The sequence below is a fragment of the Ruegeria sp. BC7 genome (assembly GCF_056539165.1).
The window spans coordinates 1-187360 of the sequence record NZ_JBQFUL010000007.1 but is presented as its reverse complement, the minus strand read 5'-3'; the positions used below and the strand labels follow the sequence as shown (position 1 = coordinate 187360).

General features: G+C 55.9%; 168 protein-coding genes, 1 tRNA gene and 1 pseudogene. 64 read left to right on the top strand and 106 right to left on the bottom strand.

The window, feature by feature from the left end:
* On the bottom strand, window positions 1–223 hold a 223-nt coding region (locus ACR0KS_RS16700), incomplete at its 3' end, for a (2Fe-2S)-binding protein (protein ID WP_480693272.1).
* A gap of 24 nt (window positions 224–247) precedes the next feature.
* Window positions 248–826: an SRPBCC family protein gene (locus ACR0KS_RS16695; protein WP_170418821.1), complete on the bottom strand. Its 579-nt coding sequence runs from the start codon at window positions 824–826 to the stop codon at window positions 248–250.
* Window positions 827–1039: 213 nt separating this feature from the next.
* On the opposite strand from ACR0KS_RS16695, the gene ACR0KS_RS16690 reads away from it, so the two are divergent.
* The 8 genes from ACR0KS_RS16690 (at window position 1040) to ACR0KS_RS16655 (ending at window position 10988) form a co-directional block, all read left to right on the top strand.
* Complete coding sequence (locus ACR0KS_RS16690) at window positions 1040–1723, top strand: response regulator transcription factor (RefSeq protein WP_170418824.1); 684 nt, start codon at window positions 1040–1042, stop codon at window positions 1721–1723.
* Window positions 1724–1765: 42 nt separating this feature from the next.
* Window positions 1766–2944 (top strand): FIST N-terminal domain-containing protein, encoded by a 1179-nt coding sequence (locus ACR0KS_RS16685; protein ID WP_170418827.1) that lies wholly within the window; start codon window positions 1766–1768, stop codon window positions 2942–2944.
* Window positions 2937–5156: a PAS-domain containing protein gene (locus ACR0KS_RS16680; RefSeq protein WP_170486185.1), complete on the top strand. Its 2220-nt coding sequence runs from the start codon at window positions 2937–2939 to the stop codon at window positions 5154–5156. The genes ACR0KS_RS16685 and ACR0KS_RS16680 overlap by 8 nt, the downstream gene beginning before the upstream one ends.
* A 249-nt stretch (window positions 5157–5405) precedes the next feature.
* Window positions 5406–6611, top strand: a complete 1206-nt coding sequence (locus tag ACR0KS_RS16675; RefSeq protein WP_170418834.1) for a YcaO-like family protein — start codon at window positions 5406–5408, stop codon at window positions 6609–6611.
* Window positions 6608–7921, top strand: a complete 1314-nt coding sequence (locus ACR0KS_RS16670; RefSeq protein ID WP_170567641.1) for a TfuA-like protein — start codon at window positions 6608–6610, stop codon at window positions 7919–7921. The genes ACR0KS_RS16675 and ACR0KS_RS16670 overlap by 4 nt, the downstream gene beginning before the upstream one ends.
* A gap of 32 nt (window positions 7922–7953) precedes the next feature.
* Window positions 7954–9249: a gluzincin family metallopeptidase gene (locus ACR0KS_RS16665; RefSeq protein WP_480693270.1), complete on the top strand. Its 1296-nt coding sequence runs from the start codon at window positions 7954–7956 to the stop codon at window positions 9247–9249.
* A gap of 151 nt (window positions 9250–9400) precedes the next feature.
* Window positions 9401–10261 carry a pentapeptide repeat-containing protein gene (locus ACR0KS_RS16660; protein ID WP_170418843.1) on the top strand — a complete coding sequence of 287 codons (861 nt, stop codon included), beginning with the start codon at window positions 9401–9403 and terminating at the stop codon, window positions 10259–10261.
* Window positions 10262–10424: 163 nt separating this feature from the next.
* Complete coding sequence (locus ACR0KS_RS16655; RefSeq protein ID WP_170567642.1) at window positions 10425–10988, top strand: Rossmann-fold NAD(P)-binding domain-containing protein; 564 nt, start codon at window positions 10425–10427, stop codon at window positions 10986–10988.
* Between the two features lie 152 nt (window positions 10989–11140).
* Here the strand turns inward: ACR0KS_RS16655 and ACR0KS_RS16650 are convergent, their stop codons facing one another.
* The 8 genes from ACR0KS_RS16650 to ACR0KS_RS16615 all read right to left on the bottom strand — a co-directional run bounded on the left by ACR0KS_RS16650 (window position 11141) and on the right by ACR0KS_RS16615 (window position 21163).
* The gene (locus ACR0KS_RS16650) at window positions 11141–12433 is read right to left on the bottom strand and encodes a type II toxin-antitoxin system HipA family toxin (RefSeq protein ID WP_170560300.1); all 1293 of its coding nucleotides are present in this window, start codon (window positions 12431–12433) and stop codon (window positions 11141–11143) included.
* Window positions 12433–12678: a helix-turn-helix domain-containing protein gene (locus ACR0KS_RS16645; RefSeq protein WP_170486189.1), complete on the bottom strand. Its 246-nt coding sequence runs from the start codon at window positions 12676–12678 to the stop codon at window positions 12433–12435. Before ACR0KS_RS16645 ends, ACR0KS_RS16650 begins: the two co-directional genes overlap by 1 nt.
* 657 nt (window positions 12679–13335) lie before the next feature.
* Window positions 13336–15078, bottom strand: coding sequence for an adenylate/guanylate cyclase domain-containing protein (locus ACR0KS_RS16640; protein ID WP_170417053.1), 1743 nt, complete (start codon window positions 15076–15078; stop codon window positions 13336–13338).
* Between the two features lie 120 nt (window positions 15079–15198).
* Window positions 15199–15801: a GNAT family N-acetyltransferase gene (locus ACR0KS_RS16635; RefSeq protein ID WP_170417055.1), complete on the bottom strand. Its 603-nt coding sequence runs from the start codon at window positions 15799–15801 to the stop codon at window positions 15199–15201.
* Window positions 15802–16044: 243 nt separating this feature from the next.
* Complete coding sequence (locus tag ACR0KS_RS16630) at window positions 16045–16989, bottom strand: ABC transporter substrate-binding protein (RefSeq protein ID WP_170389410.1); 945 nt, start codon at window positions 16987–16989, stop codon at window positions 16045–16047.
* A gap of 47 nt (window positions 16990–17036) precedes the next feature.
* The gene (locus ACR0KS_RS16625) at window positions 17037–18044 is read right to left on the bottom strand and encodes an ABC transporter permease (RefSeq protein WP_170389408.1); all 1008 of its coding nucleotides are present in this window, start codon (window positions 18042–18044) and stop codon (window positions 17037–17039) included.
* Complete coding sequence (locus tag ACR0KS_RS16620; RefSeq protein WP_170417057.1) at window positions 18041–19567, bottom strand: sugar ABC transporter ATP-binding protein; 1527 nt, start codon at window positions 19565–19567, stop codon at window positions 18041–18043. Before ACR0KS_RS16620 ends, ACR0KS_RS16625 begins: the two co-directional genes overlap by 4 nt.
* 42 nt (window positions 19568–19609) lie before the next feature.
* Window positions 19610–21163: an altronate dehydratase family protein gene (locus ACR0KS_RS16615; protein WP_170417059.1), complete on the bottom strand. Its 1554-nt coding sequence runs from the start codon at window positions 21161–21163 to the stop codon at window positions 19610–19612.
* An 83-nt stretch (window positions 21164–21246) separates the two neighbouring features.
* Between ACR0KS_RS16615 and ACR0KS_RS16610 the strand changes: the two genes are divergently transcribed.
* The 8 genes from ACR0KS_RS16610 to ACR0KS_RS16575 are packed head-to-tail and all read left to right on the top strand — an operon-like array spanning window position 21247 to window position 28533.
* Window positions 21247–21984: a GntR family transcriptional regulator gene (locus ACR0KS_RS16610; protein WP_480681596.1), complete on the top strand. Its 738-nt coding sequence runs from the start codon at window positions 21247–21249 to the stop codon at window positions 21982–21984.
* Window positions 21981–23033, top strand: coding sequence for an aldo/keto reductase (locus ACR0KS_RS16605; protein WP_170417061.1), 1053 nt, complete (start codon window positions 21981–21983; stop codon window positions 23031–23033). The genes ACR0KS_RS16610 and ACR0KS_RS16605 overlap by 4 nt, the downstream gene beginning before the upstream one ends.
* Entirely contained in the window at window positions 23023–23451 is a 429-nt protein-coding gene (locus ACR0KS_RS16600) for an RbsD/FucU domain-containing protein (RefSeq protein ID WP_170417063.1), read from the top strand. The genes ACR0KS_RS16605 and ACR0KS_RS16600 overlap by 11 nt, the downstream gene beginning before the upstream one ends.
* Window positions 23448–24278: an amidohydrolase family protein gene (locus ACR0KS_RS16595; protein WP_170417064.1), complete on the top strand. Its 831-nt coding sequence runs from the start codon at window positions 23448–23450 to the stop codon at window positions 24276–24278. The genes ACR0KS_RS16600 and ACR0KS_RS16595 overlap by 4 nt, the downstream gene beginning before the upstream one ends.
* A 1-nt stretch (window position 24279) precedes the next feature.
* Window positions 24280–25392: a fumarylacetoacetate hydrolase family protein gene (locus ACR0KS_RS16590; protein WP_170567644.1), complete on the top strand. Its 1113-nt coding sequence runs from the start codon at window positions 24280–24282 to the stop codon at window positions 25390–25392.
* A 13-nt stretch (window positions 25393–25405) separates the two neighbouring features.
* Complete coding sequence (locus ACR0KS_RS16585; RefSeq protein ID WP_170417068.1) at window positions 25406–26908, top strand: aldehyde dehydrogenase (NADP(+)); 1503 nt, start codon at window positions 25406–25408, stop codon at window positions 26906–26908.
* A gap of 8 nt (window positions 26909–26916) precedes the next feature.
* Window positions 26917–27672 carry an SDR family oxidoreductase gene (locus tag ACR0KS_RS16580; protein ID WP_170567646.1) on the top strand — a complete coding sequence of 252 codons (756 nt, stop codon included), beginning with the start codon at window positions 26917–26919 and terminating at the stop codon, window positions 27670–27672.
* A gap of 18 nt (window positions 27673–27690) precedes the next feature.
* Window positions 27691–28533 carry a fumarylacetoacetate hydrolase family protein gene (locus ACR0KS_RS16575; RefSeq protein ID WP_170417071.1) on the top strand — a complete coding sequence of 281 codons (843 nt, stop codon included), beginning with the start codon at window positions 27691–27693 and terminating at the stop codon, window positions 28531–28533.
* Window positions 28534–28647: 114 nt separating this feature from the next.
* Here the strand turns inward: ACR0KS_RS16575 and ACR0KS_RS16570 are convergent, their stop codons facing one another.
* Complete coding sequence (locus ACR0KS_RS16570) at window positions 28648–28938, bottom strand: helix-turn-helix domain-containing protein (RefSeq protein ID WP_480693269.1); 291 nt, start codon at window positions 28936–28938, stop codon at window positions 28648–28650.
* Between the two features lie 3 nt (window positions 28939–28941).
* Window positions 28942–29655 carry an AraC family transcriptional regulator gene (locus tag ACR0KS_RS16565; protein ID WP_480693268.1) on the bottom strand — a complete coding sequence of 238 codons (714 nt, stop codon included), beginning with the start codon at window positions 29653–29655 and terminating at the stop codon, window positions 28942–28944.
* A gap of 151 nt (window positions 29656–29806) precedes the next feature.
* On the opposite strand from ACR0KS_RS16565, the gene ACR0KS_RS16560 reads away from it, so the two are divergent.
* Entirely contained in the window at window positions 29807–30484 is a 678-nt protein-coding gene (locus ACR0KS_RS16560) for a GntR family transcriptional regulator (protein WP_170417075.1), read from the top strand.
* A 9-nt stretch (window positions 30485–30493) separates the two neighbouring features.
* On the opposite strand, the gene ACR0KS_RS16555 is transcribed toward ACR0KS_RS16560, so the two are convergent.
* The 6 genes from ACR0KS_RS16555 to ACR0KS_RS16530 all read right to left on the bottom strand — a co-directional run bounded on the left by ACR0KS_RS16555 (window position 30494) and on the right by ACR0KS_RS16530 (window position 37085).
* Window positions 30494–31450 carry a dipeptide ABC transporter ATP-binding protein gene (locus tag ACR0KS_RS16555; protein WP_170486196.1) on the bottom strand — a complete coding sequence of 319 codons (957 nt, stop codon included), beginning with the start codon at window positions 31448–31450 and terminating at the stop codon, window positions 30494–30496.
* The gene (locus tag ACR0KS_RS16550; RefSeq protein ID WP_170417079.1) at window positions 31447–32424 is read right to left on the bottom strand and encodes an ABC transporter ATP-binding protein; all 978 of its coding nucleotides are present in this window, start codon (window positions 32422–32424) and stop codon (window positions 31447–31449) included. The genes ACR0KS_RS16555 and ACR0KS_RS16550 overlap by 4 nt, the downstream gene beginning before the upstream one ends.
* A 4-nt stretch (window positions 32425–32428) precedes the next feature.
* Window positions 32429–33331 carry an ABC transporter permease subunit gene (locus tag ACR0KS_RS16545; protein ID WP_170417081.1) on the bottom strand — a complete coding sequence of 301 codons (903 nt, stop codon included), beginning with the start codon at window positions 33329–33331 and terminating at the stop codon, window positions 32429–32431.
* Window positions 33331–34338 (bottom strand): ABC transporter permease subunit, encoded by a 1008-nt coding sequence (locus tag ACR0KS_RS16540; RefSeq protein ID WP_170389381.1) that lies wholly within the window; start codon window positions 34336–34338, stop codon window positions 33331–33333. The genes ACR0KS_RS16545 and ACR0KS_RS16540 overlap by 1 nt, the downstream gene beginning before the upstream one ends.
* On the bottom strand, window positions 34338–35432 hold the full coding sequence (locus ACR0KS_RS16535; protein ID WP_170567647.1) for a M24 family metallopeptidase: 1095 nt from the start codon (window positions 35430–35432) through the stop codon (window positions 34338–34340). Before ACR0KS_RS16535 ends, ACR0KS_RS16540 begins: the two co-directional genes overlap by 1 nt.
* A gap of 69 nt (window positions 35433–35501) precedes the next feature.
* A complete protein-coding gene (locus tag ACR0KS_RS16530) occupies window positions 35502–37085 on the bottom strand; it encodes an ABC transporter substrate-binding protein (RefSeq protein ID WP_170417085.1) in 1584 nt (527 codons plus the stop codon).
* A gap of 490 nt (window positions 37086–37575) precedes the next feature.
* Between ACR0KS_RS16530 and ACR0KS_RS16525 the strand changes: the two genes are divergently transcribed.
* Entirely contained in the window at window positions 37576–38337 is a 762-nt protein-coding gene (locus tag ACR0KS_RS16525; protein ID WP_170417087.1) for an HAD-IIB family hydrolase, read from the top strand.
* Between the two features lie 18 nt (window positions 38338–38355).
* Window positions 38356–39585, top strand: coding sequence for a glycosyltransferase family protein (locus ACR0KS_RS16520; protein ID WP_170417089.1), 1230 nt, complete (start codon window positions 38356–38358; stop codon window positions 39583–39585).
* On the opposite strand, the gene ACR0KS_RS16515 is transcribed toward ACR0KS_RS16520, so the two are convergent.
* Window positions 39569–41314, bottom strand: a complete 1746-nt coding sequence (locus ACR0KS_RS16515) for a sugar phosphorylase (protein WP_170567649.1) — start codon at window positions 41312–41314, stop codon at window positions 39569–39571. The genes ACR0KS_RS16520 and ACR0KS_RS16515 overlap by 17 nt on opposite strands.
* 132 nt (window positions 41315–41446) lie before the next feature.
* Entirely contained in the window at window positions 41447–42064 is a 618-nt protein-coding gene (locus ACR0KS_RS16510) for a TetR/AcrR family transcriptional regulator (RefSeq protein ID WP_170567651.1), read from the bottom strand.
* A 201-nt stretch (window positions 42065–42265) separates the two neighbouring features.
* Here ACR0KS_RS16510 and ACR0KS_RS16505 point away from each other — a divergent pair, with 201 nt between their 5' ends.
* The 5 genes from ACR0KS_RS16505 (at window position 42266) to ACR0KS_RS16485 (ending at window position 46801) form a co-directional block, all read left to right on the top strand.
* On the top strand, window positions 42266–43195 hold the full coding sequence (locus tag ACR0KS_RS16505) for an AEC family transporter (protein ID WP_170560287.1): 930 nt from the start codon (window positions 42266–42268) through the stop codon (window positions 43193–43195).
* Between the two features lie 105 nt (window positions 43196–43300).
* Window positions 43301–44134, top strand: coding sequence for an S-formylglutathione hydrolase (fghA, locus tag ACR0KS_RS16500; protein WP_170417097.1), 834 nt, complete (start codon window positions 43301–43303; stop codon window positions 44132–44134).
* A 3-nt stretch (window positions 44135–44137) separates the two neighbouring features.
* Complete coding sequence (sthA, locus tag ACR0KS_RS16495) at window positions 44138–45586, top strand: Si-specific NAD(P)(+) transhydrogenase (protein ID WP_170417099.1); 1449 nt, start codon at window positions 44138–44140, stop codon at window positions 45584–45586.
* Window positions 45583–46038 (top strand): YaiI/YqxD family protein, encoded by a 456-nt coding sequence (locus ACR0KS_RS16490; RefSeq protein WP_170417101.1) that lies wholly within the window; start codon window positions 45583–45585, stop codon window positions 46036–46038. Before sthA ends, ACR0KS_RS16490 begins: the two co-directional genes overlap by 4 nt.
* A gap of 142 nt (window positions 46039–46180) precedes the next feature.
* Window positions 46181–46801, top strand: a complete 621-nt coding sequence (locus tag ACR0KS_RS16485) for an HAD family hydrolase (RefSeq protein ID WP_170567653.1) — start codon at window positions 46181–46183, stop codon at window positions 46799–46801.
* 1 nt (window position 46802) lies between these two features.
* Here ACR0KS_RS16485 and ACR0KS_RS16480 read toward each other — a convergent pair whose 3' ends face one another.
* Entirely contained in the window at window positions 46803–48038 is a 1236-nt protein-coding gene (locus ACR0KS_RS16480; protein WP_170417105.1) for an MFS transporter, read from the bottom strand.
* A gap of 146 nt (window positions 48039–48184) precedes the next feature.
* Between ACR0KS_RS16480 and zapE the strand changes: the two genes are divergently transcribed.
* Entirely contained in the window at window positions 48185–49243 is a 1059-nt protein-coding gene (gene zapE / locus ACR0KS_RS16475; protein WP_170417107.1) for a cell division protein ZapE, read from the top strand.
* 63 nt (window positions 49244–49306) lie between these two features.
* Here zapE and ACR0KS_RS16470 read toward each other — a convergent pair whose 3' ends face one another.
* Genes ACR0KS_RS16470 through ACR0KS_RS16455 form a run of 4 tightly spaced genes read right to left on the bottom strand, consistent with a single transcriptional unit; the run spans window position 49307 to window position 55557 of the window.
* Complete coding sequence (locus ACR0KS_RS16470) at window positions 49307–50581, bottom strand: bifunctional folylpolyglutamate synthase/dihydrofolate synthase (RefSeq protein WP_170417109.1); 1275 nt, start codon at window positions 50579–50581, stop codon at window positions 49307–49309.
* Window positions 50578–51510, bottom strand: a complete 933-nt coding sequence (gene accD, locus ACR0KS_RS16465; protein WP_170417111.1) for an acetyl-CoA carboxylase, carboxyltransferase subunit beta — start codon at window positions 51508–51510, stop codon at window positions 50578–50580. The genes ACR0KS_RS16470 and accD overlap by 4 nt, the downstream gene beginning before the upstream one ends.
* Before the next feature lie 59 nt (window positions 51511–51569).
* A complete protein-coding gene (locus ACR0KS_RS16460; protein ID WP_480681581.1) occupies window positions 51570–52478 on the bottom strand; it encodes a CPBP family intramembrane glutamic endopeptidase in 909 nt (302 codons plus the stop codon).
* Window positions 52459–55557, bottom strand: coding sequence for an ABC transporter transmembrane domain-containing protein (locus ACR0KS_RS16455; RefSeq protein ID WP_170567714.1), 3099 nt, complete (start codon window positions 55555–55557; stop codon window positions 52459–52461). Before ACR0KS_RS16455 ends, ACR0KS_RS16460 begins: the two co-directional genes overlap by 20 nt.
* Window positions 55558–55803: 246 nt before the next feature.
* Between ACR0KS_RS16455 and ACR0KS_RS16450 the strand changes: the two genes are divergently transcribed.
* From ACR0KS_RS16450 to ACR0KS_RS16440, 3 genes are all read left to right on the top strand, one after another.
* Window positions 55804–56565, top strand: a complete 762-nt coding sequence (locus ACR0KS_RS16450; RefSeq protein ID WP_170552698.1) for a DUF6478 family protein — start codon at window positions 55804–55806, stop codon at window positions 56563–56565.
* Between the two features lie 11 nt (window positions 56566–56576).
* Window positions 56577–56936: a hypothetical protein gene (locus ACR0KS_RS16445; protein WP_170417115.1), complete on the top strand. Its 360-nt coding sequence runs from the start codon at window positions 56577–56579 to the stop codon at window positions 56934–56936.
* An 88-nt stretch (window positions 56937–57024) separates the two neighbouring features.
* Window positions 57025–58551: an MFS transporter gene (locus tag ACR0KS_RS16440; RefSeq protein ID WP_170417116.1), complete on the top strand. Its 1527-nt coding sequence runs from the start codon at window positions 57025–57027 to the stop codon at window positions 58549–58551.
* A 38-nt stretch (window positions 58552–58589) separates the two neighbouring features.
* On the opposite strand, the gene ACR0KS_RS16435 is transcribed toward ACR0KS_RS16440, so the two are convergent.
* The 7 genes from ACR0KS_RS16435 to ACR0KS_RS16405 form a co-directional block, all read right to left on the bottom strand.
* Window positions 58590–59930 carry a S41 family peptidase gene (locus tag ACR0KS_RS16435; protein ID WP_170417118.1) on the bottom strand — a complete coding sequence of 447 codons (1341 nt, stop codon included), beginning with the start codon at window positions 59928–59930 and terminating at the stop codon, window positions 58590–58592.
* A 6-nt stretch (window positions 59931–59936) separates the two neighbouring features.
* Complete coding sequence (locus ACR0KS_RS16430; RefSeq protein ID WP_170417120.1) at window positions 59937–61067, bottom strand: peptidoglycan DD-metalloendopeptidase family protein; 1131 nt, start codon at window positions 61065–61067, stop codon at window positions 59937–59939.
* A complete protein-coding gene (gene gpmI / locus ACR0KS_RS16425; RefSeq protein ID WP_170567655.1) occupies window positions 61064–62581 on the bottom strand; it encodes a 2,3-bisphosphoglycerate-independent phosphoglycerate mutase in 1518 nt (505 codons plus the stop codon). The genes ACR0KS_RS16430 and gpmI overlap by 4 nt, the downstream gene beginning before the upstream one ends.
* A 102-nt stretch (window positions 62582–62683) precedes the next feature.
* Window positions 62684–64357 (bottom strand): sulfatase-like hydrolase/transferase, encoded by a 1674-nt coding sequence (locus ACR0KS_RS16420; RefSeq protein ID WP_170417124.1) that lies wholly within the window; start codon window positions 64355–64357, stop codon window positions 62684–62686.
* Between the two features lie 65 nt (window positions 64358–64422).
* The gene (gene nqrM, locus ACR0KS_RS16415; RefSeq protein WP_170389348.1) at window positions 64423–64665 is read right to left on the bottom strand and encodes a (Na+)-NQR maturation NqrM; all 243 of its coding nucleotides are present in this window, start codon (window positions 64663–64665) and stop codon (window positions 64423–64425) included.
* A 15-nt stretch (window positions 64666–64680) separates the two neighbouring features.
* Window positions 64681–65706, bottom strand: a complete 1026-nt coding sequence (locus ACR0KS_RS16410) for an FAD:protein FMN transferase (protein WP_170417126.1) — start codon at window positions 65704–65706, stop codon at window positions 64681–64683.
* Between the two features lie 67 nt (window positions 65707–65773).
* Entirely contained in the window at window positions 65774–65959 is a 186-nt protein-coding gene (locus ACR0KS_RS16405; protein WP_170389425.1) for a hypothetical protein, read from the bottom strand.
* Window positions 65960–66069: 110 nt separating this feature from the next.
* Between ACR0KS_RS16405 and ACR0KS_RS16400 the strand changes: the two genes are divergently transcribed.
* The 3 genes from ACR0KS_RS16400 (at window position 66070) to tviB (ending at window position 68968) form a co-directional block, all read left to right on the top strand.
* Window positions 66070–66594 (top strand): CBS domain-containing protein, encoded by a 525-nt coding sequence (locus ACR0KS_RS16400; protein WP_170417127.1) that lies wholly within the window; start codon window positions 66070–66072, stop codon window positions 66592–66594.
* Between the two features lie 71 nt (window positions 66595–66665).
* Window positions 66666–67679, top strand: coding sequence for an NAD-dependent epimerase/dehydratase family protein (locus ACR0KS_RS16395; RefSeq protein WP_170417129.1), 1014 nt, complete (start codon window positions 66666–66668; stop codon window positions 67677–67679).
* A gap of 5 nt (window positions 67680–67684) precedes the next feature.
* Window positions 67685–68968, top strand: a complete 1284-nt coding sequence (tviB, locus tag ACR0KS_RS16390) for a Vi polysaccharide biosynthesis UDP-N-acetylglucosamine C-6 dehydrogenase TviB (RefSeq protein ID WP_170417275.1) — start codon at window positions 67685–67687, stop codon at window positions 68966–68968.
* A gap of 36 nt (window positions 68969–69004) precedes the next feature.
* Here the strand turns inward: tviB and nqrF are convergent, their stop codons facing one another.
* Genes nqrF through ACR0KS_RS16360 form a run of 6 tightly spaced genes read right to left on the bottom strand, consistent with a single transcriptional unit; the run spans window position 69005 to window position 74865 of the window.
* A complete protein-coding gene (gene nqrF / locus ACR0KS_RS16385) occupies window positions 69005–70228 on the bottom strand; it encodes an NADH:ubiquinone reductase (Na(+)-transporting) subunit F (RefSeq protein ID WP_170417131.1) in 1224 nt (407 codons plus the stop codon).
* Between the two features lie 10 nt (window positions 70229–70238).
* Entirely contained in the window at window positions 70239–70847 is a 609-nt protein-coding gene (nqrE, locus tag ACR0KS_RS16380) for an NADH:ubiquinone reductase (Na(+)-transporting) subunit E (protein ID WP_170389343.1), read from the bottom strand.
* On the bottom strand, window positions 70847–71500 hold the full coding sequence (locus ACR0KS_RS16375) for an NADH:ubiquinone reductase (Na(+)-transporting) subunit D (RefSeq protein WP_170417133.1): 654 nt from the start codon (window positions 71498–71500) through the stop codon (window positions 70847–70849). Before ACR0KS_RS16375 ends, nqrE begins: the two co-directional genes overlap by 1 nt.
* On the bottom strand, window positions 71500–72315 hold the full coding sequence (locus ACR0KS_RS16370; protein ID WP_170417135.1) for a Na(+)-translocating NADH-quinone reductase subunit C: 816 nt from the start codon (window positions 72313–72315) through the stop codon (window positions 71500–71502). Before ACR0KS_RS16370 ends, ACR0KS_RS16375 begins: the two co-directional genes overlap by 1 nt.
* Entirely contained in the window at window positions 72308–73516 is a 1209-nt protein-coding gene (locus tag ACR0KS_RS16365; protein WP_170389340.1) for an NADH:ubiquinone reductase (Na(+)-transporting) subunit B, read from the bottom strand. Before ACR0KS_RS16365 ends, ACR0KS_RS16370 begins: the two co-directional genes overlap by 8 nt.
* A 5-nt stretch (window positions 73517–73521) precedes the next feature.
* Window positions 73522–74865: a Na(+)-translocating NADH-quinone reductase subunit A gene (locus tag ACR0KS_RS16360; RefSeq protein WP_170567716.1), complete on the bottom strand. Its 1344-nt coding sequence runs from the start codon at window positions 74863–74865 to the stop codon at window positions 73522–73524.
* Between the two features lie 290 nt (window positions 74866–75155).
* Here ACR0KS_RS16360 and ACR0KS_RS16355 point away from each other — a divergent pair, with 290 nt between their 5' ends.
* The 11 genes from ACR0KS_RS16355 (at window position 75156) to ACR0KS_RS16305 (ending at window position 84201) form a co-directional block, all read left to right on the top strand.
* Window positions 75156–76271: a THUMP domain-containing protein gene (locus ACR0KS_RS16355; protein ID WP_170567657.1), complete on the top strand. Its 1116-nt coding sequence runs from the start codon at window positions 75156–75158 to the stop codon at window positions 76269–76271.
* Between the two features lie 112 nt (window positions 76272–76383).
* A tRNA-Pro gene (locus ACR0KS_RS16350) sits at window positions 76384–76460 on the top strand.
* Between the two features lie 264 nt (window positions 76461–76724).
* Window positions 76725–77342: a hypothetical protein gene (locus ACR0KS_RS16345; protein WP_170417173.1), complete on the top strand. Its 618-nt coding sequence runs from the start codon at window positions 76725–76727 to the stop codon at window positions 77340–77342.
* A 352-nt stretch (window positions 77343–77694) separates the two neighbouring features.
* On the top strand, window positions 77695–78210 hold the full coding sequence (gene napF, locus ACR0KS_RS16340) for a ferredoxin-type protein NapF (RefSeq protein ID WP_170417175.1): 516 nt from the start codon (window positions 77695–77697) through the stop codon (window positions 78208–78210).
* Complete coding sequence (locus ACR0KS_RS16335) at window positions 78207–78500, top strand: chaperone NapD (RefSeq protein WP_170417178.1); 294 nt, start codon at window positions 78207–78209, stop codon at window positions 78498–78500. The genes napF and ACR0KS_RS16335 overlap by 4 nt, the downstream gene beginning before the upstream one ends.
* Complete coding sequence (napA, locus tag ACR0KS_RS16330) at window positions 78497–80989, top strand: nitrate reductase catalytic subunit NapA (RefSeq protein ID WP_480693267.1); 2493 nt, start codon at window positions 78497–78499, stop codon at window positions 80987–80989. The genes ACR0KS_RS16335 and napA overlap by 4 nt, the downstream gene beginning before the upstream one ends.
* 27 nt (window positions 80990–81016) lie before the next feature.
* On the top strand, window positions 81017–81835 hold the full coding sequence (gene napG / locus ACR0KS_RS16325; RefSeq protein WP_170417180.1) for a ferredoxin-type protein NapG: 819 nt from the start codon (window positions 81017–81019) through the stop codon (window positions 81833–81835).
* Complete coding sequence (gene napH, locus ACR0KS_RS16320; protein WP_170417182.1) at window positions 81832–82749, top strand: quinol dehydrogenase ferredoxin subunit NapH; 918 nt, start codon at window positions 81832–81834, stop codon at window positions 82747–82749. The genes napG and napH overlap by 4 nt, the downstream gene beginning before the upstream one ends.
* Window positions 82750–82761: 12 nt before the next feature.
* Window positions 82762–83199, top strand: a complete 438-nt coding sequence (locus ACR0KS_RS16315) for a nitrate reductase cytochrome c-type subunit (protein ID WP_170389332.1) — start codon at window positions 82762–82764, stop codon at window positions 83197–83199.
* A gap of 29 nt (window positions 83200–83228) precedes the next feature.
* The gene (locus ACR0KS_RS16310; RefSeq protein WP_170417184.1) at window positions 83229–83930 is read left to right on the top strand and encodes a NapC/NirT family cytochrome c; all 702 of its coding nucleotides are present in this window, start codon (window positions 83229–83231) and stop codon (window positions 83928–83930) included.
* A 13-nt stretch (window positions 83931–83943) separates the two neighbouring features.
* Window positions 83944–84201: a hypothetical protein gene (locus ACR0KS_RS16305; RefSeq protein WP_170417186.1), complete on the top strand. Its 258-nt coding sequence runs from the start codon at window positions 83944–83946 to the stop codon at window positions 84199–84201.
* A gap of 67 nt (window positions 84202–84268) precedes the next feature.
* On the opposite strand, the gene ACR0KS_RS16300 is transcribed toward ACR0KS_RS16305, so the two are convergent.
* Window positions 84269–85684, bottom strand: coding sequence for an RtcB family protein (locus tag ACR0KS_RS16300; protein WP_170417188.1), 1416 nt, complete (start codon window positions 85682–85684; stop codon window positions 84269–84271).
* Between the two features lie 171 nt (window positions 85685–85855).
* On the opposite strand from ACR0KS_RS16300, the gene rtcR reads away from it, so the two are divergent.
* Window positions 85856–87436: an RNA repair transcriptional activator RtcR gene (gene rtcR / locus ACR0KS_RS16295; protein ID WP_170567659.1), complete on the top strand. Its 1581-nt coding sequence runs from the start codon at window positions 85856–85858 to the stop codon at window positions 87434–87436.
* 69 nt (window positions 87437–87505) lie between these two features.
* Here rtcR and ACR0KS_RS16290 read toward each other — a convergent pair whose 3' ends face one another.
* From ACR0KS_RS16290 to ACR0KS_RS16255, 8 genes are all read right to left on the bottom strand, one after another.
* Window positions 87506–88075 carry a peptidoglycan recognition protein family protein gene (locus ACR0KS_RS16290; protein ID WP_170417192.1) on the bottom strand — a complete coding sequence of 190 codons (570 nt, stop codon included), beginning with the start codon at window positions 88073–88075 and terminating at the stop codon, window positions 87506–87508.
* A gap of 1 nt (window position 88076) precedes the next feature.
* Entirely contained in the window at window positions 88077–88964 is an 888-nt protein-coding gene (locus ACR0KS_RS16285; protein ID WP_170486224.1) for a M48 family metalloprotease, read from the bottom strand.
* Between the two features lie 273 nt (window positions 88965–89237).
* Complete coding sequence (locus ACR0KS_RS16280; protein ID WP_170417196.1) at window positions 89238–90017, bottom strand: enoyl-CoA hydratase; 780 nt, start codon at window positions 90015–90017, stop codon at window positions 89238–89240.
* Between the two features lie 246 nt (window positions 90018–90263).
* Window positions 90264–92444 carry a 3-hydroxyacyl-CoA dehydrogenase NAD-binding domain-containing protein gene (locus tag ACR0KS_RS16275; protein WP_170567661.1) on the bottom strand — a complete coding sequence of 727 codons (2181 nt, stop codon included), beginning with the start codon at window positions 92442–92444 and terminating at the stop codon, window positions 90264–90266.
* A 21-nt stretch (window positions 92445–92465) separates the two neighbouring features.
* Window positions 92466–93677 (bottom strand): acetyl-CoA C-acetyltransferase, encoded by a 1212-nt coding sequence (locus ACR0KS_RS16270; protein ID WP_170552649.1) that lies wholly within the window; start codon window positions 93675–93677, stop codon window positions 92466–92468.
* 149 nt (window positions 93678–93826) lie between these two features.
* Window positions 93827–94804, bottom strand: a complete 978-nt coding sequence (locus ACR0KS_RS16265) for an NAD(P)H-dependent flavin oxidoreductase (RefSeq protein ID WP_170417202.1) — start codon at window positions 94802–94804, stop codon at window positions 93827–93829.
* A 34-nt stretch (window positions 94805–94838) separates the two neighbouring features.
* The gene (locus tag ACR0KS_RS16260) at window positions 94839–95456 is read right to left on the bottom strand and encodes a 2-hydroxychromene-2-carboxylate isomerase (protein WP_170417204.1); all 618 of its coding nucleotides are present in this window, start codon (window positions 95454–95456) and stop codon (window positions 94839–94841) included.
* Between the two features lie 10 nt (window positions 95457–95466).
* The gene (locus ACR0KS_RS16255) at window positions 95467–96204 is read right to left on the bottom strand and encodes an SDR family oxidoreductase (RefSeq protein WP_170567663.1); all 738 of its coding nucleotides are present in this window, start codon (window positions 96202–96204) and stop codon (window positions 95467–95469) included.
* Between the two features lie 220 nt (window positions 96205–96424).
* Here ACR0KS_RS16255 and ACR0KS_RS16250 point away from each other — a divergent pair, with 220 nt between their 5' ends.
* A complete protein-coding gene (locus tag ACR0KS_RS16250; protein ID WP_170417208.1) occupies window positions 96425–96916 on the top strand; it encodes a winged helix-turn-helix transcriptional regulator in 492 nt (163 codons plus the stop codon).
* Window positions 96917–97261: 345 nt separating this feature from the next.
* Here the strand turns inward: ACR0KS_RS16250 and ACR0KS_RS16245 are convergent, their stop codons facing one another.
* The 5 genes from ACR0KS_RS16245 to ACR0KS_RS16225 form a co-directional block, all read right to left on the bottom strand.
* Window positions 97262–97894, bottom strand: a complete 633-nt coding sequence (locus ACR0KS_RS16245) for an AMP-binding protein (RefSeq protein ID WP_170567665.1) — start codon at window positions 97892–97894, stop codon at window positions 97262–97264.
* Between the two features lie 31 nt (window positions 97895–97925).
* Window positions 97926–99539, bottom strand: coding sequence for a GMC family oxidoreductase N-terminal domain-containing protein (locus ACR0KS_RS16240; protein ID WP_170567667.1), 1614 nt, complete (start codon window positions 99537–99539; stop codon window positions 97926–97928).
* A 101-nt stretch (window positions 99540–99640) separates the two neighbouring features.
* Entirely contained in the window at window positions 99641–101101 is a 1461-nt protein-coding gene (locus ACR0KS_RS16235; RefSeq protein ID WP_170567669.1) for a coniferyl aldehyde dehydrogenase, read from the bottom strand.
* Between the two features lie 33 nt (window positions 101102–101134).
* Entirely contained in the window at window positions 101135–101554 is a 420-nt protein-coding gene (locus tag ACR0KS_RS16230; protein ID WP_170417216.1) for a tautomerase family protein, read from the bottom strand.
* A 15-nt stretch (window positions 101555–101569) separates the two neighbouring features.
* Entirely contained in the window at window positions 101570–102019 is a 450-nt protein-coding gene (locus ACR0KS_RS16225) for a hypothetical protein (RefSeq protein ID WP_170417217.1), read from the bottom strand.
* Window positions 102020–102123: 104 nt separating this feature from the next.
* Between ACR0KS_RS16225 and ACR0KS_RS16220 the strand changes: the two genes are divergently transcribed.
* Window positions 102124–103155, top strand: coding sequence for an AraC family transcriptional regulator (locus ACR0KS_RS16220; RefSeq protein ID WP_170668829.1), 1032 nt, complete (start codon window positions 102124–102126; stop codon window positions 103153–103155).
* Between the two features lie 35 nt (window positions 103156–103190).
* On the opposite strand, the gene ACR0KS_RS16215 is transcribed toward ACR0KS_RS16220, so the two are convergent.
* From ACR0KS_RS16215 to ACR0KS_RS16150, 14 genes are all read right to left on the bottom strand, one after another.
* The gene (locus ACR0KS_RS16215; protein WP_480681562.1) at window positions 103191–104981 is read right to left on the bottom strand and encodes an oxepin-CoA hydrolase, alternative type; all 1791 of its coding nucleotides are present in this window, start codon (window positions 104979–104981) and stop codon (window positions 103191–103193) included.
* Window positions 104982–104984: 3 nt separating this feature from the next.
* Complete coding sequence (locus tag ACR0KS_RS16210; protein WP_170486232.1) at window positions 104985–106043, bottom strand: acyl-CoA dehydrogenase family protein; 1059 nt, start codon at window positions 106041–106043, stop codon at window positions 104985–104987.
* Between the two features lie 3 nt (window positions 106044–106046).
* A complete protein-coding gene (locus ACR0KS_RS16205) occupies window positions 106047–107234 on the bottom strand; it encodes an acyl-CoA dehydrogenase family protein (protein WP_170567671.1) in 1188 nt (395 codons plus the stop codon).
* Between the two features lie 2 nt (window positions 107235–107236).
* Window positions 107237–109297 (bottom strand): 3-hydroxyacyl-CoA dehydrogenase NAD-binding domain-containing protein, encoded by a 2061-nt coding sequence (locus ACR0KS_RS16200; RefSeq protein ID WP_480693266.1) that lies wholly within the window; start codon window positions 109295–109297, stop codon window positions 107237–107239.
* Between the two features lie 20 nt (window positions 109298–109317).
* A complete protein-coding gene (locus ACR0KS_RS16195) occupies window positions 109318–110043 on the bottom strand; it encodes an IclR family transcriptional regulator (RefSeq protein WP_170390037.1) in 726 nt (241 codons plus the stop codon).
* A gap of 20 nt (window positions 110044–110063) precedes the next feature.
* Window positions 110064–111254, bottom strand: coding sequence for an acetyl-CoA C-acyltransferase (locus ACR0KS_RS16190; RefSeq protein ID WP_170486234.1), 1191 nt, complete (start codon window positions 111252–111254; stop codon window positions 110064–110066).
* Window positions 111247–112752, bottom strand: coding sequence for an AMP-binding protein (locus tag ACR0KS_RS16185; RefSeq protein WP_170567675.1), 1506 nt, complete (start codon window positions 112750–112752; stop codon window positions 111247–111249). Before ACR0KS_RS16185 ends, ACR0KS_RS16190 begins: the two co-directional genes overlap by 8 nt.
* A 139-nt stretch (window positions 112753–112891) precedes the next feature.
* A complete protein-coding gene (locus ACR0KS_RS16180; protein WP_170417231.1) occupies window positions 112892–114070 on the bottom strand; it encodes an acetyl-CoA C-acyltransferase in 1179 nt (392 codons plus the stop codon).
* Between the two features lie 27 nt (window positions 114071–114097).
* Window positions 114098–114868 (bottom strand): enoyl-CoA hydratase-related protein, encoded by a 771-nt coding sequence (locus tag ACR0KS_RS16175; protein ID WP_170417234.1) that lies wholly within the window; start codon window positions 114866–114868, stop codon window positions 114098–114100.
* Between the two features lie 233 nt (window positions 114869–115101).
* Window positions 115102–115719 carry a 2-hydroxychromene-2-carboxylate isomerase gene (locus ACR0KS_RS16170; protein ID WP_170486235.1) on the bottom strand — a complete coding sequence of 206 codons (618 nt, stop codon included), beginning with the start codon at window positions 115717–115719 and terminating at the stop codon, window positions 115102–115104.
* A gap of 12 nt (window positions 115720–115731) precedes the next feature.
* Window positions 115732–116469 carry an SDR family NAD(P)-dependent oxidoreductase gene (locus tag ACR0KS_RS16165; RefSeq protein WP_170567677.1) on the bottom strand — a complete coding sequence of 246 codons (738 nt, stop codon included), beginning with the start codon at window positions 116467–116469 and terminating at the stop codon, window positions 115732–115734.
* Window positions 116470–116506: 37 nt separating this feature from the next.
* A complete protein-coding gene (locus ACR0KS_RS16160) occupies window positions 116507–118666 on the bottom strand; it encodes a molybdopterin-dependent oxidoreductase (protein ID WP_170567679.1) in 2160 nt (719 codons plus the stop codon).
* An 81-nt stretch (window positions 118667–118747) separates the two neighbouring features.
* A complete protein-coding gene (locus ACR0KS_RS16155) occupies window positions 118748–119224 on the bottom strand; it encodes a winged helix-turn-helix transcriptional regulator (RefSeq protein ID WP_170417242.1) in 477 nt (158 codons plus the stop codon).
* Window positions 119225–119419: 195 nt separating this feature from the next.
* The gene (locus ACR0KS_RS16150; RefSeq protein WP_170486238.1) at window positions 119420–120067 is read right to left on the bottom strand and encodes an FCD domain-containing protein; all 648 of its coding nucleotides are present in this window, start codon (window positions 120065–120067) and stop codon (window positions 119420–119422) included.
* A gap of 261 nt (window positions 120068–120328) precedes the next feature.
* Between ACR0KS_RS16150 and ACR0KS_RS16145 the strand changes: the two genes are divergently transcribed.
* Window positions 120329–121870, top strand: coding sequence for a phospholipase D family protein (locus ACR0KS_RS16145; protein ID WP_170417247.1), 1542 nt, complete (start codon window positions 120329–120331; stop codon window positions 121868–121870).
* Window positions 121871–121980: 110 nt separating this feature from the next.
* Here the strand turns inward: ACR0KS_RS16145 and glnT are convergent, their stop codons facing one another.
* From glnT to ACR0KS_RS16100, 9 genes are all read right to left on the bottom strand, one after another.
* Window positions 121981–123309, bottom strand: coding sequence for a type III glutamate--ammonia ligase (gene glnT, locus ACR0KS_RS16140; RefSeq protein ID WP_170417250.1), 1329 nt, complete (start codon window positions 123307–123309; stop codon window positions 121981–121983).
* Between the two features lie 70 nt (window positions 123310–123379).
* Entirely contained in the window at window positions 123380–124711 is a 1332-nt protein-coding gene (locus tag ACR0KS_RS16135; protein ID WP_480681555.1) for an FMN-binding glutamate synthase family protein, read from the bottom strand.
* Between the two features lie 14 nt (window positions 124712–124725).
* Window positions 124726–125409 (bottom strand): GltB/FmdC/FwdC-like GXGXG domain-containing protein, encoded by a 684-nt coding sequence (locus ACR0KS_RS16130; protein ID WP_170417256.1) that lies wholly within the window; start codon window positions 125407–125409, stop codon window positions 124726–124728.
* 1 nt (window position 125410) lies between these two features.
* Window positions 125411–126307 carry a class II glutamine amidotransferase gene (locus tag ACR0KS_RS16125; protein WP_170417258.1) on the bottom strand — a complete coding sequence of 299 codons (897 nt, stop codon included), beginning with the start codon at window positions 126305–126307 and terminating at the stop codon, window positions 125411–125413.
* A gap of 118 nt (window positions 126308–126425) precedes the next feature.
* Window positions 126426–127085, bottom strand: a complete 660-nt coding sequence (locus ACR0KS_RS16120) for an XRE family transcriptional regulator (protein ID WP_170417261.1) — start codon at window positions 127083–127085, stop codon at window positions 126426–126428.
* Window positions 127086–127416: 331 nt separating this feature from the next.
* On the bottom strand, window positions 127417–128139 hold the full coding sequence (locus ACR0KS_RS16115; protein ID WP_170567681.1) for a sterol desaturase family protein: 723 nt from the start codon (window positions 128137–128139) through the stop codon (window positions 127417–127419).
* A 44-nt stretch (window positions 128140–128183) separates the two neighbouring features.
* Window positions 128184–128504: a hypothetical protein gene (locus tag ACR0KS_RS16110; protein ID WP_170486240.1), complete on the bottom strand. Its 321-nt coding sequence runs from the start codon at window positions 128502–128504 to the stop codon at window positions 128184–128186.
* The gene (locus ACR0KS_RS16105) at window positions 128501–129691 is read right to left on the bottom strand and encodes a flavin-containing monooxygenase (RefSeq protein WP_170567683.1); all 1191 of its coding nucleotides are present in this window, start codon (window positions 129689–129691) and stop codon (window positions 128501–128503) included. Before ACR0KS_RS16105 ends, ACR0KS_RS16110 begins: the two co-directional genes overlap by 4 nt.
* A 34-nt stretch (window positions 129692–129725) precedes the next feature.
* A complete protein-coding gene (locus ACR0KS_RS16100; RefSeq protein WP_170567685.1) occupies window positions 129726–130343 on the bottom strand; it encodes a carboxymuconolactone decarboxylase family protein in 618 nt (205 codons plus the stop codon).
* A gap of 23 nt (window positions 130344–130366) precedes the next feature.
* Here ACR0KS_RS16100 and ACR0KS_RS16095 point away from each other — a divergent pair, with 23 nt between their 5' ends.
* Window positions 130367–130588 carry a helix-turn-helix domain-containing protein gene (locus ACR0KS_RS16095; protein WP_170567687.1) on the top strand — a complete coding sequence of 74 codons (222 nt, stop codon included), beginning with the start codon at window positions 130367–130369 and terminating at the stop codon, window positions 130586–130588.
* Between the two features lie 113 nt (window positions 130589–130701).
* Here ACR0KS_RS16095 and pbfA read toward each other — a convergent pair whose 3' ends face one another.
* From pbfA to ACR0KS_RS16075, 4 genes are read right to left on the bottom strand one after another with little or no spacing between them, the layout of a single operon-like run.
* Complete coding sequence (pbfA, locus tag ACR0KS_RS16090; RefSeq protein WP_480693265.1) at window positions 130702–132129, bottom strand: (R)-1-hydroxy-2-aminoethylphosphonate ammonia-lyase; 1428 nt, start codon at window positions 132127–132129, stop codon at window positions 130702–130704.
* 28 nt (window positions 132130–132157) lie between these two features.
* Window positions 132158–133606 (bottom strand): phosphonoacetaldehyde dehydrogenase, encoded by a 1449-nt coding sequence (gene phnY, locus ACR0KS_RS16085; protein ID WP_170418539.1) that lies wholly within the window; start codon window positions 133604–133606, stop codon window positions 132158–132160.
* A 17-nt stretch (window positions 133607–133623) separates the two neighbouring features.
* Window positions 133624–134868 carry a phosphonoacetate hydrolase gene (gene phnA, locus ACR0KS_RS16080; protein ID WP_170389101.1) on the bottom strand — a complete coding sequence of 415 codons (1245 nt, stop codon included), beginning with the start codon at window positions 134866–134868 and terminating at the stop codon, window positions 133624–133626.
* A gap of 20 nt (window positions 134869–134888) precedes the next feature.
* Window positions 134889–136076: a 2-aminoethylphosphonate--pyruvate transaminase gene (locus ACR0KS_RS16075; RefSeq protein ID WP_170418542.1), complete on the bottom strand. Its 1188-nt coding sequence runs from the start codon at window positions 136074–136076 to the stop codon at window positions 134889–134891.
* 118 nt (window positions 136077–136194) lie between these two features.
* On the opposite strand from ACR0KS_RS16075, the gene ACR0KS_RS16070 reads away from it, so the two are divergent.
* Complete coding sequence (locus ACR0KS_RS16070) at window positions 136195–137079, top strand: LysR substrate-binding domain-containing protein (protein WP_170567689.1); 885 nt, start codon at window positions 136195–136197, stop codon at window positions 137077–137079.
* Window positions 137080–137095: 16 nt separating this feature from the next.
* Here the strand turns inward: ACR0KS_RS16070 and ACR0KS_RS16065 are convergent, their stop codons facing one another.
* The 7 genes from ACR0KS_RS16065 to ACR0KS_RS16035 form a co-directional block, all read right to left on the bottom strand.
* Complete coding sequence (locus ACR0KS_RS16065; protein WP_170418547.1) at window positions 137096–139105, bottom strand: putative 2-aminoethylphosphonate ABC transporter permease subunit; 2010 nt, start codon at window positions 139103–139105, stop codon at window positions 137096–137098.
* Complete coding sequence (locus ACR0KS_RS16060) at window positions 139105–140235, bottom strand: putative 2-aminoethylphosphonate ABC transporter ATP-binding protein (RefSeq protein ID WP_170418550.1); 1131 nt, start codon at window positions 140233–140235, stop codon at window positions 139105–139107. The genes ACR0KS_RS16065 and ACR0KS_RS16060 overlap by 1 nt, the downstream gene beginning before the upstream one ends.
* Before the next feature lie 118 nt (window positions 140236–140353).
* Window positions 140354–141376: a putative 2-aminoethylphosphonate ABC transporter substrate-binding protein gene (locus tag ACR0KS_RS16055; protein WP_170389096.1), complete on the bottom strand. Its 1023-nt coding sequence runs from the start codon at window positions 141374–141376 to the stop codon at window positions 140354–140356.
* 345 nt (window positions 141377–141721) lie between these two features.
* Entirely contained in the window at window positions 141722–143410 is a 1689-nt protein-coding gene (locus tag ACR0KS_RS16050) for a Na/Pi cotransporter family protein (protein WP_170567690.1), read from the bottom strand.
* 83 nt (window positions 143411–143493) lie between these two features.
* Window positions 143494–144273: a DeoR/GlpR family DNA-binding transcription regulator gene (locus ACR0KS_RS16045; RefSeq protein ID WP_170418556.1), complete on the bottom strand. Its 780-nt coding sequence runs from the start codon at window positions 144271–144273 to the stop codon at window positions 143494–143496.
* Window positions 144274–144686: 413 nt separating this feature from the next.
* On the bottom strand, window positions 144687–146465 hold the full coding sequence (locus tag ACR0KS_RS16040; RefSeq protein WP_170567692.1) for an acyl-CoA dehydrogenase family protein: 1779 nt from the start codon (window positions 146463–146465) through the stop codon (window positions 144687–144689).
* Window positions 146466–146646: 181 nt separating this feature from the next.
* Complete coding sequence (locus tag ACR0KS_RS16035) at window positions 146647–147885, bottom strand: NADH:flavin oxidoreductase/NADH oxidase family protein (protein ID WP_170486541.1); 1239 nt, start codon at window positions 147883–147885, stop codon at window positions 146647–146649.
* A 278-nt stretch (window positions 147886–148163) separates the two neighbouring features.
* On the opposite strand from ACR0KS_RS16035, the gene ACR0KS_RS16030 reads away from it, so the two are divergent.
* On the top strand, window positions 148164–148631 hold the full coding sequence (locus tag ACR0KS_RS16030; RefSeq protein ID WP_480681543.1) for a hypothetical protein: 468 nt from the start codon (window positions 148164–148166) through the stop codon (window positions 148629–148631).
* A gap of 12 nt (window positions 148632–148643) precedes the next feature.
* Here the strand turns inward: ACR0KS_RS16030 and ACR0KS_RS16025 are convergent, their stop codons facing one another.
* On the bottom strand, window positions 148644–151394 hold the full coding sequence (locus tag ACR0KS_RS16025) for an AsmA family protein (protein WP_170418569.1): 2751 nt from the start codon (window positions 151392–151394) through the stop codon (window positions 148644–148646).
* A gap of 122 nt (window positions 151395–151516) precedes the next feature.
* The gene (locus ACR0KS_RS16020) at window positions 151517–152389 is read right to left on the bottom strand and encodes a LysR family transcriptional regulator (RefSeq protein WP_170567694.1); all 873 of its coding nucleotides are present in this window, start codon (window positions 152387–152389) and stop codon (window positions 151517–151519) included.
* A 162-nt stretch (window positions 152390–152551) separates the two neighbouring features.
* On the opposite strand from ACR0KS_RS16020, the gene ACR0KS_RS16015 reads away from it, so the two are divergent.
* Window positions 152552–152818: a DUF4242 domain-containing protein gene (locus tag ACR0KS_RS16015; RefSeq protein ID WP_170418575.1), complete on the top strand. Its 267-nt coding sequence runs from the start codon at window positions 152552–152554 to the stop codon at window positions 152816–152818.
* 625 nt (window positions 152819–153443) lie between these two features.
* On the opposite strand, the gene ACR0KS_RS16010 is transcribed toward ACR0KS_RS16015, so the two are convergent.
* From ACR0KS_RS16010 to ACR0KS_RS15980, 7 genes are all read right to left on the bottom strand, one after another.
* Complete coding sequence (locus ACR0KS_RS16010; protein ID WP_170486543.1) at window positions 153444–154478, bottom strand: NADP-dependent oxidoreductase; 1035 nt, start codon at window positions 154476–154478, stop codon at window positions 153444–153446.
* A gap of 212 nt (window positions 154479–154690) precedes the next feature.
* On the bottom strand, window positions 154691–155248 hold the full coding sequence (locus ACR0KS_RS16005; protein WP_170418580.1) for a hypothetical protein: 558 nt from the start codon (window positions 155246–155248) through the stop codon (window positions 154691–154693).
* 41 nt (window positions 155249–155289) lie between these two features.
* A complete protein-coding gene (locus ACR0KS_RS16000; protein ID WP_170418583.1) occupies window positions 155290–157014 on the bottom strand; it encodes an amidohydrolase in 1725 nt (574 codons plus the stop codon).
* A 235-nt stretch (window positions 157015–157249) separates the two neighbouring features.
* Complete coding sequence (locus ACR0KS_RS15995; protein ID WP_170567696.1) at window positions 157250–158056, bottom strand: DUF3299 domain-containing protein; 807 nt, start codon at window positions 158054–158056, stop codon at window positions 157250–157252.
* Between the two features lie 126 nt (window positions 158057–158182).
* Complete coding sequence (locus ACR0KS_RS15990) at window positions 158183–159010, bottom strand: hypothetical protein (RefSeq protein ID WP_170418588.1); 828 nt, start codon at window positions 159008–159010, stop codon at window positions 158183–158185.
* A gap of 47 nt (window positions 159011–159057) precedes the next feature.
* Window positions 159058–159483 carry an antibiotic biosynthesis monooxygenase gene (locus ACR0KS_RS15985; RefSeq protein ID WP_170418591.1) on the bottom strand — a complete coding sequence of 142 codons (426 nt, stop codon included), beginning with the start codon at window positions 159481–159483 and terminating at the stop codon, window positions 159058–159060.
* Window positions 159484–159631: 148 nt separating this feature from the next.
* Window positions 159632–161374 carry an amidohydrolase family protein gene (locus ACR0KS_RS15980; RefSeq protein WP_170567698.1) on the bottom strand — a complete coding sequence of 581 codons (1743 nt, stop codon included), beginning with the start codon at window positions 161372–161374 and terminating at the stop codon, window positions 159632–159634.
* A gap of 146 nt (window positions 161375–161520) precedes the next feature.
* Here ACR0KS_RS15980 and ACR0KS_RS15975 point away from each other — a divergent pair, with 146 nt between their 5' ends.
* The 3 genes from ACR0KS_RS15975 to ACR0KS_RS15965 all read left to right on the top strand — a co-directional run bounded on the left by ACR0KS_RS15975 (window position 161521) and on the right by ACR0KS_RS15965 (window position 164265).
* Window positions 161521–162441, top strand: a complete 921-nt coding sequence (locus ACR0KS_RS15975) for a helix-turn-helix domain-containing protein (protein WP_170567699.1) — start codon at window positions 161521–161523, stop codon at window positions 162439–162441.
* A gap of 125 nt (window positions 162442–162566) precedes the next feature.
* Window positions 162567–163049 (top strand): hypothetical protein, encoded by a 483-nt coding sequence (locus ACR0KS_RS15970; protein ID WP_170416131.1) that lies wholly within the window; start codon window positions 162567–162569, stop codon window positions 163047–163049.
* Window positions 163050–163248: 199 nt separating this feature from the next.
* Entirely contained in the window at window positions 163249–164265 is a 1017-nt protein-coding gene (locus tag ACR0KS_RS15965; protein WP_170485929.1) for an AraC family transcriptional regulator, read from the top strand.
* A 43-nt stretch (window positions 164266–164308) separates the two neighbouring features.
* Here the strand turns inward: ACR0KS_RS15965 and ACR0KS_RS15960 are convergent, their stop codons facing one another.
* Complete coding sequence (locus tag ACR0KS_RS15960; protein WP_170416127.1) at window positions 164309–164821, bottom strand: hypothetical protein; 513 nt, start codon at window positions 164819–164821, stop codon at window positions 164309–164311.
* Between the two features lie 468 nt (window positions 164822–165289).
* Here ACR0KS_RS15960 and ACR0KS_RS15955 point away from each other — a divergent pair, with 468 nt between their 5' ends.
* On the top strand, window positions 165290–165730 hold the full coding sequence (locus tag ACR0KS_RS15955; RefSeq protein WP_170567701.1) for a hypothetical protein: 441 nt from the start codon (window positions 165290–165292) through the stop codon (window positions 165728–165730).
* A 132-nt stretch (window positions 165731–165862) separates the two neighbouring features.
* On the opposite strand, the gene ACR0KS_RS15950 is transcribed toward ACR0KS_RS15955, so the two are convergent.
* Window positions 165863–166291, bottom strand: a complete 429-nt coding sequence (locus tag ACR0KS_RS15950) for a hypothetical protein (RefSeq protein WP_170416123.1) — start codon at window positions 166289–166291, stop codon at window positions 165863–165865.
* 268 nt (window positions 166292–166559) lie between these two features.
* Here ACR0KS_RS15950 and ACR0KS_RS15945 point away from each other — a divergent pair, with 268 nt between their 5' ends.
* Window positions 166560–167258: a hypothetical protein gene (locus tag ACR0KS_RS15945; RefSeq protein WP_170416121.1), complete on the top strand. Its 699-nt coding sequence runs from the start codon at window positions 166560–166562 to the stop codon at window positions 167256–167258.
* Window positions 167259–167297: 39 nt separating this feature from the next.
* On the opposite strand, the gene ACR0KS_RS15940 is transcribed toward ACR0KS_RS15945, so the two are convergent.
* From ACR0KS_RS15940 to ACR0KS_RS15930, 3 genes are all read right to left on the bottom strand, one after another.
* On the bottom strand, window positions 167298–168638 hold the full coding sequence (locus ACR0KS_RS15940; protein ID WP_170567703.1) for a mechanosensitive ion channel family protein: 1341 nt from the start codon (window positions 168636–168638) through the stop codon (window positions 167298–167300).
* A gap of 192 nt (window positions 168639–168830) precedes the next feature.
* Complete coding sequence (locus tag ACR0KS_RS15935; RefSeq protein ID WP_170416118.1) at window positions 168831–169595, bottom strand: hypothetical protein; 765 nt, start codon at window positions 169593–169595, stop codon at window positions 168831–168833.
* Window positions 169592–170470, bottom strand: a complete 879-nt coding sequence (locus ACR0KS_RS15930; RefSeq protein ID WP_170416114.1) for a hypothetical protein — start codon at window positions 170468–170470, stop codon at window positions 169592–169594. The genes ACR0KS_RS15935 and ACR0KS_RS15930 overlap by 4 nt, the downstream gene beginning before the upstream one ends.
* 496 nt (window positions 170471–170966) lie before the next feature.
* Between ACR0KS_RS15930 and ACR0KS_RS15925 the strand changes: the two genes are divergently transcribed.
* Window positions 170967–172445 (top strand): phospholipase D family protein, encoded by a 1479-nt coding sequence (locus ACR0KS_RS15925; protein ID WP_170567704.1) that lies wholly within the window; start codon window positions 170967–170969, stop codon window positions 172443–172445.
* 88 nt (window positions 172446–172533) lie between these two features.
* Here ACR0KS_RS15925 and ACR0KS_RS15920 read toward each other — a convergent pair whose 3' ends face one another.
* The 3 genes from ACR0KS_RS15920 to ACR0KS_RS15910 form a co-directional block, all read right to left on the bottom strand.
* Complete coding sequence (locus ACR0KS_RS15920; RefSeq protein ID WP_170416110.1) at window positions 172534–174066, bottom strand: hypothetical protein; 1533 nt, start codon at window positions 174064–174066, stop codon at window positions 172534–172536.
* A gap of 377 nt (window positions 174067–174443) precedes the next feature.
* A complete protein-coding gene (locus tag ACR0KS_RS15915) occupies window positions 174444–175421 on the bottom strand; it encodes an autotransporter outer membrane beta-barrel domain-containing protein (protein ID WP_170416108.1) in 978 nt (325 codons plus the stop codon).
* A 320-nt stretch (window positions 175422–175741) separates the two neighbouring features.
* The gene (locus ACR0KS_RS15910; RefSeq protein WP_480693271.1) at window positions 175742–176932 is read right to left on the bottom strand and encodes a glycosyltransferase; all 1191 of its coding nucleotides are present in this window, start codon (window positions 176930–176932) and stop codon (window positions 175742–175744) included.
* 237 nt (window positions 176933–177169) lie between these two features.
* Between ACR0KS_RS15910 and ACR0KS_RS15905 the strand changes: the two genes are divergently transcribed.
* The 8 genes and pseudogenes from ACR0KS_RS15905 to ACR0KS_RS15870 all read left to right on the top strand — a co-directional run bounded on the left by ACR0KS_RS15905 (window position 177170) and on the right by ACR0KS_RS15870 (window position 183553).
* Entirely contained in the window at window positions 177170–177967 is a 798-nt protein-coding gene (locus tag ACR0KS_RS15905) for a sulfotransferase family 2 domain-containing protein (RefSeq protein ID WP_170567708.1), read from the top strand.
* 70 nt (window positions 177968–178037) lie between these two features.
* Window positions 178038–178253, top strand: a pseudogene (locus ACR0KS_RS15900) (AMP-binding protein); the annotation flags it as partial.
* 68 nt (window positions 178254–178321) lie between these two features.
* Window positions 178322–178549 (top strand): hypothetical protein, encoded by a 228-nt coding sequence (locus ACR0KS_RS15895; RefSeq protein WP_480681517.1) that lies wholly within the window; start codon window positions 178322–178324, stop codon window positions 178547–178549.
* Between the two features lie 3 nt (window positions 178550–178552).
* Window positions 178553–179848, top strand: a complete 1296-nt coding sequence (locus tag ACR0KS_RS15890) for a 3-hydroxyacyl-CoA dehydrogenase (protein WP_170416100.1) — start codon at window positions 178553–178555, stop codon at window positions 179846–179848.
* A gap of 10 nt (window positions 179849–179858) precedes the next feature.
* Window positions 179859–180635, top strand: a complete 777-nt coding sequence (locus tag ACR0KS_RS15885; protein ID WP_170389061.1) for an enoyl-CoA hydratase-related protein — start codon at window positions 179859–179861, stop codon at window positions 180633–180635.
* A 48-nt stretch (window positions 180636–180683) separates the two neighbouring features.
* Complete coding sequence (locus ACR0KS_RS15880) at window positions 180684–181970, top strand: acyl-CoA dehydrogenase family protein (RefSeq protein ID WP_170389111.1); 1287 nt, start codon at window positions 180684–180686, stop codon at window positions 181968–181970.
* 21 nt (window positions 181971–181991) lie between these two features.
* Entirely contained in the window at window positions 181992–182765 is a 774-nt protein-coding gene (locus ACR0KS_RS15875) for a glucose 1-dehydrogenase (protein WP_170567710.1), read from the top strand.
* A gap of 11 nt (window positions 182766–182776) precedes the next feature.
* On the top strand, window positions 182777–183553 hold the full coding sequence (locus ACR0KS_RS15870; protein ID WP_170416096.1) for an SDR family oxidoreductase: 777 nt from the start codon (window positions 182777–182779) through the stop codon (window positions 183551–183553).
* A 106-nt stretch (window positions 183554–183659) separates the two neighbouring features.
* On the opposite strand, the gene ACR0KS_RS15865 is transcribed toward ACR0KS_RS15870, so the two are convergent.
* The 3 genes from ACR0KS_RS15865 to ACR0KS_RS15855 are packed head-to-tail and all read right to left on the bottom strand — an operon-like array spanning window position 183660 to window position 187266.
* The gene (locus ACR0KS_RS15865; RefSeq protein WP_480681514.1) at window positions 183660–184673 is read right to left on the bottom strand and encodes an amidohydrolase family protein; all 1014 of its coding nucleotides are present in this window, start codon (window positions 184671–184673) and stop codon (window positions 183660–183662) included.
* A 24-nt stretch (window positions 184674–184697) separates the two neighbouring features.
* Complete coding sequence (locus tag ACR0KS_RS15860; protein WP_170416094.1) at window positions 184698–185564, bottom strand: acyl-CoA thioesterase; 867 nt, start codon at window positions 185562–185564, stop codon at window positions 184698–184700.
* Window positions 185557–187266 (bottom strand): acetoacetate--CoA ligase, encoded by a 1710-nt coding sequence (locus ACR0KS_RS15855; RefSeq protein WP_480693264.1) that lies wholly within the window; start codon window positions 187264–187266, stop codon window positions 185557–185559. Before ACR0KS_RS15855 ends, ACR0KS_RS15860 begins: the two co-directional genes overlap by 8 nt.
* Window positions 187267–187360: the final 94 nt, after the last annotated feature.

Below are 187360 nucleotides of genomic sequence, written 5' to 3'. Positions count from 1 at the left end.
TCGTACCGACATCAGCCCCATCCGCCTCGAGCGCAAGCATGTTGCACGACTTCACAGCCTGACCATCCACATGCACAACACACGCCCCACATTGCGCCGTGTCACACCCAACATGCGTCCCCGTCATCCCCAAATGATCACGCAAAAAACCAGACAATAACGTCCGACCCTCAACTTCACCGCTCACAGCAACGCCGTTCACAGTCATCGAAATCTTCATCAGATTTTCCTCCCTGAAATATTCTGCTCAACCGCCGAACAGGCGCTTGAACCATCCTTTTTTCTCTTCTGGTTGCGTATCGGCCTGAGCGGGCTCTGGCGTTGGCTCAGGCGCAACTGGCGCGGCCGACGGTTCTGGCGCGGCATCGGCAGATTTGGTCTGAGGCTCTTCCTCAACCGCATTCTGGAAATTCTCAAAGAACTGGTCCGCCATTTTCTTGGCCACACCATCAATGACCCGACCGCCAAGCTGTGCCAATTTCCCACCCACACGCGCATCGACATTGTAGGTCAACAACGTGCCTTCCGGGACGTCGGACAGGGTCACATCCGCAGCGCCTTTGGCGAACCCTGCGGCCCCCCCTTTGCCTTCTCCGGACAGCTTTACACTTTCCTGATCGACCATGTCAGACAGGGTTACTTCGCCCTTGAAGGTTGCTTTCACCGGCCCGACTTTCTGGACTACAGTGGCGGCAAAGCCGTCCTCTGCGGTGCCCGACATCTCTTTGCAGCCGGGGACGCATTCTTTCAGAACCTCGGCTGATAACAAGGCATCCCAGACCTTGGAACGTGGGGCCGCGATGACGCGGCTGTCATGAAGTTCCATGTCACTCCCTCCCGTATTTTTCGTTAAGCTACGCGGTGTTCCATCCGGTGCCTATAAGACCTTGGGTGTAGTCAGCGAAGTTTCGGTTGCAATTGGGTCGGCATCGCCTTTCTCAGGATGCACGCATTTTACGACCTTCCGCCAGTAGGCGCGGTTCCATTCACTTGCTAGGTTTTGTTAGATTGGGGCAACTTGTTGCAAAGGCCATTTCCAATGTTTGCAAACGCCGTAGGGCAAAATGACTTTGAAAACGTGCTGATCATCGACGATCATCCATTGTTTTGCGATGCACTCTCGATGACATTGCAGAGCGTTGCACATATCGGTGAAGTGCATACGGCTGACAGGCTTGAGCGTGCGCTGGAGCTTGTCAAAAGTGGCTTGAAGCCGGACGCGGTATTGCTTGATCTCAACTTGCCGGATGTTGACGGATTGGATGGGCTGGTGCGTCTCAGGGCGGTTGTCAATGCGCCTGTTATCGTCGTGTCGTCCATGACAGATAACAGGGTTGTCAGTCAGGTCATCCACGCCGGTGCGTCTGGTTATGTCCCGAAACATAGCCAAAGGGACGTGTTCCGCACCGCGTTCGAGACCGTACATTCCGGCAAAACCTTCCTGCCTGAAGGTGCCGTGTTGATTGACCCAGACGACGAGGATGAACAAAGCGATGCCGTTGGCCGTCTGGCAACATTGACCAACCAGCAATCGCGTATCCTGCAACTGATATGCGAGGGAAAATTGAACAAGCAGATCGCTTTTGACCTGTCCATCGCAGAAACAACGGTCAAGGCGCATGTCACTGCTATCATGCGGAAATTGGGCGTTCAAAGCAGAACCCAGGCAGTTCTGATTGCGAAAAAAGCGTCCTTTGCCAGCGTCTTGCAAGAGCAGGGCTAACCGTAATACCCTCAAGCCTCATCGCGTTGGGGAGGAGGCCCGATGGAGCAAGCAGTCGGGCGGCCTGAGACCCAGGCCCGTGCGTCCAGCATCGTTAAAACGGCATTTGTGCAATACGACGCGGACAACGCGATCGGGCAGCTTTCTTCGTTGCTGGGCGATGACGAACTGGCGCTTGTCATTCTCTTTGTCACTGCCAGTGCTGAGGCAACGTCTGTTATCGAAGAAGCAGCAGCGGTATTTGCCCCGACCCCAGTGGTAGGCTGCACCACGGCTGGAGAGTTGGCGGGGCAGGGCTATACCGAAGATCAGATCGTTGCCATTGGGTTGCCCGCCTCTCATTTTGCGGCGCGAACGGTTTTAGTGCCGGACCTCGACGCTTTTTCGGCGCCAGACATCATTCATGAAATGATCCGCAATCGAAATGAGATGACGGAAGCTGAACTTGATTGGCATCACGAGTTCACCTTTTTGCTGATAGATGGGCTGTCTACCAAAGAAGATGCCCTGACATCCGAGCTTGCGATCGGGCTTGGGCCGGTGCCTCTGTTTGGAGGGTCGGCCGGGGATGGAACACGGTTTGGAAATACCTTTGTCCTGTTTGAAGGGCAGGCGCATGAAAACGCGGCTGTTTTGACCCAGATACGCACACGTTGCCCGATCAAGGTGTTCAAAACGGATCACCTTGTTCCAACGACGCAGCGTATGGTCGTTACCGAAGCAGATCCCGCAAAACGCATCGTGCGTGAGATCAACGCAGAACCCGCAGCGCGTGAATATGCAAGAATACTGGGCAAAGACCCCGAGCAACTGAATACCTTTACCTTTGCCGCCCATCCGGTCGTTGTTCAGATTGGAGGCCAGCATCATGTCCGGGCAATCCAGAGGGTGGCCGGAAATGGCGATCTGGTGTTTTTTTCGGCGATAGACGAAGGGCTTGTTCTAACAATGGCCGAGCCAATGGACATGGCTGCGCATCTGGAACAGGAAATCGACGTTTTGAAACAGCAGGAACAGCCCGACGCCATACTTGGGTGCGACTGTATCCTGCGCAGGCTGGAAGCGCAGGAAAAGCAAATGACGGGTGCGCTGTCCAAAATTCTTTCGGACAACAGGGTTGTCGGATTTTCCACCTACGGAGAACAGTTCAATTCGATCCATGTGAACCAGACTTTGACCGGCGTCGCCATTTATCCGCCTGATGAGCCGTCACATGATTGAGACTCTGATCAACCCAGACGACCCGCTGGATCGTCAAAACGAAAAGCTGCTCAAGATAGCTGCGGCGCTGATGCGGCGAGTGGAGGAGTCCACTGACGCCAGCGGTGCCGCCTATGCGCAGTTTCAGCGCGCCGCGACTTTGGAACAAGAGGTTCGGGCCCGCACCTTGGACCTGGAACGCGCCCTTGAGCTGTTGAACGACTCTAACGCGAGGCTGGCTCAGGCCAATAAGGAAACGGAAGCCGCGCGCGCTGACCTCGCCAACGCGATTGAAACTGTCCAGGAAGGGTTTGCGCTGTTCAACCTTGATGAGGAACTGGTGCTGTGCAACAGCCGATTTGGTATGCACATGCCCGATATTCAGGGCCAGTTGTCGCCGGGCTTGCGGTTTACCCAATATGTCGAACTGGTAAGCCAGTCGAAATACCTGTCTCTGCCCGAAGCTGTATCTCCGCAAGATTGGGCGCATCGCCGAATGTCGCGTCATGCAGATGATCACGTCGTATTTAATGTGCGCCTTAACGGAAACCGCTGGACCCAGGTATCCGAACACCGGACGCCGGATGGTGGCACCGTCATTCTTCAGACCGACGTTACCGACATCATGCGGATCGAACGGAAAGAGCGGGATCGCATTCTGGATGACAAGGCCCGCCTGATCCGCGCAACGCTTGAGCATATTGATCAGGGTGTCTGCATTTTTGACTGCAAGCTCCGCCTGATCGGGTGGAACAATCGCGCGAGCGAGTTGCTGGCTATTCCCAACGCTCAATTCCAGATGGGTGCGCAGTTTGAAACTCTGTTCAACCGGCTAAGCGCAACGATCAGTTTTGAAGAAGGTGTAAGCGCAGCCGACTTGATCGCTTGGGTGAACCGATCCACAGAGCGACCTCCGCTTAGATTTCAGATGCATTCCGGCCGTTTCAAGATCCTCTCCGTCTTTGCGCAGGAAATGCCGGACAGGGGGTTCGTGATATCGTTCACCGACGTGACGGCGGAACACAGATCAGCTCAAGCTCTTTACGAAGCAAAGGCGTTGCTGGAACAAAGGGTAGCCTCGCGTACCGAGGAACTGGCGGATGCGCTGAACGAGGCAGAGCGGGCGAATGCCTCGAAGTCGCGCTTTGTTGCGGCGGCAAGCCACGACTTGCTGCAACCCTTGTCTGCGGCCAAGCTGTATGTGGCCACGCTGGGTAGTGGCTTAAACGAGGTCGACGCGCAAAACGTGGCTGCCAAGGCGGAAAGTGCGCTGAGCAGCGTCGAGCACATTCTCGAGGCGTTGCTGGATATCTCAAAGCTGGATTCCGGGCGTGCCACAGTACACCTGTCCACGCTTTCTATCGGTGAAATCTTCTCGCAACTCGAAGATTCCTTTCGGCCGGTGGCACAGGCAAAAGGGCTGGAGTTGCGCTTTGTTCACACGGATGCTCTGGTCAGGAGTGATGCAAGCTATTTGCGGAGGGTTCTCCAGAATCTTCTGTCGAACGCAATACGCTATACGGACGAAGGCAAGGTTCTGATCGGTGTAAGGCGTCGCAAGACGTCTGTTGTGATCGAAGTCTGGGACACAGGTATAGGCATCGCGGCGGATCAGCGTGACATCGTCTTTCAGGAGTTTCAGCGACTACATTCCGACGCAAGCGCAGCCGAGGGGATGGGTCTGGGTCTTGCCATCGTGGAACGTGCTTGCGGGTTGCTGAAGCATCCAATCCGGTTGAATTCTGAACTGGGCAAGGGCACCGTATTTTCGGTGGAAGTGCCGCTCGCCAAATCATTGACCGTCGCATCCGGCGAAGTGTTTGAACCAACAGAGACGGACCCCAAGACACTTGCCAGTACAATCGCACTTCTGATCGAAAATGACGAGAACCTGCGAGGCGCATTGACCATGACCATGGAGTCATGGGGCGTTCAGGTTTTGGAATGTGCAAGCGAGCAGCAGGCAACAAGCCTTTTGCGTGAGATTGGCATTTTGCCCGACATTGTCGTCGCTGACTATCAGTTGGATAATGACAAAAAGGGCACTGATGCCGTCCAAGCGTTGGTTGGCGAATTCGGGCATCTGCCGGCGTGCATCATCTCTGCCAACAGAAGTGCCTATCTGTCCCAAATCTGCGGGGAAGGGGGATATTCTCTGCTGCACAAGCCAATTGACGCCCACAAGCTGAAAGCTATTCTTGAAGCGTCTCTGACAGAGATTTCCTCTGGGTGACACTTTAGCTTTGCTGCCGCATCTAAAACCCACACTATCAGTCTATTGCTAAATGGACTGAGGTGTATCCCCTTGCTTCGCAGCAAGTAGAGGCAATGGCGTTAACCGAGGTTCTATCATCGTGTTGCGCCGATAAACCATCTCGATGCAGGGTTTGGTTGACCCGCGTAATTTGATCTATCATCCTGATCTGAAATTGATTTCCACATTGCGGCCAATCGCAAAGTTGTTTTGGTTAGGGTTTCTGGCATGCAACAAGCCTCGCAAAAACGATACTTGCTTGATACGCATCGGTCACGTGATCCCGATCAGACTTTACGGATCGTCAGACCGTACCTAAAAGAGATGGGTATTACCCGGATCGCCAACCTGACGGGATTGGATAGGATCGGCTTGCCCACGGTGATGGTTGCGCGCCCAAATTCTCGTTCGGTTGCGGTGTCGCTTGGAAAAGGATTGTCGTTGCAGGCTGCGCAAGCCTCGGGCGTCATGGAGGCAATCGAGTCTTGGCACGCCGAACGTGTTCAGTTGCCTCAGCGCGTTGCCCGTCATGCGGATCTGATCGTCGATAGTCACGTCGTGGACATCAACGCCCTTCCACGAGTGACCGGGGGCCGGTTCGACCCGAACCGAAGCATGCCATGGGTTCAAGGGCGTGACCTGAAAGGTGATCACGATTGTTGGGTGCCGTTGGAAATGGTCGACACGGATTACACTTCTGGGCCAAGCGCAGGTCAGGGTGCGTTTCCGCGCACGACAAATGGGTTGGCTTCTGGAAACAATGTTGTCGAAGCTACCTGTCACGCGATTTGTGAATTGGTTGAGCGCGACGCGACAACGCTGTGGCATCACAAGCCCGCAGGCTTTCGTCTGGATCATGAGACGGTTGACGATGCACGATGCCAAAAAGCGGTTCAGATGATCACCGAGGCAGGGTTGGAATTGGGGGTCTGGGATACGACATCTGACATAGGAATAGCCAGTTTTCGGTGTGTGGTCTGTGAACCTGACGGCCAGAATGGTCACATCGGAATTGGGGATGGCTGTCATCCTGACCGATCGATCGCACTGCTTCGTGCGCTGACCGAAGCGGCGCAAACCAGGTTGACCTATGTCTCGGGCGCGCGCGACGATTTGGATCCGTCAGAGTTCACCGATCAGGCGCAGACGGAGCGTTGTCGATATGTACGTGATTTGATTGATGGGGCTGCCCCAAAACAGAACTTTTTTGATTGCCCGACGTCTGAGACGGGGTCCTTTGATGAAGACCTCGAACTGATATTACGTAAACTGGAGTCTGTAGGACTGTCTCAGGTTGTAAGAGTTGATCTTTCCCGGCCCGAGTTTGACATCGCGGTTGTCCGGGCGATTGTTCCGGGGCTGGAGGCGCCGCATGACGATCCGGATTATGTGCTCGGACCTCGGGCCCGGTCGGTCTTGGAAGGTCAGGCATGAGCATAGCGGTTTTCGTTGGCCCTACTCTGCCCCGCAATGAAGTAGTGGACTACTTGGATGCAACCGTCTTGCCACCGGTCCGGCAAGGCGACGTGTACCGGATCACCAGGGATCGTCCTCGGGCCATCGGGATCATCGATGGATATTTCGAGGGGGTGCCCTCGGTCTGGCACAAGGAAATACTTTGGGCTTTAGAGCATGGCATCCCTGTATTCGGCAGCGCCAGCATGGGTGCGCTCAGGGCGGCGGAGCTTGCCGATTTCGGAATGATCGGGGTTGGGCAGATTTTCCAGGACTACCTTTCGGGCGTTCTGCAGGACGATGATGAGGTTGCCGTTGTTCATAGTCCGGCAGAGCTTGGGTTTCAGCCATTGAGTGTTCCAATGGTGTCTGTTCGGACCACGGTTTCCAGCGCTGTCGCTGCTGAAATTGTCACCAGCGAAACAGCCTCGGCTATTCTGAGCACGGCCAAGTCCATGCACTATCGGCACCGAAATTGGTCGGATATCGGGAAAGCCCTCGGGACATGTTCTGGCATGGAGGAATTCAACGCGTGGCTGCCGGACGGTCAGGTAGATGCAAAAGCAAACGACGCACGCGCCATGCTGCAGCAGATGTCTGACTATCTGAGCGATCCCCCTGCACGCCAGCCGTCTGCGGCTCGAACCGAGCGGACCTTGGTCTGGAAGACGTTGCGCCAGCGTGTGGATTCCGAAGCTCGGGAAGGTCAGGCGGTAATCGACGAATTACGGTTGAACCCCGAGCTTTACACGACCCTGCGCACCAAAGCGGTGCTGAGCCTGCTTGCGCAAGAAGAAGCTGATCGTATTGAGCGTAAGCCGGACCGTGAAACGCTTGTGAAACTCATGTCGGATCATCGAAACAGTGCCGGGCTCACCCGCAAAGCCGACATGTTGAAGTGGCTGGAGGCCAATGACCTGAGCGTCGAACGCTATGAGGCGATTTTGACGAGTGCCGCGCATATGGATGCCGCCACCGAAGCCAGGATCGAAAAGCTGGATGCCCCCCTGCTTGCAGAGCTGCGTCGCATGGGGCGCTATGCCGAACTACGCGATCGTGCTGCAAAGAAAGCCAGCCTTCCTAAACGCGCTCAGCGCGAGGCCGGAGCGGATCGCTTGCAGATGCTCCTTTGGTTTTTTGAAACAAGGCTTGACCGGGATATGCCGGATGATCTTGAATCCTTTGCATCTTCGCTGGGTCTGGCTGGGCGAGATGCACTTTATGATTTGATCGAAGCAGAGTTTGTTTATTGCCATAGTGATGTCGGCTCGACAGCACCGGACGGATGAAAATCCACCGACCTGACGCAGGAGGGCGCTTGATGGATTTACCTGAGACCAGTGAAGCCGAGGAGCCTGGAACTCGGTTTCTGTTGTTTCCCCAGTCGCCTTTCCTGGAATCGGACCCGCAATTGGAATTGGTTGAAATTTCCGCCCCACAGGGCAGCATCGGTCCGGGTCCCTCGGGGCCGCGGATGTATACGGTCAACCCGGTTGGCAAAACGACCCCATACGGTGCAATCGTACCTGGACCAGACGGACCAGGCATGTACCTGCCGCCGTGGAACGGGTACGTTCAGCCGCCCGCCATGCCGGATGAGGTTGGAAACTTCATCCATATCGATCCCACTGACCCGGCGTTTGAGGCGGCTCATCTATTCGGATCGGCCTATTTCACTATGGACGTCTGGCAGGGGTATTTCGACCGTCAGATCCCGTGGCACTTTGCGCGGGATTTTGATCGGTTGGAGCTGTCTTTGTTGCCCAGCCTCGACAACGCGCATATCGGCTGGGGGTTCTTGGAAACCGGGGGCACGCATGATCACGGCGATGAATACCGGCCATACAGCTTGAACTTTGACGTGGTCGCCCACGAAATCGGTCATGCCATCATATACAGCGTAATCGGCATGCCCACCGACGGGGACGCGACCGGAGAGTATTACGGTTTTCACGAATCCGCAGCCGATTTGGTCGCGCTGCTTGCGTCGCTGCATTTCGGGTCCGTCGTTGAAGCCTTGCTAGAGAATACGCGGGGTAATCTCTATACGTTCAATCGGCTGAACCGTTTCGCGGAACTGTCGGAGAACGCGCAGATTCGAACGGCGGCCAATGACCGCACCTTGTCCGAGTTCGCCGCCGGCTGGTCCAGTGAACACGCCCTGTCCGAGCCGTTGACAGGCGCCATGTTCGACATCTTCGTGGACATCTACCACGAACGCTTGTTGGTGCATGGTCTGATTTCGCCGGAAGAAGAAGACTTGTCGGACCAACTGGAGGACTCTCCTGACTATAGCGCCGTGATGCAGGGGATTTTTGACACGCGCTATGCCGAAAACCCCGAAGGCTTCCGCATCGCGCTGCTTGAGGCGCGCGATTATCTGGGCACCTATCTTGCAGACTCGTGGGAACGTTTGGATGCCGATATGCTAAGCTATTTCGGAGTTGAAAAGGCTTTGCTGGCCGTGGATCAGGAAATAACTGGCGGGGCGTTTCAAAGGATCATCCAAGGCAACTTCCGCATGCGCGATATCGGCGTGACAAGCGCCGGGCCTCGGCTGCCTGATCAGGACGAAGACAGCCACGCCAATTCTGTCCGAACACAGGTTCCAGGTTGATGGGCAAAAATCCTTTATTTTGAAGCGGTTTTATGGCATGCAGTCGTGGGATGATTTTTGTGGAATATTTTGGCTCGGTCGTGATCGGGTCGCTTAAATTTGGGAGACGAGGTCTGGGACTCCGTTTATCCCGAAATTGGGAGAGAATGATATGACCGAGTCATTGCTGAGTTTTTCTGAAGTGCTTTTATTTGGTAGAGTAATGGGCGACCTCAGTGTCGATACAGGTTTCGTCAACGTTCGGCTTGCGACGACAGCCAACATAGACATTTCAGACCCACAGCAAACTGTCGATGGAGTTGAGGTCGAAGAAGGTGACCTAATTCTGGTTAAGGAGAATCCAAAGAACCAAAACGGAATCTATGTTGCGGACGCCGCTAAGAACTTGAGCTATGCCGTTTACGTGCCTGAAAATGGTCAGGTGGCAGTGGATTTCGGAAACACGTTCACCGACACAGAATGGCGGCAGACTGACGCCGACCGAACGGATCAGACGTTCGACGAAATTGATGACAAGGCCCAGAAAAAGAAGAAAAAGGGCGGCCGCGCCAAAGGGCGCAACCAACTTTTGCGGTCCCAGTACTCACCTGACGCAAAGCTGGCTCGAATTTACGGCTTTGCCTATGAAGGAACCTACTACGAGTTGCCAGAACCGGTGATCTTCCTGGTGCACGGTCCTGGTGAAACGGCTGCAGCCGACAGCGGAGCCATGGCGCGTTCGCCAAAAAGCCCATCAGAATCAGGGGTGGCCTCTGCCGACTATCAAGTGGCGGATGACATTATGTATTGGCCCTACGACAAGGCCGACTACACCGTTCGTATGGATGTGATGTCCGGTCAGTTTGAACAGGTTCTGCTGGATATCTACTTTGGCTTCGATAGCCCGGCGATCAGCGGAGCTAAGGTTTCCGGCGCGAAAGTCAGCGGTGCCAAGGTCAGCGGTGCCAAAGTTAGTGGCGCCAAGGTAAGCGGTGCCAAAGTCAGCGGCGCGAAAGTGCGCGGTGGAGATTGAAGAACTCAAAGCCACGACACGCAAAAGGGGGCTGATTCAGGCTGAGCGCAGACTAGGGCGTTTAGCAATTCCTTGAGTTTCTAGGACACAGCCTCTTTATCGCGCGACGCCTGAACAGGAAAAAGCGCAACAGATCAGTCATCTACCCCAACAGGGTCACCGGATGCGGCTGGCGCGGCGGGCCGCCAGCGACTGGTTGGGCCAAAGCCTAGGGATGCGGTCTGATGCTGATCCGGCGGCAAAGGAAGGCGCGATCAACGCCAATAACTGTGAAGAAATGAACTACAGTTTGATCGTCGAGGCCGCCAACGGACCTATTACCGCCGATGCCGAAGCGTGTTTGGACAGGCGTGGCGTCGTGGTGTTGCCCGACCTGTATGTGAACGCAGGCGGCGTTGTTGTCAGCTATTTTGAATGGGTTAAGAACATTACCCACTTGCCCTTTGGCCTGATGGACCGGCGCCAGAACATCAGCTCGGGCGCTGCATTGGTCGCAACGCTGGAAGATATTGCGGGCCGTCCCCTGCAAGACACCCAACGCGTTCAGATCACGCGCGATGTCCGTGAGATTGACGTGGTTCGATCCGGCCTGGAAGAAATCATGTCCGGCGCCTTTGACGACATCATGGCCCGCAAACGTTCGCTGAAGGACGCGAACCTACGGACTTCTGCCTACGTGGTAACAATCGCCCGCATCGCCGAGTACTACAAAGCGATCGGGTTGTAAGACCCTCCAAGTGAAACCGGACCGGGCCGCCTAACGACCTGCAGGTTAGGCGGCCCGGTCTGGTTTCGTGTGTGTGAGTGTGAGTGTGAGTGTGGACTCACGTTGAAGCGCATAATGAGAATTATGTTAAAAGAGAAAACATGATCTGCTGATCATACCGCATGAAAGGCAGCCGCCCGACGTCGCACGCCAGCAGCAATGGCTTCCGCCAATGGCATTGGGAACCTATCCGGCAAGTCTGCTAGCGTCCTCTCCAAGGCGGGCTCAATCTCAGAGGCGATGCCCGCCAAGACCTCATCCGCCAACACCACACCAAAACCTGCCGCTTTCGCAGCCTGCAGGAAATGACGCGGCACCACTTCGTTGATCCGGTAGTGTCCGTCGATCGCCATCGCAAGACGCATCCGATTTTGGCGAATTTGACCGTCATCTACGGCTTTCTGGGCGCTCAGCACATCATAGAGCGGGGTCATGCGGAATCCGCCTGGACGCAATGCAATGCTGAAATTCTTGGCGTGCCCGTCTGTCGCTCCCAAGAGCCAAAACAGCACCTGTGTGCGGAAGAACGCGCTCTGATCTGCCTCGGGGTCATCACTAGCCGCTAGCAACCCAACGCCTTCTGAGATCCCTGGCCCACCGTCCATTTGGTATTTCTGGCTCGGCGGGACAGTGAGCGCTTGGCAAAAGTCTTCCTGCGGGAGGCGGATCAATCGACCATCCTTGGCCCAACGCCGATCAAACCGTGTCACAACAAGGCTCCGCACATCCTCGAAGTCGGCAATCTCGATCTCCGCCACCTCCATTCCCATAGCGCGACAAAAGCTCATGCAGAAATACTCGTTCTCGACGCTGTCGGATAGATCGATCCCTGCGGGCAGAACACCAAGCTGGGTTTTGAGGATATGGGTTGTAGGAGTGAGCCCGGACGGGCGGATCCACGCGCCATCGTAGCGCAGCAGCGCCGTTTTCTCCTGCGCCCCTGCTATGGAAATGCGGAAGTCGTCGTCTGCGTCCAAGCCAAGGGGGGCGCTCGCAAGGTTGCGCAGCATGTCAGCAATTTGCGCCGCAGATACGGGCTCTCCCTCGAGCGCACCAACCTCGGGCATCTTGCCCGAAACGAATTGTAACGCCCCCACGCAGTCACGCCCGATCTTCTCCAACATGTGCCACGCGTCGGTGCCGCCTGCATGTACCCGAGCGGCAACGCGCTCACGTATTGCCTGATTGTCCGGAAGCAGATTTTCCAGATAGGCAATGACAGGGCCGCCTCGATGCGCTTCTTCACGCAAAGGCAGTGACAACGAGATGGGCATGGCGTGCGCCCACGACAGCCAGTCCTGATCGTAGGCAAAGCTGATCGCTCCCGATCCAGCAAGACGCAAAATCCCCACCAACCGTCCGTTCAGGAATACCTGCATCAGGCCGCTACGCCCTTGTTTGGCCATCAGAAGATATCCTCGATCTCAAGCGAGCCACCGCGCTCCACCAAACGAAACTCAAGCCCAAGCGCAGCCATGACGGCGAGCACCGTGGCGAGCTTGGTTCCCGCATCGCCATTCTCGAGCGACGAAATCGTCGCGACACGCAAATTCGTGCGTGCGCTGATATCGCTTTGGGTCCAGCCGCGCGTCTTGCGCGTCCGGCGAAGTGCCTGGCCGATCTGCTCAGCCGTTCGTGCCGTGAGATCCATGACGTGGCTCCTTTTACGGCGCAGCGTAAACCATAGTAATTTACGTTTCAACGTAAAAATTTCTCTTTTACGCTACAGCGCAATACACTGGATGCGCTCAAGCTTGACCTGACAAGGCTTCGCAACTGCGCCAGGTGCAACTATCCCATGCGTTTTTGCGGATCGCACTTACTTTTCCCGAGGCTTACAACTTGCATTCGATCACACCGCGCATTGGCTGACCTCTAGCCGGTCGACCGCACTTGGATCTTTCGCCCATTATGAATTGCATTGCTTTCGATGAACGGCGGCTTGTCCCGCCGCGCTGTAGCGACGTCCTTCGAGCCGTCGCAACGATGATATCTCTGCGAGCGCAAGCAGCAAAAAACTGAATTCACAAGTTGGGCTCTGACGTTGAATCCGCCGCGCGAAGGACGAACGTCGGCTTAGTCAAAAATCCTTAGAGTGTCATTTCGCCCCGTACCGCAACGGACCCCTCTATTTCTGGTCCGCCCCACAAGGCGCCCCCAAAGGCGCAATCGCAGCGCCAATCGCGGCAGGTGATAACCGGGCTATCCTTTGGTTTCAGGCTGCGATTCAGCCTTGACGCCCTGTGACGTGCACAGACCCTGAGTCGACCCCAATAGGCTCGCGCAGGATCGTTCCCTTTTTTGTGATTTAGAACCCGGCTTTTTTCAAACCTTCGACAAAATGTTGGGTGTCGTCTTCCAACCTGTCCGGCAGAACTTTGGCCCAACGCGACAATGAGAAATTTGGATGCGCTTCACGGTGTTTGTCCGCGATGAGGCGGGCCATCTCCATATTCCCCAACTGCGCGTGGCTTGCAGCCAGCATGCGCTGGCCCTCGGTCGGGTTGTTCATCTTGTTGACGGTCTCGATCACGTCTTCATAGCGCCGAAGATTGTAGTAGGCGCCGCCCAAGTGCCACAAGTATTGGTCCGGGAAATAGGGGTTCAAGCGCATCGCCTGCCGTAGATGAGTGATCGCTGTCTCGTTGTCCCCCGAGTGGGCCAGCGCATCCGCGAAGTCAGAATGCATATCAGCGTCATTGGGATTCAGCGCCAAAGCCCGCTGATAAGACTGTATGGCTGCGTCATGCTCCTTTCGGTACAGGTGCACATAGCCAAGCTCGCCGAACCCGCGGGCGTCCGTCGGATCAAGCTCAATCGCGCGCTGCGCGTAGGACAACGCCTGTTCAAACGCTTTCGAGGGGTCTTTGGTCCACGAATACCGCCAGTCAATGTTCAGGGTCCGCGACAGCGCAGCCGCGGCACGCGCGTATCCGCCGTCTCGTTCAAGGGCGGATTGATAGAAGTCATGGGCCTTGCGATTGTCGTTGCGTGTGTACTTGAAAATGTGGTGCTGACCCTGAAGAACCGAGCCATAGGCCGCAAGATCAGAAGGCACGGCCTGCACCATGCGCTGCTTTTCGTGTGACTCGATCATGACAGCGGTGGCGGCAACGATACATTCGGTGACTTCGTCGAGAATATCAAAGATGTCGTCGATCTTGCGATCAAAGCGCTCGCCCCAAATGGTGCGTTCTGTGCTGGCATCCACAAGCTCGGCTGTAATCCGAATACGGCTGGCCGATCTTCGCACACTGCCGCGGGCGATGTAGCGGACATTCAAACGCTGCGCTGCTTCCTTTGGAGGCATGGACTGCGTTTTAAAGAAAAAAGACGAGTTCCGGGCAATGATAAACAGATTTCGGAACTTCGAGAGGTTCATGATGATGTCGTCAGTCAGCCCTTCGGCGATCCAACTGTCGGATTCATCGCCGCTGTTGCTGCTGAAGGGTAAGACGGCGACCGATGGGGTATCTGGTCGTTCAAGCAAATCCCCCGGAACGTCCGGGCGCATCGTGCCTGCCATGGTCGCGCCCGAAACTTCGCTGCGAACACAATACGCAGAAACAGGGTTCAAGATGTTTTTCAGGTGCTTCGGGCCGAGAAACTCGTACCCGTATCGCAGTCGATTACAGACCTGATCATAGACCGCCGAGCTGACATAGACACGTTCAGGTTCAGCGATTTCCTGAAGCCGCGCCGCGATGTTCACATTATCGCCATGTATCCCACGTTCGTCGATTAGGATTTCACCAAGATGAATGCCTGCGCGAAATTTGATTCGCTGATTCTCGGAACGCGTGTGATTGTGCTGGCTTGCGATCTGGTGCAATTCCACCCCGAATTCCACGGCGCTGGTGGCTGTTTCAAACAGCGCCAGTATGCCGTCGCCCCGCACTTCGACCACTCGCCCACTGTATTTGGCGCACGAGGCTTCAAGCTGAGAAATCAATGATTTCAAAGCGTTATAAGTATCCAGCTCGTTCTCGCTCATCAACCGGGAATACCCGACAACATCGGCGAACAAGACGGCGCCGAGCTTTTGAGTCATTTGAACGTTCAAGTTGTTGGTGTTCACTGGAATTTCTCTTTTCGAGACCTCTGATCACGCACGGTGTTCAACATATACTAAATTATTACTATTTCGACTGCCCTGGATCTTGGATGAGGGTTACATGTTCGTATCCTGCGGTGGCCATGACCAAGCCCCGGGTGAATTTGATCCAAACGTGACGATCGTATCGTCGCTCAATTCTCGCGCCAATCCTTCGCGATGTGACATCCAATCCTGCTTTAGAATGCCCACAACAACCATGTCGTGGAATTGCCCATCCGCGAACCACGCCTGCCGCATGGAACCTTCGACCTGGCAACCGATCTTGGCCACCAGATCCTTACTGCTCTGGTTGTCCGCGCGGTAATACGAGGTGAGGCGGTTCAAACCCAACTGCCGAAACGCGAAATCCACCACGAGTGCGGTCGCCCGGATTCCGACGCCAAGGCGGCGGGCTTCCTTGTGCATGAACATCGCGACAATCGCATCGCGATTAATCGTTGAAATCGCTTCGAGCCCTGTCATCCCCAGCGCTTTTCCGGCGCTGGATTCAACGACAAACCAGCACTTGCATCCAACACCATTCGGGGCAAAGGCGTCTTTCCAGCTTTCTTCTGTCTGAAATTGACTCAGCGGGATGCGTGAGGTTCGGTCAAAAAGGGCAAGATCTTCAACGTCCTGAAACCACGGTGCTATAGTAGCCAAATCCGCTTTTTCCATCGGGCGCAATCTGAATGAGTTATGCGTTTTTTCGGGCACCAGTAAAATTACCTTTGAACAAATTCTTAAAAACCTTGTGCTGACATTAGCATAAAAGTTCCAAAATTATGAAGTTAGAAACAAAATGACCGCCAAATTCACGCAAGAGGTCGATATCTCACAGTGAAACTTAAAATTTCATCAGCGTGAAAGCAAACCGGCCCACCAATCTGGTGAGCCGGAAAGACGTAAGCGGTAGAATTATCAGTCGTACAAGACGGCTGAAATTTTTGGATCATCCATGTTGGACGCATCGTAGTAGTAGAACCCAGTGTCAATCAGTGCTGGAACTTCCTCGCCGTTCATGGCGGCGACTGCGGCTTTGACCGTCTCATACCCAATGCCGACCGGGTTCTGCGTGATGGCGCCGGCCATCAGGCCGCTTTTGACGGCGTCTTTCTGCGCCTTGCCGCTGTCATAGCCGATGATGACCAGACCTTCGGTTCCCAGTTCCTGCACACCGTTCACCACACCGATGGCCGACCCTTCATTGGTTCCGAAAATACCATTCAGGTCCGGGTTGGCTGTCAGGATTGCCTTGGTGACTTCGGTCGACTTCAGATGATCGCCCTGCCCGTACTGGACTGTTACAACCTCGATATCAGGGTATTTCTCGGCGATGCGATTCACGAATCCGTCGCGGCGATCAATACCAGTACGGCTGGTTTGGTCATGCGCGACCACGGCAACCTTGCCTTTGCCACCGAGTATCTCGGCCATCTTGTCCGCGGCCAGACCTGCGGCCGCCAAATTGTCCGTGGTCGCAGTCGACACGGGAATGTCACTATCGACACCACTGTCGAAGGCGATGATTGGGATGCCCTTTTCGTCAGCCTGCTTGAGCAACGGAATGGCGGCCTGACTGTCCAGTGCAGCGAAACCGATCGCCTTGGGATTATTGGCCAATGCTGCTGCCAGCATGTCGATCTGACGGTCGACCATGGTTTCGTTGTCAGGACCCTCAAAGGTAATTGTGACGTTGAATTCCTCTGCCGCTTGCTCGGCCCCGGACTTCACGGCCTGCCAGAACTGGTGCTGGAACCCTTTGGATACCAGCGGGATGTAGATATCTTCAGCCGAGACCATTGAGGCCGGGGCTGCAAAGGTGGCTGCGCTCAGCGCACCCAGAATGAAACGACGTGAAAACATGTTTTCTCCTCCAGTTGGTGTTTTTGTCGTTGGTTTGGTTCGGTAATTCAGCCGCTGTTCTTGCGCCGAGCCATGTCAGCGTAGACAGCCAGAATGATGATTGCGCCGGTCACGACAGTCTGCCATTCCTGCGCAACGGAAAGTACGCGCAACCCGTTGGTCAGAACTGCCATGATCAGTGCGCCGATCAGGGTGCCCAGAATCGTACCGCGTCCACCGGACAAGGACGTGCCACCGATGACCACCGCCGCGATAGCTTCCAACTCGTACCCGAGACCCAAGGCGGGCTGAGCCGAGTTCAGGCGCGAGGCAATCAGGATGCCGCCAATCCCGCAGATGCCTCCGGCCAGCGCATAGATGCGCATTTTCCAAGCGTCAGTGTTCACGCCTGACAGACGTACCGCTTCTTCGTTTGATCCCAGCGCGAACGTATATCGTCCTAAAACCGTGCGGCTCAGGATGTAAGATGCTGCAAGGGCTACCAGAAACAGGATCAGAACACCGTTCGGGATGGGCAGCGCGGGAATGACCTCTCCTATCAGAGACCCGCGCGAGATTTGGTCGAATCCGGGCGTGTCGTTGAAATAGATCGGTCTCGTGCCCGAAATGACTAGCGACAAGCCCTTCAAAATCAACATCATGCCCAGCGTCGCGATAAAGGGTGGGATCTTCATCTTGGCGACGAAAGTGCCGGAACACAGACCGCAAAATGCACCTGCTGCAATTGCGGCTGCGACGCCAATCAGCAATGGCATGCCAAGATAGGTAAGAACCACGCCCGCGATCACGGCGCAGAACGTCATGAGCGTGCCAACAGACAGGTCGATCCCACCGGTGATGATGACCAGAGTTGCTGCAACGGCCAGTACGCCGTTGACCGAAGTCGCTTGCAGAATGGCGATCATGTTCGACGTTTGCATGAAGTTCGGTGAGGCTATCGAGAACCCGATCAGCAGGGCGATCAGGCTGGCAAACGCTAGCATCTTTTGGTACGCGCCGCTTTCGGACAAACCCGCCAAGGGCTTTTTCTTGTCGATATCGGTTGCTGTGGTCATTGTATTGTCCCTGTAACCTGCATGGCCGCTTCTCGTTGGGTGGCCAGATGCATGATGTCTTCCTGAGTGGTGTCTTTTCCGCCGGGCAGTATCCCGGTCAGGCGGCCTTCACACATGACCGCGATCCGGTGGCTGAGGCGCATGATCTCGGGCAGTTCTGACGAGATCACGATGATCGTCTTGCCTTGTTCCGCCAGGTCTTCGAGCAGTTTGTAAATCTCGGATTTCGCGCCCACGTCGATGCCGCGGGTCGGCTCGTCAAAGATCAGGATGTCGCAATCGCGCAGTAGCCATTTGGCGATGACGACCTTTTGCTGATTGCCACCTGACAACAGCCGCACCTCTTGCACGTCAGACGGAGTGCGAATGCCCAACTGGGCTATGTAGCCCTTGGCCGTTGTGCTAATTTCACTGTCGTTCAGCACGCCTCCGGTGCCTGTGAACAGGTCCATCGAGGCCAGCGCGATATTGTCTCGGACGTTCATGCCGGTGGCGAGGCCAAAGTGTTTTCGGTCTTCGGACAGATATCCGATGCCTGCGCGCACAGCATCTTTGGGCGATCTGATGAAAACCTCTTTGCCGTGTACGCGAATTTCGCCGCTGTCTTTCGGGTCCGCGCCGAAGATGGCCCTTGCGACTTCGGTCCGCCCTGCCCCCATCAATCCGGCAAAGCCTAGTATCTCGCCCTTTTGAACCGAAAAACTGACATCCCGGATGTCTTTGCCTCGGTTCAAGCCCCTGATTTGCAACGAAACCTCGGCGTCACCCAGATCGGGTACGTCCAGGGGCTTTTCGTTTACCTCCCGTCCAACCATCATCGCGATAATCTGACTGATAGGTGTTTCTGAGGCACCCACGGTGCCGACATATTCACCATCGCGCATCACGGTCACGCGGTCGGCGATCTGCTTTAATTCATCCATCTTGTGGCTGATGTAGACGATGCCCACACCCTCGTCCTTCAGTCTGCGAATGATCACGAACAGCTCGGCAATCTCGGCGTCATTCAGGGCGGCCGTGGGTTCGTCCATGATCAGCACCTTGGAGCGAAAAGACAGAGCTTTTGCGATCTCGACCATTTGTTGCTTTGCAATGGTCAAGCTGCCAACCAAGGCCTTGGGGTCGAGGTTCAAGTTCATTGAGGCGAATATTTCGGCCGTCTTCTCGTTCAGCGCGGCTTCGTCCAGTCGGCCAAAGCTTTTGCGTGGCTCGCGGCCGATAAAGATGTTCTGCGCGACGGTCAGATCGTTCATGAGGCTCAGTTCCTGATGAATGATGCCTATGCCCAGATCCTGCGCTTCGCGGGGTGTGGTTGGGCTGACCGATTTGCCCTCGATCGTCAGATCACCGCCATCACGCTGGTAAATCCCTGACAGGATTTTCATCAGCGTGCTTTTCCCGGCCCCGTTCTCGCCCATCAGTGCGTGAACTTCGCCACTGTTCAAATCGAACTGCACGGACTTGAGCGCGTGCACTCCGGGAAAGTGCTTGTCGATCCCTGTCATGTGGACCAGTTTTTTCATTTCTCCTCCTATATGCCCGTCTCCTCTTGGGCAAAGCGCGGGCTACATCACCGCGCCGATTTGCCAGGGAACGAATTCGACCCCTCCAAATCCAAGTTCCTCACTTTTTGTTTTCTCACCCGAGGCAACACGGATCAGGATTTCAAACAATTCCTCACCCTTGGCCTCGATGCTGACACCGTCCGTGACGATGTCCCCGCAATTCAGGTCCATGTCGTCGGCCATGCGCGCATACATCTCGGAATTGGTTGCCAGTTTGATGCATGGCGTTGGCTGGTAGCCCGAAACCGAACCGCGCCCGGTCGTGAACACGATCAGGTTCGCCCCAGATGCCACCTGCCCCGTGACAGAACACGGGTCGAAACCGGGGCTGTCCATGAAGACAAAGCCTTTTTTGTCGACGATCTCACCGAACTTGTAGACGTCTCGCATTGGCGCGGTGCCGCCCTTGGCGACTGCTCCCAACGACTTTTCCAGGATCGTGGTCAACCCGCCGCGTTTGTTGCCGGGGCTGGGATTGTTGTCCATCTCACCGCCATTCCGCTCGGTGTATGCTTCCCACCAGCGAATGCGGTCGATCAGCTTTTCTCCTACCTCGGGGCTCTCGGCCCGTCTGGTCAGCAGGTGTTCGGCGCCATAGACCTCAGATGTTTCGGACAGAATTGTCGTGCCGCCGTGCCGAACCAAAAGGTCCGAAGCATACCCAAGCGCAGGATTCGCGGTAATTCCGGAATACCCATCGGACCCGCCGCACTGCATCCCGACGGTGATTTCACTGATCGGAGCAGGCTTGCGCGTCACCTGATTGGCCAAGGCCGCGATGCCCCGCAACTCTTCAAGTCCGCGTTCGATCGTGCGACGCGTGCCGCCTTCATTCTGGATCGTCATATATCGCAGCGCACCATCCTTGCGGATCGGGCGTCCGCCGACCAAATCGGCAACCTGCATGACCTCGCAGCCAAGCCCGATCAGCAGGATGCCCGCAAAATTAGGATGCTGCGCGTATCCGGCCAATGTGCGGAACAAGGTTGCGTAACCGTCATCCTTGCCGGACATGCCGCATCCTGTTCCATGCACGATCGGCACGATTCCGTCCACATTCGGATAATCCCTGAGCAATTCTGACTGGGCGGCGGCCTCTGCAATAAACCGCGCCACGGATCCCGAGCAGTTTACCGTTGTCAGGATGCCGATATAGTTCCGTGTCCCAACTTTGCCGTCGGCTCGGTGAAATCCCTGAAAGGTTCGGCTTTCGGCGATTGCTGGCAATGGGGCATTTGCGCTTGCGTAAGCATAGTCCTGTTGATGTGCCCCCATACCCAGATTGTGAACGTGCACATGCTCGCCCGGAGATATGTTCGACTTGGCCTGACCAATGATCTGCCCATAGCGAATAACATTGTCGCCCACCTTTATCGGCTCAACCGCGATTTTGTGTCCGCGCTGAACCTGGTTCGCCAACGGCGCTGACAGGCCGGATGGGTGCTCGCCGGCCTGCAATTCCCGCAACGCAATGACGACATTATCATCGGGATTTAACCTCACCGTGTCGCGAGTCGTGGCCTGAGGAGCCTTTATTTCATGGTCTATTTGCATCGTTTTCCCGTTTGCCTGAATCGAGTGCTAAACGTGAATCCAGTACTTGTCAACTAACATGTTAGTATGCTAGATGATTGAATATGAGTAGACCGCAAGACATAGACGCGCAGCTTCTGCGCGAGATTTCTTCGGCCGAAGGCTCGCTTGCGCAGCGGGTCTATGCGGCCATCAAGCAGGCAATTCTGTCTCTGGATTTTCCGCCCGGGGCCAACTTGCGAAAGGCACCCATATGCGAGCGTCTTGGGGTTTCGCGCGCCCCCGTTACCGAGGCAATCGCCCGGCTCGCTTCAGAGGGTCTGGTCGACGTGGTTCCGCAATCCGGCACGCGCGTGTCGTATTTTTCGATGTCTGAAATCCGCGAGGGAATGTTCCTCCGCGAGGCGCTTGAATTGGCAACGGTCGCCAAGGTCGCGCGCGATCTGACGGAAGAACAGCGCAAGAAGCTGAGCCGCAACATGCGCCTACAAGAGCTGTTGATCGAAGACGAGGACATCCCCGGTTTCTATCAGGCGGATGAAGAGTTCCACGCTTTGCTAATGGAATTTACGGGCTTCAACCGGCTGGCCGATGTTGCTCAGACCGTGTCGCTGCAGGTCAGCCGTGCGCGGATGCTGCTATTGCCGACGCCGGGGCGGATCGCAGAGACGCTGGAAGAACATCGCGCGATCTATACCGCTATTAAAAATCGGGATGAAGCCGCTGCACAGAACGCAATGCGTGGCCATCTTGGGCAGCTTATGCCTCGGATCGAAGTATTGCTGCAGGAACAGCCCGGTCTTTTCAACCTCACTCCCCAACCCGCACGAGAGGCAGGATGACAGCTTCAGGCACTGAACTTCTAAACAGCCGCACGGCGCGGCCCGTACCCTTGACCCGCATGGGTTTCGGCGGTGCGCCATTGGGCAACCTATACCGCAAGGTGTCGGACGAAGATGCGCAAGCCGCTCTGCAGGCAGCGTATGACGCGGGCATACGGTTCTTTGATACCGCGCCGCAATACGGTCTGGGCCGGTCCGAGCTTCGTTTTGGCGAGGCTATCGCTCGGTTCGGGCGTGAGAACATTCAGTTGTCGACCAAGATCGGACGACTTTTGCTGGACTGTGAGCCGCACGAAGTCACGCCCGAAGCCTTTGTAGACGTTCCGCAAAAGCGCATTGTGTTTGATTACACCTATGACGGCGTGATGCGGTCCTACGAGGCCAGCCGAGAACGCCTTGGTGTAGCCAACGCCGACATTCTACTGGTTCATGACGTGTGTGTCTTTAGCCAGGGAAGCCAGGAAATGTCGGACGCGAAGGTCCGTGAATTGTTCGATGGCGGAGGCTACAAGGCGTTGGTCGAATTGCGCGACGCCGGTGAAATAGCGGCGATTGGGGCTGGGGTGAATGAATGGCAGGTTTGCGAAAGACTTCTCGGGCTCGGCGATTTTGACGGTTTCCTTCTTGCGGGTCGCTACACGCTTCTTGAACAAGAGGCTTTGGACAGTTTTCTGCCATTGTGCGAAAAGCGCGATGTCGGGATCATACTGGGCGGACCGTATAACTCGGGGATTCTCGCGACCGGGTCCGTGCCTGGCGCCAAGTATAACTATGCTGATGCCCCTGACGAAATTCTGGATCATGTGCGCAAGATAGAAGCGGTTTGTGCGGCGCATGACACTCCGCTGATAGCAGCCGCCTTGCAATTTGTCCTTGGGCATCCATGTGTCAAAACGGTTGTTCCCGGTGCCGTCAACGCGGCGGAGGTTCAAGCAAATGTCGCATTGCTCGACCGGGAAATTCCTGCGGGTCTATGGTCGGACCTGCGCAGCGAAGGTCTGATCCGGCCTGATGCCCCACTGCCCGTGGAGGCCGCCGATGCTGCGTAACATCGACCCGGTTTTGTCACCCGAATTGCTGTATGCCCTGCGTGCGATGGGTCACGGAGATGAGATCGTGATCGCAGACGCCAATTTTCCGGGTTCCAGTTCTGGGCCACAGTGCATTCGGGCTGACGGTTCCAGTGCGAGCGAAATCCTGCGGGCTGTTTTGTCCGTAATGCCCTTGGACAGCTTCGTCCCCGACCCCGCACTGATCATGCAGGTTGTAGGCGACCCAGATGCCATCCCCGAGGCCGTTGCAGACTTTCAGCAGATTATCTTGGATACCGCAGACCATCCGGTTCAGGTTCAAGGGCTGGAAAGGTTTGCGTTCTACGACCGCGCCTCGACAGCCTTCGCGATCGTCCAGACCGGCGAGCGTCGGCTTTATGGCAACATCATCCTCAAGAAAGGTGTGATTGGATGAGGATCGACGCGCACCAGCACTTCTGGGCGTTGAGCCGGGGGGATTATGGCTGGCTCACACCTGATCTGGCGACGATTTACAGGGATTTCGGGCCAACCGATCTGGCCCCGCTGCTGGATGCGGCCGGGATCGAGGGCACGGTTTTGGTCCAGGCCGCTCCGACACTGGCGGAAACCGAATACATGCTGTCACTTGCTGATCAGACGCCGTTTATCAAGGGCGTCGTCGGGTGGGTCGACTTTGAGGCCGACGATGCGCCTTCGCGAATGGGGGCACTGGCCGCAAACCCTGTTCTGGTTGGGCTACGGCCGATGATTCAGGATATTGCCGACCCCGAGTGGATGATCAAAGACAGCCTGACACCGGCGTTTGAAGCGCTGCAACAGAATGATCTGACTTTCGATGCGCTGACCCTGCCCCAGCATCTTGCACCCCTGAGCCAGCTATTGGATCGCCACCCAGATTTGCGCACGGTCATCGACCACGGCTCTAAACCCTTGATACGGGACGGCGTTATCGACGGATGGGCTCAAGATATGAGCGCGCTCGCCAGAAACACCAAGGCCTATTGCAAACTGTCCGGCCTGGTCACCGAAGCGGCTGAGAGCTGGAGCATCGAAGACCTGCGCCCCTATGTGCAGCTTTTGCTGGACACGTTCGGTCCATCGCGGCTGATTTGGGGCAGCGATTGGCCGGTCTGCACGTTGGCCAGCAGTTATGAGCGCTGGCTGGAAACAACGGATGCTCTGCTAGGCGCATTGAGTGAAACCGAACGCAATGCGGTTCTGGGGGACAACGCCGCCCGAGCCTATAAACTCAGGGACTGAAATGATTTTTCCTAATTTGGACAGTGAAGGTCTATGGCTGGGGCGTGTGGAACGCCCGGGGATTGGTCCGGCTGTGGTGACAATTCGAGACGGTCAAGTATTTGACATTACGTCGAAAACCGCGCCGACCGTAAGGGACGTTCTGGAGCGGGGCGATGCGGCGAACTATGTCCGCTCGGTGCCCGGCGTTGCAATCGGAACTTTGGACTCAGGGCATCAATGGTTGGCGCCTTGCGATTTGCAAGCGGTCAAAGCCTGCGGAGTCACGTTCGCAGGTTCCATGGTCGAGCGTGTAATCGAAGAGCAAGCCGCAGGTGACCCCGCCAAGGCCGATGCCATTCGTGATCGCATAGGCACTCGCATCGGAGAAAGCCTGTCCTGTATCGTGCCGGGTTCCGAAGATGCCGCGAAGGTCAAAGAGGCGCTGATCGCGGAAGGGCTGTGGAGTCAGTACCTTGAAGTCGGCATCGGCCCCGACGCCGAGGTGTTTTCAAAAGCACAGGTGTTGTCGTCCGTGGGCCATTGTGCGGATGTCGGCCTGCATCCGATTTCGACGTGGAACAACCCCGAACCCGAGGTCGTTCTGGCCGTGACTTCGCAGGGCGAGATCAAGGGTGCGACGCTAGGCAACGACGTCAATTTGCGCGATGTCGAGGGACGGTCGGCGCTCCTTCTCAGCAAGGCCAAGGACAACAATGCGTCATGCGCGATCGGCCCGATGATCCGGCTGTTCGACGACCGGTTCTCGCTGGACGATGTCCGGGACACAGATTTGACCCTGACCGTGACCGGCGAGGACGGGTTTGTGCTGAACGGCCAATCTTCGATGTCGCAGATCAGCCGTGACCCTGCTGATCTGGTTCGCCAGACTATTGGGCGTCATCACCAGTATCCTGACGGGCTTATGCTGTTTCTCGGAACGCTTTTTGCCCCCACACAGGATCGCGATACACCCGGCGGAGGCTTTACTCACAAGCTGGGCGATATCGTCACAATTTCAAACGACAAACTCGGCGCGTTGACCAACACGGTTCGCCTGTCGACAGAATGTCCTGAATGGCGTTTCGGGGCATCTCATCTGATGCGAAATCTGGCCGAACGTGGCCTGCTGTAGGAAAGACCGATAAATGCTGAGTGGAAAACACTTGATTGCCGGGGAATGGACCGGCGGGGGCAAGACGTTTCAATCAACCCCGGCGCACGGACCGGGTCACAGTTTTGCCAGCGGAACCCCCGCGGATGTGGATGCCGCAGTGAAGGCCGCCGAAGATGCCTTTGTGACTTACGGATGGTCCACACGGACTGAACGCGCGGCGTTTTTGCGCCAAATTGCCGATGAGATCGATCTGCGCGGTGATGCCATAACCGCGATCGGCTGCCGGGAAACCGGCCTGCCCGAGGCGCGTTTGCAGGGCGAGCGCGGTCGAACTGTCGGCCAGCTAAGGCTGTTTGCCGACCACATTGAGCAGGGCGAATATCTCGACCAGCGCCATGATCCCGCTTTGCCGGATCGCGCGCCCTTACCTCGGCCGGACCTCCGCATGATCCAACGACCGCTCGGCCCGGTTGCCGTGTTCGGTGCGTCCAACTTCCCGCTCGCCTTTTCGGTGGCCGGTGGTGATACGGCTTCGGCTTTGGCCGCAGGCTGCCCTGTGGTCGTTAAGGGCCATCCGGCGCATCCCGGCACCGGGGAAATCGTTGCGCAAGCCATTGATGCCGCGATCCGCGCAACGGGGGTTCCGGCGGGCACATTCTCGTTGATTCAAAGCGACGGTATCGAAGTCGGTTCTGCACTTGCTCAACACCCCTTGATCCGAGCGGTCGGCTTCACCGGGTCGCTGCAAGCAGGCCGCGCCTTGTTTGACCTTTGCGCCGCGCGCCCCGAGCCCATTCCCTTTTTCGGAGAGCTTGGATCTGTCAATCCGATGTTCCTGCTTCCGCAAGCAATGGCGGCAAGGGGTGCGGACGTTGGTACAGGGTGGGCTGGCTCGTTGACAATGGGCGCGGGGCAATTCTGCACCAATCCCGGTATTGCCGTTGTCATCGACGGACCAGATGCGGATGCGTTTCAGACGGCAGCGCAGGACGCGCTGAACCAAATCTCCGGGCAGGTGATGCTGACAGAGGGCATCTCGCAGGCGTATCGCGCCGGTGTCTCGCAAATTGCGGATCAGGCGGGTGTTACGCAGGTCGTGACCAACGACAGCGAACCACGCAGTGCCGCGCCAAACCTTTTTGTGGTTTCGGGTGACGACTGGATGGACAACCCGGTCCTTCACCAAGAGGTTTTTGGGCCAATGGGGATTGTCCTGCGAGTCCGTGACGATGATCAAATGCTTCAGATCGCCAACGCGGTCGAAGGGCAGTTGACCTGCACCCTGCATATGGACGATGGCGATAAAACTCTGGCCCGTAAACTTGTTGCAGTGCTCGAGCGAAAGGCAGGGCGGCTGCTTGCCAACGGCTTCCCGACCGGCGTCGAAGTCTGTGACAGTATGGTGCATGGCGGCCCCTACCCTGCATCAACCAATTTCGGCGCAACCTCGGTCGGCACATTGTCGATCCGGCGCTTCCTGCGTCCGGTTTGCTATCAGGACATCCCGGCAGAACTTCTGACCGAGCAAGCGTGAGGTACGTCATGACAGATTCACATTCCAACGGTCGCCTTGCCGGAAAAACGGCTCTTATTACCGCTGCGGGTCAGGGTATAGGTCGTGCCACGGCCAAGCTGTTTGCGGCAGAAGGCGCCAACGTTATCGCCAGTGACATCAATGACACCGCTCTGGCCGAACTGAATGATCTGAAAGGTGTGACTGCGTTGAAGCTGGACGTAACGGATGCAAACGCCGTTCAATCAGTAGCGGCGGGCCTGCCGTCTCTGGATATTCTGTTTAACTGTGCCGGATTTGTGGCCAGCGGTTCGATCCTTGAATGTGAAGAAAAGGACTGGGATTTCAGCTTTGATCTGAACGTCAAAGCCATGTACCGGCTGATCCGTCTGGTCCTGCCGGGTATGCTGCAAAACGGTGGCGGATCGATCATCAACATGTCTTCGGTCGCGTCGTCCATAAAGGGTGTTCCGAACCGGTTCGCCTATTGCGCGTCCAAGGCTGCCGTGATCGGCCTGACAAAATCTGTTGCCGCCGATTTTGTGACACAAGGAATTCGCTGCAACGCTATCTGCCCGGGAACGGTCGACAGCCCCAGCCTGCATGACCGCCTGAGGGCGACCGGCGACTATGAAAAGGCAATGACCGACTTCATCGCGCGTCAACCCATGGGGCGCATTGGAACGGCGGACGAAATTGCGGAACTTGCGCTGTATTTGGCCAGTGACGCCAGCAAATACACCTCGGGACAACCGTTTTCCATTGATGGCGGTTGGACCATCTGAACCGAAAAGGAACTAGAAATGAAGCTGCTAAGGCATGGTCCCGCAGGCGCGGAGAAACCCGGAATTCTCGACGATGATGGAACGATCCGTGATCTGTCGGGCGTTGTTGATGATATCTCGGGCGCGGTCCTGAGCGACGAGGGTCTTTCCTCACTGCGCGCATTGGACTTGGCGACGTTACCGGCCGTTGGTGCGGATACCCGTATCGGCGCCTGTGTGGGTCAGGTCGGCAAGTTCATTTGCATCGGTCTGAACTACGCTGACCACGCTGCTGAAAGTGGAATGGAATTGCCGGCCGAACCGGTGATCTTTTTCAAGGCAACCTCAGCGATCATCGGCCCGAATGACACCGTGGAAATTCCGCGAGGTTCGCGCAAGACCGATTGGGAAGTTGAGCTGGGTGTCGTCATCGGGACAGAGGCGAAATACGTGTCCGAGGCCGAAGCAATGAACCACGTGGCGGGCTATTGTGTGGTCAACGACCTGTCCGAGAGGGACTTTCAGCTCCATCGCTCGGGGCAATGGGTCAAAGGCAAGTCGGCAGACACGTTTGGGCCGATCGGTCCCTGGCTGGTGACGCGGGACGAAGTGAGTGATCCGCAAAAACTGCCAATGTATCTTGAGGTTAACGGCCACCGGTATCAGGACGGCTCGACCGAAACGATGCATTTCGGCGTCGCTACAGTCGTGTCACACCTGTCGCAGTTCATGTCGTTGCAGCCGGGGGATGTTATCTCGACAGGGACACCTCCGGGTGTTGGTATGGGGCAAACACCGCAAACCTATCTGAAACCCGGTGATACGATGGAACTTGGGATCGAAGGATTGGGCGTACAGCGACAGGCTGTCATTCAAGGATAGGCCCGCCCCTGCCCTATAGCCGTTGCATGGTCCCGGTTCAAAAGGCGCTCCGGGACCATGTTTTTCACCTACCGCGGCCTTGATCGCTCGCACAGAGGTCGCCGTCTTTGAGAGCTAGTGAGACCACGACCGCCGAAAATTATGCGGAGAAATTTTGTAGCGCGCTCGGAAATGGACCGAAAGCCTGTCAGCGCTGGTGAACCCAGACGCAAAGGCTATTTCCGCGACGCTGAGATCGGTTTCATTCAAAAGCGCGAAAGCGCGATCCAGTCTTAAATCGTTGTAAAACCGACCCGGCGACATATTGGCATGCTGCCTGAAAAGGCGTTCCATATGTCGGCGCGACAGTGATGCTTGGTCGGCAACCGCCTCAAGGCTGAGCGGAGTTTCAATGTTGTCGCGCATGATCTAAACGGCTTCGATCAGTTTCGCGTTCCGGGTGCCAAGCAATGGCGAGACAGGCGAAACCTGCTTGCTGCCGCTTTCACCTACACGACGGTGCAGACACATCTCGGACACACTTACCGCCAGAGCGTTTCCGAACAGTTCCTCGATGACTTCCAACATCATGTCCGTACTGGCATGTCCTCCGCCGCAGGTGCGTAATTTGCCATCAATCTCGTACAGGTTTTGCGTTGGTTCCATTGACGCAAAGTTCTCGCAGAACCCGGGTCGATTTTCCCAATGGACGGTAAACCGTTTGTCTCCGATCAAGCCAGCCTTGGCCAATGCAAAAGCGCCAGTGCAGATGCCGCCGAAATCACAGCCATGCGCCTTTTGCTTGCGTATCCAGTTCAGGACCGAGGTTTCAAACGATGACATCGGCTCAGTTCCGGAACATACGAATGTATAGGCGCCTTGTTCCAGATCGCGCATCGGCTGATCCGCTTGAATACGTATCCCGTTTGAACAGGTTACTGGTGCCCCGGTGGGTGTCAGAACATACCATTCAAACAACTGCTTTCTTGCCAATTGGTTTGAAATACGCAGCGGTTCGATTGCTGCGCTGAAAGCCAGCATTGTGGTATTGGGTAGCAGTAAAAAGTAGAACCTTTTTGGCGGCCCGTCATAGGGCACGTCTACAGAAATCGCTCCTCTGGGTAAGAAACGCTGACTGTCCATTGCCTCCTCCGTTCGTCGGGTCAAAAAGCGGTTCAATCGCCAACGCTGCGTCTTGAATACAGACTATTCTAGACAGCATATTCAAGACCCTTGGAAATAGTCACTTCATTTTGTATTTTGGATACAAATCTGTAATTCCTGAGACTGTCAAATGCCCAGAACGCGCGCGATCCCACGTCAAAGCCTGCCCGAAGTCATAACAAACGATCTGCGAGAGCGAATACTGAGCGGTGAGATGATCGAAGGGGAAACCATCCGCCAAGAGGCATTGGCCGAAGATTATGATGTATCGCGCATGCCGATCCGCGAAGCGTTGAAACGGCTTGATGCCGAGGGACTTGTCCAGTTGACCAACAATCGCGGTGCGTCCGTGACGACTCATTCCCTGTCAGAAATCGGAGAGATATTTGATCTGCGCATCCTGCTAGAGGTGGACCTGTTCAGACGATCCATTCCGCAAATGACAGATTCTGATTTCGCCACTTGTGAACAGTTGTTGGACGATATGGAGAAATCATACGAAGCCTATGACGTCGGCCGGTGGGGTAGTTTGAATTACGAGTATCACAAAGCCCTGTATGCGGCGGCGGATCGCGGGATCACCAACGAGATCCTTCAACGCGTCAACCTACAGTCTGACCGTTACGTTCGGATGCATCTCAGCGTGATGGAGCAACGTGAGCCTGCGAAGAAAGACCATCGCCTACTGCTCTCGTTGGCGCAGAAAGGCCAAGTCGATGCCGCTTGCGAATTGCTGACCAATCACATTCAGCGAACGAAGGAGCAGTTGCTGGCAATGGTTGTCGCAACCCGCCAAACCGAGGACTAGCCAGTACCATCAATCCAGTGGATGCAGACAGGCCACCTGATGCTCTTGTCCGCTCAGTTCCGGCGGAGTCGCTCGGCACGCGTCCGTCGCCAGCCAACATCTTTGTGCAAAAGCACATCCTTGCGGGATATTCATCGGTGAAGGCAACTCGCCTTCCAGCTTGATACGCTCTTTGCGGGCCTCTGGGTCCGCGCGCGGCGTTGTCGACAACAGTGCTTTTGAATACGGATGCCGGGGTGCTGCAAAAAGTTGCTCTTTCGGAGCTTTCTCAACCGCTCGACCCAAATACATGACGATCACATCGTCGGCAAAATGCTTCACCACGGACAGATCATGCGAAATGAACAGATAGGCGAGGTTCAGGCGTTCTTGCAGTTCAACCAGAAGGTTCAGGATTTGTGACTGTATTGAGACGTCCAAGGCCGAGACAGGTTCGTCCAGCACCAACACCTTAGGGTTCAGCATCAGCGCCCGCGCGATAGCGATCCGCTGCCGTTGCCCACCCGAGAACATATGCGGATAGCGGTCGTAATGCTCAGGGCGCAGGCCGACAAGCTCAATCATCTCGCGTGCGCGCGCCTCACGGTCGGCGGCGGACATATCTGGGCGGTTGATAATCAGCGGCTCTTGCAGGATCTGCCCGATGCGCTGGCGCGGATTGAGCGAGCCGTACGGATCCTGAAACACGATCTGCACAGTCTCGCGCATTTGCGCCCATTGAGACGGAGTGATTTCGACACCTTCGATGGACAGGACGCCTGCAGTGGGTTCCTCGATCATCGTGACCACCCGCGCCAGCGTGGACTTGCCGCAACCGGACTCGCCAACAATGGCAAGGGTCTTGCCTGGTTCAAGTTCAAAATCCACACCGGACAGAGCCTTGACCGTGACGGGCTTTGAAAACAGCCCGCCCTTTACTTCATAATGCCGAGCCAGCGCGCGCGCCTCTACGATGGGTGAAGTCATACCAGCTCTCCGGCGGCGATCTTTTCTACATGGTGACAGCGCGCTTTGCCAAACTCTGCGCTATGCGGCAAAGGTGGCGAGTTGCGGCAGACATCATCCGCAAATTGACAGCGCGGGCTGAACAGGCATCCCTTGGGCCGGTCGAACTGCCCCGGCACCACACCGGGAATAGTCGGCAGCATTTTTGATGTCGCCCGTTCGGGCAACGCACTCAGCAGCGCCGAGGTGTAGGGATGACGCGGAGTGCGGAACAGATCACGCACAGGCTGTTCCTCGACCTTTTGGCCCGCATATTGCACCTGAACACTTTCAGCGGTTTCGGCAACAACGCCCATATCATGGGTGATCAGGACCAGACCCATCCCCTGTTCGTCCCGCAGCCGCACCAGCAAGTCCAGAATCTGCGCCTGAATGGTTACGTCCAGCGCTGTTGTCGGTTCATCCGCGATCAACAGCTTTGGGTTGCAGGCAATAGCCATCGCTATCATCACACGCTGGTTCATCCCGCCCGACATCTGGTGCGGGAAAGTGTTCAGGCGGCTTTCGGGTGCTGGGATGCCAACCAGATCGAACAACTCAATCGCACGCTGATGGCGATCCTTGCGGTTTAGTCCCAGATGGATACGCAACGCTTCCTTGATCTGGAACCCAACGGTGAAACAGGGGTTCAGCGAGGACATCGGCTCCTGAAAGATCATGGCGATGTCCTTGCCGATGATCTTGCGGCGGTCACGGGCCGAAATTGTTGTCAGGTCGATGCCCTCAAAACTTAACTGATCGGCTGTGATCGTCGCTGTCCAAGGCAGCAGTCCCATCAAAGCCAGCATCGACACCGACTTGCCCGAGCCGCTTTCGCCGACGATCGCCATCAGCTCGCCCTTGTCGACGGATAGGTCCACCCCGTCCACGGCGCGGAACTTGCCCGAGGCGGTGGCGAATTCGACGGTGAGGTTTCGGATATCCAACAGGCTCATGTCGTCAACTCCGCTTCAGTTTCGGGTCCAGCGCGTCGCGCAGACCGTCGCCCATCAGGTTAATGGCAAGCACCGTGACAAGAATGGCAAGACCGGGGAAGGTGACCACCCACCAGGCGCGCAGAATGAACTCGCGCGCTTCGGCCAGCATGGTGCCCCATTCCGGAGTGGGCGGCTGCGCGCCCATGCCCAGAAAGCCAAGCGCAGCGGCGTCCAGAATAGCGGTTGAAAACGACAGCGCCGCCTGCACGATGATCGGAGCCAGACAGTTGGGCAGCACGGTTTTGAACATCAGCCGCGCCTTGCCTGCGCCCGCCACACGGGCCGATGTGACATAGTCCTTTTGCCGTTCGGCCAGAACCGAGGCGCGGGTCAGGCGCACGTAATGCGGCTGGAACACAATGGCGATGGCGATCATCGCGTTGGTCAGTGACGGCCCAAGGATCGCCACCAGAACCAGCGCCAGCAGCAGAGACGGAAAGGACAGGATGATATCCATCACCCGCATGATCAGCGTATCCACCCATTTCGGCGCAAAACCAGACAACAGCCCGATGATCACGCCACCCGTCACGGCCACACAGACCACGACGATGCCGACAAAGAAGGAATAGCGAGAGCCCATGATCAGCCGCGACAGCATATCCCGGCCCAGAGGGTCGGTACCCAGCGGAAAGGCCCAGCTTCCGCCCTCCTGCCAAGAGGGAGGTTGCAGAATGTGGTCGCGGAACTGCTCGGTCGGGTCATAGGGCGCCAGCAACGGTGCAAAAGCCGCGCAGAGGACGAAGGCCGCGAACACATAGAGACCGATGACAGCCCCCCGGTTTTCGCTGAAATAGAACCAGAACTCGCGCAGGGCGCTGGGGCGGTTCTCGGTTCTGGGTGCGTTTGCAGACACTTCAGTCATCACCGCCTCCGGATTTTGGGGTTGATGATGCCGTAAAGAACATCGACCAGCAGGTTTACCAGCATGACGATCACGGCGATCATGAGCAGCCCGCCCTGCACCACGGGGTAGTCGCGGCGAAAGATGCTGTCGACCATCCATTTGCCAATGCCCGGCCAGCTAAAGATCGTCTCGGTCAGGATCGCGCCTGCCAACAGAGTGCCCACAGAAAGCCCGATCACCGTGATCACCGGGATCAGAGCGTTGCGCAGCGCGTGCAGCCCGTTGATCCGTGTGGGCGAGAGTCCCTTGGCGCGGGCGGTACGAATGTAATCCTCGCCCAGCACCTCTAGCATGGCTGACCGAGTCTGACGTGCGATGACGGCAAGCGGGATAGTGCCCAAAACAATTGTCGGTAGGATCAGGTGGCGGACGGCAGAGCCAAACGCGCCTTCCTGCCCGGACAACAGGCTGTCGATCAGCATGAATCCGGTCACGCTTGGAAAGTAATACAGCAGGTCAATCCGCCCCGAGACCGGCGTCCAGCCCAGATTGCCCGAAAACACGATGATCAGCAGCAGCGCCCACCAGAAAATCGGCATCGAATAGCCAACCAATGCCGAAGACATCAGTGCCCGATCGAAAAACTTGCCTCGGTTCACCGCCGCGATCACACCTGCGGGCAGGCCCAAAGCCACCGCAAAGATCATCGCGCAGATCGACAGTTCCAGCGTGGCGGGGAACAGGGCGAAGAACTCATCCCAAACCGGTTTCTTGGTGACAAAGCTTTCGCCCAGATCACCATGCATCACGCCGACAAGGTAGTCCCAGTATTGCTGCAGAACTGGTTTATCGAAGCCCAACTTGACCACCATCTCCTGATAGCGTTCCTCGGTCATGCCGCGTTCACCAGCCATGACGATGATGGGGTCGCCCGGCAGCACCCGGATGAACATGAAAGAAATCAGTGTCACGCCCAGAAATGTCGGAACGAACATGCCAAGGCGTGTAAGTACGTAGCCAAACATCAGCGACCTATAATTGTGAGATCTTTGGGAAAACTGGTCAAAGACCGACAGCCATCCTCGGTAACAAGTACATCATCTTCGATACGAACACCAAAATTGCCCAGATCGTACAGGCCGGGCTCGTTGGTCCAGACCATGCCCGGCAAGATTTTCTGGTCGTTGCCGCGCATGATATATGGCGCTTCGTGCACGTCGCGGCCCAGACCGTGGCCGGTCTTGGTGCGTATCCGATCGGCATAGGGCGAAGCCTCTAGCACGCTGATCACCGCGTCGTCGATGTCATGGGCCGTCACGCCGGGACGGCAGGCTTTGAACCCTTCGAGATTGGCGCGCAGAACGGTATCATAGACTTCCCTTCCCTCGTCCGAGACCTCACCTACGAAGAAAGTGCGCGTGATGTCTGCGGCAAAGCCATGCTTGCGCGCTCCGAAATCAAACAGCAACGCGTCGCCGGGTTTGATTTGATAGTCCGCGCGTGCTTTGCCATGCGGTTGCGCCGAGTTATCCCCGGCGGCGACTATCGGCGCAAAAGCCAGCGAAGCTGCGCCTTCGGCAAACAGCGCCTGGACTAGCGCCTGTTCAATCTGTTTTTCGGTTTGACCGATACGGACCTCGGAAATCACCCGTTCAAGGGCGCGTTCCGAGATATTGATGGCGGCCTGCAAAGCGGCAATATCATCGTCAGTCTTGATGACCCGCAAGCCTGAAATCTCGCGTTCGGCGTCCACGATCTGCAAGTTGGGCATCGCATTGGTCAGGGCTTTGGACACAAAAACCCGCATCACTTGCCCTTCAACGGCGACCGAACTCAAAGGCATATGCTCTGCCAATGCAGCAAAGGCATTGTCATATCCCGTTTGATCCATCCAGTCGAAAACAGCTCCGTCAAAACCAACTAAGCCCCATGTTCCAAGTTCCAGATTGGGAACAATCGCGGCCGGCGTTCCTTTGGCCGGGATCACGACCACGAACGGCCGTTCGTGGCTCATGAACGGTTTTCCAAATGCGCGGGTAAAATTCGGGCCCGGCACGAGTGCAACGGCATCTACTGACATGTCCTTTGCCAGTTGACGGTATTCGGACAAATCCGGCATGAGCGCCGACCTCCCAAAATAGTAGACCAGAGCCACCGCATCGGGCAGCTCCGGCCTGTGAGTGGTGTTTTATTCGACGCTTACGCCATAGAAGATGTGACCGCCCAGCGGATGCACCTTGTAGCCTTGCACCTCATTCCGCATCGGCATGTAAACGACCGAATGCGCGATGGTGGCCCAGGGTGCCTGATCCTTGAAGATGACCTGCGCATCTTCGTACAGCTTTGTGCGCTCGGCCTGATCGGTGGTTTGCTTGGCCTGCAGGATCAGGTCTTCAAACGGCTGGTGGCACCATTGTGCGCGGTTCGAGGCTTCGCGGCCGTCGCAACCCAGCAGAACAGCGAGGAAGTTGTCCGGGTCACCATTGTCACCCGTCCAGCCCAGCAGAACGGCTCCGTCGCGGTTCAACTCTTTCGAGCGCGACAGGTATTCGCCCCATTCATATGACACGATCTCGACATCCACGCCGATCTTGGCGAAATCCGCCTGGATCAATTCGGCCATACGGCGGGCGTTCGGGTTATACGGACGCTGCACAGGCATTGCCCAGACCTTCATGGACAGGCCCGAAACACCCTCGGCCTCCAGCATCGCCTTGGCCGCTTCGGGATCATATGGATCGTCGGTGATCGCGTCGTTGTACCCCCACATGGTCGGCGGGATCGGGTTCTTGGCGGCCTGGCCCGAACCTTGGAACACGACGTCGATGATCGCTTGCTTGTCGATCGCCATGTTCAGCGCCTTGCGCACCTTTGGGTTGTCAAACGGCGCGACGGTGGTGTTGTAGGCCAGATACCCGACGTTCAGACCCTCTTGCTCCATCATGTTGATGTCGGCGTCATCCTTCATCGCCTGAATGTCGGCGGGGTTTGGATAAGGCATCACGTGGCATTCGCCCGCCTTCAGTTTTTGATAGCGAACTGATGCATCCGGTGTGATCGCAAAAATCAGGTTTTCCACATCTGCCGGTGCCTTCCAGTAGTCGGCGTTCTGGGCATAGCGGATCACAGCGTCTTTTTGATACGCCACGAATGAGAACGGACCAGTGCCAATCGGTGCTGTGTTCAACTTTTCCGGTGTCCCGGCCTCCATCATCGCATCCGCATATTCGGCAGACAGGATCGAAGCGAAATCCATCGCCATGTTTGCGACGAAAGGTGCTTCGGGCTTGGAAAGGGTGAATTTCACGGTGTAGTCATCAATTTTTTCGATCGACTCTACGAGGTCAGGCATACCCATGCCTTGGAAATATTCCCAGGTTCCGCCCGAAACCTGATTGTAGGGATGGCCCTCGTCCTTTTGGCGCATGAACGAGAAAATCACGTCATCGGCATTGAAATCGCGCGTCGGGGTGAATTCGTCGTTCGAGTGGAACTTTACGCCCTCACGCAGTTTGAATGTGTATTCCAGACCGTCATCGCTGGCCTCAACGCTTTCCGCCAACCCGGGGATGACATTGGTTGTGCCGGTCTCAAATTCCAGCAGTCTGTTGTAGATCGGATGCGAGGAGGCATCAAAAGTGGTGCCAGCCGTAAAAAGTGCGGGGTCAAAACCTTCGGGCGACCCTTCCGAGCAATACACCAATGTGTTTGCCTGAGCCGCAGCACTGGACAACGCAATCGCTGCGGTCGCTGCCAATAATCTAAGTTTCATGAGTTCCTCCCAGAAAAATTTTTTGTCGGATTTTCGCATTGCTCTCTTTGGTCAGAACATTCTTTGGCGACTCTCATCGCTGCGAAATCTGCGCCCAATGTATCCAAAATACAAAATCCATTGTCAACTCAGATCAAGACTTCAATACCGGCGGCAGCTTTCAGACAGGGCGGTCGAAATAGGGCAGGCTTTTCCAGATCTTAGTTGAAGGTTGAGACTACGGACCGCGCCTTGATGCGGCTTACGCACAAAAAATTTTGTTGTAAGACCAAGAATGCAAATCTCGAAACTGCGCCAGACATCGCTGAGTCTTTGCGTCGTCCCGTTTTAGTGCGAACTAAACTGAACGACCTTTGCTAGCACAAAGTTGCGCTTAAAAATTAGGCATACGCTTAGTATCTGACCGGAGTTTCACCACTGCGGATTTACATCCGGCCCGCCCAGACCTTTACTTTGGACCAATGAACGAACGAATTGACTACCCACTCTCATGACCACTGCCTGTCCACTGCTCGTATTCTCCGATTTGGACGGCACTTTGCTGGATCATCATGACTATAGCTGGACAGCGGCAAAACCGGGGCTGATGCGCTTGTCCGAGATCGGCGCAGGGCTTGTTCTGGCCAGCAGCAAGACAGCCGCTGAAATCACTCCTCTGCAGGACGAGCTCGGCTATGCCCATGTGCCCGCAATCATCGAAAACGGCGCGGGTGTCCTGTGGCCTGATGCGCCCGATATCGAGAGTGAGAGTTATCGTGACCTTCGCACTGCGCTTGAGCGATTGCCGGCGGGGTTTGTGGGGTTTGGTGACATGTCAGACCAGGACGTGGCAGACATAACTGGTCTTGACCTCACGCAGGCGGCCCGTGCGCGCATGCGAAAATTCAGCGAACCTGGGCTGTGGGCAACGAGCAGTGCCGAACTGGACCACTTCAAGGCAGAAGCTCTGAAGTTGGGTGTCCACGCCCGCCAGGGCGGGCGATTTCTGACGCTGTCATTCGGCAAGACCAAAGCCGACGCATTGCGCGACGTCGTTCGCAAGTTGAAACCTGCGCGCTCTATCGCGTTGGGTGACGCGCCAAATGACACAGAAATGCTGAAGGCGGCAGATCAAGGTGTTGTGGTGGCAAATCCGGACGGTCCGGGCATTCCACCTTTCCCGCCACAGATCGAAACGCGCATACTGAGAACAGAACACAGTGGTCCCCGCGGCTGGTCGGATGCAATCCTGACACTGACCGCGGACCTCTGAGAAAACGAGGCTATAGACATGGCAGACTTCCACCAGAACGGAAACATCACGACCCTGCACAATTTGCGCAGCAGGCCCACCGGTCATCTGTCGCACGAGATTTCTGTCTTTGCGGAGACCCGAAAAATCACTCTGATCCTGCCATGCCTGTATTCCGAACTGGAAGGACCCGCGCTTGCCGGAATCCTGAAGGAACTGTCGCAGGTTTCGTATCTTCATCGTGTCATTATCGGGTTGGATCAAGCGGATGAAGAACAATACCGCAAAGCGCGTGAGTTCTTTTCTGACCTACCGCAGAACCACGCCGTTATCTGGAACGACAGCCCCCGACTGACGCATCTGCAAACACATCTTAGCGAATTGGGGCTGGCACCGCAGGAACCCGGCAAGGGCAAGAATGTCTGGTCTTGCATCGGCTACCTTCTGGCCTGCGCCGACAGCTCCGTTATGGCGATCCACGACTGTGATATCGTGACCTACAACCGAGAAATGCTGGACCGGTTGGTATATCCGGTGGTGAACCCGACCTTTCCTTTCCAGATGGCAAAAGGGTTCTACCCCCGTATTGGGGATGGCAAGCTGAACGGTCGTGTGACGCGCTTGCTGGTGAGCCCCCTGCTGATTGCTTTGAAAAAGGTGATTGGCGACCGAGATTACCTAGATTACTTGCGCAGCTTCCGTTACCCACTGTCCGGTGAGTTTGCGATCCGCACTCCCACCTTGCCTGATTTGCGTATCCCTTCGGACTGGGGGCTTGAGATAGGCGTTCTGTCTGAGGCGTGGCGCAACCTTGCGCCCAAATCGGTCTGCCAAGTCGAGATTGCCGACAATTACGACCACAAACATCAGGACCTTTCGCCCGAGGACGCCAATCGCGGCCTTAGCCGTATGTCCACCGATATCTGCAAGGCGATTTTCAGAAAGCTGGCCGCCGACGGCACGGTGTTTACGCCGAACACTTTCCGCACACTCAAGGCGACGTATTACCGATCCGCGCTGGACCTGCTCGAGGGTTACTACACCGATGCCAAAATGAACGGGCTTGAGCTGGACCGCCACAAAGAAGAAAAGTCCATCGAGCTGTTCGCCGAAAACATCATCCGCGCCGGACAGGTATTCCTGGACAACCCGCACGAGACTCCGTTCATTCCAACATGGAACCGCGTTCATTCAGCCGACCCAGAGTTTCTTTTGCGGTTGAAGGCTGCCGTATCCAGCGATCTCGACGAGTTTACTCCGCGTTCGTGATCCAGCGGCACTGATAAGGGGCCAGAACGATATCTGGCCCATTTGTGGGCAGGATCTCTCCGGTTAGGGCATCGGTCCATACTTCTTCGGCAATCATGTTGATCTCGGCAGGACTGACGTGGACCTGTTCGGCCGAGACGTTGTGCAGCGCAAAGATTGACTGGCTGCGGTCCAGGCTTTGTCTCCATATGCCAAACACGCGTTCATCCAGCCGCAGGGTGAACTGCGTGGCATTCGGGTGGAACGCAGGCTGTTGAGCGCGCAAACGTAAACGACGGGACAATTCCGAAAGCACAAGCGCCTGATTAGAGCCTGGATCTGCAAGCCGCGCCAAAAGGTCAGGATAGTGCCAGCGGTGACGGTTGATCGCCCTGTTCATACCGCGACGTTCCACGGCCGCGTGATCGTTCGGAGTCGCCAGAAGCGAATGAATGTAAAATGCCGGAATACCCTCAAGCGACATCACGATGGTTTGTGAGCATATGAACCGCGCCAGATGATAGCGATCTTCGCCATGGAACGTCTCGCGCATGGCTTCAAAATAGCCGCAGTTCAACTCGTAGGGTTCCTCGCGCCCATCCGGAAGGGTACGCATCGAAACCAGACCACCAATCCGGCGCACCGTGTCGATCATGCGCTCTTTCTCGTCGGGCGGCAGCAATCCTTCTGCCGGGCGCATTCCTATTCCGTCGTGACTGGCGGTGAAATTCAAATACGCGCACCCCAACTGGGCCGGTGGCATCGCAGCCTGCCATTCACACAAATATTGCGCCGTGCCCGACTGCATTGCGTGCAGGATCAAGGGGGGGAGTGGGAAATTATAGACGGCATGCGCCTCGTTCCGGTTGCCGAAGTAACTCAGGTTCTCGGTGCGCGGGACGTTTGTTTCGGTCAGCAGTACAAGTGTTTCAGTGGCGTAGTCGCACAGCAGTCTAAGTAATTGGACGATCGCGTGGGTTTGCGGCAAATGAATGCAGTTGGTGCCGATTTCCTTCCAGATAAAGGCCACAGCATCCAGTCGTAATATCCGAACACCCTTGTCGATATGCAGGCGGATGATCTGTAGCATTTCAACCAGAACCTCTGGGTTCGAGAAATCCAGATCAACCTGATCGTGGCTGAAGGTGCACCATACGTACTTCTCACCATCACTTGTTTCGACCTGTCGCAGCAAAGGCGTGGTACGAGGCCGCACAACTTCGGAAAGATCGTCCTCGGGTGATGCTTCAAAGAAAAACCGGTCGTGTGGTGACTTGCCCTGAAGGTAGTTGGTGAACCACGCGCCCTGACTTGAGACGTGATTTAACACAAGATCGGACATCAGATGAAAATCATCCGCGATACGGGTGATGTCTGGCCAGTCACCCAGCTGAGCACTGACGCTGTAGTAGTCGGAAACCGCGAATCCGTCGTCAGATGTAAACGGGAAAAATGGCAGGATGTGAACGCCGTTTACCACCCCGCTCAAGTGTCGCACGAGGAAATCGTGCAGCAGGTCCAAGGGCTTGTGTGCCTGATCCTCGATCGAATTGCCGTAGGTTATTAGAACGCTGTCCTTTTCCGACCACAGCTTGTTGCCGGGCTTACGCCCCTGCTTGCGCCTGTGAGTTTCAGGAGGCCAGAAGGCTTCAACGATCTGGTGCGCCAACTCTGATTGATCGTGTTCAGGGTATATCTGAACAAGCAAGTCGTTCAGGCGTCGGGAAAAGCTGGAATTCTCGGTCGTCAAAAGTTACATGCCCTTCGCTTCGTCCGCCCGATGTTTTTCCAGAACTGTCAGCCTGTCAAATCGAACAGTCGTTCCAGCGCCACACCCGCAGGTGCATGCACATTTTTTAGACATCGTTTGGGATCACTGGGTTCAAACCGCGTAGCGCGCCATGAACATGTCCACCGCTTGCAACGCGACTTCGTTTATCTCAGCCTGGGAAAAGCTGGTCTGAATACCGAAAGCGGCACGCGACCAAACCCGCACTTTACAAAGCTCGGAGAACTGCTCGGCTGCAATCTGCAGGTCTTCAATCGCCAATTCGCCCTTGTCCACCGCCTTTTGCAGATATTCCACCAAGTGACGCGCGCCGTTCTTGGGACCCGCTTCGTAAAACGCCTGTCCCAGTTCAGGAAACCTGTCACGCTCGGCTACGCAAATGCGGAATACTTGCTGCGCGAATTCGGAAACAAGGAAAGTGGTCAACTGGGTTGCTGCAAGGGTCAGAACCTCGCGCACAGGCTTGGAATCGTCGACCATCGACACGACGTTTTCCGCCATTCGACTGCATTCTGTCTGGGCGACTTCCATGAACAACAGGCGTTTGTCGGGGAAATAGCTGTAAAGCGTGGCCTTGGAAACTCGGGCCGCGCGCGCGATGTCATCGACGCTTGCCCCTTCAAAGCCATCCGCCATGAACACCTCTCGGGCTCCGCGCACCACTTGATCGAACTTTCGACCTGTACGCAGAATGGCGGCTGTTTCGGACATGATCTCTCCTCGGATGCGGATTTCGAGTTTATAAACCGTTCAGTTCAGATTCAACGATTCGCACAGGCTGCTCCCTTTTGGAACGGTTGAGCACGGCAATTTTACCATGCCGGAGAATGGACTGGCCGTTGGGGGCTGTCAGCCAGATCAACGGGTGCGTCGTGCCTTGTCGCTGAGACAAACCATGCTAACACTCTGGGCATGGTCGATATCTTTCTGCGCACGCTTCCCTTTTTTGCGATCATCGGCCTGGGATTCTGGGCTGGGCGCAGCCGGTTCTTTTCAGAAGAAGCAACGGCATACCTGACCAAGTTCGTTTTCTTCTTTGCGTTATCGGCGATGCTGTTTCGATTCGCGGCCACACTTCCCTTCGCGGAAATTTTCAACGCGCGGCTGGTGGTTGGCTATCTTGTTGGCACAGCGGCGGTTTACGCTCTGGCTTCGTGCGTTGCATGGATCAGGGGGCTGGATATCCCCACCGCTGCGGTCGAAGCGCAATGCGCGGCAATCGGCAATGTCGGCTTTTTGGGCCTGCCGATGTTGGCCCTCCTGTTCACCGAAGCCGCTATTGGACCGGTCATGCTGGTTCTTACCGTTGATCTGGTGGTGTTTTCCTCGCTGATTGTGATCCTGATCAATGGCGGACGTGACGGGCGTTTGACACCTTCCACTTTCCGGTTGATTGGTCTGGGGCTGCTCAAGAATCCCATGATCGTTTCGATTTCGGCAGGGCTGCTTTGGTCTGCCTTTCAAGTTCCGGTACCCGCGCCCTTGAACGATTTTCTGACCATTCTCGGCGGAGCGGCGACACCCGGAGCCCTGTTTGCTATCGGGGCATCATTGGCCAGCAAATCCGCCGAGCGTGTGCAGATCGCAGGCTGGCTGAGCTTTTGCAAGCTGGTGATCCACCCCGCTTGCGTCGCCGTCGTTCTGATCTGGATAATTCCTGTCGCCACTTTCCCGGCATCCATTGCCATCGCCGCAGCCGCCCTGCCGGTGGCTGGCAATGTCTATATGCTGGCCGCACATTATGGCGTGGCCCCTCATAGGGCATCGGCAGCAATTCTGTTGTCCACGGTCGCAAGTATCCTGACCGTACCTGCGGTCATAGCCTGGGTCGGAGCGCCTTAGTCTTGTTATTCGCCAAGAATTCTTGCCCTCGGCCACGCTCGGGCTTTACGCAAGAGCTTGGTAAGGATAGCCATGCCGCGAACCTAACGTAAGGACACAAGCCAGATGGAAACCCTTTCGGAAAACGCCTGCTTCGGAGGCGTTCAAGGCGTCTACCGCCATGCCTCTACCGCCTGCCAGTGCGATATGACATTTGGCCTGTTTCTGCCTGCCGAGGCCAAGGACGGCCCCGTCCCGGTTTTGTGGTACCTGTCCGGCCTGACCTGCACCCACGAAAATGCGATGACCAAGGCAGGTGCACAGGCGTGGGCCGCAGAACAGGGTATCGCTGTGGTGTTCCCCGACACTTCTCCGCGCGGCGAAGGCATCGCCGACCATGACGACTATGATTTGGGGCAAGGGGCCGGGTTCTACGTGAACGCAACACAGGAACCTTGGGCACCGCATTTCAACATGTGGGACTACGTGGCCGAGGAATTGCCGGCATTGCTGATCAATCGTTTCGCCATTGACGGCGACCGACAAGCAATCACGGGCCATTCAATGGGGGGTCACGGCGCGCTGACCCTCGCGATGAACCTGCCCGGAAGATACCGGTCAGTTTCCGCCTTTGCACCAATTTCCAACCCAACCGGAGCAGATTGGGGCCGCAAGCAATTGAGCGCCTATTTGGGCGAGGACGAGGCGAAGTGGGTCAAACATGATGCAGCGCTATTGATGAAAGAAAAGGGCTTTGACGGCCCCATTCTGATCGATACGGGGGCCAACGATCAGTTTATCGACCTGCTGCGACCGGAAAAACTGGCGCAGGCCATTGCAGAGCGTCGCCAACAGGCAACCTTTCGACTACAGCCCGGCTATGACCACTCGTATTTCTTTGTGTCGACCTTCATGGAAGACCACATCTCATTCCACGCCGAGGCGCTATACGGAGACTGAGGCATGAGCGAATATGATTTTGACCTGATCATCATCGGATCAGGCCCGTCAGGACGTGCGGCTGCGATTCAGGCAGGCAAGCTGAAACGGCGTGTATTGGTTGTCGACCGAAAGGACCGCTTCGGAGGCGTCTCGGTTCATACCGGCACGATTCCGTCGAAAACCCTGCGCGAGACAGTGCTGAACCTCTCGGGCTGGCGCGAACGCAGCTTTTATGGCCGGTCCTACAGGGTAAAGGATCAAATCCGCGCCGAAGACCTGAAGGCCCGGTTGCACATGACGTTGGACCATGAGGTTGATGTGCTAGAGCATCAGTTCAACCGAAACCATGTTGAAACCCTGAATGGTCTGGCAAGGTTTGTAGGGCCGCATGAGGTCGAGGTAGCCACGGATGCAGGCGAAACCACGCGTCTGACGGCCTCGAAATTCCTGATTGCCACAGGCACAAAAACGTACCGCCCCGACTATGTGCCATTTAACGGCAAGACCGTCGTTGACGGCGACGACTTTCTGGAAATGGCCGAGATTCCGCGTTCTCTGGTCGTGATCGGGGCCGGAGTGATTGGTGTCGAATACGCAACCATGTTCTCGGCGCTGGACGTGCGGGTGACATTGATCGAACCGCGCGATACCTTCCTGGATTTCATCGACAGCCGATTAATCCACGACTTTACCCACCAGATTCGCGAAAACGGTGTCGACCTGCGGCTGGGTTCGGCGGTTGAGAAAATCGAAGATGCCGGGGGGCATGTTGAAGTGACGATGGCAAACGGGCGTCATGTTCGCGCCGAGATGCTGTTGTTCGCTGCCGGTAGAATGGGCGCAACATCCGCCCTGAACCTAAAGGCCGTTGGATTGGAGACGGACCACCGCAACCGAATCACAGTGGACCGCAAAACCTATCAGACCGCCGTGCCCCATATCTACGCAACCGGTGACGTGATCGGACACCCTTCGCTGGCCTCTACCTCGTTGCAGCAAGGGCGCGTCGCAGCGTGCCATGCGCTTGAAACCCCTACCCTGCCGGAAAGCCCCTGGTACCCCTATGGCATCTACTCGGTGCCCGAAATTTCCACCTGCGGCATGTCCGAGGAAGAGTTGCAGGAACGCGGAATCCCCTATGAGGTCGGTGTCGCGCGGTTCCGCGAGACCTCGCGCGGGCACATAATGGGGTTAGAGCACGGAATGTTGAAGATGCTGTTTTCATTGAAAACACGTCGGGTTCTGGGCGTGCAGATCGTGGGTGAAGGTGCCACAGAACTGATCCATATCGCCCAGGCTGTATTGAACCTGAAAGGCACGGTGGATTATTTCGTGCAGAACACTTTCAACTATCCCACGCTGGCCGAAGCCTACAAGATCGCGGGGCTGGATGCCTTCAACCGCATGCCAATTCCCGAGGAGTTCAAGGTGCGCAAAAAGCCGGTCCAGACACAGGCGAAAAAAGCGTGACGACTCTCTACATCGATGCAGACGCCTGCCCGGTGAAGGCCGAAGCCGAACGTGTGGCCACCCGGCACAAAGTGCCCCTGAAGCTGGTGTCGAACGGAGGGCTGCGCCCGTCCTCGAACCCTCTGGTGCAGACTGTGATCGTGCCGGAGGGCGCGGATGTGGCTGACAAATGGATTGCCGAGCGTTGTGGGCCACGCGACGTTGTCGTCACATCCGACATCCCGCTTGCCGCAAAATGTGTGGAGGCTGGCGCGCGGGTCCTGCGACCCAACGGCGAAACCTTCACTGCGGCAAATATCGGGCAGCAACTGGCGATGCGCGACCTGATGGCCGACCTGCGCGCGGCCAATCCGTTGGGTACGGGCGGCGGTGGTAAGCCGTTCGGCAAGGCGGACCGGTCTCGGTTTCTGGATGCTTTGGAACGAGAACTCAGGAGCGCGTTGAGGGGTTAGCACTCCCGCCCGTCAGACGCACATCAAAGATGCGCTCGTCCGGTTGGGCCGTGCAGCGCTGCGCGCTGCGGTTGGGCCTTGTAAATCCTTGTTTATATTGGTTCAGTCGGTGGCGATAGAATTTCGCAGTACAGGTGCGCTCATGCCGGTTGAAGCCGTAATTTTCGACATTGGAAATGTTCTAATCGAGTGGCAGCCCGAGCGTTACTACGACAAGGTGATCGGAGAAGATCGTCGCCGGGCAATGTTTGCCGAAGTGGATTTGCACGGAATGAATGACCTTGTTGATCAGGGCCATCACTTTACCGAAACGATTTATGACTGGGCTGAGAATTACCCCGACTGGCGCGAAGAAATCCGAATGTGGCATGACAAGTGGATCGAGCTTGCCGCACCTGAAATCCCTCATTCTGTTCGCCTCCAGCGCGCGCTGCGTGCAAACGGTATCCCGGTTTATGCTCTTACAAATTTCGGGGTCCAGAATTTTGACTTTGCTACAACTGTTTACCCGTTCTTAAACGAATTCGACCGGCACTATGTCTCGGGAAGGATGCGGGCCGTGAAACCGCATATCCCAATTTACCAGATGGTCGAGGAAGATTGTGGGCTGCCACCTGAGACGTTGCTGTTCACCGACGATCGGATGGAAAATATCGAAACGGCACAATCACGGGACTGGCAGACACACCATTTCGACGGACCGCAGGGTTGGGCAAAGCGACTGGTAGCCGAAGGATTATTGAAGCCGAGCGAAGCCGTTTAGATCAGGCAGCGACTGCAACTCTGTTTTCGCGTATTGGCAAGTGGACGATTGCACTGAACGCGCCAATGGCGACTCCGATCCACCAGACAAAGGTGTAGTCTCCGTATTGGTCATATAAACGGCCACCCAGCCAAACACCCAGGAAGCTGCCAAGCTGATGGCTGAAAAAGATGATCCCGTAGAGAGTGCCCATGTAGCGCAGGCCGTAGAGGTGTGCGACCAGCCCTGATGTAAGCGGTATCGTCGCCAGCCAGAGAGACCCCATTACCAGCGAAAAGACCACAACGGAAACCGGCGTAATCGGAAAGATTATGAAGGCCGCCGCCGCCAGCGTACGAGCGGTATAGATCCCGGCCAGGAGGTACTTTTTAGGGAAATGATTTCCAGCCCAGCCTGCCAAAAGTGTGCCGGCTATATTTGCCATTCCTATCAGAGAAATTGATACGGCCCCCAAAGCCGAAGTGGACGTAATGCCGATTGAATGAAGAACACCTCCCGGTTGGATCGGGCCACACATTTCGGTCACGAAAGCAGGAAAGTGGGCGGTTATGAAGCCAAGCTGATAGCCGCAACTAAAAAAGCCCAAAAAGATCAGCGTATAGGATGGGTCCCTGAAGGCTTTGGTCAAAATCCGGCCCATGCTTTCTTTCAGCTCGTCCCTGCTGATGGCTTGCGGTGCGCGCATGAAAGGCAAGGTCACCACCAAAGCCAGAATAACGACGGCGAATACGATGAAGACTTGCTGCCAGGGCAGGAACGTCAACATCCACTCTGCCGCCGGAGCGCCTAAAACCTGCCCGAAGCTGCCCGCGGCCGTCACGATCGCAAGCGACATCGACCGGTTTTCATCCGAGGAGGCGCGGCCAACCACAGCCAGAATGACGCCGAAACCAGTACCAGCAATGCCAAAGCCCACCAGCCATGCATACATCTGGTGCTCAAAGGGGGTAACGGACCAGGCCGACAGCACCATACCCGCCGCATAGGTCAACGCGCCCAAGAAGATTGCACGCCTGTCTCCTACCTTTTCGGCAATGGCTCCAAAAATCGGCTGACCTATCCCCCATGCAAGGTTCTGGATCGCGATCGCCATCGAAAAGTCCGTGCGCAGCCAACCGAACTCGTCAGCGATTGGAATCTGAAAAACACCAAAAGACGCACGAACGGCGAAACTGACCGTGACTATGATACATCCCACGACCAGGATTGGATTTATCAGGCGGGCAGATTGCGGCATTGGATCCTCGAACTCTGGAAAGCGGGACGGTAGCCGAAATCATCCGCGGGTCAATTCAGGAGTTTTGAGACATCAGATAAGCAAATTTGATATGACGTTCTAATGGCTGCTTTTCAACGGACAGAGCGGAGGGTATGCCTCGGGATATGACGGATTTGATTAGGCTTTACGAGGCGCGCGTCGCTGACGGCTCGTTGACACGGGATGACGCACAAGAAGCAGTTCTTCCCCAATTTGAACGAATCCGATCAGCGCTGTCCACACCGGTCAAACGAGGCTTCTTCCGCAAGGCTCCTCCGCCGCCCAAAGGGTTATACCTGTGGGGTGGTGTTGGGCGCGGCAAATCGATGTTGATGGATATGTTTGTCGAGGCGCTTGAAAACATCCCAGCGCGGCGGGTGCACTTTCACGCATTCATGCAGGAAATCCACGCAGGGATGCACAAAGCCCGCAATGAAGGTGTAGAGGATGCCTTGGCCCCTGTCGCTGACGCCGTGGTCAAATCCGTTAGACTGCTGGCGTTTGACGAAATGCAGATTACTGACATCACGGACGCGATGATAGTCGGTCGCCTGTTCGATCTGTTACACGCAGGTGGCGTCGTGGTTATTACAACCTCAAACCGCCATCCGGATGACTTGTACAAGGATGGTCTGAACCGGCAGCTTTTCTTGCCATTCATTGCGCATATCAAAGAACAGTTGCAGGTGTGGGAATTGGTCTCGCCGACTGACTACCGCCAAAACCGTCTGGAAGGTGCTCCGGTCTATTTCACTCCGATTGGACCGGAAGCGCGGCAGAGCATCAAGTCTGTCTGGAACGATCTGTCCGGAGGAGCCGCCGAGCCGTTGATTTTGCAGGTCAATGGACGATCCGTTGAGTTGCCTGCCTTTCGGAACGGCGTCGCGCGGGCCAGCTTTTATGATCTTTGCGGACGAATGCTGGGGCCGGCGGACTATCTTGCCATCGCTGAAGTCGTAAAGGTTCTGGTACTCGAAGATGTTCCGCGCCTGTCGCGCAACAACTTCAATGAAGCCAAGCGCTTTGTGACATTGATCGACGCGTTATACGAGGCCCGGGTGCGACTGATTTGTTCGGCAGCGGCCGAGCCTGAGATGCTGTATGTCGAGGGAGAGGGAACCTTTGAGTTTGAGCGTACCGCGTCGCGCCTGCGAGAGATGCAGGATCAGGATTGGGGGAAATAGGGGGCTCTGCCCCCGCCGCGCTTTGCGCGCCTCCCCCGGGATATTTTTAGGCCAGGTGAAGTGCTAGGCGTTTTCGCGGAGAATGTTCCCGGCCAGATAAAGGGAGCCGCAGATCAGGACGCGGGCCTGTGGATCACTATCGACAATGGACTTGAGAGCCTCTGTGACGCTGCCTGCCGTGGTTGATGTCAATCCCACTTGTGAGGCTGCGGCTGCTGTCTCATCCGCGCTTAGGGTTGCTGCCTCGCCGGGAATTGATACCGCGGTCAGGCTTTGACATTGATCAGCCAACGGCCTCAGGTACCCGGTCACATCCTTTGTGTTCAGCATACCGCAGATCATATGCGTCGGACGCGATGGCAGTTTCGCAAGCACATCCGCGAGCGCGGCACCTGCGGCGGCATTGTGGCCTCCGTCCAGCCATAGTTCAGCATCTTGGGCTTGCTCGACCAAAGGGCCGGATTTCAAGCGTTGCATCCGGGCGGGCCACTCGGCCTTTGTGACCGCAGCTTCGTACGCGTCGTCGCCCAGTTCCAGATGCCGCAGAACGGCAAGGGCAGCGCCTGCGTTCTGAATCTGGTGTGCGCCCAGAAGATTCGGCAGCGGCAGGTCACGCAGGCCTGTTTCGTCCTGATACACCAGACGCCCGTTTTCTTCGACGACATGCCAGTGTTGGCCGTGAACCAACAGGGGCGCGCCAAAGCGTGCGGCGGTGTATTCAATCACCTCCAGCGCTTCATCCTGTTGCGGCCCAACGATACACGGGACTCCGGGTTTGATGATGCCCGCTTTCTCGGCCGCGATCTTTCCAAGGGTATTCCCCAGAAATTGTTCATGGTCGATGGATATTGGCGTGATCACTGTCACCGCGGGTTCGTGCACAACATTTGTCGCATCCAGACGTCCGCCCAGCCCGACTTCGAGCAGGGTGTAGTCCGCAGCCGAGCGCGAAAAGGCCAGAAGCGCGGCACATGTTGTGATCTCAAAATACGTGATGTTTTCACCGTTATTCGCGGCGTAACACTCGTCCAGCACTTCGGTCAGTGCGGGTTCGGAAATCAGCTCTCCGGCGAGACGAATCCGTTCGTGAAACCGCGCCAAGTGGGGTGAAGTATAGGCATGAGCCTTCAGCCCGGCCCCTTCCAACCCGGCTCGGATCATGGCTTGCGTCGACCCTTTGCCGTTTGTTCCAGCAATATGGATGACGGGCGGCAGTTTTTCCTGCGGATTGTCCAAAGCACCAAGCAAACGCCAGACGCGATCCAAGGTCAGGTCAATGATCTTGGGATGAAGCGCCATCATCCGTTCGAGGATGAGGTCCGAGGACTGAGGAGTCATTTATCTTCCGCAGTGTCAGCCGAATTATCAGGCTGGGCTTCTTCAGGTTTGGGAGCTGGAAGATCACCTTTGACAGCAGGAGGCTGGTTCATCAACATCCGCGTGATGGTGATCAGTTCCTCACGCATTTCTGTACGCTTGGTCACCCGATCCAACATCCCGTGATCCAACAGGTATTCCGCGCGTTGGAACCCTTCGGGCAGTTTCTCGCGGATGGTTTGTTCAATCACGCGCGGCCCGGCAAAGCAGATCAGAGCGTTGGGTTCCGAGATATGCACGTCGCCAAGCATCGCGTATGACGCCGTGACCCCGCCTGTGGTCGGGTGGGTCAGGACGACGATGTAAGGCAGGTTGGCTTCCTTTAGCATTTCAACCGCCACCGTGGTACGCGGCATTTGCATCAGGCTTAGAATACCTTCCTGCATCCGTGCGCCACCTGCAGCCGAGAACAGGATCAACGGCCGCTTGAGCTTTACCGCTTCTTGAGCGGCGGCAATGATGGCGTTGCCGACATACATGCCCATCGACCCGCCCATGAAAGAAAAGTCCTGTGCCGCAGCAACGATCGGCGTGCGCCCGATTTCACCCTTGGCGACAAGCATCGCTTCTTTTTCGCCGGTCTTTTTCTGAGCCGCCTTCATGCGGTCCGGGTATTTTTTCTGATCCCGGAATTGCAGCGGGTCGTCCTTTGGGGCGGGAACGTCTACTTCGGTGAAGATTCCGCCATCAAACAAATGCTGGAATCGGTCCCGCGGTGTGATGGCCATGTGATGGTCACACTGGGTACAGACATTCTGGTTCTCCGCCAGCTCGCGGTGAAACAGCATCGTCCCGCACTCATTGCATTTGTGCCAAAGGTTTTCGGGCACTTCCCGACGCGAGAAGATCGAGTTGATCCGGGGGCGGACGTAATTTGTGATCCAGTTCATATCGGAACCTTGCTAGTGCGGCTTGGAGGTCAAATAAGACGCTACGGAAAGAAATGCAATCAGCGCCTGAGCGCAAGGCGCGCAGTCAGCCAGCTAACAAGCATAACCGCGAAGTCCACATACAACCACGCCCGCAGCGCACTGGTATTCGACATATCATAGGGCAAAATAAACAGTGCCAAACCGCTTAGGTTGTCTGGCAGGGAAATAATCAGCAAAGCCACCATATTATTGAAGAAATGCATGGCGATAGCCGGACCCAACGTGCCGGACCGAGCTGTCAGGTCAGCCGCAAAAAGCCCGAACACACAGGACCAAAGCGCGATTAAACCTGCGTTTTCACCGGCTGCGGCGGGCGCGTAGTGACCAAGAGCAAACAAAAGCGACGGAAGGCCCATCCAAATGATCGGAGATCGGAAACGTGCGGCGAGGCTTTGCTGTATATAGCCCCGAAACAGCACTTCTTCGGCACTGGTCTGAATCAGCACGGCGATCAGCGATAGAGGAAGAAGAAGGATCCAAGTCGTTAATTCCACGTTTGGTGTCAGCGCCGCGCCCATGTCATAGGGCGGCAAAACAACAACCGCGACGCCAAGAATCAAAAGTGCCCTGAAAACGAGCCAGAACTGCGCAACAGTTTCGCGAAATGGTCCCAGAACCGAACTCAGGGTTCTTCGCTGAAGTCGTCGGACCGCCAGCCAGACACCCAAGGTAACAAAACAAAAGCTGGATAGTAGAATCAGCATCGCGAAGGGTGAAGAACCCGTTAGAAACGCTTCGGTCCACTCATGGGACGCAAAACCGACCACAACGCTGAAAAGAACAAGGTTCAGGACAGTCACGACTGCCGCGACAATACCGAGACCAACAAGCAGCCGCCAAAGCTCGGGCCTTGCCCGGACGCCAGAGACAAGACCTTCGTGAGCAGCGTATGAGGCGGGGCGGGATTCAGGCACGTTCGCTTTCACTTTCTGTCTGCTCCGACTCGTCGAAGAATACGGTCGAATCTTTGGATGCGTTTATTCGATCCGCAAGCGTAGTCAGATAACCTGCAACCGTTTCCAGCAGTTGAACCGCGACACTCGCATCGCTTTCCACCACCGCGCGCAATTCCTCAGCGCCGATCCGAAGGAACGAACAATCGCTGATCGCAACCAGGTTCAACTGTCTTGGATCACCTGTGATGATCGACAAGTCCCCGATCAGGCGACCGGGCTCGACCGTCGAGATCGATCTGGAACCTCCGCCGTCCTCGGGCCATTCCAGACTGGCTTCACCCGAGATGCAAAGATAGGCGGCATCCGGTGCCTGACCCCGCGAGAAAATCACCTGACCCGCAGCGACTTCGTACCACTGCGCCGAAAACGCCAGAAGACGTTGGTTTTTACCATCAATACCCGAGAACAATTCGGTCGAAGATATGATCTTCAGCTTGCGGCTCAGATCGGCGATCGCGCCCGCTTCGTCCTCGATGAGCGTTTTCGAGACACCGTCGATGCGCCCATCCTTGATTTCGACAAACAGGTCATATGCCTCTGGATGCGCGAAGTGATCCTCCATGAAAATCATAATGGAGTCTGGTAGCAATTCGCGCAGTTTCAGCCGGGTGCGCAGGCGGCTTTCCGAATCGTGGCTGGCCAGCGCCTTGTCGAGGATCAGCACATCAGGCCGCTTGATACCCGCGCGCGAGAACGCAGCCCTTTCCTGGAAAACCGTCGGCAGGTTGTTTCCACCCAGCCCCGAGGGGAGGTCATAGATTATGGCAGCCGCGCGACGGCGCAGTCCCGCCTCATTCATTGCCTCGGCGACAACATCCTCAATTTCGTCCGCATGCGCACCGGCCGTCAGCGAGATACGCCCGAACAACGCGTTTTCCATTGCCGTCATCCGCTCGATATAGGCGTCGGGATCAACCGGGATAAACATTCCGTTCATCGAGGCACGCAGCCTTTCCGCCTGACCGCTTCGGATCGAGAGGATTTTATCCTTGTATTCATCAGGGAAATCCGGGCCGATCTGTTCGGCCGTCAATAGGAAGGGGACAGTCAAAAGCAGAGCCCGTTCGCGTTCGCTGATCGCGTCGTCACCCTTGGCCGTGCGTCGTTCCTCGATGTCCAGCAGCCGGTAATACATGTCCTTGGTCATACCCAGCCGCAGGAACAGCGGGTGGTCCGTGCCATCACGCCCAAACGTCTGGTTCAGGGTTTTCAATACAGCGCTTGAAATGCCCATCGCGTCATCATCCAGATCATGGGCGCGCAACATCGACATGAACCGCCCGTCACCGGCCAGAATATCCGGCGAAATATCCCGCGACGGCGCGGCGTAAAGCAAGTTCCCGCCTAGCGGAACAGTCGGATTGAACAGTTCCGGATCAAAACGGTAGACATAACGGTCTAGCCCCTTTTCCCTGAGCCGCTCGGCAATCAGTCCACGAAGCCCCACAATGTCCCGCGCCAGCGCGGGGTGTTGTACTGGGTCGAACTGACTTCGCAACGTGCGGCGGAACATGAACTCGTCAATGCCCATCGCCTCGACCAGTTGGAACCACCAGTCACGGATGTCGTCGATGTCCTCCAAACCGGCCAAGCCCGGGTCTATCCATTCCTCAGACAGTGAATCCAAGGGGTTTCCGGCACGCTCGGCCTCAATCTGCCAGCGGGTGGGTGCCTGTTGCGTTTCCTCCTGGCTTTGCGGATGTGTCCGAAGCGGCATCAACAGGTTGTCGCCCAGTGTCCCATCAAACAGGTAAGGACGAGAATAGGCGTACCCGATCCGGGCCGCGATGACGGCCTGATGCAATTCCTGCAGATCGTGCCCAGCAACGATGACCTCTCCTTGCACAGGTAAAATCTCTCGCGTCAGCAACTGCGCCAGGGCGCTGCGTTCGGCAGCGTTTGACGATTGAATCGCCACGCGCGCGCCTTTTGGAATAGTCAGGTCGATATCCTCAAGTATCGTTTTGCCGTCATCGTCACGAACCGTGATGTTGTGCAACTGGATATCACCGGTCAGGTGCGGGATTGTTTCGGGTTCACCCACGAACAGGTCTTCTGGGATCATGTTGTCTGGGGCGAACCGCTCGGTCACGATTTCCCACCTCAGGGACATGTCCTGAACCTGATTGTAGTAGGTCAGCAAATCCTTCCACGGGCCGCTTAGGTCCTTGTAGGCACCAAGCGCAGCGACAAGCGCCCCAACCGTGACCTCACCCTTGATCGCAAGATAGCCGCCGACCGAATAGAACAGGAACGGCGTGATCTGTGTGATCAGGTTATTGAGGAACTTCATGAAGAACTTCTTGTTGTAGATCTTGAAGCGGATCTCGAACAAGGTTCCCAAACGGTGGCTGAACTGCGCCAGACGATATCGCCAGCCGCCATTTGCGCGCAGGTCACTGATCCCCGCCGCGCTTTCGCCGATTTCCGAACTGAGACTCCGCACCTCTTGAATGCGATCTTTGTTCAGCAGGTTGATCTGGCGCTGCAGCTTGGGGATCAACCATGCCTGCAGCGGGATCAAGGCGATGCTGGCCAGCCCGAACCAGACGCTTTGCATGAACAGGAAGGTGACGATTGTCATCATCTGACCAAACTGAAACACCGGCTGGGCAATCGCGTCGCCCATCAGCCCGCCCATCGGCTCGGCCTCAGAGGTGATCATGGACACCAACTCACCCTGACTGGTGGTGGCAAAATAAGACTTGGGAAACCGCATGGTACGATGGATCAGCGTAAAGCGCAGGCGGCGCAGCATCCGCTCGGCCAGCACGCCCTTCATCGTGTTGATCCGCATCTTCATCAACCCGCTGGCAATCACGGTTGCCAGAAAAGCAAAACACAGGATCAGCAAATACTGGACCTGGGTAAACGTGATCCCCATCACTGTAACGCTATCACCCGGTGCGCCGATGGCATCGTTGATGATCTGCTTGGGCAATTCGAGCGAGGCGTACAGGAACGGAAATGAAAGAACGGTCAGGACCAGCAGCACAAGCTGTTGTTTCTTTGAATACTTCCAGATGAATGAAAATAGAGTGGGTTCCATGCCCCGGCCTTGTATCGAGAATTTGGGTATGCGGTTTTGCGGATGATCCACAGCAATCAGGTGCCGGACGGTAAGCACAGACTCGGGTGATTGCAAGAACGGCACCTGCCCTACCAGAGCCGGGCAGAGCTGCCCAGCCATAACCGTATCCTTGAAGACGGAAAATTAATCCCGCAAGACGCGAATTCCGCTTTATCCCGATCACCGTATTTGACTAAAGAAGGACAGAGTTCAGACGATAGGATCATGGGCAGACTTCTGGATCGCTATATTCACCGCAAGGTCATTGCGCGATGGCGTCAGGCAGCGCAGGACGCGCCGGATGCGACTCCGTCGAATTTGCGCAAGCAACGCGACGAAGCGCGCAGACTGCGCGCCCATCTGGACAAGTTGATACATGAAGCCGATGGCCGCTTGATGCGGCCGTTGATCGGATCAACCCAATTTCCCAAGCCACTCGGCACAGATTGGTGCTGGCGGCCCGACCTCTGGCGCACCCCCCTGCCAAGGTCAGGTGTTGCGTCGGCGCCTCGCAAGGCCGTCATGGATTCGCATGTGACCTTGTTCCATGACTGTACCCTGTCCGAAATCGGCTTGCGTCAAACGCGAAACGCCCGTGACAAAGACTTGGCGGCGTTCGGGCTGGGGATCGAAGTGTTCGGGTTCAATGGATCTTTCCTGTCCCTGACCGTCGATCTGCCGGTCGAGGTTACGCAAGGGTTGACCAAGCAGCACCTGATCCGAACAGATATTCATACCGAAACTGAGCGTCCGCTGAACATATTGGCGCGACTGAACATCCAGCACGGCCCCAACACCGATCAGGTTCTGCGGGCGCTTGATCCGACCAATACCACTAACGTGGTCGATTTCGACCTGGCGCATTTGCCACTGAACGAACGGCGCATCGATAAGGTCTGGATGGACCTGATCCTGGAAAGCCCAAGGATGAACCGCGTCACGCTGCGCGACCTGACCTTTTGCCGCCACTACCGCGCTGATTTGTGAGCTTTGAAAACATGACGCACCCGACTCTGACACCTCTTCGTTTGGAAAACGGCATCTGGCACGGGCATCTGTCAGCACAGAACGAGCCCCGGATCGAGGTGCGTTATCTGGATCAGACATTGGATGGTGTAGTCCTCTCGCCAAGTAATGGCGGGTGGGATCTGAGCGTTCCCGTCCCCGTCGCGGCTTTGTCGGACGGGGTTCACAGCTTCTTGATTGTGGATGCGGAAACGTCCCGAAAACTCGCCGACTTCACGGTTATAGCCGGTGTCCCAGCCGCGGATGACCTGCGGGCAGAAGTCGACCTGCTGCGTGCCGAACTGGATATGTTGAAGCAAGCCTTTCGGCGCGCGCAGGTAGCTGACGAGTAACCAGCCCAAGTCAAAGCCCCACGCGCCCCTATCTTTCGATTGAAATCCATGCATCATTGTTGCCGTTCCAGGCAATCAGGATGAGCGTATGGATCGCGCCAGCATAATCAAGGTCATCGCGTTGATGGTGACTGGTTTTGGTATCGGCATCGACTTTACCGGTGCTCTGATATTGGTGCCGGCCATCGAGAACAGTTTTGACGCCGACATTACCAGCACGCAATGGGTGCTGAATATCTATGCCCTGTTTTTTGCCATGACCATGGTCGCGGGCGGTCGCATGGGCGACATGTTTGGCCATCGCAAGATGATGCTGATCGGCCTTTCGATTTTCCTGTTTTCCTCGGTGATGTGTTTCGTTTCCCCCAGCCTGGACTTCCTGATCGCAGCGCGCGCCTTGCAAGGGGTTGGCGCTGGATGTGTGTGGCCCTGCACCCTGGCCTTCGGTGCCACGAAGGTTTCAAAACCGGAACATAGGGCCATGATCATGGGGCTGATCCTTGCCGGAGTCACCAGCGGCAATGTTTTTGGCCCTCTTATCAGCGGGTGGGCCGTAAGCTCTGGGGATTGGAGACTGTTCTTTCTGGCAAATGTTGTATTTTCAACGATTTCTATGCTGACCGCGCTCATCCTGATGGAGCGCGAAACCCAACACAAAAAGGGCGAGCACCTGGACTTTGCAGGCATGGGCATCCTGTCCTTTGCGGTCTTGCTGCTGCTTTACGGGTTGGACGTTGGAGCAGATTGGGGCTGGGGCTCGGCCCCCTTGCTGATGCTGTTCTTCGTCAGCGCGGTCCTGTTCTTCGCATTTCCCAAAGTCGAAAAGCGCGTGAAGGAACCCTTGCTGCTGCCCCAGATGATGCAGAACCGGGAATTTCGGATCACGCTGGGGCTGAACATGTTCAATGTGTCGGCGGCCTTTGTAGGATTGCTGTATTTCCCTCAGTACATGCAAAAAGTTCTGGGATGGTCGGTCTTCCACTCGGCGCTTGGCCTTGCCCCGCTGACGGTTCTTCTGGCCGTCGGGTCAATAGTGTCTGGCACGCTGTACAATGACTTCGGTCCGAAACGTCTGCTGTTCTGGGGCTACCTGATCGCCACGATCGGCGCGATCAGCATTGTCGTGATGCCGAGTGGCTTTGGATATTTTCAGATCCTACCCGGCATGGCCATGATCGGGCTCGGCGCTACACTGACGGTTGGACCGTCAGGAACAGCTGCCGTCTGTGCCGTAAAACCCGAACGCGCGGGACTGGTCGGAGGGCTAAGTTTCATGACCCACTTGGTCTATGGTGCAATCTCGGTCGCCTGCGCAACCGCTCTTATGTATGTCACCAGCCTGTCCAGCCTTGGCAAGCAACTTGCGGCTGAAGGAATTACCATGTCCGAGGCCGATCAGAGAACAATCAATGGCGGGACCCTCACGACAGAGTCCGCGAAATCAGTTATGGCAAAGCTCAACTCGGGCGAAACGGAAAAGGTAAAGGCCGCCATCGCCACCGCCTTTGACGCAGGTATGAATACCGCATTTGTTTTTGCGGCTATATCCGTATCAGTGGGCGTCGTTCTGGCGTTGCTTCTGGACGAAGAAAAGCTGCGCAAAGTCGAAAGCTGAACCAAAGAAAAAGGGCCGCCTCTGGCGACCCTCATCCGTTACTGGGATGGACCGTTCGGATTGAACGCGGACAGCCCCTTGAGGATGTCGATGGCGTAAGCCAACTGATAATCCTCTTCCCGCAATTCAGCCGTTGCTTCGGCCTTGGCGCGGTCCTCCTCGATCTGGCGAACTTCATCCTCGCTCAGACTGTCGTTGTTGAGGCTGCCGCGCAGATCAGCTTCGGACCGTGTGCGCGCATCGTCTTCCTCCTCGTCTGTCGGAGGTGTCGAGCGCGGCTGCTCTACGATAATGTCAGGGCTAACCCCAAGTGACTGAATCGAGCGGCCCGACGGTGTGTAATAGCGCGATGTGGTCAACCGCATGGCACCATCGCCCCGCAAAGGCATGACGGTCTGAACCGACCCTTTACCAAAGCTCTTTGTCCCCACGACAATCGCACGGCGGTGATCCTGAAGGGCACCTGCCACAATCTCGGACGCCGACGCCGATCCACCATTGATCAGCACGACGATGGGTTTTCCTTCGGCAAGGTCGCCGGGTGTGGCATTGAACCGCTCACCATCGCTGGGATCGCGGCCGCGGGTCGAAACAATCTCGCCCTCATTCAGGAAGGCATCGGACACTTTGATCGCCTGAGTCAGCAATCCGCCGGGGTTGTTTCTGAGATCCAGAACAACTCCGTTCACCTTGTCCAATCCACCAATTTCTTCGATCTGTTCATTCAGACCTTCCTCAAGGTTGGGGAATGTCTGGTCGTTGAACGTGGTCACGCGCAATACAACGCTTGTGCCTTCCGTCCGGGCACGGACGGCCGTCAGCTTGATGGTGTCGCGGATGATTGTGACATCAAACGGATCAGATTCGCCTTCGCGCACGACGGTAATGATAATCTCGGATCCAACCGGCCCGCGCATCAAGTCAACCGCCTTGTCCAGCGTCAGTCCAAGAATGCTTTCGCCGTCAACATGGGTGATGAAATCCCCAGCCTCGATCCCCGCCTCATCCGCCGGAGTGCCGTCGATCGGTGACACAACTTTGACAAAGCCTTCCTCTTGCGTGACTTCGATGCCCAAGCCGCCAAATTCACCGCGGGTCTGTACCCGCATCTGCTCGGCATCGTCCGGCGACAGATAGCTTGAGTGCGGGTCCAGAGAGGTCAGCATGCCATCAATAGCGGCCTCGATCAGATCCTCGGGCTCGACTTCCTCTACGTATTGCGCGCGAATGCGTTCAAAAATATCCCCGAACAGGTCAAGCTGCTCGTAAACGCTGGCCTTGCGGTCAGCCTCTTGCGCCAGCAAGGGGCCGGCGACCTGAGTGGTTGCGATTATACCTGCCAAAGTTCCGGCAAGACCGGCCATCACAAATTTCTTCATACTCGTTTATCCATCCTTGTCGGTCCGAAACCACGATTCCGGGTCCACGGGGCTGTTATCCTGTCTTACCTCTATATAGAGCGTTTCTGACCGGTCAGTTCCAGTGCCATCACCGCTTGTTGACAAAATAGCGCCTATTTCCGGCGTTTCACCGGGCATCAAACCGATCGGAGACCCTTCGGGGATCACCTGACCCGTTTCGCCATAGACCTCTTGCAAGCCAGCAAAAACGAACAATAGCCCCGGCTGAGGTTCCAAAATCACCAGATTCCCAAGTTCCAGCAGCGGCCCTCGGTAGCGAATAGTGGCCGCCGTGGGTGATGTAACGATCGCACGTGGTCGGGTGGCGACCACTATGCCCGGTCGGGTAACTCCGGCCGCATCCGTCTCACCGGCGCGATGCAGTATGACTCCCCAGGTCGGCAACGCAATCTGACCTTTACGGGCCGATACATCCGCGTCGGTTTCCGCGATCTCTCCTTCTGAAATCTCTGACAATCCGCTGGCGAACCCTTCCAGAGTCTCGGTTGACGAGATCAGGATGGCCGTGCGTATCGGATCTTCGTCAAAGCGGCGGGGCAAGTCTGTGCGGTCAGCAATCGCTTCGCTCAGCTTGGTGCGCGCAGTCTGCACACCCATTAATCCTTCTGTCAGGGTTTCCGAGGCGTTCTGCTGTAGTTGGCGCAGCGTCCGAACCTCTTGCAGGTTCTCGGCCAGCGCCTGCGCGCGTGCATTGAGGCCCGGGGTGACCTCCGACAGCATCATCCCCGCACGCGCGGACCCAAGCGGGCCTGACGGATGCAACATAAGAACCGGTGGCGTAGTTGTTTCTATCGTCTGCAACACGCCAAGCAACTGCCCGACATCCTTTTCCCGCGCGCGCAACTCCGCTGTTAGCTGTGCTTCTCGCGTGGCGGCTTTGCGCAAGCCATCCCGCATTGCCGCAAGCCCTTCCTCATAAGCCTGTATTGTCACGGTCAAAGCGCGCACTCGGTCACGTGCGCTGTCGGCCTCGCTTAAAGCAATCGAGGCTTGTTCCAGCTTGCGCGCCGCATTCAGGGCCGCTGTAGACGGGCTGGTTTGTGCGCTGGAAGGCGATGCAAAAAACATCGCCAAAATGAGCGCGCGTAGTATCATGACAAAAGGCTCTGGCCGGTCATTTCCTCGGGCTGATCAAGGCCCATCAAATCCAGCAAAGTAGGCGCTAGATCAGATAGGCGGCCATCGCGCAACGATGCATTTTCAGGACCACCAACCAAAGCGACCGGGACCGGGTTCAGCGTGTGTGCTGTGTGTGGGCCACCGGTTTCGGGGTCGACCATCACCTCGCAATTTCCGTGATCAGCCGTCACGATCATCGCCCCGCCTGCCTTTTCAAGTGCGGCAACAACCTTTGCCAGCCCCTGATCCACCGCCTCACACGCCTTGATCGCGGCCTGCAGATCGCCTGTGTGCCCGACCATATCCGGGTTGGCATAGTTGGTTACGATCAGGTCATAACCTTCTTCAATCGCGTCGACGAACTTGGCGGTGACATCGGCCGACGACATTTCGGGCTGCAAATCATAAGTCGCAACTTTGGGAGATTTCGGCATGAAGCGATCCTCGCCTTCCTCCGGGACTTCCTTGCCGCCGTTCAGGAAAAACGTAACGTGCGGGTATTTCTCGGTCTCGGCCAGACGGAACTGGCGTAAGCCTTGTTTTGCGACCCACTCGCCCAACGTGTTCACGATATCCCGTTTCGGAAATACCGTTGTCATGTATGCGTTGTGGCCGTCGGAATATTCGACCATGCCCAAAAGCGCAGATAGCTGCGGGCGCGGAACCGTATCAAAGTCACTGAAGCCGGGTTCTCCGATCGCGCGCAATATCTCGCGCGCGCGGTCGGCGCGGAAATTCAGACAAAAAAACCCGTCGCCATCCTTGATGCCGTCAAAGCTAGCCAACACCGTCGGCACAATGAATTCGTCGGTTTCCGACTGGTTGTATGCATGGTCAATTGCACCGTGGGCCGTAGCTGCCGTGCGCCCCTGCCCTTTGATCATCGCGTTATAGGCTTCGCTGACGCGCTCCCAACGGTTATCCCGGTCCATGGCGAAGTAACGACCGCTGACAGTCACAACCCGCGCACCTTCCGGCAAACGGTCTTCCAGTTCGGCAACGTAAGTAAACGCGGATTTTGGGGCAACATCTCGGCCGTCGGTCACAGCGTGCAGAGCCACCGGAACACCGGCATCCGTGATTGCCTTGGCTGCCGCAACGATATGGTTCAAGTGCCCATGGACACCGCCATCTGACACAAGACCCATCAGATGCGCCGTGCCGCCTGACGCTTTCACCTTGGCAATGAATGCTTGCAGCTCCTCGTTTTCAAAGAATGAGCCATCTTCAATCGCCAGATCAATTTGCCCCAAATCCATCGCCACAACGCGCCCGGCGCCGATATTCGTGTGCCCGACCTCAGAGTTACCCATCTGACCGCTGGGCAGCCCGACATCCGGGCCGTGCGTGATCAGGGTCGCATGCGGCCCGTTGGCCATGATCGCGTCAAAGGTTGGCGTGTTTGCCAGCAAGGGAGCATTGGCGGTCGTGTCCTCTGACAGTCCCCAACCATCAAGAATACAAAGGACAACTGGTTTGGGGGCGGTCATTTCGGCTCTCCGGATTATCTGCTCTTGCGTGGTCTTGTATCGTCTGGCCAGCGGCGGGTGAACCGCCTTTATTCCGCCAAACCCAAGAATTCATCCGGCACGCTAGTCTTTGCCGGTGAAATCGCTGTAGGGCCGCGTTGTCCGACCCCGGTATTTCACAGTCAGCTCCAGCGGAGCGTCGTTTTCATCGTAAACCCCAACCACGACTCCGCGCCCACGGCTCTTGGTGCGCATTTCAATCAACTGCTGCTCGGACCGGGTGGTGCGCTGCGATTGACGACGCGTCCATTTGAAAAGATGAGAATACATGACCGCGATCACGTCTTCATGCGCGGCAGAGTCGCCCAGATCGTTCAGCTCATTCGGGTCATTCTCCAGATCGAACAACAATGGGCGATGCCCGCCTTCACAGTGGATCAGCTTCCACTTTTTGTCGGCGACCATGAACATCACGGCATCCCGCACCGACGCATTCAGCTTTTCCGCAATCGGAGAGGCAGAATAGTCGTATTCGCAGATCACCACATCCCGCGGCGTGTCGGTGCGCAGGCTATGTAGTATGGGCAGCAGTGAATGACCTTCCAGAATGTGATCCGAAACCTTATGGCCCGTTGCGTCAACGAAAGTTGGGGCAAGGTCGATGGACTCGACCAGAGCATCGCAAACAGTCCCGCGCGTGCTGTCAGCTTCGGGTGAAGGGTCGTAAATGATCAGCGGAACCTTGGTCGAGGCGTCGTGGAAGAATGTCTTTTCACCCATCCAGTGGTCGCCCAGAAAATCCCCGTGGTCCGAGGTCAGCACGATCATGGTATCGTCCATCCGGCCGGTTTTTTCCATCCACTCAAACAAACGGCCCATCTGATCGTCTGCCTGTTTGATCAACCCCATATAGGCCGGGATCACCGCGTCCCGCACGTCCTCACGTGAAAAGGCTTGCCCAACCTTGGTGCCCATGAATGCCCTGAGGACCGGATGGGCATTTTGCCGCTCGGCTTCAGAGCGAACAACGGGAAGCACATGTTCAGGCCCGTACATCGAGGCGTAAGGTTCCGGCACAATGTAAGGCCAGTGGGGTTTAATGAAACTCAGATGGCAGCACCAAGGACCGTCATGAGAGTCCATGAACGCGATCCCCCGCCCGGTCAGGTACGGCGTTTCGCTGTCCTCCTCGGCGATGTTGGCAGGCGCGGCCGCGTTTTTCAGGAACCAACCCGACAGGACATTGCCGTCCGCATCCAAACCGGAATTGGCGAAGTCATGCCAAGGATTGTCACTCTCATAACCCTTAGCTGTCAGAAACTTGTTGTATTCCTTCGCTCCGTGAGGGTCGTAATAACCATCCGGTCCCTCTGGAAGCATCCCGTCGTCGCGTTCAAACACGTCGAAACCGCATTCTGCGACACGCGCGCCGATCAGACTGTCGGGCTCCAAACCCAACCGTGCCATACCCTCGGCATCTGCCCGCATATGGGTCTTTCCGACTAGCCAGCACTCCATCCCGGCTTTGCGCAGATGATCCCCCATTGTCATTTCACCCACCTTGAGCGGAATGCCGTTCCATGACGCGCCGTGCGAATGCACATAGCGCCCGGTATAGGTGGACATGCGCGACGACCCGCAGATCGGCGACTGGATATAAGCACGATCAAACCGCACCCCACGGGCCGCCAATCGGTCAATATTTGGGGTGTGCAGGTGTGGGTGGCCGTAGCAACTCAGGTAATCCCAGCGGAGCTGGTCAAACATGATGAACAGAATGTTTTTGGCTTTGCCCAACCCGATGCCTCCCCGATCGTCAGGGTCGCAGACTAGCCAACCCCTGCCGCCCGGTTAAGCGGAAATTACGCCTGCGCTTCGCGTTCCATCTGTTCCAGCATTTTCTTGGCGCGTTTGCACTGCAACTGATCGCGCAGAGGGCTGTTCGGATCGACGTCTTTTTTGCAAACCACGCATTTATCCGCGCCCGAGATTGCATTCAGACCACCGCAGCTGCCCTTGATGGTCTTTCCCATCAGCATGACGCCCAGCGACATGCCCACCATCACAAGGGCCAACAGGATAAATGCCAGAATAAAGGTACTCATATCAGTCCCTGCTTGTCAGTTGGTGCCCAAGGCGTCTTTGAACGCGGTGCTGTGTACCGTGATATAGGCATCTTCGCCGCCTGTCACATCCCGCGAGATGAAATACACGGCAAGTTTATGCTTCTCGGCCAGTTCCAGACCTTTTTCCTGACCCAATGCCAGCATCGCAGTCGCCCACGCGTCTGCCATCATTGCATTTTCGGCCAGAACGGTCACCGATGTGGTCCGGTGCGTGATTGGCCGCCCGGTGATCGGATCGATGATATGCGAATAGCGCACACCGTCCTGTTCAAAGAAATTCTTGTAGTCGCCGGACGTTGCCATGCCCAAATCGTCGAGTTGCACGATCAGCTGCAAGTTCTGCGACCCTGCTTCGGGCTTCTCGATCCCGATCCGCCAAGCCTCACCCTTGTCGTTTTCACCCATCGTGACCAGATCGCCGCCGATCTCGACCATGTAATCTTCGATCCCTGCATCCCGCAGGGTGTCTGCGACGGCATCAATTCCATAGCCCTTTGCGATGGCCGACAAGTTGATCCCGACACCGGCATCCGACTTGGCCAAAGTTCCAGCCTCGCGATCCAGTGTCAGCAGACGCGCCTGCCCGACACTGTTCAATGCCGCCTGAATGTCCTCATCCGATGGCACCGGGTCTTCGGGTTTGCGCGGTCCGAATCCCCAGAGTTCAATCAGCGGCCCAAGCGTTACATCGAACGTGCCGCCAGATTTTTCATGGACGTCATTGGCTGCCGCGATGACCAGGGCAAATTCCTCTGAAACCTGCGTCGGCTCGGTGCTCTGCGACTTGGAGAACTGGGAAACCTCTGAATTCTTGTCCCAATTGGACATCTTGGCGTTTACGTCTGCCAAGGTTTCCTCAACCGCAACGGCCAGGGCTTCTTCGTCGACATCCACACCAATCGCCGTGATGTTGAAGGTCGTTCCCATCGTCTCACCAGACAAACGCACGACTTCCGGCTCTTTGTCGAACAAACAAGCAGAAAGAAGTGTCGCAACAGCCAGAACAGGCAAAAGACGCATGCGGGAATCTCCTGTGGAAAAGCGTGATCGGCGTATGCCAGTGGCCTTTGCCAGAGTCAAACCAGCCTTACAGCTTCAAAGGCATAAACCCCAGCACAAGCAGGCCAATTCCTGCCGGAACGCCGAACAGCCAAGCCTTCTTTCGCCAGCCCGGTGCCTGTTGTTTCCACGCCATACGGAAATTATGGCCACACACGACCACAACGAAGAAGATCAACACAGCAACAGGAGGTGTCAGGTAAAGGTCAGACAAAAGATAGAATATCCCGTGTGTTAGGCGGTTTTTCACGCTTGACGCAATTGAACCCTATACAGGTCGCAAAGCTGCGGTAAGGTAAACTACAAAGGAAGAGGAGATTTCCCATGGCACCAAGCTCTTATCAGCCCCCAACGCGCGGCGACAAGGCCGAAACCGCAACGCGCAGCCAGTCCGTGGAATCCAACCTGTCCCATTCCCAGACGACTGTTGCGAAGTTGATGGAGGGCAAAGGCGACGCCGTTTTCGCAGTGCGCCCGAATGATACGATCCACTCGGTTGTAAACATCCTCAAGGAAAAGCGGATCGGGGCTGTCGTCGTGACCGATCAGAACGGGAAACTGCACGGCATTCTGTCCGAGCGCGACATCGTGCGCCGGATGGCAGATACCCCCGGTCAAACACTCCCGCAATCCGTCGAAGACCTGATGACCCGCGAGGTCAAAACCTGCGCCCCGGATGACATGTTGAACGACGTATTGAAAACCATGACCGAAGGCCGATTCCGCCACATGCCAGTTCTGAGCGATGGGAATTTGCGCGGTGTCATTACCATCGGTGACGTCGTCCACTTTCGCTTGAAAGAGCTGGAATACGAAGCATTACGCATGAAGCAAATGATTGTGGGCTGAGAAACCCCTTGACCTCGGACCAGCGACAGTATCCCTGATGCGACAAAGTTTGCGATAGGTTCGAGGGTTGCATGAAACGGGTTCTGGTCACCGGCACGGCGGGATTCATCGGGTTTCATCTGGCAAAGCTGCTGTTATCCGAAGGGTTTCGGGTACACGGCTATGACGGGATGACCGATTACTACGACGTGACTCTCAAGCAGCGCCGCCATCAGATGCTGCTGCAAACGCCAGGTTTCTCGACCACCGAAGACCTGCTGGAAAACCACGACCGTCTTGTGCAGATCGCGGACGAGTTTCAGCCTGAAGTCATCGTGCACCTCGCCGCGCAAGCCGGGGTGCGCTACAGCCTCGAGGACCCGCGAAGCTATATCAACTCGAATGTGGTGGGCACGTTCAACGTCATGGAGGTGGCGCGCCAGCACAAGGTCGAACACCTGCTGATGGCGTCGACGTCGTCTGTCTATGGTGCGAACGAAGAGATGCCATTTAGCGAGGTTGAAAAGGCCGATACCCCCCTGACCATCTATGCCGCCACCAAAAAGGCGAACGAGGCGATGGGTCATTCCTACGCCCACCTATGGAACCTGCCGACGACGATGTTCCGGTTTTTCACCGTCTACGGCAGTTGGGGGCGGCCCGATTTGGCGCTGTACAAATTCGTGGACGCGATTTTGGATGACCGCCCGATCGACATCTACAACCACGGCGACATGTATCGCGACTTCACCTATGTGGACGATCTGGTACGCGGTATTCGGCTGCTGATCGACGTGCCCCCCGTGCGTCCGGACAGCGCCGAAGATATTGCCGAGGGCGACAGCCTGTCCCCCGCCGCGCCGTGGCGCGTGGTCAATATCGGGAATGGCGACAAGGTGCGGCTGATGGATTTTATCGAAGCCATCGAGGAAGCCGTCGGCAAGAAGGCCATTCGCAACTACATGCCGATGCAGATGGGGGATGTCCCGGCAACCTGGGCGAACAACGATCTGTTGCAGGAGTTGACGGGTTATCGGCCGCAAACAGATTTCAAAGACGGGATTGCGCGCTTTGTCGAGTGGTTCCGGGATTATCATGGAAAATGACGCATATGCTTGAAACCGACCCAAACTCGCGCAGAATTGCCGTGATCGGACTGGGCTATGTTGGCCTGCCGCTGGCCGTGGCGTTCGGGAAGCTGGCTTCGGTGGTTGGGTTTGATATTAACCCCGACCGGATTGGCGCATTGCGTGCCGGGCATGATTCCACGCAAGAGGTCGAACCCGATGACCTAAAAGCCGCAACTGGCCTGACTTTTACCTCTGATCCGTCAGAGATTGCGGCGTGCGACACCTATATCGTTACCGTTCCCACGCCGATCACCGCAGGCAAGCAGCCTGATCTGACTCCACTGCTGCGCGCGTCGGAAACCGTAGGCCATGTGCTGAAACCCGGCGATCTGGTGATCTATGAATCCACGGTCTACCCCGGCGCGACCGAGGAAGACTGCGTACCGGTTCTTGAGCGTATCTCAGGTCTGACCTTCAACCGCGATTTCTTTGCAGGCTACAGCCCCGAGCGGATCAATCCCGGTGACAAGACCCATCGGATCGCGGACATCTGCAAAGTTACATCCGGCTCGACCCCCGAAGTGGCCGATCTGGTCGATGCGCTTTACGCCCGGATCATCACGGCAGGCACCCACAAGGCCGAGAGCATCCGCGTGGCCGAGGCTGCAAAGGTGATCGAAAACACGCAGCGCGATCTGAACATTGCCTTGGTAAATGAACTGGCGATGATCTTTGGTCGGATGGAGATCGACACCGATGCGGTTCTGCGCGCGGCAGGGACTAAGTGGAACTTCCTGCCCTTCCGCCCCGGTCTGGTGGGCGGGCATTGCATCGGTGTGGACCCCTATTACCTGACCCACAAGGCCGAGGCCGTCGGCCATCACCCGCAAATCATTCTGGCCGGACGGCGGTTGAATGACAGCATGGGCGGCTATGTGGTCTCGCAACTGGTCAAGCGGATGATGCGCGACGGGATCAATGTTGCCGCCGCCCGCGTGCTGGTAATGGGGCTGACCTTCAAGGAAAACTGCCCCGATCTGCGCAATACCCGCGTGGTCGATATTATCAGCGAGTTGCAGGATTATGGTGTTACGGTTGACGTCTATGATCCTCATGCCAATGCCGCCGCCGCACAACAGGAATACGGAATTTCATTGATAGAACAGCCGGAAACCGGTGCGTATGACGGCGTCGTTCTGGCGGTTGCACATCGAGAGTTTCTGGCGCTCGACCCGGCGCAGGTGCGCGGCTTTGGCAAGGATCAAAGCGTGCTGTTCGACGTCAAATCCTGCCTGCCGCCCGAGGCCAGCGACCTGCGGCTGTAAAAAAAACCGGCGCTCGCTGCGCCGGTTTTTCAATTCTTATCCGCCGAAATCGTCCAGCATGATGTCTTCGCGGTCCACGCCCAGATCCAGCAGCATGTTGATGACCGACTGGTTCATGATTGGCGGGCCACACATGTAGAACTCACAGTCCTCGGGGGCTGGGTGGTTCTTGAGGTATTCCTCGAACAGCACATTGTGGATGAAGCCGGTATAGCCTTTCCAGTCATCCTCGGGTTGGGCGTCCGACAGGGCGACATGCCATTCAAAATTGTCGAATTCTTCGGCCAGCTGATCGAAATCTTCAACAAAGAACATCTCTTTCTTGGACCGTGCGCCATACCAGAAGCTGATCTTGCGGTCGCGGTTCTCCAGTCGCTTGAGCTGGTCGAAGATGTGGCTGCGCATTGGCGCCATGCCTGCACCACCACCGATAAAGACCATCTCTTTCTGCGTGTCGCGGGCGAAGAACTCGCCAAACGGACCCGAGATTGTGACCTTGTCGCCCGGCTTGAGGTTAAAGATGTAAGACGACATCTGGCCCGGCGGAATACCTTCGGCACCCGGAGGCGGCGAGGCCACGCGGACGTTCAGCATGATCATGCCTTTCTCGTCCGGGTAGTTTGCCATCGAATAGGCGCGCTCGATCGGTTCGGCCACAACGGATTCATACTGCCACAGATTGAATTTATCCCAATCCTCGCGGTATTCCTCTTCCACGTCGAAATCGGTGTATTTCAACGCATGCGCAGGGGCTTCGATCTGAATGTATCCACCAGCGCGGAAATTCACATCTTCGCCTTCCGGCAGGTCCAGCGTCAGAGCCTTGATGAAGGTCGCCACGTTCTCGTTCGACCGAACGGTACATTCCCATTTCTTGACGCCAAAGACTTCTTCCGGAACCTCGATATCCATGTCCTGCTTTACAGCCACCTGACAGGACAGGCGGTCGCCACAGGCGGCCTCGCGCTTGGTGATATGGCTTTCTTCGGTCGGCAAGATCGACCCGCCCCCCGAATGCACCCTCACCCGGCACTGCGCACAGGTTCCGCCGCCGCCACAGGCAGAAGGGACGAACAGTTTTTCTGCCGCCAGCGTTTGCAGCAGCTTGCCACCGGCGGGGACCGAGATGGTTTTCTCACCGTTGATGGTGATGTTCACGTCCCCGGTCGACACCAGTTTCGAGCGCGCCGCCAGAATGACCGTCACCAGCGCGACAACGATCAGGGTGAAAAGAATGACGCCTAAGGTAAAAGTTTCCATTGCGCCCTCCTTACAGTTTCACGCCCGAGAAGGACATGAAGGCCATCGCCATCAGTCCCGCGGTGATGAAGGTGATCCCCAGACCTTGCAGGCCGTCGGGAATATCCGAGTATTTCAGCTTTTCCCGAACACCTGCCATCGCGGTGATTGCCAGCGCCCAGCCAAAGCCGGAAGACAGACCATAGGTCGCTGCCTCGGCAAAGTTGTAGTCGCGCTCAACCATGAACAGCGAGCCACCAAGAATGGCGCAGTTCACCGTAATCAGCGGCAGGAAGATCCCAAGCGCGTTGTAAAGCGGTGGGAAGTACTTATCGAGGATCATTTCCAGAATCTGAACCATCGCCGCGATGACGCCGATATACGAGATCAGACCAAGGAAGGTCAGGTCCACATCCGGGAACCCGGCCCAGGACAGCGCGCCCGGCTTTAGCAGATAGTTCAACAGCAGGTTGTTGGTGGGCACGGTGATCGCTTGCACGACCATGACCGAAATCCCCAGACCCAGCGCGGTCGAAATCTTCTTGGAGACGGCGATGAAGGTACACATCCCCAGAAAGAAGCTAAGCGCAAGGTTTTCGACAAAAATGGCCTTTACAGCCAGTGAAATCAGACCTTCCATCAGTGGGCCTCTACCTGCTGAATTTTGTATTCACGTTCTTCCACCTGGTTCGGCTTCCACGTGCGGAAGGCCCAGATGATCAGACCGATGATGAAGAACGCCGAGGGCGGCAGCAGCAGCATGCCGTTGGGCACGTACCAGCCACCATTGTTGACGGTCTGCAGAATGGTGACGCCGAACAGCGATCCCGCGCCGAACAACTCGCGGATGAAGCCAACCAGCAGCAGGATCAGGCCATAGCCCATTCCGTTGCCCATGCCGTCGATGAACGACGCAACCGGAGGGTTCTTCATCGCAAACGCCTCGGCGCGGCCCATCACGATACAGTTGGTGATGATCAGGCCGACGAAGACGGACAGGGTTTTCGATATCTCGAAAGCGTAGGCTTTCAGTATCTGGTCCACCAGGATCACCAGTGAGGCGATAATCACCATCTGCACAATGATCCGGATCGAGCCGGGGATCTGGTTGCGCAGGCATGAGATGAAAAAGGACGAAAACGACGTCACGAAGATCACCGCCATCGCCATCACGATCGACACCTGCAGCGACGAGGTCACCGCCAGCGCCGAACAGATGCCCAGCACCTGAAGTGTGATCGGGTTGTTGTCGACAAGCGGGTCGACCAGCATCTCTTTCTTGGTCTGGGACATCAGAGCTCTCCTGCTTGCAGTTTGGCCAGGAACGGAGCGTAGCCCGCGTCGCCCATCCAGAATTTCACAAGGTTATCGACACCGACCGATGTCAGCGTGGCACCGGCCAGCGCATCGACATAAAAGTCAGGTCCCGCCGCAGGTTGCGATTTTGCGACGGTGATCTGAAGATCACCCGCGTCGTCGCGCAGTTTCTTACCATTCCATAGGGCTTTCCAGCGCGGATTGTCGACCTCGGCCCCAAGACCCGGCGTCTCACCATGCTGATAGAATTGCAGGCCGTAGATATCGTTGCCGTTATTCTCCAGCGCGATAAAGCCATAGAGCGTGGACCACAGACCATAGCCATGCAGCGGCAGGATCACCTTGTCGAGATCGCCCGCATCATCGCGCAGCAGGTAAATCACCCGGTACTTGGACTTGCGCCCAATACCCGCTGGGTCATCATCCAAAGCAACGCTCAGCTCGGGATCACTGGCCGCGGCGATATCGTCAAACGTCGCCGCGTCGAACTGATCATCGACGAACTCGCCGGTCGACAGCTCCAGCACGTGCGGTTCAAACGCCGCGAATGCTTCGGTCACGTCGATACCGGGCTCATAGACGCCCGCAACCTGCAGAACGTTGACCTGCTTGTCTTTCAGGCGGTTGCTTTCCTGCACCGGGCGCAGGCTGACAGCGGCGGCGGACACGACCATTGACGCCACCAGACACACGGCAACCGCGACAAAGATCGTTTTACCGACTGTATCAGGCGAGGCCGCAAGGAACTTGGCAATCGCGCCTTTCGGCTCTGGGGATTGCGTATCAGACATGGCGACGCGCCCTCCGTTTGATGTTTGCCTGAACGACGAAATAGTCGATCAGAGGTGCAAAGACGTTTCCGAACAGGATGGCCAGCATCATACCCTCGGGGAAAGCCGGGTTGATCACGCGGATCATCACAACCATGACGCCGATCAGCGCGCCATAGATATAGCGGCCCATATTGGTGTGGCTGGCGGAAACGGGTTCCGTGACCATGAAAGCCAGGCCGAATGCGTATCCACCCAGCACCAAATGCCAGTACCAGGGCATTGCAAACATCGGATTGGTGTCCGACCCGATCAGGTTCAGCAGCAGGGTAAAGCCGATCGTACCCGCCAGACAGCCCACGATCAGGCGATAGTTGGCAATCTTCGTTGTCAGAAGGAAGGCCAGACCGATCATACAGGCCAGGGTCGATGTCTCGCCAAAGCTGCCCTGAATGGTGCCGAAGAACGCGTTGGCCCAAGTGATCCCGTCAGCGGCCAGCGCCTGAACGCCTTCGGCTGCGGTGATACCCAGCGCGGTTGCCCCGGAAAACCCGTCTACCGGCGTCCAAACCGAATCCCCTGACATCTGCGCAGGGTAAGCGAAGTACAAAAACGCCCGCCCCACCAATGCAGGGTTGAGGAAGTTCTTACCGGTGCCGCCAAACACCTCTTTGCCGATAACGACGCCGAAGATGATCCCCAAAGCCACCTGCCACAGCGGTGTGGTTGCGGGCAGGATCAGCGTGTACAGCATCGAGGTGACAAGAAAGCCTTCGTTCACCTCGTGGCCGCGCACGGTGGCGAAGATGACCTCGAAAATACCGCCCGCGACAAGTGTCGTGATGTAGATCGGCAGGAAATAAAGCAACCCGTGCAATACATTGGCAAAGATGCTGGAGGGATCCAGCGAGATGCCGAACATCTGCAGCAGGGCAATCCGCCATCCAGTCGCGGCGTCCGGGCCAAGCGTGGCAATTGCCGAATTCGCCTGATAGCCCGTGTTCCACATCCCCCAAAGAATACAGGGGATGGTCGCGATCACGACATATGTCATGATCCGTTTCATATCCACGTAAGACCGCGCGTGTGGTGCGGCGGTGGTTACGGTTTTCGGAGTGTAGATGAAGCTTTCGACCATCTCATAGATGGGGAAATACTTCTCGTACTTGCCGCCTTTGGTAAAGTTCGGCTCAATCCGATCAAAGAAGCTGCGCAAACCCATTCGGCTCAGCCCTCCTTTTCAATCTTGGTCAGGCAGTCGCGCAGCGCCAGCCCATATTCATATTTCGCTGGGCAGGCAAAACCGACCAGGCCCAGATCTTCTTCGTCAAGCTCCAGCGCCCCAAGCGCCTGTGCCGTGTCCGTGTCCATCACCAGCAGCGCTCGCAGCAACTGTGTCGGCAGGTAATCCTGCGGCATCAGTTCTTCAAACGTCCCCGTTGGCACCATCGCACGACGGCCGCCATTCAGGTTAGAGGTGAAAGCAAACAGTTTCTTGGCAAAGGCCGAACCCAAAACCGGTTGCACCGCATATTTCGATGGCATCGGGCGAATCCAGCCCATGGGAATCTGGTCGGGATCTTCGCGAATGATCGAAACCTGTCGCGCGAACCGACCCAGAAAGGCTGTCGGCCCATCGGCGAGCTTACCGGACAGGATTGAACCCGAGATTATCCGTGCGGTTCCCTCAATATTGACTTCATCGCTGGTCAGATCATCTGTCGACGCCCCCATGACCGTGCGGATCAGACGGGGCTGACGTGCGCCGGGACCGGACAGGGCAACTACGACGTTGGGATCCAGATGCCCTGTTTGCATCAGGCGACCAATCGCAATGATATCCTGATACCCGATGGTCCAGACCAGCTTTTCGCCAGCCAAAGGCTCTAGGAAGTGAATGTGCGTCCCGGCCAGACCGGCCGGATGTGGCCCGGAAAACGCCGCCGGTTCAACACCCGCAACTTCGGCGCCTGGCAATGTATCGCCGTCCCTCTGGCACAGATAGGTCTTGCCATCGGTCAGCTTGGCGACAGCCTTCAAACCCTCTGCAAACGCCTCGCCTGCGTCCTTGATGATCACAGCGGCATCACCTGCCAGCGGCTCACTGTCCATCGCCGTCACGAAAATCGCAGACGGCTTGGTTCCCGGCTGGGGCATTTTTGAATACGGACGCGTGCGGAACGCGGTCCACAGGCCCGAGGCGCACAGCTTGGCGGTTATGCCCTCGGCACTTTCCGCATCGCCTGTGGCCGAGAAATCAACACCGGTGTCATTGGCGTCCGAAACCTCGATCACGACACTCTGCAACACCCGACGCGCGCCACGGTTGATCGCAACGACCTTGCCGGTCAGCGGCGCAACCATCATCGCGTCAGGTACGTCCTTGTGGCAAAAGAGCGGCGTCCCCCGCTGAACCTCGTCACCTTCCTGAACCAGCATCCGCGGCTTCAGGCCAAGGTAGTCACTGCCCAAAACCCCCACAGTCGAGAATTCAGGACCTGGTTGAATAGTCTGATCCGGCGCACCTTGCACCGGCAGCTCCAACCCCTTTTTCAGTTTGAAAGTTTGCATGTCGCTACGGTCTTCCAAGCCTCTTTCCTGCACCACATCGTGTCAGCACCCGTATAGTGGCACAAAACGTTGTGAACGTGTGAGCCTTCGAGCAAGAAAAAGCGCGCAGCACCTGATCCTGATCTATGGCTTTCTTTCAATCACGGACCCTTTACGCGGGGACGCTGACAAACGCAAACCCGTTACGGCCGAAATCGACCTCGGAATGTCACTTTCCGACGAACTGCCCCATTTTAGGCTGTCTGAATTTGCATGTCGCGCCCGGGGTGCTTCCGGTGTAAGCACCCTGAATGGAACAGACAGACGATCTAGAGATATTTTTGGTGGCGACGCCGGGCCTCGAGGCACCACTTCACGCCGAGGCAGTCGAAAAGGGATTCGCCAAGGCCACGATCGTGCCCGGCGGTGTAAACTGCCGCGGCAACTGGTCTGAAGTCTGGCGTGCCAACTTGTGCCTTCGGGGGGCCAACAAGGTTTTGGTGCGGCTCGGAAGTTTTCCGGCTGTGCACCTCGCGCAACTGGATAAACGAGCGCGCAAGTTCCCGTGGGCGACTTTCCTGTACCCGGATGTGCCGATCAAGGTTGAGGCCACCAACCGGAAGTCCCGAATCTACCACGCAGGAGCAGCCCGCCAGCGCATCGAGCGCGCAATCTCCGAAACTCTGGGCGCACCTATATCCTCCGAGGCAGACCTGCGCGTCATGCTTCGCATTGAAAAAGACATATGCACATTGTCGATCGATTCCTCTGGTGAACCGCTGCACAAGCGCGGCCACAAACCCGCCGTCGCCAAGGCACCAATGCGGGAAACGATGGCATCCATGTTCCTTCGCGAATGCGGATTCAGCGGAACGGAACCCGTGCTGGACCCAATGTGCGGATCAGGAACCTTCGTGATTGAGGCAGCAGAAATTGCGCTTGGGCTTAATCCCGGCCGTGATCGAGCCTTCGCTTTCGAACATCTCAAGTCCTTTGATCCCGGCACTTGGGCCGAAATGCGATCGCAAGCTACGCCGTCGGAAACTGTGGATACGTTTTATGGTTCGGACCGAAACGCAGGAGCCGTCGAAGCCTCAACCGCGAATGCGCAGAGTGCAGGGGTAGACAGCGTTACCAGATTTCAAACCCGCTCTGTCAGCGACATCAAGCCTCCATCAGATCGTGCCGGGCTTGTCATCGTCAATCCCCCCTATGGAGCAAGAATAGGAGACGAAAAGCGTCTGCGTTCTGTCTACGGAACGCTAGGGAAAGTACTGGCCTCAAGGTTCACTGGCTGGCGGGTTGGAATGATCACAAGCAACGCATCCCTTGCCCGCTCTTCACGTCTACCTTTTTTGCCAGCGGGACCGGTCGTGGATCACGGCGGCACAAAAATCCGGCTGTACCGGACTGACCCATTGCCATAGCAACGCATCGTCTGCGGCGGACGCGACCAAACACGCGTCGGGCCTTTCACGAGATACGCAAAGAATCCCCCTTGCGCATCCAAATCCTCGGGTATAGATCACCCGCCACGGTCGGAGTGTAGCTCAGCCTGGTAGAGCACTGTCTTCGGGAGGCAGGGGTCGGAGGTTCGAATCCTCTCACTCCGACCAATATGATCTTCTCACTAAAATTAAATTTGATTGACGCAAAAATCACAGCGATTCCGGGTCATTTCTCCCATTGAATTGGCGTATTTTGCCGTGCCGGAAAGAGGACAGGCTGGCGGCATTCACGCTCGAACGCTTCTGGAAATGGGCCGCAAAAGGGTTTAAGTGACCCGAACTGGAACCCATAGACAGAGATCAAAACTAAGTATGCGCACCTTTGACGCCCAGAAGCCTCTAATCTTCATTCACGTTCCGAAGACGGCGGGCATGGCTGTTCGTAAAATTGTGCAGGGATGGTTTCCAAGAAGGTTCTACCTCCACTACCACAATGAAGCCAAAGGGAAGATGCCGGATTTGTTGCCTCTGGCGTCCCGAAAATTTACTAGAAAACCACCAGCCATTTATGGGCATTTCAATAAGAACCGCGGCTTCGGAATCGAAGATTACTATCCTGAAGTCACGCAATTTGTGACGATCATTCGCGATCCTTTCGAGTTGGCCATTTCCAATTATTTTTATGTCCGAAAGGTATCAGGCGACTGGAAAGATCAATCCAGAGTGCCGACCGAAAGTCTTGAGGACTATATCAAATCGACTGACCTCAACATGCTGAACCATTTCCCGCGCGAGATGAATCTTGAAAATTTCAAAGACATTCTTGAGGAAATGTTCGTCGAAATAGGCATCACCGAAAACTTGCCCAAAAGCCTTGAGGTAATTTCGAGAAAACTGGGGAAAAAGTTTGACCCGACCAAGCTTGAAACGGTGAATGCAACAAAGCGGGATCAACCGCTGCCCGAAGATTATCGCGACCAATTCTGCGAGCAGCATCCTCTGGAACATGCTGTGTACGAGTTTGCGAAGTCGCGGATCGCTGCCATGTGACTCGCTGCGGATGCCTAAAGATTGGTAACCCTGCTGGCTCGGAAAGAGCTGCGTCAAAGCTCGTGAAGCCACAATCATCCAGCCTGTATTTGCAAGCGCTTCCGTTTTAGTCTGGGGTTTCAAAAAGACTGCGGACGGCCCAACCACAGGATCGTGGGTCTGAATTGGGCTGTCGACGGAATGTCGTGCCAAACCGCGACGTTTAAGTCACGTCAGACCACTGCTTTCAAAAATTAATCTACGATTTACTTTTTTGCTGCTCAAAAAATGATCTGAATCAAAACTTGCTGCAATTTTAGGCTATAAGCGGAATACTGGAAGAAGGGAATCGTCTCTAACCGGGTCAAACAGAATGAACCGAGTGACCAGCCGACGTGGGTTTCTGAGCGCCAAAATTCTCAGGGAGGACGACATCTTCGTCCGGCCTCCGGGTTCGCCTGTGCATGGTTTTTCTGACGCTTGCACCAAATGTGGCGAATGCGTCGAAGCCTGCCCAGAGAACGTGATCACCTTTGACCCTGCCGGGTTTCCAGTTTTCAATCCCAGCGACAACCCATGTACTTTCTGCGGCAACTGCGCCCGTGCCTGTCCAACTTCGGCGCTGGACGTCGAGCGTCTGTCCGAATGGCCTTGGCGCGCGACATTCCATTCGGCAAGCTGCCTGTCCATGAATGGCGTGAGCTGTCGTATCTGTCAGGATAACTGCGAACAAAATGCGATCCGTTTCACCCTTCAAACAGGCGGACGCGCTGCACCTTCGCTGGACGACACAGCATGCAACGGCTGCGGTGCCTGCCAAGCCCTCTGCCCCGCTGACGCAATCAACCTTGAAGACCTGACTTCACCTCAGATGGAAGCGCGCCAATGAATATTTGTGGTTGTCTTGCCCATATCGCACCTGATCATGTCAGCACTGCTGCGCAAGCAATGGAGCAGACGCCGGGCGTCGAAATCCACGCCCAATCGGACGATGGCCGCTTTGTTGTCGTAGTCGAAGACACACCTGCGCGCCTTGCATCTGAAATCATAATGGATCTTCACCAAATTCCCGGTGTGATCTCACTTACCCTTACTTATCACCATTTCGAGGATCTTGCGGAAACCTCCGCGCGTCCCGATGCCCACAGCCAAACCACCAGCCGGAGGTCAACGCTATGACTATCTCAGAATCTCGCCGGACATTCCTCAAGACAACAGCGGCCGCTGCAACCGCCTCTGCCGCTGGCATTCCAATGGCGACCGGTCAAGCCAATGCTCAGATCGGAACGCCGGACATCCGTTGGGACAAGGCAGCCTGCCGGTTCTGCGGGACAGGGTGTTCAGTTCTGGTCGGCACCAAAGAGGGTCGCGTGGTGGCGACACAAGGTGATCCCGACGCATCGGTCAATCGTGGCCTGAACTGCATCAAGGGTTATTTCCTGTCCAAAATTATGTATGGCAAGGATCGCCTGACCACGCCTCTCTTGCGCAAGACGAATGGCGAATATGACAAGAACGGCGAGTTTGAACCGGTCTCTTGGGACGAAGCCTTTGATGTCATGGCGGCCAAGTGGAAGGAAGCTCTGGCCAAGAAGGGTCCGACAAGCGTTGGTATGTTTGGTTCCGGACAGTGGACTGTCTGGGAAGGCTATGCAGCATCAAAGCTGATGAAGGCCGGATTCCGGTCAAACAATATCGACCCGAACGCACGGCACTGCATGGCCTCGGCGGTTGTGGGCTTTATGCGCACTTTCGGCATTGACGAACCGATGGGGTGTTATGACGACCTCGAAGCCGCAGACACGTTTGTTCTGTGGGGATCAAACATGGCCGAAATGCACCCGATCTTGTGGTCTAGGCTGACCGATACGCGCCTGACCAAACCGGACTGCGAGGTTCATGTTCTTTCTACTTTTGAACACCGTTCCTTCGAGCTGGCGGACAATGGCATAATCTTCAATCCGCAAACCGACCTGGCGATCCTGAATTATATCGCAAACTATATCATTCAGAATGGCGCGGTGAACGAAGACTTCGTCAAGAACCACGTCAACATCACCAAGACAGCCACCGATATCGGCTATGGCCTGCGCGAAGAAAACCCGCTGCAGCAAGGAGCGGCCAACCCGGACTCGGGCAAGCTGGAGACCATCAGCTTCGAGGAATACGCCGAATCCGTCGCGCCCTATACCTTGGAATATACGGCCGAACTGTCAGGTGTGCCTGCTGACAAACTTGAGAAGCTCGCTCAGCAATACGCCGACCCGAACCGCAAGGTCATGAGCTTGTGGACGATGGGCTTCAACCAGCACACCCGTGGGTCTTGGGTCAATTCACTCATGTATAACGTGCACTTGCTGGTCGGAAAGATTTCCGAGCCCGGAAACTCGCCGTTTTCACTGACTGGCCAACCGTCGGCCTGCGGCACAGCCCGCGAGGTTGGCACCTTTGCCCACCGTTTGCCTGCCGACATGGTTGTCGCCAACGACGAGCACCGCCAGATCTGCGAAACCGCGTGGAACGTCCCCGAAGGCACTATCCCGCCCAAGCCCGGATTCCATGCCGTTTTGCAGCACCGCAAGCTGAAGGACGGAGAGCTGAACGCCTATTGGGTGCAATGCAACAACAACATGCAGGCGGCCCCGAATATCAACGAGGAAGGGTATCCCGGTTATCGCAACCCGGAAAACTTCATCACGGTTTCCGATCCGTATCCTACCGTGACGGCGGTGTCCGCCGACTTGATCCTGCCAACGGCGATGTGGGTTGAAAAGGAAGGGGCCTATGGCAACGCGGAACGCCGCACACAGTTCTGGCACCAGCAGGTCAAGGCGCCGGGCGAGGCGAAATCGGATTTGTGGCAACTGATGGAGTTCTCAAAACGCTTTACCGTCGAAGAAGTCTGGGGCGAAGAACTACTGGCCAAAATGCCCGAACACCGCGGCAAGACCATGTTCGACGTGCTTTACAAAAACGGCAGCGTAGACAAGTTCCCGTTGTCTGAAACCGCCGAAGGGTTCGACAATGACGAATCCGAACATTTCGGTTTCTACGTGCAAAAGGGCTTGTTTGAAGAATATGCCGAATTCGGGCGTGGGCACGCACACGACCTTGCTCCGTTCGAGATGTATCATCAGGCGCGCGGAATGCGCTGGCCGGTCGTGGACGGCAAAGAAACGCTTTATCGTTTCCGCGAGGGTTATGACCCGTATGTGCCGGAAGGCGCAGAGGTCAAATTCTATGGCCATAAGGACGGCAAGGCGAAAATCATTTTCGCGCCGTATGAACCAGCGCCGGAGGAACCTGACGCGGAATACGATCTGTGGCTATGCACAGGTCGCGTGCTAGAGCACTGGCATTCGGGCTCGATGACCCGACGCGTCCCTGAACTCCACCGTGCTTTCCCGGCCGCAGTTGTTTACATGCACCCTGACGACGCCAGTGACAGGGGGCTGCGCCGAGGTCAGGAAATCGTGCTATCCACGCGGCGCGGAGAGGTGACCAGCCGGGTCGAGACTCGGGGTAGAAACAAGGTGCCACGCGGTTTGGTCTTTATGCCTTGGTTCGACGAAGGACAATTGACCAACAAGCTGACACTGGACGCGACCTGCCCGCTTTCTAAGGAAACGGACTACAAGAAATGCGCCTGTAAAGTCGAGCGCGCGTAGCCGGCAAGGATCGCAAAGGTATTGCACATGGCCCTTGCCCAGAAACCCCTTTCGCCGCAGCGCCGCCGGTTCCTTCAGGACTCGGCGCGCGCAGCAGGCGGCTGCGTGGCGGCAGGGTCTCTCTTGGCATGGCTTGCGCGTGACGCCCGGGCGCTTCCGGCCGAAGCTCTGCGTCCGCCCGGCGCATTACCGGAAAGCGCGTTTCTTTCCGCCTGTATCCGCTGTGGCCTGTGCGTGCGGGATTGTCCTTACGACACGCTAAAGCTGGCGGAACTCGGTGCAGACGCCGTGGCCACAGGTACACCGTATTTTACCGCGCGGGATATTCCCTGTGAAATGTGCGACGATATTCCTTGTGTTGCCGCCTGCCCTACTGGCGCACTTGACCCAGGTCTTAACAACATCGACGACGCCAAAATGGGAGTCGCCGTTCTGGTCGATCAGGAAAACTGTCTGAATTTCCTCGGGCTGCGTTGCGATGTCTGTTACCGCGTCTGCCCGGTCATCGACGAAGCTATCACACTGGAAACACGGCACGATGAACGCTCGGGTCATCACGCCCAATTCATACCAACGGTCCATGCAGACCACTGCACGGGCTGCGGCGTATGCGAGAAAAGCTGTGTTCTACCCGAGGCCGCCATCAAGGTGCTTCCTGCACGTCTAGCGCGGGGCAGCAGTGCTGATCACTATCGCAAAGGCTGGGAAGAAAAAGAGGCCAATGGTGGACCGGTTGTCGAGGGAATCATAGACCTGCCCGACCGACTTCCCGGCCCGGGTACGGACAATCTAGCAACACCCGGCGGTTTCGCACCGGCCTACAACCTGCCGGAGGCCGGGCAATGAGCGCGCAACCCCATTTGCCCGCGGGTCATGAGGCCGTGCTGGTCAAAGGATGGCTGGCGGCGCACAAGTACCTGCTTTTGCGGCGCACGAGCCAGTTGGTTTTTCTGGCAGTGTTTCTACTTGGGCCGTGGTTCGGCATCTGGATTGTGCAGGGCACGCTTTCGGGGTCATTGACCTTTGGGGTGTTGCCGCTGACGGATCCATTCATTCTGCTACAGAGTATTGTCGCGGGGCACTGGCCCGAACTGACCGCGCTGATAGGTGGGCTGATTGTTCTGGCGGTATATGCTCTGATCGGGGGGCGGACCTACTGTTCCTGGGTTTGCCCCATCAACCCGGTCACGGATGCTGCGCATTGGGTTCACCGAAGGCTTGACCTGCCAAAAGGCTGGCAACCCAAACGCGGCGCCCGGATTTGGATATTGGCCACGGCGCTGATCGTATCGGGCCTTACTGGTGTCATCGCCTGGGAATTGATTAACCCGATCACCATGCTGCACCGAGGTCTGATCTTCGGCATGGGCTTCGTCTGGGCCATGATCATAGCCATCTTTTTCTTTGATGTGTTCGTGTCCCGCCGCGGCTGGTGCGGACGCGTCTGCCCTGTAGGAGCTTTCTACGGCCTGATCGGAACCCGAAGCTTGCTGCGCGTCAGCGCCAGCAACCGCGCCGCCTGCAATGACTGCATGGATTGCTATGAGGTCTGCCCTGAAAACCATGTCATTTCGCCAGCACTTAAAGGCAATCCGGGAACGTCGCCACTGATCCTCTCACCCGATTGCTCGAACTGCGGCCGCTGTATTGATGTATGCGCAGTCGACGTCTTCAAGTTTACCCACCGGTACGACGACCACGTCGCCGCACCGTCCGAACCAGTTTCGGCGCCTGATCCGCGCCCAGCCAGAACAATTTAAGGGAGTGCCAAGATGAACAAGCCAATCCTGACCGGCGTCGCCGCCCTGATCCCAGTCATACTCCTAAGCGGTTTCGCTTTTGCGCAGTCAACACAGGTACAACCCCTGCGTGGAGCCGAGGTTGACGAACCCGCTGCGCTGGATCAGGTCCACAAAACTGTTGAAGGCCGAATGCAGCGCAATTACCGACAGCAACCGCCGCTGATCCCTCATTCGATCGAGCAATACCAGATCGACCTGCGCACCAACCAATGCCTGTCCTGCCACGACTGGACCAAGGCCGGAGAGCGCAACGCGCCGACGCTGTCAATGACGCACTATCTGGACCGCGAAGGCCGCGAATTGGATCACATCGCTGGCACGCGGTACTTCTGTAACCAGTGCCATGTCCCGCAAGCCGACGCCCCAGCACTGGTCGACAACGTGTTTCAACCCTCCTCCGGCAACTAATCCAACGCTTGTGTGAAAGGAGCACCGATATGGCAGACTCCCCTGAAAACCGCGGTTGGATAGGCCGCATCTGGAATGCAATCTGGACCCCGGCCGTTGCCTTCAGTTCTGGCTTTTTGTTGCTGGCCGGGTTTCTGGCCGGCATCCTGTTCTGGGGCGGTTTCCACTGGACATTGGAACTGACCAACACCGAGGAATTCTGCACCTCGTGCCACTCGATGGAAACCAATTTGGGTGAATATCGGGAAACGATACATTACAACAACCACTCAGGTGTTCGCGCGATCTGTTCCGACTGCCACGTTCCGCACGAGTGGAACCACAAGATCAAAGCTAAGATCATGGCGGTCAAGGACGTGTATCATGAACTGGCGGGCACCATCAGCACGTCTGAAAAATATGAGGATCACCGCCTGAGCATGGCATCCGCCGTCTGGAAAAAGATGAAGGCGTCGGACAGTCGCGAGTGCCGCAACTGCCACAACTTTGAATACATGGACTTTACGATTCAAGAGACACGGGCAGCGTCCGAGCACCAGCGCGCAATCGACGAGAATATGACCTGTATCGACTGTCACCAGGGTATCGCCCACAGCCTTCCGCCCGGATACCTCGAGCGTTACCAGGAAGTTACGGAAACCTTGGCTGGAAAGCCTTCCAGCTCTTTGCAGCAGCAGGTCGCTGATGGGAGCGACGAGATCCGGTCATTCCTGACCACAAGGGCAGACTGAAAAGGGGCACGATATGCTGGAACTACTGGGAACGATCGGGGCCAACATCATCAGTTTGCCGGGAATACTTGGGCTAGCTTTGGGTATGATGACCCGGAACCTGTGGATTGGCGCTGCAATGGGCGGGGTCGTGGGTGTGATTGAAACCCTGATTTTTGCGCATTGGTCCTTTGGCAATATAGAGACGATCGAATTGCTGATCGCCGTGGTCGTTGGAATATGCGCTGGAACCATAGGGTCGGCCATCCGTATCAAGGGCGCGACTGTCTGATCTCGTTGGCCCGCGTATGACGCGAAATTAAAACCGCAGAAGACCCCCGTTTTGAGGGTCTTCCGCGCTATTTCCGCTTCTTTTTCTTGTTCATCCAGAAAGGCGGCACATCGCCTGCCATGATACAGCCGTAAGGGTCGATATAGTCTTCTATCTCGGCCAGCCCGTAAGACTTGATCTGAGCAACAACGCTATCTGCGCTCTTGTAGCTGGACGGAAGCTCGGACACATCTACGCCGCCGGCATGGAACCGAATATCCAGCCCTTCCGTCTCGGTCTTTAGCTTTTGTTCGGGCGTCACGTTCCCCATCCGGCGTTTTTGTTCCGAACGTGAAAAGTTTCGGCCCGCCCCATGCGGGCTAAACCCAAGTCCATGCGCTGCATCCTGTCCCCGAACCACCAGAACCGGCTCGGACATATTCAGCGGGATAAGGGTCAAACCCGTAGCGTCGGCGGCATAGTCATTCCAAGCTGGCGTCGCGCCCTTGCCGTGGAAATACAGATCACCTCGCTTGAACACAAAGTTATGCTCGTTCCAGTAGCGGTCGCCCACGTCTTGGACGCGTGCGGCCTCGACAGTGGCCTGGTGGATCGCATTGTGGTTGGCCTTGGTCCACTTCCGGATCAGTTGCAAGGCATCCCAATACGTTCGACCTTCTTCTGTATCAGCCGGAATCCAGGCGTTCTGTTTGGCGGTCTTCGGAGACAGCTCCCTCCGAAACCTTTCCGCTATGGCCATCCCATTCTTGTACAACACGGCGCCCGGGCCACGCGATCCGTGATGCGTGACGATCGCGGTTCGCCCCGTCTTTCGCGAGCGACCAACAAACAGAAAGTGGTTCCCGTCTCCCTGAGTACCCATATGCACCTGCGCCATGCGCAGAGACTTGGGATTGTCCAGAAACGGGTTCGCCCGGAACGCATCCGTAAGCTCCAAAGAAGTTGTAAACCGCTTGCCTTGCGGCCTTCCACCCGGTCCGAAATGCGTCACCGATTGCGCAGCATCCAATACGGCTTTCGGATCGGCATTCCCTAAATCAGTGATCATAACCGAGCAGCAAATATCGGCCGAGTGCATTCCTGGATGGATTGCATTGCGCGCACCTGCGACCCCGCCAACCGGGATTGTGCCAAGCGGACCTGCCGGACAAGCATCTGGCATAATCGCGCCGACCTCGATTGTAGGAGTCCGCATCAGCTCCGTCATCGTCTTGCGCACGTTCGCTACGTTTTCCTGCTCGTCAGGATGCTCGGCATCAATATTCTCGTGAAAGGCTATTTCTCCTGGTGAGCGCAGATCCAACGTGATCGGCAGCGGCGGAATTTCACCCTCCAGTTCCTGCCGAATTCGGACCAACCCAAACCCCTCGGCCCGCATCTGGTTTGCACGGGCCAGCAATGCCGGAAACTGTTTTCCCGGGCGGTGGCCCCAGTCTTTCAGGTGCTCTCCTGTGACCGGGTCAAATGTCTTTTCATCAACCATTTTCGTTGTCCTCGATAGAATAAGGACGTTTTGGCATGCAACTCGCCCAATTTGCAGCAAAACTAATAACCGGCACAAGATCTTGAAATGCCACAAAGAATTCCGGATTTGACGCAATCGCGTCGCGAATGTACGAAAAAACTTTATCGTAAAATATAGTAGTGGATACTTATGAAGAACGTTGTCATCGGCTTTCTAGGCACCCAACTGGATATGGGCAAAAAGAGGCGCTGGAAACCGACGCCTAGCTTGGTGGAACATGACAGCTTACACGTGCACCGTCTGGAATTTCTGTACGACCACAAGTTCAACCGGCTTGCACATCAGGTCAAAAACGAAATCACCGACTCCTCGCCAGAGACGGAAGTCATGCTGCGTCAGCTTGATCTGGATGACCCTTGGGATTTTCAGGAAGTCTACGGAAAACTGTTCGATTTTGCCCGCGGCTATGGGTTCGATGAGGACAGGGAGCAGTATCACGTTCACCTGACAACTGGCACTCATGTGGCGCAGATATGCTGGTTCCTGCTCACCGAAAGCCGCCATATCCCGGCCCGGTTGATACAAACAGGGCCGCCCGGTCCAGACAACGGCGCACCCAAGTTGGATGTAATCGACTTGGACCTCAGCCGGTACGATGCGCTTCAACAGAGGTTTGACCGGCTATCCCGCGAGTATAGCAATCAGCTCAAGGGTGGGATCGAAACGCGCAACACGCGATACAACGCACTGATCGACCGTATCGAGCTTGTCTCAAGCAATTCGGATGAACCGATCTTGCTGCTTGGTGAAACCGGGACCGGTAAAACCGAATTAGCCCAGCGTATCTACAACCTCAAACTGGATCGCCGGAGGGTAAAGGGGCGGCTTGTCCACGTTAATTGCGCCACGCTGATCGGACCCGACGCAATGGCCGCCTTGTTTGGTCAGCGCCGAAGCCATCTTGGGCATGCCGGAACAGAACGCGGCGGGTTGCTGCGCGAAGCTGACGGCGGTGTTCTGTTTCTTGACGAAGTGGATGAACTGGGATGGTCCGAACAGTCCATTATTCTGAACGCAATTGAGACAGGGCGATTTTATCCGTTGGGGTCGGACCATGAAGTTTCAAGCCGTTTTCAGATCATAGCGGGTGCCAACCGAGACCTCCGAACTCTGGCGGCAGAAGGCCGTTTTCGCCAGGATCTTCTGGCCCGGTTGAATATGTGGAACTTCACACTGCCTGCCCTGCGTGACCGGCCAGAGGATATCGAAGCGAACTTGATGCACGAGCTTGCCCGGTCAGAGCGCAGCTTGGGCACACAAGTAGGGTTCAACATCGACGCCCGAGACCGTTTCATGCAGTTTGCCACCGATCCGGCCACCCCATGGCCGGGAAACTTTCGCGATTTCAGCGGGCTGGTAAAACGGCTGTGCACACTTGCTCCGCGCGGACGAATTACGCGAACAATGGTGGAAGATGAGATCGCCTCCTTGCTGGCGGACTGGCATTCCGCCACGACGGACAGCGATTACACGTTGGTTGAAACCATGCTTGGACCCGAAGTCAGGGATGTCGATCCATTCGACTTGGTGCAGTTGGCCAAGGTCATAAGAACCTGCCAGACGTCTTCCAGCCTCAGCGCCGCCGGGCGCGCATTGTTCGCTGTATCCCGAGGAAAACGCAAGACGCAGAACGATGCGGATCGCCTGCGGAAATACCTGCAAAAGTTCGATCTGGACTGGGCAATGGTGTCTGACCGAACTTCGCGATAGCCCCATCACCTCCAAAGGCCACGAGCACTGTGACCGACCCGACAGAACCACTTTTCGGATGTTTAAACGTTATTCCAAGCCACCAATGATTGTTTGTAGCTCATTGGCCAGGTTGGCACCGGGGCACAAGGTGCTGGCATAAGATTTGTGATGGCCCACGTGTGACTTAGGAATGTCGTACTTTTGGGACAAATCCAGCACCAAGTCAGTCAGCGCCGTTCTTTGCCCCTCGTTCAGGGTTTCCACCTCAAAGTTGCCTTCAACAACGATTGCTATGTGCCCCGTTGGATCGTAGTTGGTGTTTGTATCGCCCACAAACTTGATTTCGCGCCCTTCCGCAACGCGCCCGGTCGCATCTATGTAATAGTGGTAGGGCACATCTGCCCAGGCTTTCTTGGTGCGCCCGTCCGCGAGTTTACCCGTCGACTGAGAAAACGCCTGAAGTGACCTGAGTTTTTGTTCAATGGATCGGGATGGTTTCTGTCTGGTCGCGGTGTGATGAATGGTAATTCTGACCGGAGAATGTGTGGCCACTTCAAACAGTGGTTGCTTTGCACCCCACTCACTGCGCGGAACGATATCCAGCGCCAAGACAGGGGACGCGGGCCACAAAAGCAAGCCCACCAGAACTGCCTTCATGTTAGTTGCCCTTTTTCACGTAGGCGTCAGGAACATGCCGCTTAACTTGCTCTAGCTGTTCAAAAGCGGAACTTCGGCTATTCGACGCAACAACGACGGAATACAGTCCATCCCTGAGTTTGGAAAAGTCATCCGTGTTGACCATACGTGCGTTCACCCCACCACTTTGCAGGTCCATCATGAGGTCGTTGGCCTGGTCGATCGCTGCGTGCGGGAAAGAACCGGCGATGACAAACCAGTCGCCGGCAACACTATTTCTGGCCGGTTCGGATTTCGTCGAAACACGAGCGTCCACTGTCTGTCCGCCGGTCGCCTCGCGCCACCCAACGGCAACCGCTTCCAACCGGGCGCTTCGGGGGGGATGCGTATCGCTTCCGGCTGCCGGAAGCTGTCGAAATAGCCACTGCGCCTCTTGCAGGTCACCGCCGAGTTTCCCGACAACGAAGCCCGCGAATTTATCCGCTTCGAGTTCGGTCGGAGGACGGCTTCCGCCTGCCTCCAGTGTATGCCCATTCAGGTGGTGTGCGATTTCGTGACCCAGCAACGCAACGGCAGCCCAGCGATTGTTTGAGATGCTGTTCTGTATCCAGTCCTCGCTGTAGACGATCAACCGTTCCTCGCCGTCAATAACTGCGGCCGCGTTGGGCACATTCGCCGCAAAGACCTTAAACCTTGGAACCAGCCCGACGGTTGACAGAATTTGAGCGACCATGTCCTTGGCTTGCTGGCTGGACGAAAACGAATAGATTTCATCGTCAAACACCTCGTCCGGAGCAAACGAACACAAATGGTCGTGCCCATCCAGCTTGAGCAATGATTGCGCACTTGCATGAGACGTCAGGAGGCTCAGAAAAATAACTGAGAGCAGGTGCATACGGCGCATTGGCATAGGTTCTCCTAAATTCGGCATCTCATCAACACCGGTACAATCGACGCTTAACCTTCTGTCTACAAGGCATTTACTTGAAAATACGTGAACAAGTTTTGACGCGGGGCCATTTCGCATCATCGCCTCTGGGCGATCGGGGCAGCCACGCGAAGCCGTTTGGCCCGGAACCGCGTAGACGGAACCGGGCGTTTGGCGCATCTCAGGTGACATCCTTGCCGATAGCCACCATTGGGCAAGTTCAAGCCGCCCATTCCGACGGCCCTGAGACCAACCCTAGATCTTTGAAAAATCGGGTTCGCGCTTTTGCATGAAAGCTGCGACCGCCTCGGCAAATTCCGGTCCTTGCAACCCTTCATAGAACTGGCGGAACTCTTCGTTCACACGTTCATCCAGAGCGTCCCCGGACACGTTGCGCAGCAAAGCGCGGGACTTCATCATCGCCCGCAAGGGCTGTTTGCTCAGGGCAACGGCTGCCTGCTCTGCGGCGGCTTCGACCTCGGCCTGAGGCAGGACGCGGCTGATCAGGCCCAGCTCGTGCGCTTCGGCGGCGCCAAACAAACGGCCCAGAAGGATCAGCTCTGCCGCGCGCGGTGCCCCCATCAGGCGCGGCAGCAGATATGACGAGCCTGCCTCGGGAACAACACCCAAATTGACGAAGGGCATCCGGAATTTGGTGTCATCTGCGGCGTAGATAATGTCGCAATGCAGTAGCATGGTCACACCAATACCCACGGCAAGCCCTTCGACCTGCGCCACGATCGGTTTTGGGAAACGGATCAAGGCACGGACAAACTGTGCGGGTGCAGGTTCTTCCCCTTTGGGCGCGTTGAAACCGTTGACATCGTTGCCGCTTGAGAAAACGCCCCCGGTGCCGCGCAGCCAAACGGCGCGCACACTGTTGTCCTGCGCAGTCTCGTTCAAAACCTCGACCATCTTCAGGTACATCTCGCGCGTGATCGCGTTCTTCTTTCCGGGATTGTCCATCGTCAGGCGCAGAACCGCCCCCAAGCGCTCGACGATGATCTGACCGTTTTTGGCCGCGTCCTGTGTCATTCTTGTTTTCCTCCATTGGGGATGAAGCCAGACAGCTTGTAGGCTGGCCTGCTTCGTCGTCAGGTAATGAAAGTTGTATAGAGACAAGCTGCCCGGATTTCTTGTCATTCGTAACGTCAACAATTCCGGTCTTTGAGCCAGCCCCGATCCCTAGCTGCCAAAGCCTGCGTGGCACGTTGCAGCCATTGCTTGCTAACGTTGTCCTGCCGGGGCTCCAGACCAATCAGTCCGGAACCCCGAGGATCTTCAAGCGGCGAAGCGGCCGTAGAAGCTGTCGTCTGCGTCCGCGATGTCGCGCAACAGTTTGGGCGCCATAAAGCGCGGGCCATGCTTGGCTTCAAGCTGGTCGCAAATCTCAACCGCGCGTTTGCCGCCGATGACGTCCAGCCAGCCGAACGGTCCACCTGACCAAGGCGCAAAGCCCCAGCCCAGCACAGCGCCAACGTCGCCCTCGCGGATATCCATCAGCACGTCTTCCTCAAGCGCACGAACGGCTTCCAGAACCTGCGCCATCATCAGGCGGTTCTGCACATAATCCAGTTCAGGCTGTTCTTCGGCCAGCGGATATTTCTGGTTCAGACCTTTCCAGTAGCCCAAACGCTTACCCTTCTCGTCATAGTCCGAGAAGCCCGCCTTGGACTTGCGGCCCAGCCGCCCCTGTTCCTCCATCCAAAGTATGAGGTTGTCCGCCTCGGACGCATCATAGGCATCACCCATCGCGGCCTTCGTCGCCTTCATGATGCGCACAGCCAGATCGATCGAGGTCTCATCCCCCAACTGCACAGGCCCGACCGGAAAACCCAGTTGCTGCGCCGCATTGTCAATCAATACCGGAGAAATACCTTCGGTCAGCATCCACGTTGCTTCACCGACATACGGCAAGATGCAGCGGTTGGCATAGAAGAACCGCTCATCGTTGACCACGATCGGCGTCTTGCGGATCTGGCGTACAAAATCCAGAGCCTTGGCGACTGCGCGATCTCCGGTTTGGTTGCCCTTGATGATCTCGACCAGCATCATCTTGTCCACGGGGCTGAAGAAGTGGATGCCGATAAACTGGTCCGCCCGCACGCTGGCCTTGGCCAGATCGGTGATCGGCAGAGTCGAGGTATTCGAGGCAAAAATACAGTCTTCGGGGATGATCGCCTCGACCTTCTTGGTCATCTCGGCCTTGACGGTCATATCCTCGAACACCGCTTCGACGATCAGATCCACATCCTTGAGCGCCTCCAGATCAGTGGTGGCAGTGATCTGCGACAACAGCGCTTCTTTCTTCTCGGGGGTGGATTTCCTGCGCGAGATCGCCTTGTCCAGAAGACCTTCTGAATAGGCTTTGCCCTTGTCAGCAGCCTCCTGCGTCTGGTCGATCAGCACAACCTCAATCCCGGCCTTGGCCGAGACAAAGGCGATACCGGCACCCATCATGCCCGCGCCAAGGACGCCAACCTTCTTCACGGTCTGGTCCGGGGCTTCGGGCCGGTTCGCGCCTTTTTCAAGCGCGCCTTTGCTCAGGAACAGGGTGCGGATCATCGCGGCGGTCGATGGTTTCATCAACAGGTTGTTGAACCAACGCGCCTCGACCTTGAGCGCGGTGTCAAAGGGCACCTGAGCGCCGTTATACGCCGCGTTCAGCAGCGCCTCGACAGCCGGGAACGCGCCCTTGGATTCACCGACTCCCATCACCACAGCGCCAGCGAAGGTCATGAAACCCTGCGGGTGATACGGTGTTCCGCCCGGCATCTTATAGCCCTTAGCATCCCAAGGCTTCAGCAGGTCCGCGTCGGTCGCGCGCAGAACCCATTCTCGCGCAGCGGCGACCGGGTCATCTGCGATCTCGTCGATCAGACCAGCTTTTTGCGCCGCTTCGGGCGACAAAGTCTTGCCTTGCAGCAAGAAGGGCGCGGCGGCCATCAGGCCAAATTTGCGTATCAAGCGCGTGGTTCCGCCGCCACCGGGGAACACACCAACCAGAATCTCGGGCAGGCCAATCTTGGCCTTGGGATTGGGCGCGCAGAAAATGCGATGAGTGGCCAGCGCCACCTCGTAGCCGCCGCCAAGCGCAGTGCCCGGCAGCGCAGCCGCGTATGGCTTGCCGCCCTTGTGCGTCTTGGGGTCCATGTTGTTGCGTTCCATTGCACGCAAGATGCGATGGGTCGCCATCGTGTTTTCCAACATCTCGTCTGGCTTGTCGGCCCACGTGTCGGAAATGCCCGCCAGCATGTTCAGATCAGCTCCGGCCGCAAAGCTGCCGGGCTTGGCCGAAGTCACAACAACGCCCTTGATCTCATCGTCTGCGTTGGCTGCATCAACCACTGCCTTGAGATCGGCTATGCCCTGTTCGGTCAGGACGTTCATGGATTTCCCGGGCACGTCCCAAGTAATGATGGCCACGCCATCGTCGTGTTTTGTCAGCGTAAATTCAGTCATTGCTTTGTCTCCTGCCCCGTATCACACACGCTCGATGATGGTGGCCGAGCCCATGCCCGCACCAATGCACAAGGTCGCCAGACCCGTTTCCTTGTCGGTACGCTCCATCTCGTCCAGCAAGGTGCCCAGGATCATCGCGCCGGTTGCACCCATCGGGTGGCCCATCGCAATGGCACCGCCATTGACGTTCAGCTTGTCCATATCGATGTCGAAATACCGCTGCCAACGCAAAACAACCGAAGCAAACGCCTCGTTCAGCTCATACAAGTCGATGTCATTGGCGGTCATACCCGCGCGTTTGAGTATTTTTTCCGTCACCGGAACCGGGCCGGTCAGCATGATGGTCGGGTCAGAACCGATCTTGGCCGTCGCGACGAACCGCGCGCGAGGCTTCAAACCGTATTTCTCGCCAAACTCCTTGTTGCCGATCAGAACGCCCGCAGCACCATCAACAATGCCCGAACTATTGCCCGCATGGTGGATATGGTCGATCTTTTCCAGATGCGGGTATTTTAGCATCGCGATCTTGTCAAAGCCGGGCATCACCTCGCCCTGTTCCTTGAACGACGGTTTCAGAGCGGCCAGAGTCTCGATCGTCGTGCCCGGACGCATGTATTCGTCATGATCCAGAATCGTAGCCCCGTTTATGTCTTTTACCGGGACGATCGAGCCATCGAACCGACGCGCCTGCCACGCTGCCGCTGCCCGGTTCTGGCTTTCCACACTATAGGCATCGGCATCTTCGCGGCTGATACCGTATTCGGTGGCGATAATATCCGCCGAAATCCCCTGCGGCACCACATAGGCCGGGATCGCAATCGCCGGGTCCACGGCCAGAGCGCCACCGTCAGACCCCATTGGAACGCGGCTCATGCTTTCGACGCCACCGGCGATATAACCGTCGCCGTCACCGCCTCGAACCTGGTTGGCCGCCATGTTTACAGTCTCGAGCGCCGAGGCGCAGAACCGGTTCACCGAGACACCCGGAAGTTCGTCGCCAAACTGTGATTGCAGCACAGCCGAACGCGCCAGGCATGCGCCCTGTTCGCCCACTTGGAACACATTGCCCCAGATCACGTCCTCGACACCTTCGGCATCCAGATTGTTGCGCTGTTTCAACTCGTCCAGAATGATCGAGGACAAGCGTACCGCGGGTACCTCGTGCAGGCTGCCATCCTTACGGCCTTTGCCGCGCGGTGTCCGTACCGCGTCATAGATATAGGCTTCGGTCATGGGTTCTCCCTTCGGGGTCACGCCCCGGTTTTGCAATTTATCAGAATGCTGTGACAGTGAGGTCGATCATCGCCCCAACACCGCGCGGGTTACCGGCCCGCTTGGGCCCGATAAGCGGAGTTTGCGGCCCTACGGCCGCAAACTGATCTTCAGGCGCGGTTAAACATAGCCAGACGGTCGGAGATGATCTGATCCGCCTCTGCCATGATACCGTCAATCAGTTCCTGACACGTCGGGATGTCGTTGATGAGACCCGCAACCATTCCGCAAGACCACGCACCCGCATCCATTTCACCGTCCTGCATGACGCGCGGATAAATTCCGGCAACCTCGTCAATGATATCGTCGAAAGCGATCTTGTCGCCCAACGCGCGCTCTTTCTCCAGAACGCGTTCAACTGCGGTATTGGTCAGGACCCTCTCGGTGTTGCGAAGGGGGCGCATGACCAGACGCGTGTCCAACTCGGTCGCGGCAACGATAGCGTCCTTGACGTTCTGGTGGACCGGAGCCTCTTTCGTCGCGATGAACCGCGTTCCCAGATTGATACCGTCTGCCCCCATCGCGAGAGACGCCACAAGACTGCGCCCGTCAGCCTGACCGCCAGAAGCCACAAAGGGGATTTCCAGTTCATCCGCCGCGCGCGGCAGCAGGATCATGTTCGGCACGTCATCCTCACCCGGATGGCCGCCACATTCAAACCCGTCGACCGACACCGCATCGCAACCAATGTCCTGCGCCTTCAGCGAGTGACGGACCGAAGTGCATTTGTGGATCACCTTGATCCCGGCGTCCTTGAGATAGGGCATGACCTGAACCGGGTTCCGTCCGGCTGTTTCCACGATTTTCACACCGCCATCAATGATGGCCTTGATGATCGCAGGATAGTCAGGCGCGTTCACGGTAGGCAGGAACGTGACATTCACCGCAATAGGTTTGTCCGTCATATCCTTGCAGCGCGCGATTTCATTCGCCAGATCCTCGGGTGTTTTCTGGGTCAGCGCAGTAATCGTGCCCAACCCTCCGGCATTTGAAACCGCGGCGGCCATTTCCGCGAACCCAACGTAGTGCATCCCACCCTGAATGATCGGATGTTGGATGCCCAGCAACTCGGTGATTTTGGTTTTCATTGTCGTCTTCCTTTTCCCCAAGGCCTCGCCAAGGTCAGTCTGTTTCTTTCTGATTGAGGATTTCTTCTTCAACCTGCCCAAGGCGTTCCTTGCCAAAGAACATCTCGGTGCCAACGAAGATCGTCGGGATGCCAAACACATTGCGATCCACAGCGGTAGCCGTGTTTGCCATCAGCCCCTCCTTGACATCAGAGTCCTGAGTTCTGCTCGCAAGGCGCGCACCATCAAGTCCGGCATCGTTCATCGCCTGCACAAATACCTCTGGATCATCCATCTTGAGGTTCTTTTCCCACATGGCCCGCATGCCAGCTTCGACATAGGCATCATGAACCCCATCCAATTGGGCTGCGATAGCGCCCCGCATCAAGAGCAAGGTGTTGACGGGGAAATTCCGATTGAACGTATAGTCCGTGAGGTTGTGCTTTTCGACGAACCGAGTGATCTCGATCCGTTCATAATCCAGTTTGCCTTTGACTTTGGAAAAGGCAAAAGCCGGAGCCATGTTGCCAGTTGCTTTGAAAATGCCGCCCAAAAGACAGGGGACATAGTTGAACCGGACACCCGTGCGCTGCTCTATCCCGGGAATAACCTTGTGACAGAAATATGCGTTTGGGCTGCCAAAATCATAGACGAAGTCTACGGTCACCGTCATTGCCTGGCCCTCACCACTTTTCCGTCCAAGGGCGGAGATCAAGCTCATGAGTCCACGCGGTACGGGGCTGATGGTGCAGCATCACGTAATTCTGAGCGATGTGGTCTGGGTTCAGGATACCGTCTTTTTCGCGCAGATCGTCAACGTGGGGGACATTTTCGCGGATAAAGCTGCTGTCGATGGCCCCATCAATTATTGTGTGGGCAACGTGAATGTTCTTTGGGCCAAGCTCACGAGCCATGGATTGCGCCAGCGCACGCAAGGCGTGTTTGGCACCCGAAAAGGCGGAAAAACCCACGCCGCCGCGCATGCTGGCAGTTGCGCCGGTGAAGATGATCGTTCCGCGACCGCGCTTCAACATCCGGCTGGCGGCTTCGCGTCCGGTCAGGAAACCGGCAAAACACGCCATTTCCCATACTTTTCGGTATACACGTGCGGTCGTGTCCGTGATGTTGAACCGGACATTCGCACCAATGTTGAAAACGACCACTTCGATTGGGCCAATATCGGACTCGATCTTGTTGAAGAGACCTACCATTGCGTCTTCATCCCGCGCGTCCGCCGGACAAGCCACGGCTTGATATCCTTCGTCCCGGATGGTTTGCGCCAACGCCTCCAACGCATCTGCATGCCGTTCACGACGCACGAGGCAAACAGTCAAACCATCGCGGGCAAAAGCTCTTGCGATGGCTGCCCCCGTGTCGTCACCTGCGCCAACGACCAAACATACGCCTTTTTTCTCAACCATCGAGGTATCTCCGTCTGATCCGGGGATTGCGCCACCTGTTGCGCCGACACGCTGAGAAACTCTGGTTGTGCAAAAATGCGGCACAAAACCTGACCTCCCCGTAGACCGACACCAACTGACTTGGCAAATCCCTCCTTTGGTCCTATTTTTAAACCGTATGATTTTTTTGGTTTACAATATCAACCAAAATGCTTCGAGTAGCTCGATTACGTTGGGGAAAATGGCCGGAAAACACAAACAGACGTGCTCGATCGCAGGCTTTCTCAATTTATTTGGGGACGCCTGGACGCTGCTGATTGTCAGAGAGGCGTTGTACGGCACGACACGGTTCTCAGATTTCCAGCGCAACACCGGAGCAGCCAAAAACCTGCTGTCCGAACGGCTCTCTACTCTGGTCGAGCATGGGGTTTTGGAGAAAGTGAATATCAGCGCTGTTGGGTCGCGTTACGAATATCGGATAACCGACAAAGGCAAGAGTCTGAACTCGCTGCTGGCATCCATTATCCTGTGGAGCAACGAACATTTGTACGAAAATGGGGAAGAACCCAACCTGGTTCTGAACCGACATTCGGGTACGCCTGTTCGCGGTTTCCAGCCCTGTTTCAAGGTTGGCGCCGAGCTGGAAATCGATGACCTTGTGGTGACTGCCGGACCCGGAGCGAATGACGCCGCCCGGAAACGCCTTGCCTGCCTGTCCAAAAAGCAAGACTAAGGCTGACCAAAGCCAACGCCTTTCACATTTCGCACGTCACGACTGGGGCAGCTTTGGCCAAACTGCTTTAGACAAAAGGGGATTGGCGGCGTACCCCGATGGTTTGAGAAAATGCGCCGCCTTCAATTTCAATCGCGGGGACGCTTTAGCTTTCAAACTTGTATGCACGACAAAAGTCGGCACCCAACTTTAGCTCTGCGTTGCCCTCATCCGTCATATCTGGAAACGACGTCCAAGGGCGCGCGCACCTATCCGACAATGCGTTCAGCGCATCCAATGCGTCCTGCGCGTATCCGGAAACATCCGCGCGCATTTTTTCCCAGTTCGGGAATTCGGACAAGGTATTCAGCCAGTAGGCGCGACCAGCCAGATAGCCCGAGGATCCTGCTTCGTATGCCAGCTCCATGATGGTGTGGAACTGATCCATACCGCCGCTGCGCCACCGTCCATCCAATCAAAGATGCTGTATGTCACGACATGCTCAACGCAAGGTGTATTGACCAAAGCGGCCACAGACTTGTGCCACAGATCAGTTTTGGGCGTTTTTTCAAGGGTCACCAACACTTTGGCGTTGGCCGCGCGCAGCAGATCACCGATCTGGTCAGCCTCGAGCAATGGGTTGATGGCCAGAACCTGCCCGGCCGCACTGCCGCCCCAAATGGTGAAATGTGTCTCTGGTAGATTGGGCAGAACATATGCGACCACATCATCGCGACCAATCCCAAGCTGGCGCAAGGCGTTGGCTGTTTGGGTCACCTTCCCCAGAAACTCTTTGTGGCTGAGCGTCTTGGGGGTATCGAACGTCTTGGCCGAAACGAAAAAGCTAAGTGCCGGAGAAGACGGGTTGATTGCCGCCCCCTGCTTCAGAGCGTCATAGGTCGTCTCCGGCAGCGCGCGATCGGAAAAAGGTGTCTTTTCAAACACCTCGATATCGGCATAGCTGGCAAATCCGGTATCCGCGCTGGTCATCATGTTCATTTCGGTTCCCTTATTGTGCAAAACGCAGCCATCACGCGGCTGCGCGAATGATGTCGGACGCCTTTTCAGCGATCGCCATCGTCGGTGCATTTGTATTTCCAGAAATCAGGTTCGGCATGATCGAAGCATCTACGACACGCAGCCCTTCGATCCCTCGAACGCGCAGCTCAGGGTCAACGACGGACATCTCGTCCACGCCCATTTTGCAGGAACCTACAGGGTGATAGATCGTGTCTGCGCGATCCCGGATATGCCATTCCCAATCCGCGTCAGTCTTTGCGGTGTCGGTGCCGTGCATCTCTGACAATTCAAAGTCTGCAAGTGGCGCCGCCTTCATGATCTCGCGCGTCATCCTTACACCCTTGATCATTGTTTCAAGGTCGCGCGGATCGCTCAGGAACGCCGGGTCGATCCCCGGCATCGCAAACGGATCTGCGCTTTGAAGGAAGACACTGCCCCGACTATCCGGGCGCAGTTTACAGATGTGGCAGCTATAGCCGTGACCCAGATACAGCTTGCGGACATGGTCATCCACGATGGTCATCATGAAATGCAACTGGATGTCCGGGCGATCCAAGTCAGGTGTCGTCTTCAGGAATGCACCGCCTTCTGCGACAGGCGAGGCCGCCATTGACTTACCATCTTTCTTCCAGCGCCAAAGATGGTGCATCAGGTTAAGCCCACCCCATGCACTGATGCCGAGGTTGTCCTTGTATGTGCCGCGGAAAGACAATGAAAAGTCCAGGTGATCTTGCAGGTTTTGACCAACGGCCGGCAGGTCATGAACAACGTCGATTCCCAGACGGGACAGATCCTCGCCATTCCCGATACCCGAAAGTTGCAGAATCTGAGGTGACTTCAGCGCCCCGGCGCACAACAGGACCTCGCGCTTGGTCTTGACCTCAACGTCTTTGCCCTTGTGCTGATACAACACGCCGGTTGCGCGCTTGCCTTCCAACAGCAGGCGCTTGACCGCGGCCCGCGTGACCACCGTCAAATTCGGGCGGTCCATCACAGGGAACAGATAACCCGCAGCGGCCGAGCAACGCTCGCCGTTTTTGTCCTTGTCGTGGAAATGCGTAACCTGATAGAGGCCCACGCCTTCCTGATCCCCGCGATTGAAATCGTCGGTCCGGCGATGTTGCAGGCGGGTCGCGGACTCAACAAATGCATGAGAGATTTCGCGTGGCACTTGTTGGTTCGACACCTGCAACGGGCCGTCCGCTCCATGCTCGGCATCGCCGCCGCGCTGGTTGTTCTCGGACCTCTTGAAATAGGGCAGCATGCTGTCCCAATCCCAGCCTTCATTGCCCAGATTGGCCCATTCGTCGTAGTCCTGTTTCTGGCCGCGAATATAGAGCGCCGCATTGATCGCACTGGATCCCCCCAGCGCCTTTCCGCGCGGCTGATAACCCTTGCGCCCGTTCAGACCCGGCTGCGGCACCGTCTCCATGCACCAGTTGTTAATCTGAACCGGTTTGTTCTGAATCATGAAAAACCCGCCCAGCATCATCCGGATAAACAGGTCCTTGCCGCCGCCGCCTGCCTCAAGCAGACAGACACTAATCTTGGGATCTTCCGTGAGACGGCGCGCCAACACACAACCGGCCGAGCCGCCGCCGACGATCACATAGTCGTAAGTCATTTATTCGTCTCCCAACGGCCAGTCCCCTCCGGCCATCTCCGTCATTTGATCAGGTGCGCAGCCCTGTTTTTGGGGCTGCGCCTGCTCTTGTTGCCTGTATTTCAGTTGATCTTGCGCTTGCGGAAGCGGAGCTTCTGCATAAGCATGAGCTGTTTGTACATGAAGTTGCCCCAGGGCGGTGCGACCATCGCCGTGGCGTTGAAATTGCCCTTGCGCACGATGCCCTTGGCCTTCGAGAAGGTGCGGAACCCTTCCTCGCCGTGATAGTGCCCCATGCCCGACGGACCGATGCCGCCGAACGGGATGTCGTCGACACCCACATGCGAAACCGTGTCGTTCACGCAGGCACCGCCAGAGTGGGTCCGCGCCAGAATGTCATCCGCACGGCGCTTGTCCCAGTCAAAGTAGTACAGCGCCAGCGGGCGCGGACGCGCATGCACATAGGCGATTGCATCTTCCAGCGTGTCGTAGGCAATCACCGGCAGGATCGGGCCAAAAATCTCTTCCTGCATCACCAGCATGCTATCATCCGCGCCCAGAACCAGGGTCAGAGGCATCTTGCGCGTGCCCCCAAAGGTTTCGCCCTTGGGGTTGATCTGGATGATCTCGGCACCTTTTTCCTCGGCATCCGTCAGATAACCCTCAAGTCGGGCCTTCTGCCGTTCGGTGATGATCGCGGTGTAGTCGGCGTTCTCGCGCAGGCTCGGATACGCCTTCGTCATCGCATCCGAGAACGCGGACGCAAAGGCGTTGACCTTGTCGCGCGGGCACAGGACATAGTCAGGCGAGACACAGATCTGACCGGCATTGAAGCCCTTGCCGAAACCGATCCGGCTGGCCGCCTCGTCCAGCGGAAAGTCGTCGTGGATGATCGCCGGAGACTTGCCGCCCAGCTCAAGGGTCACGGGTGTCAGATTGTCCGAAGCCGCCTTCATCACGATCTTACCCACCTGGGTCGAACCGGTGAAGACCAGATGGTCAAACGGCAGCTTGGTGAACTCGGTCGCAACCTCGACACCGCCTGTCACCACGGTGACTTCGTCCTCTGCATAGATATCCGCGAGGATCTCCTTCATGAGCTCACCCGACGCCGGCGCAAATTCCGAGGTCTTGATCATCGCCCGGTTGCCCGCGGCCAAGGCACCGATCAGCGGCGAAAGCCCCAGAAAGAACGGGAAGTTCCACGGCACCACGATGCCCACAACCCCAACAGGCTGATAGCGCACCTCGACCTTCGCCGGCATCACCGTCATCGGCGCGTGGCGGCGCTGTGGCTTCATCAGCTTGCGCAGACGCTTGCGGTAATAGGCAATTCCGTCCAGCAGAGGCATGAGCTCGGCCAGCTCGGTCTCGGCCGCCGCTCGGTTCGAGAAGTCCTTGTTGCAGGCCGCAATAATCCGTGCCCGATTGTCCAAAAGCGCATTGTGCAACTTGTCCAGACGCCGCACACGCGTCGCACGATCCGGCAGCGGATCTCCAAGACACGCCTTCTTCTGCGCCAGAAGAAGACCCTCAAGGTCAGGAAGTTCCGATTGGACAGGTGTCAGATGAGGGGCAGACATGTTCGTCTCCAATGATTGAACCAAGGGGAAAGGTCAGGCAGCCGAAGAAATGCCCATTTCCGCATGAAAGGCGTTCTTACGCTCTAGCCAGTCACCTTCTTCTCCGGGTGCCGGCATCGTCATCGCGCCTTCGACGACCCACCGATAGTCAATTCCAATCAGTTTCACGAACACTTTAGAAGCCTTCAGATTGGCAGTCTTGGCCACCTCTTCATGAATCGTCTTATTGATACATTCGAAAATTTCCTGGCCCCGGTTTCCACCGGTGCGGACATTGCCATTCACACCGATTTTCGATCCACGGCGCAGACGGTATCCAGTCATGAAGATCACGTTCACGAACTCGGGCGGCGCGCCAGTGATCCCGCAATGCACATCCGTGATTGTCTGCGCAATGTCAAAACGCATCTGTTCCGGCAACGGCTTACGCGTAGCGATTGTATAAAGTGGCATGTTGTCCTCCCCGAATTACTGATTGAAATGCGATATCAAGACGCCGTTGCGCCGTTTGGATCGCAGCGCCCGAAATGCAGTCTTGGCCAGGAACGATACACGGCCCAGCAGCGAGAACCGCGCCAGATTTCCCTTGAGAACTTCTTTGTAGCTTTCCTCGTCAAACGCAGAAAACGATGTCTGGTCGGGGTGTTGCCCGGTGATCTCACGCCACTGACGATCGAGCTCAAGCAAAAAGCCCTGACGCTTGTCCAATGGGAACCCGTCGGGAACCGAAATCGAACAGGCCGAAGACCGTGACCATTGCAGGTCTGTAACCGTGTGCTTGGCCGCCGCAACATTCCAGATGACCGTCAGCTTATGCGGGCCAACAAGTTCAGCGTAAACCTTGCGCAAAGCAGCTTCGAGCTGCTTGATCTGGTCCAGAGTGATCTGGCCCTCTTGAATAGCTATGATAGATCGCATGCTTTTCCTCCTTTTCTAATAATTAGGAAATGGGTAAGAAAAGCCGATGTCAGAAATGGCCAGTGTTTTGACATATTCGGCCAAATACTAAAAAAATCTCGTCGATGAAGAACGCCACTCAGACCCGACTTCCGGGAAGCATACGAATCTTGTGTGAAGCCGCTCCGGAGTACGGAGTCAGCCCGGACCAGTGTCTGGAAGGCACAGGTCTGATGCCATTTGACCTGTATAATAACGACACTCAGGTATCGATATCCCAGGAACTGGCCACGATATCGAATTTTCTGAGCCACACGTCGTATCGTCCCGGAATGGGCATTGATATTGGACGCCGGTATCGGCCAGAAATTTTCGGCGTCTGGGGGTATGCGATCCTCAGCAGCAAAACACTGCGTGGCTGCCTTCAAATCGCGACAGATTTTGCCAATCTTTCGTTTGTGATCGCAGCTTTGGGCCTTGATGAAACGCGCGAACACCCAATGTTGACCTTTGATACAACCGGTTTGGCGACGCACGTCAAAAGCTTTGTGCTGGAACGGCACCTTACGGTTCTGGACAACTTCGCCCAGATGCTGTTGCCCGAATGGTCAATTCAGGAAAAACCGTTCAAAACGACTCTGACTGACGTTGAATTCGCAAATGTCGTGCACGAAAAGCTGGGCTATCAAGTCCAGTTGGGCGAAACAGTGGACGCCGTTGTTCTGTCCTCTCAGCTCTTGGATCTTCCGCTTCCCAAGTATGACCCAAAAATACTGGCCGAATGTGTACAGCATTGCCTGGAGCAGTGCGGGAACCTTTTGAACAGCCATCAAACAGAATCTTTAAGTTGGACCACCCGCGTCCGAGATGCCGCGATGCCTGAAATTTATGAAAACCCGCATATCCAGGCCGTAGCAGCCCAATTGGGCGTCAGCGAACGCACCTTGCGGCGAAGGTTGTCCGAAGAAGGCACAAGTTTCCGCCAAATCCTCGTGGATGCACGATTAGCGGTCGCCCATGAGCTTCTGAAAACGACAAATTTGAATGTCTCTGCCGTGGCATGGCGATCTGGTTACGCCGAGCCGTCCAGTTTTGTCCGGGCCTTTTCAAGGAGCTTCGGTTATCCCCCCGGCGCGTTGACTGCGCAGCGTTCGTGAACCTGCGCAGCCTGTCTCAAATCCAGAGCCAGTGGTCAGTTTAACACTTTCCTCGCCTCGGCCAGTTCACTTTCGAGTTCAGCCACAATCTCGGCAAGCGGCTGAATACGCTCAATAAATCCAAGGCTCTGGCCCGCTGACAGGATACCCTGACGCACGTCGCCGGTCTCATAAGCCTTATACCCGATCTTGCCCGAAACCAGATGCATAATGTCCTGAATCGACATGTCCGGGTTCTCACGCTCAAGGTCTTGAAGGACCGATGTCGTTTCGTTCTGCAGCGACCGGACTGTGTTGCGCACCGAGTACATGGACAGCGCAGTGTCCCGCTCTGTCGCTTTGATCAGCGCCTGTTTGTATTCCGGGTCTGCCCAGATTTCTTCGGCCACCAAAAAGCGGGTGCCAATCACCACGCCCGAAGCACCCATTACGCGCGCCGCCAGAATTTGTTCACCGCCTCCAACTCCGCCGCCCAACAGCCAGGGAATGTGAATACGGCGCTTGGCCAACCCCGCGTTCACAAAACTGCCAACCATGTCGAGGCCGGGATGCCCACCGCATTCCGCGCCAACAATGGCCACCGCATCAACCCCCAGTTTCTGCGCGCTTTCTGCATGGCGCAGGCTTGGAACCTTATGCAAAACCCGTACTCCGGCCTGCTTCAGCATCGGCAAGAACGGCTCGGGACTGCGACCAGAAGTCTCTACAATATCAATGCCTTCGTCGATGATGATGCCGAAAACCTCTTCAGTCCTGTCCCCCGGCACCAACTTGGGCAGCATCGATACATTGACCCCAAAAGGATTGCCATCTGACAGATCGCGGCATTTTCTGATTTCAGCGCGCAGTTGCTCGGGCTCGGGGAAACTGGCCGCGGTTATGAAACCCAAGATACCTGCCCGCGCAGCGGCGGATACATAATCGGCATTTGCCAGCCACATCAGGCCACCTGCCACAATGGGGAGGCGGATACCAAACGCTCGTGTCAATTCGGTTTCCAACGGGCTGTCTATGACAGAGGATGACGCAGCCGCCACCGGGACCGATGCAAAATCCGGCCTGCGCTTTTCCTCGAATGCACGGATACCTTCCAACGCTTCATCGCCGCCCAAGGCAATAGACATCTGTCGGCGTTCGCGCAAAAGATGCGCGTCAAAAGCGTCCGTATCCGGAGCGGCAATCAAAGCCTTGATCGACTCCTGCGCCTGACGCGGACCTTTGGCAAACCTTTCGGCAAGTTCCAATGCCGCGTCCAGCGACGAGCCTGGCTCGACTACCTTATTGACCACGCCCAAGTCATGCAGACGCTCGCTCGGCACCGGTTGGCCGGTCAGACACATCTCGGTCGCCAACTGTCTTGGCAAGTTCATTGCCAAAAAGCCTGAGCCGCCGCCATCGGGAACCAGACCGGCATTTACATAGGCCAGCGTGAATTTAGCACCCGTTGCAGCGACGATCATATCACACGCAAAGGCCAACGAAGCACCGGCCCCTGCAGCGCCCCCCTCGACCGCAGCGATCACAGGCAACGGGCACGCGCGAACGGTGCGGATCATGCTGTGCAAATATTCGATCTGCGCTTCACGCTCGGGCAAAGTAAGCTCACGGCGGGTTTTGAGCATCCGAAGATCGCCACCGGCTGAGAAAAACTGCCCTGCTCCGGTGACCACCACGGCGCGCACGTCAGAGTTTGGCGCCGTCGCATTGCGCAGTGCCTCCTCTACCGGTTCGTAGACCGCCCGCGACAACACATTGCGGCGCGCGGGTTCATTGATGGTGACGATCAGTGTGTGACCACTGGTTTGGAACAGGACAGCATCGCTCATGGCTCAGGCCGCCATCACGCGTTGCAATTGCGCATAACGGTCACCCAACTGGTGGTCGATCATGGCCAGCCGCTTGGCATAGTGGGAACCCGGATATTCCCAGGTCATACCGATGCCCCCGTGGAGCTGGATGCTTTCCTCTGAAATCAGCGCACCGGTGCGACCGATCAGGTTCTTGGCCATCGCGATATATTTCCCGGCCTCGTCGCTTCCCAGCTTGCTCGCTGCCAGAATGGTAATCGATCGACATTGTTCGATCTCAATCGCCATATCCACCGCGCGATGCTGAAGGGCTTGGAAACTGGCAATGGGACGGCCGAACTGCTTACGCTGTTTCAGATAGTCCACCGTCAGGTCGACCAACACCTCCATCACACCAACCGCTTCGGCACACAGCGCCAAACGGCCTGCGTTCAGGGCGTCTTCGATGATGCCTGCTGCATTCTCACTCAGGCATTTGGCCGATGCACTATCAAGGATCAGTTCACCCGCGCCACCGCCGTCGATCATGGCGTAATCGATGGTTTCCGGCGCTTCGACCAGAAACAGGCCAATCCCTGCATCGGTACGCGCCGCAACCAAGGCGCCATCCGCACCGGGCAACCCGTACACAACAGATTTGCGGCCGTTCAGAACCCAGCCGCCGTCTGATTGGTCCGCGCTGGTACGGATCAGCGAAAGGCTATCCGCGTCAGGTTCAAAGACGGCCAACGACAGGCGCTTGGTGCCCGTGATGATTTGTTCGACCAGTTCCTCAGCCTCGCAATCGGCCGCAGCCCTGGCGCACATCAAAGCAGCCAGCATAGGTTCGGGGCAAAGACCCCGGCCCAACTCCTCGAACACGGTGGTGATGTCAAAACCCGCGCCGCCAAAACCGCCCTGCTCTTCCGAAACGAAAGCACCGATCAGGCCGAGTTCCGACAGTTCAGCCCATTTGTCCGGTGAATGAAACGGAGTCGCGTCTATCACACCGTTACGGGTGTCAAAGTCATAATGATCTGCCAGATAACGCCGCACGGTATCCGCCAGCATCTGACGGTCTTCTGTCAAATTGAAATCCATGGGTCAGCCTCCAAACAGGTCTTTGGCGATGATGTTGCGCTGAATCTCGTTCGATCCGCCAAAGATCGAAAGCTTGCGATGGTTGAAATAGTAGGCCGCAGCCCCTGCCGCGTCTTCCGGGACCGAAAGCGCATTCTCAGGCAAATCGCGCGCGGGGAAGGGCGCGGCAGACGCCCCAAGGGCCGACTTGATCAGGCTCTGAATTCGCTGGCGGATAACCGTGCCCTTGATCTTCAGCATCGAGCTTTGCATCCCCGGTGCAGCCCCTTCCTTGGCGGCCGACAGCATCCGCAGGTTCAGAACGCGCATGGCCTCAAGGTCGATCTCAACCTCGGCCATTTCGGCCGCAAACAACGGATCCTGTGTAAGCGGCTTTCCGCCCCGAACCAGTTTCTGAGACAGCATCTTGAGCTTTTCGAGATCCTTGCCCGACATTCCCACACCAGCGATGTTCGTCCGTTCATGGGTCAGAAGGTACTTGGCGATCGTCCAGCCTTTGTTCTCCTCTCCGACCAAGTTGGCCACCGGTACGCGCACATCGGTAAAGAACACCTCGTTCACCTCGTGGCCGCCATCCAGCAGTTTGATCGGACGCAGTTCGACGCCGGGCGTGTCCATGTCAACAAGGACAAAGCTAATGCTTTCCTGTGGCTTGCCCTCGGTCGAGGTGCGCACCAGACAGAAAATCTTGTTGGCGTGCTGGCCCAATGTGGTCCACGTTTTCTGACCGTTGATCACATACTCGTCGCCTTCCCGCACGGCACGGGTTTTCAGGCTGGCAAGGTCGGAACCCGCACCGGGCTCGGAATATCCCTGACACCACCAATCCGAGCCGTCGAGAATGCGCGGCAGAATCTCGGCCTTTTGCTCGTCAGAGCCGAACTTGATCAGGACCGGGCCCAACATGTTCAAGCCAAAGGGTACGATGCGCGGGGCATTCGCACGTGCACATTCTTCCTCGAAGATATGCCGCTCGACAGCGCCCCAACCGGGGCCGCCATATTCGGTCGGCCAGGTCACGGCCAACCAGCCACGCGCGTTCAGCCGCGCGTGCCAGTCTTCCATGTCTTCCTTGGTCAGGCCGTCTCCTTTGCGGCCCTTTTGCACGAGGTCTTCCGACAGGTTTTCGTCCAGAAAAGCACGGACTTCGGCGCGGAACGCCTCTTCCTCAGGAGTAAAACTCAGGTCCATTTTCAGGCTACCTTATTCAGATCGTTGAAAGTTTTTCCGGTATCGGCCAGTTCACGCAGCAGCGTTGGCACTTTCCAGTAGTAGGGATCTTCCTTGGCGTATTGCTCAATGCGTGAGACCAGAACGTCCAATCCGGTGATATCAGCATATTGCAACGGACCACCCCATTGGCGCGGGAAGCCATAGCCGAACAGGAACACCGCATCCACGTCGATTGGGCGCAGGGCGATTTTGTCCTCGACCACGCGCGCGGCCTCGGTCACCATTGCCGCCATGTAGCGATCCACGATTTCCTTATCGGTGAAGTCTTGGGCCGTGATACTCTTGGCGTCGCGTTCTGCCTGCGCGTACTCGGCCACAGCAGGGTTCACACTGCGGTCTTTACCGTCATAGACATAAAATCCCTTCCCGGACTTTCTGCCAAACCAGCCTTGTTCGCAAATCCGGTCAGCAATCTCGACATAGCGTTCCTCGGACGGACGGAATTCGGCCTGACGCTTGCGCGTCGCCCAGCCGATATCCTGTCCTGCCAGATCGGACACCGCAAACGGCCCCATGGCGAACCCGAAATCCTCAAGGGCCGCGTCGATTTGTTCAAACGGAGCACCGTCGAGCTGCATACAGGCCGAAGACTTGCGGTAATGGGCGAGTATCCGATTGCCTATGAAGCCGTCGCAAACGCCGGACCGCACGGCAATCTTGCGCAGTTTCTTGGCCAGCTTGAAACAGGTGGCGACGATCTCGGGCGCGGTATCCTTGCCCACAACCACTTCAAGCAGCCGCATGACATGAGCGGGCGAAAAGAAATGCAGGCCTATCACGTCCTGAGGGCGACTGGTGCTGGCTGCAATTTCGTTCACATCCAGATAAGAGGTGTTGGAGGCCAGAATTGCACCCGGTTTACAAATCTGATCCAGCTTGCCGAACACCTCGCGCTTGACATCCATGGACTCGAACACGGCTTCGATCACCACATCGGCACCCGCCAGCGCCGCCATATCGGTGGTGCAGGTCAGCGCCTCAAGTGCAGCGTCGCGTTTTGCGTCAGACAGCTTGCCGCGCTTGACCGCACCGTCGAGGTTTTTGGCGATCGTGTCGCGGGCAAAAGCCACGCGCTCTTCTTCCATTTCGATCAGAGTGACGGGCATACCAGCCAACAGCATCGCCGTCGCGATCCCCGATCCCATCGTGCCACCACCGATCACACCGCCGGTTTCCAAATCGCGTGCCTCTGCCTGGGCTTCGGGTATATGAGCCACCGCACGTTCCGCAAAGAAGGCGTGTTTCAGACCCTTGTGCGCATCACTTTTCATGGCCTCCATGAACAAGTTGCGTTCCGCCTGCAGTCCCTCGGCCAACGGCAAGTCGCACGCCTCGGCCGCTTTTAGTGCGCGTTTGGCAACCTCACCCTTGGCTTTTGCGCGGAATACTTCCAGATCCTCGGCCGTAATCCGATTGTTCAAATCTGCGGTCACGCGCGTTTGCAGCGTCCCATCAAGTACACTTTGCCCAGCAGCCAAAGCTCCGGCTTCGGGGACACCATCCTGAAGATCATCTAGAAGACCGGCCTCCAGAGCGGCCTCGGCCGAGATCGGCTTGCCCGAAGTGATCATCGTCAGTGCGGTCTTGCCATCAACAAGACGTGGCAGGCGCTGCGTGCCACCAGCGCCGGGCAGAAGGCCCAGGTTGACCTCTGGCAAGCCCAGTTTCAAACCCTTGATCCCAACCCGCGCCTGGCAGCTTAGTGCGATCTCAAGACCACCGCCCAATGTCGAGCCGTGCAAAACGCAGACGATAGGCTTGGCGCTGGCTTCAAGAATTTCGCACACTTCAGGCAGAACCGGTTGTTTGGGAGGTTTTCCAAACTCGCGAATATCGGCCCCGGCCACAAATGTCCGGCCCGCCGCATACAGCGCGATGACCTTTACCGAGTCGTCCCCGGCAAGTTCCTGCACCGCATTTGCCAGCCCGATGCGTACATCATACCCCGCGGCATTGACCGGCGGGTTGTCGATTTTGACAAGGGCAACCTCGCCCTCCTTGCGAATTTCGACCGCAGCCATGAAAGTCTCCTGTCTCTTGATTACATATGCCCAAGGCTGAGCCTGAGCGTCTGCACTGTGTCGCGCAGCCTTGGCGCAACGGTTGTTTCCAATTTTTCGGCGTCCAGATTGGATTCATTTGCACCGCACAAAAACGCAAAAGGTTGTGCCCCCGGACCAGTTTGGAAGGGCACGGCGCACGCATTGACGCCACTGTTCCAGCCACCGAACGAAGTCACGTAACCCATCGTTTCCAGTTGATCGCGATCTGCGCGGGCCTGATCTGTCTTGGTGCTCTGGGCCGGGTCCGCAGCTAGGATCGCCCGGCCCGCCGCACTTTGCTCCATCGGGATACGGTGCCCCTCGCTCAGCCAAAGCGAGGAAGCGTTTCGGGGTCGCCAGCAGCGTGTAAGCATCACCGCATCGTCATTGCGCATGGTCAGTGCAACCAACACACCGGTTTCGTCAGCCAATTGCTGCATAACGTTCTCGGCCATCGGCAAGAAGGACAGAGCAGCACGCGCCGTATACCCCAACGCCATGACCGAGGGGCCAAGGCGGTAAGTCTCTGACGGGTGCAACTGCTCAAGGAATCCCAGCGAAGCCAACGTAAAAGTCATCCGGGCCACAGTAGACGGAGGCATATCCGTGCGCCGCGCCAGTTCGCGGTTTCCCAACGACTGATCGTCAGGCTTGAACGCCTGCATAATGCGCAAACCCTTGGCAAGGGTTGAAGCAAACCGGCGATCACGTTCAGCGTCTGACATTCGGCAACCCTTCCAGTGACTTAAGCCACACGCTCCAGAATCAGCGCGATCCCCTGCCCGACACCGATGCACATGGACAAACACGCGTAGCGCCCGCCAGTTTCCTCAAGATGACGCATAGCGGTCAGAACGATCCGCGCACCCGACGCACCCAAAGGATGGCCAACTGCAATCGCGCCCCCATTGGGGTTGAGGCGGCTGTCGGACGGGTCAAGCTGCAGATGCTGACAGCAGGCCAGAACCTGCGCGGCAAATGCCTCATTGATCTCGATCAGGTCCATGTCTTCCATGGTCAGGCCCGCTCGCTCGAGCGCCTTGGGTACCGCAAAGGCCGGACCAATCCCCATGACCCGTGGCGGCACACCAGCAACGGCCCCTGCCACGATCCGCGCCCGAGGCGCAGCCCGGTCTGTCTTGGCGCCGATCATCAGCATCGCAGCGCCGTCGTTAACCCCCGAAGCGTTGGCCGCAGTGGTCACGCCGCCCGGAAACACGGTCCGCAAGGCGGCCATCTTGTCCAATTTCACATCCGGGCGCGGATGCTCGTCCTGCGTCACCTCATGGGTCGCACCCTTGCGCCCCTTGATCGTGATCGGAGTAATCTCTGCGTCAAAGAAACCGCGGTCACGGGCCGCTTCAAACCGAACCTGCGAGTCATAGCCGAACTGATCCGACGCCTCGCGGGTGATCTGATACTCTTCGGCGAGATTGTCGGCGGTCTGCGGCATGGGGTATTCGCCATGCATCTCAGCAATGCGCGGGTTGGGAAAGCGGGCTCCAATCGCGCTGTCGAATATCTGCGCCTGCCGAGCATAGGCGGTTTCCGATTTGGCAATGGTAAAGGGTGCGCGGGTCATGCTTTCGACGCCACCAGCCACAAAAAGCGGAGCCTCACCCACGGTCACGGCACGCGCAGCATCTAAAGCCGCCGACATCCCGGACCCGCACAAGCGGTTGACCGTCAGCCCACCGACTTCGACAGGCAATCCGGCCAGCAGAGCAGCGTACCGGGCAACGTTGCGGCTGTCTTCCCCGGATTGGCAGACATTGCCCAGAATGACATCTTCGATCTCGGATGCGTCAAACTCACTGCGTTCGACCAATGCCTCAAGAACCTGCGCGGCCAGATCATCGGGACGCACCGAAGCCAACGTCCCGCCATGGCGACCAAATGGGCTTCTCACCCCGTCATAAATATACGCGTCAAGCATCCTCACCCTCATTGTCCAGTTGTGCCAGCTCGTCGGCAAAGGTCTCGACGAGTTTGTGTTTAAGAATTTTACCCGTCGCTGCGTGTGGCAGCGCGTCGACGATTACGATGTGACGCGGTATCTTGTACCGAACGAGCGCTTTGCCCAGAAACGCCCTCAACTCGTCAGCCGAAGCAGGTGCCCGCAGCGAAACAAAGGCCAGAACGTCTTCGTTTCCGTCTCGCGCGCGCCCAACTACGGCGGCCTGCGTAACTGAGGGATGAGCATTAAGAGCGGCTTCAATCTCGGGCGGATAAACGTTGAAGCCCGAGTGAATGATCAGCTCCTTGCAACGTCCAACGATATATATCGACCCGTCAGGGGCAATACGCGCAAGATCGCCTGTGCGAAAAAAACCATCATCCGTAAACGCTGCCGCAGTAGCTTCGGGGTTGCGGTAGTAGCCCTTTGTGATGTTCTTTCCGCGCAGCAACATCTCGCCCACGCCATCAGGCTCGACGTTGTCCAGCTTGGCCTCAACCCCCGGCAAGGCAGGCCCAACCGTATCATCCTCAGGCGGGTTTTCGATCAGGGTGGTTGCAACACCGGGGGACGCTTCGGTCAAACCATAGCCGTTATGGATCGGTTGCCCGAATATCCGCTCGACCCGTCGCTTCCAGCTCAGGTCCAGGGGCGAGCCACCGGAAGACATGTATCGCAACGAAGTCTCAAGTGAATCGATGTTGTTGTCCTTGCAATACTTCAGGATCAACGCAAACATCTGCGGCACACCCGAGAACATCGTCGCCCCGTCCTGTATGCCCTCGATCACACGAGCGGGATCAAATCTGGACTGAAACCGCAAGCTGCCGCCAGCCAGAAACGTGGTCAGAATGATCGAGCAAAAGCCGAAAATATGCGTGCCGGGCAATACGGCAAGCGCCTGATCCGCCGACGTCGCGTGCCGCCGCTGCATCGAGGCGTTGGCGGCGAAAATCAAGTTCTCTTGAGACAGCATTACGCCCTTTGGCGCTCCGCTGGTTCCAGATGTATAGAGAACGGCGGCGACCTGCCCAGCGTCGCTATGTGTGGGCTCTACACCTGTGTCCCGCAGTGGCGAGACAACCAGCCTGCCGCACAACAGCCGCCCCAGCGATCCAGCCCCCAGTCTGTCCGCATGGGCCTTTGCCGCGCCCGAAACATCTGATGTGCAAACCACACAGCGCGCACCGGAATGTTCGACGACAGCGTCAACTTCCTGCTCTGTCGCGCGTGCGTTGAGGGGCACAATCCAGGCATCAAGCGAACTGAGCGCCAGAAGAACCGAAGCGTAAGTTGCGCAGTTCTCGGCCAACACCACAACCCGGTCACCTGGGCGCACACCGTAAGATCGCAGCATCCCGGACGCAGTCCGAACAGCGCCAACCAGATCACCATAGCTGATCCGCGCGCCATCATGATCAATGACGGCCAAGGTCGACGGGTCCTTGTCTTCGATAAGTTGGTAGATTCGGCGCAATGCATTCTCCTCAGATGCTGCGCAGCCGTTCTACCGTTCGCGCTAGTGTAAGTCAACATGCGGATAAGTGTTCCGCTATGCGGAACGATATACACCGGCAACTTCCGCCGCCGGTGCGTTTTCCAGGCAGAGTTTCTGATCAGAAGATTTCAAACAAACCCGCTGCGCCCATGCCCCCACCGATGCACATTGTGGCGACGGCATATTTGGCATTCCGGCGTTTACCCTCGATCAGCAGGTGGCCGGCCATTCGCGCTCCGGTCATGCCAAACGGGTGACCAATCGAGATCGAACCGCCGTTGACGTTGCAGATCTCTGGATCAATTCCCAACGTCTCTCGGCAATACAGCGCTTGCGAGGCGAATGCCTCATTCAGCTCCCAAAGATCGACATCCTCGACCTTGAGGCCGTGGCGTTTTAGCAGGCGTGGCACGGCAAAGACCGGACCGATACCCATTTCATCAGGCTCGCACCCTGCAATGGCAAACCCTTTGAACGCGCCCAGAGGCTCCAGTCCTTCCCGCTCGGCAACCTCCGAGTCGACGACCACACAGGCCGACGACCCATCAGAAAGCTGCGAAGCGTTGCCGGCGGTTACGAACTGATCCGCGCCACGGACCGGTTCCAGTCCCGCCAGACCTTCGAGCGTGGTATTCGGTCGGTTGCAGTCATCGCGGGAAATGGTGACGGCCATTTCAGAGATTTCACCGGACTCCTTGTCCTTTACCAACTGCACAGTGTCCATTGGCACAATCTCGTCGTCGAACTTGCCAGCAACCTGCGCGGCGGCGGTACGTTTCTGGCTTTCCAATGCCAGTTTGTCTTGCGCCTCGCGAGTGACACCATAGCGGGCCGCTACAATATCGGCAGTTTCGATCATGGTCAGATAGACGTCGGGCTTATGTTCCAGCAACCACGGATCGCGGTCGTGCGACCCTGGCTTCTGATTGCGGAGCGAAATCGACTCGACCCCGCCCGCAATCGCCGCTGGCACGCCATCCTGAACAACGGCATGAGACGCCATCGCGATCGCCTGCAGCCCGGACGAGCAGAACCTGTTGATGGTCGCGGCCCCGACCGTCACCGGCAGGCCAGCCCGCAACACCGATTGCCGAGCGATATTGCCACCCGTCGCCCCTTCGGGGAACCCGCAGCCGATAAAGGAATCCTCGATCAGCGCAGGGTCCACTTTGGACCGCTCAACCGCATGCTTCACCGAATGACCCATCAGGGTGGCGCCATGGGTGTTGTTGAATCCACCGCGAAACGATTTGGCCAGCCCGGTTCGAGCTGTTGAAACGAGAACGGCTTGTTTCATGAAGGTCACTCCCTTGTCTGTGACGGTCTATTTGAACACAGGTTTGCGCTTTTCTTTCATCGCCGTAATTGCCTCGGCGAACTCGTCGCCGGTGAAACGGGTTTGAAAATCGCTCATTTCTTCGGCCATGCGGTCCGCAACAGTGCCGTGTAGCGGCCTACGCAAAAAAGCCTTGGTCTGAGCCAATGCCTGCGGAGCCTGACGCGCCAAGGCGGCAACAACCTTCTCCACTGTCGGCTCTAGCTCATCCGCATCCAGGACCAGATTGACCAGCCCCACGGACAAAGCGTCATCCGCGCCGAACATGCCGCCCAGATACAACAGTTCCGCGGCCTTGGCGTGACCCATCAAACGAGGCAGCAAATAGGTCGATCCAGCCTCGGGGATCAGGCCCAGGCTGACAAAAGGCAACATGAACTTGGCGTCCTTGGATGCATAAACCAAATCACAGTGCAGCAGAACAGTCGTGCCAATGGCAATCGCCGGGCCTTCGACCTGCGCGACAATGGGCTTTGGAAATGCCTCTAGCTTGCTCAGGAAATGAGTGCCGACAGGGTTTTCACCGGCAACTGTTTCTCCGAACTCGGCCATGACATTGCCAGAGGTGAACGCACCTTCGGCCCCGCGCAGCCAAACGACCCGTATTTCAGGGTCAGCCGCAGCAGCGTCCATGGCGTCATTCAGCGCCTCGAACATGCCCTTGGTAATGGCGTTTTTCGTGCGCGGCGAACTCAGCGTCAGCCGCAGCACAGCGCCCATCTGTTCCGAAATTATCTGGGGGGTGTCTGAGGTACTCATGTCTTACTTTCCATTATGGGTGACGGTGCCAGAGTGTCGACCTGCCTTGGGACCAAGCGCGACACATCGGGAACCTTGAAAACGCCAACCTGTTGACGCCTTGGGGGGTCGCATTACCGGGCTGACCCGCGATCATAAGGCGCGTGCAGAGCGGCCTGAACATCCAACAGATGTCCGCGTGACAGCGACCTTCACCGCATTGAACCCTTGCCGCAAAGACGTCGCCCAAGCATTCAGCCTGCTGTAGTCTGGCTGAGGATCGCTTCTTCTACCTGACCCAAGCGTTCCTTTCCAAAAAACAACTCGTCTCCAACAAAAAACGAAGGGATGCCGAACACGCCCCGCTCTACCGCAGCCGAAGTGTTGTCGATCAGTCGCTTCTTGGCGTCAGGCTCACCTGCGCGCGCAAGCCATCGCGCTCCATCCAGACCGGCCGCGTTCATCGCTTCTACGAACACGTCCGGGTCATCCATCTTTAGACCCTGCTCCCACATCGCCTTCATACCGGCCCTGATGTATTCTTCATGCGCTCCGTCAATCTCGGCCGCCGCTGCGCCACGCATCAACAAAAGCGAGTTTACGGGGAAATGCGGGTTCATCTTGAAACGGGTCAGGTCGTGTTTTCGTATGAACCGTTCATTCTCAAGCTGATCATACTGCATCTTGCCTTTGACATTGGCAAAAGCCATAAATGGCGGCTGGTTGCCGGTGGCCTTGAAAATGCCGCCCAGCAAGCACGGGATGTAATTGAACTTCGCGCCGGTGCGCGCTTCGATCCAGCTGATGGCCTGATCAACCAGATAGGCATTGGGGCTGGCCAGATCATAAATGAAATCAACCTTTGGCGACATGAATGGCTCCTCTCACCATTTTTCTTTCCAGGGACGCATATCCAGTTCATGCGTCCACGCGGTGCGGGGTTGCTTGTGCAACATCACATAGTTCTGAGCGATGTGCTCAGGGTTCAAAATCTGATCGCTGTCTCGCAGCTGATCGACATTGGGCATCACCGCACGGACGAATTCACTGTCGATCATCCCATCGATGATCGCGTGGGCAACATGAATGTTCTTCGGCCCCAGCTCGCGCGCCATGGATTGCGCCATCGCCCGCAAACCATGCTTGGCCGCGGAAAACGCCGAGAACCCGGCACCGCCGCGCATGCTGGCTGTTGCCCCGGTGAAAATGATGGTGCCGCGCTCTCGCTGCTGCATTCTGGCGGCGACCTCATGACCCATCAGGAAACCGGCGTAGCAATTAGTAGCCCAAACATCGCGAAAAAGCTGCGGAGAGGTTTTGGTGATGCCAGAGTTCACGTTTGCCCCAACATTGAAGACCGCCACTTCAATCGGGCCTACTTCAGTTTCGACGCGCTCGATCAGCTCTTTCATTTCAGTCTCGTCCCGCGCATTCGCGGGAAAGGCCACTGCCTTGTGGCCCTCGCTGCGGATCGAAGATGCCAACTCCTCCAACGCGTCGGCGTGGTTCTGGCGCCGGACCACACAAGCGGTCAGCCCTTCGCGCGCAAAGGCACGCGCAACGGCCGCTCCTGTGGCCACACCAGCCCCAATCACAAGACAGGCTCCGTTGGAGTTATTCATCGGCATTCTCTTTTTATAAAACCTGAGGCGGAAACAGTCAGGCGACCTTAGTGATGCGGCAAGGCAAGCCCCGGAAATGCGGGATGCCCTGTTCACGGTCCAGAAACTCTGGCTCGTCCGAGCAGAGCTGCGCGTCGGCCAAGGTCCAGGCGCTGTTCAGGCCGCCGGATTTGCCGACCTCTTCAGGCAGCCACCAACCATGGGGGACACGCACCAGACCCTGCGGAACCTTCTGCTTCAGCGTTACTTTCATTGTAACCGAGCCATGGGTCGTCGCAGCCTCGACCATGTCACCCTCGTCCACACCATGTTCGGCCGCATCTTTCGGATGCATGAAAATCAGCGGCTCGGGCGAGAACTTGCGCAGACCTTCGATATGGCGCTGGCCAGTCTGGAAGAACGGGCTTTCGCGAACACCGGTGAACAGGCGCAGAGGATAGTCTTTTCCTTCTTCCGGTTCTTCGCGCCAGTAGGGTAGCGGATCGAACCCGAAATCCCTGAGCGTCTCCGAATAAAGTTCAACCTTGCCCGAGGGGGTGGCAAAGCCGGTTTGTTCGTATTTGCGGAATTGCAGTTTCTCCAAATGCACGGGGTTGGACTCGGACATCTCGTCAAAGCTCATGCCCATGGGGGCCACGCGGTAGTCCAACAGGTCTTTCAGCGTCTCCCACGGGAAATGTTCACCCAGATCGAAACGGATCGCCAGATCGCGCCAGAACTCGTAGACATTGCGCGCCTCGCCGCGCGGTTCGACCGCCTTTTGCGACGTGCGGAAGATGCTGCTCCAGCCCAGGCCATCAGACAACGCTTCGCGCTCGGTCCAGGCATCGCCGGGCAGGATGTAATCGGCCAGCTCTGCCGAGGGGGTCATCACGTGCTCCATTGAGACGATCAGATCCTGATTCATCATCGCCTTATGGATCATCTGCATGTTGGCGTAGGACAGCAGCGGATTGTTCCCCAGAACAAAGAACGCCTTGACCGGGTACGGGTCACCATGCGCCATCGCCCGGAACAGGGCCGAGGGGTTGGCCATGTAGCACCCCGTAAGCTGGTTGGCGTATTCATACCCCCAGACTTTTTTCGCCGGGGCGTTATAGGGGGCCATGCCGCGATAGGTGAAAACCGGGTGTTGATCCGCGCCAAGCTGCTTGTCCTTCTGCGCCTGCGGCAGCGCCTCGTGCATTTCCAGAACCGAGTCGTGGATGATCTTGGGGTGGAACCCGTGCAGCACATCGCCGCCCGGCACGTCCAGATGTCCGCACAACGCCCGCAGCATCCCCTGCAGACGAATGGCCGAGGTCGAGTTGCGCTGCTGATCCGTAATGGGCGACCACGGAATGACCGAGGGTCCATTGGTTGCGTACACCCGCGCGGCCTTGGCGATCAGCTCACGGTCGACGCCGGTGATCTGCTCAACCCGTTCCAGCGGGAATTCATCGACCCGTTCGCGCAGCTCGTCAAAACCAATGGTCCAGTTTTCCACGAACTCCTTGTCGTACAGTCCTTCGTCCAGAATGACCTTGAGCCAGCCGAACATCATCGCCGCATCGGTGCCTGCCTTCAACGGCAGCCAGATATCGGCCATGTCGGTATTGGGAGTCTGTCGCGGATCGCAAACGATCAGCTTGGCCCCACGTTCACGAGCGCGCATGATCTGGTTGTAGATCGGCGTCCAGGAATGCGGGCCGGGGCTGTGGCCGAACAGCACGATACATTCGGTCTTGGTCAGATCGGCATAAGGATACCAGCCATAAACCATACGGTTCACCGCCGCCGTATTGCCTGCGCACAGCGCCACGCCTGAAATCCAGTTGGGCGAGCCCACAAGGTTCATGAACCGCCGAGACATACCATTGTCGGACTGCGTGTTCCAACTGCTGGTGGACACAGCAAATGCTTCGGGGCCGTGGGTGTCGATAACGGTTTTCAGACGGCTGGCGATATCTGCCATGGCGTCTTCCCACGACACCTGCTCCCACTGGCCGGAACCCCGCTCGCCCACTCGTTTCAGAGGGTGCAGAATACGGCTGGAATGCGCAAAACCTTCAGGTGCATGCACACCCTTCATGCAGATATTGCCCCGCCATTTGCGGTTGTCCAGCGCTTTGACCCGCTTGACCTGCTGGTCTTCGACCTCGACGTCAACGTGGCAGTAAATGTCACATGACGCACATAGAACGCGCTTGCCCTGCATGGGGATTCCTCCGGCTAATTACTATAATTTTTATAGGGCCCGAGATTGGAAACTGTCAACGCGTATGCGGCCGCCAGATCGTTACGTCACACCAGCACAATCCCGCTCAGACTGAAACCGCTCGGACAATATCGACTTGGTCGTATGAGTCGAAACCGGTTCACCACACGTTTCGCAAACCAGCTTTGCTTTCATTTCGTGGCCCTTGCCCCTGTGAATGTTCATCAGCGGCAAATCTTCATCGGGTGCCGTGTTGCACCAGTCATCGCCCCACTGCTTCAACATGATAAGCGCAGGCCACAACGCCTGACCTTTCTCGGTAAGAGAATAGTCTTTGACCCCGTCGGACCCGGGGTGAGAAATGATTCCTTCTTCCTCAAGCTTGCGCAATCGAAGGGTCAACGACCGGGGCGACATGCCTGTCTGCTTTTGCAAGCTGGTAAAACGCCGGTTGCCCAGAAACAGTTCACGCAGGATGATGAAAGTCCAACTGTCGACAATCTGCGCGCTGGCTCGCGCAATGGAACAATGTTTTCCAGCTAGGTCACTGCGTTTCATACTGGGCCTGTTGATTTTGATTACACATCTGCTCGGCGGATCGGAGCTATTTTCACACCCAGAGGTTAACTTTGTGCGGCCTTTGCCGCAACCGGTCGGCAATTCGCAACAGGGGCTGACACCCCATGTCACCTGCAAAACGGGCAGCCATAATTGCGAGCAAGCAATCCGATTGCCTTCTCTGACGCTCTGTGTCTAGATTTTGCGCATCAATTCCGAACACAACTCGGCGTCACCTTTTTCAAGGGCTTTGAAAATCTTTTTGTGGGCGGCGTGCGATGTCTTTGAACGCTCCGCATCCGAGAAATAGAGCAGGCGCTTTTCCCGCGTGAATTCGTAAAACCAGTTCACCACGCGCAGCAACAGCGAATTCCGACTGCACGCGACGATCGCTTTGTGAAAATCTTCGTCTTCAAAATTAATCGGCTTGCCTTCCGCAATGCGCGTCTCAGTATCGGCCAGGATTTTTCGGATCACGTCCAAGTCTTCTTCCGTGCGCCGCTCTGCCGCTATTTGCGCCGCCTTCACTTCCAGAATACTACGAACTTCGCCCGCTTCTTCGGCTTGTTTCAGGTTGAGCCCAAGACCGGCATTTACCTCGATCACCAAAGTATCAATGCTGCTGTCGGCACCAAGATCCCTAAGGAAAATCCCGGCCTGCGGACGCCTTTCAACCACCCTCAGCGCTTCCAGCGCTGTGAAGGCTTCGCGCACGGCAGAGCGGGTCGTCCCGAATTTTTCAGCAAATTCACGTTCCGAAAAAAGACGCTCGCCGCTTTCAAAATGACGCTCGCGAATGAATTTCAGAATCTCGCCCTGAAGAAGCGTTGAAGAAGATGCCATTTCATACCTCGATCTACCTAACTCGTTTGGCAGCCATGTGTTTTCTTGTCCATCAAATTGGCACTACCACAATACGTAGGCGCGACCGAACACATTGCACGGTGGAATCCCAAAAAGTTCGCCCCCTCAATCAAGTGCACAGATCGGGCGACAAGCGAACACGCGTATCAACAACTTTCCACCCAAGGGGTTCCCGCATGGCGTTCCATACGGCAAGCTGGGAACTAGGGTTGATCTGGACAACAGCACACAGGGGCATCAATGCGGCTGATTAGGATCTGTTTAGGTGCAGCGGCGATGATTTTTGTCGTCGTTTTCGCGTTGAAGCTGGCCTTCCCTTTGCCAGATTCAAACTTCTCTGCAGCGACGCAAAAACAGGATCCGGACTGGACCGGACCTTTGGGCGCCACGATACAGAATGCCCTGAATCGCAACCCCGGGCTGGATGGCGTTCGCCCTCTGGGGAATGGCCGGGCAGCTTTCGCGGCTCGGGCGATCCTGGCTCGTGAAGCCGTGTCGTCGATCGACGCACAGTATTACATCTGGCAGGATGATGTCACCGGGTTGATGCTTCTTGACGAGCTCATGTCAGCAGCCGAACGCGGTGTGCGCGTCAGGTTGCTGGTCGACGACAACGGTATCTCCGGGCTTGATGGCTTACTGGCGGAACTGGATGCGATGCCCACGGCAAGCGTTCGGATTTTCAATCCTTTCACTCTCAGAAAACCCAAGCTGCTGTCCTACGCCTTTGATTTTTCGCGCTTGAACCGGCGTATGCACAACAAGTCCATGACCGTAGACGGCGTCGTCACGATCATCGGTGGCCGCAACATCGGGGACATCTACTTCGACTACGGGGCTGGCACTCATTATTTGGATGTAGACGCGATAGCCATCGGACCAATTGTCGAGGAGGTTTCCAGATCCTTCGACGATTATTGGAACAGTGACTCATCCTATGATGCGCAACTTTTTCTACCTTACTCGGATGAAAAACAACTTCGATCCCTCGCCGAAGCTGCCCGTCAATCGGCGCTTGGCGCAGGCTATCAAAAAGCGATCAGAGACAATGAGCTTGCCGATCAGATAGCCGCGCGCAATCTGAAATTCGAGTGGAGCGAAGTCACCCTGTTCGTTGACGATCCCGCCAAAGGTCTGGGCAACGTCAAAGCCGAAGACCTGATCGTCGAGCAACTGATTGGGTTCGCAAACGAGTCCCGTCAATCATTGGACCTTGTTTCAGCGTATTTCATTCCCGGCGAAAGGGGTGCCGACGTTCTGGAAGGGCTGGCCCGATCCGGAGTGCAGGTCCGGGTTTTGACCAACTCGTTGGACGCGACCGATGTGATGCCGGTTCATGCAGCCTATATGGGGTACAGGGACTCACTGCTGGCAAGCGGTGTCGAACTGTTCGAGCTGCGTGCGCTGCGCAGGGAACAGCGTGACAGGACTCTGCCCGAGATACTTGCGGGGTCCGCATCGGGATTGCATGCAAAAGTATTTGGGTCCGACGGCGAACGTATTTTCATCGGGTCCTACAACCTGGATCCCAGATCAGCACGCCTGAATACGGAAATGGGCCTGATGATCGAAAGCCCTGCAATCGCGGCATCTCTGGCTTCGCAGATGGACAGGCCGGACATTTCATACCGCGTTGAACTCAACGGCGACGGCAAGATGATCTGGGTTCAAGAAGAGAATGACGGGTCGAAAGTCATTCACGAAACAGACCCGGAAACAAGCAGATTTCAACGCGCTCTGGCGGCAGTCGTCAGGTGGCTGCCCGTCGAGTGGATGCTCTGAGCGGATAGACGCACAGGTCAGAAGCCGTGCAAGAGGGTTTCCAACCTCTTCTTCAACCCGAACGCACTAAGGGCAAAGCGCGGAGGCACCGGCGGCCGCGCCTGACCTGATCAAATGTCCAGAGTGTTCTCTTTTTCCCACCGACTAAAGTGGCTGACGAACGAATTCCATTCCTGATGCTTCATCTTGAGAAACGCGGTCGAGAACTCCTCGCCCATCATCGTTTTCAACTCGGAATCCTTGTCATAGGCGCGCAGGCCGTCCAGCATATTGAGCGGCAGCTTCGGAGCATCCGTAACCGTGTGCCCTTCGGCATACATATCGATATCGTATCGCTGGCCCGGATCGGCCTTGGTTCGTATTCCGGACAGACCAGCCGCGATAATCACCGCCTGTAGCAAATAGGGGTTTGCAGCCCCGTCCGCCAAGCGCAGCTCGAACCGGCCGGGGCCCGGTACGCGAACCATGTGGGTCCGGTTATTGCCGGTCCACGTCACGGTATTGGGAGCCCACGTTGCTCCGGACATGGTGCGCGGAGCGTTGATCCGTTTGTAGCTGTTGACGGTCGGGTTGGTGATCGCGGCAAGCGCGCTGGCGTGTTTCATGATCCCGCCAAGGAAATGCTTGCCCTTTTCACCAAGCCCGACTTCTCCGGTCGGGCCGTCCCCTGCGCCCGCAAAGACGTTGGTCTTCGCCTCCGCGCCCGGTGCATCCCAGACCGAGATATGGGCATGGCAGCCATTCCCTGTCAGCCCCTCGATCGGCTTTGGCATGAAGGTTGCGCGAAAGCCGTGTTTTTCCGCGACTGATTTGGTCATGAACTTGAAAAAGGAATGTTTGTCAGCCGTTCTCAGGACATCATCAAATTCCCAGTTCATTTCAAACTGGCCGTTGGCATCCTCGTGATCGTTCTGATACGGCCCCCAGCCAAGTTCCAGCATGTAATCACAAATCTCACGAACCACGTCATAGCGGCGCATCACCGCCTGCTGGTCGTAACAGGGCTTTTCAGCCGTGTCGTATGGGTCGCTGATCTGGTCGCCGTCCGGTGTCAGCAGAAAGAACTCGGCCTCGATCCCGGTTTTCACATGCAAACCTTCGGCAGCAGCTTCGTCGATCAGGCGGCGCAGCACGTTGCGGGGGGCTTGCGCCACATCGTCGCCCTCCATCACGCAGTTCGCGGCAACCCAGGCGACCTCGGGCTTCCACGGCAACTGAATAACCGAAGACGGATCGGGCACCGCCAGCATGTCAGGATGCGCAGGGGTCATATCCAGCCAAGTGGCAAACCCGGCAAACCCTGCGCCTTCTTCCTGCATCTCGGCGATCGCCTGCGCCGGCACCAGTTTCGCGCGTTGTCCACCGAACAGGTCAGTGAACGAAATCATGAAGTACTTTATGCCTTTTTCCTTGGCGAAAGCAGCCAGATCAGTCGTCATGCTCAGCTTTCCTTTCCCTGTTGCTTGAGTACAAAAAGCGCAGCCCCCATAGGGACCGCGCGTCTAGTGTTCAGAACCCTGCTTTGCCCGGATACCAGTCCGTTCCCGCAAGAGGCACCTTGGCCATCGCCGCAGCCTCCATAGTCAGGGCGCACAAATCCTCGGGCTCGAGATTGTGCAGGTGATTGTGACCGCAGGCGCGGGCAATGGTCTGCGCCTCAAGCGTCATCACCTTGAGGTAATTGCGCAACCGCCGACCGGCATCGACCGGATCAAGACGCGCGGCAAGTTCTGGGTCTTGCGTGGTGATGCCGGCGGGATCCTGCCCTTCGTGCCAGTCGTCATAAGCTCCGGTAGTGGTCCCCAGTTTCTGATATTCGGATTCCCATTTCGGGTCGTTGTCTCCGATCGCAATCAGCGCGGCGGTGCCAATGGCAACCGCATCCGCCCCCAACGCCATCGCCTTGGCCACATCAGCGCCGGTACGGATTCCCCCCGAGATCACCAGTTGCACCTCACGATGAACCCCTAAATCCTGCAACGCTTGGACTGCGGGCCGGATACAGGCCAATGTCGGAATTCCTACATGTTCGATAAACACGTCCTGCGTTGCTGCGGTGCCGCCTTGCATACCGTCCATGACGACAACATCGGCACCGGCTTTCACCGCGAGTGCAGTGTCATAATACGGGCGTGTCGCTCCGACTTTGACATAGATCGGCACTTGCCAGCCCGTGATTTCACGCAGTTCGAGGATTTTGATCTCCAGATCGTCCGGACCGGTCCAATCCGGGTGACGACAGGCCGAGCGTTGATCGATGCCCTTGGGCAAAGTGCGCATTTCAGCCACGCGGTCACTGATCTTTTGGCCCAGCAGCATCCCTCCTCCGCCGGGTTTCGCGCCCTGCCCCACAACGATCTCGATCGCGTCTGCTTTGCGCAAGTCGTCCGGGTTCATGCCATACCGCGAGGGTAAATATTGATACACCAGCTTGGTAGAATGGCCTCTTTCTTCGGGCGTCATTCCGCCGTCGCCAGTGGTTGTGGATGTTCCCGCCATCGACGCGCCCCGCCCCAGTGCCTCTTTTGCCGGACCAGACAGCGCACCAAAGCTCATACCGGCAATTGTGATCGGAATATCAAGCTCGATGGGGGACTTGGCATATCGAGTGCCGAGTGTGACCGACGTATCGCAACGCTCGCGGTAACCTTCCAGCGGATACCGGCTAACGCTTGCTCCTAGAAACAACAGGTCGTCAAAATGCGGAACCTTGCGTTTCGCGCCACCCCCTCGAATGTCGTAGATACCGGTGGCAGCCGCGCGCCGGATCTCGGCGTTGATCGGGTTGGAAAACGTCGCTGATTGAATCGGGGCCGTGCGGGGGATGCCATTATTGTCCATGTCCTTCATATCCCTCAATAATCCTGCGCGTTATCAACGTCGAAATTATACAGCTTGCGGGCTGAACCATAGCGCCTGAACTCCTCTGGTTTTGCGTCGCTTTCTGCACGCTTCAGCAGGTCAGCCAGAATGTCCAGATGCTCGGGGCGCATCTCTTTTTCGATGCAGTCCGCGCCCAGACTTTTGACCGAACCGCGCACAAATAGCCGCGCCTCATAGAGGGAATCTCCCAACGCGTCGCCTGCATCGCCGCAGACCACCAGATTGCCCGCCTGTGCCATGAATGCCGACATGTGGCCGATATTGCCATGCACCACGATGTCTATCCCCTTCATCGAGATTCCGCAGCGCGAGCTGGCATTACCCTTGACCACCAGCAAGCCGCCATGCCCGGTCGCGCCAGCGTATTGGCTGGCGTCACCCTCGACCACAACGGTGCCGGACATCATGTTCTCGGCCACGCCCGGACCAACGGAACCTTCGACCCTGATCGTGGCCTGTTTGTTCATGCCCGCGCAGTAGTATCCTGTCGAACCCTTGACCGTGACTTCAATCGGCGCGTCCAGACCGACGGCTATGGCGTGGCTACCCTTCGGGTTTACCACCTGCCAGAAAGACTGGTTGGTAACCTGGTTTTGGGCCTGCAAAGCAGAGTTGAGACCACGCAGGCCGTTCACAGAAACATCGTATGTCTGCATATCAGTGGCTCCAGAAATAGACGGTGGCGGGTTCGGGTTCCCAGACTTTCGCGCCTTCGATTCCCGGCAGGTTGACCAACGCACGATACTCGCTGCCAAAGGCCACATATTGATCGGTTTCGGCCATCACCGCAGGCTTGCATGCAATCGGATCACGGACCACGCCAAACCCGTCTTTTGTGCCGACGACAAAGGTGAAGAACCCGTCCAGATCCTCCAGGCTGCTCTCTAGCGCCTCACCCAAAGAGGCACCGTTCTGCATCTTCCACGTCAGATAGGCCGCCCCAACCTCGGTATCGTTCATCGACTCGATCCGAACACCCTCGCGGCGCAACTTGCGACGCAATGAGTTGTGGTTCGACAAGGAGCCATTGTGCACCAGACACTGGTCGCCACCCGTCGAAAACGGATGAGCGCCTTCGGTTGTCACAGCGGATTCAGTCGCCATGCGCGTATGGCCAATGCCATGAGAACCGCGCATCGAAGAGACCGTGAACCGACTGGCGACGTCTTTCGGCAGGCCGACCTCTTTATAGATTTCGATCACATCGCCGCCGGACATGATACGCAAGCCCGGACGCAGTTCGCGCAGCGCTTGGCGTGCCCGATCTATCTGCTGACTGTCCATTGAAAGAACGGCGTGGGTGTCATTTGCCGCCAAGGAAACCTCGGCCTCAATGGCGCTACCCAGTTCATGTGCAAGCGTTGCAAAGTCAACATCGGGCGTGTCCGACTGAATGGTCAGCTTGCCTTTTCCTTCCGTTTCCCGACCATAGATCGCAATGCCTGCGCTGTCCGGTCCGCGATCCGTCATGGTGATCAGCATATCCGTAAGCAGCTCGCCCAATCTGGGTTCGAGGGTCTTGTCTTTCAAAAAGATGCCGACAATCCCGCACATCTGATGAATCTCCTGTAGTGAACTTGCAGGAGAGATATCACTGTCAGGAATGTTATTCAACTGATAAGAAACTATCTCGGAAGGTAAATCCTCCGATCCGCCGCGCCTTACCGAATTTTTAACCAGCGGTATTCGGGTAGGAAATGACGGACAGGAACCTGATCGGCAACTCGATCAACTCCTCCGGGCCGTGTGGGGCATCGGCGTCAAAGAAAAGCGTGTCCCCCGGTCTAAGATGATACATTTGCGACCCGTGACGATACAGAACCTGACCTTCAAGAACATATAAGAACTCCAACCCATCGTGCTGGAATGTCGGGAAGGTGTCCGACTCTTCACTGAGGGTGATCAAATAGGGCTCGGTGACGATGCCGCTTGAGTTCGATCCCAGATGCCCCAGCAGATTATACTGATGACCCGCCCTTGTCCCGGCACGCTCGATCTCAAGCCCGGTACCGGCGCGCGTGTGGATAGCCTCGCGCTTTTCCTCAAATCCACGAAAAAAAGTCGTCAAAGGGACTCCCAGCCCGTGCGCCAGAAGTTGAAGCGTCGTCAATGACGGCGAAGTCATTCCGTTCTCGATCTTGGACAACATCCCGATGGACAGGCCGGTCTGCTCGGCCAATTCCTTGACCGTTATTCCACGGTTTTGCCTAAGCGCCTTGACTTCTTTGCCAATCGCAACTTCCAGGTTGCGCTCTTTCTCGACGCGAACCCGATGCGGATCCTGCGCCAAAGGCAGAGAACTGCCTACCCCTTGATTTGCGCCCTGCCCCATGATCCCAATCCTGATTTGCCTCACCGCGTCATATCCGACGAAGCTACCAAATTGAATCTATAGGTGCAGAAAATTCACGTCACTGAAAAAGACCGGCCAACCTCGGCAAAGTCAGTAACGTCAAGCGGGGCGATCTCGATCCGGGTTTCCGAAAGTCGCGTCTGGATATCGGCACGCAACGCCTTCATGGGTTCCATCCGGCGGGCACAGAGGACAAGATCGTAGATTAGCGCCCTCTGCGAAAGGTTCTGGGCCGATCAAAACGCATCGCAACCATATTCAAATTATCCGGGACGCGCCTGTGATTTCTACAGGCGCGCGCCCTCGCAGTTTACTCAGCCGGTGAGGTTGCGGTGACCCATTCCCGGTCTGGCGCACGGTCGTCACCCGACGAGAAACGGAGAGTGCCCATCAACCAATCGGTCAGAGGAAAAGTAACGTTGAAGTTGGCATCATGCATCATATCGCGATTATGGTGCACAGTGTGGAACAGGCACAGATATTTCCAACCGGGAAGGAGACTGAAAACGCGCTCGGTTCTTGTGCTTCGAGGCACATGGAAACTGAAGTGCAGAATCTCGTACATCAGATATTGCGAAATCACGACTGTGCCAAATAGCAGACCCACATTCATATTGAACAGCCATGTCAAAAGCAGACCGCCGGGAACGGCAATCAGGACTGTGAACAACATGATCAGATAGATTGGAAAGATCACCACGCGCCAATCCAAAACCATCTGATAACCCATATCGTGTTCTTCAAAAAAGGTATGATGATCACCGGTATGACGCTGATAAAACAGCTTCATGATCTTGGTCTTGCGATGACCGAACCACCTGTGCGCAGAATAATCCGCGATGTTGCTTCCGATGATCGCTATCGGGACAATCCACAAGTCCACCCATTCAAAACCATTCAGGTTGGAAAGAGCAAACCACATCAGCCCACCGGCAACGGTACACAAGGTCATCAAGTGAATCCCGCCGCTGTAATAGGGGCTTATTTTCGCCCGGTATTTTGCCCGAAACCTTTCACGCGACTCGTCACTCATCTCCAAATCCTCCTCAAAACTTTGTTAATGGCCAGATGTGATATTCAGGCAGACGACTCCGCCAGAGAAACGGGCCGAGGTGCCTCGACCGGTGTCAGTTGGTAGTCTTTCAGCCGAACTTTCCGCGTCTGCAGGCGGTATTCCCACGAAAAGCCAGGCCAAAGCGCGGTGTTTTTCCCCGAGCTTGTCAGGTACCAGCTGTTGCAACCGGACATCCAAGTGGTCTTTTTCATGCGGTTTTGCAGCCAGGTATTGAACTTGTCCTGCACGTGTTTGTGCACATCAAATGATGCAACCCCGGCCGCATCCATCTGCCGAACCATGTCCATGATGTAGTTAAACTGCGACTCAAAATAGAAAATCATCGAAGTATGCCGGACACGGTATTCGGCCCCATAAGCAACATCAGGTTCGGGAACCCTGAAACAGTTACGCCCTTATAGGCTTCTGCACCGTCCGCCCAGGCGCCATTAATGCTCAGCCCGTTCGCGCCTGTAATTGGATAGGGCGCGGCCTCGGTGGGAACCTTGAAACCTGTCGCGCAGACGATTGCATCGACCTCTACCGCGCGCCCTGTTCCGTCGATTATCGTGTTGCCCCGAATTTCCCCCACGCCGTCCGTGATCAGATCGACATTCCGCTTTACAAGCGCCGGGTACCATTCGTTGGACAGCAGAGTTCTCTTGCATCCCACCTTATAGTCAGGAGTCACCTTGCGACGCATTTCCGGGTCTTTGATGACGCTGTTGATGTGTTTTTCACCCATTCGCTGAGCGATCGGCGTAAGCGGCGTGTCATAAACGATGACCGGCGATTTTGCCTCGGCGCTCCAGTAGATCAGTTGCCGTCTAAGGTATTGCAACAGAGGGAACCGGCGGAAGCGGTTTTTGCTGACTGCATCAAAAGTCCGCTCCGGTTTGGGTAGAACCCAGGATGGCGTCCGCTGAAACACACTTAGCTTCGAGACCTGATCCGCAATGGCAGGCACAACTTGAATAGCACTGGCACCGCTGCCGATCACCGCCACTCGTTTGCCGGTCAGATCATAGTCGTTATCCCAGACCGCCGTGTGCAGCACCTTGCCGTCGAAGGACTCAAAACCTTCTATCTGCGGATAAGCGGGATCGCTGAGAGAACCGTGGCCTGCTATCAGAAGATTGGCTTCGATGGTTTTGCCTTCTTCGGTCGTGGCTTTCCAGACATTGCGTTGATCGTCGAACGTGGCACTGTTGATTGTCGTGTTGAACTCGATGAACTGATGCAGGTCGTATTTGTCAACGCAATGACGGATGTAGTCCAGAATCTCACCCTGTTCGCCAAAGGCACGGGACCATTCGGCGTAGGGCTCAAATGAATAGGAATACAGGTGGGACTGCACATCGCAGGCCGCACCAGGATAGGTGTTGTCCCGCCAGGTTCCACCATCCTCGGACCCACGCTCGTAAATCCGAAAGTTGGTGTAGCCCGCCTCTTTGAGCTTGATCGCAATTCCCAACCCCGAAAATCCGGTGCCGATGATTGCGATATTGAATTGGCCTGATCGGAAACTCATTTCTTCCCTCTCGACGTTCGACTGCACACCGCGTTCAAAGCGGGGTGCGAGACATAATCTGTTCGATTTCCGGCTCAACCTGCACGCCGACGCTGTTGAGAATGCTGGCAAGTCCGGTATAGGTGGCGATCAGGAACAAGAGCTCGATCAAGAGCTTCTGATCCAGATGGTCTGTCAGCGACTTCCATGTCTCTGGCGAGACCGCGTGCGCGTCGATCATCTCGTCGACGGCCGTCAGGATGGCGCGTTCATCCGCAGACCAACCTTCGGCTTCTGGTCCCTGCGGGATGCGGCGTATGTCGGCCACGGTCAAGCCAGCACGCATTCCGATATCGCAATGATGGCTCCATTCATAAAACGAGCGGGTCTTCCACCCTACGCGCAACAGCGCCAATTCGGTTTGTCGCCGGGTCAGTTCACCTTTGGGCATGATCTTCGCGTTGAATTTCGCAAAGGAGAAATAGACGCGGAAATTTCGGAAAAAGGTCTGAAACAGGTTCGTTGATATTGCACCGCCAATCTTGACTATCATGTGCAGGACGAACCGTTTGTAAGGACCAAGTTCTGACTTACTCAAAGGGGTCAGCCGAGCAGAGTCCAGTTTCTTCCATCCGCCCTCTGGCTCAAGGTCTAGCAACGAGTCTTTCGTCACGTCTATCTCCGTCATTTGATCAGGTGCGCAACCGGCGGCTCCGCGACGAGGGCACGACCTTTCGCAAGACACTTGTAAAAACACGCCTCGCTATCGCGCATGAGTTTCTGACGACAACGGGGCTGAGCGTCTCCGCAGCCGCCTGGCGCGTCGGATATTCAGAGCCGTCCAGTTTCGTGCGCGCGTATTCCCGCGAATATGGCGGACCACCGCGAAGGGTCACGCGCGGGAGCCCCCGTGAATAATTGGGCGCTGGCAGCGACCCCGGTTGCGATATGTCAATGAAACGAGGCGGGCCAGAACATGCCGCACCCGTCGCGCAAACGCAGCTCTCTTACGCCCACAGACCGAACAAACGTCAGCTTTGCTGCTTAATCGCACCAATAACGACGTCCAAAGCCTTGTCCAGATCCTCCCGCGAAATCGTTAGAGGCGGAGATAGGGTCAGAACACAGCCCTGGCTGATCTTGAAACTCACGCCTCCATTAAGGCAGGCATAGTAGATACGTTCGGCGCAGGCATTGTCGGCCTCACGAGTGCTGCGGCTTTTGACGATTTCAACACCGAACATCAAACCCCGCCCTCGAATGTCCCCTACTATTTCGACCTCGCTCAACTCGGTCTGCAAACGAGCCATGGCGTGCCTTCCCAAGTCGGCGGAACGCTCGACCAGCCCCTCGTCTTCGATGATCTCGATCGTAGTCAATGCAGCCCGGGCCGTAACCGGGTTCTTTTCATGTGTGTAGTGCCCGATCGCAAAATCACCGCAGACGTCCAAGTCTTGACGGGTGACACACGCGGCGATGGGCAGGATGCCGCCACCCAGCGACTTGCCCAACGTTACAATGTCGGGAATTATCTCGTCATGCTCGAAGGCGAACATCTTTCCGGTCTTGCCCAAGCCCGTCGGTATCTCGTCCATGATCAGCAGGGCGCCGTGTTTATTGCATGCCTCGCGCACGGACTTCCAAAACCCGGCCGGCGGCACATAGGGAACGGCACGCATCGGTTCAGCGATTACGGCGGCCACGTCGCCTTCTCGTTCCAATGCAAACTCGACCATTTTTGCGCAGGCCAGCCCACAGGTTTCCGGGCCGGGATGATTGTATGGACAGCGATAACAGGCAAACGGTGCCACATGTTCCGCGCCCGGCAGCAACGGGCCTGCAATATGACTGCGGAATGTCGCCTCGCCGCCGACCGAGGATGCGCCGAAACCCGCCCCGTGGAAGGCATCCCAGAAGCTAACGGTTTTGAAACGACCCGTTGAGGCACGCGCGATTTTCAATGCGACCTCATTGGCGTCGGACCCACCGGTTGTGAACAGAGATTTGTTCAAGTCTCCCGGAGCGATCTCGGCCAGTTTCTCGGCCAGCTCAACGGCAGGATCATTTGTAAACCGACGCGGAGCAAAGGGCAGATCATCAAGCTGTTTTTTGATCGCAGCCACCAGCCGAGGGTGGCCGTACCCAATATGGTGCACGGAATTTCCGTGAAAATCCATATACCTGCGCCCATCCATATCCTCGATCCAAATGCCTTCGGCCTTGGCAATGGTACTCACACAGGGGCTGGACAAACTCTGATGAAGAAACGCGTTCGAGTCGCGCTTTAACAGTGGTTCAGATCGAGGTCCAATCGAAGACTTCAACCAGTTTCGGCGGGCTTCAGACGTATTCGACTCGCCTTCGGTATGGGTGATTTTAACGTCCATCAGTTTCTCGATTTTGGCTGGCTGTTTGCTGAAATCAAACGACGAGGCACCGTTACCGGAGCCTCGCCGCATTACCGTTCCATTGTTGACTGGCGACGGCTCAATTTGGCCACGGCAACGAGTAGGTCTTTACGTTGGTGAAGAACTTCATCGCTTCGATCACGCCTTCCTTCACGCCATTCCCGCTGTCCTTGATCCCGCCAAACGGTGACATCTCGATCCTGTATCCGGGCTGTTCCCAGATATTACAGGTTCCGACGTTCAGCCCGTTGATATAAGCAATCGCGCGGTTCAGATCGTTGGTGCAGACCCCAGATGACAATCCGAACTCGGTTGAGTTTGAAATCGCCATAACATCATCGTCATTGTCGGGCACGCGGACGATGGGGACGATGGGACCAAAGGTTTCCTCCATCACCAGCTCGCTGTCATGGGGCACCTTATCAACCACAATCGGAGGCAGCAAAGCCCCCTGTCGGCCGGGGTGATACAGGATTTCGGCCCCTTCCTTTTCGGCCATGAAGACGCGGTTCTCGAAGACTTCCGCTGCCTTGTCGTGGATCACACACCCAAGCTCTGTCTCTGGGTCCTGCGGATCGCCGAACTTGATCTTTTTAGCCTTTTCCAGAACCAGCGGCACAAATTTGTCTGCGACACTTTCCTGAACCAGAATGCGCTTGATCGCGGTGCACCGCTGACCCGAGTTACCCGTAGCGCCCGCAACGGCAATGGTGGCGGCTTTGTCCAAATCCGCATCCGACAGATCGTTCAAAACGATCAGGGGATCGTTTCCGCCCAATTCCAGAGCCTGACGTTTGTAGACACCTTTGGCCGCGATCATCTTCCCGACCGGAACCCCGCCGGTAAAAGTGATGATGTCGATATTTTCATTGGTGACCATTTCGTCACCGATGTCCTGCGGCCAGCCAGTGACAACCTGGAACATTTCAGGCGGCAGACCGGCCTCGTACAGAATGTCAGCCAACGTCAGGCAGGTCATCGGCGTCAATTCCGTCGGTTTGCAGACCATGCAGTTGTTGGTGGCGATCGACGGCGCGATCTTGTGACTGACCATGTTGAGCGGGTGATTGAACGGCGTGATCGCACTGATCGCGGTCACCGGCTCTCGCGTTGTGAAGATTTTACGCGCCTTGCCGTTATGGGTCAGATCGCACGAGAATATCTCACCATCGTCCTTCAGCGCTTCGGCCGCGGCGAACTGATAGACATCCTGCGCGCGTTTCGTTTCGTAAATCGCGTGCTGGTGGCAGATGCCCAATTCCAGCACCAACCACTTCGCCAGATATTCCCGACGCTCGCCAATCAGTTCTCCGGCGCGTTGCAGAATTTGGCTGCGTTCATAGCGGGTCAGCTTGGGCTTGTAGTTCGCTGCGATCTCGAACGCCTTGCGCGCATGTTCGGCGTTACCCGCAGGAACATATCCAACCACTTCGTTCGTGTAGGGATAGAGAACTGGAACCTTGTCATCGGTAAAGACAACCTCTCCGCCGATCCGCATGCCTTCGTTTCTGATTTCGGCTTCACTCATGACTTGATCTTTCATGGTTACTGCGCCGCCGCTGTTGTGGCGTAGAAGAACGCATCAAAGTTTCGCAGATCGGGCGCGTTGCCCAGATCAATCACGCGGTTCACGATAAAGGGCACTTCCTGCTCTGTCAGCCCGCCATGACTGCGCAGGGGCTCCTTGAGCGCGGCCAGATCATGGCGGTCCGCCGAGGTTCCGATGGTCATGTTCTCGCCCGAGATCATCACGATATCGCCGATACGATCCGCAGGAAGTTCAAAGCGTCGGATCGCTTCGTCTTTATCGACCACAAGGATCAATTCTTCCCGAGCGTCCAGTTTGGCCATGATGTCCGCAACATCCGCGCCCTCGGGCAAATAGGCGGTGGCAAATGCACCAAGCGCACCGTGGTGCACCACGTAGGGATCGGTGATCGGAAGGATCACGCGCGCCTGACCTTCACCCAGCCATTCATCCATAAGGTCCTGCGCATAAATGACATTTGGTTCGCCATCGGCGTTGTGCTTGGGCTTCATCCCGTGATCGGCGGTGACAACGATGGCCGCTCCCATCTCGTCCAACTGTGCGAGGTACCTGTCAAACATTGCATAGAAATCCAGAGCGCCCTGTTGGTCCGGCGCAAACTTGTGCTGGATATAATCCGTCGTCGACAGGTACATGATATCGGGCTTGAACTCTTTCAGCAGCTTGACGCCAGCCGCAAAGACGAACTCGGACAGCTCGGCCGAATAAACCTCGGGCACGGGCATGCCCAACCACGCGCTGGCATTGTCGATGCCATGTTCTGCCTTGGTGGTTTCCCCTGCGCGCTCAGACGAAAACGCGACGGCGCGGTCTTCGTCGAACTTCAGGCCAGCCCCCAGCAATGCGCGCAGCTTGTCCTTGGCGGTTACCATCGCGACGCGATACCCGGCCTCGTAAAACTGCGAGAAGATAGTCGGCGCGCGCAGGAACCGCACATCGTTCATCATCACTTCTTCACCGCTGTCCGGATCAATCAGGTAGTTACCGCAAATCCCATGCACGATCGGAGGGCGACCCGTCGCAATCGACAGGTTATTCGGGTTGGTGAAGGACGGAATAACGGAATGAGCCAGCCGATCGGTGCCCGTCTCGCGTATCCGCTTGAGCGTGGGCATCAATCCCTTTTGGATGGCTACTTCCAGATATTCAGGCTCGCACCCATCCAGACAAATGGCAATGGCGGGAACCTTTGGGGCCGGATAGACACGCTCGTTTGCGGTCACGGGGGAATGAATTGTCATTTTCGGTGGTCCTTTGTGTCTTAAGCTGCCAGCTTGGCGCGTTCTTCCAATGCCTGAACCGGGGGGGCAGCGTTTGCGACACCCATCTCGGCCAGAGAATCCTTGGCTGCGGCCACAACCTGCCGCATCACTTGTTCATCCATTTGCCCAATGCAGCCGACACGGAAACTGTCGACAACAGTCAGCTTACCCGGATAGATGATAAACCCTCTATCCTTCATCAAATCGTAGAAGCGGCCGAACTCAAAACGCTCATCAGCCGGGCAGAAAAAAGTCACGATGATAGGGCTCAGCCAGCGGTTCTGCAGCAGCGTCTCAAAACCCAGTTCCCGCATTCCAGCGACCATCACATCCCGGTTAGACGTGTACCGCGCGCCGCGTCCGGCAACTCCGCCCTCGGCCTCGTGCGCCTTCAACGCTTCGAGAAACGCCGCAACAACATGGGTTGGCGGCGTAAAGCGCCACTGACCCGTTTTTTCCATATGAGCCCACTGCGCATGTGCATCCAGCGACAGCGAGTGACTATTGCCCTTTGCGGCAACAAGTTCAGATTTGCGCGCGATGACAAAGCCGAAACCAGGCACACCTTCAATGCACTTATTGGCGGACGAGACCATCGCCTCGTACCGGATTTCCGAAGGCTTCAAGTCGATCGCCCCAAAAGCAGACATTGAATCGATGAGCAACTTGCGACCGGCTGCATAGACTGCTTCTGAAATTTCCTCGACCGGATTCAAAATACCCGAGGACGTTTCGCAGTGGATTGCCACGACATGCGTTATGGTTGGGTCGTTGGCCAGAATCTCCGCCACTTCGGAACCACGCGGCGGCAAGTAGTCGCCCTTGTCCAGAACCACATGATCGCGTCCCAGATAGTCCAACGTCTGCGCTGAACGCATCCCGTACGCCCCGTTTGCCAAGACCAGCGTCTTGCTTTTGCACGGGATGAAAGAGGACAACATGGATTCAACCGCAAAAGTCCCGCTGCCTTGTATCGGCACACAGTCGAATTCCTCGGCCCCCTCGCCCAGCAAAGCCAGCAGCCTAGCGCGCATGTCTCGGGTCATGGCTCGGAAGTCGTCATCCCAACTGCCCCAATCCTTGAGCATCGCGCGCTTGACGGCATACGAAGTCGTCAAAGGGCCGGGGGTCAGAAGATAGGGCTCACCCATCTTCGGAGGCTCAATCGAGTTTTCAGGTTTGGTCATCACCATGCTCCGATAACACGTTTCAAAGACACAATTGCAACGTCATCGGCTATATGTAAAATTGCAAAAATCAATCTTATGATAAGCTCCTCCTATACTTGACTTCAAAGGCAAAAACATGCGGCACAGCCAGTTAAAAGCGTTTCACCATGTGGCTCTTTACGGTGGTTTTTCCAGAGCGGCCGAGGCGCTTTTCCTGACCCAACCCGCGGTTTCCGAACAGGTTCGCAAGCTGGAACAGGATCACGATCTGCTGCTTTTCCAACGCGAGCGAAAGCGCGTGTTTCTCACCCCAGAGGGAGAAAAGCTGTTTCGCTTCACAAAGCAGTATTTTGAGGTCGAAAACCAGATCGAAGACTATCTGTCGGAATCCAGTGCGGCCGTGGACGGCGAACTTCGCATCATTGCGGATTCAGCGCACCATCTAGCCGACTTTCTTGGCCCATTTCAGGCGATGTATCCGAATTTAACCGTTTTGGTCCGATCCGGAAACACAAACGAGATCCTGGATGAGCTCAGGGCGTATAACGCGGAAATTGGGATCGTGGGCAGCCCCTCACCCGGCAAGGACATGACTGTTCTCAATCTCGGGGCAACGGAAATAGTTGCGTTTGCCGGGCCTGAGATTCTACCGGAAACTACAACTGAACTGAACTTCGACGAGCTGAAAGGCTTACCTCTGATTTTCCGCGAACAGGGGTCGAAGACCCGACAAAAACTCGAAGATGAAGCGCGCAGCAGAAGAATAAATCTAAAACCGGCCATCGTCGCCGAAGGCCGCGAAGCGGTACGAGAGCTTGTGGCATCCGGCGCGGGGATCGGATTTGTCTCGCGCGCCGAATACGGTCGCGACGACCGGCTGCGTCAGATCGAGCTGAAGGGCGTAAACCTGCAAATGGGTGAAAGCATGATTCACCTGACGCAGCGCGTCGAAGTCAAAGTCATCCGGTCGTTCATGGACTTTGTAAAACGCATCCAATCGGAAAAGGCGGCGGCCGAATGAACGTCAGGTTCACAGACTAACGACTGCGCCATGCCTGAGTTCTGTTTAGAATACCCTTAGACGCGACCAGGTGCAGAATTCTGGCAGCCGCGTTGGTGTAAAAGATCATCATTCCCATCGCCGCCGCAGGCGCAATATCACCAGCGTCGTCCATGTTCAGCACAGCGATCGATGCCAATGTCGTCTTGGGCGAGTACAGGAACACAACCGCTGAAACCGTCGTCATGGCATTGACGAAAAGATAGATCGAGATATCCAAGATCGCGGGCATGCACACGGGCACGGTCACTCGGGCAAACAGTTTCATGGTAGGTTGTTTGAGCGAAGCCGAGACGGACTCAAACTCAGTATCCATCTGTTTCAGTGCCGTCACCGCCGTCAGATGTGACACGGTATAGAAATGCGTCACCGAGCAGATGACCAGAATGGCCATAGTTCCGTAGATCGCATTCATCGGGTTGGACGGGTTGTTGAAGAAAAAGATGTAGGCAAGACCCAACACCATTCCCGGAATTGCCATCGGCAACATGGCGAACATCTGGAACAACGCACGACCGGTTCTGAAACCATTCGATTTTTCCACCAAATAGGCTCCGAAAAACACTATGGACGTGCCAAACACCGCAGTCAGAAATGCCATCTTGATCGAATTGAAGTACGAGCCCCAGCCGCCTCCGTCCATTTTGTCGAACTGATAGTTGTTCAAACTCAGGCTCAGGTCGTATGGCCAGAACTTGATCAAGGCCGCAAACTGGCAGACAGCCAGCAACCCGACAATGAACATGGCAATCAAGCTGCAATAGGCCAGCATGATCCCATCCAGTCGCGCGTTCGGTGAAGGCTGGTATGGCACGGACCGCGCGGACAGCAACGCAACCTGTTTCGATTGCACCAGACGGTCAATCGCAAAGGCCAAGATCGCAGGGACAACCAGCACAACTGACACCACCGCTCCCATCTCAAAGTTCTGCTGACCGATCACCTGTTTGTATATGTCTACCGCGAGGACGTTGAATTGACCGCCAATCACCTTTGGCAACCCGAAATCAGTTATCACAAGGTTGAAGACCACGAACGCCGCTGAAATCAGACCGTACCGCGCACCCGGAACAGTGACAGTCCAGAAGGTCCGCCAAGGGGTCGAACGCAGGCTCGACGCCGCTTCGTACAGACGCGCGTCCGAGATTGCCAAGGCTGTCGAAATAATGAGGAAAGCATGTGGGAAGGTGAAGAAAACGGACCCGATCACAATCCCGATGGGACCATAAATACTGGCACCAAACAGCAGTTCTTTCAGCATCCCTTGATTTCCGAACAGGTACACCAGCGCAATACCGGGCAGAAGCGACGGCACAAGGATCGGCGCCATTGCGACCAGACGGAACACGCCCTTGAACCGCATGCAACTGCGATTGAGTGCATAGGCAAACCAGAAGGCCAGCGAAACAGTGATCACGGTGCTGACAACCGCAATCCACAGCGAATTCTTGATCGAATTGAACAGCGCCGGAGTGGAAAAGTAGCTGACGAAGTTGTCCACACCAGTCGATTTCACCGGCCGTAGCTGAACACGTCTAAACGTGTTTGAATCAAGCTCGACCCAATCGGTACCCTTTTGCAGATTCGAGCCGACAAGAAAGCGGCCTTCTGGAACCGTGTTTCGGATTTGGTACATCACCGGGCTGCGGAAGCTGAAATCCGGGAAAAATGGTGTCACCGAAAGTCGCCCGTCAGAACCGGTCGACAGGTCTTGATCGGAGTACGCCCCAGTTTCCGAATTCAACTGGGCACCGTTCAGGATCGTGCCGTCGAAAACACCGTTTTCATCACTGACCTGAAATTCATATTGCGACAATTCCATCCGGTATGTCGAAAAGGACTTGGACAGCATCGCCCATAAGGGGAAGGCTAAGGTAACAACCAGGTAAAGCGCGATTACGATCATGCCTCCGCGCATGATAATGTCGTCGCGGCTCAGTTTGCCCTTGATGATTGGACCGGCGGGTAGTGCAGAGGATTGAGTCATCAGCCCTGCTCCGCCGGACTAAAGGCCAAGAGACGGTTGCAAGGCAGCTCGATTGTCATCCGACCACCTTCTTCAAGCCCCAGGCGGCGAACCGCGTTGATTGAGAAGTCCCCGATCAATTCTTCATCGCCAAACGTTTCATGCTGAAGCCGGCAGCGCCAGAACGATCCCAGAAACTCCATTTGTGAAATAAGGACTTCAAACGCATTCTCGGGTGTCGAGATGCTATCCGGCGCACCCGGCGACCGCGCCCCGTCGCCGTGCGGAATAATATCCTCGGGTCGGACCGCGGCCACAACTCGGTCGCCTTTACGGTGGGTGTGTGGCTCGCATTTCAGTGCCGAGCCGCCAAGCTCCAAAGTATCGGTATCCCCTGCGACAGCGGTCAATTGGTTCATCTCGCCAATGAAATCTGCAACAAACAGGTTGGAGGGGTGACGGTAGATCTCTGTTGGGGTGCCGACCTGCTCGATCACGCCGTGGTTCATGACCACGATCCGGTCGGCCATTGCCAGCGCCTCTTCCTGGTCATGGGTTACCATCACCGTTGTTACGCCCAGCTTTCGTTGTAGTTCTTTAATCTCATGCCTCAGATGCACACGCACCTTGGCATCCAGCGCAGATAGCGGCTCATCCAATAGCAACAGGCCCGGGTTTGTTGCGATGGCGCGCGCCAATGCGATCCGTTGTTGCTGCCCTCCGGACAATTGCGCCGGGTATTTGCTGCCCTGATCCGGCAGGCCAACCAGTTTCAACAGCTCGGCCACGCGCACGGTTATCTCGGACTTGCTGCGACCCGTATTTTCCAGACCAAACGCGATATTCTTCTCGATCGTAAGGTTGGGAAACAGCGCGTAGGACTGAAACACGATGCCAAAATCGCGCTCGGAGGGCGGAAGATTGGAAACATCCTTTCCGTCCTGCATCACCGTGCCTTTTGTCTGAAGGTCAAGACCCGCGATCGCACGCAGCAGAGTAGTCTTTCCGCACCCTGAGGGACCAAGAAAACAAATGAATTCCCCTTCATGGATGTCGAGCGAGATGTCTCTCAGCGCAAGAAATTCACCAAAGGCTTTCCATAGGTCTTGGATACTCAGATAGAGATCACCGGGAGAGGTTTTCTTAAGCACTGGGAGAGATCCTTGAGATTAGCGAAGGCAGGGCCGAGGGGAAACTGCGCCGCTCATGAAGGTGTGGGATTTTCTGTCCAAAGGGCGGAGGGGCACCTGGCCCCTCCTGCCAAGCTCATCAGTTCTTTGGTTCGGACTTGCCGTCGTAGCGAGACTGCCATTCCTTCAGGATGGCCGCCCGGTTGTTGGCTGCGAACTCAAAGTCATTGTCGATCATTGCATCCAGCAAACCTTCGGGGAAGTGTTCGACCGGCTTGGCAATCCCCGGCATCGCGACAACCGCATAGCCGGTGTTGTACATTTCGTTGGCCTCTTTGGTGACCGAGAAATCAACCAGCTTCTGCGCGGCTTCCAGATTGCCTGTTCCTGCGACAATCGCTGTCGCCTCCATGTCCCAACCGACACCTTCGGACGGAACGATGATGTCCAGAGGCGCACCAGCGGCCTTGGACTTGGCGCCACGGAAAGCAAACGAAATTCCGATCGGAATCTCACCCGCCGCAGCAAGCTTGCACGGCTTGGAGCCCGAATGCGTATAGCGCGCGATATTCTCATGCAGCGCGTCCATGTACTCCCAACCGCCATCTTCACCGAACATCTGCAGCCAGCTTGAAACGTCCAGGAATCCGGTACCGGACGAGTTCGGGTTCGGCATAATGACATGCCCCTTGTATTGCGGGTCTGTCAGATCCTTCCACGAGGTCGGCGGTGTCAAACCAGCCTTCTCCGCTTCAACCGTGTTGTAGCAGACAGAAGCCACCCAAGCGTCCATTCCGACCCAGCTGGGAACGTCGCCGCTGTCGACAAATTTCGCATCCAGCTTTTCCACTCCGACTGGCGCGTAGGGTTCAAGCATATCTTCTGATTTCAGAAGCAGCAAAGAAGTCGCCGCCAAACCCCAGACGACATCGGCTTGCGGGTTGTCACGCTCGGCCAGCAATTTTGCCGTGATAATACCAGTGGAATCGCGAACCCAGTTAATCTTGATGTCCGGGTAAGCGGCGTTGAATTGTTCCGCATACCGGGCCAGGTCTTCGGCCTCGACAGCCGTGTAAACGGTCAGTTCGGTTTCGGCGGCTGCCGCTGTTCCCATTAAGGCCGCAGCCACAGTAGCGATAAACTTAGACGTGGTTTTTTTCATGTTTCCCTCTGTTGAGTTGAGTATGACACCTACGCCATTCTCGTGCGGCGCTTTGATTTTCTAACTTTTGGTGGAAGTAATTTGACAGAATACAGGACTAAGAAAAATCGATAATATCTACTACATCATAAGCAGTACTTATAGTTTCAAGACCTGCTATAAATGCGGCAATTTACAAATTCTCCGCCGATGATTTGCGCAAAACCACCACCGGCGTGAACAATGGGTTGAGAAGAAGCTGGAATTTTCGGCAGTTGCAGAATTGACCGTCACGCGCAAAGAGACACGCCCCGTGGTCGTTGCATGCACAGCAGAAACCACGAAGCAGACAAACCCGCGCAGCTTTTACACTTCGGCGTTGCGTTCGTGCTGCGGCAATTCTTCGATCAGGCGCGTTTCCAGCAACTGGCCGTTCGCATAGAGGATCGGTGTTGAAATAGCCGCAATGTGGCTGTTGAACTCTCGCAATGCCCGCAATGTTTCCAGATGAACGTCACTGGTTTCAAAACTGTCGATCCTACCCTTCTGCAACCGGCGGAAGTGGCGTTTACGACTGTCGCGCTCGGCCCGCTTGATCTCGGTTTTTTCAAGATTCAACAATCGCGCGCTTTCGAGATCCTCAGAGATGATGACATTGGTTGCCAACTTCAGGTTGGCCAGGATCTTTTCGTGCATTTCCTGAACCTCCGACCATCCTTCGGGCGAGAATTGCTTGCCAGAGCCGCCAAGCTCGGTCGCTAATACAGTCAGGCGTTTGGCCACCACATCGCCAGCAGTCTCAAGACGCACGGCATATTCCAGCATATCCCGCGCGATATCCGAATTCCTTTTGTCCATCTTTTCAGCAGGAAGCTTTGCAACAAAGGCGCGAATGTCGCTCAGGCACTGATTGACCTCCAGGTCGATGGCTTGAACTGCCCCGATCTGTTCAGCGTCGCCTGACTTGTACAGCCCAAGCAACGGGTTGAACATCATCTGAACCAATTCCGCCATACGCAGCAATTCACGCTTGAGCGCAGAGATCGCCAACGCCGGAGTATCAGCCATCTCCGGCTCGAGTGCGCTGGCCGGACGCGCTAAAGGGTCGGTTTCTGAAACGGGCCGTGCGTCTGGCAAAATCGTCTCAAACGGCTTCTGCAGGATTCTGCAGAAGGGCAGCGACAAGATCAAAAGAGACGCATTAAAGACCAGATGGGCATTAACCAGCATCTGACCCTGATAGTCGCCTCCCAAAACACCTGAGCGCAGTGCCAATTGTGCTGCAAACAGACAGGCGACCGCCCAAACTCCGCGCAGTGCAAGATTTGCATAGGGAATACGCCGCGCGCGCACGTCTAATCCGCGGGTCAACCAGACCGGGATCAAGGCACTGCCAAGATTGGCCCCCAGAACCAGTGACAAACCTGCTGGAAACGGCAGAGCACCGATCTGCACCAGCGTAACGCACATCAGAATAGCGGCTACCGAACTGTGCATTACAAAAGCCAGCGCACCGCCCACCAGAAATGCGGTTACGTAGTCCCGAACCAGATAGTCAGCGATTGCCGGAAGGAACGCACTATCCCGAATTGGGTCCATGGCTTCACGCAGAAATCTTAGAGAAATCAGTATGAAAGCGATCCCCATCAGGATGCGCCCGATCTGACGACTTTTCTTGCGCTCGGTTTTGACGAACAACCAACCTCCGACCGCAAGAAGCAGAGGAACAAGCCAGTCCAACCGGAACGACAATATCTGGATAACAAGAGCCGACCCCAGATCGCCGCCCAGCACGATCGCCAAACCACTCGAAAACGACAAAAACCCGCCAGCCGCAAATCCCGAAGCAAGCAAAGCGACCGCAGCCGAACTTTGCAGAACAACAGCCAGGATCAATCCGGTCAGGCTGGATTCAACCATGCTCTCCTTACGCGTCAAGACCCTTTTGAACGAAGCGCCATAGCTTCGTTCGATCCCGGTTCGCACCATTCTAACCGCAAACAGAAGCAACATCGTTGCCCCGGCCAACTGCATCAGGAAGGTTAAAATTGCCATTCTCTAGTTGCCCTTTTGCTTTTCCCGGCAAAAACCCATGACGACCCGTCCTAAATCGTCGCTTGAATTTTGGAAGTTCATGTTCATTCGGCAGCCACGGTTACCTTGACCTCCCACTGTCCCAATTTCGCGCCCATTTTCTTGCCCGGCGCGCGGTCCGTCACAAGGTGATCGACCAAACTCGGGTCAAAGCACTGATGCGGCCCAGCGGTTTCAAATTTTTGATGAACCATTGAAATGATCGACAGGTTGCAGCGCTCAAGTATGACAGAGGCCAGCTCGCCTTCGGCTGAGTTGTTGTACAAAAAGCCAAATTTCGAGTTCAGCGCATCCGCACTGATTATTGCGAAGTCATAGGAATATCGCCGCGCTTGGGCCTCGACCACAAAGCCGAAGGTTCCCATCTCGTCCTTGCGCATCTCACCGCCCAGCAGAAACACGCGGTTGCCATTGTGCTCGACCAGCTTGTGCGCGATCTTCGTCGAATTGGTCACGACGGTCAGATTGCGCTTGGCACGCAATTCCTCGGCCGCAATTGCAGTAGAGCTTCCGACATCCAGAAACAGAGTTGCCCCGTCCGGTATCATCGCCGCCGCAGCATTTGCGATTTGACCTTTTTCCTGCGTGAACTCGCCTAAACGTTGAAAGAAATTTGCCTCATACTGGGGTTCAAGCAGGCGCGCGACCCCATGCGCCCGCGAAACGAGGCCCAATTTAGACAAGGATTTAATCGTGCGTCGTACCGTCTCGTCCGAGACATTCAGCAGGCTCGCGATTTCCACGTTTCGCGCTTGGCCACCAAGTTGGCGCAGTGCCTCAAGAAGCTGCAATTCCCTGGGAGAAACAGTTTCGTGTATGGCCATGCAATATTCTCCACATATTCTGGGCAAAATACCGTTTTTCGCCCATAGTTCCACAAAAATGTTGGAATTGGAGCAAATTCCCAAAAATTCGACGGGCTGGGCCCATTTTTCAGCAGCATGATCACGGGCCCAAAATACTGTGAAACCACAGCCCTTGAGCACCCAAAGCGCGACACGAAGAAACACTTAAGCGAAAAAGACCTGTTTCGCACCTACCCGCAAAAGGTCGCCGATCCTTGCTTTCCCGGTCCCAGTTTTCATCGGCCTGATGATGGACAGTCCGCACGAAGATTGGGGACCCGGTCGTGCAAGCACAGACGCTGATCCACTGCCGGGAGATCGGGCAAGTCCCAAAACCTGAACGCGGAACCGCATCACGGTTCCGCAGGCTCTCAATCCAGTTGAAGACAGTTTTACAGAATTTCGGCTTCCGTCTGTGCAATGCAGGCTTCTGCACGCTCGACTTGGGAAAAGCCGACCACGGCTTTGGGCAGTTCAACGCGCAGGAAATACCTGCAGGCCGCCTGTTTGCCGCGTGCCACCCGATCATCGCCCTGCGCCGCCAGCGCTTGAGACACCCAGAGCCAACCCAGCACGACATGGCCGAAGGCGCTGAGGAAGGCACCGGAGTTGTCCAGAGCCGCAGGGACAGGCCCCATCCCGGCCAACGCAATCACCGCCTTCTGCATCGCTTCTACGGCCTCTTCTAGACGATGAACTTCCTGCGCCAGAGACTCGTCCTGTTTCGCATCCGCGATGGTCTGCGAAACCCGATCAATCAGGATGCGGTAGCCCGCACCACCGTTCTGACCCAGCTTGCGCCCCACCAAATCTGCCGACTGAATGCCGAATGTCCCCTCGTGAATGGGATTGAGGCGGTTGTCGCGATAGAGTTGCTCCATGTCATAATCGCGCGTATAGCCATACCCCCCGTGCACCTGAATGGCCAAGTCATTGGCAACCAGCCCGAATTCAGAGGGCCAGCTTTTGGTGACAGGTGTGAGCAAATCCAGTAGCTGCGCTGCGTTCTTGCGCTCATCCTCGTCGGGGTGCGTATGTGCATCATCCGAAAGTCTGGAGGAATACAGACACAAGGCCAGCGCACCTTCGGCGTAGGCTTTTTGAGACAGCAACATACGTTTGACGTCTACATGTTCGATGATGGGGATCATCGCGGTATCAGACCCACCCTTGCCACGCTCCAATGACCGACCCTGCCGCCGTTCACGCGCGTACTCGGCGGATTGAACATACCCGCGATAGGCCATCGCCGCGGCCCCCATACCGACCCCGATCCGGGCCTCGTTCATCATGTGGAACATGATTGCCAAGCCCTGGCCCAAATCTCCGATCCGCCACCCGATGGCACCGTCGTTCTCACCAAAATTCAGCAGGCAGTTCGTTGTACCGCGATAGCCCATCTTGTGATTGAGGCCAGCAACGGCCACATCATTCTTGGACCCGTCAGGAAGATATTTCGGCACCGCGAAGATCGAAATTCCCTTGACCCCCGGTATGAGCTTCCCGTCTTCGCCGGGCACTTTGGCAAGAACGAGGTGCAGGATATTCTCGCTGATCTCCTGATCCCCACCAGAGATCCACATCTTGTTTCCCCGCAGACGATACCGCACGCCCAATTCGTCCGAGCCATCCGGCTCTGCCCTTGTACGAATATCCCCCAGAGACGATCCGGCCTGAGGTTCGCTCAGGCACATCGTGCCGAAATTTCGCCCCTCAATCGCAGGCATAACCCAAGTTTCGATCTGCTTTTCCGATGCGAACGCCAACATCAGGTTGGCGTTTCCCTGAGTCAGAAACGGATACGCGGCGGTAGAGCAATTTGCGGCTGTAAAGTTCGCGCTTGAGGCCATCGTTACCGTCATCGGCAATCCCATCCCGCCCCTTTCGGCAGGAAAGCCCATCCCAAAGAAGCCCGCCTCGCGAAAGGCGGCCAGATCCGAAGCCGTTTCTTCAGGCAGCACCACTTTTCCGTCAGACAAATATGGCTCTTGCCGATCTGACACCTTGAAATGCTGTGCGAATTTATCGCGTGCGACCTGTGCCGAAAGGTCAAGAACCGACTGCATGGTCTCACGATCGTGCTCTGCAAACTGGTCGCGGGTTGTCAGTTCTTCGGTTTTCAGCCAGTCAAAAACCAAAAACCACAGGTCGTCTTGATTAATATAGTCCACGAGCTTTTGCCCTCCCTCCGTTGAACCGGGGCGCGAGGTTTGTCGCGCCCGGTGCAAAGTTCCCTCGCACAACTCGGCCGATTGCAATATGCTGGATATTACAGCTTTTAATCACCCTCACCCAGTGACGGCCGCGTGGGCCGCCGGTCAATGCCACATCAAACGTTCGTCGTAGCCCGGGTCAGGCTCGCAATCTGGTGCGGGGACCCGTCAGCGATTTCCATATGATTGACAACGCGACCAGTTTTGGCGGCAGATTGGTTCGCGTCGGCTTGCCGCGAGAAAGACGCCACAACTGCCCCTCGTACCAAGTCAATCCGATCATTGTCATCAAATCCAACGCCCGGATACCAGTGCTGGGCTCTTTCAGCTCGTACCGGAAATCCGGGTCGGCCAAAGCAGCATTTGGCAGGTCTGGGCGCAGGATCAAAGGACGACACAGCCCCACCATGTCTGTGGCACCGCTGTTCAGTGCCTCCTCCATTCCCACGCGGCTGCGGAAACCACCGGTCACAACAAGCGGCACGTTGACCGTTTTACGCAACTCCGCCGCATATTGCAGGAAATACGCTTCGCGCTTCTGCGTCGACTCACGCACATTTTTCTCGCGCTTGCCCTTCATCATCGCCGGAGCCTCGTAGGTTCCGCCCGAAATTTCGATCAGGTCTATTCCGGCCTCCTCCAACGCTTTGACGACACGGATGGAGTCGTCTTCGCTGAACCCGCCTTTTTGGAAATCCGCCGAGTTGAGCTTGATGCCAATGGGATAGTCAGGCCCGGTGGCCGCGCGGATTGCAGCGTAGATTTCAAGGACGAAACGCATCCGGTTTTCAAGCGATCCGCCCCATTTATCGTCACGCCGGTTGTGATGCGGCGAGAGGAACTGACTGACCAGATACCCATGCGCACCGTGGATTTGAACCCCGGTGAACCCCGCCTGCTGAGCGAGGGCGGCCGCGCGCGCAAAGCGCGAAATAATAGCCTCGATCTCGGTCTCGGTCAGAGCGCGCGGCGGGTTGAACCCACTTGACAACGCGGGTCCAAGTGGCACCGCCGAGGGAGCCATGGGTTCAGGGCAAACCTGTTTTGGACTTTGTTTTCCCGGATGGTTGAGCTGCATCCAAATATGCGCACCATCGACCTTGCCCGCCTGAGCCCATGAGCGAAAAGCGTCCAGATCACTTTGATCATCCAGCACCACGTTATACGGCTCACCCAAGGCAGACCGATCGACCATCACGTTACCGGTCATTACCAGCCCGCTTCCGCCTTCAGCCCACGTTCGATAAAGCGTTGCAAGCCCCTGTTTGGGGTTCCTGTTTCTATCCCCCAGCTGTTCGCTGGCGGCGGATTTAAAGAAGCGGTTGCGGATAGTGGCCTTGTTTCCAAGTTGGAACGGCACGGCAAGAGGCGATGTCATCCTGAGGTCCAATCAAAGAGGCAGTTTGGTATAAAATCTATACCAATCAAACGTACTGCTTCAACCTTCTGCCGCTTGATCTGCCGCAACGGAATTTAGTTGGGGTTTCTCGTAGGCAAAACCGCTGCTCTTGCGAATTGACCGCCCAGCCAAAATCCAAGCCCAGAATTCTCTGGCAAGAATAGTATTGGCCCTGCGAAAACAGTTCTGATTTACTGACTTTGGAACAAGATACGAGGTGCCGGATGCGCAAATGGGGTCTAACCGCAGTCGTCTTAATGTCCGCAAGTTCAGTACTTGGCGCTGGCATGGAACGGTGGGGCGAGTCTGGCGACTGGACGATCTTGATTGATCCTGAAAAGGGCAACGGGTGTCTCGCGTGGAAGCAATTCGGCGATGGAATGACGGTCGAAATCGGCGCGGCCCCCAATCAGCAAGGTGGTTTTTTCGCGGCCTATAACCCGGCGTGGGAGCAGATCGAAGACGGTGCCACAGGTCTGGTAAATTTCGATTTTGGCGATGCGAAGTTCGCTGGGGACGCGGTTGGCACCTTCAAGAACGGAGTCCCCGGCGGTTATGCGTTCTTCGATAACCCCGAGTTTGTAAGTGAATTCGGGAAACGACAGGGCGTTACAATAACCGGCGAAAGCGGGACTTCGGTCCAGCTTGACCTGAGTGGCTCTGCAAAAGCGATTGAAGCTGTACAGGCTTGTCAGGCAGAACAGCCCAAACCGCTCACGGAATGAAACTGCGGCCAGCTATTGCAGTTGTTGCAGGTCTGGAACGCAGGGTTGTCGTTGCGCCGGCATTTCATCTGCGCTGCCTGACACGGACTGTCTTGACCCGCCTACGTCCAGCTTGAACTTTGGTGCTGAAAGCTGGCCATTGACTTCAATGGGCCAAGCGCTTCGGGAAAGTGGTTTTCCAACGCGGCGCGGTTCCGCCCTGAGCGCGATTGTATCATTTGCCCAGTCTACCTGTCCTTTCGCGACCAACTGAACGGAACCGGTTTCTATCACGATGGACTCCGAATAAACCCGTCCAGCGTCAATGCGAACCGGGGCCACAACGCACGTAATGTCAGTGTATCCCTGACGAAGTTCTTCCGAGAACAGCCACGGGAAGATACCAAGCCCCGCCAGTTCTAGAAGGCTGGTGCTGATATAGCCCTGAGACATAGAGAGCGCCGCCTTTCCTTGCATCGAGTTCAAGAAGGCTTTGCCCGAAGCAAGACTGCCAGCGACGTTGAAGTCCCCACTGAGACGCCCATACGCGTCAATTCCAATCCCTAACTCGTCAAGGATTTCGCCGAATTCCCACCCGGATGTTGAACCGGACAATGATACCCAATCCGGCGATTCAAGCAGGTCCACGACCGCCCTCAGACTGAAATTGCCCCCGCCATAACTAATTTGCAGCGGCCCGGCATCCACAACTCCGTCTTTGGCAGTCAAATCGCTTGTGACGGCAGTCACACCTTTCTGGCCAACGATTTCTTTGAATTCGATCGCCACCTCGACATCTGCCTCAGCAAGCATGCGCTGAACGTCCAGAAGATCAGCCGGCTTGCCCTTTTTCTCCGGCAGGACCAGGGGCTGCACTGCCGGGTCATCATCGTCAGAAAGTACCAGTGGTTGGGTTTCAGAATCCGTTTTTGGCCTATTGCCCCCGACCAGGCTTTTGAGTTGGTTCAACGCAGCAGTCAGGTTTTTCAGGTCGTTCAGATCAAGCCTCTCGCTGGTCAGACCGCCACGAACAACAGTTCCCGATCCGGGAAAGCTCGCGTCCAAAGCTGTCTGAATTTGAGAAGACCCGGCTTCAAACACGACCGACGCCTGAAACGCGTCGGCCTGCCTTGTCGTTTCCGCGCTGATAGAAAGCGCACCAGTCTCAACAGGTTCCAATTCGAGAGCAGTCAGAAATGTCGCCCCGTCGCCCAGATCAAGGTCAATATCAAAATCCAGACCCGACAAACCTTTTAGCTCACTCACGGAAAGCGCAAGATCCATCGCCCAAAGGTCAGTTCCATAACTGGTTGCGTTCAGTTTGTTGAGTGAAACCGGACCGCCCTCGTTCGACAGACTAAAATCGGCTTTTATTCCGCCGAACTGATCAACGAACTGCGCGTCTACATCTGGCAGAAGCAGATTCACGGGACCGTTCAAAGTCCCCTCGAACGTGACATCCTCAAGCTGAAGCAGGTCGAGAATTTCACCTTGGGCCACAAGGATTGGGTTTTCGATCGGACCGGCCTGTAACGTCAAACCTAACATGGCCAACCGACCATCCGGCATACGGCGCACACGTTCGATAGAGGCAGGGCCGATAACGTCCAGCCCCTGATCGAATGCGTTGGTCTCGAACAGCAGCTTCTCAAACTTGAACGAGGACGGCGCCCCGACCAAATGCATCTCAAGCGCAGTGAACTTTAGGTCTTGTATTTTCTTGGCCGCTTCGGGCGGCTGGCCTTCGGGAAAGAGGCGCGCGTCAAATACCATATCAACGCCTTGAACCGTATAGAGGTCTTCGACCGATCCTTCTGCGGTTAGCTGTTGACCTTCCTCAAGACTGATGGATGTCGAAAAGGTATCTACTTTGAGAACATCCTGAGACACGATCTCGGCGTGGAACTGGCCGTTGCCTTCAAGAACGCGCTCAAGACCAAGCACATCGAGAAAATCGCCGAATTCACCCGTGTCCATCTGCAACGCCGCTTGAAATCCACCACCCTGAGCTTCATCCAACGGCTCACCATCGAAGCTGGCTGTCATTTCGCCAAAACTGGCGCGTGTGGTGAACGGCGCTCCGCGTGGATAATCGCCCTCGATCCCGAAGCTCTGGCCATTTACAAACCCCATTCCAGAGACTGTCGTTCGCTGTTCACCATCAACCTGATCCAAGGCCAGAGACTCGAGGTCGAACACAAAAGAAAACCCTGAAACCTTGTCATCGACCTTCAAACCAATAGACGTGAAAGTCACATTCTTGTCGCTGAGAAAGGCAAGAATGCCACTGTTCGGTTCAGTGTTCGTGGCCGGAGTGACCTCCATCTCCTGAGGTTCACGACTGGGCTCTGCCTCGGCGCTTTCAGGCGGCGTTTTTGTGCGAGGCCGCTTTGTTGACCAACTTGTTGTGCCATCGGCCGCAGTCAGCAAATTTGTCTGTAGCCCTTCAACCACCAAATTGTCGAATTGCAAACGCCCATTGGCAAGCGCCGCGACATCAAGCTCCAGCTCAAGCAGCTTTAACTCTGCAAGAGCCGTATCGGGAAAGGTCTGGCTTGGTATGACCACCCCTCCGACATAGATGCTTGTGATACGTCCGAGTGCGACACTGACATCATCGTTGACCAGCAGCGTGCGCCCGATCTGATCCGAAAGGACTTGTTCGACCAGACCACGCCGCATGTCCGAGAAAAGCGGCGCCGCAAACAACAACCAGATCGAAGCGACCGCTACGACAACGAACAGAACGACAGCGCCTATAATTCTTTTCAGCCAAGTCCCCATGACCCCTCCCCAGGCATCTTCCTGAGGGTCGAGTTTATCAGCAAATCAAATTTCGCCAATATTTCTCGTCTGTTGGCCAATTTTGGTGGTTTTCCTGGTGCGCAGGGCCAAGCTCGATACGCTTACCCCGGCCACGCAAACGAATGCGACGCCCGCATCAACGCATCCAGAGCAGGGGAATATTTGCGGCCCGGAACAGTGAAGGCGGCGATCGTGCGTTCGACATCCGGTTGAACAAGCGGCCGCTGCATCAGCCCCGGCAGGGTAACCGAATATTCCGGCATGAACGCAAACCCGATACCTGCTGCGACCATTGCCTGAATCCAGTCCTCACGCTCGGAACGGAAACGCGCATAAAGTTCCACGCCCTTCGTCTGGCAAACCGACATCACCATTTCTCGCAGCTCACAGGCCAGTCGGTCCACGTAGTTTTCGCCCGACAGTTCTTTCAACGGAACTGAATTGAGCTGCCTCAATCGATGATCCGGTGAAAAAACGACAACATACCTCTCGGTGTATAGGGCATGTGCCCGGAATTCTTCCTCAAGCTCGTTTGTCAATGTCATGAAGGCAACGTCGATTTCCCCCTCGACCAGCATGTCCTTCAGCTTTGAGGCGCTCGCTTCATTGACCGACAGTTCCAATCCACTGTGACTTTTTTCAAATTGCGCCAGAAAACGGGCGAGGCGCACGTGGCCGATCGTTGAAAGAACACCCAGCCGTAATGGTACTTTTTCCAAAAGCCTGAAGTTCTGGGCCAACATCCGAGTCGCGGCGGCCTCGTCAACGATGTGCTGCAGGTGCGGCAACATCGTTCGGCCAAAATCGCTGATCAGGATTTTCCGGCCTTCTCGATGAAACACCTGTGCGCCAAGCTCAGCCTCAAACGACTTTACCCCTTTGGTAAGGGCTGGTTGGCTCACATTACACTCTGCCGCAGCCTTCGTGAAATTCAGGTGTTTGGCCGCAGACAAAACATATCTGATCTGAGACATCTCCATCTTTGGGACCTCTCTTTTCCGATGTCAGTCGGCCAACAGGATACACGTTTTTACTCAAACCTGGAGTTATTAAGCCATAAAGGATCGGTAGTTCCCTCTTTCATAGCCCCGTGGTGCAATGGAGCCATCGGTTTCACAGGACAGAAAGGAAGAACAATGTCTGTTTTCATGGTCGAAAGAAACCTCAAGGGCATCAGTATGGAAGACCTTGGCGCAGCCCAGCAAGCGGCGATTGGCACCGCAGCACGCATGACCGCAGATGGCGACAAAATAAGCTATGTCCGATCAACTTTTGCGCCCGAGGACGGCCGCTGCATGTGCCTGTTTGAAGGCGAAAGCGCCGAACAGGTTCGTCGCCTGAACGACACGGCCGGGCTGCCGTATGACAAGGTTGTGGCGGCGATGGATTTGACCCCGCAGTAAATCGGAATTGGCAGTCAGACCCCTAGTGTTTTCAAATTCAGCCGGATGATGCACTCTATCCCAACCACCAAACTGGAACGGAGAGTCCAATGCGCTGCCAGGCAAGGATGCTTTTGTCGGTCGCAACCATCTTTCTGGCGGCGTCCGCACAAAGCGGCGTTGCCGCAGATTGCGCTGGCAAAGGCGGGGTCGCAGTGGATATTCGCGGAACCACCGTCTGTGCATTTGCCGGGGACTCCTGCCCCAACGGGTGGAGCAATTACCAGTCCTTGAAACAGTGGGTTCCAAGAACATGTGGCGGCACCCAATGCACCGGAAAAGATGTGTGCACAACCCGACAAGGCTGGTCCCGCTCCATTCCAAAGTGCATCTTTGAAAGCGGCAGAAACTCTCAGGGCGATTGCACAAGAAGGAATGAGTGTCAGGCGCAGAAAGTGCGGCGCACAGCGTGCGTCAGAAACTAGCAATCCACTTGTAGCTTGGTTTCCCTGAATGCCCTGCTCTGCACAATCGGACATCACAATCGGATAATGCCGGCTGCATCCAATATCAAAGATCTAAGGATGTTCCCGACCGAAAAAGGATGACCCAGTTCAGGTTTCACTCAACAGGGTCATCCGTCATTTCAGGATCCCACGTTTACCACCATTTTACCGAAGTTACCGCCCTGCAACAGTTGGTTCAGCGCCTCTGGAGCGTTCTCCAGACCTTCGACCATATGCTCTTTGTACTTTACCGAGCCATCTTTGATCCAACCCGTCATGTCGCGACTGAATTCGTGATACACAGATTGCGGAAAACTGTCGAAGATGATGAAACCCTGCATCTTAACCTTCATCCGCAACAGGGTTCCCATGATATTGGGTCCCATATCGGGTCCGTCAGGCAGGTCAGTCAGGTTGTACCACGCAACTATGCCGCAGACAGGAATGCGTGCGAACGGATTCAAAAGAGGCAGAACGGCATACAGGACTTTACCACCCACGTTCTCAAAATAGACGTCGATACCCTCAGGACAGGCCGAGGCAAGCTGTGCGGCAAAATCATCAGCACGGTGGTCAATACACGCGTCAAAACCCAGATTTTCGACGACATGTGCACATTTGTCTGCCCCGCCTGCAATGCCGACAACCCGACATCCCTTGAGCTTAGCAATCTGCCCTACCGTAGCACCCACCGGGCCGGCAGCCGCTGCGACAACTACTGTTTCACCTGGCTTCGGCTCTCCGATCTTGAGAAGACCCGCATATGCCGTGTAGCCGGGCATACCCAATATCCCCAGCGCCCAAGACGGATTTTGGGGCGACTTGCCAAGGTTGATAACTTGGGTTCCGTCGGAAATCGCATAGTCCTGCCAACCACTCCCGGACAGAACATAGTCGCCCGGTTCAAATCCATTGAGGTTAGAGATGACAACCTGCCCAACCACCTGGGCGGTCATGACCCCGCCTATGGCAACGGGTTCCGCATAGGATTTGGCATCATTCATCCGCCCGCGCATATAAGGATCAAGTGACAGAAAAACGGTACGAACCAGCATTTCACCTTCGCCAGGTGTCGGCACTTCGCTCGTTTCCATCCGCAGCGTGTTCGCATCAGGCAAGCCTACTGGACGCTCGTTCAGAACAATCCTTCGGTTGGTTTCGGCTGTCTGGGGCATCTATTTCTCCTTATGGTGCTACGTGTTGGTCTAAATCGCATAAGTGCTGTTCGTATTGCACGACCTACTATTAGTGACCGGTTTGAGCGGGCACTGACAAGAACTAAAAGGACTGAGAGAGTTTCACGGCACCCGACGCCGAACTGCATTTCGTGCCCGGCATCGATAGCCCTGCTTTGTTTACCCCAATAGTTCTCAACACATCACAAATTTCAAGGTTTGTACGAAGCCTCGGTTATCCCTCCAAAAACCGCCGAGAGGGCATTACCGGCTTGAGGCTGGGAAACAATCAAAAGCTCGTTTTCGACCATCGCGGCGAAGTCCAGATCGTGCCGCCAACCTGAATGAAGCACGTTTACCGTTGTCGTAACGTCGTAGTCTGAAATCGTTTTCAGCTCGGCAGCCGCCAGAACTTCGGGTGCGCGGTCTCCGCCGTGGAAACGTATCGCGGCAACTTCGATTGCCAGCAGGATCGTAAGTGTGTCTCCGTCCTGCAAACTAGAAGCAACCGACGGCGCCATTTCCTGCGCGAGCTGGTTTAGGGATTGCACTGACCAGGAATGATAGGAAATACCGGGCCGCCTCAAATACGGCCTCGCTTGGACCAATCCTGAGGAGCGCGCCTCCATATCCGCAGTAAAAGCTACCTTTGCCTCCGGGTGACGCTCGAAAAGCATGGCCCATTGCAGTGGATTGCCACAGGCAATCGCCTGGCTCGTCAATCCAATAACCAAACTTGTCGCAAGCAAGGCTCTTAGAATGTAGGTCACTTCAGTCCTCCTCCCGAAGTTGGCTTTTCATCCCGGGATATTTACTGTTTCGTATGATCCCAAGTTATGTTGCCATCCATGATGGTATAGAGCACATCGACTTCCGAAATGTCGTTCGGGTCGATGTCGTAGAGGTTTTGGGACAAGACGACCAAATCGGCTTTCTTCCCGACTTCCAAGCTGCCGATCTCGCTGTCCAATCCCATGCCGTATGCTGAATCTATGGTATGTGCACGCAGCGCTTGGTCGAGTGACATCTTTGCTTCATCGCCGCCAAGGGGGGCTATGTTTTTACGACCGTCCAGAGTGCGCGTGACACCGGCTTCTATGGCTGCAAGCGGCCGGTACTCGGACACGTAGCCCGAAACGGGCCAATCTGACCCGAAAGAGAACTTTCCACCCTCAGAAAGAACGCGTGTCGTCGGAAAGGCGAGGTCTACGCGCTCTGGCCCCACTCTGCTTGTTGCTATTGATTGCATCAACGGATCAAAACTCATCCAAGCGCCCGAAGAGTCGTATGTGACACCAAGCTGACCGAAACGCGCGTAATCGTCCGGATGAATGTAAACTCCGTGGGTGATTTTGTGACGCCGATCCCTTTGCGGATTAACCTCGATTGCGGCTTCTACTGCGTCAAGAAGTCTGCGAACAGCAAGGTCTCCGAAACAGTGACAGGTCACATCGACCCCAGCCGCATCTGCGCGGATAACGGCGTCCTGCATCACATCGTAGGGGATAATGGGCTGTGGGACATTTTCTGGTTTGTCAGAATAGGGTTCGACCATGAGCGCGGTCCATTTGTCATCGCCACCATCCATGTTGATCTTGAGGTATCGCGCCTTAACAAGGTCGGAATTAAACTTCTCACGCAATTCCAGGGTTCCTGGCAGCGGATCGACATTGCCGTCATTCCAATAGTACGAACCAACAACCCTGAGAGGCAAATCTCCTGCGGCTTCAAAGTCGGTCAGCATTTGAAACCCTTCGTCCTGACCCATGCCTTGAATGCCATGGTCATGAATCGAAGTGATACCGGCAGCCGCGAAACGGTTTATCCAAACCTCAACGCCGTCCTTCATAAACTCAGGCGAGATTTCCATCAGCGCCGAGAGAACCTGAAGCTGCGCGGGAATTTCCACGATCCAACCGGTCGGGTTTCCTTCTGTGTCGCGTTCAAAGAACGAAAACCCCGGGACCGTGTCTGGTGTATCCTTGTCAATACCCGCAAGTTCCAAAGCCTTGGAATTTGCCCAAGCCGCGTGGCCATCTATCGCCCAAAAGTAAACCGGACGTTCAGACTCGATTTCGTCCAGCATGGCCGCCGTCGGATTCCCGTCAGTCCACGGATTAAAGCGCACACCGTACCCAAGAATAAGATCATCCTTGTTCGTCTCAACTTCTTCGCGGATCAACGCGAAAAGCTCATCCTTGTCATCCGTTTGTAAATCCACCCCAAGCATGATGAGGCCACCGGCAACGGCATGAATATGACCATCCACGAAACCCGGCAGCACCATCGCACCGCCAAGGTCGATAACCTCGGTTCCCAGCCCTATGACATTTGGAAGCCCCTCGGCATTGCCCACATAGACAATTTCTCCATCTTCTATTCCGATGGCTTCGGCGACTGTCCCGCTTTCGTCCATTGTGTGGATCGCGCCATTTATCAATGCGTAATCAGCGGTTGGATTCTCACGCCCTGTCTGCGCTGAAACTACAGTCGCCAGCAGGCTTGCGGCCGTGGCCAAGAGTACCGTGCTACGCATGAATTACTAACTCCCCACTATTTCAATTTGTTCTAACGAAGAATGAGACACCAATCTTTTTTTGTCTGCTGGTATCTCCGGTAAGGTATCGTGCAGCATCAAAATTTCCAGCGTTCAGGCCCAAAGCTGTTCCCTTCCTTTGCTTTGGTCGTTTTACCAACGGACAAACCCAGAGACACCGGCATGGGCTTAAGCCCCGCAGCGACGTGGCCTTAAACTTGATTTGCCGACACACCTAGCCATCGAAAGAATGAACGCTTCGAGCCTCTAGGCCGTAGTTTGACTCTACCTTCAAAGCGCCATCGTAGAATGACACATCGCTTAGCCGTTCTTCTGCATGTAACTCGCCCTCAATCCAGAATGCTTCAAAGATCGAACTGAACTCGACACCCTCAGGATAAACAACGTGAATGACCTGATTGGGAGGTGGCGCTGGCGTATGAACGCAAGACCCGGCAACAGGCACGAAAAGAAACTCGGTCACAACACCGCCGCTAAGTGTCAGCGGGACGATGTAACCCGGAATCCTTATTGTTTTACCGAGGATATTCGGATTTGGGCCACGGCCATTCGCACTGTTTTGGGCGATGATCTTGCGGCGCTCTCGCATGAGATTTTCCACGTCAACATTGTGCCTGTTCAAAAGGGCAATTGCTGCTTCATGCTCAGCTAGAAACCCCTGATCAGAGCGCTCTGATACACTGGAAGTCCGCCAGCGCACGTGTGTCCGCATAGCTTCCAATTGCGGAGCGGGCAGTGACGCAAACGGCAACTCGAGAGATTTAAGCGGAGGCAAAAGTTCCTGCCAGTTGACTGCTAAGTGACTTTGAGAGGTAAGGTCTATGCCGGAAATACCTGAGCTGGGCGAGGCGTCTATCTGGTGCGTACCCTGGCCAAACCTCGGAGCGCCCGAAGGTGAGCCCTCAGTCAAATACTGAACAGTTTCAGCAAGGCCAATCCGTGGAGATAGCTGCAAAAAGATGCATAGAACCAGTGCAACAAAGCCGCGGGCCATTTTCGAGTATCGGTTACATTCTGCCATTGTTGCTTTCCCAAAAATGGTCTGCGAGGCGGGCACTCAATCCTTGGGTTGAATCACATTCCAACTTAGCTCTTTTCGTGGCCTTGCAGCCAGAGATGGCCGGAGTTCTGGCGAATTTGTTGTCGATCAGAAAAAGAACGAAAGGCCAATTTTGACTTGCCGATCTGGACCACCGTCAGGTCTACGCTCCAAAAAGTAGTACCCCAAGCTTACATCCATGGCCGTCCCCTCGGATTCATTGATTATTGACGTCTTGCCAGCAGTTAAACCCAACGGAACCGCCCATGCTTCGTCATTTCCCAAGGCATTCCAGTTGTAGGAAATGACGTTATTGTACCCAACGTACCAACCTTCGCCCAACCCGTAGGTCAGAATTGGCTGCAGGATGCTAACGCTAAAGTCGTCTTCGCCCCACATGTGCGCGACCACTGCGCCCCATGAGAGTTCGCCCGCCTGTCCAAATACCACAAACGCAGGTCCAGCGCCCCAACCGGCACCGGCCAGCGCATCATTTGTGTGGGTTGGCATCGAAACCTGCAGGCCATATCCGACTGCAATCCCGCTCGCGCCGGGTGTCGGCGCATAAAACGCCTGTACCGTTGAATCGCCTATGCCCCAAGTCAGGTCATCTTCGGGTGAAGGGTCGACGATGCCAGGCGGCAGAACTGCACCCGGCTGCACACCTTGAATAGGGATGATCCCGCGCAACACAAGTGATGCACTTTCAAGTGGCACCGAGTAAACCGGCTGAAGCTGAAAGTTGTAGCTGTCCTCGTCATTTGTGCCGGTCCTGAAAGCGATCGTGTTGTCCGTCATGAGCGCCTTTGTGTCTGCCAGCGGGTTAGCCGCCTTTCGAGCGGCCTCGCATGCGGCGTCACACGCGAAAACACCATCCGGGCGTACAGTAAGCGCTCCTAGGAAAAGCAAGACTAAAATGAAAATCCGAATATTCATGAACAATCCCGTTTTGACTTAGTTCCTGTTTTTTTGGTGCTTTCAGGCTATTGAGGGCGGTCCTGCGCCACGCCTGCAACGGGTTGGCCGATTTCCGCGCCAATGCCTTCAAACAGCCTTTGCTGGTCTTCTGAAAGCTGTGAAAGGGTGATGATCCGTTCAAATTGTGCCAGTTCCATCAGCTTTGGCAGATACGGCTCAATAATCGTCTCGTGCCGTGCGTGAGCCGCGGCATCCAGATAGCGTTCATAGCCATAAACCGTTTCGCCAACCCGAGCGAACTCATAGACTAATAACCCATCATCTGCGGCAGACGCGGCGACCATCTCCTCAGCCAATGCGTCGAACGCTTGTGTGTTTTCATCAACCACTTTCAGGACAGCTATAAAGGCGACTTCACCCGCGTGGCTAACAGATCCTGCCGACAGGCCCGCGACAATTGCCAGAGTAGTCAGGTTGGGTCGAATTTTCACTTCAGCCTCCTTTTACGAGTTCTAACCGCCCCCCAAAATTTGAGTCTGATTGAAAAACAACAGGGTCGTGGGACTGTTTCCAAGGGCAGCATCAGGGCTCCACAAGAGCAGCTAGCGCGTCAATGACGCGCTGGTCGCCATTTGGGTGTCAGATACCGTCACGATGTGTGAACCGCCCATCCATCAGCGTACCCAGCACTTTGATGTTCGAGATTTCACGAGGTTCAACGGCAGTAATGTCCTGGTCCAGAACTACGAGGTCGGCGTACTTGCCCACTTCGATCGAACCGATCTTGTCTTCCATCGCTTGCTGCGCGGCAGGATAGATTGTGACCGCCTTCAGCGATTCCTCCAACGACGCCGGTTTGCGCGACAGGGGGAAGGGCTTGCTGTCCGGATTTAGCGGGTCCTGCAATGTCATTGCAATTTCAACATTCAGGAGCGGACCAATCATATTAATGGGTGCGGATGGTACATCCGAGGAAATCGATACGTTATGCCCCAGCGCCATCAACGAGGAATAGCGGCCATAAATCGCTTCTACTTTTGCTCGTCCCAGCAATTCCAGAGCATTTACATCCTGCGCCTCCCAGTCGACATGAAAGAGCGGCGTCGTATTTACCATGATCCCGTTTTCGATAACGGTTTCATGGTCCTGATCCGACACCCAGAAATAGTGGTGCAACAGGTTGTTGGGGACGTCATATCCCGCGCCGCGCGCGGTCATTATCGCTTCGACAGTATTGCGAACCGTTTGTGATCCGTCGACATGGGTGCCCACCGGCAACCCATTCTGGTTAGCTTGCAAATACACCGAAGTTATCATGGGACCTTCGATGGCAGCCGCACCGCGCGTCGCGGACCCGTCAGCGTAATCGTCCAACATCCACGCCGTTTTTGAACTCCAGTTCCCCTCGGGATGTATCTTGATGCCCCAGATGCGCAACATGTCGCTGTCGTATTGCTCGCGCAACTCAAGTGTGTGCGCGACAATGTCGTCGGCAGTTGCCGTAGGGTCCTTAAAGCCGGTTGCAACGAATGTACGGATCGAAAGCTCGCCGTTCTTTTCTAGTTCGTGCAGATGTGCAAGCGCCAGTTTCTCGTCATCCTTGACCAGCGACAAATCCGTAACCGTTGGCATAGCCATCAAGGGTACGTGAACCGCCGTAATTCCGGTTTTGACAGCTTGATCGTAAAGGTTTTTCTGGATGTCAGGAATTTCCCCGGCCGGGTCCCAAGCGCCGGCATTTCTAAACGCCGCTGCCCATTGAAATTCGATACCAATTCCGGTCTGATTGCCCTCAATATCGCGCTGCCAGAACATAACCCCTGGCACCTGATCTTCCTCGTCAGGACTGACTTGTCCGGCTTCAAAGGCTTTGGAATTCATCCAAACGTCGTGGATGGTGAAGTCCAGGATAAAAGCGGGGCGGTCAGACACCACTGAGTCCAGATCTTCTTTGGTGGGCCATCCCCCATAGGCAACCTGATTGAAACCATAGCCGAGGATCAATTCTTCGTCGGGGTTCGCGTCTGCGTATTCTTTGATCTTAGCCAATGCCTCATCCAGCGATTCAATTCCGAACAAGCTTACGCCACGCGACGTCCAGCCCGACGCAACGATGTGATCGTGGCCTGATACAAAGCCCGGCAACAGGGTATCACCGCCCAAGTCCAGAACTTCGGTGCTGTCACCGATCAACGCCTCTGCGCCCGCGACATCCCCAACATAGCTGATCTGATTACCTGTAACGGCGACGGCCTGGGCCGTTGGCGTATCATCATTCATGGTCAAGACCGAAGCATTGGTAAAAACCAGGTCTGCAACCTGCGCAAAAGAGGCCGTGGTTGTCATCAACAGAACTGCAACAGAGCAGGAGAATTTTCTCATGGGAATCTCCGAGAAGTTTGAAAAAGGATTTCTTATGCTTAGGATCAACAGTGTAGCATAAGCTTGAAGTTGGCTATCCGAATTGTGCAAACTAACTTAAATTTTGAACCCACCTCACAGACACAGGGTGAAAAATCCGAGGCGTCATGTTGCAAAGCGTTCAGATTCACTCGTTTGAAAATCTTCCTGTCTACACAGACGTCGAGTTCAACGCGACAGTGCTTGACCCAAAGGGGCCAATCGTGACTTGGGAAAGCGCCCCGTTCGACAATTTTGGCATACATATTGAGACATTTCATTCGCGTGTGCGATATCACGAGATTCAGCACCACGACACGATCTACTATGGGCTATTTCTTCCGCACGGTGATCCCGTCCGGTTTCAAGGGGTTTTGTATCACACGCCATTTTTGGTCTGTTGGCACGGACTGAGACCGACAGAGTTTGACTATGTTGTTGAGGCCGGAACACGTGTGTTGATGCTGGAAGTTCCTCGGGCAGTATCCAATCAGCGCGGCTGGGCGGACTTCAAGACACCAATTCGGTTGGCCAAATCAGAAACACTTAATGACTACGTATATGCTTTGGAGACTACCCTTGGTCAGGGAATGTCGAAGTCTACAATAAATCAGACACAGATTTTTAGTACGCTTTCTCAAAAACTTGAACGCCTTACGGGTGATTTGCTTTTCCGCTCTGGCAAGGCGGACGTTTCCAGATCATCGGACGAGGGGCACTGGAAGATCGTCACTGCCGCAGAGGAGTTTCTGATGGATAGTAGCAATCCCGGAATAACTGTTCAGACACTTTGCCACTTTCTAGGAGTACCCAGACGATCCCTATACGCCGCGTTCGAGAAACAGATGGGTATTGGCCCGAGTAAATTTCAGACGCTGGTTCGATTGCACCGGCTCAGATCTTTGCTTCTTGAAACGCCATATGAAAAAGGGGTCGTATCGAAACTGGTTGGGGAAGTTGGCTTCAATCACCTTGGCAGAACATCCGTCGCCTACCGTCAGTTCTTTGGAGAGACGCCGATTGAAACGGCCAAGCGCGCCGCAAAGTAGAAATGTTATACTTGCATTTCAAAGTATTATATCACTTTCAAACCGTTATCATACTGTAAACCACCTGCTGGCGGCCTCACTCAACTCCAATATCTGAATTGCAGAAACAAGCGTGGAGCAATCAGATGTCCAACTACAAAAAGCTAGTAGCGTTGCAGGCTCTTTATCCCTCAACCATAGCCGCCGCTCAGGATCTGGTCCTGCGGACTGCAGAATTGAAGCGAACGCGGGAAAATCAAATCCATATCGACCTGAACGGTTCTTCTACTGCTCAAGTCGCGTTTGAAAATGCCGTGAAGGAAACTCTGCTCTGGGCTGCGCGTGAATCGCGCGAAAATAGTGCCGAGCGACTTTTCAAGTTCACAATGAGTATTTTCGCCCAGTTTTCGCTGGAAAACCCAGGCTGGTACAAGGTGCTTCCTGAGATATCGGATTACCTTTTGGATCTCACCAGCGCGAAGACGTCGCAACTTGACGACGCGGTGGAGCAGGCACAAAGAGAGCTTTTGGCCAAAAATCAGATGAATGAGGCACCGGGGGATTATCACGTTGTCTTTCCCATGACAGCAAATGCTACTCCATCCACCCCTGGCCACGCCGTTCACTAAGGCGTGCCCATGTTTGAAAATCAAAAAAACTGCTGCAAATCTTGCAGCAGTTTCATCGTGCGCAGCAGCCGTTGCTTGGAACACCCACCACGTCGGTGTGAAACTCTGGCACAGAGCCGCCAGTTTGCATGTCAATTGTCGCCAACGATCAGATGAGTATTATTCGACGCTAGAACCACGCGCATAAAAGGAAATGCTCATGGGTATCGACAACGCTTGGCTACGACATTTTTCCCGAATGTTTCAAGAAAAGGCATCAGACACCCATGTGTTTGAAAATGTGCTGCAGGAGTCGGGACTCACGCCCAGTGACCTGAATGAGCCATCGAGACTTATTGATCCCTACAAAGAAGGCCAATTTGTCCGTCTGGCTTGCGCTCAGTTAAGCACGCCAGCATTTGCGACAGTCGCCGGGCTTGGCTTCAATTCACCACGTGACATCGTTTGGTACATTTTGAAGTATTCTCAGAATCTTAGAGAAGTGATCGAGAATGCTTCGCACTTTGGCACGCTAACCGACGATACCATCTCCTACATTTTGGTTGTTTCAGGAAATCATGCTTCGCTACAACTGCAAATTATTGACGGAGGTCTCGCCAAGTTCCACCGTCGAACAGAGTTCCTGATCTTCTCGGCAATTGCTGTAATGCGCATGGTCACGGACACCCAGCTCTATCCATTGGAGGTTCGGTTTCAGCACGTGGTAAAGGCGGCAGGGCCTGACATACAAAAAGCAGCCGGATGCGCCGTAACCTTTGGTTCAGAAAAAACCGAGGTTATCCTGCCGCTTTCATCTCTCGATCTTCCAATTCCAAGCTACGATCCCGCTCTCAAAGAGCATTTGATCAACTATGGGGAAAGCCTGCTGAAAGAGAAAGTCGGTCGAAAATTGGGAATCCGCAACAGGGTTGAAGCTCAATTATTGAACGAACTGCCAGGTCGGATTCCCGACTTGCAAAATGTAGCAACCGGCCTGGGGCTCAGTTCGCGATCGTTGTCCCGGCGTCTCAGCGAGCAAGGCTTGAGTTTTCGCCAAATTGTCGATGACATTCGGTGCGATCTTGCCCGAACATACCTGAAAGACGGTTTCTCTATAGGCGAAGTTGCGTTTTACCTCGGCTTTGCAGGACAGGCTGCATTCTCTACGGCTTTCAAGCGCTGGACGGGCTTATCACCACGGCAATTTCAACAGCAAAATACTCTAGCAAGGAACTGACTTTAAACCCCGCATTCGGTGCAAGGGTACGCCAGTAGCTCAGTTAGTGAGGTGACGAAACTTGAGTAACCGCACAGTCTGAAATCCGGGGCGCTTTCCACAATACAAATTCGTTCCTGCCATAGTCGTCGATGACCAGAGCAACCGCGTGTTTGGGGATCTTAGTTTCGAGCACGACCGGAGTTGTGTTCGTCGCGCGGCCACACTTGAGTGCATAGTCTAAGGCAGCCTCAAAGCTGTTGGTCCAAGACAAGCCAACTTCCTTTCCCAAGCTTTGACCGCGATAAATCGGGATTTCTCTGGGAAGCAGGCGCCACTCGGTGGTTGGCTTCCAGCTTGATTTCCGGTTCTCTGCACCCATCGCGTGAACAAACATGGTGTGATTGATTTTTTCAAATCCACCCCACAAATTTTGCAGCAATGGCCAAAAATCCCATCTGGAAATTTCGTTTTCCAAAAGCAATTCAACGACGGCGTCTGCACGTTGATCAGCTTCATAATGCCTATTCAAATGCATACTGAATACTTCAACTGCACTAATGGACTCGGTCTTCATGACTGGCGCTCCAAATTTGTCTCAACTACTGGCATCGCACTCTGCTAAGTGCTTTCCTTCAATATTGGAGTCGACCTTCCTGTTCCTCATTCGACAACGAGCCAAAGTTTTTGTTAAACCTGCCAAGCTGGGAGAAATGTACAGTTCTAGCATGACGGAACACTTTACGTTCAATTCAAAAAGTACGTGTCAAATCAAATTCATTTCTCAATAGTCGAGTGCGGCCTTGGAGTCTGAGAAACAGGACTGTCAATTAAGTGAGAGTCTGAAACTGCTTTTCCCGTCTGCCCATTGATGTTGCCCAACAATCAAACGAGACTTCCGCTAAGATTGTCCTGCTTACGCGAAAGCCCTAGGATGCAGGACAGCTTCAGTTCGCGCCCATCAAATTCTGATTGGAAATGGACCGGTTAAATGACAACTGGAAAATCGAGACGGATAGTTCCACGACGACCCGTGACATTTGTAATGGCCGTGATCGGGGCAAGTTTGTTTTTGCTCTTTCTTTCTCGCGATCTTCCTGACGGGTTGGGCGACGATTGGGCAAAACAGAATTTTGGATTGGTCGCGCGCTACGTAGTTGCGATGACGTTGGGCGGGGCTTTGATGGGGTATTTGCTTGCCCCTATGTTCGGAAATTCAGGCGTTGGAGGGTGCGTCTCGTCACTCGTAGGTGGGGTTTTAGCGACGCTCATTGCCGGTGCTATCGGTAGCCTTTTTGGTCTGTTGCCCGACTTGCTATCTGATGGCTGGCAAGCCAGTGACCTCATTTCAATATTATTTGGGTTCGCTGTTTTGCCTCTCGCTGCGGCTGAAAACTTCGGCTCATTGTTGATATGGCTTGCTATGGTCGTTGCGGCCCATGTTCTCTCTGTCTTTGAGCGCAAAAAGAAAGCGGCCTACATCTGAAGCCTGAAGAATTCCTGGAACTCCAAATCGCACCGCTTTCAGAAACCTGTTGGATGACCCAGCATCCTTAATATTTCTGCTTGGCAAGGCCTACAAACTCGTGGCGAGGTTTGTCAGGTTCAATTGGGTCCGTCAAAAACGGTCAACCGCTTTCGGCGCGCCTTGCCCAACAAGGTGAGGCTGATCGCTTTGCACCTTTTCAATCGCGTCGATCAGCAAGGACACACTATTGGCGCTAGTGTTTTGCAGGTAGCTTTTGATATCTATGACAACATCGTTCCAACTTGGACAAGCAAGCGAGAACTGAGACAGGAAATTTTCGGTGAACTTGGACAGTCCCTCGACGCTACCTTCGCGTGCTTCAAAAGCGGCCCAGTACAATGTTTCACTAAGCGCATCTTCAAAGGCAATCTGCGCCCTGTAGACGCTATTCAGTTCAAACCAATCGGAGTCAAACCTGACCTGTTGTAGCTCTGTGGCTCTCAATACCAGGTTATGAGCAGACGCTGTGGTCAAAGGATATCTACTGCGCAATAACTTCAAGATTTTGAACTGTGACATGTCTCCCACCTCTCTCTTTCACGAAAGGGAAATATGTGGGGAAACGCGTGCGGGACATGTGCTTTACGGTATCCAAACAGTTAACGTTTCACACGAAATGTTGGCATAGATGGCTATTGGCCCATTGGTATTGGAGATTCCAATCTAGGGGCACTAGTCTTTGCGTAGCATAGAGCTTTGTTCAGTTTTGCAACACTGGCGCCAGACTAGGAAGATCGTCAAATCCTGTTCCCGGCGACGCTATGCTAGGACGAAAAGGTGTTGATGAATGAATGATGTGTGGATCGTTTCAATACCTATCTTGCTGGTCGATGTGGTGAGCCCAGTCCTTTTGGCAGCGACTGCTATAGCGTTGACTGGAAAGAAGCCGATTGCGAGTAGTCTTGCGCTGGTCTTGGGTCATACAACTACGTATTTTCTGGTTGGAGTTCTGATTGTCTATGGCTTGGCCGAGTTCATCACGCCGGTAGTGGACTTTGTCATTGATACGTTTGTAAATCCGATACCCATTTATTTTGTCGTCGGTTTTCTGCTGGGGATCGTTTTATTGGCCATTGCCTTGTGGCTAAGTGTAAATGCTTCAATGAAAAAACAGGCTGGGAAGTCCGAAGCCTTGCAACAGAAAGATGGAATTCTGTCTTCATTTGTTATGGGCGCGAGCATTTGTGTAATTGGGATTCCGTTCGCCGTCCCATACGTCGGCTTCATCAATGAAATGTACCGTTTCAATGTTCAATCGAAACTTGTTGGATTGATCGCCTACAACCTGGCTTTTGCAGTTCCATTTCTCGCCATACCGTTGGCCTATAATTTCATGGGCGAGTCGATACTCAATAGCCTGAAATGGTTCAATCAATTCATCAGCAACACCGCGTCCTGGTTTCTACCCCTTTTGTTTGGTCTCTTGGGGTGCGCCTACATCGTGGACGCGATCAAGTATTTTCTAACTGGGTCCGGGTTAGTCTGATCGACGCGTTGCAAACTATGTTTGGTTCTGCAACGCGTTTCAGTCTGATCCTGATGGCTCCTGTCGGGTGTGAACATGCACATCCATCTGTGGATACGCTATGAATATTCCTTTGTTTTGCAGGCGCGTTTTTCCGATCTCTGTCAGATCCCATTGTACATCCCAGTAATCGTCGGTTCGCACCCAAGGCCGGCAAAAAATATTGACTGATGAGGGTCCCAACTCGCCAACAAAAACACGGGCTTCTGGGCTTTTTAGACACCGCTTGTCCTCCTCCACCATCTCGTAGAGGATCGCCTTAGCGGTCTCGATGTCATCTTTGTAGCCAATTCCAAATACAAGATCGACGCGCCGCACGCGGTACTTGGTAAGGTTCTCCATCGAACCCTGCCAGATAGACTGGTTTGGAATCTGAATAAGGCGATTGTCAAAAGTTCTAAGTTTCGTTGAAATCAAATTTACGTCGATCACGGTTCCAATAATCTGGTCGACCGAAATGATATCACCCTTCGCGTAAGGGTTCGTTGCCTGAAGCAGAAACCCACCAATCACACTCTGAAACAGGTTCTGCATCATGAAGGCCAATAGAAATCCGAACCCCCCGATGACGGCAGTGGTGACCCCGATGTTCACACCAAGCCCCCACAGAGCAAAAAGGAACCCTATGAGAAGAACACCCCAGCGAATTACATTTGGGACAACCACCGCTGCGACTTCATTTCCCTCGTCACGAGCGCGAAGCCACTTGTCAGAGGCTCTTTTCAAAGCTCCCCCAAGAAAGAAGGCTACAGTTAGAACTGCGATCGCTTGAATAAGTCCGCTTAAAACCCGGAGCCCCCCCTTACCTGATCTTACCCAATCCCAAGATAGATGTGCTATCGTAGTCCACTGGTAGGACAACAGGAGTTCGCCAATGAAGCCCTTGATGAAGTCCTGGTGCTTCTTCACTTCATCTTTCGGCCCACCTTTGCGCGCCAAGGCATAAACAACAATTAGGTAGTTTTGAAAATAGCCAACGTTCTTCTGGTTGGTCGCTTTGATTTCCGCAACAATATCAGGAAATTTGTCCTCTCCTACGGTATCCAAACGGGTTACATCCGCAGCTATTCTAGCAAGGTTGGTTTGGACACGGCGCTGCCAGATACCTGCAACTTCCTTAAGATCATCTGCGCCCAAAGCAACTATGTGCCGAGCAAGAACGTCTTCCGGGACATCTGGATCACTCGAGATAACGATTGAGTTTTGATAGGGGTCTGATTGAGCCAGTTGTTGTGCTCCAGCCACCCCAAAAAACGCAGTTGAAAGCAACGCCGCGGTCAATACCGCAGCTATTGTTGAGACTGTTGTCCTCGCGACATCCCGCAGATTATTTTTCTTCATGTATTTGCTCGCACGGTCTCGGTCCAATCTCGCAATCAGCAACCTGGCTTCTGCAAGGTTTCCCGTCGCGTCGGCCAGACCTTTGGATTTGGGGCGAAGCCCTTCAACATATCAATATCCAAAAATGGAAGAATAATTCCACAATTCGGACATCTTAACATAGTGGAAGCCAACCCTGGCGAACTGAATGGTTTATGGAGGCCCCGGGATAACACCCTCTTCTTGTAGTACCTGCAGTATTCCAATGATCGTGGTCGTGCTGGTATCAATGGATCCCTTTAGGTAGGCTCCCAGTCCGCCATCTCCTATTTCGCGGGGACCGCCTGCTTCGTACACTGGGTCCAACGGCTCGAATTCCTCGGGGAAGGCCGGGCAAAATGGCCTTTCTCTTAAAAATCGCCCCGCGACCTCAAGCAAAATAGCGCGCAGAGCCTCAACATCTTCGACAAACCCTTCAATGTCTCTTAGATGCTCAAGCGGTTGAACGACCGCATCCACAAGCTCGTATGTAACGCATTTCTCACTAAACCGGGCCGTGGCGGACGCGGAAAAGCCGAATATCCATCTGTCCGTAGGTTCGCCGCGTGCAAAGATGTTCTCTCTTGTTTTCGTGCACTCGTAGAACTGCGTATCAAGCTTTCCACTGAGAGAGACGACTTCGCCTTGCACGTCAATCATAAACTCACTGAGCTCGGTTCGGCTTCCACATGTGTCCGAGATAGGTTCTTCTGCAAGGAGGTCGGGTAGACGAGCCTGCAAGTCACTAAAGTCAAGCACAGCCTCGACTCCGACACGTGTCGGCGAAACCGCTGTCATTACCACACTGAGACCGTATTCGATTTCCGTTGTACCGACGATCAGCGTGTCATCTATGTCAAATTCGGCTTCCTGGGCGACGGACGCAGAAAAGAGGCAAATGCCACCAAACAGAAACGCCGCAAACTGAGCGTGTTTCATTGTTGCCCCTCGATAATGTCGCTCAGCTCCATTACGCTGAGCAGGTTTACAAGTGTGGACGCATCCGTTTCGATTGACCCTTGAATTTCAGCACCAACCCCACCCTCGCCTATTTCAAGCGCTTGCACGAGTGTGGCTTTCGGTGACACCGGCTTTAGCTCCTCAGGTATGGCCAAACAAACCGGGTTGGCATCAAAGTATATCTCGGCTTTTTCCAGAATCTCGGCGCGCGCGCTATCAATGACACCGAACAACCTGGCAAACGCTCCGGTAATTCCCCGCGGGTCCAATTCAAGCTCGACCAAAGAAAAGCGCACGCATTGGTCTGCGACGAAGGCTTCTAGTCTGGCTGTGGTGTCGATTTCTTGTGTCAGCCAAGGGTTGCCACGCTCGTCACCTGATGAAGTCTGGTTACATGAAAAAAACCGAACAAAAATAGTCCCACGCAATTCGACGTGATTTTCTATCGCCTCAGTTTCGATAACCTGAACCGCCACTTCTCTCGAGCAGGTACTGTCATAGACCCCCGATGCCAACTCTGGGAACCGTGCCTGAACGGTCCTGAGATCAGCCATTGCATTCACCTGCAAACGGGTTTCCGAAGCGGGGCTCAAACCGGCATAAAATGCGACCTTGAAACTCTCGGTGCCAATAGGCACCTCGCTGGGTAGAAGAAACTTAATGTCGCCGGCATATTTTGAAGGATCAATTCCTTCTCCATTTTTTGCGGCGACCAATAGTGCCTGAGAATTCAGTGCACCTGACGGTTTAGGTCTGTCGCCTTCACACGCAGAAAGCAGATTGAGCAAAAAAAATGAGAAGACCAAGATCAGGGTTGCTCGAAAGGCTTTGCCGAATTTGACCAGGCCAACCAACCGTCAACGTCCTTTTTTCCTAAATCCCTTTTTAAATAAATAGTTGATAGCCATTGATCAGTCGAGAAAATTCGCAATCCCACCGCCCTACCCCGTCGGGCTTCGACATCAATTAACTCTGAGAGTCATGGCGATTCTTTCAGACTAAAGTCGCCACAATGCTGTCGGCAAAAATGGATAAGTTTTCCCTCAGTGCAGACAGCATTCCTGTGCGAACGTTTCCATCTAAGAATAGACTCCGGCACATACGACAAATGGCCAACACTCTACGTCAGCTCGACGCTATAGCTTTTATTGGGAACTTGACCCGTATTGCTGACGCGATGATTGACTAGCAGGTGTCGTGGCTAAAAAATGTAGAAGGCATAAAGACTTGAGCAAATCTCATCCCTCAGCCGGAATTTTCTCAGATCAGCCGCATTCGCCACAACTTTGCTGAGGTCAAACAGGAATACCAATGAGGATCGTTCGGAAACTCTTACTTGGGTGTGGTTTGATGTTGGCTATTGGCGGCTGCACCTATGTTCCATTCGATACACCAAAAGAGAATTCCTTCGCTATTCCGGCAACCGGAACCAACGCCGAACGAGTTGCGGCAAAGCTTACTGGGCTGGATAAAGACGTCGTAGCAATGGCCCCCTTGTACGATGGCAATGACGCGCTGGGGGCTCGATTGCGAATGATCGAAAGGGCGGAAAGCTCCATTGACCTGCAAACGTTTTTAATCAAACCCGATTTAGCCGGGTCGCTGATATGGCTCGCCCTTTATTCCGCCGCTGAACGTGGTGTGAAGATAAGGTTGTTGTTGGACGACGTTTTCACCACAGCACAGGACGATCAGATAGCGTCCTTGAACGCGCACCCCAATGTGGAAATTCGCGTTTTTAACCCGCTGTCTCGAAACAGTACCGTGGCTGTTAATTTCCTGCTGGACTTTTCCAGGGTGAACCGACGAATGCACAATAAGGTTACTATCACAGACGGCAGTTTCGCGATTGTCGGCGGCAGGAACATCGCGGACGAATATTTCAGTGTCGGGACACAATACGACTTCGCCGACTTCGATCTGTTTGTAGCAGGCAAACCAGTCCTAAAATTGTCAAAGGCGTTTGACCTGTATTGGAATGACGCCTGGTCCCTACCATTTTCTGCTATCCACGAGGGAGACCTGACCCCTCTGACCGAAGCATATGAACAGTTCCAGAAACGCGCCCTCGGAGAAGAAGTGGCCACTTATGAACGGGCTTTAGGTTCTGAATACCTCAGGCAGCTCGTGAATGGTCGGGAAACCGTGTATTTTGGCCGGGCGAAGGTTGTGGTTGACGATCCAACGAAGCTCCGCTCGCGTTCTGGAACGGGCCCATATGTCGTTGGGGATGCCTTTTTCAACAGCCTGCGTCGCGCGAAAAGCAATATTAGACTGGTCACTCCTTATTTTATTCCAGAGGAGTACGGCGCGGAGTTTCTTGAAAAACTTGTCGAAAACGGCATCGATGTTTCGGTAGTGACAAATTCTCTTGCATCAACCAACCATCCCTACACGCACGGCCATTATGCCCGGTACCGCAAACGGTTAATCAACGCGGGAATTGATTTCTTCGAGGTCCGCTCCGACGCGGCGACTTCAGACTTGAACGGTGGAATTCCGCTCACCTTGCACACTAAAATTGCAACGATTGACGAGACTTATGTTTTTGTAGGTTCCGCAAATATTGACCCAAGATCCATTCGACAGAACTCGGAAATCGGTATGCTAATTCGCAGCCCAGGCCTTGCCAAAGATATCAATGCGCAATTGGATGCTGCTCTGCCGAACAATACTTATCGGGTATCTGTCGGCGACACCGGCAAACTACAATGGGAAGACACTGCGTCTACGAAAAGCGAACTGCTTCCCCGTGAACCGAAGGCAGGTTTTTGGCGTAAGTTTGTAGCCACGGTATCGGGTTGGCTGCCCATCGAAAGTCAGCTTTGAGGAAATGAAGATTTAGTAACTCAACCACATGACGTTGAAAAGCTAGCCGTCCAGTGGTTATCTGATACCGCAGCCCTTTCACCGCAATCTAATGCAAGTGTTTCATGCCTTCCCGCAACAAGTCCACAACACCAGTCGCATAGGGGAGGTCCGCAAGATATTCGTCGAGCGTAAACTGATCGGTTGGAAAGTTTGACAAAGCATCTTGTGCCAACTCAACCTCGCCTGCCAGCCCGTGGACGGCTGCGATCAGCAGCCAGTCACCCGCGTTCTCACGGGCGTCAATCCTACGTACTTTTTCTGAGGCTAAAACGTAGTCCCCGTTTTCGACGTCCTCCAGACACAGGGTGATATTAGTCCAGATTGGCAACAGGGGATTAATTTCCAAAGCCTGCCTAACCAATTGACTGCCAAGCTTGATATCGCTGACAAGCGCCAACCATGCTCCAGCCAACGCGATCAACAACGCACCGTTGGGATTGGCCTGAATTGCCGCACCCATCAGGCGGTCGAACCGTGAATTGTCACCCGCCATCTGCGCGTAAATTGCAGCGGCAAACAAGGCTTCTTGGCATTGAGGTTCAAGCGCCACGGCCTTTTCTGCATGGGTCTGTCCCAACTCCCGAACCGCACTCAGGCGTTTTTGACCGAGTGCAACTTCTTCCACATAACCCAGCGCAATCAAGGCATGCGCCAAACCACCGGTTTCGTTGTTTGCCGTGGCATTCCGCGCAAGGTCTATCATTTGCTGCAAGCTGCCCGATCTGGAGGTTCGCAGGTGAGCATGGAAGGCCAGCAAAGCCTGATAGACCCCTTGCCCAGATGGCGCGCGGTTGGCGAAACGCTCTGCTGCATCCGTTGCGACTACGCCATAGGCGTCAGCTATTTTCACGGCACAGTTTCTCGCAACTTCTTCCTGAAACTTAAAGCTATCCGTCTCATCTGGCCTGAAGTCACACCGGTCGGACCACAAGATAGAACCCTCATCAGCCCTTTTGAGTTGCACAATCAGACGCAGACTTTTCTGGGCGTCCCTCACAGTACCATCCAGAACATAGTCACAACGCGGTACGGCTTGCGCCGAGTTTTCGCTGAAAGGCGTATCGCCATACCCGGTGAGAACACGGATATGGGTAAATCTTGCCAGCTCAAGCCCCAATTCCTCTGGGAAACCCTCGCGCAATAATCTGGCAGGTGGCGTATCCGAGCCTGAAAAGACACCGATTCCCAAAACAGGCCATCCAGGATCGTTCTCCGGCGATTGCCCTTCCTGTTCCCTTTCAGAATTCGCTTCAAAATGAGGACGATACTGCCCCTTGGGGATCGAAATACGAAACGGGTCAGCACCCCCTGAAGTCAGATAATAGTAATCCAGAGATTTTCGCAGCTTGACGGCCTCGATCCGTACGATTGGATCGACATTGGGATCGAATTCGGCACCTCGCCCAAAGACATCCATGGCCAAAGCGGTTCCCCTCAACTCCTCGCCACGACCTTCAAGTTCACGTTGAACAAGATGCTTTAGAAACGATTTCGTCCTCGCACTGCCTTCAAAATCCTTGGATGCTAAAATGCGTTCCAGTTGCTCTAGAATATCCGCTTTGTCGACATTTTCCGGCACGGCTATTCTCCTGCTTGGTCACGTCACAAAGTTTGCCAATGTAGAATACTGTAAAGCAACATGTAATTTCCTTTCGCCAAGCCTTTCCTATGCCCACCTGAGTACCATCAAAGAAACTATTTAAGACCGAAGGAGGCTTTGAATGACTCACAGATGGACGATAGCAGGAATTGTCACCCTGGCGGCATTGGTTACGGCAGTTTCCAGTGCGAATTCAACGGACTTGCATCAAGACAATGCGCCCCGAACTCACTATGGTGGACCGGTCCAAAACACTCGCAACAACCAAGCCACGCCCACCAGCGGCGGCACTGCGGCGAAAGCTATTTTTCACCCGGTGGACGTTCAGGATAAAACTGGATGTCCAGCACAGGATCTCAGAATTTTATGGCTACACCGACTGAGTACCCCTCAATATTGTCGCCCTTCGCAACACGTGCCATAACGCGAAACTCTTCGATCCAGGCCGAGTCATTTCTGGACAGGTCCAGTTCTATCCCTGCACCCAACTGTGCAAGCCACTCACTGTCCAAAACGATTCCCTGGTCACCTGGAAGATAAGAGGCCGAAACTTCACCAACCCATCGCGTAGGCTGGGAAAACACCCGCACACCCGTCGACACTCTGACTCGGGACCAAGCTACGGTCGAAATTGCTTCGGCCTGCCCAACAAGATCGGCGTCCATAGGTTCAAGAATGATATGCGTATGTCTAAATCGCAGGTCGAGCTCGTGGTTACTCGCCCAACGGCGATTATATTCCGCAACCAATGAACCGCCATATCCCAGTGCCGTTATGCCCCCGTCGCTCAGAAAGTCCAAATCATCTTCGAGGATAATGTTGACCAACTGGGCAGCAATGGAACTATCACTTTGAACTCGGCCGATTGAAAAATTGACCATGGGGCGAATTTTCCAGCCCTGGCTTATATCAAATTGCCAACCCACCCCGCCGGTGGCGGCAATACTTGTCCAATAGGACGGTATGTCTGTGTTTGTGCCGCCCTCGGACAACAAGAACACCGGGTCATAATTGGTGAACCCAACGTATCCTTCAAGGAAAACCGGAACGTCGCTCGAAACTCTGAAGCCGCCACCGATTTGGCCACCTCGAAGGTCATAGTCGTCGCCATTTTTTACATTCTTGTCTAACAGGAGGACACTTGCAGATTCATTTGGCGCGGCCGAGATACCCAAAATCGCAAGCGCGCCTTTAACATTATCGCGCACGTCGAACCCACTCCCGTCGTCAATCGATTGCGCCGATGATGGATCTGCTACAGCCATCAAAACCACGCCAATCAACGCCAACTGCTTCAAGCTGTTCGTCAATTTCCCCACTAGCGCAATTCGCATAGACGTCCCCATAGCAGCCCAAGAGTACCTTTGAACCTAAAACACACCTGCAATTCGGCCTTCTGATCGGCGCGGAAGCATTTGAGCCAGAATCCAAACCAAGAGGCAACATCACAAGAGACGCCGGGTTTATCTGTGGCGATTTTGCATCCTGTTGAGAGGGCTCACCAAGTCGCAGAGACTTCCCCTTCCAGCACACCTCAGGTCACCAAAGATCATTACTCCACTGGCCCCACCGCTCTCAAAACGGCGTATTCTACAACTTATGGATGTCGAACGTCGCGCTTATTGGTGATCGACAGCCAGCAGCGTCAGGGAGACTAGAGACAGTACCTTTCCTCTATCAGGTTAACAGCACAGGCCACGCCATCTTCCTTAGATAGAGCATTTCCCAACGCGGACGCGTTTTCGACAAAGGATGTCGAATGACAAAGCTCGACAATTCGATCTGTCAAAGCGGCAGCCGTCAGGTCCTTCAATCGCAAGGGCCGAGGGCCACATTCCAACTCGGCAACGCGCCTCGCCCAAAATGGTTGATCAACACCCGCGGGGCATATCAGTGTCGGGCGACCGGCAATCAAGCCGGCAGCCGTTGTTCCTGCGCCACCGTGATGAATAACACCGGACACGCGCGGGAATAGCCAGTCATGCGGAACATTGTCGATTGCCATGACGCTATCCGGCAATTTTTCATCGCCAAGACCAGCCCACCCCGACGACAGAACAGCGCGGCACTTGGCTGATTCAATTGCCTCAACTATTCGATGCGTTGCACGTTCTGGGCTATCTACAGGCATCGACCCAAATCCCACGTAGATAGGGGCCAAACCGCCGTCCAAAAACGAACTAAGCCTCTCGTCAGCGCGCCAGCCCGTACTTTCGGGCAGTGTCCAGTACCCGATCATTATTGTGTTTTCGTCCCAATCCGAAGGGGGCGGTACTACGAGTTTGGAGACGCCTATCAGTCGCAAATCTGCCCCGTAGAAAGGGTCTGCCCCATTTCTGGGCCGGTATGTCCTCGAAAGGCCCAGAGTTTGCTGTCGCCATTGAGACAATTGCCGGCCATAGAAGGTCCGAACCCAGTGAAGCGGCAACCACGTCAGCTTGTTGGCCAACTTCCCATAATCGCAGGACATGGTGATTATTGGAAACTCCGATGTTGGCATCATCGGGATCGGGGACGCAAGGACAACCGGGGCGCCTGTGACCTCAGCATTATCAGCAGCACCAATGACCTTTGGATGATGAACCAATATATCGGCGTTCTGCCCGACTTCCCACAGGGTCTCGAGCGACTTTTCGAGCATCGGTATTGCAATGCTTTTCCAAATTTTTCCAATACCAAACGGATTGCCCGCCAAAATTTTGCGGATTTCACTGGATTGGAGAAGATTCTGTATATTGGTACCCATCGTGGCGTACGACAGACCGAAACTGCCGATCCAACTCGCAAAATCGTCGGGTGCCGCGAGCACCACGTCGTGCCCACGCCGCGTTAACCCCGGGGCCAACGCTATATATGGCTGAACGTCTCCACGAGAGCCCTGTGCGAATATGGCAATGCGTTTTTTGGTAACCAAATCCGTCCTTTCCGATCTCGCGCCCAAATATAGAACACGTCTTTTCCGCAATTTTGGCAGTCTACAAAAAGGAGCACTGTTGTAGTTAGAGCTATGTCACTCGAAATTGTCATGAGAATGCAAGCCGGATATCTTCAAGTACGAGATCGTTTCTGTCCCAGAGGCTGAGTGCAAAGTTACATGTTGTCCAAAGTACGTTATTCCAGCGCACCGAAAATCTACAGGTACAGAATTCTGTCCGCCCTTTTTCCCGCTTTCAAAAACAAGGCGCATCTGGGAAGACTAGACACAGAAATCCAGGAGTTGGCACGTCGATCGATCTTTTCCAACAATGGGGAGTACGTCTATGTCAAAAACCCCAAATGTGGCACGAGCGCTGTGGCTGAAAAGATTCACGAGTGGCAGTACGGAAGAAAGTACACCGGCAACATACATCAATGCCCTGAGTTAGTACGAGGGAAAGACTGCCCGCACGAGTTATTAAGTGGCTTACTAGACGACAAGGTTTTCAAGTTTAGCTTTGTGCGAGATCCGAAAAAGCGGGTCGAAAGTGCATTCAAGAACTTCTTTCTTGATTTCAAAAACCCCGAGCACGGCCGCCATTTGCCCTACATCAAAGGCTTTGGGTTCAATTCCAACAACTCTAGCAGCCAAAATTTCAATATATTTCTAAACTATATCGAATGCGGCATTTCAGAAAATCCACGGCGTTTCGACCCACATTTTCGCCCTCAATTTTTCAATCTCCGCCCCGACATCATAAAATATAGCCATATTGCAAAAGTGGAGACTTTGAACACAGAACTGATCAATTTGTCGGAGCAGTTAAGCGAACATGAGGTGGAACACGGGACGATCGCCGCAAAACGCGTAAACCAATCTATCTCAGAGTTCTCGTCTACTCCCGAACAAGCCGATCGGATTAGACGCTTGTTCGATGTTGACTATTCTTGGTTCAACTACTGATCGCTTCAGAATTTACAGTAGCTCAGGGGGTTTTGTCGCAAATTCCTTTGAAAACTGAGGAGATGGCGCAATAAACACTCTATCCGAAGACTTGGCTGACCGGCTTGCGAAACACGGAGTTCGGGCGGGAGAACGCGTGACGCTATTGGCCGAAAACTGCGCCACTTACGTGGTGCCGATCCTTGCGCTTAGCCAACTGAATGCATGGGTCGTAATGATGAATGCGAGAGCCACGCAGAGCGAAGTGCAACGGGTGCTGGACAGCTCTCAATCTCGCTGCATTCTGTACACCCCGAAAGCCTCCGACACTTTCAATGAACACTCCAGGACCTTCGGAGCGGTTGTGCCTTTTCCGTGCCACACGCCCGGCTGGGTGAAGTGGTTGGTGCCAGGATTCAATTGCGTGATGGCCACGAGGCAACCGCGCAGGACATTCAGGACTATCTGGCCGGACACATCGCGAAGTTCAAAATTCCCGAACATCTGTGGCTGCATACCGAGCCTTTGCCGCGTGGCGCCACGGACAAACTCGACCGGCGCGTGTTGCGCGCCCAATGCCTTGAATTGCTAAACCAGGATTGACGTATGACCACTCAAGACGACCTTGTCACTTACCACGCCACCTCGGGCAAAGCCGCGAGGGAGGTTCCGGATATCGACGCCTCGACTCCGCGCCGCGAGGTGAAAACAATCGGCATCATTGGTGCCGGCACCATGGGTGGCGGGATCTCGATGAATTTCGTCACCGCAGGCTACAACGTCCGGATTGTTGAGACCAAACAAGAGGCGCTGGACCGGGGTCTGGCCGTGGTGCGCAGCAATTATCAGCGCAGCGCAGATCGTGGCCGCTTCCCTCAGGAAGAGGTCGACATTCGCATGGCGCGCTATGATGGCCGCCTGTCACTTGAGGATCTGGCCGATTGCGATCTGGTGATCGAAGCCGTGTTTGAAGACATGGAACTGAAGCGCAAAATTTTCACCGATCTCGACCGGATAATGAAACCGGGTGCAATCCTGGCCACGAACACCTCGGCACTGGACATCGACGAAATCGCCAGCATGACCAGCCGACCACAGGACGTGATCGGCCTGCATTTCTTCTCGCCTGCCAACGTCATGAAACTGTTGGAAATCGTGCGGGCCGAGCACACCGCGCAAGACGTGCTGGCCACTTGTCTCGACATCGCGCTTGAGATCAACAAAATCGCTGTGGTGGTTGGCGTCTGCCCCGGATTTGTCGGCAACCGGATGTTGTTCAAACGGCAGGATCAGGCGATGAAGCTGGTCTATCGCGGCATCATGCCTTGGGATGTGGACGCAGCGTTAAACGCCTTTGGCTTCAAGATGGGACCGTTCCAGATGTCGGACCTTGCGGGTCTGGATATCGGCTGGTCCAAAGGGGCCACAACAGACAACCCGATCCGTGATGCGCTGTGCGAACTGGACCGGCGGGGTCAAAAAACCAACGCCGGCTATTACGACTATGACGAAAGTCGCACACCGCTGCCTTCGGATGTCACCGCGAGAATCATTGCCGACATCACCGGGGCGGAACCATCCCAAATGGCGCAGGATGAAATTATCGACATCTGCATTTGCCCGATGATCAACGAGGCAGTGAAAATCCTTGAAGAAAACAAGGCGCAGCGGCCCAGCGACGTCGATGTGGTCTGGATCAATGGCTATGGCTGGCCCGCCGACAAGGGTGGCCCAATGTACTATGGCGACACGATCGGTGCAGCCAAGGTTCTGGAAGTCATGGAAAAACTTGGCGCAGAAGACCCAGATTTCGCGCCTGCGGAAACGCTCAAAAAGCTCGCCGCAAGTGGCGGAAAATTTACGGAAATCGACACCGGCGGTCTGAAAACCGCGCGCGACTGAGGGAGAAGTCATGTCCTACGAATTCATTACAACCGAACAGCGCGGCAATGTTCTGCTGGTCACCATGAACCGCCCCGAGGTCTATAACGCGGTCCACGCCCCCATGCATCACGAGATGCACGATTGCTGGAACAAATTTGCCGAAACCGAAGACCAGTGGGTCGCCGTCCTGACCGGCGCGGGCGACAAGGCCTTCACCGCCGGCAACGATCTGAAGCACACCGCAAAACACGGCCCCCAGCCGATCCCCGAGACCGGATTTGCCGGGCTCGCCATGCGTTATGATCTGGAAAAGCCCGTCATTGCTGCGGTGAACGGGTTCGCCATGGGCGGGGGTTTTGAGACCGCGCTCAGCTGTGACATCATCCTCGCCTCGGACCGTGCAAAATTCGCTCTGCCCGAGGTCAAGGTCGGCTTTTTTGCTGCCGCGTCCGGGGTGCAGCGCCTCAGTCGTTATATCGGCCGTCTGGCTGCGCAGGAAATGATGTTCACGGGCCGTACCATCGACGCCGAAGAGGCACTGAAACTAGGCTGCGTGAACGAGGTTCTGCCCCATGACGATCTGATGACCCGCGCCATGGCCCTGGCCGAGGAAATCTGCACCGTGTCGCCGTCCTCGGTCAAAGCGACCAAGCGGGTGCTGAACCGCATGGCCCAGATCGAAGGCTTCCCCGACAGTATGCAGCATTCGCGCGAAGTTCTGGCCGATCTGGCCCAGACCGAAGACTTCAAGGAAGGCGTGAGCGCCTTTGCCGAGAAACGTAAACCGAACTGGGTCAATCGCTAGTACGCCCGCCAGAACAGGAGACCCGACATGGTCCAAACAGTCGCAGATATGAACAATCTGGAAATGTCCGAAGGCGCCAAGCCGCTTTTGGAAAAGGTGATCAAACATATCACCGAAAACGTTGATCCAATCACCGAGGAATTTCACCGCCTTGGTCATGGCCGCGCCGACCGCTGGTCTTATGCGCCCGGTCAGCTGGAGTTGCTGGAAACCGCCAAGCAAAAGGCGCGGGATGCGGGGCTGTGGAACTTTTTCCTGCCCAATGCGGAAACCGGCGAAGGTCTATCGAACCTTGACTATGCCTATATCGCCGCCGAGCTGGGCAAGAACCCGCTGGCGCCCGAAACGCTGAACTGTTCGGCCCCCGACACCGGCAATATGGAGGTGCTGGAGCGCATCGGCACGCCCGAACAAAAGGAACAGTGGCTCAAGCCACTGCTGGCGGGCGAAATCCGCTCGGCATTTGCGATGACCGAGCCGGACATGGCGTCGTCGGATGCGCGCAATATCAGCACCCGCGCGGTGCTGGAAAACGGCGAATGGGTCATCAACGGTGAGAAATATTATATCTCGGGCGCCGGTGATCCGCGCTGCAAGATCATGATTGTCATGGTAAAAACCTCACCCGACGCGGAAACCTTCCGCCAGCAAAGCCAGATCCTGGTGCCAATGGACACGCCCGGCGTCGAAATCGTGGGCCCAATGCATGTTTTTGGTCAGGATGACGCGCCGCATGGCCATATGCAGATCCGGTTTACCGACGTGCGCGTGCCCGAAAGCAACATCCTCTGGGGCGAAGGCCGTGGGTTCGAGATTTCCCAGCTGCGCCTTGGGCCGGGGCGGATTCACCACTGCATGCGCTCAATCGGACAGGCGGAAAAGGCGCTGGACTTGATGATCGCGCGCGGCATTAGCCGCGAGGCATTCGGCCGCAAGCTTCTGGATCTGGGCAAAAACATGGAAACCCTGTCCCGCATGCGGATCGAGATTGAAGCCATGCGTCTGATGGTGCTCAAGGCTGCCAAGGCGATGGATACGATGGGCAACAAAGAAGCGCGCATCTGGGTTTCGATGATCAAGGCGATGGTGCCCGAAAAGGCCTGTCAGATCATCGACCAGGCCATGCAGATCCACGGCGCGACAGGCCTCTCGCAATGGTCGCCGCTGTCCGAGATGTATACCGGCCAGCGCACCCTGCGCTTTGCTGATGGCCCGGACGAGGTGCACCACGCCGTTGTCGCGCGGGCCGAGGTCAAGGATTACCTGTCTTCAAACGAACGGCAGGCCGGCGCCGCGGGCAACTCGGCGGGTGGCCAACTGTTCCAGGGGCCGTAAGGCGAGGAAAGGAAAGACAGAATGACCAATATGTTTGACCTGAGCGGGCGCAATGCCCTGCTTACTGGCGCGTCGCGCGGAATGGGGCTGGAGATGGCAAAAGGGTTGGCGCTGCAAGGTGCCAACGTGGTCATCTCGGCCCGCAAGATGGACGGGCTTGAGGCTGCCGCAACCGAGATCAACGAAGCGGTGGGCCGCAAGGCCGCCACGCCGATGACCTGCAACATCGGCAAAAAGGACGAGGTACAGGCCCTAGCCAAAGCCGCGCATGATCAGGTTGGGCCGATCTCGATCCTGATTGGCAATGCCGGGGTGAATCCGTTTTATGGCAAGATGCGCGACATCCCGGACGAAGCGTATGAGAAAACCATGCAATCCAACGTCCAGTCCAACCTGTGGCTGGCCAATGCGGTTTTCCCCGACATGAAGGATCTGGGCGGCGGCTCGATGCTGTTCACCGCGTCGATCGGCGCGTTCAAGCCGTCTGATACGCTGGGCACCTATAACATCTCGAAGCTGGCGCTGATCGCGCTGGTGCGCAACCTGGCGATGGAGATGGGTCCGGCGGGGGTTCGGGTGAATGCACTTTGCCCCGGTGTGATCAAGACCGAATTTGCCCGCGCCCTGTGGGAAAACCCGGAAACGGCCGAGTACTACCTAAAGCAGGTGCCTCTGCGGCGCCTGGGCGAGCCCGAGGATTTCACCGGGATCGCGGCCTTTATGGCCTCGGATACCAGCCGCTATATCACCGGTCAGGCACTGACCGTGGATGGCGGCAGCGTGATGTGGACGTAGAAAGGTAACACATGGAAATCCAAGGACAAATCGTCGTTGTCACGGGCGCAGCCAGTGGCATCGGCAAGGCGCTGGCCGAAGCATTCGCCGAGGCAGGGGCCAAATCTGTTGTCTGCGCCGACCTGAACCTTGCGGGCGCAAAAGACACCGCCAGGGACATTGGCGGCATTGCCATCATGGCGGATGTGTCGAAAGAGAACGACATCGCCGCCCTGATCGAAAAGACTGAGGCCGAGGTTGGCCCCATTGGCATCTTTTGTTCCAATGCCGGCATCCTCAGCGTCGGCGGGCCGGAAACGGACAATGAGACCTGGCAAAAGATCTGGGAAATCAATGTGATGTCTCATGTCTGGGCGGCGCGCCATGTGGTGCCACGCATGGCCGAACGGGGTGGCGGCTATTTGCTGAACACGGCCTCGGCAGCGGGTCTGTTGAACCAGGTTGGATCCATGGCCTACGGCGTGACCAAACACGCAGCGGTGGGCGCGGCGGAATACCTGGCCTTCACCTATCGCGATCAGGGCATCGGCGTTTCACTGCTGTGCCCGCAGGCGGTGCGGTCGGAAATGACGCGTGGACGTGACGGTGGCGTTGCCCATCAGGACGGGCTGCTAGAGCCCGAACCGGTGGCCGAGGCCTGCCTGCAGGCGATCCGAGACGAAACCTTTCTGGTACTGCCCCATCCCGAGGTGTTGGGATATATGCGCAACAAGACCGACAATTATGACAAATGGATCGGCGGCATGCGCAAACTGAACCGGATGTACGGGGACGCGCTGAAACGCTGAGTTTCTACGTATTCTTGGGTAAACACTGCCGGTCACCCGGATGGCAAAGGCAGGAGTGAGGGGCCAGCCCCTCACACTCCCCGGGATATTTTCAGCCAGATGAAGATCAAAGGCGATACACCTTGCGGGCCGTACCTGCAAACAGTGCATCCTTTTCCTGTTCGCTGTAGTCCGCTGCGATTTTCTTGAGTCCATTCCACAGGACCGGGTAGCTGATCGAAATGCGATCCACGGGGAAGTTGCTTTCAAACATGCAACGGTCCGCCCCAAAGCAGGCGATCATATGGCGATACCAGGGGGCCATCACATCGGCAAATTCCTCTGATCCCGGCGGCTGAGTCCGGTCGTGCCAGCCCCAGCCATTGTCGGGCATGGCCATTCCGCCCAGTTTGGCCATCACGTTTGGACATTCTGCCAGCGCGGCAATATCATCTTGCCACCGATCAAAAATGATCTCGCTTTGCCCGTCAAACCGTCCCACCCCCAGAGGGGTGGACAGGTGGTCCAGGACCAGCGTGGTGCCCGGCACCGCGCGCGCCAGATCGACAAAGGCAGGCAGTTGGTGATGGTATTGCCATGTATCATATGTCAGGCCACGTTCGCCCAGCCGCGCCACACCGTTGCGGAAGTCGGGGTCGGCATAGAGGTTCTCTGGGCTTTGTTTCGGCAGGAACAGCCGGTCCGGTTCCAAATCGCGCGCGCCAGCGTGACGGATGCCCTTGAACAGGCCCTGTCCCGCTGCCACATGCGCATCCAGAACGGAATCCAGATCGGGATTGCGCAGATCGGCGAACCCAACAATCCCGGTCAGTTTGGCAGGCCCCTTATGCGCCTGCGCCATGGCCGTAACGGTGCGGGTTTCCTCAACCGGCGCCAGTGGGTTGGATGAGGCGGGATCATAGTAGGACCGGCATTCCATGAACATGGTTTCCACCACATTGTGCCCGCTGGAGGAATCGGCCTCTAGCTCAGCCATTTCATAGACATAGCCGTGGCGTCGCCAGAGGTGGTGATGAGGATCGACGATTTCACGATCCGGTTCAATGATGTCTTCACGAACCTGCGCAAGCCAGTCATCCCGCGCGGCCATGCGCGGTATCCATGCCTCATCCACTGACACCTCATTGTCCTCCCTGAGCTTTAGCTATTTTGGTTTGCGTGGCCGTATCAGCCCTTCTTGCATTGTCGTGGCCACCAGCACTCCGTCCTGATTGTAGATCGCCCCGCGATTGAGACCCCTACCGCCGCCGGTAAACGGTGCGTCCATCGAATAGAGATGCCAGTTTTCAAAGGCCAGCGGCGCGTGAAACCACATGGCATGATCCAGACTGGCGCTCATGACTTTGCCCTGAAACCATGTCAGTCCGTGAGGGCGCAAAGACGATCCCAAAAGGTTCATGTCCGAGGCATAGGCCAACAAGCAATGCTGCATCTGATAGCCATGGCCTGCCGCTTCCTTCATGCGGATCCAGCTGTGGTTGCGGTCGTCCTGAACGCCCGGCTTGAACATATCCTGCGGATCGACGTCAGACACGTCGATCGGCCGGGCACGCGTGAACTCTGCCCGGTGCTTTTCCGGCAGAAGATGCGCGTCCCTGGCCCTTTGCTCGTCCCGAGACATCAACCCCTCAGGGCCGGGCACGACAGGCATGGGATGCTGGTGCGCCCATCCCTCTTCTGCGACGTGGAAAGAGGCGGACAGGTTGAATATCTGGCGTCCATGCTGAATGGCCACCACGCGGCGGGTGGTGAAGCTGCCGCCGTCGCGGGCACGGTCCACTTCGTAGATGACAGGAATTGACGGGTCGCCCGCGCGGATGAAATATGCATGCAGCGAGTGGCACATTCGGTCATCGACCGTGCGATAAGCCGCCATCAGGGCCTGAGCAATGACCTGCCCGCCATAAATGCGTTGCGGCGTTTCCCCTCCTGCTCCTGAGCCGCGAAACAAATCGACCTCCAAGTGCTCGATGTCCAGAAGATCGATCAGTTTTAGGGCAGCATTATTCATGAACCAGATGTTCCTCACGTAATTTGGCATAGTCGACAAAGGTGTCAAAGCTGCCAGGATTGGACATGGAATCCCGGTTAACTACAAGCGCCGCATCCCCCCCAAGCAGCAGCTTTTTCACCGGCACTTCCAGTTTCTTGCCCGATAGGGTGCGCGGCACCTCATCAATCTGGATGATCTCGTTGGGGATAAAGCGGGCCGACACGGCGGTGCGGATCGCGCTGTTGATCTTGTCTTTCATCGCGTCATCAAGCACCTGCCCGTCGGCCAGCACCACAAACAACGGCATAAAACTGTCGCGGCCCAGAAACTCAAGATCAACGACCAGGGAATCCATCACCTCGCCCAGCCCTTCGACCGCCTGATAAATCTCGGACGATCCCAGGCGCAGCCCCTTGCGGTTGATGGTGGCGTCCGACCGACCATAAATGACCGAGCCACCTTCGGGCGTGATCTCGATCCAGTCACCGTGACGCCAAATTCCCGGATAAGTGTCGAAATAGCTGTCATGCAGCCGTGAACCGTCCTTATCCCCCCAGAAAAACAGCGGCATCGATGGCAGCGGCTCGGTGCAGACCAGTTCTCCGACCGTATTGAACACCTCGTTGCCTGCCTCGTCAAAAGCTCGCACCGCATTGCCCAGCATGCGGCACTGCATTTCACCCGCCCGTACTGGCATCATCGGGTTGCCGCCCACGAAGGCGCTGGCCAGATCGGTCCCGCCCGAAATAGGTGCCAGCCAAAGGTCGGATTTGACCTGGCCATAGATCCAGCCATAGCCATCGGAACTGAGCGGAGATCCGGTTGAGCCCATGGCCCGTAGCGCCGACAGGTCCAGATCGGCGGGGCGAATGCCTGCCTTGAGACATGCCTCATAAAACGCAGCACCTGCCCCTACGAAACTTAGACGATGGCGCGCTGCAAACCGCCAGAATGCCATCATGTCGGGATGGTTGGGGGCCGCATCGAACATCGCCAGAGTGGCCCCCTGCCCCAGAACCGAAAGTTGAGAATTCCACATGATCCAGCCAGACGAGGTCATCCAGGCATAGCGGTCCTCTTGCCTCAGATTGCCATGCAGGCTTCGCTTGGCGTTTTCCAGCAGCACGCCGCCATGGCCATGCACGATGGGTTTCGGGTTGCCGGTGGTGCCCGAGGAATAGACGATCCACAACGGATGATCGAAAGGCACTGGTGTCGCAGCGTATTCTGCATCGCCCTGCGTTAGCGGGGCAAACTCCTGCGCACCCTCGGGGGCGGCGCCTGCCACGGGCACCCACAGCGTCTGCTCAAGAGATGGCAACCCAGCGCGGATGGTTTCCAGCAAAGGACGGCGGTCAATGTCCTTGCCTGCATGGGTATAGCCATCTTGGACGATCAGCACCTTTGGTTCGATTTGTTGGAACCGGTCCAGAATTGCGACGTGGCCCATATCCAGTGCGCAAAGAGACCAGATCGCACCAAGACTGGCGGTCGCGAGGCACGCAATCAGAGAGGTTTCAGTATTGGGCAACACTGCGACGACCCGGTCGCCTTTTCCCACCCCCATGTCCCGCAGGTTTGCCGCCAGGTTGGCGACCCGGTCGCGCAGTTCGGCCCAGGTCAGGGACGAAGCCCCAAAGGTTTCAGATTCAACGATCACCGCAGTCCTGTCAGGCTGTTCCTCGGCCCATCGCATAACCTGATCGCTATAGTTCAGCATGGTGGCTTTGTTGCAAAGTTTTGAGCTGACCGAACTGTCTTGGCGATTGCAACGAAACTAGGCAGCCAACTCAGCGAATTGTTTGAACGGACAG

What these genes read in the sequence shown, in the direction of transcription:
- ACR0KS_RS16310 (WP_170417184.1), top strand. Translation starts at nt 83,229, where the DNA reads ATGGCAGACTCCCCTGAAAACCGCGGTTGGATAGGCCGCATCTGGAAT.
- ACR0KS_RS16035 (WP_170486541.1), bottom strand. Translation starts at nt 147,885, where the DNA reads ATGACATCGCCTCTTGCCGTGCCGTTCCAACTTGGAAACAAGGCCACT.
- accD (WP_170417111.1), bottom strand. Translation starts at nt 51,510, where the DNA reads ATGAACTGGATCACAAATTACGTCCGCCCCCGGATCAACTCGATCTTC.
- ACR0KS_RS16550 (WP_170417079.1), bottom strand. Translation starts at nt 32,424, where the DNA reads ATGAGCCTGTTGGATATCCGAAACCTCACCGTCGAATTCGCCACCGCC.
- ACR0KS_RS15925 (WP_170567704.1), top strand. Translation starts at nt 170,967, where the DNA reads ATGTTGGCTATTGGCGGCTGCACCTATGTTCCATTCGATACACCAAAA.
- ACR0KS_RS16120 (WP_170417261.1), bottom strand. Translation starts at nt 127,085, where the DNA reads ATGGGGCAGGGCGCAAATCAAGGGGTAGGCAGTTCTCTGCCTTTGGCG.
- pbfA (WP_480693265.1), bottom strand. Translation starts at nt 132,129, where the DNA reads ATGCGGCGAGGCTCCGGTAACGGTGCCTCGTCGTTTGATTTCAGCAAA.
- ACR0KS_RS15875 (WP_170567710.1), top strand. Translation starts at nt 181,992, where the DNA reads ATGACCAATATGTTTGACCTGAGCGGGCGCAATGCCCTGCTTACTGGC.
- ACR0KS_RS16265 (WP_170417202.1), bottom strand. Translation starts at nt 94,804, where the DNA reads ATGAAAACCAAAATCACCGAGTTGCTGGGCATCCAACATCCGATCATT.
- ACR0KS_RS16680 (WP_170486185.1), top strand. Translation starts at nt 2,937, where the DNA reads ATGATTGAGACTCTGATCAACCCAGACGACCCGCTGGATCGTCAAAAC.
- ACR0KS_RS16220 (WP_170668829.1), top strand. Translation starts at nt 102,124, where the DNA reads ATGAAGAACGCCACTCAGACCCGACTTCCGGGAAGCATACGAATCTTG.
- sthA (WP_170417099.1), top strand. Translation starts at nt 44,138, where the DNA reads ATGAGCGAATATGATTTTGACCTGATCATCATCGGATCAGGCCCGTCA.
- ACR0KS_RS15965 (WP_170485929.1), top strand. Translation starts at nt 163,249, where the DNA reads ATGGGTATCGACAACGCTTGGCTACGACATTTTTCCCGAATGTTTCAA.
- ACR0KS_RS16435 (WP_170417118.1), bottom strand. Translation starts at nt 59,930, where the DNA reads ATGAAGAAATTTGTGATGGCCGGTCTTGCCGGAACTTTGGCAGGTATA.
- ACR0KS_RS16685 (WP_170418827.1), top strand. Translation starts at nt 1,766, where the DNA reads ATGGAGCAAGCAGTCGGGCGGCCTGAGACCCAGGCCCGTGCGTCCAGC.
- ACR0KS_RS16235 (WP_170567669.1), bottom strand. Translation starts at nt 101,101, where the DNA reads ATGTCTGCCCCTCATCTGACACCTGTCCAATCGGAACTTCCTGACCTT.
- ACR0KS_RS16010 (WP_170486543.1), bottom strand. Translation starts at nt 154,478, where the DNA reads ATGCCCCAGACAGCCGAAACCAACCGAAGGATTGTTCTGAACGAGCGT.
- ACR0KS_RS16355 (WP_170567657.1), top strand. Translation starts at nt 75,156, where the DNA reads ATGGAACAGACAGACGATCTAGAGATATTTTTGGTGGCGACGCCGGGC.
- ACR0KS_RS15945 (WP_170416121.1), top strand. Translation starts at nt 166,560, where the DNA reads ATGAATGATGTGTGGATCGTTTCAATACCTATCTTGCTGGTCGATGTG.
- ACR0KS_RS16575 (WP_170417071.1), top strand. Translation starts at nt 27,691, where the DNA reads ATGAAGCTGCTAAGGCATGGTCCCGCAGGCGCGGAGAAACCCGGAATT.
- ACR0KS_RS16250 (WP_170417208.1), top strand. Translation starts at nt 96,425, where the DNA reads ATGGCCGGAAAACACAAACAGACGTGCTCGATCGCAGGCTTTCTCAAT.
- ACR0KS_RS16660 (WP_170418843.1), top strand. Translation starts at nt 9,401, where the DNA reads ATGACCGAGTCATTGCTGAGTTTTTCTGAAGTGCTTTTATTTGGTAGA.
- ACR0KS_RS16255 (WP_170567663.1), bottom strand. Translation starts at nt 96,204, where the DNA reads ATGGTTGAGAAAAAAGGCGTATGTTTGGTCGTTGGCGCAGGTGACGAC.
- ACR0KS_RS16370 (WP_170417135.1), bottom strand. Translation starts at nt 72,315, where the DNA reads ATGTCTGATACGCAATCCCCAGAGCCGAAAGGCGCGATTGCCAAGTTC.
- ACR0KS_RS15990 (WP_170418588.1), bottom strand. Translation starts at nt 159,010, where the DNA reads ATGAATATTCGGATTTTCATTTTAGTCTTGCTTTTCCTAGGAGCGCTT.
- ACR0KS_RS16015 (WP_170418575.1), top strand. Translation starts at nt 152,552, where the DNA reads ATGTCTGTTTTCATGGTCGAAAGAAACCTCAAGGGCATCAGTATGGAA.
- ACR0KS_RS16155 (WP_170417242.1), bottom strand. Translation starts at nt 119,224, where the DNA reads ATGAAACGCAGTGACCTAGCTGGAAAACATTGTTCCATTGCGCGAGCC.
- nqrF (WP_170417131.1), bottom strand. Translation starts at nt 70,228, where the DNA reads ATGGAAACTTTTACCTTAGGCGTCATTCTTTTCACCCTGATCGTTGTC.
- ACR0KS_RS16150 (WP_170486238.1), bottom strand. Translation starts at nt 120,067, where the DNA reads ATGGCATCTTCTTCAACGCTTCTTCAGGGCGAGATTCTGAAATTCATT.
- ACR0KS_RS15940 (WP_170567703.1), bottom strand. Translation starts at nt 168,638, where the DNA reads ATGAAGAAAAATAATCTGCGGGATGTCGCGAGGACAACAGTCTCAACA.
- napA (WP_480693267.1), top strand. Translation starts at nt 78,497, where the DNA reads ATGACTATCTCAGAATCTCGCCGGACATTCCTCAAGACAACAGCGGCC.
- ACR0KS_RS15955 (WP_170567701.1), top strand. Translation starts at nt 165,290, where the DNA reads ATGGCCGTGATCGGGGCAAGTTTGTTTTTGCTCTTTCTTTCTCGCGAT.
- ACR0KS_RS16555 (WP_170486196.1), bottom strand. Translation starts at nt 31,450, where the DNA reads ATGACTTCACCCATCGTAGAGGCGCGCGCGCTGGCTCGGCATTATGAA.
- ACR0KS_RS16440 (WP_170417116.1), top strand. Translation starts at nt 57,025, where the DNA reads ATGGATCGCGCCAGCATAATCAAGGTCATCGCGTTGATGGTGACTGGT.
- ACR0KS_RS16115 (WP_170567681.1), bottom strand. Translation starts at nt 128,139, where the DNA reads ATGAGTGACGAGTCGCGTGAAAGGTTTCGGGCAAAATACCGGGCGAAA.
- ACR0KS_RS16200 (WP_480693266.1), bottom strand. Translation starts at nt 109,297, where the DNA reads ATGGCTGCGGTCGAAATTCGCAAGGAGGGCGAGGTTGCCCTTGTCAAA.
- ACR0KS_RS16530 (WP_170417085.1), bottom strand. Translation starts at nt 37,085, where the DNA reads ATGAAACTTAGATTATTGGCAGCGACCGCAGCGATTGCGTTGTCCAGT.
- ACR0KS_RS16510 (WP_170567651.1), bottom strand. Translation starts at nt 42,064, where the DNA reads ATGTCCGAAACAGCCGCCATTCTGCGTACAGGTCGAAAGTTCGATCAA.
- ACR0KS_RS16645 (WP_170486189.1), bottom strand. Translation starts at nt 12,678, where the DNA reads ATGGATCTCACGGCACGAACGGCTGAGCAGATCGGCCAGGCACTTCGC.
- ACR0KS_RS16630 (WP_170389410.1), bottom strand. Translation starts at nt 16,989, where the DNA reads ATGTTTTCACGTCGTTTCATTCTGGGTGCGCTGAGCGCAGCCACCTTT.
- napH (WP_170417182.1), top strand. Translation starts at nt 81,832, where the DNA reads ATGAGCGCGCAACCCCATTTGCCCGCGGGTCATGAGGCCGTGCTGGTC.
- ACR0KS_RS16215 (WP_480681562.1), bottom strand. Translation starts at nt 104,981, where the DNA reads ATGAGCGATGCTGTCCTGTTCCAAACCAGTGGTCACACACTGATCGTC.
- ACR0KS_RS15980 (WP_170567698.1), bottom strand. Translation starts at nt 161,374, where the DNA reads ATGAGAAAATTCTCCTGCTCTGTTGCAGTTCTGTTGATGACAACCACG.
- ACR0KS_RS16665 (WP_480693270.1), top strand. Translation starts at nt 7,954, where the DNA reads ATGGATTTACCTGAGACCAGTGAAGCCGAGGAGCCTGGAACTCGGTTT.
- ACR0KS_RS16300 (WP_170417188.1), bottom strand. Translation starts at nt 85,684, where the DNA reads ATGGTTGATGAAAAGACATTTGACCCGGTCACAGGAGAGCACCTGAAA.
- ACR0KS_RS16395 (WP_170417129.1), top strand. Translation starts at nt 66,666, where the DNA reads ATGAAACGGGTTCTGGTCACCGGCACGGCGGGATTCATCGGGTTTCAT.
- gpmI (WP_170567655.1), bottom strand. Translation starts at nt 62,581, where the DNA reads ATGACCGCCCCCAAACCAGTTGTCCTTTGTATTCTTGATGGTTGGGGA.
- ACR0KS_RS16180 (WP_170417231.1), bottom strand. Translation starts at nt 114,070, where the DNA reads ATGAAACAAGCCGTTCTCGTTTCAACAGCTCGAACCGGGCTGGCCAAA.
- ACR0KS_RS16400 (WP_170417127.1), top strand. Translation starts at nt 66,070, where the DNA reads ATGGCACCAAGCTCTTATCAGCCCCCAACGCGCGGCGACAAGGCCGAA.
- ACR0KS_RS15890 (WP_170416100.1), top strand. Translation starts at nt 178,553, where the DNA reads ATGACCACTCAAGACGACCTTGTCACTTACCACGCCACCTCGGGCAAA.
- ACR0KS_RS15960 (WP_170416127.1), bottom strand. Translation starts at nt 164,821, where the DNA reads ATGAAGACCGAGTCCATTAGTGCAGTTGAAGTATTCAGTATGCATTTG.
- ACR0KS_RS16025 (WP_170418569.1), bottom strand. Translation starts at nt 151,394, where the DNA reads ATGGGGACTTGGCTGAAAAGAATTATAGGCGCTGTCGTTCTGTTCGTT.
- ACR0KS_RS16260 (WP_170417204.1), bottom strand. Translation starts at nt 95,456, where the DNA reads ATGACGGTGACCGTAGACTTCGTCTATGATTTTGGCAGCCCAAACGCA.
- ACR0KS_RS16055 (WP_170389096.1), bottom strand. Translation starts at nt 141,376, where the DNA reads ATGAAAAAAACCACGTCTAAGTTTATCGCTACTGTGGCTGCGGCCTTA.
- ACR0KS_RS16230 (WP_170417216.1), bottom strand. Translation starts at nt 101,554, where the DNA reads ATGCCACTTTATACAATCGCTACGCGTAAGCCGTTGCCGGAACAGATG.
- ACR0KS_RS16410 (WP_170417126.1), bottom strand. Translation starts at nt 65,706, where the DNA reads ATGCGTCTTTTGCCTGTTCTGGCTGTTGCGACACTTCTTTCTGCTTGT.
- ACR0KS_RS16670 (WP_170567641.1), top strand. Translation starts at nt 6,608, where the DNA reads ATGAGCATAGCGGTTTTCGTTGGCCCTACTCTGCCCCGCAATGAAGTA.
- ACR0KS_RS15970 (WP_170416131.1), top strand. Translation starts at nt 162,567, where the DNA reads ATGTCCAACTACAAAAAGCTAGTAGCGTTGCAGGCTCTTTATCCCTCA.
- ACR0KS_RS16130 (WP_170417256.1), bottom strand. Translation starts at nt 125,409, where the DNA reads ATGCAGACATACGATGTTTCTGTGAACGGCCTGCGTGGTCTCAACTCT.
- ACR0KS_RS15975 (WP_170567699.1), top strand. Translation starts at nt 161,521, where the DNA reads ATGTTGCAAAGCGTTCAGATTCACTCGTTTGAAAATCTTCCTGTCTAC.
- tviB (WP_170417275.1), top strand. Translation starts at nt 67,685, where the DNA reads ATGCTTGAAACCGACCCAAACTCGCGCAGAATTGCCGTGATCGGACTG.
- ACR0KS_RS16290 (WP_170417192.1), bottom strand. Translation starts at nt 88,075, where the DNA reads ATGAAGGCAGTTCTGGTGGGCTTGCTTTTGTGGCCCGCGTCCCCTGTC.
- ACR0KS_RS16365 (WP_170389340.1), bottom strand. Translation starts at nt 73,516, where the DNA reads ATGGGTTTGCGCAGCTTCTTTGATCGGATTGAGCCGAACTTTACCAAA.
- ACR0KS_RS16535 (WP_170567647.1), bottom strand. Translation starts at nt 35,432, where the DNA reads ATGCCGGATTTGTCCGAATACCGTCAACTGGCAAAGGACATGTCAGTA.
- ACR0KS_RS16505 (WP_170560287.1), top strand. Translation starts at nt 42,266, where the DNA reads ATGGTCGATATCTTTCTGCGCACGCTTCCCTTTTTTGCGATCATCGGC.
- ACR0KS_RS15915 (WP_170416108.1), bottom strand. Translation starts at nt 175,421, where the DNA reads ATGCGAATTGCGCTAGTGGGGAAATTGACGAACAGCTTGAAGCAGTTG.
- ACR0KS_RS16170 (WP_170486235.1), bottom strand. Translation starts at nt 115,719, where the DNA reads ATGTCGCCAAAGGTTGATTTCATTTATGATCTGGCCAGCCCCAATGCC.
- ACR0KS_RS16305 (WP_170417186.1), top strand. Translation starts at nt 83,944, where the DNA reads ATGCTGGAACTACTGGGAACGATCGGGGCCAACATCATCAGTTTGCCG.
- ACR0KS_RS16125 (WP_170417258.1), bottom strand. Translation starts at nt 126,307, where the DNA reads ATGTGCGGGATTGTCGGCATCTTTTTGAAAGACAAGACCCTCGAACCC.
- nqrE (WP_170389343.1), bottom strand. Translation starts at nt 70,847, where the DNA reads ATGGAAGGTCTGATTTCACTGGCTGTAAAGGCCATTTTTGTCGAAAAC.
- ACR0KS_RS16240 (WP_170567667.1), bottom strand. Translation starts at nt 99,539, where the DNA reads ATGACTTACGACTATGTGATCGTCGGCGGCGGCTCGGCCGGTTGTGTG.
- ACR0KS_RS16065 (WP_170418547.1), bottom strand. Translation starts at nt 139,105, where the DNA reads ATGACTCAATCCTCTGCACTACCCGCCGGTCCAATCATCAAGGGCAAA.
- ACR0KS_RS16695 (WP_170418821.1), bottom strand. Translation starts at nt 826, where the DNA reads ATGGAACTTCATGACAGCCGCGTCATCGCGGCCCCACGTTCCAAGGTC.
- ACR0KS_RS16595 (WP_170417064.1), top strand. Translation starts at nt 23,448, where the DNA reads ATGAGGATCGACGCGCACCAGCACTTCTGGGCGTTGAGCCGGGGGGAT.
- ACR0KS_RS16110 (WP_170486240.1), bottom strand. Translation starts at nt 128,504, where the DNA reads ATGATTTTCTATTTTGAGTCGCAGTTTAACTACATCATGGACATGGTT.
- rtcR (WP_170567659.1), top strand. Translation starts at nt 85,856, where the DNA reads ATGAAGAACGTTGTCATCGGCTTTCTAGGCACCCAACTGGATATGGGC.
- ACR0KS_RS16470 (WP_170417109.1), bottom strand. Translation starts at nt 50,581, where the DNA reads ATGACTCCTCAGTCCTCGGACCTCATCCTCGAACGGATGATGGCGCTT.
- napF (WP_170417175.1), top strand. Translation starts at nt 77,695, where the DNA reads ATGAACCGAGTGACCAGCCGACGTGGGTTTCTGAGCGCCAAAATTCTC.
- ACR0KS_RS16105 (WP_170567683.1), bottom strand. Translation starts at nt 129,691, where the DNA reads ATGAGTTTCCGATCAGGCCAATTCAATATCGCAATCATCGGCACCGGA.
- ACR0KS_RS15855 (WP_480693264.1), bottom strand. Translation starts at nt 187,266, where the DNA reads ATGCTGAACTATAGCGATCAGGTTATGCGATGGGCCGAGGAACAGCCT.
- ACR0KS_RS16525 (WP_170417087.1), top strand. Translation starts at nt 37,576, where the DNA reads ATGACCACTGCCTGTCCACTGCTCGTATTCTCCGATTTGGACGGCACT.
- ACR0KS_RS16545 (WP_170417081.1), bottom strand. Translation starts at nt 33,331, where the DNA reads ATGACTGAAGTGTCTGCAAACGCACCCAGAACCGAGAACCGCCCCAGC.
- ACR0KS_RS16360 (WP_170567716.1), bottom strand. Translation starts at nt 74,865, where the DNA reads ATGCAAACTTTCAAACTGAAAAAGGGGTTGGAGCTGCCGGTGCAAGGT.
- ACR0KS_RS16205 (WP_170567671.1), bottom strand. Translation starts at nt 107,234, where the DNA reads ATGGACCTGAGTTTTACTCCTGAGGAAGAGGCGTTCCGCGCCGAAGTC.
- ACR0KS_RS16210 (WP_170486232.1), bottom strand. Translation starts at nt 106,043, where the DNA reads ATGGATTTCAATTTGACAGAAGACCGTCAGATGCTGGCGGATACCGTG.
- ACR0KS_RS15860 (WP_170416094.1), bottom strand. Translation starts at nt 185,564, where the DNA reads ATGAATAATGCTGCCCTAAAACTGATCGATCTTCTGGACATCGAGCAC.
- ACR0KS_RS16560 (WP_170417075.1), top strand. Translation starts at nt 29,807, where the DNA reads ATGCCCAGAACGCGCGCGATCCCACGTCAAAGCCTGCCCGAAGTCATA.
- ACR0KS_RS16540 (WP_170389381.1), bottom strand. Translation starts at nt 34,338, where the DNA reads ATGTTTGGCTACGTACTTACACGCCTTGGCATGTTCGTTCCGACATTT.
- ACR0KS_RS16335 (WP_170417178.1), top strand. Translation starts at nt 78,207, where the DNA reads ATGAATATTTGTGGTTGTCTTGCCCATATCGCACCTGATCATGTCAGC.
- ACR0KS_RS16280 (WP_170417196.1), bottom strand. Translation starts at nt 90,017, where the DNA reads ATGACACAGGACGCGGCCAAAAACGGTCAGATCATCGTCGAGCGCTTG.
- ACR0KS_RS16160 (WP_170567679.1), bottom strand. Translation starts at nt 118,666, where the DNA reads ATGCAGGGCAAGCGCGTTCTATGTGCGTCATGTGACATTTACTGCCAC.
- phnA (WP_170389101.1), bottom strand. Translation starts at nt 134,868, where the DNA reads ATGACAATTCATTCCCCCGTGACCGCAAACGAGCGTGTCTATCCGGCC.
- ACR0KS_RS16195 (WP_170390037.1), bottom strand. Translation starts at nt 110,043, where the DNA reads ATGTCAGACGCTGAACGTGATCGCCGGTTTGCTTCAACCCTTGCCAAG.
- ACR0KS_RS15870 (WP_170416096.1), top strand. Translation starts at nt 182,777, where the DNA reads ATGGAAATCCAAGGACAAATCGTCGTTGTCACGGGCGCAGCCAGTGGC.
- ACR0KS_RS16565 (WP_480693268.1), bottom strand. Translation starts at nt 29,655, where the DNA reads ATGGACAGTCAGCGTTTCTTACCCAGAGGAGCGATTTCTGTAGACGTG.
- ACR0KS_RS16245 (WP_170567665.1), bottom strand. Translation starts at nt 97,894, where the DNA reads ATGAACATGATGACCAGCGCGGATACCGGATTTGCCAGCTATGCCGAT.
- ACR0KS_RS16600 (WP_170417063.1), top strand. Translation starts at nt 23,023, where the DNA reads ATGCTGCGTAACATCGACCCGGTTTTGTCACCCGAATTGCTGTATGCC.
- ACR0KS_RS16075 (WP_170418542.1), bottom strand. Translation starts at nt 136,076, where the DNA reads ATGACCAAACCTGAAAACTCGATTGAGCCTCCGAAGATGGGTGAGCCC.
- ACR0KS_RS16375 (WP_170417133.1), bottom strand. Translation starts at nt 71,500, where the DNA reads ATGTCCCAGACCAAGAAAGAGATGCTGGTCGACCCGCTTGTCGACAAC.
- ACR0KS_RS16675 (WP_170418834.1), top strand. Translation starts at nt 5,406, where the DNA reads ATGCAACAAGCCTCGCAAAAACGATACTTGCTTGATACGCATCGGTCA.
- ACR0KS_RS16580 (WP_170567646.1), top strand. Translation starts at nt 26,917, where the DNA reads ATGACAGATTCACATTCCAACGGTCGCCTTGCCGGAAAAACGGCTCTT.
- ACR0KS_RS16610 (WP_480681596.1), top strand. Translation starts at nt 21,247, where the DNA reads ATGAGTAGACCGCAAGACATAGACGCGCAGCTTCTGCGCGAGATTTCT.
- ACR0KS_RS16030 (WP_480681543.1), top strand. Translation starts at nt 148,164, where the DNA reads ATGTCCGCAAGTTCAGTACTTGGCGCTGGCATGGAACGGTGGGGCGAG.
- ACR0KS_RS16615 (WP_170417059.1), bottom strand. Translation starts at nt 21,163, where the DNA reads ATGCAAATAGACCATGAAATAAAGGCTCCTCAGGCCACGACTCGCGAC.
- ACR0KS_RS16070 (WP_170567689.1), top strand. Translation starts at nt 136,195, where the DNA reads ATGCGGCACAGCCAGTTAAAAGCGTTTCACCATGTGGCTCTTTACGGT.
- ACR0KS_RS16650 (WP_170560300.1), bottom strand. Translation starts at nt 12,433, where the DNA reads ATGGCCAAACAAGGGCGTAGCGGCCTGATGCAGGTATTCCTGAACGGA.
- ACR0KS_RS16190 (WP_170486234.1), bottom strand. Translation starts at nt 111,254, where the DNA reads ATGCTTGACGCGTATATTTATGACGGGGTGAGAAGCCCATTTGGTCGC.
- ACR0KS_RS16655 (WP_170567642.1), top strand. Translation starts at nt 10,425, where the DNA reads ATGCGGCTGGCGCGGCGGGCCGCCAGCGACTGGTTGGGCCAAAGCCTA.
- ACR0KS_RS16000 (WP_170418583.1), bottom strand. Translation starts at nt 157,014, where the DNA reads ATGCGTAGCACGGTACTCTTGGCCACGGCCGCAAGCCTGCTGGCGACT.
- ACR0KS_RS16050 (WP_170567690.1), bottom strand. Translation starts at nt 143,410, where the DNA reads ATGGCAATTTTAACCTTCCTGATGCAGTTGGCCGGGGCAACGATGTTG.
- ACR0KS_RS16485 (WP_170567653.1), top strand. Translation starts at nt 46,181, where the DNA reads ATGCCGGTTGAAGCCGTAATTTTCGACATTGGAAATGTTCTAATCGAG.
- ACR0KS_RS16285 (WP_170486224.1), bottom strand. Translation starts at nt 88,964, where the DNA reads ATGCCAATGCGCCGTATGCACCTGCTCTCAGTTATTTTTCTGAGCCTC.
- ACR0KS_RS16045 (WP_170418556.1), bottom strand. Translation starts at nt 144,273, where the DNA reads ATGGCCATACACGAAACTGTTTCTCCCAGGGAATTGCAGCTTCTTGAG.
- ACR0KS_RS16445 (WP_170417115.1), top strand. Translation starts at nt 56,577, where the DNA reads ATGACGCACCCGACTCTGACACCTCTTCGTTTGGAAAACGGCATCTGG.
- ACR0KS_RS16275 (WP_170567661.1), bottom strand. Translation starts at nt 92,444, where the DNA reads ATGACTGAATTTACGCTGACAAAACACGACGATGGCGTGGCCATCATT.
- ACR0KS_RS16345 (WP_170417173.1), top strand. Translation starts at nt 76,725, where the DNA reads ATGGCTGTTCGTAAAATTGTGCAGGGATGGTTTCCAAGAAGGTTCTAC.
- ACR0KS_RS16590 (WP_170567644.1), top strand. Translation starts at nt 24,280, where the DNA reads ATGATTTTTCCTAATTTGGACAGTGAAGGTCTATGGCTGGGGCGTGTG.
- napG (WP_170417180.1), top strand. Translation starts at nt 81,017, where the DNA reads ATGGCCCTTGCCCAGAAACCCCTTTCGCCGCAGCGCCGCCGGTTCCTT.
- ACR0KS_RS16520 (WP_170417089.1), top strand. Translation starts at nt 38,356, where the DNA reads ATGGCAGACTTCCACCAGAACGGAAACATCACGACCCTGCACAATTTG.
- ACR0KS_RS16690 (WP_170418824.1), top strand. Translation starts at nt 1,040, where the DNA reads ATGTTTGCAAACGCCGTAGGGCAAAATGACTTTGAAAACGTGCTGATC.
- ACR0KS_RS16640 (WP_170417053.1), bottom strand. Translation starts at nt 15,078, where the DNA reads ATGACTCAAAAGCTCGGCGCCGTCTTGTTCGCCGATGTTGTCGGGTAT.
- ACR0KS_RS16135 (WP_480681555.1), bottom strand. Translation starts at nt 124,711, where the DNA reads ATGGACAATAATGGCATCCCCCGCACGGCCCCGATTCAATCAGCGACG.
- nqrM (WP_170389348.1), bottom strand. Translation starts at nt 64,665, where the DNA reads ATGAGTACCTTTATTCTGGCATTTATCCTGTTGGCCCTTGTGATGGTG.
- ACR0KS_RS16570 (WP_480693269.1), bottom strand. Translation starts at nt 28,938, where the DNA reads ATGCGCGACAACATTGAAACTCCGCTCAGCCTTGAGGCGGTTGCCGAC.
- ACR0KS_RS16430 (WP_170417120.1), bottom strand. Translation starts at nt 61,067, where the DNA reads ATGATACTACGCGCGCTCATTTTGGCGATGTTTTTTGCATCGCCTTCC.
- ACR0KS_RS15935 (WP_170416118.1), bottom strand. Translation starts at nt 169,595, where the DNA reads ATGAAACACGCTCAGTTTGCGGCGTTTCTGTTTGGTGGCATTTGCCTC.
- ACR0KS_RS16175 (WP_170417234.1), bottom strand. Translation starts at nt 114,868, where the DNA reads ATGAGTACCTCAGACACCCCCCAGATAATTTCGGAACAGATGGGCGCT.
- ACR0KS_RS16225 (WP_170417217.1), bottom strand. Translation starts at nt 102,019, where the DNA reads ATGCGATCTATCATAGCTATTCAAGAGGGCCAGATCACTCTGGACCAG.
- ACR0KS_RS16455 (WP_170567714.1), bottom strand. Translation starts at nt 55,557, where the DNA reads ATGGAACCCACTCTATTTTCATTCATCTGGAAGTATTCAAAGAAACAA.
- ACR0KS_RS15880 (WP_170389111.1), top strand. Translation starts at nt 180,684, where the DNA reads ATGAACAATCTGGAAATGTCCGAAGGCGCCAAGCCGCTTTTGGAAAAG.
- ACR0KS_RS16605 (WP_170417061.1), top strand. Translation starts at nt 21,981, where the DNA reads ATGACAGCTTCAGGCACTGAACTTCTAAACAGCCGCACGGCGCGGCCC.
- ACR0KS_RS16585 (WP_170417068.1), top strand. Translation starts at nt 25,406, where the DNA reads ATGCTGAGTGGAAAACACTTGATTGCCGGGGAATGGACCGGCGGGGGC.
- ACR0KS_RS16480 (WP_170417105.1), bottom strand. Translation starts at nt 48,038, where the DNA reads ATGCCGCAATCTGCCCGCCTGATAAATCCAATCCTGGTCGTGGGATGT.
- ACR0KS_RS16020 (WP_170567694.1), bottom strand. Translation starts at nt 152,389, where the DNA reads ATGTCTCAGATCAGATATGTTTTGTCTGCGGCCAAACACCTGAATTTC.
- ACR0KS_RS15885 (WP_170389061.1), top strand. Translation starts at nt 179,859, where the DNA reads ATGTCCTACGAATTCATTACAACCGAACAGCGCGGCAATGTTCTGCTG.
- zapE (WP_170417107.1), top strand. Translation starts at nt 48,185, where the DNA reads ATGACGGATTTGATTAGGCTTTACGAGGCGCGCGTCGCTGACGGCTCG.
- glnT (WP_170417250.1), bottom strand. Translation starts at nt 123,309, where the DNA reads ATGACGACTGATCTGGCTGCTTTCGCCAAGGAAAAAGGCATAAAGTAC.
- ACR0KS_RS16625 (WP_170389408.1), bottom strand. Translation starts at nt 18,044, where the DNA reads ATGACCACAGCAACCGATATCGACAAGAAAAAGCCCTTGGCGGGTTTG.
- ACR0KS_RS16450 (WP_170552698.1), top strand. Translation starts at nt 55,804, where the DNA reads ATGGGCAGACTTCTGGATCGCTATATTCACCGCAAGGTCATTGCGCGA.
- phnY (WP_170418539.1), bottom strand. Translation starts at nt 133,606, where the DNA reads ATGAGTGAAGCCGAAATCAGAAACGAAGGCATGCGGATCGGCGGAGAG.
- ACR0KS_RS16165 (WP_170567677.1), bottom strand. Translation starts at nt 116,469, where the DNA reads ATGAATAACTCCAACGGAGCCTGTCTTGTGATTGGGGCTGGTGTGGCC.
- ACR0KS_RS15950 (WP_170416123.1), bottom strand. Translation starts at nt 166,291, where the DNA reads ATGTCACAGTTCAAAATCTTGAAGTTATTGCGCAGTAGATATCCTTTG.
- ACR0KS_RS15995 (WP_170567696.1), bottom strand. Translation starts at nt 158,056, where the DNA reads ATGGCAGAATGTAACCGATACTCGAAAATGGCCCGCGGCTTTGTTGCA.
- ACR0KS_RS16145 (WP_170417247.1), top strand. Translation starts at nt 120,329, where the DNA reads ATGCGGCTGATTAGGATCTGTTTAGGTGCAGCGGCGATGATTTTTGTC.
- ACR0KS_RS16270 (WP_170552649.1), bottom strand. Translation starts at nt 93,677, where the DNA reads ATGACCGAAGCCTATATCTATGACGCGGTACGGACACCGCGCGGCAAA.
- ACR0KS_RS16635 (WP_170417055.1), bottom strand. Translation starts at nt 15,801, where the DNA reads ATGGAAAAAGCGGATTTGGCTACTATAGCACCGTGGTTTCAGGACGTT.
- fghA (WP_170417097.1), top strand. Translation starts at nt 43,301, where the DNA reads ATGGAAACCCTTTCGGAAAACGCCTGCTTCGGAGGCGTTCAAGGCGTC.
- ACR0KS_RS16315 (WP_170389332.1), top strand. Translation starts at nt 82,762, where the DNA reads ATGAACAAGCCAATCCTGACCGGCGTCGCCGCCCTGATCCCAGTCATA.
- ACR0KS_RS16620 (WP_170417057.1), bottom strand. Translation starts at nt 19,567, where the DNA reads ATGAAAAAACTGGTCCACATGACAGGGATCGACAAGCACTTTCCCGGA.